The organism is Pseudoduganella sp. R-43 (genome assembly GCF_049913255.1).
Taxonomy (GTDB): domain Bacteria; phylum Pseudomonadota; class Gammaproteobacteria; order Burkholderiales; family Burkholderiaceae_D; genus Rugamonas.
On sequence record NZ_CP183988.1, the window covers coordinates 4,190,436 to 4,414,946 of the forward strand.

Sequence of the window (224,511 nt, forward strand, 5' to 3'; positions counted from 1 at the left end):
TACCACCAGGTCGATGATCAGGAAGGGAATGAACAGCAGGCAACCGATCTGGAATGCCGTCTTCAATTCAGACAAGACAAACGCCGCCAGCTTGACGGTGAACGCATGGTCGGCGGGATTGGTAATCGCGTCTTCGCCGGCCAGGTGGGCGATCTGCCTGAGCGAAGCCTTGCTGGTCTGGGCCAGCATGAAGCGCGATATCGGCTTCTCGGCAATTTTCAGCGCATCCTGCAAGCCGATCTTGTCCTGGTCGTAGGGCACGAAAGCGTCGCGCCACACCGCGTCCCCGATCGGCTTCATCACCAGCAGGGTCAGGATCAGCGCCACGCCGGTGATGATACGGTTGGGCAAGCCCTGCTGCAGGCCCAGGGCCTGGCGCAGCAGCGACAGCACGATGACGAAACGGGTAAAGCTGGTCATCATCATGACCATGATGGGCAGCAAGCCCAGCAGGGTCATGATGACCAGGATCTGCATCTTCACCGACAAGTCGGTCTTGGCGCCAGGGACCACCCCGGCCAGCAAATCCTGGGCCCACGCGGGCGCGCAGGCACATAGCAGCACTGCCCCGGCCGCCAGGCCGGGCACCAGGCGGCGCGCCGTCATGGCGCCATCATGTCGAGGTTCAACCCGTCCAGATCGATGACCTTGAGGCCGTAGTTTTCGCCGGCCACCACCACCTCGGCGCGGCCGATCGCGGTGCCGTTGACCTTGATGGTCAGCGGTTCCCCGGCCAGCATGTCGAGTTCCACCACGCTGTCCGGCCCGATCTGCATCAGGTCCTGCAGCGACAGGCGGGCCGAGCCAACCTCCAGCGTCAGCGTGACGGGAATCTTGCGCATCATGGCAGGCAGGTCGCGCCGGCCGGCACGCGGCGCCGGCACGTCGCTCAAATCCTGCGATACCTGGTCGATGATCATTTCTTCCGACATATCGTCCAGCATGGAGTCGTTGGAACCGTTCGGGTTATTCATCATGTTCATTCGGAATCTTCAAAAGAGGTTAAGCAGAGTTTGCCCTTGTGCTCAGTGACCGCAGCTGTAAACAGGCGGGATTCTTCGAGCATAACGTCTGCCCTGTGCAGGCTGATCGGGATGACATCGCCCACACGCAGGTCGAACATGGCGCCCAGCGTGGTTTCCTTGGAAACCAGCCGGCCGCTCAGGCCAACCTGGAGCCGCGCCGCCAGCGGCCCTGGATGCTTGTTGCCCTTCTTGCCGGCATCGCGCTCCGGCATCAGGCCGGCCAGCACACTGCCCATCACTTGCTTGTCGAGCGCAAACCAGGCCTTGCCCTGCAGTTCGCCATCGCTGAGCGAAACAGTGACCACCCAGCTTCCTTTGCCGGGCTGGGCGGCGCTGCTTGCCTTGATGCTTTCCTCTTCGCCAAGTTCGCGCCCGCTTGCAGGCAGGTTACTTTCAATTCGCGCTGCCAGAATGCTCACCAGCTGTTGCCCCAGAACCACAGCCAGGCGTTCCTCGGTAGCGGTAACTCGCACGGCCTGTTCGTCAACAGCGGCATCGGCGCGGGTGGCGCGCCCGTAACGGTAATTCAATACGCCTAGCAGTATCTTACGCTCCAACGCAAAACCCAGTTGCCCGGAAGGCGCTGCAAAACCCAGCCAGCGCTGGCGCGCTTCGCTGCCGTCGAGGCGGCTGAAGGACACATCGTCCACCTGGAACGTGCCCCAGTAACGGCGGTGGACGTTCAGGCGCATGGCCTGGGCCAGGTCTTCGCGCAACTGCGCGGCAAACTCGGGCAGCCGGTGTACCGGCCGCCCCAGCAAGCAAGGGTCAAGTACTTCGTATTGCACAGTGCTTTGAGAGGTAGTCATAGTTGGCCATCCGTCTGCTGCAATCCTATCGCAAAGTTCTGCGCTCAGGATGATCTTGGAAGCGTAGAATAACTCAAATCCCTCAGTATTGCCATGAATCAAGTAGCTCTTTGGTCAAAAAGACTTTACATAAAAGTTTCCAAAGAGTAAGCTTCATTATTGCAATGTAACATCAGTTGGTTGCAAAAACTATCCTTAGTGCATGATTTATAAGTAGTTTTGCGATTTGTAAGCGGTTGTTACGAACCAGAAATCGGGTTACACTGCATGTTCCCGTACGGCACCATTTAACATTTAGTCCAGATTGTTGGTTAGTGACTGGAAGTCAATGGTGTTGCAGTATTGGTAACGAAAGCGCGCCCTGACGCAACCAACCTGAGGTGTTTTATGGCAAATGAATTCGCTGGCCTGATCAAGGCCGACCTGGCATCCCTGAACAATGCGGCCGCCGAGCTGACGCAGCACGCCAACCTCATCGCACCTGCCGCCCAGTTCAACGCGCCGCAGCCGGGCGCCACTTTTTCCTTTGCCCAAACGATGCAAGACGCCATTGCCGGCGTCAATGCGCAGGACCTTGATGCCGGTCAAAAGATGGCCGATGTCGATGCCGGCCGCAGCGACGACCTGGTGGGCGCCATGCTCGCCAGCCAGGAAGCCAGCCTGTCGTTCCAGATGCTGATGCAGGTGCGCAACAAGGTGATGGGTGCGGTCGATGAATTGATCAAGCTTCCGCTGTAATCTGTAGTTTCCGCCTTCCTTCTCGAAAGACCTGACGTGATTGCTAACCTCAAGTCCGCCCTCGGACGCTGGCGCGGCGCTGCGGCACCAGCGGTGCCGCCGGCTGTCCTGAAGAACCTGTATCCCCTGCTGCTGCTCGCTGTCGGCGTGACGGCGCTGGTGCTGATGATCCTGTGGAAGGACCAGAGCGGCTACAAGCCGGTATTCGGCCAGCGCGAAAAAGTCGCGACCGCCGACATGATGAACGTGCTCGACGCGGAAAAGATTTCTTACCGCATCCATCCGGAAACCGGCCAGGTGCTGGTGCCGGAAGGTAAGCTGGGCCAGGTGCGCATGCTGCTCGCCGCCAAGGGCGTGACCGCGCAATTGCCGGCCGGCCTGGAACTCATGGACAAGAACGACCCGCTCGGCGTCTCGCAATTCGTGCAGGACGTGCGTTTCCGCCGCGGCCTGGAAGGCGAACTGGCCAATTCGATCATGACCCTCGACGCGATCGCCCATGCGCGCGTGCACCTGTCGATCGCCAAGTCCACTTCCTTCGTGTCGAGCGATGGCGAGAAGTCGTCGGCCTCCGTAGTTATCGCTACCAAGCCAGGACGCACGCTCGCGCCTGAACATATCGCCGCCATCGTCAACATGGTGGCAGGCAGCGTCGCTTCGCTGAGCCCGGCGCGTGTGAGCCTGGTCGACCAGGCCGGCAACCTGCTGTCCTCGCACGTCGACCTGACGGAGGCGTTCGATGCCTCGACCTCGACCAATGAGAACGCCAAGCGCCAGCAGGAAGAAATCCGCGCCAACATCAAGGGCCTGCTGGGCCCTATCGTTGGCGACAGCAATTTCCGCGTCAGCGTGACCGCCGATGTCGACAACGACAAGGTCGAAGAAACCGTTGAAAAATATGGCGCCGACCCCAAGGTAACCAGCGAAGCCATGCGCGAAGAGCAGGACCGCAACCGCATCGCGATGGGCGTGCCTGGCACCCTGTCCAACCGTCCGCCGCAGCAGCAGGCGGCCGATGCAGCGGCCGCAGCCGGCGCGGCTGGCGCGCCCGGCCAGGCGCCGGAAGGCACCGCGCGCAAGAACGCGACCACGCGCCAGTTCGCCTATGACCGCAGCATCACCCAGACCAAGCGCGCCCGCGGCCGCCTGGTGCGGCAGAACGTGGCCGTGGTGCTGGCACAGGCTGCCGCCCCCTTCCCGAAGACTGGCTGGACCGCACCTGAGATTGCCAACATCGACAAGGTGCTGCGCAGCGGCCTGGGCATCAATGAAGAACGCGGCGACAAGCTGGTGGTAAGCGCCATGAACTTCCCTGCCAAGGCGGCCGACGTGCCATGGTGGCAGGAACGCGATACGGTGGTCGATTCGGTCAACTGGCTTGGTTACGCGGTGGCCCTGCTGCTGGCTTACCTGCTGCTGGCCCGCCCGCTGCTGCGCCTGCTGACTGCGCGCTTCGCCCCGGCCACGCCGGCGCAGGCGGCCAAGCCGGCCCTGGCCGGCGCGGCGGCGCGCCAGGCCGAGGCTACGCCGATCCCGGGCAGCGCGACGGCCGTGCCGGGCGCCGCCGGCGCGGCAGCTGCTCTAGGCTCTCCGCAAGCGCAGGAAGAAGCCGGCGCCAAGCCGGCAGCGCTGCAAGGCAGCCAGATGCCGATGGTGCCGCTGCTGGAAAACTACGATTTGCCGCCTGCCGGTTCGCCGGTGGACGTGATGGTGGACCACCTCAAGGTTCTGGCCGAGAAAGAGCCGGAACGCGTAGCCGAAGTCGTCAAACAATGGATGCAGAAAAATGGCCGACATCAACAATAACCTGGACCAGGAACAGGGCCTGAGCCCGGTCGAGCAAGCCGCGATCGTGCTGCTGTCGATCGGCGAAGAGCCGGCTGCTGCCGTGCTGCGCTGCCTGTCGCGTGAAGAATTGCTGGAAGTGACCCAGGTCATGTCGCGCATGAGCGGCATCAAGGTGGAAGAAGTGAAGACCGCCATGCAGACCTTCTTCGACGACTACCGCCAGCAGTCCGGCGTGCACGGAGCTTCGCGCTCCTTCCTCAAGCGCTCGCTCGACCTGGCGCTGGGCGGCGATATCGCGAATACCGTACTGAACAACATCTACGGCGACGAGCTGCGCCCGAAAATGGCGCGCCTGCAGTGGGCCTCGCCGAAGTGGCTGGCCGACTACATTGCCAACGAACACGTGCAGATGCAGGCGGTGTTCCTGGCCTTTCTGCCGCCGGCGCTGGCCGGCCAGATCCTCGATGCGCTGCCGCTGGAAGGACGCGACCTGGTGCTGCTGAACATGGCGCGCCTGGACGAGATCGACCGCGACCTGCTGCTGGAACTGGAAGAACTGGTGAACCGCTGCCTGTCCTCGTTCGACTCGCAGTCGACCAGCGTGGAAGGCGTGCGCCAGGTGGCCGAGATCCTGAACCGCCTGCCCAGCAACCGCGCCCAGATCGTCGAGCTGCTGCGCGCCCACGACCCGGAAGTGGTGGAACAGATCGAGATGCAGATGTACGACTTCCTCATCCTGTCGACCCAGACCGAAGTCACGCTCACCCGCATCATCGAGGAAGTGCCGCTCGAGCAGTGGGCCATCGCGCTCAAGGGCGCCGAACAGGCGATCCGCGACGCGGTGCTGAAGACCATGCCGAAGCGCCAGGCGCAGGCCTTCGAAGACATGATGCGCCGCGCCGGCCCGGTGCCGATGTCGCGCATCGAAGCGACGCGCCAGGAAATCATGGCCACTGTCAAGGCGCTGGCCGATGCCGGCGAAGTCGAAGTGCAGCTGTTCGCTGAAACGGTGGTCGAGTGATGAAACAGTTCCGCCCTTACCGCTTCCCGCCTTTGCAGCAGTACGTGCACGGCGCCAATGGCCAGCGCGTCGCCGGCCAGGGCCACGTGGCCGATGCCGCCCAATGGCAGGCTTCGGTCAGCGAAGGTTTCGAGCAGGGCCAGCGCGACGGTTATGAAATCGGCTTGCAGCGCGGCCAGGAAGACGGCTTTGAAGCCGGCCGCCAGCAAGGCGTGGAGCTGGGCCGTGAAGAAGGCCGCCAGGAAACCCTGGTCGGCTTCGACCACCTGGCGCGCCCGGTCGACGGCATGCTCAAATCGCTGAAGAAGCTGCGCGCCGATTACCGCGCCGCCCAGCGCAAGGAAGTGGTGGACCTGGTGGCGAAAGTGGCGCGCAACGTGATCCGCGCCGAGCTCGCGCTGCAGCCGGTGCAGATCATGGCCCTGGTCGACGAGACCCTGGCCTCGATGCCGCCAACGCGCGACGAGATCGATGTCTACCTGAATCCGGAAGAAGTCAAACGCATCATGGAAGTCGATCCGAAGCGCGCCAAGCGCTGGAACCTGATCGGCGATGCCCGCCTCGACCTGGGCGAATGCCGCATCCGTGCCGGCGATAGCGAAGTCGATGCCGGTTGCCACCAGCGTCTTGCTGCTGTCATGGAACAGGTCGATAATCAGTTGCAGGCCGCCGATGGCGGTGACGACGCTGAGAGCGAAGAATGATTGCAGACGCACTGCGCAAACTGGAACTCGATGACGTACCGCTGGCCACCCCGACCGGGCGCCTGGTGGGGGCTTCCGGCCTGCTGCTGGAGGCTACCGGTTGCAAGCTGCATACCGGCCAGCGTTGCCAGATCGAGACAGTCGATGGCGAATGGCTCGACGCGCAAGTGGTGGGCTTCCGCGAAAAGCTGACCTTCCTGATGCCGTTCAAGAAAGCTGCCGGCTTGACCACCGGCGCACGCGTGCTGCCGTCCAACGAAAAAGGCAGCTTGCAGATTGGCGACAGCTGGCTGGGCCGCATGGTGAACGGCATTGGCGAACCGATCGATGGCCTGGGCAAGCTGGGCGGTGAATACGCGCTCGACGCCCAGCCGCCGCGCATCAACCCGCTCAGGAAGCAGCCGGTAGTCGATGCACTCGACGTGGGGGTGCGCGCGATCAACAGCATGCTGACCTTGGGCAAGGGCCAGCGCGTCGGCCTGATGGCCGGTTCCGGCGTCGGCAAGTCCGTGCTGCTGGGCCTGATCACGCGCCAGACCGTGGCCGACGTGGTGGTAGTGGGCCTGATCGGCGAACGTTCGCGCGAGGTGCGCGAGTTCATTGAAATGTCGCTGGGTCCGGAAGGCTTGAAGAAAGCCGTGCTGGTCATCGCGCCGGCCGACGAGTCGCCCTTGATGCGCATCATGGCCACCGAGCTGTGCCACTCGATCGCGGCCCATTACCGCGACCAGGGCAAGAACGTGCTGCTGCTGGTCGATTCGCTGACGCGCTATGCGATGGCACTGCGCGAGGTGGCGCTGGCACTGGGCGAGCCGCCCGCCACCAAGGGCTATCCGCCATCGGTGTTTTCCGCCCTGCCCCAGCTGGTCGAATCGGCCGGCAATGGCGAAAATCCATACGGCAGCATGAGCGCGATCTACACCGTGCTGGCCGAAGGCGATGACCAGCAGGATCCAGTAGTCGACACCGCGCGCGCCATCCTGGACGGCCACATCGTGCTGACGCGCGAACTGGCTGAGCGCGGCCACTACCCGGCGATCAATATTGCCGCCTCGATCAGCCGCTGCATGAACCATGTGATCACGCGCGAGCACATGCTGGCGGCGCGTGCACTGAAAGCCTCGATGGCGCGCCATGAACGGGTGCGCGACCTGATCCCGCTGGGCGCCTACGTGCCGGGCGCCGATCCGGTCACCGACAAGGCTGTCAACCTGCATCCGCATATCGAAGAATTCCTGTGCCAGGGGACCAAGGAACCGGCCCCCTACGCCAATTGCGTGGACCAACTTGAAAGGCTCATGGCATGACGACAACCACTATTCGCAGCCTGTCGACCCTGGTCGACATGCGCAGCAATGAAGTCGACAAACTGCAAACGGAAATGGCCGCCAAGGAAAGCGTGCGCGACCGCTACCGGAAGACGCTCGACAAGCTGACCACCCTGTACGAAAGCAGCGGCCCGTCCGGCCGCCTGCCGATGGCCCTGGCCATCAATTGCGGCGATTACAAGCAAGGCGTGATGGCCATGGCCGACAGCCAGCGCCTCAACCTGCACATGCACGAGGCCGACATGGCCGTGTCGCAGCGCGCCCTGACCGCCGCCTACGTCAAGCGCGAAGTGCTGGGCCAGGTGCTGGAGCGCCACCAGGACGCAGCGGCCACTGCGCAGCGTGCGCAAGAGCGCAAGCGGCATGACGAACTGGCAACCCAACTGTGGTACCGCGGACATAAATGAAAGGCTGAACCGAATATTTCATGAAGTCATCACTTTGGTCGCCTCTTACCTTGGTACACTTCATTTAATTTCTTCGGAGCACGAGAAATGGCTACTTCTGTCCCCACCTACGATCCCAAGACCACGGCCACCCAACTGGCGCAGATGTATATCCAGGGGCGCCAGTCGATGCTGGATTCCCAGTCTGCTACCGCGACGGCGATCGACAAGGCGCTGAGCAAGCTGAGCTCGGCCCTGGGCACCTTCCGCAGCGCCCTGTCGTCAACGACCTCGTCCGGCTCGGTTGTAGCCAACAAGGCAACATTCAGCTCCGATGTCGGCACGGCCACGGCAACCGCCTCGGCGGCCGCCGGCAATTACCAGTTCTACGTCGAGCAGCTGGCCACGGTCGGCCAGGTGTCCTACAGCGGCATGACCGATTCGGCCGTGACCGGCGCGGCCGCCGGCACCCTGTCCGTCAAGCTGGCCGATGGCAGCAGCTTCACCGTCAGCCTGGCCAACGGCGACAAGGACCTGAACAATACGCTGAGCGCGAAAGAAATTGCCGCTGCCATCAATATGGAGGCGACCAATAATTCGCGCGTGACCGCCTCCACCCTGACCGTCAACGGCCAGACCCGGCTGGTGCTGACCTCCAATGTGACCGGCCAGGCCAATGGCGTGGCCGGCATCGACACCACCAACCTGGGCGATCCAGCGTTGCAGGCGCAGCTGGCCGATGCCAACCGCGTGCTGCAGAACGGCACCGATGCCGTGGTCTGGGTCGGTGCCCCGGGCGGCGATCCGAGCAACAAGATCACGCAAGCGTCGAACACCTTCAATGTGGTCGATGGCGTCTCGATGACCTTCACCAAGGCCCAGACGGGCGGCGTGCCGGTCACCCTGAATGTCGCGCGCGACAGCAGCGCTACCGCGACCAATGTGCAGAATTTCGTGGACCAGTGGAACAAGATGCTGGCCTCGATCGGCGAACTGACGGCAGCCGGCAACGTTGCCAAAGGCACGGCCAGCGGCATCTATGCCTCCGACGCCGGCCTTGCTTCGCTGAAATCGCGCATGCAATCGCTGCTGCGCACGGCGGTCGGCGGGGTCAGCCTGGTCAACTATGGCGTCACGGCCCAGCGCGACGGCACCCTGGCGCTGGACAAGACACGCCTGGACAAGACCCTGGCCACCAACCCGACCGGCCTGGACGCGATCCTGGGCAAGACCGGCACCATGCCGACGGGCGTCCTGGGCAACCTCGATACCCTGGTCAACAGCTGGACCAAGGCCGGCACCGGCCAGCTCGCCACCCGCAAGGATGCCAACGCCAAACTGCAGTCCCAGCTCGTGTCCCGCCAGGCCGCGCTGGAAACCCAATACGACAACGCTTACAAGCGCTACCTGAACCAGTTCACCCAGCTGCAATCCCTGCAGTCCCAGATGAGCGGAACGAGCAGCATGTTTGAAGCGATGTTCAGCAAATCCGATTCCTGAAAGTCTTAAACAATGGACCACGACGCCTACGGCAGCTATCACGCCACGAACCTGGATGCACAGACGGCCCGCGCCACGCCGATCGAACTGGTGCTGGTGCTGACCGACGGCCTGCTGGAAGAGCTGGCCCGTGCACGCGGCCACATCCTTGGCAAGCGCTACGAACAAAAGGCGCTCAGCCTCGACAAGTGCACCGAGATCATCAACGGCCTCGCCAGCTCGCTCGATTTCGAGCAAGGCGGCGAGGTGGTGGCCAACCTGGGCCGCCTGTACGACTATTGCGCTGCCCGCCTGTACCGCGCCGGCGTGGACATGGACCCTGCCGTCATCGACGAGGTGGTGGGCCTGCTGACCACGATCCGCGCCGGCTGGCAAGGCGTGCACGACAAGCATGGATAGGCATGGGACGCTGCTGCAGCTTGCGCAGCAGCTGAGCGCCGCCACTGCCGCCAGCGACTGGGCGGCACTGGCGGCGATTAATACTTTGATGACCTCCACCCTGCCGGCGCTGGCAGCGCAGGGTGCGTGGACGCCGGCCGAGCGCGCAGCGCTGGCGGCGCTGCGTGATTTGCACGTCGCGGCTGTGGCAAGAGTTGATAGCGCCACCGTCGAGACTGGCCAGCACCTGAGCGATATGACGAACAACAGAGAGGGCTGGCTTGCCTATGCCCTCGACAGCGGTGACGCTGCAACCGGAACCTGAGCATGATCAACTTGCCTGCGGCCCCTGCCGCTCCCGTCCCAACAGCCGCCGGCGCTGCCGGCCTGCCGCCGCCGGCCGCCAACGGCGCCGCAGCGGCCGATGCGGCCCGCGGCAGCACGGCTGACAGCGCTGCGCCGGCCAGCGGCCTGGCCGGCGTGCTGCTGGATGCCGCCGCCATGGTGCCGGCGCCGTTCGGCGCCCTGCTGGACGCCATGGCCGGCAGCAGCGCCGACCAGGAAAGCACCCCGGCCAAGCCTGCCGACGACACGGCAGCCGCCGCGGCCGCCCTGGCCACCATGCTGCCTGCCATGGGCACGCTGCCGCTGAACGGCGGCACGCCGGGCGCCACGCCCGACAGCGTGGCAGCCGTCGCCGCCGCCCTGACCGCTCCCGCCGCCAAGGCCAACGCCAGCAGCCTGCTCTTGCGCCAGCAGGCCCAGGCCAGCGCCCTGGCCGCCCGTGAAGCCGGCGCCGGCGCGCAGGCCGAGGCCGCCAGGGCGCCGGCAGCACCGCTGCCCGACACCCGCAGCGCCCTGCTCGCCGCGGCAGCCCGCCCTGCTGCCAGCCCGGTGCTGCCGGCCGCCACGCCCGCCGCGGCGACCCGCAGCTCGGCCAGCGAAGCCCTGGCCAGCGCGCTCAACGCCCTGCAAGGCCAGGCCGCCGACAGCACGGCCGCCCCGCTGGCCGCCAAGGACAGCGCCAGCCTGCTGGCCGACAGCCAGCGCCAGCCGGCCGATGCCGGCGCCCTGCCCGGCTTCCGCAGCGTGCTGGCCAATGCAGCCGCGCCCCAGCCCGGCGATACGCTGCAATTGAGCGGCAGCCCGGAGCAATGGCAGCAGCCGCTGCGCGCCGCCCTCGGCGACCGCCTGCAGCTGCAACTGGCTCGCAATGACGAGCGCGCCGTGATCCGCCTGGAACCGCCAAACATGGGCAGCGTGGAAATTTCCGTGCGCCACAGCGGCGGCGCCCTGCAGGTGAACATCGCCGCCAGCCACAGCGAAGTGCTGCGCCAGCTCAACACCATCGGCGACGCCGTGCGCCAGGACCTGTCGCAGCGCCAGTTCGGCGAGGTAGCCGTCACGGTGTCTTCCAGCAATGCGCGCAGCCTGGCCGATGGCGGCCAGCAGCAGCGCCAGCAGGACGCGCAGCAGCAACGCGAACAGCAGCGCCAGCCGGGCCGCGCCCTGGAAGGCAGCGATGCCGGCAACACCACTTTTGCCATGTTGGGCGAACGGGAGTAAGCATTAGATGAACAAGAAACTGGTCCTGATCGTGGCAGCCGTGCTGCTGGTGGGTGCAGGCGCCGCCGGCGGCGCCGTCTGGCTCATGAAAGGCAAGAGCGCCGAGCCGGCCAAGGCGGCAGCCGAGGAGAAAAAACCGGGCGAGCCCCTGAAGTACCTGACCATCGAGAAAGTCATCGTCATGCTGCGCCGCCAGCCGGGCGAGACCGTGCCGCACTATATGTCGGCCGACCTCGTCATCTCGACCACGGCCAAGCAGGAAAAGGAAGCCAAGGAAGCCCTCCCGATGCTGCGCAGCGTTGCCGTGCGCGCCCTGTCGGCCCTGCCGATGGAAAAGGCGTCGATGATGACCATTGACCAGTTTGTCGAGGAATTGAACAAGGCTTACGATGAAGCCTACACCAAGGAGGCGCGCGAACGCCCCTTCGAGCAAGTGATGATTGGCAAGTTGATCCTGGAGTAAAGGCCATGGGCTTGGTGGATACGGTTGCAGATCCCTATGCCGAGAGCTACGCCGCAGTCAGCGTGGCCGACGAGCAGAAGCACCTGCTCGCCTACGCGCCGCTGGTCAAGCGCATCGTGCGCCAGCTGAATTCGCAGGTGCAAGGCGCGATCGACCGCGACGACATGGAGCAGATTGGCTTGATGGGCCTGCTTGAAGCGCTGCGCCGCTACGGCGAGCCCGATGCCGGCTTCGGCAGCTACGCCGCGCTGCGCGTGCGCGGCGCCATCCTCGACGAGCTGCGCCGCCAGGACTGGCGCCCGCGCGCGGTGCGCCAGCAAAGCCACAAGATGCGCGATGCGGTGCGCGAGCTGACGCGCAAGCTGGGCCGCGAGCCGGGCGAACAGGAAATCATGACAGCGCTCGGCCTCGATGCCGAGGCCTACCAGGCTTATCTGCTGGACGAGAATGCCGAGACCATCGCCAGCTTCGACGACATCCTGCAGGACACCCTGGCCGACACCGGCGGCGTGGCCGGCCCCGAAGAGCAGCTGATGATACGCCGTAGCCTGGAACAGGCGCTGAACGGCCTGGACGAACGCGAGCAGCGCGTGATCCAGATGTATTACGAATTCGAGCTCAGCTACAAAGAAATCGCCGCCGTGCTGGACCTGACCGACGCCCGTGTCTGCCAGTTGAACAAGCAGGCCCTGAACAAGATGAAAGCGGTGCTGGCGGCCTGAGCCGCAGCCCACCTGGAAGACCAATCGAAAGGCATAAACCATGCAGCAACTATTCGGCATCATGATCGTGTTTGGCTCGGTGTTCGGTGGCTACGCCATGATGGGCGGCCACTTCACTGCGATCTGGCAGCCGCTGGAACTGCTGGTGATTGCCGGCGCCGGCATCGGTGCCTTTGTCATCGGCAACCCGCGCCACGTGCTGTCGGAAACCATGGTGCAGGTCAAGCACCTGATGTCGCGCAAGAAGTACGACTCGGAATTCCAGCGCCAGCTGCTGCTGCTGATGTATGAACTGCTGCAACTGGCGGCCGGCGGCCTGAAGGCACTTGACGCCCACGTCGAAGCGCCGCGCGAATCGCCGCTGTTCCAGCGCTATCCGCTGATCCTGGACGAGCCCAAGCTGCTGGCCTTCATCGTCGACAACTTCCGCCTGATGGCCATGGGCAAGATCAACGCCCACGAACTGGAAGGCGTGCTGGAGCAGGAACTGGAAGCCATCCACGAAGAACTGACCCAGCCGGCCAAGTCGCTGGGCAAGATCGGCGAAGCCATGCCGGGCTTCGGTATCCTGGCCGCGGTGCTGGGCATCGTGATCACCATGGGCACGGTGGGCGAAGGCGCCACCTCGGCCGAGATCGCCGAGCACGTGGGCGCCGCCATGGTCGGCACCTTCATCGGCATCTTCTTCTGCTACGGCGTGCTGGACCCGATTTCCAACATGCTCAAGCAGCTGGTCAGCCAGGAAGCGTCCACCATGGAATGCGTGAAAGTGGTGCTGGTCACCCACGTGGCCGGCAAGCCGCCGCTGCTGGCCATCGACGCCGGGCGCCGCCTGGTGCAGCTGAACATCAAGCCTAGCTTCGCCCAGCTCGAAGGCTGGATCAATGCGATGGAAGGCGGCGACGAGCCGGAATCGACTTCGCGCCGAGGAGGTGGCCGTGCTAAAGCCGCATGACAAGCACCATGAGCAAACCATCGTCAAGCGCGGCGGTGGCAAGCACAAGCACGACGAGCATGGCGGCGCCTGGAAGGTTGCCTTTGCCGACTTCTGCCTGGCCCTGATGTGCCTGTTCCTGGTGCTATGGCTGATGGCCGTGCGCAACCAGGAATCGCTGGAACACGTGCTGACCCAGTCCGACGGCAGCAAGACCGACGTCGGCAAGGGCGTGATGCCGGAACAGGTGGGCGGCCCGCGCGGCAGCCTGATCGAACGCTTCCCGATGCCGCGCACCGGCAATACCGATGTGGACGGCAATGCCACCCAGGGCTTCAACAAGAGCCCGACCGACACGGCGGAAAACCGGGTGCGCTACGAAACGCCGGAAGACCTCAAGCTGCTGGCCAAGACGCTCGCCAGGATGAGCGAGGAAACCGGCCTGGCCAGCAATCTGGAATCGGTGGTCACGCCGTATGGCTTGCGCGTGATGTTGCACGATACCGACAGCCAGGGCATGTTCGTGCGCGGCTCGGCGGTGCCGACCGACAAGTTCGCGCGCCTGCTGCAGAGCATGGGCCCGCTGTTCGCCAAGATGGAAAACCAGATGCTGATCGTCGGCCATACCGACTCCTCGCAGTATGCCGATACCAGCTACAAGGCCTTCTCCAACTGGAACCTGTCCAGCAACCGCGCCATGGCCGCGCGCTCGCAGCTGCTGGCCGGCAGCATGCCGCAGGACAGCGTGCTGCAGGTGGTCGGCATGGCCGACCGTGCGCCGCTCGATGCCAAACGGGCCGATGCTGGCGTCAACCGCCGGATCGAACTGCTGATCCTGACCAACACGCAGGCGAAAGCCATCGCCGATATGTTTGGCATGCCAAGCAGCAAGACTGCTATCATCCGGGAATCGGATTTGCCCGAACCCGGCCTGTTGCAGCAATTGCGACAACAACTGCTGCCTGGCAAGGGGAAAAGCAATGGCAATTAATGTTAAGTCAAGAGGAAACCGTATGAGGATTTCCGGTTCTACCCCAGGCACCCCGGTGCAGACCGTGGCCGACAGCGCGCCGGCCGACGCGGCGCGCCCGAGCGCCGCCCCGGCCGCCCGGCGCGAGCTGGAATCGGCCGTGATGCAACCCGCCATCCAGGCCATGAAAGAGATGGGCGACATCGACCACGAGCGCGTGGCGCAGTTGCGCGACGCCCTGGCCAAGGGCGAACTGCCGTTCGACGCCGGCAAGCTGGCCGGCCTGATCCAGAAGTTCCACCGGGGCGAGCAGTGAGCGAGATCAGCCGCCAGGACGCCATGCGCTTGCTGCTCGACGGCATCAAGGCGGACTTGCACAATTACCAGCAGATGCTGGACCTGATTGCCCAGCAATTTGAAGCGGCGATCCGCCACCAGAGCGAACGCCTGGGCGAAATCGCTAAAGAAATCGGCGCTTTGGTCGATGTGCTGGAAGCGCGCCGCGCCCAGCGCGTCGAACTGGCAACCCGCCTGGTCGGCGCCCAGCCCTCCATGGAACAAGTGTTCACCCTGCTCAAGCCCGATGCGCGTGCGCGCCTCGAAGCCGACTGGGCGCAACTGGAAGGCATGGTGCAGACGGCGCGCGAAATGGGCCGCCGCAATGCCGAATTGCTGGCGGAGCAATACACCATCATGCAGCGCGTGCTGCATGGCGACGATCAAACCTATGAGCCGGTCTGAATTCACGCCTTTCCGGGCCTTTACCGCCGCCACCGCGCCGACCCAGGCCACGGCAGCCACCGTCAGCAATATGAGCGCGACGCGCCCTGCGCTGCCGGCAGCCTTCAGCCCTTCCCCGGCCGCCAGCGGCGGCGCGGGCAGCGCCACCTTCCGCCAGGTGCATGCCGAAGTTGCACGCTATATTGCGGCAGCCGACGCACCGGGCGCCGCTGCGCCCGGCGCCGGCAACGCCCTGACTGCCGATGGCGCCGCCCTGCGCGCCCGCATTGCTGCGCGCGCCTTCGGCGGCAGCGAGGCAACGCCCGAGGCCGGGGTGCCCAGCGAAGCCCAGCAAGCCTTCCTGGAAGCGATCCGCCCGCATGCGGAAGCGGCCGCGGCAAGGCTTGGCGTGGCGCCGGAACTGGTGGCCGCCCACGCGGCGCTGGAATCAGGCTGGGGCCGCCATGCCCCGGGCAACAATATGTTCGGCATCAAGGCTGGCGGCAACTGGCAGGGCGCCGTGCAGGCGCTGGCCACGCTGGAAGTGGAAGACGGCGTCGCGCACAGCCGCAACGAGCGCTTCCGCGGCTACGGCGACATGGGCGGCTCGTTCGAAGACTATGCCGGCATGCTGCTCGACAATCCACGCTACCGGCGCGCCCTCAACACCGGCAGCGACGCGCAAGCCTTTGCACACGCGCTGCAGGCCGGCGGCTATGCCACCGATCCCGCCTACGCCGACAAGCTGGGCCGGGTTGCCGCCAGCATCAAGGCAAGTCTGCAGGCTCAACAGTCCCAGCATCAATAACGCGCGCCCGGATCTGGGTGCCGCTGCTGTTTTTCACTCGGATGATGGCGCCGCGCGTGCCATTGTCCAGGGCTTCGCCCGCCATCGACACCTCGATCTGCTCGCGCTTGGCGACGATGCGCACCTGGTCGCCGCGCTTGACCAGTTGTGGCGCTGCCAACATATTCTGCCGAATGACTTCGCCGGCGCGGATGGTGCGCCGCGCAGCCATCCCCTCGAGCTCGCCAAAGTCGGAAAAAGCATCGGGAATCAAGGTGATATCGTGGCGCTCCCGCAACAAGTCTATAGGCGACAGAATTTTTCCGGAAATTAAATCGGTGGCAGCAACTGCAACGTTTGCCGACACCTTGCCCTTGGCAAGGAACTCATAGCGCCAACCTTGCAAGCTTGGGCAAACCACCACGAAACGCATGCGTGCGATGCCGCGCTGGTCCAGGCTCTCAACCCGTGTCTCAGAGGGACAGGAAGGAATGACGCGATTGGTCTTTATGACTTCGACATCGAACTTCGGCTCCAGCCAGCGTTGGCTTTCTGCATTGTTTTGCAATTGCTTTTCTGCAGCTAGTTTCACTTTGCTTAGCAATTCTTCCATTGTTGAAGCAGTTGCAAGTCTGAAATTTAAAATTCCTATGAGCAATATTCCACCGAAAACCTGTACAATGGGATTGTTGGGCATGGGCAATACCTTTAGACTGTAAATTCGCTGGGACATTACCAGAGGAGAGCAACAATGGCCATTAATTTCAAGGACGCGCTGGGTTTGCATGCGGATGCATTGCAGCTGCGCGCGCAACGTACGCGCGTCCTGGCATCGAACATCGCCAACGAGAATACGCCGGGCTATTCAGCCCAGGATATCGACTTCAAGGAGTCGCTGGCGCGCGTCGAAGCGGAGCTGTCCGGTGAGCCAATCCTCGAGGGAGATGGTGAAACCAAGTTCCGCGTGCCCTACCACCCCAGCGGCGACGGCAACACCGTTGAAATTGGCGTGGAGCAAGCCGCTTTCTCGCAAAATGCAACTGACTTCGCAACCAGTTTGACCTTCATCAACATGAAATTGCGTGGCATCGCCAAAGCCATCAACGGTCAATAAGGGGATTTTTCATGAGCTTTAAAGACATTGCGCAAATTGCCGGTTCGGCGATGGCGGCACAGACAGTGCGCCTGAATACCGTCGCCTCCAACCTGGCCAATGCCGACTCGGTGGCCGGCAGCGAGGCCGAAACCTACCGCGCCCGCAAGCCGGTCTTCGCCACCGTCATGGACGACAACGTCGACGCCGCAGCCGGCGGCCGGGTGCAGGTGCTGGACGTGGTCGAGTCGGCCGAACCGCTGCGGAAGGTGTACGAGCCCGGCAACCCGCTGGCCAATGCCGACGGCATGGTGTTCTACCCGAATGTCAACCAGGTGGCCGAGATGACCGACATGATGTCGGCTTCGCGTGCTTTTGAAACCAATGTGGAAGTGCTGGGCCGCATCCGCGGCATGCAGGCTTCCCTGCTCAAACTCGGTGAATCCTGATGGAAACCAACCTGTTTACCAACGCTGCTGCGCAAAACAGCAACCCGACCGGCGTGGCGCTGAACGGCGCCTCCAACGAAGGGCGCGACATGTTCACCAAGCTGCTGGTGGCCCAGATCAAGAACCAAGACCCGCTGTCGCCGCAAGACCCCTCGCAGTTCGTCCAGCAATTGACCCAGCTCTCGCAAACCGAAGCGCTGCAGAACCTGGCCAGCCTGACCACCGCCAACGCCTCCGTGCTGCAATCGATGCAGGTGCTGGCCATGGGCGCCCAGGTCGGCTCCGACGTGATGGTGCAGTCCAGCCAGGTGAACATCGATGGCCACAAGGTGGTGGGCGAAGCGACCCTGGGCAGCAGCTCGGCCAAGACCAGCCTGGTGCTGACCGGCAGCAACGGCCAACAGGTTGAAATCGTCATGGGCACCCTGCCTGCGGGCACCCACCAGTTCACCATCGACCCTGCCGCGCTCGGCCTGCCAGCCGGCAGCTATTCCATGCGCCTGGCCAGCGAGAGCAACCCGAACGCGCCGCTGGCCGTGCAGGGCCGCCTCGACAGCGTTCAGGTCGGCGCCGCCGGTAGCGTTACCGTCAAGATTGATTCCGTGGGCGAGGTATCGCCTTCCGCCATTACCGCATTCCGGGGCAAAACCCCGACTTCCGCTATTTAACGAAAGGTCCTCGCCATGAGTTTCGATATCGCTTTGTCCGGCATCCAGGCCATCAACGAGCAACTGGGCACGATTTCCAACAATATCGCCAACGCCGGGACCTACGGCTTCAAGTCCAGCCGCGCCAACTTCGCCTCGCTGCACGCCGGTGCGCAGCCGACCGGCGTGCACGTCGGTTCGACCACCCAGTCGATCGGCCTGAACGGCGGCATCCAGGCCACCAACCGCGGCCTGGACGCCCTGATCAATGGCCGCGGCTTCTTCGTGGCCAAGGATTCCACCGGCCAGACCAACTACACCCGCGTCGGCATCTTCACCAAGGATGCCACCGATTTCCTGGTCAACAGCGCCGGCGCCAAGGTGCAGGGCTTCCAGCTGACCCCGCCAAGCATGGTGGCCGGCCCGATGGGCGACATCAAGGTGCCGACCAACCTGCTGACCGCCAAGGCCACCACCAACATCGATTTCGTGGCCAATATGTCGGCCGACTGGACTGTACCAACCGGCAATATCACCACCAAGCTGCCGAACGCTACCGTCACCCCGGCCGTGGTGCCTGACGCCAACATGTACAACATGTCCAAGGTCACCGTGGTGCACGACTCGCTGGGCAATGAACACACCGTGACCCAGTATTTCGTGAAAGACGTGGCAGCGCGCACCGTCAAGGTGTACTCGGCAGTGGACGGCACCGACCTGGGCGCCGCCGGCGGTTCGCCCTACACCCTGACCTTCGACACCAGCGGCCAGCTGGACCTGGCGGCCAACGGCGGCGCCTCCTATGCCCACAACCTGAGCTTCGCCGCCGCCCCGGCAGCCGCCATGACCGTCGAGATCGACTACACCGGTACCACCTTCCAGAAAGGCGAATCGACCACCTCGACCAACGCCGCCGACGGCTACGCGGCCGGCAGCTACGTGGGCGTGGAACTGGACCAGGCCGGCAACGTGGTGGCCAAGTACTCCAACGGCGAAAAGCAAGCCATCGCCCGCCTGGCCATCGCCACCTTCCCGGATGAAGATGCGCTGACCCCGGTCAATGAAACGTCCTGGACCGCCAACGTGCAGTCCGGCAACGCCAACCTGTCCGAAGCCGGCCAGGGCATCGCCGGCGCACTGACGGTCGCTTCGCTGGAAACCTCCAACGTCGATGTGACCTCGGAGCTGGTCAGCCTGATGACCTCGCAGCGCAACTACCAGGCCAACTCCAAGGTCATCACCGCGGAGAACGAGATGCTGCAGTCGCTGATGCAAGCCCTGTAATAAAGGCCAACTGAATGGACGCGCTGATCTACACCGCGATGAGCGGCGCCGAGCGGGCCATGCGTGGCCAGCAGGTGCACGCCAACAACCTCGCCAACCTCGACACCAACGGCTTCCGCGCCAACCTCGAGCTGGCGCAGGCTGCCAAGCTGCCCGGCTATGGCTACGACGACCGCCATATGTCGCAGATGCAGTCGAACGCCGTGACCGACCGCCAGGGCGCGCTGCGCCAGACCGGCCGCGACCTGGACGTGGCCATTTCCGGCCCTGGCTACTTCGCCGTGCAGGGCCCGACGGGCGAAGCCTACACCCGCGCCGGCGCCATCACGCTCGATGCCGACGGCACCCTGACCGTCAACGGCATGCAGTTGCTGGGCGAAGGCGGCCCGATCACCCTGCCGGTGCACCGCAAGGTGGAAATCGGCCAGGACGGCACCGTCTCCATCCTGGGCCCGACCGCCAATCCCGAGATGCAGGTGATTGACAAGCTCAAGCTGGTGCGCGCCGAAGCGTCCGAGCTGACCAAGAATGAAGCGGGCCTGCTGGTGGCGCGTGACGGCCAGTTGCTGGGCACCGACCCGACCGTGCAAGTGAAGGCCGGCCACCTGGAAGGCGCCAATGTGACGGCAGTCGAAGAAATGGTGGCCACCATGAGCCTGAATCGCACCTTCGAAATCCAGATGAAATTGTTCAAGGCCGCCGACGACATGACCTCGGTCGGCAACAAACTGATTAGCGGCTAACAGGAGAATCACGATGAATCCAGCAATGTGGATCAGCAAGACCGGCGTGCAGGCGCAAGACGCGAAGCTGCAGGCCATCGCCAACAACCTGGCCAACGCCAACACCGTCGGTTTCAAGCGCGACCGCGTGGTGTTCGAAGACCTGTTCTATTCGATCGACCAGCAGCCGGGCGCCCAGCGTGCCGACAACAACACCCTGAACCCGTCCGGCGTGCAGATGGGTAACGGTACCCACCTGGTCGGCACCCAGAAGATTTTCACCAACGGCAATGTGCAAACCACCAACAACGCGCTCGACGTGGCCGTGATGGGCAATGGTTTCCTGCAGGTGCGCCGCCCGAACGGCGAGCCGGCCTTTACCCGCGCCGGCCAGTTGCAGGTCGACAAGGACGGCGTGCTGGTCAACGCCTCCGGCCTGCCGCTGGTGCCGCAGATCACCGTGCCGGCCAATGCCACCGCCATTACCATCGGCGAAAACGGCACCGTGTCGGCCACGATTCCGGGCAATACCACGCCGACCGAACTGGGCCAGCTGACCCTGACCTCCTTCATCAACCCGACCGGCCTGCAGGCGCTGGGCGAAAACCTGTTTGCCGAAACCCCGGCCTCCGGCGCCCCGACCGAAGGCCGCCCTGGCGACGCCCAGTTCGGCAAGCTCAAGCAGGGCGCGCTGGAAGGCTCCAACGTGCAGGTGGTGGAAGAGATGGTGGACATGATCGCCGCCCAGCGCACCTACGAAATGAACACCAAAGTTCTGACGGCAGCGGATAATATGCTGCAGTACCTGGCACAGGCCGCACGCTGATGAAAACCGCCCTGCCCGCGCTGGCCCTGGTCCTGCTGGCTGGCTGCTCCAGCCTGCAGCCGACCGTGCGCCCGGCGCCTTTCGACGAAACCCCTGCCGTGTCGCGCAGCGCCTTGCCGCGCGGCACCTCAGGCGGCGTCTTCAATCCGGACAGCAGCATCTCGCTGGTGTCGGATAGCCGCGCCTTCCGCGTCGGCGATATCGTCACCGTGATCCTGCAAGAAACCACGCAGGCATCGAAGAGTGCGGGCACCACCCTGGCCAAGGATTCCAGCGTCGGCATTGCTTCGCCCAGCCTGCTGGGCAAGACGTTCCCGAAGGCCGGCGTCGATATTTCGGCTGAGCGCGGCTTCAAGGGCGATGCCCAGAGCACCCAGCAGAATGCCCTGAGCGGCGCGATCACCGTGATCGTGCAGGAAGTGATGCCGAACGGCTTGCTCAAGGTCGCCGGCGAAAAAGTGCTGACCCTGAACCAGGGCGAGGAATTCGTGCGCCTGCGCGGCTTCCTGCGCGCGGCCGATATCGATGCCAACAATATGGTGTCGTCGCAGCGTATCGCCAATGCCCGCATCGCATACGGTGCGCAAGGCACGCTGGCCGATACCAACCAGCCGGGCTGGCTGACGCGCTTCTTCCTTGGTCCCTTGATGCCTTTCTGAGGTGATGGATATGTTCAGCTTCAAAACCGGCAAATCACTGCCTGACCCGCAGGGTCAGGCACTGGCCAGCGGCCGCCGCGTATCAGTGTCTGACCCTGCGGCTCTGACACGGGTTTACCGGTTCGTGGCAGCCCTGCTGCTGGCCATCGCCATCCCCGCCACCGCCGCCCCCCAGCTGCGCAACCTGGTCGCCATCGAAGGCGTGCGCGACAACCCCCTGGTCGGCTACGGCCTGGTGGTCGGCCTGAACGGCTCCGGCGACTCGACCCAGGTCAAGTTCGCCAGCCAGTCGGTGGTCAACATGCTCAAGCAGTTCGGCGTGAAAATGCCGGATGGCGCCGACGCCAAGTCCAAGAACGTGGCTGCCGTGATGGTGTCCGCCGTGTTCCCGCCAGGCTACCGCCGCGGCCAGCCGATCGACGTCACGGTCTCCTCGCTGGGCGACGCCAAGAGCCTGCGCGGCGGCTCCCTGCTGCTGACCCCGCTCAAAGCCGCCGACAACGAAGTCTACGCGCTGGCCCAGGGCAATGTGGTGGTGGGCGGCCTGTCCGCCGCCGGCAAGAGCGGCTCCTCGGTCACCGTCAACACCCCGACCGCCGGCCGCATCCCGAACGGCGCCGTGATCGAACGCGAAATCGCCACCGACTTCGCCAGCAAGCCATCAGTGCACCTGTCGCTGAAGCAGCCGAACTTCGAGACCGCCACCAATATCGTGGAAGCGATCAACCGCAAGTTCGGCGACGTGGCCAGCACGGCGGACGGCACCGGCATCGACGTGCTGGCGCCGCAGAACCCGACCCAGCGCGTGGCCTTCATGGCCAAGCTGGAAGCGCTGCCGATCGAAGTCGGCCAGGACGTGCCGAAAGTCGTGTTCAACTCGCGTACCGGCACCGTGGTCATCGCCGATGGCCTGCGCGTGAAGGCGGCCGCCGTTACCCACGGCTCGCTCAAGGTGGTCATTTCGGAAAGCTCGAAGGTCAGCCAGCCGGCGCCCTTCAGCCAGGGCCAGACGGCCATCACCCCGCAATCGAACGTGGCGGTGAATGAAGCCAAGCCGCAAATGTTCAAATGGCCGGCAGGCGCCAAGCTGCAAGCCATCATCGACGTGGTCAACAGCCTGGGCGCGACGCCGGATGACATCATGGCAATCCTGCAAGCCCTGGACCAGGCCGGCGCCATCGAAGGCGAACTGGTGGTGATCTGATGGACAGCCGCTTCGCCCCCCTGCCGGTACGCAAGCTGGACATCGGCGCCGACGACAGCAAGCTCGGGCAGGCCGCTCCTGCCCCGCAGACCGAGGAAGTACGCTATCGCGACAAGGCCACCGATGCCGCCGTCAAGTTCGAGAGCTTCTTCATCGCCCAGACGCTGCACAAGATGCGCGACGCCACCAAGGCCATGGCCGACGACGACAGCATCTACAAGGACTCGATCAACAGCGACATGCTGGACATGGCCGACAATATGGTGGCCGACCAACTGGCCGGCCGCCGCGCCTTCGGCGTCGCCGACGCCATCCTGCGCCAGTTATTGCCAGCGACGCCGCCTGCCGGGGCTTCCCAGCCAGAAATTTCAGTTTTATCCAAGAAAAATCCGACCGACGCTTAATCTCCCCATTGGCGCGGTCGCCTTTACTCGATAACGGGCCAAGATGCCATTGAGCAACGGCCCAGCCTAAGGGAAGATTGCACCATGTCGATTATCAACAATGCACTGTCGGGATCGTTGGCCGCCCAGGCCGCCATCAACACGACCAGCCAGAACATTGCAAACTTGCAAACCAAGGGTTATACCCGCCAGGGCGTGCTGCTGTCGGCCGTTGCCCCTTCGGCCGGCTCCGGCGGTCCCGGTTTCGGCGTTGAAGTGAGCAAGCTGCTGCGCTTCTCCGACTCGTACAAGAGCCAGCAATTATGGCGTGCCAACTCCGAACTCGGCTCGCGCACCCAGAGCCAGCCCTACTTCACGCAACTTGAACGCGTGATGGGCGATGAAAAGACCAGCCTGTCGAACGGCGTCGACCAGTTCTTCCGCGCCCTGAACGCGGCCGGCGTCGACCCGGTGTCGACCCCGCTGCGCCAGCAGGTGCTGACCGCCGCCAACGCCATGGCGCAATCGTTCAACAGCATCTACAACGTCACGCGCCAGCAGCAGGTGTCGATCACGCAGCAGCGCGACGCCATGCTGCCGCAACTGAATACCCTCAGCGCCAATATTGCGGCCCTGAACAACCGCATTACCCAGGCCGGTTCGCTCGGCACCAACACCTCGGCCCTGGTCGATGAACGCGACCGCGCCATTGATTCGCTGGCCAACCTGGTCTCGGTGGAGGTGCTGGAACAGCCGGACGGCACCCGCAGCGTTTCCCTGCGCAGCGGCCAGCCGCTGGTGGTCGGCAACCTGGCCGGCACCATGTCGATGAATCCGTCGACCACGCCAGCCACGCTCGAACTGAAATTTGCCGGCACCACCTTCGGCCTGGACGATACCAAGGTCGGCGGCCAGCTGGGCGGCATTGGCGATTTCGAGAAGAACACCCTGCAGCCGATGCAGCAATCGCTGCTGGACATGGCCAACCAGCTGGCGACCAAGGTCAACAACACCATGGCGCTGGGCTACAAGCCGGACGGCCTGCCGGGTCCGCCGATTACCGCCACGCCTGGCGGCGCCCTGTTCGCCTTCAACGCCACCGGCGCCGGCGGCATCCTCGGCCTGGTCCCGGGCATCCAGGCCCAGGACCTGGCGTTCTCGTCCAACGGCGCGCCTGGCGACAGCAAGAACCTGCAAGACCTGATCGCGATCAAGGGCCAGCCCATCACCCTGACCTCGGTCGGCACGGTGCTGATCGGCGATGCCGACACCCAGCTGGTGGGCAAGCTGGGCATCGACAGCGGCCAGAACCAGTCGCTGCTGGACACCGCCACCACCATCCGCCAGCAATCGGAAGACGACTGGGCCGCGACCAGCTCCGTCAACAAGGACGAGGAAGCGATCAACCTGGTCGAGTTCCAGAATATGTACCAGGCGAACATGAAAGTGATCGCCGTTGCCAACACCCTGTTTGACGCCACCTTGGCGCTGTTCTGAGGATTATTGAAATGCGTATCGCCTCCAGCCAGTTCCAGGCATCCATGAACCGCTCGCTGCAGATCAACCAGACGGTGATCGCCAAGCTGACCGAGCAGATGGCCACTGGCAACAAGATCCAGGTGCCGTCCGACGAGCCGATCGCCAATGTGCGCCTGTCGCGCCTGCGCCGCGAAGAAAACATCGTCAGCCAGTACGTGGACAACATCAGCGCCGTGAAGATCCGCCTGTCGAAGAATGAGACCTACCTGGGTTCGATGGTCGACGACATGGGCGCCGCGCGCGACCTGTTCGTGTGGGCTTCTGACGGCTCCAACACGCCGGCCGACCTGAACTCCATGGTCAACAGCCTGGTGGCGCTGCGCGACTCGCTGTACTTCAATGGCAATACCAAGGACCAGGAAGGCAAGTACATCTTCTCCGGCACCCTCACCTCGACCGCGGCGCTGTCGTACGACGCCACCCAGCCGCTGGGCGCGCGCTACAGCTATACCGGCAATAACGGCACCCAGGAAGTCGTGGTGGGCAATGGCATCACCCAGCCGGCCAATGTCACCGTGCAAGGCATGGACGTCTACCTCAACCAGCTGGACCAGGCCATCAGCATGCTGAGCAGCCCAACCGTCAGCCCCAGCGACCCGGTCCTGCAAGGCGTGTTGAAAACCGCGCTGGACGGCACCGACTCCGCGCTGAACCAGATTTCCAGCAAGATCGCCCAGTTCGGCGGCGCCCAGAACGTGATGGAAACCCTGGCCAATAACCACAGCAACGTCAGCCTGTCGAACAAGATCGCGATCACCGATATCGCACAATTGGATTACGGCCTCGCGGCCACCCAGCTGTCTGGTTACAATAGCGCCCTACAAGCGACTTACCAGGCTTATTCGAAGGTCAGCGGACTGTCGCTGTTTAACGTACTGTAAATATCATGGAAATCGCCCAGCGCCCCAGCACTACCGGCCTCTCCGCCCGCGCCACCGCCAATCCGGCGGCAGGACAGGCTGAGACCACGCCGGCAGAGGCAAGCGCGGCGATCGACCAGGCCGCAGCCAGCAAGGCGCCCGCCCCCCTGCGCCGCGGCCTGAGCAATATGGATGCCCCGCTGCAGAACGATGTCTCGGGCGCCCAGCAAGCGATTGACTTCCTCGAGCAAAGCGCAGCCCAGCTGCGCGCCCTGAAGACCGACATCGCCGCCAAGCTGGCCACGCGCACCATGCGCGACGGCCAGGTGGAACAGCGCGTACGCCAGTTCAGCGAAACCTGGCGCAACCGGGCGCAAGCGTCCGGCGGTACGCTTGACGCGCAACTGAACTACTCCAACCAGCCGTCGACCCAGCGCTTCACCGTGCGCGGCATGACCCTGGCCAACCTGCGCAACGGCGCCCGCGAGACGCTGGCCATCTCGGTGGGCGGCGGCACCGCCGGCCTGCGTTCGGTGCACCTGGCGCCCGGCCTCTCGGACGCTGAAATCATTTCCCGCTTCGACCAGGCGATGGCCCCCGCCGGAGTGCGCGTGTCGGTCAACAAGGATGGCGAGCTGGTGTTCACGGCGCCGGAAAGCGCCTGGCCCGGGATTCGCGACTCGCTGGCCGTGCAAGGCTCGGGCATCCGCTTCCCGGCGGGCCAGCTCAACCGGATCAAGGCCGACGCCGAAGCCCCGGTCGTGATGCCCGAAGGCTGGGGCACCAGCGACATCGAAGCGATGCGCGCCACGCTGCAGCAAGTAACGCAAGCCCTGGCGCACGTCGAAGCCGCGCTGGCCAAGGTCCGCCAGGAACTCGCAACTGCCACCCAGCGCGTGCAAAGCGAACTGCCGGAAATCGAAGTGGCCGGCATGGGCCAGATGGCCGAAGTCTTCGCCAATGTCGCCAACGAGCCCGGCTACTCCGCCCTGGTCTCCCTCACCTCCGCCCTGGTCGGCATCAACCGCGACCGCGTCGTCTCCCTGTTACGCCTAAGTTAAAAGTCGGGGTCAGCTCCGGCAATCAGACATTTCTTGCGCTGACGCAAATTTGACTTCGCTGGTCGGACCTAAACTTGGTCTATGAATCGACCTTTGCGAATCGAGCGCGACAACGCCTGCTACCACGTCACTGCACGTGGAGACCGACGCTCCACCATCTTCCGCAATGATAGCGATCGCTTGACCTGGCTGGCACTGCTCGCTGAAACTTGCGCGCGTTTCGACTTTAGCGTCCTGGCCTACTGCCAAATGGGCAACCACTATCATTTGGTCCTGAAAACACGGCTAGGCAAGCTGTCGCGCGGCATGCGTTACCTCAATGGCAATTACTCCCAGTATTTCAATCGCCAACACCGATTGGTTGGGCACGTTTTTCAAGGACGCTACCACGCCATCCTCTGCCAGGAAAGCGAATATCTGAGGGAGCTTTCGCGCTACACCGTCTTGAATCCTGTGCGGGCCGGACTGGTAAAACACCCAAGCCACTGGCTATGGAGCAGCTACGGCGCGTTGGTCGGCTCAGTTGACGCGCCTGCTTGGCTCGAGCGCGATACCGTCCTCGCACAATTCGGCAATATTCGCCAACAAGCAATACGTGCGTTTGAAGACTTCGTCTTGGCCGGCATCGGTCAAGAAAATCCCTTCCGAGCAGTGCGCCACCAGCTTTTCCTGGGAAGCGACGAGTTCTGCTTGCTGGCGGCCCAAGGGGAAATCCGCGGCGACCTGTTGGAAATAAAACGCACGCAACGAAAAGCAATCGTGCAGCCGCTGAGGGACTACTTCCTCCTTTACCTGGACCGCCACGAAGCGATGGCCCAGGCCTATCTCTCGCACAATTACACGATGGCAGAGATCGCAGCCTTTTGCGACGTTTCGGCACGAACCGTCGGCCGCGCGGTGAAGGCCTTTAGGAAAATGTCCGATTGCCGGAGCTGACCCCGACTTTTATCACGCCAGTTGGGCGGGGCCGCGGGCCAGCGCGCCCATCTGGCTGGGGGGCAAGGGGCGGGCGTAGACGAAGCCTTGGGCGTAGTCGCAGCCGGCGGCTTTCAGGAGGTTGAGCTGGGTTTCGGTTTCGACGCCTTCGGCGACTACTTTCAGGCCCAGCTTGTGGGCCATGACGATGATGCCTTCGCACAGCGCGAGGTCGCCGGAATCGCCGGCCAGGTCCATCACGAAGCTGCGGTCGATCTTCAGGTAGTCGATGTCGAAATTCTTGAGGTGGGCCAGCATGGAGTGGCCGGTGCCGAAGTCGTCCAGCGCGACCTGCAATCCCATCGATTTGAACTGGCGCAGGCGGTCCATCACCGGGCCGCTGCTGTCGAGCAGCAGGCGCTCGGTAATCTCGATCACGATGCTGCGCGGCGCCAGGTGCATCTGCTCGACATAGCGCATCCATTTCTCGAAAATCTCGGGGCCGGTGCGAAACTGCACCGGCGACTGGTTGACGCTGATCTGGAAGGGGCGCCCCAGCTCCTCCTGCCAGCGCTTGGCCTGGTCGGCGGCGCTGCGGAATACCCAGTCGCCAATTTCGAGAATGACGCCGCTGGCTTCGGCGCTGCCGATGAAGTCGGCCGGGTTCAGCATGCCGCGCTCGGGGTGGCGCCAGCGCAGCAGCGCTTCGGCACGTTCGATGGTGCCGCTATGCAGGTTGACGATGGGCTGGTAGTGCAGCTCGAACTGTTCGTTGGCGACCGCCATCTGCAAATCGCGCGTGATGCGCAGGCGCAATTGGGCGGCGGCCTGCATGTCGGGCGTGAAGTAGCTGTAGCGGTTGCGGCCGGCATTCTTGGCGGCGTACATGGCCTGGTCGGCGTTGCGCAGCAGTTGCTCGGGGTCGTTGGCGTCCGAGGGATGCAGGGCGATGCCGATGCTGGCGGACACCGATCCGCTATTGTCGCCCAGGATGAAGGGCCGGTTCAGGCTGGTGATGATCTGCTGCGCCACGCGCTCGGCACTGGTGACATGGTCGAGGCCGGGAAGGATCACCACGAACTCGTCGCCGCCCAGCCGTGCCAGCGTGTCGGAGGCGCGCACGCAGGCGCTAATGCGGTGCGCCGCCTCCACCAGCAAGGCATCGCCCATTTCGTGGCCGAGCCGGTCGTTGATTTCCTTGAACTGGTCGAGGTCGATGAACAGCAGGGCCAGGAACAGGCCGTCGCGGCGGGCCTTCTTCATTTCCTGCGATAGCCGGTCCTGGAACATATTGCGGTTCGGCAGGGCCGTCAGCGAGTCGTAATTGGCCTGGTGCCAGATCAGTTCGGTCGATAGCTTGCGCTCGGTGATGTCGCTGACCAGCGCCAGCGCGCCGAGGTAGCTGCCATCGGAATCGAAGATCGGGTTGGTGGCCAGGGTGGCCCACATATCGCTGCCATCGCGGCGCAGGAACTTGAATTCGTGGCGCTCCGCAATGCCTTGCTGGCGGCGTGCGATATTGCGCTCGAGCAGGGCGCGCCCTTCGTCGTCCATGAAGTTGACCAGCGGCTGCTCCAGCATCTCCTCGATCGTATAACCGAGCATGGCGGCCATCTTGGGATTGACGAAACTGGTGCGTGCCGCAGCGTCGATTTCCCAGATCCCCTCTTCCGCGCTGTGCACGATGCGGCGAAAGCGCTCTTCGCTTTTTTCCAGCGCCGCCAGCTTGCCTTCGGCCATTTCCAGCACCACGCGCAATTGCGCCAGACCTGGCGTGCCGCTGCCCAGCAGCGTGACGGCAAAGCCGCGGTCACCGCGCCCGCGCGTCATCTGCAGCGACAGGCGCTGCGGCTCTTCGCTGGCCAGGCTGTTGCTGACGAAGGCATCGAAATCGGCAATGAAGCGTTGCGCCACATAGTTGCGGAAGGGGACGCCATCAGGGTTCTGGCGCGGCAGGCCGAGCAGGTCGGCGCCCACCAGGTTCATTTGCAGGATGGTGCTGTCGCTCGCGAGAACAAAATAGCCAACCGGGGCCAGCAGGTAGAGATCGTTGAAGTAGTCCTGGTCGCTGGCCAGTTGCAGGTCGCCGCTGGCGCGTTGCAGGCCGTTGTAGACGGCTGGCGGAGTGCCTCCCATGGCAGCCAGCACTGCTTCGCCGGGCAAGAGTGCATCGAGCCCTGCCAGTCCGGGGACGGCGGGCCGGGTGGCGGTCCCCTGCTCCGCCTGCCTGGCATGCTGGTCTTTATCCATATTGGTTCCAGCCTAGCATGCCCTTGTGACAATGTCGAGCAGCTAACTTTGACGGTGCGCGCGGTTCAGGCGTTGTTCGGCAAAGCGTTGCAGTTGCTCGAAAGCCAGGCTGAGTATCCAGTAAATGACGGCTGCCGCGAGATAGAGCGGCAAGGGGCGGAAGGTGGTGGCAATTACTTCCTTCGTCGATAGCATCAGTTCCGTCATGGTAATGACCGACACCAGCGAAGTATCCTTGATCAGGCTGATCAGGGTGTTGCTCATCGAAGGCACTGCAATGCGCAGCGCCTGCGGCATCACCACATGGCGCAAGGTCTGTCCGTAACCGAGGCCCAGGCTGTAGCTGGCCGACCACTGGCCTTTATGGATCGAGAGGATGGCGCCGCGCAGGCTTTCCGACAGGTAGGCGCCGGCGTTCAGGCTCAGCGCCAGGATGCCGGCGGTGACTGGCGTGAACTCGATGCCGACCGACGGCAGGCCGTAATAGATCACGAACATCTGCACCAGCAGCGGCGTGCCGCGCATCAGGCTGACGTACACATTGGCCGGCCAGCGCAGCAGTTTCCAGGGCAGGATGCGCATCACGGCGGTGGGAAAGCCCAGCACCAGGCCGCCCACCATCGCGGCGACCGCGAACACCAGGGTATAACCGGCTCCCTTCAACATCACGGGCGCCGCCTCGTGCAGCAGCTCCAGCCACTCCATGCTCAGGGCGCCTTGCTGACGTCAGTACCGAACCACTTCATGGAAATGGCTTTCAGGCTGCCGTCGGCGGCGGCATCCGCCAGCACCTTGTTGAGCGCGGCCTTGAAGGCGGGATTGCCCTTCTGGAAGGGAATGCCCATGCGCTCGACGGCGCCGACGCGGGCGCCGGCCTTGATTGGCAGCTTGGTGGTTTTCAGCAAATAGGCCGTCATCAGGCTGTCGTTCAAGGCGGCATCGATACGGCCCAGCGCCAGGTCGGTCAGGTTTTCCGGGGCTGCCGGGTAGCCTTTCACGTCGATGCCGGGCACAGCCTTCAATTGCATCTCGTAGACGCTGCCCTGCCCGGCGCCGACGCGCTTGCCTTTCAGCTGTTCGAGGGAAGTCCAGTTGTTCTTGTCATCCTTGCGTACGATCAGCATCGGCGACGAGTAGATGTAAGGCGTACTGAAGTCGAAAGCTTGTTCGCGCTTCGGGTTGATGCCAACCTGCGAAATGATGACGTCGTATTTATTGCTGGCCAGTCCGGCCAGGATCGAGGCCCATTCGGTGGTGACGAATTCCGGCTTCAGCCCCAGCTTGCTGGCCACCAGGCGCGCCACGTCGACGTCGTAACCCGCCAGCTCGCCATTTTTCTCCTTGAAATTGAATGGCGGGTAGACGCCTTCCATGGCCACTTTCAGCGTGCCGCGCGCCTTGACTGTTTGCAGCAGGTCGGCGGCACTGGCGTGCAGCGCGGCTGCGGCCAGCAGGAGGGCGATCAACGGTTTGCGCATCAGGAATCCTTTAGTAAGAACGGCTGCGGCCGAATTTATGACCGACGACAAGGGTGGTGCTGGCGACCAGGACGGACAGGCCAAGGATGAGCTGCACCAGCTTGTCTTCGGGCAGGGTCCAGAGGCGGCCTTTGGGCGGCTCGCAAGCGGCGATAGCGCACAGCAAGGGCTCCACCCAATCGGCTTCAGGAGTAACATCGAGGATAACGGCGCCCTCGGTGGTCTGCATGTAGATATCGCCGCCCTCGGCCAGGCTGAAACACACGCCGTAGCCGGTTTCCTGCTTGCCGACGTGTTCCTTCAGCGCGAGGTCGTGCTCGGCAATCCACAGCTCCACGTCCTGGGGCGTTTCCAGTGCGGTCCACGGCACCGGGCGAAAGCGCGGCTTGGCCGCTTCGTCATCGTGATTAAACATGGGTCAGGAGTGTAACCGAAACCTCAGGAGGCGGTATGAAAGTAAACGAATATGTATCTGAGTTTGATGCGTTCTTCGGCAAGCTGCTGGATGAGCATCCGGAATTGGTGGAAGACCAGCGGGTGGGGTGGAATATCTGGTGGGACCATAAGGTGGACCTGGAGGCGGAGCGGCTGGCCAGGACGGATGCGGTGCCGACGCCGGCTTATTACTACCACTGAAAACCGGTAAACCGTTGTCTGACCCACAGGGTCAGACACCCCGGCCTGCGGCAGCCGCGTATCAGTGTCTGACCCTATGGGTCAGACACTGGTTTACCGGTTTCAGCCTTTCCAGCTCCGCTGCAGCCCGGTATCAGCATGAATCCACCCGCCCCGCGGCCCCTGGCGGTAATAAAACCCCACGCCCCCCTGCCGGAAACTCTGCACCAGGCTGCCCAGCACCTCCGCGTTCAAGTTCGGAATCCGGATATCGGCAGCCTTGCCGCTCATATGCAGCGACTGCCGCGCCGCAGGAATTCCCTGCTCGATCAGCTTTTTGTTGGAAGCCGGCGTGCGATACCCCGACAAGATCTCCAGCGGACTCTCGATCCCGAAGCGCTGCACAAACGCCTGCGCGCCCCACAGCGTCTCGAACAGCTTCGGATCAATCGCTGCCGTCTCCTTGCCGTTCACGTCGCGCAGCAAATGGCACAGCTCCTGGTAAGCCGAGTCGATGATCTCGCCATCCTTCCAGTAGGTCAGCCGGGCCTTCTCCCCGCTTTGCGGCCGGATCACGCTGATCGTGCGCGGCTTGATCCAGAATTCCAGGTCCAGCATCTGGGCGTCGAAAATATCGGGCGGAGGTTCCGGCTCCGACTGCGCGCGACCGTGGCCAAGCAGCGGCAGCCCAGCCAGCGCTGTGCCCGCCATCATATGGAGGAAGTCTCTGCGAGTTGTCATGGCGATTCCATCTATTGCAATAACGATTACTATAGCAATAGAGAATGACTTGAGAAACCCCTTTAACAATTTGTCGTAAACTTCGCAGCGGGAGCGATGATCACAAGGTCCGACGTTGCAACCGCCACGCAAGGCAGGATATAGCCTTCCCGCTTCTCCTCCAGGCTCAGGCCTGGCCATTCAATCAGGTGGCGCGCAGTGCCGCTTTGCACCCGGCAGATGCAGGTGCGGCAGGTACCGTTGCGGCAGGAACTGGGGAGCACCACGCCGGCGCGGGCGGCCGCCACCAGCAAGCTGGCCTCGCCATCCGTTTCGAACGATAATCCCTTTGGCTCAACTTTTATCTGAAACACAATGCCTCGCTATATTGCCCTGCTCCGCGGCGTCAGCCCGATGAACTGCAAGATGCCGGAACTGAAAGCCGCCTTTGAAAGTGCCGGATTTTCCAACGTCAAGACGCTTCTATCAAGCGGCAATGTAGCATTCGACGCCCGTTCCGCCTCCGAAGCCGCGCTGGAACGCAAGGCCGAGGCAGCGATGGCCAAGGCGCTCGGCCGCAGCTTCTACACCATTATCCGCTCGCAAAAACACCTGCAAGACCTGCTGGCGGCGGACCCCTATCCTGGCCTGGGCGCCGAGCCGGCTGCCAAGCGCGTGGTGAGCTTCCTGCGTGCCGCGCCATCCGCGACCGTGCTGCCGCCGCCCATCAGCGGCGCTGAAATGCTTGGCGTAATTGGAAGCGAGGTGTTTTCGACCTACTTGCCCAGCAGCGACGGCCCGGTCTTCATGCGCCTGATCGAGAAGACTTTCGGCAAGGACATCACCACCCGCACCTGGGACACGGTGCGCAAGTGCGCGTCAGCCTGATGCCTGGACAGCACTGGTCGGGAAACGCCCTGCTCTCGCCCGGCTTCGGCGTATTCCGCGGCGCGATCGGCGACAGCGCACTGCACGCCCATTACGCGCACCAGCTGGTCATTTCGCTCCATGGCGAAATTGGCGTGGCCTTCCCTAGCGGCCCGCTGCGCGCCCCGGGAATTGCCATCCCGGCAGGACTGGCGCATTGCGTCTGCGCCGACGAGGCGCTCCTGGTCTACCTGGACCCGCTGACGCCGGAAGGAACGGCTTTATTCCAGGCCCCGGCCGACACGCCGACGCTGCTGGCCGACGATCTGTGCAGCCAGCTCCTCGCGGCCGCCGATACAGGCCAGCCCCTGCGCAGCGTGCTGCGGCAGGCTTTCGGCCTGTCCCGGCCCTCGGCTCAGGATGCGCGCATGACTGCCGTTGCCGGGGCGCTGCGCGCAGGCATTGCGGAAGGTGGCGCAAACAGGCTCCAGCTGGCCGAGCTTGCCCATCTGTCGCCTGACCGTTTTTCCCACTGGTTCGTCGAACAGACCGGCCTCCCCTTGCGCAGCTATCGTAAATGGCTGCGCCTGGAACTGGCACTACACCGGCTTGCTCAGCGCGGCAACCTGACCGACGCGGCGCACGCTGCCGGTTTTGCCGACTCGGCCCACCTTTCGCGTACTTTCCGCGAGATGTTCGGCCTTAACCCGGCCGCCATGCTGCGCGGCATCGTGCTGGATAGCTCTTTCGTTCAAGCCACCTGACGCGCGCGCCCTTACGCTGGCCTTCTTTCACCACTGGAGGTCAACATGAAACAATGGACGATACGCTACCTGAGTTATCCAATCGTTTTTGGCGGCGCCGCCGCGGCGATTTTCTGGGCCGCCACGCAAGGCTTGCCCTACTGGCCAGCCGTGCCGCTGATGGCGCTGGCGGCCATTGCCTGCGTCGCCCTGCTCGAACGCTTGCAGCCCTATGAGGCGGCCTGGCTGGCCGATCATGGCGATACGCGCACCGACTGCCTGCACTTCCTGGTCAACGCAAGCGTCCTGTATGGCAGTATTGAAATCCTGTCCTGGGCACGCGCCCTGTTGCCTGCGCCAGCAGCCTGGCCGGCCACCTGGCCGGCTTGGGCGCAAATCGCCGCTGCCATGGTCGTGCTCGATTTCGGCTTGTTTTTTATGCACTGGCTGAGCCATCGCCACCACCGCCTGTGGCTGTTCCACGAAGCGCACCATAGCAGCGAACGCCTGTACTGGCTGAACAGCGAACGGCGCCACCCGCTGCACGCCATGATGATGGGCGCTCCGGGTTTTGCCGTCCTGCTGGCACTGGGCGCGCCCGCAGTCACGGTCGCGACCGGCCTGGCCATTCTTTCCGTCCACCTGGCCTTCCAGCACGCCAACCTCGACTATTCGCTGGGTCCGTTGCGCCACCTGTTCGGCGTCGCCCAGACCCATCGCTGGCACCACAAACGCAAATACGAGGACGCCCAGGTCAATTTCGGCGAATGGCTGATGCTGTGGGACCACCTGTTCCGCACCTACCGCCAGCCGCCGGGCCGCATCGGACAAGCTGACGTCGGCCTGGACAGCCAGGATGCCCCGTCTAAGTATCTTCGCCAATTGTTACGACCATTCCTGTGAGCTACAATGTCAAGCTTGTCCGGTAGGCCATCGCCCACCCGCTATCCACCCCGAGCCTGCCGAACCCGGCGAGCCCAGGGAAGAATATTCAGCGGAAAACCTCCGCATTTGAGGGAATAAACATGTCTCAAAAGTCTAAAATCATCTACACCCTTACCGACGAGGCGCCACTGCTGGCGACTTATTCCCTGCTGCCAATCGTGCAGAAATTCGCAGCTCCAGCCGGCGTCGATGTCGTCACCAGCGATATTTCGGTCGCCGCCCGCGTGCTGGCAGCCTTCCCGGAATGCCTGAGCGACGAACAGAAAGTGCCGGACAACCTGGCCGAACTGGGCGCCCTGACCCAGAACCCGGACACCAACATCATCAAGCTGCCTAATATTTCGGCATCGGTTTCCCAGCTGGTCGCCTGCATCCGCGAACTGCAGGCCGCCGGCTACAAGCTGCCGGACTACCCGGAAGACGCCAAGACCGAAGAAGAGAAAGCACTGAAAGCCCGCTACGGCAAGTGCATCGGCTCCGCCGTGAACCCGGTCCTGCGCGAAGGTAACTCCGACCGCCGCGCGCCAAAGGCAGTGAAAGAATACGCACGCAAGAACCCGCACTCGATGGGCGAATGGAGCCAGGCTTCGCGCACCCACGTATCGCACATGCACGGCGGCGACTTCTACCACGGCGAAAAGTCCATGACCCTGGACAAGGCCCGTGAAGTGAAGATGGAACTGATCACCAAGTCCGGCAAGACCATCGTGCTGAAACCGAAGGTCGCCCTGCAGGCCGGCGAGATCATCGACTCCATGTTCATGTCGAAGAAAGCCCTGCTGGAATTCTACGAGCGCGAAATCGACGACGCCTACAAAACCGGCGTGATGTTCTCGCTGCACGTGAAAGCGACCATGATGAAGGTATCGCACCCGATCGTGTTCGGCCACTGCGTACGCATCTTCTACAAGCAGGCGTTCGAGAAGCACGCCAAGCTGTTCGAAGAGCTGGGCGTGAACGTGAACAACGGCATGGTCAACCTGTACGAAAAGATCGAAAAGCTGCCAGCGTCGCAGAAGGACGAAATCCTGAAAGACCTGCACGCCTGCCTGGAAAACCGTCCGAAGCTGGCCATGGTCGATTCGGCCAAGGGCATCACCAACTTCCACTCGCCAAATGACGTGATCGTCGACGCATCGATGCCGGCCATGATCCGCATCGGCGGCAAGATGTGGGGCGCCGACGGCCGCACCGCCGACGTCAAGGCGGTCATGCCTGAATCGACCTTCGCCCGCATTTACCAGGAGATGATCAACTTCTGCAAATGGCATGGCAACTTCGATCCGAAAACCATGGGCACCGTGCCGAACGTGGGCCTGATGGCGCAGCAAGCCGAAGAATACGGCTCGCACGACAAGACCTTCGAAGTACCGGAAGGCGGCATCGCCAACATCACCGACCTGGCCACCGGCGAAGTGCTGCTGACCCAGAACGTGGAAGAAGGCGACATCTGGCGCATGTGCCAGGTGAAGGACGCTCCGATCCGTGACTGGGTCAAGCTGGCGGTCACCCGCGCCCGCAACTCCGGCATGCCTGCCGTGTTCTGGCTGGACACCTACCGTCCGCACGAAGCCGAAGTGATCAAGAAGGTCGAGACCTACCTGAAAGACCACGACACCACCGGCCTGGACATCCAGATCATGTCGCAGACCCGCGCCATGCGCTACACCCTGGAGCGCGTATCGCGCGGCCTGGACACCATCTCGGTGACCGGCAACATCCTGCGCGACTACCTGACCGACCTGTTCCCGATCCTGGAACTGGGCACCTCGGCCAAGATGCTGTCCATCGTTCCACTGATGGCAGGCGGCGGCATGTACGAAACCGGCGCCGGCGGCTCCGCACCGAAGCACGTCAAGCAGCTGGTGGAAGAAAACCACCTGCGCTGGGATTCGCTGGGCGAGTTCCTGGCGCTGGCCGTCTCGCTGGAAGAGCTGGGCATCAAGACCGGCAACGCCAAAGCCAAGATCCTGGCCAAGACCCTGGACGAAGCCACCGGCAAACTGCTGGACAACAACAAGTCGCCATCGCCACGCACCGGCGAGCTGGACAACCGCGGCAGCCACTTCTACCTGTCGATGTACTGGGCCCAGGCCCTGGCAGCGCAGAACGACGACGCCGAGCTGAAAGCCAAGTTCGCACCGCTGGCCAAGTCGCTGGCAGAGAACGAAGCAAAGATCGTCGAAGAGCTGAACTCCGTGCAAGGCGGCGCCATGGACATCGGCGGCTACTACAAGCCGGATGCAGCCAAGACCTCCGCCGTGATGCGCCCAAGCGCAACCTTCAACGCAGCACTGGCCGCCCTGTAACCCAGCCCCTGCCCTAGCTCCGTCTATAAAAGTCGGGGTCAGGTCTGGCAATCCGCCACTTTGTGGCGGATTGCCAGACCTGACCCCGACTTTCTTTTTACTATTGGCGGAAGCTGGCGATGAAGGCGTCGCGGGCGGCGTGGTGGGGAATGTCGCGGCGCCATACCATGACCGTCTCCACTTCGGCAACTTCCGGCGGCAAGGTGTGGCATTGCACGGTGCGGCCCAGGCCGCGCTGCCTCAGGACTTCACGCGGCATCATGGCGACGCCCATGCCGGCGGCAACACAGCCGATGATGGCTTCGAAGGTGCCGAATTCTGCGATCCGCGTGTGGGCGACACCGGCGTCGGCAAACCACCATTCCAGGCGGCGCCGGTAGGAGCAGCCGCTGCGAAAACCCAGCAGCGTACGGCGCGCCACGTCTGCCGGCCCTGTGACTGGGCCGTGCAGCGCGTCGGTCAACAGCACCAGTTCTTCTACAAATACAGGCTGCTGTTCCAGTTCCGGGCGCTCGACCGGGCCGGAGACCAGCGCGAGATCGACCTTGTGATTCAGTACCTGCTGTATCTGGTAGTCGGTCGGGCCGGTATCGAGCAGCAGGTCCACTTGCGGATGCTTGCGGTGGAATGCGCCCAGCACGCGCGGCAGGCGCGCGGCGGCGGTGGTTTCCATCGAGCCGATACGTAGCTGTCCCGACGGCTCGTTCTCGCCGCGCACCGACATCTGCGCTTCGTCCGCCAGCCGCAGCAGGCGGTCGGCATATTCCAGCAGGCGCGTGCCCTCCGCGGTGATCAGCATGCGCCGCCCCGAACGGTTGAACAGGGTCACGCCCAGCGATTCCTCGAGCTGGTTCAGGCGCGCCGAGACGTTCGATTGCACCCGGTGCAGCCGCGCTGCGGCCTGGGTCACGCTGCCTTCTTCGGCCACGGTCTTGAATATCCTCAGCGAGGAGAGTTCCATTTCATTCTCCAACTGAGATAGATGAATTCATTATTATTCATTTTTATTGATGCGTGAAGACATTTATAGTTCAAGCTATCCAAAGGAGCTTCACCATGCACAAGCCATCCCCCGCCGTCCTGCTGGCCGCCAGCTTTGCCTTCATCATCGTCCAGCTCGACGTCACCATCGTCAACGTGGCCTTGCCGGAAATCGGCCGAGAGCTGGGCGCCAGCGTCAGCGCATTGCAGTGGGTGGTCGACGCTTATACCTTGGGCTTTGCCGTCTTCCTGTTGTCGGCGGGCGTGCTGGGCGACCGTTTCGGCGCACGCCGCGTGTTCCTGTCGGGCTTTGCCCTGTTTACACTCGCTTCGCTGGCTTGTGCGATGGCGCCGGGTGCGCTGGCATTGAACCTGGCGCGGGCCGTGCAAGGCGTCGGCGCCGCGCTGCTGGTGCCTAGCTCGCTGTCGATCCTGAACACGGCTTACGCTCACGACCGCGCCCAACTGGCCAAGGCCATCGCCTGGTGGACGGCTGCCGGCGGCGTATCGATTGCAGCCGGTCCGGTGCTGGGCGGCTTGTTGATGAGTGTTGCCGGCTGGCGCAGCATTTTTTGGGTCAATATCCCGATTTGCGTGCTGGGTTTCTGGCTCACGCTGCGCGTGGTCCCTGCCCTGCGCGGCAAGGATCCGGCGCGCTCATTCGACATCAGCGGCCAGGTACTCGCCATCGTTGCGCTGACGGCGTTTATCGGCGCGGTGATCGAATTCAATACGCTGGGCGCCTCCAGCCACCTCGTGCAGGGCGCGCTGCTGGCGGCCCTGGTGTCGGCGGCCTTGTTCATTCGCAGCCAGCAGCGCAGCGCGGCGCCCATGCTGCCGCTTGGCCTGTTCCGGGACATCGGTTTTTCAGGCGCGGTACTATTTGGCGTCCTGGTCAACTTTGCCTATTACGGTGTGATCTTCGTACTCAGCTTCCATTTGCAGAAAGTGCGCGGCTTCTCAGTGATGCATGCGGGGCTGGTTTTCCTGCCGCTGACCGGCACCTTCATTTTCTCCAATATCGCCAGCGGCCGGTTGCAGGCGCGTGCGGGGTCGCGCTTGCCGATGATCGTCGGCGGGCTGGTCGGCGCCGCGGGCTATGCTCTGTTGGGCGTCTTCGGTGTCGCACACGACGCCACATTCCTGGAAATGCTGCCAGGACTGGTGCTGATCCCGGCCGGCATGGGCCTCGCGGTGCCGGCCATGACCACCTCGATCCTGGCCGCCATCGATCGCGGCCAGGCCGGCACCGCGTCGGCGGTGCTGAATACGGCGCGCCAGGTGGGCGGCGCCATGGGCGTCGCGATCTTCGGCGCCATCCAGGATATCAAATTCGCACTGTCCGTTTCCACCATCTTGCTGCTGCTCGGCGCGCTGCTGGCCTGGTATTGCATCAAACACCCCATTTCAACCAAAGGAGCTTCTCTATGCCGTACGTAAATTTCCGCATCACCAAGGAAGGCGTCACCGCCGAACAGAAACTGGAATTGATCAAGGGCGCGACCGAACTGCTGCAGCGCGTACTGAACAAGAACCCGGCAACCACCTTCGTCATCATCGATGAAGTGGAAACCGATAACTGGGGCATCGGTTACGACAACGTCACCACGCTGCGCGCCAAGGCCGCAGCAGCCAAGGCGCAAGGCGGCTGATCATCGCGGTTCAAGGCCATTGCCTGTGGCGGCCCAGTAAATACCGCCGTACAGGTGGTGGCGAAAGACCGGGTCGCCGTAGGTCGCGGGAAGATGGCCAAGCGCAGTGTAGAACGCGCGGCCGCCATCGTAGTCCTGGTACCAGCTGACCGGATGAAATGCGCCCATGCCTTGGGGTCCCGCCTTGTAAGTCGTCTCATCGACCGACAGCAGATAGCTGACTTTGCTGGTGGCGGGCTTGAACGCGTACCATTCTTCCGTCACCAGGTTGCGCGCGGCGAAACGCTCCATGCCCGGGAAGCTGCGGTTCTCCACTTTCAGGATGGCGGTCTGGATCGCTGGATGGTGGTCGAACATATGCCCCACCAGCCTGGTGTACCACGGCCAGCCGTACTCCGTGTCCGACGCACTGTGCACACCAACATAACCTCTGCCGGAACGGATGTAGCGCTCGAACGCCCCCTTCTGTTTCGAGTCAAGTATGTCTCCGGTCGTCTGCAGGAAGACTACGGCCTGGTATTTCGCCAGTTCCTGGTCACTGAATACGCGATTGGCGTCTTCGGTCCAGAACACATTGAAATCATGCAGCTTGCCCAGCTCCTGGATCGCCGCGACACCTGCCGGGATCGAGTCATGATGCCAGCCGGCCGTTTTCGAAAACACCAGCACGGTGAATTGCGCCGCTTGCACGCAGCTGGAAGCCAAAGCAAAAACTGCCGTTATCAACACTTTCACGCACATCCCTCCATTAGCGGCCCAGTTTGGTAACGCTATCACGAATTGCGCGAGACAAGTTGCTTCAATTTGGCAACAGGTGAGTATTTGCGAGACTTTTGAGGCATTTTCCGGCAGATCATAGGACGAATCTTACAAGGCAACGCTGCGGAGGATTCGGCCATGGATACTGAAATGGTGATACGCGCAGTCCAGCGCAAGCTGGGCATTGAAGCCGATGGACGCCCCGGCCCCATCACCTGGGCCGCCATCTATTCGAAGATCGTCGGCGAGGAAGTGCCGGCGGAACTATCCGGAAATGTCGACGCACGAAGTGAGGCCGTCATCCTCACCTTGCACCCGACAGCCAGGTCATATGCCAGGGCCCTGGTCAACAAGGCCGCTTCGATCGGCATCGACATCAAGGTAATCAGCGGCCTGCGCTCATTTGCGGAGCAGGACAAGCTGTACGCCCAGGGCCGCACGACGCCGGGCAAGAAGGTGACCAACGCCAAGGGCGGCCAGTCAAACCACAACTATGGCATTGCATTCGATGTGGGGGTCTTCGATGGCACCAAATACCTCCCCACTTCGCCCAAGTACAAGGTGGTCGGCGGCCTCGGGCAGGACCTGGGGCTTGAATGGGGCGGAAAATGGACCACGATCGTCGACCAGCCGCACTTCCAACTGCGGCCTGACTGGGCAAGGAACGAGTCGGAACGTGACATGCTGGTCGAACTATTCCGGCGCCATGAACAAGGTCTCGACTATTACGCCTGAACCCTAGTTGCAGCCGCAGAAGCGCTTCGGCTTGCTGGCATCGCACACGGTGCCATCAAGCTGCTTCCAGAAGAAGACCGTGTCGACACCGTAAGGCGAGCGCACATTGCCGGCACGCAGATAGCCCTGGCGGGCAAAGAATTCCTCGCCGGTTGCAGTGCTGTGGAGTTGCAAGGCTTTGACGCCCCAGCTGCAGGCTTGCTGTTCGACGCAGGCCAGCAGGGCCTTGCCTGCGCCGCGCTGGCGCACTTCGGGCAGCAGATAGCACAGGGCCAGCTTGCCGGCCGCGGTCAGCAAGGCGACGCCGACCACGGCGCCCTGCTCGACCGCCACCAGCGAATAGTTGGTGGGCGAAGCAAACCAGGACGCGACCGTTTCCGGCGTCTTGTTGCCAAGCCATGCGCCAAGAATGGCGGGATCGTTTTTATGGTCAAGCACACAACATTCGGCGATTGAGCGTCGCAGCACCTCACAGGCAGCCGTGGCGTCTTTCGCTTCCGCGCGGCGAATTTCAAAACTCATGCGTGCTCACAGGTATTCAATAACCGGAATATACACCAGCGGCAAAAACCCCGTATGAGGCCGCGTGCACGCAAGCTTATCCGGGGCCGAGACTAAGCTTATAACGAATAAGTAGTTTCCTTTCGGCGCGAGATTCTAGACCATGCATATCTGTTTTCACAATAGAGATTGCCATGACTTATAACAAATTCGCATTTGCACTCAGCACCGCACTGGCCGCGGCGACCTTCGGTTTTGCTTCGGGCGCATCGGCCGCCGAAGTGACCCTGCTGAACGTGTCCTATGACGTGGCACGTGAACTGTATAAGGACATCAACCCGGCTTTCGCGGCCGCGTACAAGAAGAGCACGGGCGTCGACGTCACCGTCAAGCAGTCGCACGGCGGCTCTTCCAAGCAGGCGCGCGCCGTGGCCGATGGCCTGGAAGCGTCAGTGGTGACCATGAACCAGGCCAACGACATCGACATGCTGGCCGACCGCGGCCTGGTGGTACAGGACTGGGCCAAAAAATTCCCGAACAATGCGGCGCCGGCCTACTCCACCATGGTCTACCTGGTGCGCAAGGGCAATCCAAAGGCAATCAAGGACTGGGCCGACCTGGCCAAGCCGGGCGTGGCCGTCGTGATCCCGAATCCCAAAACCGCGGGCAATGGCCGCTACACTTATCTGGCGGCCTGGGGTTCGGTGCTGAAGAAAGGCGGCAATGAAGCGCATGCCCGTGAACTGGTCGGCAAGATCTTCAAGAACGTGCCGGTGCTGGATGCTGGCGGCCGCGCAGCCACCACTACCTTCACCCAGCGCAAGATCGGCGACGTGCTGGTGACCTTTGAAAACGAAGTGAACCTGGTGCGCGCCGAATTCGGCGACGACTTCGAAGTGGTATATCCATCGTCCTCGATCCTGGCGGAGTCGCCGGTGGCCGTGGTGGACAAGGTGGTGGACAAGAAAGGCATCCGCAAGGAGGCCACTGCCTACCTGAATTTCCTGTACTCGGAAGGCGGCCAGGAGATCATCGCCAAGCACTACCTGCGCCCGCGCTCGGACGCCGTGTTCAAGAAGTATGCGGCCAACTTCAAGCCGATCTCGCTGTTCACCGTGGATGAAGTATTCGGCGGCTGGCGCGCAGCCCAGAAGAAGCACTTCGACGACGGCGGCGAGTTCGACAAGATCTACAGCTCGAAGTAAGCCTTACGCTTTCGTCAGGCGCTCAATCTGCGCCTTCTTCTCGGCCATGTCATGGTCGGTATCATGGAACCGCGCCGCGATGGCGCGGAACTCCTCCTGCAACCCGATGAATGCATCAACAATGTCGGGATCAAAGTGTTTTCCCTTGCCCTCGGTGATGATCTGTACCGCCTGCTCATGCGGCATGCCGTCCTTGTAGACGCGGCGGCTGATCAGGGCGTCGTACACATCCGCCACGGCCATCAGCCGCGCCGAAACCGGGATCGCTTCGCCGGCCAGCCCTTCCGGATAGCCTGAACCATCCCATTTTTCCTGGTGCGAATGAGCGATCTCCTTGGCGATCGACAGGAACGCCATCGGCGTGCCCAGCGAGCGTTCCGCGTGCTCGATGGCGGCGCGGCCCAGCGTGGTGTGGGTCTTCATGATTTCGAATTCGTGCGGCTCGAACCTGCCGGGCTTGAGCAGGATGCGGTCGGGGATGCCGACCTTGCCGATATCGTGCAGCGGGGCGGATTTGAACAGCAGGTTGATGTAGCTGTCGGTGAGCACCGCACTGAAGCGAGGATGGCCTTTCAGGCGTTCAGCCAGCGCCTTGACGTAGAACTGTGTGCGGCGGATATGGTTGCCGGTTTCGGAATCGCGGGTTTCGGCCATCGATGCCATGGCGAGGATGGTGACGTCCTGGATTGCCACCACTTCGCGCGTACGTTCGCGCACCTCCTGTTCCAGGAATTCGTTCTGGTCGCGCAGGAAGTCGGCATGCTCCTTCAGCATCAGGTGGTTGCGCACCCGGGCCAGCGTGATCGCCGGGCTGATTGGCTTAGTGATGTAGTCGACCGCGCCCAGGTCCAGGCCAAGCTGTTCGTCCTCCACCTCCGACTTCGCGGTCAGGAAGATGATGGGGATGTCGCGGGTGGCCGGATTGGCTTTCAGGCGGCGGCATACCTCATAGCCGTCCATCTCGGGCATCATCACGTCGAGCAGCACCACGTCCGGCGGCTGGCCGGTGGTGGCGATGCGCAGGGCTTTCTCGCCGCTGTTGGCGACCTTCACCTTGTACAGGTCTTTCAGCAGGTCGTTCATCAGCACCAGGTTGTCGGGCGAGTCGTCGACCAGCAGCACGGTTTTCCTTGCGATCAGTTCCAGTTCCATCTCACTTTTCCTCCAGGCTTACCATTGCTTCGTCCAGCGCCGCCAGCGCGGCTTCCAGGTCCAGGTTACCAATTCCGTTTTCAATTCGTCGCCAGTGATCGGGCAAGGCCGCCTTGAATTGCGCCAGCTCCGCCTCCCACAGCTCGGCCGCTTCCGAGTCGCTGTCCGCCAGCAGGTGGCGCAGGCGGCCAAGCGGCGGTGCGGCGGCCGGCATGGCAGGCACCAGCGCAGGGTGCACGGCGCCGCCGCGCATTTCTGCGTCGAGCGCGCGCAGCGCTGCCAGCAGCGGATCGAGCTCCACCAGCACCATTGCCAGCAGGCGTTCCAGGTCCTCGCGCGCGGCCCCGTTCTGGCACGCCTGCTCCAGCGCCTGCGCAGCCTCCTGCACGCTGCGCGCACCGATATTGCCGGCCACGCCCTTCAAGGTATGCGCCAGCCGCTCCGGCGCAGTCGCATCGCCGCCCATGAGCGCGTGCACGAACATGGCGGCGAAGTCCTGCTGGCCGTCGCGGAACTTCACCAGCAGGCGGCGGTATAGCTTTTCGTCGCCCATGGAGGTCGCGAGTCCGGCCCGGACGTCGACCATCGGCAGCGCCGGCAGCGGCGCTGGCTTGCCGCCGGCGGCATCGACGGAGGCGGCGTGCGCATTGGACGCGGCAGGCAGCATGCCGGCCTGGCCCTCGCCCGGTGCCGGCCGCAGCCAGCGCGCCAGCGTGGCGTACATTTCGGCCACGTTGACCGGCTTGGCGATATGGTCCTGCATGCCGCTGGCCAGCACCTTCTCGCGGTCCCCGGCCATGGCGTTGGCCGTCATCGCGATAATCGGCAATTTGTCCAGGGCTGGATTGGCGCGGATCGCGCGCGAGGCCTGGAAGCCATCCATCACGGGCATCTGGCAGTCCATCAGCACGCCGTCAAAGCGCGTGTCCTGTGCCAGGATGTCCAGCGCTTCCTGCCCATGGCGCGCCAGCACCGCTTCGATGCCGGCCTTGCCCAGCAGGTCGATCGCCAGCTCCTGGTTCATCTCGTTGTCTTCGACCAGCAGCACGCGCGTGCCTGACAGGCGCGCCATGACGTCGACCTGGTGCATGTCGCGCTCGGCCGCACGCCGCCCCTCGGCCAGCACGCCCTTGCCCAGGGCCTCGCCCACCGCTTCCAGCAGGGCAGACGGCGTTACCGGCTTGGTCAGCACGGACTTGAGCCGGACCCGGCGCTCCTCCGCGCTGGTCAAGGCTTCCTCGCGGCCGTAGGCGGTCACCATGATCACCGCCGGCAGCCGGCCGGCGTCCCCCGATTGCAGGCGCCGCACCGTTTCCACCCCGTCCATGGACGGCATCTTCCAGTCCATCAGGATCAGGTCGTACGGCATGGCCTTCTGCCCGGCACGCGCAGCCATGTCCAGCGCCTGCTGCCCGCCCAGCGCCACGTCCACTTCCAGCCCGAAGGAGCGTGCGACCGTGGACAGGATTTCGCGCGCCGACGCATTGTCGTCCACCACCAGGACCCGCACGCCGAGCAATTCGTCGGCCCGGAACATGCGGCGCGGCTTCGGGTTGGCCTGCAATCCGAAGCGTGCGGTGAAGTGGAAGGTGGAGCCCATGCCTTGCGCGCTTTCGACCCAGATGCGCCCGCCCATCAGCTCCAGCAGGTTCTTGCAGATCACCAGGCCCAGGCCGGTGCCACCGTATTTGCGCGTGGTGGAGGCATCGGCCTGGCTGAAGGACTGGAACAGCTTGGCGCTCTGCGCCTCGCTCATGCCGATGCCGGAGTCGCGCACCCAGAAGTGCAGTTCAACGCCCGCCGCGTCCTGCGCCGACTGTTCGATGCCGACCACCACCTCGCCCTGCTCGGTGAACTTGACGGCATTATTGGCCAGGTTGACCAGCACCTGGCCGATGCGCAGCGGATCGCCCACCAGGCCGGTCGGCAATTCCGGCGCTACCTGGAACAGCAGTTCAAGGCCCTTGTCCTCGGCCTTGAAGCCGATCAGGTTGGCCAGGTTGTCCAGCACGTCATCGAGGTCGAATTCAACCTGTTCCACCGTCATCTTGCCGGCCTCGATCTTCGAGAAGTCGAGGATGTCGTTGATGATGCCCAGCAGGTTCTCGCCGGCGCGCTGCACCTTCTCGACGTAGTTGCGCTGGCGCTTATCGAGCTTGGTCTGCAGCGCCAGGTGCGACATGCCGATGATGGCGTTCATCGGGGTGCGGATTTCGTGGCTCATATTGGCCAGGAAATCGCTCTTGGCACGAGTGGCGGCCTGCGCCTGCTCCTTGGCCACGCGCAGCTCGTCCTCGGCAGCTTTTTGCGCAGTGATGTCCTGGTAGACGCCATACATGAAGCGCGGCGTGCCGTCCTGCTCGTCGCGCACCACGGTGCCGACGGCGTGCAGCCAGATCACCCGGCCGTCGAGCGGGCGCTTGTAGGCATACACCGCGTCGAACTTGTCGTAGCTGCCGTCGAGGGCGCCCTGCACCCGGGCCGCCACGCGCAGCGCCCCTTCGGGATCGGCTTCCACCACGCGCGCAAACCATTCGTCCTGCAGGTGGTAGCGGCCGCCGGGCCGCGGCGGTTCGCCCAGCAGGCGCGCGGCGCGTTCGGACTGCGTGTAGTATTCGGGATCGCTGTAGTCCACCACCCAGTAGCCGCAGCCGGTCATTTCCAGCGCGATATCGCCGAGGAAGTTGCTGCGCTTGATCTGCTCTTCCAGCTGCTTGCGTTCGGTGATGTCGCGAAACACCACCACCGAGCCGACCTGCGCGCCATCCTTGTACATGGGCCGGTCCGCGTAGTCCACCGGGAAGGCGCTGCCGTCCTTGCGCTTCAGCAGCTCGCCATCCTGTTGCCATTCGGCGCCTACCAGCTCGCCTTCCTCGTAGCCAAGCAAGGCCGGCGCCGCCGGGTTGACGAAGGTGACCCGGCCGGCCAGGTCGAGGCCGACGATGCCGTCGCTGACGGCGCCCAGCACCAGCCGGCTGCGCTCTTCCAGCAGCCTGGTGCGCTCGTTGCGCTCCAGGATTTCCATATTCATCGCGATCACCGGCAGCGCGCCATCGAGCAGCGCCTGGGCCTGGTCGCCGTAAGGCTCCAGCGTTGCCAGTTCCAGCACGCCCAGCAGGCGTTCATTGCGCAGCACCGGCACGATGGCAATGCTGGCAGGGTCGGCCTCGCCCAGCGCGGAGCCGATGCGCACATAGCCCGCCGGCGCCTGGCGCATGACGATCGGCTTGCGCTGCGCCGCGCACTGCCCGACCAGCCCTTCGCCGAGCAGGAAACGCTGCTGCGCCGCGGACCTGCCGCGCATCGCATAGCCGGCCAGCAGCGCCAGGCTGCCCTCTTCCGCCTCATGCCGGTAGAAGGCCGCGTGGCCAGCCTGCACCAGCGGCGCCAGCAGCGCCAGCGTGCGCGTCGCCAGGTCTTCCGCGCTTTCCGCCGATTGCAGGTCGTTGCCGATCGCCGCCAGGTGGGTCTTGAGCCAGCGCTGCGCCTCCATCTTGCACGCTTCCTCCTGCAGCACCTTGATCGAACGCGCCAGGCTGCCCATCTCGTTCGGGAAGTCGGTCAGCGGCACTTCGGCACCCAGCTTGCCCTTGGCCAGCTGCTGCACGGCGCTGCGCAGGCGGTCCGAAGGCAGCCGCACCGAACGTCCCACCAGGTAGCTGAAAAGCACGCCCAGCACCAGGCTCAGGCCCAGCAAGCCATAGGTGAGCTGCTTTTCGTAGCGCGACAAAGCCTGCATCTCTTCGATCTGGTGGCGCGCGCTGTCTTCCTTGATTTCGGCGATGCGCGTCAAGGCATTATTGGCGCGGATGGCGTGTTCCTGGAACGCCGGATCCGCCACCACGGCGACGGCCTGCTCCACCTGGCCGGCGCGCAACAGGCGCAGCGCGTCGTCCACGCGCAGGTGATAGTCGGCGTAGGCCGTTTCGAATTCGGCCAGGTTCTTGCGGTTCGCTTCGCGGATGATGCGCGGGCGCAGTTCCTCCAGCGCGCGGTCTTGCTTGCGCTGGGCCTCTTCGAGCATGGACATTGCATACTCGCGGCCAGCCCTGTCGCGCGCCAGCAAGGCTTGCTGCAAGGCCCGCCCGCGCTGAGCGAACTGGATCAGCGCATCCTTGGCGTCGGAGATGCCCAGCAAGTCATTCTTGTAGATGCCGAGGATCTCGTCATGCAGCCGGGCCTGGGTGGTGACGTTGTGCAGCCCGAACGCCAGCGTGATCAACAGGCTGCCGCCAAAACCCAGCGCGAGCTTCCACGTCAGGCCCAGTTTTTCAAGTCGCGTCAGTAAGCGGGCCACGCTTCCTCCCTACTCAGTCATATTGATTGCCAGCAGGTCGAGCGCTGACAGGAATTGTTCATAAGCCGCCGCATCCGGGGTTGCAAGCAGCGCCAGTTCCACGGCTCCCAGCAGGCGGCCTTGCAGCTGGACTGGCGCCAGCAGCAAGGCGCCCGGCGGCGCCTCGCCCAGCCCGGACCGGATGCGCCATGCCGCGCCCGCGCCGCTGGCGTCGACGATGCGCGCTTCGCGTTCCAGGGCGCACTGGCCAAGCAGGCCCTCGCCCAGCGCCAAGCGCGCCGGCGGCGCAGTGCAGGCATAGCTGGCGGCCAGCACCAGGCCATCGGCTACGGCAGCGTAGATGCTGCCCTGCATGGCGCCGAACAGCAGGTGGCATTGGTCGAGGAAGGCCGTGAGGCGGGCATGGCGGTCGCTTGCCTGCTGCATCTGCAGCGCCACCTGGGCCAGCTGCATCTTGCGCTCGGCGCGCAGTTGCTGCTCCTGCGCCACGCGTTCGAGTTCGCGGTGGGCGCGCTGCTGCGCCGCCTGGCTGCGCACGGCGCGCAGGCCGGCCGCCCCGAGCAGGAGCACCACGGCCGCCGCCATGGCAGCGGCAGGCAGGCCGCTGCCCGGCGGCACGCTCTGGCCCAGGTCTTCCAGCACCACCAGCTGCCAGGCACCGGATGGATCGTGCCAGTCCACGCTGGCCGAGGCCACCGCAAAATGCCGGCCTTCGCCCTGCACCATGCCCGGCGCCAGCTTGAGCGGCAGCGGGCGCGGCTCCTTCTCTTCGAACAATTTGCCGAACTGGCGCACGGCCCGGATGCCCGCCACCCGGGCCGGCGTCACCTCGCCGGCCAGCATGCCGCGCCATTCGCGCCGGCTGCTGGCAAACACCACGCCTTGCGGCGACAGCAGGATGGCGGCCTGGCCGCTGCGCGCCAGCAGGCGCTCCAGCTTGTCCATGCCGGTGCGCGCCACCACCACGCCCACCGGATCGCCGCGGCGCGCCATGCCGGCGTAGACCGGGGCCGCGAAATACAGGGCATGGTCGCCGCGCGCCAGGCTGACGGCGGCGTAGATATTATTGCGCCCGGCGATGGCTTCCTTGTAATAAGGCCGGAAGCGCACGTCGATGCCGGTCGACGGTTTTCCGCTATCGTCCCAGGACGATTTGACGAAGCCGTCCCGGCCCACCACGAATAAACCCTGGATTTGCTGGCTGCGGGCCACGTTTTCCAATAAGGCCGATATTTTCGGCTGGTTGGCGGGAATTGGTTCGGTACTGTCTTTTTTGATATCCGGCTCAATCAATCCGAGCAGGGAAATCGCCCCCATCAAGTTACTGTCCAGGGTTAATGACATTGCAGCAATAGCGTCGCGCTGCACGTCGATATTCAATAATTCCAGCCTGGCCTGTTCCAGCCTGGCGCGGTAGCTGCTGCCGGCCAGCAGGGCCGCCGCCGCGGCCAATAGCGCGACCACAGCCCAGGCCCGCAAGCGATATTTTGCAATTCTCTCAATTACCAACATGGCAAATTTCAAGAAGGAAATATTATCGAATAACAATACCAGCATTCCCGCCGCGCGTGCCGCACGCCATGGATTTTATTGTTCAGTTGCGCATGATTGACGTTTGCTGGACGAGTTAACCCGATAGTGATATCGTCCTTATTTAGAATATTGCCCTTAATCCAGCAATATTCCGCCCCGAACGAACGCATCAAACCCATCATGTTCAAGAAAATAACCGCAGCCCTGCTGATGTCGATCTCCGCAGCCGCGTTTGCCGTGCCTTTGGGCTCGCAATCCGTGCTTGTCGTCGAGGATGAGACTGGCAAAGTGCTGGTCGAGAAGAACGCCACCGCCGTTGTTCCGATCGCCTCCCTGACTAAACTGATGACCGCAATGGTCGTGCTCGACTCCAAGCTTGATATGGACGAGCAGATCAGCATCGACAAGGACGATGTCGATACGCTCAAGCACAGCACCTCGCGCGTGCCGGTCGGCGCCACCCTGTCGCGCGGCGAAGTGCTGCAACTGGCGCTGATGTCGTCCGATAACCGCGCCGCGGCCGCGCTGGCCCGCACATTCCCCGGCGGCCCGGCCGCCTTTACTGCCGCGGTGCACGCCAAGATCCAGCAGCTCGGCATGACCAGCACCCGGATCGATGAACCGACCGGCCTGTCGCCTAACAATACATCGAACGCGGCCGACCTGGTGAAAATGGCTGCCGCCGCCGCCCAGTATCCCGAGATCCGCCGCATCACTACCGATACCGAGGAAGTGATCAATATGAAGGGGCGCATGGTGCAGTACCACAACACCAACCGCCTGGTCGGCGCCAAGGGCTGGGATATCGGCCTGTCCAAGACCGGCTACACCGAAGAAGCGGGCCGCTGCCTGATCATGCGCATCACGGAAGCCGGCCGCGCAGCAACCCTGGTGCTGCTGAACGCCGGGGGCAATTCAGCGCGCCTGATGGATGCGCTGAACATCCGCCGCCTGCTGGCGGGCGACAACGCTCCCAAAGTGATGAAAGCATCCAGCCCGCGCAAGAAGGCCGTGCGCACAACGGAACGCCGTCGCCGCCGCATGTAAGACGCCTGACGGGGTTCGCTGCCGAGAGGCACCATGGACCTGCTGCGCAAGCTGCGCTTCGCACGCCGCCTGGCGATCCTGGTGGGGATCTTCGCCGGCGGCTTCCTGCTGTACGGATTCTGGTCGTTCCGCACCCTGGACCAATTGCGCGTCAACGGCCCGCTGTACGGCGACGTGGTGCAGGGCAAGGACCTGATTGCGGACGTGCTGCCGCCGCCGCTGTACATCATTGAATCGTTCCTCGTCGCGCAGCAATTGGCAACGGCCGGCAGCCAGGTCGAACGCGAACAGCTGGCGCAGCGCCTGCGCGCACTGCACGCGCAACAGGTGGCGCGCGTCCATTACTGGCAGGGCCAGGCCCTGGACGGCAGCCTGGCCGAATCGCTCAAGCAGGCCAACATCCAGGCCACGGCTTTTTACAACGAAGCGTTCGGCCAGCTGGTGCCCGCGCTGGAGCTGGGCGACCGGCCGCGCGCCGACCATGCGCTGGCCAAGATGCAGCGCCATTACGAGCAGCACCGGCAAGTGGTGGACGACCTGGTGAACCTGGCGGCAAGCCGCGCACGCTTTACCGAAGGCCAGGCAGCCGAACGCATCCGCTTCGACAACACGCTGCTGCTGGCCATCCTGGCCGCTTCGCTGGCGCTTGCCATCGGCATGGCATGGCTGATCAGCCGCAGCATCACGCAACCGCTTGCGCAGGCGCTGGCGATTGCGCAGCGTGTGCGCGGCGGCGACCTGGCATCGCCCGCCCCGCCGCCCTTCCCCGACGAAGCGGGCGAGCTGCTCTCGTCCCTGCATGCGCTGCAGGCGAGCCTGGCCGCGTCCGCCGCTGCGCGCAGCGAGTCCGAGCGCAAGCTGCGTTGCACGCGCCAGCTGCTGGACCGCCTGTTGAACAGCGCCGACATGCTGGTGCTGGGGCTCGGGCATGAGGGCGAAGTACTGATCTTCAACGAAACGGCGGTCCAGGTCACAGGCTGCAGCCGCGACAGCGTGCTGGGACGCGTCTGGCGCGACCTGCCGCTGCTGCCCATGTCGGCCGTGTCGCAATGGCCGGAAGGCGGGCACCCCGAACAGTTCCGCGCCATGCCGGCCGGCCACGAGCATCTGCTGCAGACGGCGTCGGGCGATGAGCGCCGCATCGCCTGGCACCACAGCGCCCTGGAGGAAGGCGAGATCGCCCTGCTCAGCTTTGGCATCGACGTCACGGAACTGCGCCAGGCCGAGCGGGCCATTGCCGCGGCCCACGAGGCAAGCGACCACGCCCATCGCAGCAAGGGCGCCTTCCTGGCCAATATGGGCCACGAGATCCGCACGCCGCTCAATGCCATCATCGGCCTGACGGAATTGGCCTTGCGCGGGCCGCTCGATGCGCGCCAGCGCGGCTACCTCGAACAGGTCGACGGCGCTGCCGCCAGCCTGATGGCGATGTTCAATGATATCCTCGATTTCTCGCGCATCGAGGCTGGCAAGTTCCACATGGAAGAATGCGTCTTCAGCGCGCGCCGCGCGGCCGAACAGGCTTGCGCGGAATGGCAGGCTGCGGCGCATGCCAAAGGCCTGCTGCTCGAATGCAGCGTGGAGGCGGCGCTGCCGGAAGAACTGGTAGGCGACGCGGCCCGCCTGCAGCAGCTGCTGCAGCATTTGCTGGCGCATTCGGTCAGATTCACGGAGCGGGGCAAGGTGCAGTTGCTGCTGCGGCGCGAAGACGCCGGCGCCGAAGATGGCACGGTACTGCGCTGGGAAGTACGCGACACCGGCGCGGCGCGCGACGCCGCAGTCCAGCTCTACGAGCCGGTGGGGCCGGGCGATTCGGCAGCAGGACTGGGCCTTTCGGTGGCGCGCCAGCTGGCAGCCATGATGGGCGGCCACCTGCTGCTGGAAAGCGATCCGGCCGAAGGCAACCGCTTTGTCTTCACCGCCCTGTTCCGCCATGCGCTGCCGGGCGCAGTCGCTTGCGCCGAAGCGCAGGCGGCTGCGCAAGCGGCATTTCCTGCGCTGAGCGCCCTCGGCGCCGACATGGCCGGCGCCCTGGCGCGCCTGCATGGCAACCACGCGCAACTGCGCAAGATGCTGGGCCAGTTCCTGCAGGGCCAGGCCGCCCTGCACGTGGCCGTTGGCGATGCCGTGGCCCTGGGCGACCGCCAGCGCGCGCAGCGGATGGCGCACACGCTGGCCGCGCTGTCGGCGCAGCTGGGCATGGAGGCCTTGCGCCAGGCCGCGGCAGGGGTGCTCGGGGCGCTGCGCGCCGGCGGCGACGCGGCGCCGGAACTGGCGGCGCTTGCGCCGGCCCTGGACGCTGTGCTGCAGGCGATCCACGCCGACCTGCAGACAGGCGGCGAATCAGGCGAGCAGGCTGCGTAGGCCGCTGGTGCGTTCGGTGCGGCGCCGGATCGCATCCGGCAGCACGCCCGGATTGGGCGTCAGCAGCGTAAAGCGCTGGCGGGCGCGCGTGATGCCGGTGTACACAAGTTCGCGCGCCAGCACGCTGGGCGCTTCGCGCGGCAGCACCAGCACCGTGTGGCTGAATTCCGAACCCTGCGATTTGTGCACCGTCATGGCGAAAGCCGTTTCCACATTGCGCAGGCGGGTCGCGAGCACGCTGCGCACCTGGCCGCCCTCCGAGAAATACACGCGCAAGGAACCGGAGCGCGCGGGGTCGGGCAGCGCCAGCCCGATATCGCCGTTGTACACGCCCGTGGCGTAGTCGTTGCGCGTGACCATGACCGGGCGTCCTACATACCAGTCGCCGCGCCGCTTCAGCAAGTCAAGCTGTTCAAGGCGCTGCGCAATGCTGTCGTTCAGGCCCGAGACGCCCCATTCGCCCTCGCGCACGGCGCACAGCAGGCGGAAACCTTCGAATTCAGCCAGCACGCCGGCGGCCCAGGCATCATGGCCGGCAGCGCCGGGGCCCTGCCTGACCATCTGCAGGAAAGGCCGGTAGCCTTCGACTGCCAGGCGCAGCATGTCCTCCTGCTGCGCCGCTTCGTTCCAGTGCAGTTGTCCCCCGCTGTCGGCGCGCAGCACGGCGCGGGCCGCGTCGGCATCGCCGTGATTGACGGCAACGGCCAACTGGCCGATCGGGCCGCCGAAACGGCGGCTCTGGCGCAGCATGACGGTCTGCTGCGCCAGGGCGCCGGCATTGCCGAGGAATTCCGGCGGGATGGCCTGGCCCGATGCCGCTTCCACAAAGGCCGCCGTGGCGGCGTCGTAGCCACCGGCCTGCGCATCATGGCACAGGTCGCCCAGCACCGAACCCGCTTCCACCGATGCCAACTGGTCCTTGTCGCCCAGCAGGACCAGGCGCGCGCCGGCGGGCAAGGCATCGAGCAGGGCCGCCATCATTTCCAGGTGCACCATCGACGCTTCATCGACGATCAGCACGTCCACGTCGAGCGGATTGCCGGCATTGTGGCGGAAGGCGCGCGTCTCCGGACGTGCACCGAGCAGGGAATGCAGGGTGCGGGCGCCGCCCATGCGCTGCGCCAGCTCACGCAGCGGCAATGCGCCGCCAAGGCTTTGCTCCAGGTCGCCCAGCGCGCCGTCAATGGCCTGCTTCAGGCGCGCGGCAGCCTTGCCGGTTGGCGCCGCGAGCGCCACGCGCAGCTGGTCGGCATGGACGCCTTCAACCGCAAACAGCAAGGCAAGCAGGCGCGCCACCGTATAAGTCTTGCCGGTGCCGGGACCGCCGGTGATGACTGCCAGGCCGCCGCGCGTAGCGACCGCGCAGGCGATCTTCTGCCAGTCGGCCCCGCCCTCGCGCGTGGCGTGCGTGAACAGCCGGTCCAGCCATTCGCGCACCAGGGAGGGTGGCGGCCCCCCTTTATCCGTGCCGGTGCGGGCGCGCACGGCATCTGCCACCGTGTTCTCGTCCGACCAGTAGCGGCGCAGGTACAGCCGGCCGCCAGCAAGCACCAGCGGCTGGCCCCTTTCCACGCCGCCCGGCCAGGCCAGCACTTGCGGGCAGGCCTGCAGGAATTCGTGCCAGCCCGCCAGCCCTTGCGGCAGTTCGCCGGCCTCCTCGCACAGGCTTTGCCAGTCGTCTTCGCCCCAGCCCAGCATGGGCGAGGGATCGGCGGCCAGCGCCGCCAGTTGCAGGCAACTGTGGCCGCGTCCTTCGAGCTCGGACAGCAGCAGGCAGGCCAACGCCAGCGGCCGGCCCGATGCGGGACTGCCGTCCGGCGCAAGCGCCGTCACAAAGCGCGCAAACACAGGACCCAGGCGGCGCAGCATGCCGCCTTCGGCCAGCATGTCGGCATGTTCGTAAAAACTCATCGGCAAAGCCCGTCCAGTCCGTCCAGCAGCTGCGCATCGGGCGGCAGCAGGTAGCACCCGCGCGTCTGCTCGTTGCCGACCCCGCGCAGGAAGTAGAAGATCGCGCCGCCCAGTTGCGCGGCCGGGTCGTAGGACTCGCCCAGGCGCGTGCGCAGCAACCGGTGCAGGGCCAGCATGTAGATGGCGCCCTGCACGTCGTAGCGGTGCGCCGCCATGCCGTGCGCCAGCGCAGCCTTGTGATAGGCGGCATCGCCGCCGCCCAGTGCGTTCGATTTGTAGTCCAGCACCCAGTACCGGCCCTGGTATTCGAAAACCAGGTCGCAGAAGCCTTTCAGCATGCCGTGCAGCTCGCGCTGCGGCAAGCCGGGACGGGCAATGCCGTCCAGCAGGTGCTGGCGGCACAGGCGATCCAGCTGCGCTGTATCCAGACGCTCGCTCGGGAACCAGAATTCCATTTCCGGCAGCAGTTGCCCGATCGCGTCCAGCGCGCTGCCCAGCGGCGGCAGTTCGGTGGTGACGATCACCTTCAGCCATTCCAGGGTATCGGCTTCACGATGGCCCCAGCCGGCGCGCTTGATCTGGCGCGCGGCGCGTTCCGTATAGTGCTCCTGGTGGATCGACGCAAAGCCGTCGCGCGCCAGCGTTTCCAGCTGGTCGTGCAGGAAGTTGCCGGGCACCGAGCCGCGCGGGAAGCGGTGCCAGGCCGTATCCTCGATGCGCAGCGCTGCGCCCTCTTCCTCGCCTTCCAGCAGCGTTTCCTGCGCGGCGTGCATGGGTGCAGGCAACGGCTCGCTGCCGCTGCGCCTTGCCAGGGAGGTGAAGCTGCCGACCGACCAGTCGCGTTCAAAATCGCCCTGGTACGCCAGCGGCGCTTCCAGCGGCGGACGCTCGACCGCGCGCGCCAGGCGCGTCACCGGCACGGCGGGCTCCAGCAGGGCGATGGAAATGGCATCGCAATCGCCGCGCAACTGCTGCCAGCTTTCCAGCAACTGGCCGGCAGGCAGCGGCTCGCCGCCGGTCAGCAGGTAGCCAAGCGCCGAATCGTGCAGGGTATTTTCGTCCTTCTTGCGCGCCGGCAGTGCGGCCACGCCAAGCCACAGGAAATGCCGGGCGCGCGTCAGCGCGACATACAGCAGGCGCAGGTCTTCCTCGATGCGGGCCGCTTCGGCTGCCAGCTGGCCTTCTTCGGACAGGTGCATGTCAAGACGGCGCTCGCCGTCGGCATCGGTGTATTCGAAGAAGGTGCGGTTGCGCTTGTCCACCTTGCGCACCGTGACGGCGAACGGCAGGTAGACCAGCGGGTATTCCAGGCCCTTTGACTTGTGCACGGTAACCACCTTGACCAGCTCCGCGTCCGACTCCAGCCGCAGCACGCGTTCATCGCCGCCGTCCGTCTCGTCGTCGATCTGCTCCGCCAGCCAGCGTATCAGCGCCTGTTCGCCTTCCAGCTGCCGGCTGGCCTGCTGCAGCAGCTCGGCCAGGTGCAGCAGGTTGGTCAGGCTGCGTTCGCCGCCGGGCCGCGCCAGCAGCTGCGCAGGCAGGCCAAGGTCGTGGATGAAGCGGCGCAGCATGGCCAGCACGCCCTGGCGCTGCCAGACCACGTGCAACTCCTTGAGCTGTTCGACGCGGCGCTCCCAGGCCAGTTCGTCGGCCGAAAACCGGGCCAGTTCTGCCAGCGGCAGGTTGGCGGTGCGGGTGGCAAACGCGGTGCGCGCCAGTTGGCCATCGAGCGGGTTGGCGACTGCCGAGAGCCAGCGCAGCATGTCCGCAGCTTCGTCGCTGGAGAGCACCGAGTCCTGGTCGGACAGGTACACGCTTGGCACCAGGCGGCGTTGCAGCGAACGGCGCACGGCAGCCGCTTCACGGCGCTCGCGCACCAGGATGGCGATGTCGGCCGGCTGCAGGCGCCTGAAGCCCTCGCCGCCCTGGAAGCCGGTAGCCGGGTCGTTGAGCAGGCAGGCGATATGCTCGGCGCACTGCTCCGCGAAGTACTCGCGATAGGCGTCGGCGCCCAGCTGCTCCATGGTGCAGCCGGCCGTCAGCGCCTGGATGTCGCCGGCCGGGCCCACCAGCCGCTCCGCGCGGCCGCGCGCGCCCACAGCCTCGAACGGCAGCGGATTGCCCTTGTCGGTGCGGAAGCGGAACGCCCCGCGCGCAAACCCGCCCTGCCCGGCCACGCCTTCCGCGTGCAGGAAGACCTGGTTGACCGCAGCAACGATCTGCGCCGTGGAGCGGAAGTTGGTGCCAAGCTGGTAATGACGGCCCTGCGTGGCACGGCGCGCATCGAGGTAGCTGTGGATGTCGGCGCCGCGGAAGCCGTAGATCGACTGTTTCGGATCGCCGATCAGGAACAGGCCGAGATCGGGGTCGTTGGCGGCGACCTGGTACAGCAGGTTGAAAATGCGGTACTGGCTGGGCGCCGTGTCCTGGAACTCGTCGACCATGGCCACCGGGAACTGGTTGACGATACGCTGGCGCAGCGCCTCGCCATTGGCGCCTTCCAGCGCACCGCGCAGGCGCTCCAGCATGTCGGCAAAGCCGAACAGCCTTTGCTGGCGTTTCAATTCCTCCATGCGCGCGGCAATCGTCGCAGCTGCATGGCGGAGTACGTGGTGGCGCAGCGGCTCGATGGCATCGAGGGCGCGGCGCAGCGGCGCGATCCCTTCGAAGTCCGCCGGAATGTCGGGCGCGAAGCCCTTGGCGCAAGCGTCGGCCATGCCGGCCGGGGTCAGGCGGAACCACGGCGTGGCGTTCATATCCGGCTCGGCCAGCGCAGGATCGTTGGCCCAGTCGCGCAGGGCCGCGAACCATTTGGCGACATTGTCGGCGCGCAGCTTGGTGCCGTTGAAGCACTTCGGATTGGCCTCGCGCTGGGATGCGATCCAGCTTTCCATGCGCGCTGCCCGCTCGGCCCAGCCTTGCTTCAGCGCCGCCAGCGCGGCCTGCTGCTCGCCCTGCACGCGGCCGATCATGGCGCCCAGCGGCTCCCGGCCTGCCAGCCCTGCGGCATCGGGCCGGCGCGCCAGGTCGCGCACGCTGCGGCCGAGCGCGGACACGTCGCGGCAGGCGGAAAGCAGCACGCGCAAAGCCTGTTCGCCCAGCGGGTACACCTGCTGGCGCCAGTAATCATGCACCGCGTCTTCATACAGCGCCGCCTCGTCGCTGAGCAACTCTTCGTCGAACAGGTTGCCGCTGTCGAAAGCGTGCTCGCGCAGCATGCGCTGGCACCAGGCATCGATGGTGAAGATTGACGCCTCGTCCATCGTTTCGGCTGCCAGCTGCAGGCGATAGGCTGCCTGCTGGCGCGCGGCATGGTCGGGCAATGCTTCCAGCAGCGCGTCCAGGTAGGAATCGGGTGTCTGCGGCGTTTCAGCCCGGAAGTACGCTGCCGCTTCCACCAGGCGTTCGCGCACCCGGTTGGACAGTTCGCGGGTGGCCGCGCGGGTAAACGTCATGACCAGGATTTCGTTCGGCATCAGCGGCCGGCGATAGCCGTTCGCGCCGCCATGCCCCAGCACCAGGCGCACGTACAGGGCGGCGATGGTCCAGGTCTTGCCGGTGCCGGCGCTGGCTTCGATCAGGCGCGACCCATGCAGCGGGAAGTCGAGCGGATTCAGGGCGATGCTCATGCCTCGCCCTCCCCGTCGCCCTCGATCGGCTGCACCGCAACCGATTGCGCCAGCCAGTCCGCCAGCGGCTGGTATAGCGCTCGGCTGGTGTCCGCAAAGCCGGGGTCTCCCGCCAGGGCGGCAAAGTCCGGCCACAGGCGGGCCAGGCACGGGTCCTCGTTCTCGCCTGACAGCTCGAAGCCGCCGTCGTAGACGCTGCGCGGATCGCCCTCCATCACCAGCGCGAGCCCGGTCTTGCAGGCTGCGGGCAATGGCTGGTCCATTCCCTCCCGCCACAATTCGGCAATGCGCGCCAGGACCGCAAGCGCAGCCTGCGGCTCAAGCGGCGCCATGATCACGATCGCATCACGCGCAACCAGGAAGCCGGTCACCGGATGGCCCTGCGCGGCTGCGGCCAGCTGGCGCAGCCACATCGGGATCAGCTTTTCACCGCGCGGCGCGCCGGATTTATCGCACACGCGCGACGACATCTGCATCAGCCATACCGTGGCGCCCTCGGCCCGGTGCAACTGGTCGATCCAGTCTTCCAGCTCCAGGCCAGCGACTTTAAGGTGGACGGCCAGTTTGGGCGCATCTTCGCTGTATGTGCCGCGCAGCGACAGCCAGGCCGTCCGCACAGGCACCAGTTCTTCGACCAGCTCGTCCAGCACCCGGTCGCCGATCAAGCCGATCGGCAGCACGCCCTGGCGCCGCAGGCGCTGGCCGCGTTCGCGCAAGGTGGCGCGCACCTCTTCAATCGGCTCCATTTCGCCGCCGTCCGCCAGCATCGCATCTTCCAGGTTGTAGCGTTCAAGGCCGTCCAGCTGGAACGGTTCCTCATCCTCGCCAATCATCGCCGATTCGGCAAAGTAGACGCCCAGGCGCTGGCGGAAGAAATGCCGCACCGGCTGGCGCAGGAAGGCTGCCAGCGTGGAAAGCCGCAGCCGGAACCCCTCTTCCACCTCGTAGGGCGGCAACGCCACGGGCGCCGCAGGCGCATCGCCGGCGTCATGCGCCGCGCGCCATTCACCGGCAAAGGTCAGCAAGCCGCCGCGCTCGAAGTAGGCGCGGCTGAAAGGCTGCAGCGCATGCAAGGTGGTGCGCGCGGCGAGATCCAGGCCCCAGCCGGCATGCAGGTAATCGCGCAACTGCGCCACCAGCACCGAAGGCGGCTGTTCGCTGTTGTCGCGCACATTGCGTCCGACCCAGCTCACGTACAGCTTGTCGCGCGCGGCCAGCACGGCTTCCAGCATCAGGTAGCGGTCGTCGTCGCGGCGCGAACGGTCGCCGGGACGCGCCATGCCGGGCAAGGCCAGCAGGTCGAAGTCGGCGCGGCTGGCGCGGCGCGGGAAGTCGCCGTCGTTCATGCCCAGCAGGCAGACCACGCGAAACGGCACGGCGCGCATCGGCATCAGGGTGCAGAAGGTGACGCCGCCCGACACGAACTGGTGTTCCAGCGACGGTTCGTCAAGGCCGCCCATCCACGCTTCGCGCAGGGTTGCCAGCGGCACTTCCTCGTCGAAACCGGCGTCCTCGCAAGTCTCCAGCCACTTATCCAGCGCATCGTCCAGGCGCGCCAGCGTCAGGCGGTCGCTTTCGTCGCGGTCGCTGAAGAAGCCTGCCAGCAGCAGGCGCGCCTGCTCGGCCCAATCGGCAGGCCGGCGCGCCACGTCCAGCCGTTCGCGCCAGGCCAGCAAGGCCTCGATCAATTGCGCCAGCGAACCGGCCAGGGCGGCGTCCAGCCCGCCAACTTCCGAATACGGTTCGACGCCGGCATAGGCCGAGCCCTTGCCTGCCGCATAGCCCAGCAGCATGCGGCGCACGCCGAACATCCAGGCATTCTGCTCGCCTGCCGGCGCCAGGCCCAAGCCCGCACGATGGCCTGCATCCAGGCCCCAACGCACGCCGGCGCCTTCGATCCACTGGCCCAGGGTCGGCAAGTCGTCTTCGGACAGGCCGAAACGGCGCGCCAGGGCCGGCACATCCAGCAGGTCGCGCACCTCGCTCTGGCGGCAACGCTGCTGCGGCAGCCGCAGCAGCCACTCCAGCGCCACCAGCAGCGGATTGACGCTGCGGTCGTTGACGTCGCCGATTTCGTGCGGGATATAGCGCGGGTCATGGCGGCGGTGCTGGCCGAACACGGCGCGGATCGAGGCGGTAAAGACATCGATATCCGGCACCATCACCACCACGTCGCGCGGCCGCAGCGAGGGATCGGCGGCAAACATGGCCAGCAACTGGTCATGCAGGATTTCGACTTCGCGCTGCACGCTGTGCGCCACGTGGAATTCGATGGAGCGGTCGCTGTCCTCGGGCGCAACGCGCGGATGCTCGGCCAGCGGCAGCATGTCGCGCACCGCCGCCTGTACCTGCGCCAGCAGCGTCCCGCCTGCTTCATCCCCGAACAGGTCCACGCGCAGCTTGTCGTCGCGCCCTTCCAGGTCGCTGGCGGTGTCGAATTCGTCCAGCATGCGGATATAGTCGCGCCCCTGCCGCCCCCAGCTCGCCAGCAGCGGATGGCTGTGCGCGTGCAGCGCTTCCAGCGGCACAGCCGACAAGTCGATGTCCTTGCGCGCAGCGTGGCGGTGGCGCGCGGCGCGCAGCAAGTCGCGGCCTTCGATGATGTCGCCCCAGTAGTAGCGGCAGGGATTGGGGACCGCGATCACCACCTGGGTGAAGCGCGCCAGCGAAGCCATGGCCTGCAAAGTCTGGTACGGCAACGCCGATACGCCGAACAGCACGATGCGGCGCGGCAGCCGGCCCAGCGGCGTATCGCCGCGCTGCACAGCATCGACGAAGGCTGCATGGACGCTGGCGCGTCCGAGGCCGCGCTCTTCTTCCGGCACGCTGGCTGCGACGGCACGCCATAACTCGGCCTGCCAGCGCTGGTCGGCCGCCAGCGGCACAGCCTCGCCGCGCGCGTTGCGCAGCTGGTCGCGGCCCGCAGCCCAGTCCTCCAGCCAGTCAGCCCGGTACACCTGGTACTGGTCGAACAGGTCGGCCAGGCGTTCGGCCAGCTGCAGGCGGCGCTCCGGGTCGCCGTCGCGCAGGAAATGGCGCAACGGCGCAAAGGCATCCCGCACCAGCAACTGCGGCAGCAGGCGCATCAGGCGCCAGGTCAAGGGACCTTTATCGAAAGCGGAAATCGGCGGCACGCGCGCATGTCCCAGCATGCCCCGATAGATTTCCCACAGCAGCCGCGCCGGCAGCGCAACGCGGGTGGCGCCGCACAGGCCCGTTTCCTCAGCCAGGGCAATCTTCAGCCATTCGGCCACGCCGTTCGACTGCACCAGGAAAATCTCCTGCTCCAGCGGCGCCAGCGGATGGCCGCGCAACCACTGGAACACGGCGCTGCGCAGCTCTTCCAGCTGGTTGCCGTGCAAAATCAGGAGTCCGGGTTGGATGCTTTGGGCCATGTAAAAGCAGCGAAATAGCGTGGAACGCCATTATCGCCGCAAAGTCGGCTATCCGGGAATATTGGCGTTCATTTCCTGGGCAATATGCTCGCGCAGGCGATCCAGCAAAGGCTGCATCTGGCTGACGATGGCGCGGGCACGGTCGATGCCGTCGGCCGGCACCATTTTTTCCAGCGCCAGGCACAGGTCCGCAAAACTCATGGCGCCCACCGCCCGCGCGGAAGACTTGATGCGGTGGCCCAGCTCCGACAAGCGCACGATATCGCCCGCCTCCAGCGCAACCTGCACTTCGCGCAAGCCTTCCTGCGCCGAGTCGATGAACATATTGGCGTACTTGCGCATCTTTTCAGGCTTGTTGCCGAAAGTCTGGGCCAGGGCGCGCAGGTCGAACAGCTCCGATTCGCCGCCATTGCCAGGCTCCTGCTCGGCGGCAGGTTCAGGCACCGGCGCAGGCGCAGGCGCCGGCTGCGGCTGGCCAGGCGTCGTGGTGCTGCGCACCTGCGCCATGCGCCCTTCGGCTGCGCGCTGGCTCATCCACTTGGACAGCACCGAGAACAGCAGGGTCGGCGCAATCGGCTTGGTGACGAATTCGTCCATGCCGGCAGCCAGGCAGCGCGCCTGGTCCTCGCGGCCCGCGTTGGCCGTCATGGCGATGATCAGGGTGCCGGACAGCTTGGGATGGGCGCGGATGATGCGGGTGGCCTCGTAACCGTCCATCACCGGCATCTGCACGTCCATCAGCACGCAGTCGAAGTGCTCTTTCAACAGCAGGTCGATGGCTTCCTTGCCGTTGTTGGCCACCACCACCGTGGCGCCGGCGTCCTCCAGCAGCTCCTGCCCGACCTGCTGGCTGAAGATGTTGTCTTCGACCAGCAGGATCGAGGCGCCGTGGATGGGCGCCAGCATGTCCGGCTGCAGCGCGTTGGAGTCGGTGGCCTGCAGCAGGTGCGTCCCCTTCTGCAGCTTGGCCGTGAACCAGAAGGTCGAACCCTTGCCTGGCTCGCTTTCCACGCCCACCGTGCCGTCCATCAGCTCCGCCAGCTGCTTGCTGATCACCAGGCCCAGGCCGGTGCCGCCGTACTTGCGGGTAGTCGACGTGTCGCCCTGGTGGAAGGACTGGAACAGGCTCGAGACCTGGGCCGGCGTCATGCCGATGCCGTTGTCCTGCACTTCGAAGCGCACTACGGTGTAGTTGTCGCGGTCCTCGACCGGCCGCGCGCGGATGTAGATCTTGCTGTTTTCAGAGAACTTGATGGCATTGCTGGTGAAGTTCAACAGCACCTGCTCCAGGCGCAGCGGGTCGCCGCGCAACTGGTGCGACAGTCCCGGCCAGATCTCGAACACCAGCTCCAGGCCTTTGCGGCTGGCCGCCTCGCCCAGCTGGCCCGAGATATTGGTCAGCAGGGACTCCAGCGCAAAGTCCAGCACTTCCAGGTCCAGTTTGCCGGCTTCGATCTTGGAGAAGTCGAGGATGTCGTTGATGATGCCCAGCAGGTGCTGGCCGGAGTGGTAAATCTTTTGCAGGTAATCCTTCTGCTTCGGATTGGTGGCGCCCTTCAAGGCCAGGTGCGCCATGCCGATCACGGAATTCATCGGCGTGCGGATCTCGTGGCTCATATTGGACAGGAAATCGCTCTTGGCCTGGTTGGCCGCGCGCGCCTGTTCTTTCAGCATATGCAATTCGGTGACGTCGGTGGACAGCGCAATCACCACCGTCACATCCTTCTCCAGCCGCACCGGAGCCTTCACCGTCCACAGGTGGTGCACCACGCCGTGGCGGTCGGTGTAGCTCGCCTCGCCCGAGCGTTTCTGGCGATCGGTCAGGACCACGTGGTCCTCCTGCCAGGCGTCGTCGGCCTCGCGCTTGCGCATGACTTCGATATCCAGGCGGCCGATGATGTCCTCGACCGGCAAGCCGATCACCTCCGCCATCTTGGCGTTGACGTAGACATAGCGGCGGTCCTGGTCCTTCATGTAGACGTGCGCCTCGACGTTATCGAGCACGCTATCCAGCAGGCGGCGCTGCTCCAGCGCATTGCGGCGCTGCGAATACATGGTGAACAGGTAGCCGTAGACCAGCAGCGTTCCGGAAAAACCCGTGACCAGGGCCAGGTAGGGTATCCAGCGGTCGAAGCCGACGATCATCGCATCCTTGCGCGCGTAGAACTGGGCTTTCCACAGGCTGCCGTTGAAATCGATCGGCAACACGGAAATGAAATAGTCGCCGGGATCGCCCGGCAATGCAGCAGGCTTGTCGATCGAACCGTTATCGTTGAACAGCAGCCGGTCATCAGGTTCGATGGTGAGGTTGCGTTTTTCGGGATCGGTGGAAGCGTCCGAGTACAGGATCATGTGCACCTGGCGGTCCGCCATCTCGTCGATCGCCCCCTGGATCAGCTTGGAAACCGAAAAGCCGATGCCGACCGTGCCGATGAAATTGGCGCGGCGGCTGCTCACATCATCCACCGGCATGCCGCGCTTGTAGACGGGCAGGCGCATGCCCAGCCCGATATGGGGTACCGGCTGCTTGAGCAGCACCGGCTGGCCCGACGCGCTGATCTCGCCCGTGTCGCGCGACAGCTGCATGGCACGGTCGATGGCTGGATTGGCAATGATGTCGACGCCAAACTTTTCCATCATCAGGCCCATCGGCTCCAGGTAAGTCAGCGGCGCATACTGTTCCCGCTTGCCCGGCGGCTTGATGTCGAATTTCGGATAACCGCCGGGCGTCAGGCTGGTATCGGCCCGCACCGCAGCGACGAAGGCCTCGCGCTCCGCATGTGGCACGTTCGGCGCATAGTTGATGGCCTCGAGTGCCGGGTAGTGCTTGCCGATGTTCAGGGTCGTCACGTACTGCCGGAATTGCAGCCGGGTGACATGGTCGGTGGTCTGGAACAGCGCCACCAGGCCGCGCACCACGTCCGAATAGGCCTTCACGCGCGCCGAAATACTGTACTGGGTGGCGCGGTTCAGATTGTCAAAGCGCAGCTGCGCCTCATCCTCCACCGTATGGGAAGTGATGGCATACAAGGTCGCGCCAACGGCGGATGCCAGCGACAGGCCGAGCAACCATAGGAGGGCCCGCCCGCCGCCCAGGCCACGCCACCTCCGCCTCATCCATTGAGAAAAGTCTTGCATTTGAGCAGCATACTATTAAAGCAGCCCTGAACGGAACCAATTCAACTCCCCCTGGTCCAAAGCTCGACAGGAGGGCTCATCATGAAAAATGGATTCCACATCTTACCGGCATCCCGGGCTTGCCGGAATTTCCTAGCCTGCATGCATTTTGCCGGCCTTGGCCTTGCCGCACCCGCCAGCGCCGCTCCGCCCCGTGCGCAGGCTCAGCCACCCGCGCCAGTATTGGAACACCGCGAATTCGATGCCATGCTGGAGGCCGCCTTCCGGCCCGCCGCACCGGGCGCGAGCCGGACTTTCATAGTGCACTTTACACTTCCCGGTGCAAATGCGGCGCGCAACGTGAACTGGACGTTGGCGCTGTACCGGCCCGGCGGCGGCCTGGTCCGGCAGTGGCGCGGACGCCACGTCTTGCGTGGAGATAGTGGCCGGGCCACGGTGAACTGGCGCGCGCCGGCCGCCCTCCCCGCCGGCATTTACACGCTGCGACTGCAGGCCGGCCCGATCCGCCAGCAGCGCCCGATCGCAATTGGCCGGCCGGCGCCGTTGCAGGCCGCCACGGCGGCGGCAATGGACAGCGCCGGGCCGCCGCATTTCGACGGCCTGGCCTTCGACATCGTCTATGGAAACCTGCACAGCCAGACCAACCATAGCGACGGCGGCGGCGATCCCGCCAGCTGCCGCGGCGCCCAGGCGCCCCGCACAGGCGCGTTCGGCCCCGAAGACGCCTACCACTTCGCCCGGCAGCACGGCCTGCAATTCCTGCTCACGTCGGAACACAATCATATGTACGATGGCAGCGAAGGCAGCGATCCCGATGCCGACCCGCTGGCCGCCCGCCAGCTGTACCGTATCGGCATCGCCAGCGCCGAACAGTACAGCGCCCGGCACCCGGGATTTGTCGCGATGTACGGCATGGAATGGGGCGTCATCAGCGGCGGCGGCCACCTCAATATCCTGAACAGTCCTGCACTGCTGGGCTGGGAGCGCAGCGCCAGCGGCCAACCCTTTGCCGACGTGGTCACGCCAAAGAACGATTACGCCGCCTTGTACACGCTGATGAAGCAGCAAGGCTGGCTCGGCCAGTTCAACCACCCGGGTGCCGGCCAGTTCCCGATCAAGGGCAAAGCGCTGGCCTTCAGCGAAGATGGCGGCGCCGTCATGGCCCTGTGCGAAGTCATGAACAGCAACGCTTTCTCGAAACGCCTCGACGAAGGAGAACCACGCCACAGCTTCTACGAAGAAGCCTGCGGCAAGTTGCTGGAAGCCGGCTACCGCCTTGCGTTCAGCAGCGACCAGGACAACCATTGCGCCAACTGGGGCGCCTCGTACAGCAATCGCACCGGCATCCTGCTTCCCGCCGGTACGATGCCGAGCGTCGACGCGCTGCTCGAGGCCATCCGCGCCCGCCGTGTGTTCGCGACGATGGACAAGCAGGCCGCCATCGCCCTGACTGCCAACGACAACATGATGGGCAGCCAGATGGACAACAGTGGCCCGCTCGCACTGCAAGTGCGTTACGCCAGCACGGCCGGACGCAGCGTCGCGGCGCTCGAGATCCTGGAGGGCGTGCCGGGCCGTCGTGGCGCGGTCCAGCCCCTGCCCGGCGTGAGCGCCATGCTGCACAACTTTACACCGCTACCCGGCCCACACTTCTACTACGCCCGCATCACGCAGGACGACGGCAAGCAGCTGTGGTCAGCTCCGGTCTGGGTCAATCAACGCTGATACGGACCGGATTGATCTCGCGCGCCAGCATCTGCCGCACCATCTCCGCCTCCTTGCGGGCGGCGGCCGGCACCTGCTGGCGGCGCTCGCACTCAGCCAGCAGGTGCTGCGCCCCCTGCGAATCCAGTGCTGCCCCATCGGGCGACAGGCGCAGCAAACCATAGCGCACCGCTACCTTGCACAAGCCAGCGCCGTCCTGCACCGCCAGCAATTGCGCCGGCTCGATGGCGCGCGCAGCCCCCACATCCGCCGGCGCGCACGCTCCACCGAGACGGAAGTTCAATGCTTCCAGCATCGGCGCCGCCGGCAGCAAAGCCTGCGCCTCCTCGACCGAGTACGGCCCCGCCGCACCGCATGCAGACAGCACCCGCCCGATTGCACGCGGCTCGCCCAGTTTCGCCGCCGCCCGCGTCCAGCGGATTGCTTCAGCCGGCTGGCGCTTGTCGAAATATTCCACCAGGGCCGCCATCGCGGCCCGGTCGCCCTGATCGGCTGCCGCCTGCGACTGCGCCAGGCAATAGTGGCTGAATTGGGACGGCGGCTGCTGCGCACACGGCACGCTGCCGCGCTCCTTTAACCGCAGGTAGTACCAGCCGCCGCCCGCCACAGTTGCCAAGACCATCACAGCGGCCAGCGCCAGGGCCATCGTTTTGCGTTCAATCTTCATTCCCGGCATTCTACGTGCGCCTGCCCCGCGCACCAATGCGTTACACTTAGCGAAAATAAACAAGGAGTTAAAAAATGCGTTGGGAAGGTAACCGGGAAAGCGATAACGTCGAAGATCACCGTGGCGATGGCGGCGGAGGCGGCGGCTTCGGTTTCGGCGGCCGATCGATCGGTATCGGCACAATCGTCGTTGCGCTGATAGGCGGCTGGGTGTTGGGCGTCAACCCCATGACCATCCTTGGCCTGTTGAGCGGCGGCGGTGGCCCGGCCCAGGTAAGCCAGCAGCAGCAACATCGCCCGCGTACCGAAGCCAACGACCGCGAATACAAATTGATGAAGGTCGTGCTGGCCGACACGGAAGACGTCTGGACGGACCTGTTCCGCCGCAACGGCGGCACCTACCAGATGCCCAAGATGAAGGTCTTCACCGGCGCGATCCAGACCGCCTGCGGCACCGGACGCTCGGCCACCGGGCCCTTCTACTGCCCGGGCGACCAGGACATCTACATCGACCTCGACTTCTTCCGCCTGCTGGAGCAGCGCTTCCGCGCCCCTGGCGAATTCGCGCAGGCCTACGTCGTGGCACACGAAGTCGGCCACCACGTACAGAACCTGATGGGCCTGAGCGACAAGGTGCATAACGCCCAGCGCAATGCCTCCGAACGCCAGGCCAATGCCCTGTCGGTGCGGCTGGAACTGCAGGCCGACTGCTTCGCCGGCGTCTGGGCCTACCACGCCAACCGCGCGCGCAGCATCATCGAAAAAGGCGACGTGGAAGCAGCGCTGAACGCCGCCACCGCCATCGGCGACGACGCGCTGCAAAAGCAGGCAGGCGGCGAAGTGATGCCTGACTCCTTCACCCACGGCAGCTCGGCACAGCGCGTGCGCTGGTTCAACCGCGGCATCGAATCGGGCGAAATCGCCCAGTGCAATACCTTTGAAGCCCGCCAGCTCTGATTATTGCGCCAGGTTGCCGACCAGGGGCGTCCGGTAATCCAGGTCTTTTTCTTCGAACCGCAGGACGCCCCTCGGCAAGTCGGCATGAATGAAGACTTCGCTGTACTGGGCTTCCGAACCATCGCCCTGGAAGAAGAACTTCATCCTGGTCGGGGCAGTGTGCATCAGCGCCGGGTCGCTGCCCAGGCCCACCACTTCAGCCTCGACGCTCGCTTTTGCCTGCCGGCCGGCTGCATCCAGTCCATACAGCCGCGCCAGCGCAGCAACAAACCGGTCGGTATCGCCGCCCGTGCTTACAAAGCGACCGCTCCCCCAATACACCCACTGCTCCGAGCCATCGAGCTGCCTGGCCTCCCAGTTCGGGTGGAACTCGACGGCAAAGCCGAGCGGCTGCCCATCCAGGCTGCCCAGCACCACTACGCAACGCGTTCCATCCTTGAGCTGTTCAACTTTTTGTACCGGAAACTCAAAGTCGACAAACCCTTCCTCCTGCACGACCTTGACCTCTGGCGCGGCGGCGTGTGACGCAACCGCGGGCACTCCCTGGGCAGCAGTGACAATGGACTTCTTCAATTCGGTCTCCAGAAAAAAACGATTAGTGTAGAGTAATCGGATTCCAAGAAACAGGAGCAGCAATGCCTTCGTATCGAAAAATGGCGTCTGGAGTAGTACTGGGGCTGGCGGCTGCCGGCGGCGCGCACGCGCAGAAAGCAGATCCCTACCTTTGGCTGGAAGACGTCGGCGGCGACAAGGCGCTGGCCTGGGTCAAGGAGCAAAATGCCGTCGCCCTGAACGAACTGCAGGCGCAGCCCGATTATCCCGGCATCCACGAACGCCTGAAGACCATCCTCAATTCCAAAGAGCGCATCCCCTACGTCACCAAACACGGCGGCTACTACTACAACTTCTGGCGCGACGCACAGCACACGCGCGGCATCTGGCGCCGCACCACGCTGGAGCAATATCAGAAGGCCGAGCCGCAATGGGAGACCGTGCTCGACATCGACAAGCTGGCCGCCGATGAAAACGAAAACTGGGTATGGCACGGCGTCTCCTGCCTGTACCCGAAAGGCGAACAATGCCTGGTGCAGCTATCGCGCGGCGGCGGCGATGCACACGTGGTGCGCGAATTCGACGTTGCCACGCGCCGCTTCGTGAGAGAAGGTTTCAACCTGCCCGAAGCGAAAAGCGATATCGGCTGGATCGACGCCGACACCATCTTCGTCTCGACCGACTTCGGCGAAGGCAGCATGACCACTTCCGGCTACCCGCGCATCGTCAAGGAATGGAAGCGCGGCACCCCGCTGGAAACCGCGCTCACGCTGTATGAAGCCAAGACGGAAGACCTTGGCGTTGGCGCCTACAAGGACTTCACCCCCGGCCATAGCTACCAGTTCATCAACCGCCAGATCGGCTTTTACGCCAGCGAACTATATGTGCGCGAGGGCGGCAAACTGGTCAAGATCGACAAGCCGGAAGACGCCAACGCCTACACTGTGCGCGACCAGTTGATCATCGACTTGCGCTCCGACTGGACCGTCAACGGCGCCACCTACAAGCAAGGCTCGCTGCTGGCGGCCGACTTCAAGCGCTTCATGGCCGGCGAACGGCGGTTTGAAGTCCTGTTCACGCCCACGCCAAGCAGCTCGCTCGACGGCGTTTCCGCCACCCGTTCGGCCATGCTGCTCAACGTGCTCGATAACGTAAAAAACCGCCTGATCGAAATGCGCCACGTGGACGGCAAATGGCAACGGCGCGAGGTCGACGCACCAGCTTTTGGCACGCTGGCGGTGCAGGCGCTCGACCCGATCGAATCGGACCAATACTTCCTGACGGTGACGGACTTCCTGACCCCGACCACGATGCACCTGGCCCACGCCGGCAACGACGAACGGACTTCGCTGAAGTCCCTGCCCGCCTACTTCGACGCCAAGCCCTACACAGTGCAGCAGCACATGGCCATATCGAAGGACGGCACCAAGGTGCCGTATTTCGTCCTGATGAACAAGAAGGCCAGGCTGAACGGAAAGAATCCCACGGTCATGTACGGCTACGGCGGCTTTGAAGTATCGATGAAGCCCTTCTACAGCGGCACCACCGGCGAAGCATGGCTCAAGCAAGGCGGTGCTTACGTGCTGGCCAACATCCGCGGCGGCGGTGAATTCGGCCCGCGCTGGCACCAGGCCGCGCTGAAGGAACACCGCCAGCGCGCCTTCGACGACTTCATCGCCGTCGCACAAGACGTCATCAAGCGCAAGATCAGCAGCCCGCGCCACCTCGGCATCATGGGCGGCAGCAATGGCGGCCTGCTGGTCGGCGCCGCGCTGACCCAGCGCCCCGACCTGTTCAACGCCGTCGTCTGCCAGGTGCCGCTGCTGGACATGCAGCGTTACAGCAAGCTGCTGGCCGGCGCCTCCTGGATGGGTGAATATGGCGACCCCGACGACCCGGCGCAGTGGGCCTATATCAGCCAATACTCCCCGTACCAGAACGTATTCAAGGACAAGCACTATCCGCGCGTCCTGTTCACCACCTCCACCCGCGACGACCGTGTCCATCCCGGCCACGCGCGCAAGATGGTGGCCAAGATGAAAGACCAGGGTCACGACGTGCTGTACTGGGAAAACACCGAAGGCGGCCACGCCGGCGCCGCCAACAACGACCAGCAAGCCCAGATGTGGGCATTGACCTATGCCTTCCTCCTCAAGCAGTTGAAATAAATTCGGGGTCAGGTCTGTCATTTGGACAGTCGCTACACACCTTTGATCAATATCAAAACACCCGCCTCGAAATGTCCGCTGGCGGGTGTTCTTCACTCTATTGCGCCATCGCAATTATGGGTAATGGAAAGCGGCATATGCTCTTTCCATGAACCGGCCACTCAGAATCGAACTCAGCGACGCGCTGTACCACGTCACGGCACGCGGAGACCGCAAAGACCGCATTTTTCGGTCTGATAGTGATCGGCTGACCTGGCTTACGCTATTAGGCGAGACCTGTGACCGCTTCAATTTTGGCGTGCTGGCTTACTGCCAAATGGGCAATCACTTTCATCTCCTGCTTGAGACCGTTGACGGGCATCTCTCGCGCGGCATGCGACACCTGAACGGAAGCTACTCGCAGTACTTCAACCGCGCTCACGGGCTTGTCGGGCACGTGTTTCAGGGACGCTTCAAGGCGATCCTCTGCCAACGCGAGCTGTACATGAAGGAAGTGGCGCGGTACATCGAACTCAACCCGGTGCGCGCGAACATGGTGCAATGCCCATCTTATTGGCTTTGGAGCAGCTATAACGCAACTATGGGTGTGGTTGACGGACCGGTTTGGCTGCGCTCCGAAGCTCTGCTCGCACATTTCAATAGCAATAAGCATGATGCGCGGCAAGCCTACAAGGAATTCGTTGCCGCTGGCATTGGGGGACCCAGTCCCCTTGCTACTGTCTCCAATCAGCTCATGCTTGGAGACGAAGAATTCTGCGCCCGCGTTGTGGGTAGTCGCGCGGAAGGCAACTTGATGGAGCTAAAGCGGACCCAACGGCGCGCACTTGCAGGGCCCTTGCAACAATACTTCGCTACATACCGGGATCCCAAGGAAGCGATGGCCCGCGCCTACCGCTCCCTCGCCTATTCAATGCCAGAGATTGCCCGGTATGCACGAGTTTCTGTCAAAACGGTCAGTCGCGCAATCAACGCGTTCGAACGGACGTATTGAGAAAAATCAAAGGTGCGTGCTGGCTGTCCAAATGACAGACCTGACCCCGAATTTTGCCCCCGAATTTCGCCGCCCAATCGTGCGCGTTGGAAAATTGCACGTGGTTATGCTTAGTAAAATGTTTCCCGGCGCGTTGCATAGTTGACAAAGTGAAGCTTTTTGTCACGTTTGTACTTGACTGTCGCCCCCTGCCGGAGTGACATTAAGCCTTCCCCCCGCATTCCACCTTCATACCTGAGGTAGCGTCGAATGAACGACATGACCGAACTGCCGGAAGAGTTGGACCTCAAGCTCATCCTGTCCACCCTGATGGCCCTGAAAAAAGGCGATTTTTCCGCGCGCTTACCCTCCGATTGGACCGGCGTCTCGGGCAAGATCGCCGATACCCTCAACGACATCATCGAAACCAATGAACGAATGGTGAAGTCGGTGACCGAGGTTAGCCGCGTGGTGGGCCGCGAAGGCCGCCTGACGCAGCGGGCAACCGTCCATGTCTCGGGCGGCTGGGCGACCATCATCAGCGCGGTCAATACGCTGATTGATGACCTGGTCCGCCCGACCACTGAAATGGCGCGCGTGATCGGCGCTGTGGCGAAGGGCGACCTGTCGCAAACCATGGCGCTGGAGGTGGACGGCCATCCGCTGAAGGGCCAGTACCTGCGCGCGGCCATGACCGCGAATACCATGGTGGAGCAGTTGACGTCCTTCTCTTCCGAGGTGACCCGCGTGGCGCGGGAGGTCGGTACCGAGGGCAAACTGGGCGGCCAGGCGCAGGTGAAAGGCGTGGCCGGCACCTGGAAGGACTTGACCGACTCCGTGAACTCGATGGCGGGCAACCTGACCTCCCAGGTGCGCAATATCGCGGAGGTGACGACCGCCGTGGCGAACGGCGACCTGTCCAAGAAGATTACGGTGGACGTGCGCGGCGAGATCCTGCAGCTGAAGGACACCATCAACGTGATGGTGGACCAGCTGCGTTCCTTCGCGTCCGAAGTGACCCGCGTGGCGCGTGAGGTGGGTACCGAGGGCAAGCTGGGCGGCCAGGCTTACGTGCCGGGCGTGGGCGGCACCTGGAAGGATTTGACAGATAACGTGAACTTCATGGCGTCCAACCTGACGGGCCAGGTGCGCAACATCGCGGCGGTGACGACCGCGGTGGCGAACGGCGACCTGTCCAAGAAGATTACCGTGGACGTGAAGGGCGAGATCCTGGAACTGAAAAACACCATCAACGTGATGGTGGACCAGCTTTCCTCCTTCGCTTCCGAGGTGACCCGCGTGGCGCGCGAAGTGGGTACCGAGGGCAAGCTGGGCGGGCAGGCGCAGGTGAAAGGCGTGGCCGGCACCTGGAAAGACTTGACCGACTCGGTGAACTCGATGGCGGGCAACCTGACTTCCCAGGTGCGTAATATCGCGGAGGTGACGACCGCCGTGGCGAACGGCGACTTGTCCAAGAAGATTACCGTGGACGTGAAGGGCGAGATCCTGGAACTGAAGAACACCATCAACGTGATGGTGGACCAGTTGAACTCCTTTGCATCGGAAGTGACCCGCGTGGCGCGTGAGGTGGGTACCGAGGGCAAGCTGGGCGGCCAGGCTAACGTGTCCGGTGTCGGCGGCACCTGGAAGGACTTGACCGACAACGTGAACTTCATGGCGTCCAACCTGACGGGCCAGGTGCGTAACATCGCGGAGGTGACGACCGCGGTGGCGAACGGCGACCTGTCCAAGAAGATTACCGTGGACGTGAAGGGCGAGATCCTGGAACTGAAAAACACCATCAACGTGATGGTGGACCAGCTTTCCTCCTTCGCATCCGAAGTGACCCGCGTGGCGCGCGAAGTCGGCACCGAGGGCAAGCTGGGCGGCCAGGCTTATGTGCCGGGCGTGGGCGGCACCTGGAAGGACTTGACCGACAACGTGAACTTCATGGCGTCGAACCTGACGGGCCAGGTGCGTAATATCGCGGCGGTGACCACCGCCGTGGCGCGCGGCGACCTGTCGAAGAAAATTACCGTGGACGTGAAGGGCGAGATCCTTGAGCTGAAAGACACCATCAACGTGATGGTGGACCAGCTGTCTTCCTTCGCGTCGGAAGTGACCCGCGTGGCGCGCGAGGTGGGCACCGAGGGCAAGCTGGGCGGCCAGGCCAACGTGTCCGGCGTGGCCGGTACGTGGAAGGACTTGACCGAGAACGTGAACCAGCTTGCGGCCAACCTGACCAACCAGGTGCGCGCCATTGCGGAAGTGGCAACCGCCGTGACGCGCGGCGACTTGTCCCGTTCCATCCAGGTGGAAGCGCGCGGCGAGGTGTCCTACCTGAAGGACAACATCAACGAGATGATCCGCAACCTGAAGGAAACCACGCAGAAGAATGCGCAGCAGGACTGGCTGAAAACCAACCTGGCGCGCTTCACCCGCCTGCTGCAGGGCCAGCGCGACCTGCAGGCGGTGACAAAGCTGATCCTGTCCGAGCTGGCGCCGCTGGTGTCGGCCCACCACGGCGTGTTCTACATGATGGACTCGCAACTGGCCGACGCCCGCCTGCGCATGATCGCCAGCTACGGCTACCGCTCTTCGCGCAAGCTGCCGACTTCCTTCCTGCCGGGCGAAGGCCTGGTGGGCCAGTGCGCGCTGGAGAAAGTGCGCATCTGGCTGACCGATGTGCCGCGCGATTACATCGTGGTGAGCTCGGGCCTGGGCGCGGCGCCGCCGACCAATATCGTGGTGCTGCCTATCCTGTTCGAGCAGCAGGTGAAGGCGGTGATCGAGATCGCTTCGCTGGACCGCTTCACCGAAACCCACCTGTCCTTCCTCGACCAGCTGATGGAGTCGATCGGCGTGGTGCTGAATACCATCGAGGCAAACAGCCGGACCGAATCGCTGCTGACCCAGTCGCAGTCGCTGGCGCAGGAGCTGCAACAGACCAACCAGGAACTCGCGGAAAAGGCCCGCCTGCTGTCCGAACAGAACATCGAGGTGGAGCGCAAGAACCGCGAGGTGGAACAGGCGAAACTGGCGCTGGAAGAAAAGGCGACCCAGCTGGCCCTGTCGTCCAAGTACAAGTCCGAGTTTCTGGCGAATATGTCGCACGAGCTGCGCACGCCTTTGAATTCGCTGCTGATCCTGGCGCAGCAACTGGGCGACAACCCGGAGGGCAACCTGTCCGGCAAGCAGGTGGAGTTCGCAAAGACCATCCACGGCTCCGGCTCCGACTTGCTTACCTTGATTAACGACATCCTGGACCTGTCGAAGATCGAATCCGGTACCGTGACGCTGGATGTGTCGGAGTACCGCTTCGCCAACCTGCGCAGCTATGTGGAGCGCACCTTCCGCCACATGGCGGAGGCCAAGCACCTGGGCTTCACCGTGGAACTTGGCGGCAACCTCCCGGCCTCCCTGATGACCGATACCACGCGCCTGCAGCAAGTGCTGAAAAACCTGCTGTCCAACGCCTTCAAGTTCACCAACCACGGCCAGGTATCGCTGGGCATCGCGCTGGTGCAAAGCGGCTGGAGCGCCGACCATCCGAACCTGGGCAATGCCGACGCCGTGCTGGCCTTCTCGGTCAGCGACACCGGCGTCGGCATCGCAGCCGACAAGCTGCAATTGATCTTCGAGGCCTTCCAGCAGGCTGACGGTTCCACCGCCCGCAAATACGGCGGCACGGGCCTGGGCCTGTCGATTTCGCGCGAACTGGCGCGCCTGCTGGGTGGCGAGATCCGGGTGGAATCCACCGTGGGCGCGGGTTCGACTTTCACGCTGTTCCTGCCGTATAACCGCTCCGGTTTCGTGTACTACGAAACGGCACGCCAGCCGGCCATGCCGCGCCTGCCCGCGCCGGCAGCAACCTCCACGCCGATCGTGGCAACGCCGGCCGTTGTGTACGCGCAGCCGCAGCAACAGCAGGAAGTCGAGCCGGACGAGCAAATCTACGGTTCGACCATTGACGACCGGGGCCTGACCACTCCGGGCGATCCATCAGTGCTGATCGTCGAGGATGACGAGCGCTTTGCCAAGGTGGTGCTGGACTTCGCGCGCGAAAAGAACTTCAAGGGCATCGTGACCCACCAGGGCGACTGGGCCCTGAGCCTGGCGCGCGACTACCTGCCTTCCGCCATCCTGCTTGACCTGGACCTGCCGGACATCGATGGCTTCACCGTGCTGGAGCGCCTGAAACGCGACCCGAGCACCCGCCATATCCCGGTGCATGTGATGTCCAGCCTGCGCGAACGCGAGCGTGCGCTGCGCTCCGGCGCCATCTCCTACCTGAACAAGCCGGTAAGCAAGGAGGACCTGAACGAGGAGTTCATGCGTATCCAGCGCTTCCTGATCGGCGGCAAGCGCAACCTGCTGGTGGTGGATGACGAGGAAAACCAGCGCGATGCCATCGTCAAGCTGATCGGCGACACCGACGTCGACATCACGGCCGTCGGCACCGGCCAGGACGCCCTGGCTGCGCTGCATGCCTCGCACTTCGACTGCATGGTGCTGGACCTGACGCTGCCCGACATCAGCGGTTTCGAGCTGCTGGACCTGATCGGCAAGGACCAGCGCCTGCGCGATCTGCCGATCGTGATCAACACCGCCAAGGAATTGAACCGCAAGGAAGTGGCAAAGCTGAAGCGCTACGCCAAGACCATCGTCATCAAGGACGCCCGTTCGCCGGAGCGACTGCTCGACGAAACCGCCCTGTTCCTGCACCGTTCGCAGGCCAACCTGCCGGAAGCCCAGCGCCGCATGCTGGAGGAAGTGCATGCTGCCGATGCCGGCCTGGCGGGGCGCAAGGTGCTGATCGTCGACGACGACCTGCGCAACATCTTTGCCCTGTCGTCGCTGCTGGAGCGCCAGCAGATGCTGGTTTCCTTCGCCGAGAATGGGCGCGACGGCATCGAAGTGCTGGAACGAGATCCAAGCATCGAGATCGTCCTGATGGACATCATGATGCCGGAAATGGACGGCTACGACACCATGCGCGCCATCCGCCGCATCCCCAAATTCCGCTCGCTGCCGATCATCACGCTGACGGCGAAGGCAATGAAGGGGGACCGCGACAAGTGCATTGCTGCCGGCGCTTCGGACTACATCACCAAGCCGGTCGATGTGGCGCAGCTGCTGTCGCTGATGCGGGTCTGGCTGCACTGATGGGCGCCAACGGAGAACTGCGCAGCAACACGGCGCCGGAGCTGGAAGAACTCGAACTGGAGCTGCTGCTGGAAGCGCTGGTGCGCCGCTTCGGTTTCGATTTCCGCTTGCACGAGCGCGCGCCGCTGAAGCAAAAGGTGCTCGCCTTCATGCAGCAGTGCGGCCTGGCTACGCTGTCGCAGGTGCAGGACCAGGTCCTGCACGATCCGGCAACGTCCAGCGCCCTGCTGCGCGCCCTGCACGTGCCGCCCGCGGCGCTGTTCGACAATCCTGCGGAAGCGCTCATGCTGCGCGAGGCCGCCGAGCATTCCCTGCGCGGCGCCGCCCTGCCCCGCGTCTGGCTGGCCGATTGCGCCGGCGCGGGCCAGGCCTGGACGCTGGCCATCATACTGGCCGAAATGGGCCTGCTGTCCCACGCCGAAATTTATGCCACCGTCGCCAGCGACGAGATGCTGGACGAAGCGGCATCGGCCTGGCTGCCGGAAGGTGAGCTCGAAGGGGCGCAGGAAAGCTACCAGCAGGCCGGCGGAAAGGGGCGGCTGGCCAATTACTTCAACGTGCAGGGAGGACGCGCGATGCTGGCGCCATCGCTGCGCAGCCACATCACCTGGGCCCAGTACAACCTTGTCACGGACGCCTCGTTCAACGAATTCAACCTGATCGCCTGCCAGCGCGCCCTGCCCGACTTCGGCCCCCTGCTGCGCCAGCGCGTGCTGCAGCTATTCCACGACAGCCTGGTTCCCTTCGGCACCCTTGGCCTCGACCGGGAGATTGCCCCGGACGAGCCGCTTGCTGGCGCCTACCAGGCCCTGGAACCGGGCCAGCCCTGGTATAAGCGCGTCATGTGGCAAGCGCCAATATCGCCAGCAGGCTGATTGCGGACAACAGGGTTTGCAGCGAGATGATGCCGGCCATGAGATGGCCGTCTCCGCCCATTTGCCGCGTCAGTACATAGGAAGTTGGCGCCGTTGGCAAGGCAAAGAACAGCACCATGATTGCCGTCTCGGTGCCGGTCAGCTTGAGCAAGCGCGCGCTCAGCCAGGCCACCAGCGGAACCAGCAACAGCCGCGCCGCGCTGTTTGAAACCATTGCGGCGAGCTGGCCGCGCAGCTCGCTGGGCTTCAAAGCGGCTCCCACGCACAAGAGGCCGAGGGGCAGGCTGGAACCGGACAGCAATGCCAGCAGGCGATCCGCGCCCCAATCCAGGTGCAATCCGGTGAGATTCAGGCACACTCCGGCCAAGCAGGACAGGATCAATGGATTCTTTGCAAGGGCAACGGCGAGCGACTTGAGGTTCACGCCACTGTCGGCCGACAGGGCCAGGACGGACAACACATTCACGGTAGGCACCAGCAAGGCAAGCAGGACACTCGCCAGCAGCATGCCTTGCTTGCCATACAAGCTGCCGACGGTTGCCAGGCCAAGGTAGGTGTTGAACCTCAGGATACCTTGCAACATGACGCCAAAACGCGCGGCAGGCCAGCCTTTCAGCGCTCGGAAAAACAGCAATCCCGCGCCGCATGCCAACAAGGCCAGCATCGTCGCCGCGAGCAGCCGGGGCAAGGCCGGGTTGTCCAATGGCGCAGCCGCCAGGCTGCCAAACAGCAGGGCGGGAAACAGGATGAAATAGTTGAAGCGTTCTGCGCCCGGCCAGAAGCCCTCACCGGGAAAACCTGCTTGCTTCAAATAGTAGCCAGCCACGATCAGTAAAAACAGCGGCCAAAGCGATACCAGGATAGTGCTCATTGCGAAAACAAGTGTTGTTGCGAACAGTGGCTTATCGTATTCTTCATCAAATTCATCCACAATTGAATTTGATTTCAATACCGGCCAATGCCCTCTCCTACACTTCGTCAACTCGAATTGCTTCTGGCGCTCGTGTCCTCGGACGGCATCGCCGGCGCCGGCGCCAAGCTTGGCATGTCGCCCTCGGCCACCAGCCATGCACTGCGCGCGCTGGAAACTGCGCTCGGCACCGAGCTGGTCGACCGTAATGCGCCTGGCATGGCACTTACCTATACCGGCGAACAAGTCTTGCCCCACGTACGCGACGTCTTCGCTTCACTCCAGCTGGCGCAGGCAACGGCGCTGGCTGGGGCGGAGCTCAGGACAGGGCTGCTGCGCCTGGGTTCCTTCGGGGCCAGCGCAACGATCAGGGTCCTGCCGCCGCTACTGGAGCGCTTCAAGGCGCGCTATCCCGGCGTGGAGGTCGTTGTCACGGAAAAGCCTGACGAGCAAACCTCGCAGGACCTGGTCGAACGTCGCCTGGAGCTGGCCGCGCTCACGCTTCCCAAACGGGACTTCGATACGCAAACCCTGGCCGTCGACGAACTGGTAGCAGTCCTGCCTTCCAGGCATCCCCTGGCGCGGCTGGAAACCGTGCCGCTCAAGGCGATGACGAGCGAGCCATTCATCCTGACGCGCGCAGGTTCGCAAGCCCTGGTCACGAGACTGTTTGAAAAGAACGGCTTGCGCCCGCAAACCAGTTACGAACTGGTTCAGCTCATGTCCATCCTTGAACTGGTCGCGAGCGGGAAAGGCATCTCGATACTGGCAAGGCTGGCGCTTCCGCAATACTATGAAGGCGTGGTCCTGCGCCCCATCGTTCCTGGCGCATCCAGGCGCATTGGGCTGGCCTGCCTCGATGAGAGCCGGCTTTCGCCGGTCGCAAGGGCTTTCTGGCAAGAGGCTCGCCGTTACCAGGCGAGCCTCAAGCGCAGCCCCGCTTAGGACACGGCCTCCAGCACGAACGCAGCAGCCTGGAAATCGCCCTCAAGCGCTACCTTCAATCCATGTCCCATCCAGTAGGCGCCGCTTGCCTTGGCAACGGTTCCTGCCGCCGCGGAGCCGGCGATCGGGCGCAGCGAGTAGACGGCGCTGGCGTCCAGTCCGCGCAGCTGGATCGTCTTTTGCGCAGAACGCAACATGCTGGAGTGCAGGAAGGCGAACAGCACGGCCTGTTTGCGGTCATGCGACACGGAGAGCGTGGCCGAGCGCGGCGAGCCGTTCCCCGGCGATACCAGGCGATAGAGGTTCCCAAGCTGGATCGTCGCGCGAACCTGCTTGTATGCTTCGACCAGGCGCCGGGCCTTGGCGAAATCCTCGTCCTGCCAGTGATTGAGGTTGGCGCCGATACCAAGCCCGCCCTGCATGGCCGACAGGAAGCGGTACTCCAGCGAAGTCACGCGCTTGTTCACGAAGTTCGGCGAATCCGTCACCCATGCCATCATCGCGGCAGGAGCATAGGCATGGCTGTATCCGTCCTGGATGACGAGGCGGTCGTACGGATCGGTATTGTCCGAGGTCCAGACCTGTTCGGTGAGCTTCATGATGCCCAGGTCGACCCGGCCGCCGCCGCTGGCGCAGGATTCGATCTCAAGCTTCGGATGCCGGCGGCGCAGCCCGGCCAGCAGCTTGTACAGGTTGTCGACGTAGGCCACGTAAAGCCGCTGCTGGTCGTCCGGCGCCACTTCCGGCCAGCCGGGTTCCGACCAGGCGCGGTTATGGTCCCATTTCAGGTATTCGATATTGTGGCTGGAGAGCAGTGCATCCAGCACCTTCAGCAAGTGTTCGCAGACGTCCTTCCTCGCCAGGTTAAGCACCAGCTGGTTACGGGCCTCGGAGCGCTGCCGGCCGGGGAAATTGATGACCCAGTCGGGATGGGCGCGATACAGATCGCTGTCCGGATTCACCATTTCCGGCTCGACCCAGAGCCCGAACTGCATGCCCAGGCCATTCACGCGCTTGATCAGCGGCCCCAGGCCACTGGGAAACTTCTTCAGGTTGACCACCCAATCCCCAAGCCCGGCCTTGTCGCTGTCGCGCGCACCAAACCAGCCATCGTCTACCACAAAACGCTCGACGCCGATGCTGGCCGCTTTTTCGGCCAGCGCCACCTGCCCTGCTTCATTCACGTCAAAGAAGGTCGCTTCCCACGAGTTGTAAAGGACTGGCCGCAGGCGTGGCCTTGGCGCGTGCGGCAAGACCTTTTCTCGCTGGTAGCGATGGAATACGCGCGAAGCCCCGCCAAATCCCTCGTTGGAAAAGCCGGCATGGAAGACCGGCGACGCCAAGCTCTCCCCCTGCTTAAGGCGGTAGCTGAAGTCGAACGGGTTGTAGCCGGCAGTGGCATGCACCCCGCCCATGGCATCCATCTCGACGTTGATGCGCCAGTTGCCGCTCCAGCCCAGTGCTCCGAACCACACCGGGCCGGACTCTTCGCCGGTTGCGGCGCGGCTCACCGCAATCCATGGATTGATTTGGTGCGAGGTGACGCCCTTGCGGCTTTCCAGCACGAACGCGCCCGGCGTGATCGCGCGGGTCTGCAGCATGAATTCCCCGGCCCACCGGCCGGACAGGAAGTACAACCGGTAATCGTCGCTGTAAGGCAGGTTCAGGCAGGCAGCCGCCATTTGATCCACCTGGATCCAGTTGCCCGTCCGGTTTTCCACCACGGCGGAGCGCGCGAGGATCCCGGTCGCTTCGTCCATCGCGTAAGTCAAGGCGACGCGGACGGCCCGCTTCGCGTCCTGCAACTGCAGCACAAGGCTGTCTCCTTTGTCCTGATGGCCGGCATAGCGCAGGTCGAGGTCGCGCACGCCGTCGGGGAAGCGGACCTTCAATGCCGGCTCCGTTGTCAAGCCGCCACCAAATCCCGCAAACTCGTATGGCGTCAGGCCAGGCGCCATCTCGTTCGACGAATTGGCTTCGACCGGAACTGCCGCAGGAAGACTGTCGCTGGCAGCAAGCGCAGCGCCCCAATACAGCGATTGCACCTGCCCGCCGGCATTGATGCCAAACGCATAGGTGACGCCGCCGCCATCAAGGCGGAATACCCTGGTGGCCTGGTCGACCATCGCGCGGGCCCCGGCGCCACCGCCGAGTGCCATGCCCGCGGCACTGCCCAACAAGCCAAGGAACACCTTGCGCCGGGTTTCATTTGTTGCCGCCATCGTCCCTCCAGGATGCGTTTTTCGGCAGAGGATAGCAAGCAGCCAGGCCGCCGCGACGCAGCTATATCAGGACGGATTAGTTCTTTTTGAATTTGAAATATCACAACTGGCGATTCTGTGCAAAATTGCACAACGTGAGTGCAACCCTGTCAGTTTCGCACAGTTGGCAAAACATGCACACTCCTCGCATAACAAAACCTGAGGAGACTTTGATGCGCGTGTCGAAACACAATTTCATGCTGCGACGCTCGGCAGCAGCCGTGATGATGACGCTTCCCGCCATTTATTCCCACCCGGCCTTGGCGCAAAGCGCCGGCGGTGAGAAGGCCGAAGGCGGGATGGACCGGGTGATCGTTACCGCCCGCAAGCGCGAAGAGCTGATCCAGGACGTGCCGGGAGCCGTGACCGCGCTGTCCGGCGCCCAACTCGACAAGAAAGCGCTGCCCGACATCACCGCCCTGACCGACATCGTGCCCAATACCACGCTCAAGGCTTCGCGCGGCACAAACACCACCCTCACCGCCTTCATTCGCGGCATCGGCCAGCAAGATCCTGTTGCCGGTTACGAGCAAGGCGTCGGCATCTACCTGGACGACGTCTACCTGGCCCGCCCGCAAGGCGCCCTGACCGACATCTACGACCTGGAACGCATCGAAGTGCTGCGCGGCCCGCAAGGCACGCTGTACGGCCGCAACACCATCGGCGGCGCAGTCAAGTATGTGACCCGCAAGCTGTCCCCTAACCCGACTTTCGAAATCAAGGGGGCGCTTGGCAACTACAGCCAGCGCGACCTGGTCCTGAAAGGCAGCACCCCGGTCAGCGACATCCTGCGCATTGGCGGCACGGTTGGCACCTTCAATCGCGATGGCTTCGGCAAGAATGTGATCAACGGCCGCGAGAACTATAACAAGGACGTTAATGCCGCCCGCATCAGCGCGGAACTAGTGCCGAACAGCGACCTGTTCATCCGTCTCGCGGCGGATTACACCAAAGACGATTCCGAGCCAAAGCAAGGCTACCGCCTGCTGAATGGCCCGCCGCCGGGCAACGAACCGCCGCTGGAAGGCGCCTATGACACGCGCGCCAACCTGTACAAGGTGAATGGCCATGAGCAGCAGGTGACCACCAAGGGCGCCTCGCTGACCATCGACTACAACATCAATGCGGAAACCATGTTCAAGTCGGTCACCGCGCACCGTTCGTCCAGGTCCTACGCCCCGATCGACTTCGATTCCCTGAACGCGCCGCTGTGGGAAGCGCCCGCCATCTACAGCGACAAGCAGGACAGCCAGGAATTCCAGCTCACCTACACCGGCGCCAAATGGCAGGGCGTGGCCGGCCTGTTCTACATGAAGACCAATGCCTTCAACGAATTCGACGTGCTGTACAACGCGGCCGGCGGCCTGTCGCTGCTGACCCGCGACGATATCGATTCCAGGACCTGGGCCGTCTACGCGGACGCCAGCTATAGCGTATCCGACAACTTCAACGTCAGCATCGGCGGCCGCTGGACCGATGACGAGCGCGAAGCCGCCATCTACAAGCGCACCTACCTCGGCCTGGCCGGTTCGCCCAACCTGGGCAATCCCGCCGCCGTGGGGCTGGCGCCGAATACGGACCTCGGCAACGGTGACTTGCACCGCAAGGACAGGAAGTTCACCCCGAAACTGGGCTTTGGCTGGAAGCTGTCGCCGGAACACAACGTGTACGGCAGCTACCAGAGCGGCTTCAAGGGCGGCATGTTCGATCCGCGGATGGACCTGACGGCAACCGGCGGCCCGAACACCCCGGCCTCGCTGGAGAAGCGCAAGGGCGTGAATCCGGAAGAAGTCGATACCGTTGAACTGGGCTTGAAATCGTCGCTGAACAGCGGCCGCCTGCAGACCAATGCGGCGGTGTTCTACACCGACTACAAGAACGTCCAGATCCCGGGCTCGATCCCGACTTTCAATGCACAAGGCCAGGTGAACGGTTTCGCCGGCACGCTGACCAACGCCGGCAAGGCCAAGATCAAGGGCCTGGAACTGGAAGCGATTGCCCGCGTGACCGATGGACTGTCGCTGAACGGCATGCTGAGCTACATCGATGCCGAGTACAAGGAATGGATGGTGGCCAGCGGCGCCACCCTGGTCAATGTGGCGCAAAGCGCGGAATTCCAGAACACGCCGAAAAAGTCGGCCAACCTGGGCGCGACCTATGAATGGCCGGTCAGCCTGTTCGGCCGTGGCGGCAACATGAGCTTCAACAACAGCCTGTCCTACAAGGACAAGGTGTACCAGGCCGAGATCGTGCGCCTGACCGGCATCGCCTCGATGGATGCACTGGTGCCGCAGAACCAGATGCTGGCCCAGGGCGGCTTCACGCTGTGGGATGCCGGCCTGGTATGGACCAGCGTCGACCGCCGCCTGCAAATCGGCCTGCACGGCCGCAACCTGACGGACAAGCGCTACAAGGTGGCCGGCTATGCCTTCGGCGGCTTCTTCAACACCGTCACCACCTACTACGGCGATCCGCGCACCTACAAGCTGACCGCTTCATACAAGTTCTGACGCACGTTACGATTGGTGAGAATCTCTTTGCGCTGACAGGAATATGATGGCAGTGAGGAGAGCCAGATGCTGCTCGAGCGCGAAAGGCAATTGCAGGATTTGCAGCGGCTTGCCAGCCGCGTTAGCTCAGGTGCGGGCGGGATGGCGCTGGTGCTGGGTGAAGCCGGCATCGGCAAGTCATCCCTGCTGCAAGCCTTTGCTGCCCCCTTGAAGGACGAGTTCTTCGTCTTGCAGGGCGCTTGCGAAGACCTGTCCACGCCGCGCGTGCTGGGCCCCTTGCGCGATTTTGCGCCCGCCCTGGGCCAGGACGTGGTGTCGGCCATCGACAACGCCGCCAGTCCCGACGTCCTGATGCCGATGCTGCTGGGCCACCTTGCCGCCCAACCGCGGCCGGTGCTGGTCATGTGCGAGGACCTGCACTGGGCCGACCAGGCCACGCTGGACCTGCTGAAATACCTGGCGCGCCGCATCGGCGGCCAGCACACCATGCTGCTGGCCAGCGCCCGCAACGACGAGCTGCCGCCCGACCATGCCTTCTGGCGCTGGGCGGGCGACTTGCCTCCCGCCAGCACCCAGCGCATCGACCTCCCGCCCCTGTCGCCGCAAGCGGTCGCCACTCTCGCGCGCGATGCCGGCTGCGATCCCTCCGAGCTATACCGCGTCACTTGCGGCAATCCCTTCTTCCTTTCCGAACTGCTGAGCGACTGCAACCGTTCGCCCGGCCATTTGCCGGCCTCGGTGCGCGACGCGGTCTGGGCCCGCACATCGCGCCTGGACGCACAGGTGCGCACCGTGCTGGAACTGGTCAGCGTCAGCCCCGTCGCACTGGAAGAGTGGCTGCTCGAAGCCCTGCTCGGCGAGGACGGGCACGATGCGATCGACTGCAGCGTGGACAGCGGCCTGCTGCAGCGCGCCAGCCCCGGCCTGTTGTCGTTCCGCCACGAGCTGGCGCGCCAGGCCTTGTTGAGCGGACTGCGCCCCGGCGCCACCCGCGCCCTGCACAAACGCCTGTGCAAAGCCCTGACCGAGCAGGCGCCGCCCCATGCGCGGGTCGAACTGGCGCGGCTCGTGCATCACGCAACCGGAGCGCAGGATGCGCACATGGTGCTGCAACTGGCGCCGCGCGCGGCACGCCAGGCGGCGCGCCTGGGCGCCCACAGGCAGGCGGCGGCCCACCTGGCCAGCGCACTGCAGTTCGTCGACGCGGTCGGCTGGACCGGCGAAGCTGCCCAGCTTTACGAGGACTGGGCTTACGAGGCGGGCCTGCTGCGCATCGACGAGCGCCTGATCGAGGCGCGGCAAAAGGCTATCGCCCTGTGGCAAAGCGTGGAGCGGCCGGACAAGGTCGGCCTGAACCTGCGCTGGCTGGCACGCACCCATTGGTACCGCGGCGAGGCAAAGGAAGCGGAACGCTACGGGCTGGAAGCGATCCGCACGCTCGAGCAACTGCCGAACAGCAAAGAGCTGGCCATGGCCTACAGCATGCGTTCGCAGCACCAGCTATTGCAGAACCATCCGGCGTCCGCCATCGAATGGGGCCGCCTGGCGCTGGAACTGGCTACCGCGCTGCACGACCATGACACGCGCGTCCATGCGCTGACCAATATCGGCAGCGCAAAGCTGTTCCTGGGCGACGACGGCGGCCAGCAAGACCTGGCCGACGGCTTGCAATGCGCCCTGGAACAGCACCTGCACGAACACGCGGCGCGCATCTATAGCAACTGGGTGGAATACGCTGTCGTGTTCAAGCAGTTTGCCCTGGCCGAACGCCTGCTGGCCGAGGGCCTCGCCTACCATCGCGAACATGAACTGGACGCCTGGGTGCACTACCTGACCGGCTGGCAGGCGCAGCTCCATCTCGACAAGGGTGAGTTCGCCCAGGCCGCCGCGCTGGCGCGGCAGGTGCTCGCCCTGCCCGACCTGAGCCTGGTGATGCGGCTGCCTGCCTTGACGGTACTCGGGCGGACCCTGTCGCGCCAGGGCGAACAGGATGCCGCACGCTGCCTGCAGGAAGCGCTGCAATGGGCGCGTGCCACCGGCGAATCGCAGCGCTTGCTGCCGGTGCTGCTGGCCCTTGCGGAAGCGGCCTGGCAAGTGCAGGACCTGGACAGTTGCCGGCGCTGGCTGGACGAGATCGGCCAGTTCGACCTGTCCGGCGTCAACGCCTGGGACCTGGCGGCAGTCGGCGCCTGGCGGCGCCGGGCGGCAATCGCCGTGGAAGGCGGGCCGGCAGGCTGGACACCGCCGCCGCGCGCCGCGGAAGCGGCCGGCAATGGGCAGGCTGCCTGCGACGCCTGGCTGGCATTGGGCCTGCCATTCGAAGCAGCGCTGGCCTTGCTCGACCTGCCCGGCGACGCGGCTGCGCAAGCCATGCCCAAGGCAGTCGCCCTGCTGGAACAGATCGGCGCCGCACCGGCGGCTGCGCTGGCGCGGCAGCGCGCCCGCGCCTGCGGCGCCCAGGCCCAGCTGCCGAAGCCGCGGCGCGGTCCCTACGCAGCAGCGCGCCAGCACCCGAGCGGCCTGACCCGCCGTGAAGCCCAGGTGCTGGAACTGTTGCTCGATGGCCTCAGCAACCTTGAAATCGCCCAGCGCCTGTGCCGTTCCGAACGCACCATCGAACACCACGTTTCAACCCTGCTCGGCAAGCTGGGCGCCACCACGCGCCTCGACTTGCTGCGCCGGCCGCCCACCTCGCTGCACAAAAACTAGGTGCTGGCGATCCGGAATCTGGGTGCCAGTACCAATTCGCCGCGCCTGTCCTCAGCCTAAAGTGACTCCCATGGAAAGCACGGGGCGCGGTCCATAGCCTGGTCCGAAGGGCCCGCCCCTCTTCAATACCGGACCGCCTGGAGATCGTCATGGAAGAACTGCGCCACACCAATTCCAAGAAAAACCATATCAAAATCGTCGTCAGCGAAGGCAAGGTCACCCTGGAAGAATTGCACAAGGCGCTCGATATCGCCGTGTCCCAGATGGTGCCGAAAGGCGGCTGCAACTGCGGCCTGACCGGCTTCGACCTGACTTTCCTGCGCGGCGACCCGTCGATCGGCCGCGTGCTGCGCGAGGTGCCGCACATCGAAGGCGCGGTGCTGGAACATGAACTCCGCGGCTGAATTGCCTGCGCACGACCCGCGCCCTGCCCTGGGCGTGGGCGTCAGCTATGAGGGGCGCGATCCGGCGTTGCTGGAGATGATGCTGCCGCACGTGGACATCATCGAAGTCACGCCGGAAACCATGTCGGTGGCCGATGGCGAGCGGATCTCGCTGGACAAGGGCATCCTGGCCGAACTGAAAAACATCGACCGCGAAAAAACCATCGTGGTGCATGGCGTCAGCCTGTCCATCGGCTCGCACGATGGCTGGTCGCCGACCTACCTGCACCTGCTCGACGAACTGATGGACCAGGTGCGGGTGCGCTGGCACAGCGAGCACCTTGGCTTTACGCGGGTCGACGGCGAACATCTCGGCATCATGCTGGCCATGCCGCGCACTGAGCAGGCAGCGGAGCTGGTGGCGCAGCGGGCCTGGTGCCTGCAGCAGCGCTACGGCTTGCCCTTCCTGCTGGAGAACATCGTGCACGTGGTGCCGGACTGCCCGGCCGACTACAGCGACGCCGGTTTCCTGAACGCGGTGGCGCGCGACAGCGGCTGCGGCCTGGTGCTGGACGTGTACAACCTGGAATGCGATGAACATAACCATGCGCTCGACATACAGGCCTTCCTCGCCGAACTCGATGGCCGCCACGTGAAGGAAGTGCACGTGGCCTGCGGCGTCAAGCACAACGGCCTGATGCTGGACGTGCATTCGCGCCTGCCGCGCCCCTGCACCATGGACCTGGCGCAGCAAGTGCTGCAGCAGGTCGCGACCGAGGCGGAAGTGATCGTGTACGAATTCATGCCGGAGGCGGTGCCCGGCCTGGGCAACGCAGCCATCGCCAACACCCTGCAGCAAATGCGGCAACGAAAATGGAGGTAGACATGGACCTGGCCAGCCACCAGCGCATCCTGCTTGGCCTGATGCGCGCCACTTACCAGCCCGGGCCCGGCGACGCGCCCTATTTCCGCCGGGTTGCCGATTCCCCCGACCTGCAGGAAGCGCGCGGCAATGTGCTGCTGTGGCGCATCTACGTGCTCGAACGCAGCTGCGTGCTGACCGTCGAATTGCTGCGCCAGGCCGGCTTGCTGGAGGAAGCGCTGCAAGCCTTCATCCGGCAGGAGAACATCTCGCCGTTCCGCGAGTACCAGCCGCTGGCCTTCCTTGGCTTCCTGGCCGGGCATGAAGACCCGCTGGTGGTCTCGGTGTCCCAGTTCGAACTGGCGCTGATGAAGGTGCGCGAAGGCGACCCTTGCCGCTACATGGTGGACTGGAGCTACGACCCGGCGCCCATTCTGCAGGCGCTGGCGCAACGGGCGCCGCTGCCGGACCGGGCCGATCCAGACTTGCACCGGATCGAGATTTCGGGTGAGCTGCCCTATTTGTTCGAGATGAAAAGGCTGGCGCGCGATTCGGCAAACGAGCGGAGCAAGTTCCAGACCGCCCTGACGCGCGGCAGCCGGTACAAGTCGACGGGCGCCACCAGCCAGTAGGCGCGCTCGACGAATACCTCGTCCTGCAACACCGGCACCAGGCGGCCGTCCGTTGCCATGTAAGGCGGCGCCATCATCAGGCCCAGGCCGGCGGCGGCAGCTTCGGCCTGGGCCAGCATGCCCGTGCAGCACAGGCGGCGGCGCGGGTTGACGCCCAGTTCATCAAGGAAGTTCAGCTCGTTGCTGGCCAGGCGGTCCTGCACGTAGTCGACAAAGTCATGGCCGGCCAGGTCGCTGCGTTTCTGGATCGGCGGGTGGCGGGCCAGGTAGTCAGGCGAACCGTGCACGTACAGCCGGAAGGACGCCAGGCGCGTCACCATGTAGCGGCCGGTGTTGGGCGCGTCGAGCGTCACGCCCAGGTCGGCTTCGCGGCTGGCCAGGTTGGCAAAGCGCGGCTGGACCAGCAGATCGACCGACAGCTCGGGATAATCCTGCAGGAATTGCGCCAGCAGCGGCGTGATGAAGCGCACCCCGAGCGCTTCGGGCACCCCAAGGCGCACCACGCCGCGAATCGCGACTTCGGTGCCGGACAACTGGCCTTGCGCGGCCAGCACTGCGCTTTCCATCGCTTCCGCATGGGGCAGCACCGCGTGGCCCATTTCGGTCAGTTCATAGCCCTCGCGCGAGCGATCGAACAGGGTGGCGCCCAGTTGCTGCTCCAGGCGGTCGATGCGGCGCGAGACGGTGGTGTGCTCCACTTCCAGCCGGCGCGAGGCGCCGGACAAGGTGCCGGAGCGCGCCAGCTCAAGGAAGAAGCGCAGGTCAGTCCATTCGGGCAGGGTTTTCATGCGGCCCATTGTGCATCATTTTCCCTCGCTGTAGTGTTGCTGTGCAAAATTGCACACACAGTGGGCGCGGCCTCCGGTTCCCGCGCCGATGCATTTCTTGCACACTGCACGCTCCTGCAACGCTGCCCACGAGGACCATGTATTCCGAGATCAGCTACACCAGCGACGATGGCCTGCGCCTGTATGCGCGCGACTACCCTGCCGCCAGCGGCCCCGCGCGCCTGCCCGTGATCTGCATCCACGGCCTGACGCGCAATTCGGCCGACTTTGAAGACGTCGCGCCATGGATTGCGGCCCAGGGCCGGCGCGTGATCGCCGTCGATGTGCGCGGCCGCGGCAATTCCGAATACGACTCCCAGCCCGACCGTTACACGCCCATGGTGTACGCCAACGACGTCGTCAAGCTGGCGCACGACCTGGGCATCGAGCGCGCCGTCTTCATCGGCACATCGATGGGGGGGCTGATCACCATGACCCTGGCCTTGCGCAAGTCGGCGCTGATCGCGGCGGCGGTCCTGAACGACGTCGGCCCGACCCTGTCGGAACGCGGCCTGTCGCGCATCCGCGGCTATACCGGCAAGGGCGAACAGTTCACGAGCTGGCAGCAGGCGGCGGACTACATCGGCGGCATCAACGCGGTCGCCTTCCCCGGCAACACGGCGCAGGAGTGGGAGCGCTGGGCGCGCCGGGCCTTCCGTGAAGAAGGCAACGGCACCCTGGCCATGCGCTACGACCCGAACATCGCCGTGCCGATCCGCGCCAACAAGCTGCGCTCGACCTCGATGGCCGCGCACTTTGCCTTCCGCCGGCTGGCCCGGCGCCGTCCCACCATGCTGATACGCGGCGCCCTTTCCGACCTGATCGAGCCGGCCCAGGCCAACGCCATGCGTGCTGCAGCACCGCGCATGATGTATGCTGAGGTGCCCGACGTCGGCCACGCGCCGATGCTGTCCGAGCCCGCCGCGCAAGAGGCGCTGCGCAACTTCCTCGCCAGTGTGGACTGATCGATGACAAAGCTGATTGCCCTGTTGCTTGCATTGGCGCCGCTCCTGGCCGGCGCCCAGGAACTGAAGGTCGCCCTCATCGCCGGCAAAACCGGCATCCTGGAGCCCTACGCCAGGGAGACCGAGACCGGCTTCATGATGGGACTTGAATACCTGACCGGCGGCAGGATGGAAATCAACGGCCGCAAGCTGAAGGTCTTTGTCAAGGACGACCAGAGCAAGCCGGACCTGGGTCGCACCCTGCTGGCCGAGGCCTATGGCGACGACAAGGTCGACATCGCGGTAGGCACCAGTTCCTCCGGGTCCGCCATCGCCATGCTGCCCATCGCGGCGGAATACAAGAAGGTCTTGGTCGTGGAGCCGGCCGTGGCCGACGCGATCACCGGCGCCAAATGGAACAAGTACATCTTCCGCACTGCGCGCAATTCCATGCAGGACGGCCTGGCTGCCGCCACCACCTTCAAGCAAGGCAGCGTGGCTTTCCTGGCCCAGGACTATGCCTTCGGAAAGGACGCCGTGGCGGCCGCGCGCGAGGCCCTCAGGCTGACCGGCTCCAAAGCCCACATCGTGCACGAGGAATTCGCGGCGCAGAACGCGACCGACTTCACCGCCCCGGCCCAGCGCCTGTTCGACAAGCTGAAGGATGCGCCGCAGCCGCGGGTATTGCAGATCATCTGGGCCGGCCCGAATCCGATGAACAAGATCGCCGACATGAAGCCGGAACGCTACGGTATCACGCTGGCTCCCGGCGGCAACATCCTGCCGGTGCTGAAGACGTGGAAATCGTTCGCCGGCACCGAAGGCACGATCTATTACTACTACGCCTTCCCGAAGAACAGGATGAACGACTGGTTCGTGGCCGAGCACCGGAAGCGGCACGGGAAACCGCCGGACATGTTCACGGCGGGCGGCTTCACGGCAGCCAGCGCCGTCTACACCGCCCTGGCCAAAACGGGCGGCGGCGACACGCAAAAGATGATTGCCGCCATGGAAGGCATGGAGTTCGATACGCCGAAGGGAAAAATGAGTTTCCGCAAGGACGACCACCAAGCCATGCAAGCGATGTACCACTTCCGCATCAAGAAAGACCAGAAGGACGAATGGGATTTGCTGGAACTGGTGCGTGAGATTCCGGCTTCCGAATTGCCGGTCCCGATCAAGAACAAGCGGCGCTGAAACGATGACTCCACTGCTGTCAACACGCGGCCTGACGATCCGCTTCGGCGGCCACACGGCCGTCGACAACGTCAGTGCCGACTTCCATGCGGGCCAGCTGACCGTGATCGTCGGCCCGAATGGCGCCGGCAAGACCACCTATTTCAACCTCATGTCGGGCCAGTTGCCGGCAACCGGCGGCCAGGTGCTGCTACGGGGCGAAGACATCACGCGCAGCGGTCCGGCCGCACGCACCCGCAAGGGCATCGGCCGCGCCTTCCAGCTCACCAACCTGTTCCCTCACCTGCCGGTGCACGAGAACGTGAGGCTGGCGGTGCAGTCGCGCGCCAATGCCGGCATGAAGCTGTGGTCGATCTGGTCCAGCCACAAGGAACTGATCGATCGCGCCGACCATTACCTGGGTCGCGTGGCGCTGGCGGCGCGGCGCGATACGCCGGTAGCCGCGCTGTCGCACGGCGACAAGCGCAAGCTGGAAGTGGCCATCATGCTCGCGCTGGAGCCGGAAGTGATGATGTTCGACGAACCGACCGCCGGCATGAGCGTGGACGAAGTGCCGGTGGTGCTGGACCTGATCCACCAGGTCAAGGCGCAGCGCAACAAGGCCGTGCTGCTGGTGGAACACAAGATGGACGTGGTGCGAGCCCTGGCCGACCGCATCATCGTGTTGCACAACGGCGCCCTGGTGGCGGACGGCGAGCCCGCTGCCGTCATGTCGTCCGCCATCGTGCAGGAAGCTTACCTGGGGACCGCAAGCCATGAATGAGGCCTTGCTCAAACTGTCCGGCGTGCACACGCACATCGGCGAATACCACATCCTGCAAGGCGTCGACCTGGCCGTGCCGCGCGGCGGCCTGGCGGTCCTGCTGGGCCGCAACGGCGCCGGCAAGACCACCACGCTGCGCACCATCATGGGACTGTGGCAGGCCAGCGCCGGCCAGATCGAATTCAACGGCCGCGACATCGGCAAGCTGCGCACGCCCGATATCGCACAGGCGGGCATCGCCTATGTGCCGGAGTCGATGGCCGTGTTCAGCGACCTGACCGTGCGCGAAAACCTCTACCTTGCGGCGCGCAGCGGCTCGATGGATACGGCGCGGCTGCAGTGGATCTTCTCCTTCTTCCCGGCGCTGGAAAAATTCTGGCATTACCCGGCCGGCAAGCTGTCCGGCGGCCAGAAGCAGATGGTGGCCATTGCACGCGCCATCATCGAACCGCGCGAGCTGCTGCTGATCGACGAGCCGACCAAGGGCCTGGCGCCGGCCATCATCCAGAACCTGGCCGACGCGATCCGCCAGCTCAAGGGCCAGTCCACGGTGCTGCTGGTGGAGCAGAACTTCAACTTCGTGCGCCAGCTCGGCGACACCGTGGCCGTGATGGACGACGGCCGCATCGTGCACAGCGGCGCCATGGCCGAACTGGCCGCCGACCGCGCCTTGCAAGAGCGCCTGCTCGGCCTGGCCCTCGATTCACACCAATAAGGAGCCGCACGCCAATGCCATCCGTTCCGCGCGACTATATACCAATGCTGCTGGTGCCGGCCCTGATGCTGGCCATGCTGCCGCTGGTGGGCAGCATGCCGACCTGGCTCACGCTGACCGTGGCCGGTCTGGCAATGGGGATGATGCTCTTCATCATGTCCAGCGGCCTGACTCTGGTGTTCGGCCTGATGGACGTGCTCAATTTCGGCCACGGCGCCTTCGTCTCCGTCGGCGCCTTCGCCGCCACGCTGGTGCTGGTGCCGATGCAGGGCTGGATGGAGGCCGATTCGCTGGGCATGAACCTGGCCGCGCTCGGCCTGGCGATCGTCATGGCGATGGCCGTGACGGCAGCACTGGGCTGGGCTTTCGAACGCCTCATCATCATGCCTGTCTACGGCCAGCACCTGAAGCAGATCCTGATCACGATGGGCGGCATGATCGTGGTCGAGCAGTTGATCCACGTGCTCTGGGGCGCCGACCACAAGCCGATGCCGCTGCCAACCGCCCTGCGCGGCGCCCTCGTGCTGGGCGACGCCGCCATCGAAAAGTACCGCTTGCTGGCGGTGGCGGTGGGCATGCTGGTGTTCATCGCGCTCACCCTGGTGCTGAACCGTACAAAGCTCGGCTTGCTGATCCGTGCCGGCGTGGAAAATGGCGAGATGGTCGAAGCACTTGGCTACCGCATCCGGCGCCTTTTCGTGGCGGTATTCGCGGCCGGCTCCGCGCTGGCGGGCCTGGGCGGCGTGATGTGGGGCCTGTACAAGGAAACACTGACCGCTTCCATGGGCGGCGAGGTGATGGTCATGGTCTTCATCACGATCATCATCGGCGGCCTCGGCTCGGTGAGCGGCTGCTTCATCGGCGCGCTGCTGATGGCACTGACGGCCAATTACGCCGGCTTCCTGGCGCCGAAGCTGGCGCTCGTGTCCCATATCGTGCTGATGATCGCCATCCTGCTCTGGCGGCCAGCCGGCCTGTCGAGGAAATGACATGCTGAACACCCTTCTTTCCGGCGACCTGCCGCGCAGCCGCGCCCTGTCCGTCCTGCTGCTTGTGGTCGTGCTGGGACTCGCGCTGGCGCCCTTCATCACCAGCGGGGCCCGGCCGCTCAACACCGCCGCCACCATCTGCATCTACATCGTCCTGGTCGCCTCGTATGACCTGTTGATCGGCTACACGGGCATCGTGTCCTTCGCCCATACGATGTTCTTCGGCATCGGCGCCTACGGTGTCGGCCTCGGCTTCGACAGTCCAACACCCGCCTGGGGCGACATGACACTGGGCCTGGCGGCGGCGCTGGCGTTGACGCTGGTCCTGGCCTTCGTCATCGGGCTTTTTGCGCTGCGCGTGCGCGCCATCTTCTATGCCATGATTACGCTGGCGGTCGCGTCTTCGTTCGCGGTGCTGGCATCGCAAATGTCGGCCTGGACCGGCGGCGAGGACGGCAAGACTTTCGACGTGCCAGACCTGCTGTCTCCCGCCAACGAATTCGGCGAATTCATGGGCCGCATCGTGGACGGCAAGGTGCTCACCTACTACATCGTGTTTTCCTGCACGGTGCTGATCTTCCTGGCGCTGCTGCGCATTGTGAACTCGCCTTTCGGGCGCGTGCTGCAGGCGATCCGCGAAAACGAGTTCCGCGCCGAGGCCCTGGGCTACCGCACCGTGGTCTATCGCATCGCAGCCAATTGCATCGGCGCCGTTGCCGCCGCGCTGGCCGGCGCCCTGATGGCGTTGTGGGCGCGCTATGTCGGCCCCAAGACCACGCTGGGCTTTGAGGTCATGACCGACATCCTGCTGATTGTCGTCATCGGTGGCATGGGCACCATGTACGGTTCCGTGATCGGGGCCGTCCTGTTCATCCTGGCGAACAATTACCTGAAGTCCCTGATGGCGCAAGCGGCAGGCGCGATGGCCGGCGTGCCGGTGCTGGCGGCCGCCCTGCACCCGGACCGCTGGCTGCTCTGGCTCGGCATCCTGTTCATCCTCGCCATCTACTTCTTCCCCAGCGGGATCATAGGGAAATTCAGGCAGGCGGCAGTCCGGCCAGGTACCTAGCCAGCAGCCCATCAGCCTTGCCGCTGCTGCGCAATGCATGCACGGCGCGGCGCAGTTCCGTCGCCAGGTCCTCGTCGGCGTTATGGCGGCTCAGGTGCAGGTGGATCTCGCGCGACTGCACCGCCAGCACCCCGCCCAGGCGCGCGCGCGGCACGCCCAGCAAGCGCATGGCGTGGAATACCGCCAGGCGCGTGCCGACCGAGGCATCGAGCCGCCCCTCCTGCAGCATGCGTATGCCTTGCAACTGGTCGGTGATTTCATGCTTGCGGTATTCCCGGTCGTCCAGGAAGGCAGCACCATAATCCGAGCCGCGCAACATGCCCACCGTGCGGCCCCGCAGGTCTTGCAGGCCGTCGAGCTTGAGGCCCGCCCGCCCGATGGCGATGACTTCCGTCGTCCACAACATGCCCATGGGTTCGGCCGCTTCCGCGATTGCCGAGTTGGAGGTGGCGATCATCAGGTCCGCCTCGCCCGAGCGCAGCATGGCGATGGCGCGCGCGTAGGGGGCAAGGGTGATCTCGACCTGGCGCTGCGACTCGCGGGCGATCAGCTCAAGTGCTTCCACGAACAGGCCGCTCTTGCGGCCGCTTGCGTCGAGTACGGCGAAAGGTGGAATGGCCAGGGCCACCGCGCGCAGGGGCCGGGGCCTGGCAAGGGTGCGCAACGGCCAGGAAGCCGCCGCCATTGCAGCGATGGCGGCCGGCATGCAGCCCAGCCAGCGCCGGCGCTGCGCCATTTTCATCGTTCAGGCCCCTGCTGTGGCGCTTGGACGGTCGGCAATGCGGTCGCGCCATGCCTGCAAGTGCTGCAGCCCGTGGTCGGAGGGACGAAATTTCATCAGCCCGCGCGCAAACTCGATGGCGCAAAAGCCGGTAATGTCGGCAATGGTGAAGCGCGGCCCCGCCACGAAAGGCTGCGCGGCCAGCACGCCATCCAGCCATTTCGCGTTCTCGCGGAACTTCTCGCCTTGCGAAGCGCCGAAGTCGGCGAACTGCGGATTCTCGATCGGCGCAAAGCCGGGATGGGAGTGGCGGATGCTGTTGGCCGCAATGGCAAACAGGTGCAGCTCCATGCGGCGATCGGCCATTTCGATGAAGGCACGCTCCTCGGCGCCCTCGCCCATCAGGTTCGGCGCCGGGTGCAGGCCTTCCAGATAGGTGCAGATGGCGCGCGTTTCGCACAGGATGCGGCCATCGTCCAGTTCGAGCGCCGGCACGCGGCCGAACGGATTCACCGCCAGGTAAGCTTCGCTGCGATGTTCGCCCCTGCCCAGGTCGACCGCCTGCAATTCAAGCGCGATGCCCTTCTCGGCCATGAACATGGCGACGCGGCGCGGATTCGGGGCGCGCGGGGCGGTGTACAGCTTCATTGGGTCTCCTTGGTGTTGTGATCAGCGCGACTGGCCGGTTTCCAGCATTTTGCGCGCCTCGGCCGCAAATTGCTCTACTTTCTCCTGACTGTCGGCGCGATCCAACACATTGCTCGGCGGCCGCTCGATGCCGCGCAATACGGCAGGACGGGCGCGGACCTGGCGAATCCAGCGCTGCAGGTGCGGCAGGCCTTCGGTCTCCACCCCGGACCAGCGATGGGTGCGCACCCAGGCCCAGTTGGCGATATCGGCGATCGAATAGTCGCCGGCCAGGAATTCATGCTGCGCCAGTTGGCCGTCCAGCACACGGAACAGGCGCCGGCACTCGCCCTGGTAACGGTCGATGGCAGGCTGGATCTTGTCGGGGAAGTAGCGGTAGAAGACATTGGCCTGGCCCATCATCGGGCCGATGCCGCCCATCTGGAACATCAGCCATTGCAGCACCAGGGAGCGGCCCTTGGCGTCCTGCGGCATCAGGCGGCCGGTCTTCTCGGCCAGGTAGACCAGGATCGCGCCCGATTCGAACACCGCGAAGCCATCGTTGCCGCGGTCGACGATCGCGGGAATGCGCCCGTTCGGATTGATGGCCGTAAACCACGGCTCCTTCTGCTCGTTCTTGCCCAGGTCGAGCACATGCATTTCGTAAGGCAGCGCCAGCTCTTCCAGCGCAATGGAAATCTTGTGGCCATTCGGCGTGGCGGCGGTGTACAGGTCGATCATCGCGGCTCCTTTCACGGAATCGCTGCATCATAGCTGCTTTTCCGCCCCCACGCCGGGGCCAGCCGCGTCAGGCGCGGCGGCGGGTGAATGCCAGCAGGGGCAGGCCTGCCAGCAATAGCAGCCAGGCGGTGCCAGGTTCCGCAACCACCTGCACGTCAACCAGCGGACTGGCGCTGGCCAGGACGAACTGCGGGTTGCCGCCCAGGACAGGCTGCACCGAGACCGTACCGAGGTCGCCGTCGGCGCCCAGATAGCTGGTGTCGTTGAACAGCGCCCAGCCGAAGGTCGAACCGGCATCGCCCTGGCCCACCAGCAGGTTGACGTCGAAGGAGAACACGCCGCCCAGCGTCACCGCCTGCACCCAGTCGCTGCCGCCATCGGCATTGCTGAATGCAAGCGGGCCAGGCGCGGCGCCGGACACAGTCCCGCTCACGTCCGGCGTGCCAAGCAGCTCGCCTGCCAGGTTGGTGACAAGCGCGGTGGCCGGCGTCGCATCGGCCAGGCCGATGAAATACAGGCCGAGGAATGCCGGGCCGGTGCCCAGCGAGGCGGTGTCGACGCTTACCTTGTACAAGGGCCCGGCGGCAGCCTGGCCCGCACCACAGGCCAGCATGGCGGCCACCAGCAGCCGCGCCAGCATAGTTTGCAGTTTACTCATGATGGTGTCCTCAATACTTGACGCTGAAAAGTTGACGGGTATAGGCGATGGCAGCCTTGGCCGGATTGCTGAAGGTCGTCGTCACGGTCACGCTCTGGCCCGGCGCCAGGTCAAGGGTCGGCAGCGTGATGTAGGGCACGCCATCCTTGATGCCGGTCGCGTTATCCAGCGTCACGCCCGGCGTCAGCCCGTACAGCCGGAATTGCAGCGGCCCGCTGACGGTATGCTCCGTAGCGTTGACGATGGTCACGTTGCCGGTGTACTTCTGCGTGAAGCGGTTCATGTTCAGGCCCGATTGCTGGATCTTGACGATCGGCGTGACGTCCACTGGCGTCAGCAGGTCGTAGCGGTCGCCATGGAAGCGCAATTCGCTATAGGAGGAAATGCCCGGATAGGCAGGATCGGTCGGCGGGCCCGGATGGTCGACCCGCACCATGAAGTAGCGATAGCGTTGTTCCGACAGGCCTGGCAGCACAGGAATCGTCTCCAGCTCGAAGTTGCGGTTGCTGGTATCGGTGGTTTCGCGGCTGGTCAGCAAGGTCCAGTTCGAATTGTCGTTCGAGCCGTAGATATTGATGCCCTGTGAACGGTTGGCGAACATGAAGCGGGCCTGGATGCCGAAGGCGTCGACGGACACGCGATAGTCGGCGCCGAAGTCGATGGTCACGACATTGCGCAAGTCGCCCGACGTGCTGTTATAGTCGCCGTCCACCAGCAGGCCGACACGGTTTACGTCGAGCGTGGTGGTGGTCACCATGTGCTTGCTCCAATCGAGGCTGCCGTCCAGCGCAACGCGCGGGTTCAGCAGCTCGAGCTTGGCCACCACCGCCTGCACGGATTTCAGCAGGGCCGGAAAATCGGCATCGGACACCGTCATCATCTGCTCGCGCAGCGGGGCAATCTCCTGCTGGAAGGTCGCCAGCGACGGCGTGGTGTAAACGCTGGCAGGGTCATAGCCGCCCTGCGCCGCCGCAAAGGCACTGGCGCGGTCCGGCTGCACGCTCAGGCGCGCGGTCATGGTGCTGATGGAAATGCCGTCGGTGGCGCTGATCACGATGTCATGCAATCCGCTTTGCGCCGCAGCCGGCGTCCAATTGAAGGCACCGGTCGGGGTATCGAGCGTGGCGCCATCCGGGATGCTGATCGCCTTGTACACCACTGTATCGCCGGCCTGGGCATCGGTGGCCGTGTAGGTCGCCTGGTAAGGCACGCCCTGCACCACCAGCTCCGTGGCCGGGAACACCGGCATGGCAAAGCGCGGCGGGGTCAGTTGGGTCGGCGCGGCCATGTTCACGAAGTCCACGTCCACCGTTGCCCCTTCGGCGCCGGTGAATTTGAAGTACATGATATTGTCGCCCTGGCGCTTGCCCGGCGTGGCCGCCCACGACGTGTCAGGCACGATATAGCGCCACTGGCCTTGCGTGTCGGGCACCGTCATTTCGCACCATGGGCTGGCGCTTTCGGTGGCGCTAGCGGCAAGCTTGGTCACCGCATTGGTGCGGATCATGATGCCGGCCGGCGCGTACTTGGCGCGGTCGGCGTACTGCACGTCGGTGAACACCACGGTGGCGCCGGCCGGAGTGACGTTGGCACGGCCGAAGGTGCGGTCGCCCTCCGTCACCTTGCTCCAGTCGCCCTTCAGGTAGATTGATTTGCGTTCGGTCTCCAGCATGCCTGTGTTAGGCGGCAGGGCCGCCCCGGTCAATGCCTTGGGCAGCGACAGGAAGGCTTCCGCACCCATGTCCTTGTTGGCCGGCGCGCCGGGGCCCCAGCGGGTCACGAACTCGTTCGAATGCGCGTTGGCGGCTGCCAGGAAAGGCGCTTCGACATCGACGTCCACGCCCTCTTCGTACTTGTACACGTTATACAGCTCGGGGATGCCGCCCACTTCGTACAGGCGGCCGCGATAGGCTTCCGATTGGGAAGAGGTGCCGCCCGAGGTATCGGCCCACGGCGCGGCATAGCCAAGCATGAACTGGGCGTAGGCATTGGCGCCCATCAGCACGCGGTTGCCGCCGAACTTGTAGACGCTCACCGCGTCGCCCGAGGTGGAAGGCTTGCCGGTGAACGGGTCCACTTTGGTGCCCTGGGCCGTGACCAGGCGCAGCAGGCCGGTCAGGTTGTCGACATTGTCCCCGCCGTGGGCCTGGTCGCGCTGCATTTCCTGGATCTGGTAGAAGGGATAGCCGTACTTGTTGTAAGGGCTGTCCGCCTCGATCAGGGGGATCAGGGGCAGGATGGCGCCATTGATGTCCTGCCGCGTCGAGGTGGAGTTGACCGTCATCCATTCCACGGTTTCGTCATAGCGCGCGCGGTTGTCGGTAAAGATCGCCCCCGACATGCGCCCCACGATCGAATACACATGCTGGTTCATGAAGCGCTCGTTGCTGGCGAAGAAGGTGCGCTCCATCGGGTCGACCAGGTTGTCCTTCAGCTTCTGGGTGTCGGTGTCGGTCCAGACCAGCGGGTAGGCGGTGTAGCTCGGATCGCCCGGCGTGTAGCGCATGATCTCGGCGGCAGCCAGCATGCGGAACAGCGGCACGCCGGTGTGGATATGCGCATCCGGATAGTAGGCATAGCCATCCTTGTTCATATTGCTCCAGGTGCGCAGAATGCGCATGGCATTGCGGCGGTACTCGTTGCGGCCAGTGATGTAATACAGGATGGCCTGCGTCAGCGCGCCCTGCGAATCGTTGATCAGCCGCACCTGGGCCGTATTGCCGTTGAAGTTGGGCGTGTTGGGCGTATCGATCTTGGTCGAATCGCGATTGGTCGGCAGCAGGTTGATGTTCGCGTAATTGCAGCAGACCGTAGCCAGGGTGTTGTAGTAAGTCTTGTACGGCTCGACGTCGGCGCGCACCTGGGCGCGTGCGTACTCGAGCTGCTCCAGCGTGATGCCGAGCGCCGGATGCTTGATCCCGGTAGCGCTAACAACGGGTTGCAAGACAGGTGTTGCTACATAGTCGACTGCGTAAGCGGGCTGAAATGAAGCGGCGATCGCTGCCGCCACGGCCAATACCCTGAACCCGGCCATGACCCCGCCCTTTAGTGAATGGTTATGCATGATTATCCTTATTAACCAATGTCGAAGGGACATACCGAAACCCGAGCGTCTCCTCTCGTGTTATCGATATCAGGCCAATATAGCACGCACCCCTGCAGCTTGCCTTAAAATTATGTTATCGATATCTAGGCAAGCGATACCGTTTACAGATGGGCAAAAAAAAACCGGCCATTTGGAGGGGGCCGGTGAAAAACGCTTTTTAGGGCGCGGGGATAGAAGAAACCGTGCCGGATTGAGGAATCCGGCAACCCGGCGTACAGGGATGCTGTACGCTATGGACGTACTTTGCCAGCTTTCCGCCGCCTAAGGCTTAGGAGTTCATTAAGGTAGCCAATAATCCCGGGCAAAAAAATACCCGCGTCATTTGCGCGGGTAAAGGGATTCAAATCGGGAGAGATTTGAAAGTGCAAGGGGATATTCTCGAAAACGAAAACATCACGACTTCGTTTAAGATAGTACACTTTTTATAATAGAAACTCTCCAATAGTCACAATGCGAAAAAAAATTTGCAAATGGACTTTTCGAAGCGCGCTTTTAGCGGCGCTTTTGGCCATTTCCGCCTGTGGCACCCAGCCTCCAGCGCCCCCTGCCGCCGCACCGGCAAGCGCGGCCCCGGCGCTCCAGGCCAGCCGCTCGGCGCACCGGATCATGGCGGGCGAATCGCTGATCGCCATGACGGTTCGCCGTGGCGGACCGCTGGCTCGCATGGGCCACGACCACGTCGTTGCCACGCGCCAGATTGAAGGTTTCGTGGACGTCGAACAGGGCCGCACTGAATTACGCTTCCGCCTGGACCAGTTGACGGTCGACGAGGCAGCGCTACGCAAGGAAGCCGGGCTCGAGACCCAGCCTTCGGCCGACGCAATTGACGGCACGCGGAGGAATATGTTCAGCAAGGTCTTGCAAGCAGAAGCCTATCCATGGGTGCTGGTGCGGGCCGCCTTCGAACCGGGAACGAAAGACAAGCTGCGCGCGGAAATCACGCTGCATGGCGTGACGCGCGCATACCAGGTGCCGCTGCAGTTGCGCGAGGATGGTGCAGTCCTGCAGGCCAGCGGCGCCTTCACCGTCAAGCAGACCGATTTCGGCATTACGCCATTTGCCGTTTTCGGCGGCGCACTATCGGTGAAAGACGAACTGGAACTGAGGTTCGCGATCAGCGCGCGACGATAAGGCGCAAGCCCAGGCCGACGAAGATCGCACCGGCCCCGCGGTCCAGCCACAGGCCGGCGCGCGGATTGCGGTTGATCCATTTGCCCACGGCGCCCGAGAAGTAGCCCAGCGCCCCAAACAGCAGGCAGGCTTGCAGCGTGAAGACCAGGCCCAGTTGCGCGGTCTGCCAGCTGGCATCGCCGCGCCCTGCCACCACGAACTGCGGCAGGAAGGACAGGAAGAACAGCACCACCTTCGGATTGATCGCATTTGCGAACAAGCCTTTGGCAAACAGCTTGCCCAAGGACTCCTCCGGCAGGGCCGCCTGGCCCACTTGCGCGCCGCCCTTGCTGCGCAGTGCGCCATATCCCATCCAGATCAGGTAGAGTCCCCCCGCAACCTTGAGCGCGGTGAATGCTGCAGGCGATGCGGCAATCAGCGCACCCACGCCCAGTGCGGCCAGCAGCGTATGACTGAGGCAGCCCAGGGCGCAACCGAGGCCGAATACCACGCCCTGCTTGCGTCCACGGGACATGCCCATACTTAATACCATCAGGTTGTCCGGACCTGGCGATACGGTAATGAGCATGGCGGCGGCCAGGAAGGCCAGCCCTTGTTCAGGAGAAATTAACATAGCCGGGATCATACACGAGTGCAGCGGGGCATAACAATTCAGTATCGCGCCATGATTATTTGTCCATTACAATAATTGCTATTGAGGAGATCATTAATATTTTGTTTTCTTCGTTTGCATCGTTTATTGAACTGCTTGCGCCCCTCTTATTAATCCTGGGGTTGGCGGCGTTTATCCTGCTGATATGGGAGAACCGCAGCCTAAAGAAGCAATTACAGGCGCGGGAGGCCGCGCTGAGGCAAACGCAGATTCAAAATGAAAAGCTGGGCCGCCACCGCATCGACTTCCTGGCGGCCATGAGCCACGACATCCGCACCCCGCTGGCCGGCGTGATCGGCATGCTGAAATTTGCCCTGCGCGACCGCACCATCGCCGACCGTACCGGGGAATACCTGCGCATCGGCCTGAAAAACAGCGAAGCCCTGCTGGCGATCCTGAACGACCTGCTCGATTTCTCCCGCATCGACGCCGGCCGCCTGTCGATCAACACCCAGGACCTGGACCTGATCGACATCATTGACGAAGCCATCACCATCCTGCGCCCGCAGGCCGACGCCAAGGCCCTGCTGCTGCGCTGCGAACTGGCGCCGGGCCTGCCGCGCCATGTGCAGGGCGACCCCAACCGCATCCGCCAGATCCTGCTCAACCTGCTGGGCAATGCCATCAAGTTCACCGAACGCGGCGAAGTGCGGCTGCGCGCTTCCGGCGAAACGGCTGACGGGCTGGCCCGTGTCAGCTTCAGCATCAGCGACACGGGCCCGGGCATTCCACTGGAAATGCTGCCGCGCCTGTTCCGCAAATTCGAGCCCGCCGACCTCTCTTCCACCCGCCAGGCCGACGGTCCCGGCCTTGGCCTGGCCATCTGCAAGGAGCTGGTCGGCCTGATGGGCGGCCAGATCGAAGCCGATACCCGCCTCGGCAAGGGCACCACGCTGCGCTTCTCGCTGCCGCTGGCACTGGGCGGGCCGCTGGAGCAGGACCCGGTCAAGATCCCGGCCAACCTGCGCCACGCCTACCGCTTGCGCGTGCTGTGCGCCGAAGACGTGCGCACCAACCAGATCATCATCAGCACCCTGCTGGAAGGCATGGGCCATGAAGCGACCGTCGTGGAAAACGGCCTGGAAGCGCTGCGCGCGCTGCACGAACGCGATTTCGACGTGGTGCTGATGGATGGCCGCATGCCGCAAATGGATGGCGAGCAGGCGGCCCGCCTGGTGCGCCGGGGCGGCAGCCAGGATTACCCGTCGCGCGATCCGCTGATACCGATCATCGCCCTTACCGCCAACGCCAACGAACTCGATCGTGCACGCTACCTGTCGGCCGGCATGGACGCTTTCCTCAGCAAGCCGGTGGATGAACGCCTGCTGTTCGACCAGCTTGAAAAGACCATCACGCAATTGCTCAATCGCGGCCGCAGCCTGCCGCGCACCGCGCCCACGCTGGCGGAACTGGACGACATGTTCGGCGTGGAGCCGGCCAGCCCGGCGATCCATATCCTGCCCCTCAGCGGCATGACAACACGCCACCAGCAGCGCATCGCCCAGGCCTTCCTTGAGGAAGCGCCACGCCGCATGGACGAAGGCCGCCTGGCCCTGCAGAACGGCGATGGCGAAGGCGCCACCAGCGCCTTCCACGCTCTGAAAGGCAGCTGCGGCTACCTGAGCGCCCCCGAACTGCATACCCTGTGCCATCAAATGGAAAAGGCCAGCGCCGCCGGCGACCTGCAGTCGGCCGCCGCACTGTTGCCCGAACTTGAAACACTTATCCTGCAAGCTTGCACCGACCTGCGTCGCGACGATACGATAGCGGCATGACGACTCAACGCGCCTGGGTGCGCATGCCATCCGGCCGCCGGCTGGACTTGCTGGACCCCACGCCCTTCGATTGGGATGACGCCGACCTCGCACTGGGCCTGGCACGCACCTATCGCTGGGGCGGCCACTCGGCCTGGCCCTTGCCCCTCTCCGTCGCCCAGCATTCGATCACGGTGCTGCAATTGCGCCGCCTGTGGTCGCCCGCCCCGCTCGACCCGCTGCGCTCGCTACGCGAGCTGCTGCACGACGCCGAAGAAGGCTTGCTGGGGTTCGATTGCATCTCCGTGCTCAAACCCTTCCTCGGCGACAGCTTCCGCGAATTGAGCCAGCGGCTGGAACAAGCGGTATTCCTGCGCTATGGCTTGCCGGCCTGGACGCCGAAGGAATACCAGGTCCACAAGCGCGCCGACCGGCTGGCCGCGGCCAGCGAAGCGGTGCACGTGGTGGGCTGGAGCAATGAAGAGGTGCGCCGCACTTTGAAGATCCACGCCGTGCCCCTGCATGACGATCCATTGCAGGCCTTGTATGGCGAACCGGCCTGGGAACCCTGGCCGCCCGGGCTGGCCTGCGAGCGATTTCTCGACGAATTGAACCGTCTCAAGGCAGCGGCTTCATAGTCCGGATGATAAAATTGCCGTAATGCGAAGTTTTTAAAGACGAAATTCCAGTTATCCACTTCTGCTGTGGATAAACGTGTGGAGAAGCGGGTCTTGACAGCCCGTTCCGCCTTTAACGGCGCGGCTTTCAACAAATTGCCCAATTCTTTGGCAATCGATTAGTCTGAATAGAATCAATGACTTAGCACGGTAGAGTGCGTGCCATTTTGCAACTCACTGAGCCTTCGGAAAATATTTTGACAAAAGTTCTGGCGCGGAATAGTGTGTCCACAACCGACAAAGGAAAATGCATGGACGTGAAAGTTCCTGACGACGATTCAAGCGAAGGATGGATGATCGACGACGAGGCGCAAGCCAGTTCCGCCGAGCAGGCTCCAGGCGCCAATCCCGCTCCATGGCGGGTACTGATCGTCGACGACGACGTCGACGTCCACGTCGTCACCAAGTTTTCACTCAGCAATGCATGCTTCATGGGACGCCGCCTCAGCTTCCTGCACGCCTATTCCGGCGAAGAAGCCCTGACCACCCTGCGCAACAACCCCGACGTGGCGCTGGTGCTGCTGGACGTGATCATGGAAACCAGCGATGCCGGCCTGCGCGTGGCCAACCAGATCCGCTCCGAGCTTAAGAATGAACTGGTGCGCATTGTGCTGCGCACCGGCCAGCCCGGCCAGGCGCTCGAACACAGCATCATCCTCGATTACGACATCAACGATTTCTGGTGCAAGACCGACCTCACGACGCGCAAGCTGTTCACCACCGTGATTTCCTCGCTGCGCAACTATGCGGACCTGCAAGTCCTGCAGTCGCAACTAGCAAAATACAACCAGCACCGCGAGCAATTTGCGGCGATCTTGCAGGGCCTGCAGAACGGCGAAGCATGGTCGGGGCACCTGGTCATCGGCCAGCCGGCCTCCACTGTGGATATCCAGGTCCAGCCGGGCACCGAGCCGGGCAGTTTCAAGGCTTCGGGACGCATCCTGAAATAAGCACTGTATGCACGTACAGTAGTTATTTTAGCGCCATCTCCCGCCGAATTCCCGGTAAAACGCGGTAAGTCGCGGATTGAAAAGGGCTTTTCCAATTATCCACATTGTTTGTGGATATCTTTGTTGATAAAGGGGTCTTGACAAGGCAAACAGCCCTCAACGACGCCATTTTCAACAAACTGCCTGTTCAATGTGCAGAAAAAAGCACCTTAAAAATCAAGGACTTAAAATCTCACCAATTCTCACATGCGTTCTTTAACTAATTAAAGTCGCGCGTTACTTTTCGTTAATTCTTGTGCATAACCCGGGCTGCCGAGCGCCGCTGGGCCGGTTGCAGCAAGACACGGCGGATGATGTGGGGAGCGATGTTATGGGACTTCATATACTCCACTGCGCACACGGTGCTGAAGCTCGCTTGCACCTCGATGCCACGGTCGACGATTTCACTGCGCGCCAGATCGACGCGTGGCAGGTATTGCAGCAGATCCATAGGAACACCTTCGGGCGGGGTGGGCGGTCAAGGAAGTATTGACCATGCCGCCAATAAGTCAATGGCCCACCCGCAACACCTACAGCTGAGCCCGTGTCACACCCTGGGGCCAGACCCCAGGGTGTGACACGGGCTGGTCAGTACTAGTGGTTCTGGTAGCCGCCGTAGTATTTGACTGGACTCCATTCGGGCTGCACGGGCGGCAACTCGGGGGCGTATTGGCCGAAGTCGGCGCCGGCGTGGACGATGCGGCCGTTCACCACGGTCAGCGCGCTTTCCAGCGTCTTGATCTCGGCTTCAGTGATGCTGAAATAGTCCTTCGGCAGGATCACCAGGTCGGCGTACTGGCCTTTGGCGATCTGGCCCTTCAGCTTTTCTTCCCCGCTGAACCAGGCGCTGCCCTGGGTCATCAGCTTCAGTGCTTCATAGCGGCTCAGGCGGTCCCTGGCCTGCCACATCGGCATGCCGCCCGCGGTCTTGCCGGTCACCGCCCAGTAAATCGTCGGCCATGGGCCGTAGCTCGATACGCGGGTACCGTCCGTGCCCAGGCCGACCGGGATCTTCATCTCCAGCATCTTGCGGATCGGCGGCATCTGGCGCTCCTGCGCGCCATAGCGCTTGGCGTAATGCTCGCCCTGGAAGTACATGCGATCCTGCACGGCCACGCCGCCGCCAAGCTTCTTCACACGCGCCAGTTGATCATCGGTGATGGTCTCGGCGTGGTCGAAGAACCAGCGCAAGCCGTTGAACGGCATTTCGCGGTTGACCTTTTCAATCACGGCCAGGTCACGCTCGATCGATTCGCCGTATGTAGCGTGGATGCGGAACGGCCAGCGGTTTTTCACCAGCAGGCGCAGCACCGGTTCCAGTTCGCTTTCCATATGGCCCGGCATTTCCGGGCGCGGCTCGAGGAAGTTTTCGAAATCGGCTGCGCTCCACACCAGGTTCTCCCCTGCCCCTTCGGTGTTGTAGCCGTTGGCGTAGAACATATGGTCGTTGCGGTCAGGCTTGGTCATCGTGAGCCAGCGCTGGTAGTCTTCCAGTTCCTTGCCCGGCTTTTGCGCGAACAGATAGTAGGAAGTGCGCACGGCCAGCTTGCCGCCCTTGGCCAGTTCCAGGCTGACCGCGTAGTCGTCTGGATAAGCCTGCCCGCCGCCGCCAGCGTCGATCGCGCTGGTCACGCCGAGGCGGTTCATTTCGCGGTAGTACTGGATGGTGGAATTCAGCTGCTGATCGCGCGGCAGCGCGCCGGTCTTGCCCAGCGTGGAGTACAGCACCATCGCGTTCGGCTTGGCGACCAGCAGGCCTGTCGGCTTGCCGTCAGTGCCCAGCTCCACCACGCCGTCCTTGTATTTGGTGTCCTTGTCGTAGCCCAGGACTTCAATGCCCTTCTTGTTCACGAAGCCAAGGCCGTACAGGTAGAGGATGAATACCGGCTTGTCCGGCACCGCCTCATTCAGTTCTTCCATCGTAGGCAGGCGCTTTTCTTCAAACTGGAACTCGTTGAAACCGCCCACCACCTTGATCCATGTTCCGTCCGGCGTGCGGGCGGCCTGCTCGCGCAGCATCTGCATGGCGCGCTTCAGCGAAGTCACGCCGTCCCAGCGCAGCTCGGCGTTGTAGTTCAGGCCCTGCCGGATGATGTGCAGGTGGGAGTCGTTCAAACCGGGAATGACCGTGCGGCCGCCGGCATCGATTACTTGCGTGCCAGGCTTCTTCAGCTTGAGCACCTGGGCATTGCTGCCCACCGCAGTAATCACGCCGCCCTTGATGGCTACTGCCTGCGCGAAGCTGCCTTCACGCGCCATCGTGGCAACTTTGCCGTTCGTGATGATCATGTCTGTCGCATAGGCCTGCGACAGACCGGCAGCCAGCAAGGCTGCGGCCAGCAACGGTCTGGTCATGGACTTATTCCTTGATCGATTCGATCGAGAAGCCGAGGGTCAGCTCGTCGCTAACGTGCGGGGCGTATTTGCCGGCGCCGAAATCGGAGCGCTTGATCTTGGCGATCGCATTGGCGCCGCAAGCGTCTTTCTTCAGCATCGGGTGCGGCATGCACTGGAAGGAGGTCACTTCCAGGTTCACCGGCTTGGTCACGCCCTTGATGGTCAGGTTGCCTTCCACGCCCACCACCTTGTCGCCGTTGAACAGGAACTTGGTCGACTTGTAGGTGATGGCCGGATACTTGGCGGAATCGAGGAAGTCGGGGCCTTGCAGGTGTCCGTTAAACAGGTCGGAGCCGGTATTGACCGACTTCGGGTCGATGGTCACTTCCACCGAGCCGGTCCTGGCGGCGCGGTCGATCTGGATCTTGCCGGTGGTGCTATTGAATTTGTTCACCTGGGTCGAATAGCCGAAGTGGCTGTACTCGAAGCGGGAGAAGGAATGCATTGGATCGATGCTGTAGGTTTCAGGCGCCGCGGATGCGGCGAGGGAGAAGCCGGCTGCGAGGGCGAAGGCGATCAGTTTTTTCATTGTAAGAACTCCAGGTTGGGAATGATGGCCCATTATGCGACGACAACCAATCAGTGTAAAACGCATAATGTGCGCGCTACTGATCGACTTTTTCGATAGTAGGCACCAGTCTGGAGCGAAAAACAATCACCCTTTCGAGGTATCCCCCTCACAATCGCTGCGCATCTGCGCCTGCGACACATTGCTGTTCGGCGGCACGCTCTGGGTCAGCCAGACATTGCCGCCCACAGTGGAGCCGGCACCGATGGTGATCCGTCCCAACACGGTGGCGCCAGCATAGATCACCACATCATCTTCCACGATTGGATGGCGCGGCGTCCCTTTGATCAACTGCCCGGATTCGTCGGCCGGGAAGCGCTTGGCGCCCAGCGTGACGTGCTGGTACAGGCGCACGCGCTCGCCAATGATGGTGGTTTCGCCGATCACCACGCCCGTGCCGTGGTCGATGAAGAAGCTGGCGCCGATCCGCGCCGCCGGGTGGATATCGATCCCGGTGCGCGAGTGGGCGATGTCGCTGACGATGCGCGCGATGAAAGGCGCGCCGAGCTTGTGCAGGCTATGCGCGAGCCGATATTGCAGGATGGCCACCATGCCTGGATAGCACAGGAGGATTTCCGCAATCGAGGTCGCGGCCGGGTCCCCGGCATAGGCAGCCTGCACATCAGAGACGACCAGGGCGCGGATCTGCGGCAGCGAGGCGGCGAAGGCGCGCGTGATGCCAAGGGCTGCGCGCGCCTGGTCTTCCTCGGTCTCCGCCACTTCTGCGCCGAATTGAAGCCCGCGCCGCACCTGTTCGTGCAAGCGGTCCAGCGTCGTGTTCAGGGTATCGCCGACGAAGTAGTCGATGCTTTCGTCGGTCAGGTTCGGGCGTCCGTAATGTGTCGGGAACAAGGCCGCCGACAAGCCCTCGAGGATTTGCACTAGCTCCGCGCGCGAAGGCAGTTCGCGCACGCGGCGCTGGTGGCGGATATTGTGGGTCGCTTCGCGCGATACGCGCAACTGGTGTACCACCTCGTCGAGGTCCCAACGCGCTGCGCCGCTTGAGGCGCCATAAGAGTCGATAGCCATAAGGCACAAGAATATCGAATTTACATTAAAAAGCGAAAGAAGCTGTTCGCACAAGCTTATGCTTTCCAGTCATAAGCACAGACTCCGGGATTCCCTTAAAATAGCGCGCTCACTCTCGGGCATCACATGAAGAATATCCTGCTTACCCTGCTGCTGGCCGGCCTGACCATGGTCGGCCCGCTGGCGATCGACACCTATTTACCCTCGTTCCCGGCCATCGCTGAGACCTTCAACGCCAGCCCGATGGCGATCCAGCAGACCCTGAGCCTGTTCCTGTTCACCTTCGCCTTCATGATGCTGTTCTACGGCACCCTGTCGGACAGCTTCGGCCGCCGCCCGGTCATCCTGTGGTCGCTGGTCCTGTACGTCCTGGCCTCGCTGGGCGGCGCCCTGGCCGGCTCCTTCGGCTTCCTGCTTGGCGCCCGCATCCTGCAAGGGCTGGCCTCGGGCGCCGGCTCCGTGATCGGCCGCGCCATCGTGCAAGACCGTTTCGAGGGCATGGAAGCTCAGAAAATCCTCGGCAACATCATGATGGTGTTCGGCCTGGCGCCAGCAATCGCTCCCGTGCTGGGCGGCTGGCTCCAGGTTTCCTTCGGCTGGCGTTCGATCTTCTGGTTCCTTGCCGCCTTCGGCGTCTTGATGTGGGTTGCCGTCTGGCGCTGGCTGCCGGAGAGCCTGCCGCAGGAAAAGCGCCACCCGCTGCACCTGGGCGCCATCGCACGCAATTACTGGATGGTGCTGAAGCACCGCCAGTTCCTCCTGCTGTCGGTGTCGCTCGGCGCGGCCTTTGGCGGTTTTGCCCTGTATATCGGCTCCGCCGCCTATTTCATCATGCATATCCTGAAGCTGCCGGAAACTGCATTTGCCTGGCTGTTCATCCCCCTGATCAGTGGCCATGTGCTGGGGGCAACGATGAGCGGCAAGCTGGCGCACCGCATGCCTCCGGCGAAGCTGATTCGCCTGAGCTTTGTGCTGATGGCCATTGCCGCTGCGCTCAACGTGGGCTACAACTGGTTCTTTGCCGCGACCGTGCCGTGGGCCGTACTACCGCTGTTCCTGTTCTCGTTCTCGCTCGCGCTGGCGATGCCGCCGCTGACGCTGGCCGGCATGAACCTGTTCCCGCAAAACAGCGGGCTCGCAGCGTCAATGCAGTCTTTCCTGCAGATGATGCTGTTCGCGCTGGTGTCCGGATTGGTGGCGCCGCTGCTGTTCGACAGTGCGCTGCACTTGGCGCTCGGCCTGGTGGCCTGCCTGGTGGTGAGCTACGCCACCTACCTCGGCGCCACGCATGGCCAGGCTCAGGGCCAGGGCGCCGGCGTCACTTCCTGATATTGCGGGCCGCCTTGCTCAGGCTCGGGCGCGGCCTGCGGTTTCTCGTGCCCCGGCCTGAGGTTGGGCGGCAAGCCAAGTCCGAGGATTTCCTTGCGGCCCTCGACAAAGTCGGAAGTGCTGAGCGGATGTTCGCTGTCGGGCCAATTGGCAATGGCCCAATTCTGCACCTCGACAAATCGCTTCCACACTTCCGAGACAAACTGCCGCCTGATCGCGTCATCCATGGGCGCCTCCGTTGGGTTTACCCCTACTCTACACCAGCGCTGGAAATGCTGTCACACTGGCTTGATGCGGTAGGCGCAACGGCGCTCCCCCGCCAGGATATGCTCCTCGCGCTGCACCTGGCATCCAGGACCCAGCACGCGCTGGAAAACGTCGAGTTCCGAACGGCAGAAATTCTGGCATTCGCGGGCTGCGGCGCAGATCGGGCAATGGTTTTCAACCAGCAGTAGCGATCCGTCGCCTTGCTGCTCGACTTCGGCCATATAGCCCTCCACGTCGCGCGCCAGCGCCAGGGCTTGCACGCGTTCAGGTAATGCCGTGCCGTCGCCGATCGCTTCGCGGTAGAAAGCCTCACTGGCCTGTTCGCGGGCGGTGATCAGCTTATCCATGCCATCTTCCCCGAACAGGGCTCGCACTTGCGTGATCAGCTGCAGCGTCAGGTCGGCGTGACGGTCGGGAAAGCGCGCGTGGCCGGCGTCGGTCAACAGCCAGCGGCGCGACGGGCGGCCGACTTTTTCCGCCACATCTTCAAACGTCACGAAACCACGTACCTCCGCCGCCTCCAGGTGGCGGCGCGTGCCCATCGAAGTCAGGTCGAGCAACTCGGCCAGTTGCTGCGCCGTGCGCGGGCCGCGCGTCTTCAGCAGGAAAAGGATCTGGTCGGCGGTATTCATGCGCCGGCTCCTTCAGTGCCAGCCAGCCCGCGCTGCACAGGCGCCGCCGCCAACTCTCCACGCCAACCGCGCAGGCGCCAGCCTGCCCACGCCGCCAGCACGGCGCCGAGCAACAGGATCAGGCGGGTATCGACCAGCGTCAGCACGGAGCCGATCGCCGCCATCAAGATATTCGCGAAGCAGAACGTCATCGAAAGCAGGCCCATGACGGAGCCCTGTCCGTGTGCCGCGAAGCGGTCCGCCGCCCAGGATTGCACTGTCGCGTTATAGAAAGCGTTGGGCAGCCCGAACAGGCAGATCGCCACCATGCCGATCCACAGGTTGCCAAGCGCAACACCAGCCACTGAAGCAGCGAGGCCGAAAGCCAGCCAGCTCGCCCGGTGCAGCGGTGCCATGCTGCTCGGCCGGCCAGCGATGATAGCGGCCAGCGTCATGATCGCGCACATCGCCATATTGATGGTCGCAATGCCGCGTGCATCGTAGCCGCCTTGCTCCACCAGCCACAGTGGGTAGTATTCATAGAATCCGGTGATGCCGCAGGTCAGCGCCAACTGCACGATGAACAGCGTGCGCAGTTCAGGGACGCGCAACAGGTGCATGGCGTGATGCGAGCGCGCCACCTGCCACCAGGAGACGCCATCGGAAGGCGCTTTGGCGGCGCGCGGCACCGTCATCGCCACGAGCGCCGCAGCCAGCATCAGCGCTGCCACGGCAACCCAGAACGGCACCGTAATGCCGAAACCCAGCGTGAAACCGGCCAGCACCGGGCCTACCAGCCAGCCCAGGTGCAGCGAACCATTCACCAGCGACAACGCGCGCATGCGCTGCGGGCCCTCCAGCTTTTCCGCCACCAGGGCGCGCGCCACCGCGCCGTTCCCTTCCAGCAGGCCGGTGCCGAAGCGCGCCAGGATGAACAGCGGGAAGGACTGCGTCACCAGCGCGAGACCGGTCAGCGCGTGGCCCGCCGCTGCGCCGAGGGCAGTGGCCAGCAGGATCGGGCGGCGCCCATAACGGTCGGACAAAGGCCCGAGCAGCGCCGAGCCGATCACCAGGCCGATCGGGTTCACCGTCAGCGCGATGCCGAACAGCAGCTTGGGCGGCAGGCCGAGGAAGTTGTTCAGGCTATTGTGGGCTTCTGCCGCGAACAGCGGCGGCAGGATAGGATATGGCAGTGATGCGCCCGTAGTGGACAGCAAGCCAAGCAGGCAGGTAGCCGCGATGAGGAGGAGATTGTTCATGCCCTCCAATATACGCAGCGCCCGACAATAAGTAAACGAAATTCTTTATTTATTATCAGGCCGCGGATTTGGTCAGTTGCGGCAGCGATGCCATCAGGTCGGAAAAGCGCTGGCCCTGGATCATCACGTGCCCGCGCAGCAGCTCGGCCGCCTTGTCGCCGTCGCCCGCAAGGATGGCCTGCACCACGCCTTCGTGCTCGGAATACGAATGGCCGATGCGGTTGCGCACGCGGAGCTGCAGGCGGCGGTATGGCCGCAGGCGCCGGTACAGGCTGCGCGTCTGCTCGAACAGGAAGCTGTTGTGGGCGCCGGCATAGATCGCCTCGTGGAAGGCCTCGTTGCGGTAGTAGTACTCGTCCGGCTCCTGCGCTTCCACCGCGGCCTTGCATGCCTCGTGGGCCGCGAGCAGGACCTGCTGCTCTTCCGGCGTCATGCGGCGCGCAGCCAGGCGGCCGCAGGTCGCTTCAAGCTCGGACATCACTTCGAACATTTCAACCAGTTGCTGCGGCCCCAGTTCGGCCACGATTGCACCGCGCCGTGGCCGGATCACCACAAGGCCCATCGATTCGAGTTGGATCAGCGTTTCGCGGATTGGCGTGCGCGACACGCCGAAGCGGGTCGCCAGTTCCGTTTCGTCCAGGTGCTGCCCTGGCTGCAGCTCGCCCATCGCAATCATTTCCTCGATGGTTTCCCGCAGGGTGGAAGAATGTTTCGTCATGGAACTAAAAGTTCAGTATGTATATGAGACTCCATTATAAGACGCATATTTCACTTGACAATGTATTCGGCGAAGATATTCTTGTATACATAAAAAACAAAGCTGCATACCTAACCCCTTGGAGGATGACATGTCCCAGATGACCCGCAGGTCCGTTCTTGCCGCACTCGCCACCAGCCCGCTGTGGCTGCAAACCGCCGGGGCCCAGACAGGCTCGCTGAAGATTTCGCACCAGTTCCCCGGCGGCACCCTGGCCGAAGGCGACTTCCGCGACCGCCTGACCCGCATGTTCGCGGCGGAAGTCGAAAAGCGCACCAAGGGAGCCCTGAAGTTCGCGATCTATCCAGGGTCTTCGCTGATGAAGACCAACGCCCAGTTCTCCGCCATGCGCAAGGGCGCGCTGGACCTGTCGCTGGTGCCATTGTCCTACGCAGGCGGCGAAGTCCCGGAAGTGAATATCGGCCTGATGCCCGGCCTGGTCACGTCGTATGAACAAGGCTACGGCTGGAAAAACCAGGAGATCGGCAAGGCGCTGACCCAGCTGCTGTGGGAAAAAGGCGTGGTGCTGGTGAGCTGGATCTGGCAGGCAGGCGGCGTCGCTTCGCGCGTCAAGCCGGTGATCGATCCCGAAGATGCCAAGGGCATGAAGATCCGCGGCGGCTCGCGCGAAATGGACCTGATCCTGAAAGCCGCCGGCGCCGCCGTGGTGTCGCTGCCATCCAACGAAATCTACGCCGCCATGCAGACCGGCGCGATGGATGCGGCCTTGACCTCCTCCACTTCCCTGATTTCCTTCCGCCTCGAAGAAGTATCGAAAGCGCTGACCACCGGGCGCGGCACCGCTTACTGGTTCATGTTCGAGCCCTTGATGATGTCGCGCGCCGCCTATGAACGCCTGCCGAAAGACCAGCAAGCCGCCATCATGGCCGTTGGCGCCGAACTGGAAGCCTTCGCCAAGACCGCGGCCCAGGCCGACGACACGCAAGTGGCAGCCGTCTACCAGAAGGCCGGCGCCAAGGTGGTCGACCTGAACGCAGCCTCCGTCAAGAAATGGCAAGCCATCGCCCGCACCACGGCGTGGAAGGACTACGGCGAACGCAACGACAACTGCGCGAAACTGCTGGCCCTCGCGGAGAAAACGCTGTGAGCCACGGATTCGAACTCAACCCGCCCAAGGAGGCGGCCTTGCCGCAAACGCCCGGTCTTTCGACGGTCGGCATGCTGCTGGCGAAAGTGAACCAGGGCCTCCTCGTGTTGTCCATGGTGGCCATGGTGACCACCGCCCTGATCCTCACCTATTCCGTGGTGTCGCGCTACTTCTTCCACGCGCCGACCGACTGGCAGGACGAAGCGTCGATCTTCATGCTGGTTGGCGTCACCTTCTTCTGCTGCGCATATGTGCAAAGCTTCCGCGGCCATATTGGCATCGAGGCGCTGGCTGCGATCCTGCCGCCCAAGGCCAATGCGGTGCGCCTGTTCGTCGTCGACCTGCTTTCCTTCGTATTCTGCGCCTTCTTCTCCTGGAAATCGTGGACGCTGTGGCACGAGGCCTGGGTCGACGGCCAGACCACCACTTCCACCTTTGCGCCGCCGCTCTGGATTCCCTATTCCATGATGGCGGCCGGCATGACCTTGCTGACCCTGCAGATCCTGCTGCAAGTGCTGGCTCGTATCACTGAAAAAGGAGCCGCAAAATGAGCGAGCTGACTTTGGGCGCCCTGTACGGCATCGTCACCCTGGTGGTCATGTTCTCCGGCATGCCGATCGCGTACGCGCTGGGCATCGTGGCGACCACCTTCATGTATTTCTTCATGCCCGCCAGTTCGCTCGACACGGTGACCCAGAACGTGTACGAGGAAATGGCTTCCATTACCCTGTTGTCGATCCCGCTGTTCATCCTGAAGGGCGCAGCGATCGGCAAGTCGCCGGCCGGCAAGGACCTGTATTCAGCCATTCACACCTGGCTGCACAAGGTGCCTGGAGGCCTGGGTATCGCCAACGTGTTTGCCTGCGCACTGTTTGCCGCCATGGCCGGCTCCTCGCCGGCCACCTGCTCGGCGATCGGCTCGGCCGGCATTCCTGAAATGCGCAAGCGCGGCTACTCGCCCGGTTTCGCTGCCGGCATCATCGCGGCCGGCGGTACGCTCGGCATCCTGCTCCCGCCATCGATCACCATGATCCTGTACGCCGTGGCGGCGGAGCAGTCGCTGGGCCGCCTGTTCCTCGCTGGCATCGGTCCCGGCGTGCTCCTGGTGCTGCTGTTTGCCGGTTATGCCGTCTACCGTGCCCGCACCGAATACAAACTGGCGCTGGCGGCTTACCAGAAAGGCGGCGTCAAGTCGGCCTACCTGGAAGACGAACATTTCACGCTGCGCGAAAAAGTGGAAATGCTGCCGCGCGTGCTGCCCTTTATCATCCTGTTGATCGGCGTGATGGTTGCGCTGTACGGCGGCTTTGCCACGCCTTCCGAAACGGCGGGCCTGGGCGCCCTGCTCGCGCTGGTGCTGATCGCCGTGGTGTATGGCGCATGGCGCCCCAAGGACATGTCGCCGATCCTGTCCTCCACCATCAAGGAATCGACCATGCTGCTGCTGATCATCGGCATGTCGCTGCTGTATTCCTACGTCATGAGCTACCTGCATATCAGCCAGGCGGCTGCGAGCTGGGTGGTCGGCATGCACCTGTCCAAATGGGTGCTGCTGGCAACCATCCTGGTGCTGGTGGTGGTACTGGGCTTCTTCCTGCCGCCGGTCTCGATCATCCTGATGACGGCGCCGATCATCCTGCCGCCGCTGCGCGAAGCAGGCTTCGACCTGGTGTGGTTCGGCATCGTGATGACGGTAGTGATGGAAATGGGCCTGATCCACCCGCCGGTAGGCCTGAACATCTTCGTCATCAAGAACATCGCACCTGATATTCCACTGCGCGACGTGATCTGGGGTGTGACGCCTTTCCTGCTGCTGATGGTGGCCGCGGTGATCCTGCTGTGTATCTTCCCCGGCATCGCTACCGGCCTGCCGGACATGATCATGGGAGCCAGGTAAATGAATGCACCAATCCGCGTGTGGGACAGCCTTCAACGCAATCGCAACGAGCGCCTGGCGCGCGCCCGCAACGTGCTCGGCGGCGAACTGGCAGGCAAGGCGCTGCCGGCAGCCCGCATCAGCGACCTGCTGCATGCGGTACTGGAGAACGGCGACCGCGTCTGCATCGAAGGCAATAACCAGAAGCAGGCCGATTTCCTGGCGCAGGCGTTGGCCGGTCTCGATCCGCAGCGCGTGCGCGGCCTGCACATGCTGCAATCGGTGCTGGCCCTGCCTGAACACCTGGACGTGTTCGAGCGCGGCGTTGCCTCGAAGCTAGACTTCTCCTTCTCCGGCCCCCAGGCCGCCCGCGTGGCAAAGCTGGCGGCGGCCGGCAAGCTGAATATCGGCGCCATCCACACCTACCTGGAGCTGTTCAGCCGCTACTTCATCGACCTGCCGCCGCGCGTGGCCCTGGTCGCTGCTGAAGCGGCTGACCGCCACGGCAACCTCTACACAGGGCCGAATACGGAAGACACGCCGCCCATCGTCGAGGCCACCGCCTTCAAGAACGGCATCGTGATCGTGCAGGTGAACCGCATCGTGGACGACCTGCCGCGCATCGACGTGCCAGGCGACTGGGTCGACTTCGTCGTGCAGTCGCCGACGCCCTACTACATCGAGCCGCTGTTCACGCGCGACCCGGCCCAGATCTCGGAAATCCAGGTCCTGATGGCCATGATGGCGATCAAGGGCATCTACGCCGAATACCAGGTACAGCGCCTGAACCACGGCATCGGCTTCGATACCGCGGCCATCGAACTGCTGCTGCCGACCTACGGCGCCTCGCTCGGCTTGCGCGGCAAGATCGCCACCAACTGGGCGCTCAACCCGCATCCCGCCCTCATTCCAGCAATCGAAGCGGGCTTCGTGGAGTCGATCCATTCCTTCGGCTCCGAACTGGGCATGGAAAACTATATCCGCGCCCGGCCGGACGTCTTCGCGGTCGGTTCGGACGGCTCGATGCGCAGCAACCGCGCCTACTGCCAGGCCGCCGGCCACTACGCCTGCGACATGTTCATCGGTTCGACCCTGCAGATCGACCTGGCCGGCAATTCCTCCACCGCGACGCTGGGCCGAATCTCCGGCTTTGGCGGCGCGCCCAATATGGGCGCGGATGCGCGGGGCCGGCGCCACGCCAGTCCGGCATGGCTCAAGGCCGGCGAACAGGCGCGCCAGGGCAGCGGCGCCATCCCGCGCGGCCAGAAACTGGTGGTGCAGATGGTCGAGACCTTCCGCGAACACATGCAGCCGGCCTTTGTCGAACGGTTGGACGCATTGGAACTCGGCGAACAGGCCAAGATGGCGATTCCGCCGGTGATGATCTACGGCGACGACGTGACCCACATCCTGACCGAGGAGGGCATTGCCAACCTGCTATTGTGCCGCAATGCGGAAGAGCGCGAGCAGGCAATCCGCGGCGTCGCTGGCTACACACCGGTCGGGCTGCAACGCGACAAGCGCATGGTGGAAAACTTGCGCGAGCGCGGCATCATCACGCGTGCCGAAGACCTGGGCATCGACAAGCGCCATGCCACGCGCGACCTGCTGGCGGCAAAGAACATGAAAGACCTCGTGCGAGCGTCGGGCGGCCTGTATGACCCGCCCAAGCGCTTCCGCAACTGGTAGGAGCCAAGATGGAAACACTCAATTACCGATTCGAACAAGGCCGCCGCTCGCTGTCGGCCGAACCGCGCATTGTCGGCGTGGTCAGCTCCGGCAACCTGGAAGTGCTGATCGAGAGCACGCCGCTGGGCGGTGCCTGCGAAGTAGGCATCCAGACCGCCGCCGTCGGCTTCGGCCCGATCTGGCAAGCCGTGATCACCGACTTCCAGGAACGCTGGCAGCTGGCCGACACGCGCATTGCCATCAACGATATGGGCGCGACACCGGCCGTGGTCAGCCTGCGGCTGGACCAGGCAGTGGAATCCATGCTGGGAGAAGGCCAATGAGCAGCTACCTGGAGGCCAATGCGCGCGAGCGCCTGGCGCTGTTCGACAGCTTTGAGGAATTCATCGGTCCTGCGCAGCGCGTCGTCAGCCCGCACCTGGCGCAACTGAATGCACCGGTGGCGTTCGACGACGGCGTGGTTGTCGGCCGCGCCACCCTCGACGGACTGACCGTCTTTGCCGCCGCGCAGGAGGGAGGCTTCATGGGCGGCGCGGTGGGCGAAGTCCATGGCGCCAAGCTGGTTGGTCTGCTGCGGCGCGCCGCGCTTGACCGTCCTGCCGCCGTGCTGCTGTTGCTGGAAACTGGCGGGGTGCGCCTGCACGAAGCCAACGCCGGCCTGATTGCAGTGTCGGAGGTGATGCGCGCCGTGCTGGATGTACGTGCAGCCGGCGTTCCGGTGGTGGTGCTGATCGGCGGCTCCAACGGCGCCTTCGGCGGCATGGGCATCGTGGCGCGATGCGCCAACTCGCTGGTGATATCCGAGGAGGGCCGGCTGGCCATGTCGGGCCCGGAGGTGATTGAAACCGCCAGCGGCGTCGAGGAATTCGATTCGCGCGACCGCGCCCTCGTGTGGCGCACCACGGGCGGCAAACACCGCTACCTGATGGGTGATGTGCAACGCATCGTGGAAGACAGCATTTCCGCATTCCGCCAGGCTGCGCTGGACGCCATCGAGGAAGCGAGCAGCGGCACCGTCGAACTGACATTGGCCGCCCTGGAAGCGGAACAGGCCATGCTGGAGCAACGCATCGAACGCTTTGGCGGCTTGCGCGACCCGGCTGATATCTGGTCCGCGCTGGGCATCGCCGCCCCCCACGACGTTCCAATGCTCGATATCGATTCCTTCACCGCCGCCGCGGCGCCTTGCCGACTGGGAGCATGACCATGGACTGGAAAATATTGGCCGACGCCCTGTTCCCCGGCGGGCATGACATCGTCGAACATGAGCAATTCCTGAACGGCAGCGCACGCGTGGAGGGCCAGGACGTCAGCGTAATCGGCACCACCGGCCATGCGCCGATCGGCGTGGAAATCGCCCTGGCACAGGCCAAAGCCGTGCTGGCGACGGTGCGCAGCCACCCAGGCCGCCCTATCGTGCTGCTGGTCGACACGCAGGGACAGCGCCTGCGCCATCGCGACGAGATGCTGGGCATTAACAGCTACATGGCCCACCTGGGCAAGTGCATCGACCTCGCACGCCACATGGGACACCGCATCATCGGGCTGGTGTACGACCAGGCATTGTCCGGCGGCTTCATCACCAGCGGTTTGATGGCAGATGCCTGCTACGCCCTGCCCGATGCCACGATCCGCGTCATGGGCTTGCCTGCAATGGCGCGCATCACCAAGGTACCGGAAGAAAAACTGGTGGAGCTGGCGCGCAGCAATCCCGTGTTCGCGCCGGGGCCGGAGAACTACTTGCGCATGGGCGGCTTGCAGGCAATCTGGGAGGGCGACCTTGCCGCCCACCTCGCGCACGCCATCGACAATGCGCCGCGCGAAGACCAGCGCAGCGCCCTCGGCCTGCTGCGGGGCGGCCGCAAGGCAGCGCAACCGGTCATCGAAGCCATCATCGGCGGCAGCAATGCACGCGCGGCATGACCTGGCGTGGCTGACGCGCGACGGCTGGCAGGATGTGCTGGCCACGGCAACACAGGGCACGCCCGCCCACGCAGCGATTGCCCGCTGGGCCGCTTGCGACTGGCCGCTGGTCGTGCGCCGCCGGGACGACGCAGCGCAAGCGCCAGCAAGCGCCAGCGGGCACGCGGGCGAGCCTGCCGGCGAGATCTGCCTTGGCCTGGCGGCCCCGCCCGACCCGGTCAGCGCAGCAAAACTGCGCTTGCCATTACGCGTCCCGGCCCGGCACATCGCCCGCCACAGCGCACCAATGGCGCTGGACGCCGTGGTCCATGCCCTGCCCGCAGGCTGGCAAGCGCCGTTCGCCCGCCTGGCCACGGCCAGTGCAGGCCTTGACGTCCGGGTATTCGGCTCGCTCGCCCTGCAAGCGCTCACGGGCCAGGCCTACCTGCGTGACGCCTCCGACATCGACCTGCTGTTCCGCCCCCGGGACAGCCTCGAACTGGACGCAGGCACCCTGCTGCTTGCCGGCTTCCTCGATGAACTGCCGCTGGACGGCGAAATCATCTTCCCCAGCGGCCAGGCCGTGGCCTGGAAAGAATGGCTCAACGCCCACGCCCACACCGAACGCGTGCTGGTCAAGTCGCATGCCAGCGTCAAGCTCGGCACGCGGACCGAGCTGCGCGCAGAACTGGAGCCTGCATGACCACCTCCGCCATCCGCACGACGGAGGCCGCCCGCGCAATGGCGGCTGCGCTCAGGCGCAGCGCCGGCCCTACCGCACACCGGCATCCAGCGCAAGCGCTCTCCCGCGAAGTCGCCCTGCGCGCAGTGCGCAGCCTGTACCACGAACTGGCCCTTTACCCCAAGCCCGGCCTGGTCTCCTTCGTCGACAACGGCAGCCATGCCGACATGGATGCGGACACCTTCATGCGCAGCCTGTTCTCGCTGCGCCACTACTTCGCCCGCATCTGCAGGGCGGGCTACGACGGCGTTCCCTTTGCGGAACTCAAAAGACTCGGCATCGCCGCCGAACAGCGCATGATGGCCGCGACCCAAGGCATCAACACCCACCGCGGCGCCATCTTCGCCCTCGGCTTGCTGTGCGCCGCAATGGGCCGCGTCCGCGCGTTGCGCATGACCTTGACGCCAGCCGCCTTGCGTACCGCCCTGCTGCTGCACTGGGGCGAAGAGCTGGCTGCCCATAGGCATGCCAGCGGTGACTCGCATGGCCAGCAAGCCGCCGCCCGGCATGCCGCCAGCGGCGCCCGCGAAGAAGGCGCGCTCGGTCTGCCCTCGGTATTCGAAGTCGGCCTGCCCGCGCTGCAAGACACGCTGGCGCGTGGCGCCCCCATGCTGCACGCCCGCGTCGACGCCATCTTCGCCCTGATGGCGCATATCAGCGACACCAACATCTACCACCGCGGCGGGGCCCAAGGCGCCGGCACGGTGCGCCATGCCGCCCGCGACTTCCTGCGACAGGGAGGCACCGCAAACCGGCAATGGCAAGAGCATGCGCTGGATTGCCACCGGCGCTTCATCGCCCAGCGCCTGTCGCCGGGCGGCGCCGCCGACCTGCTGGCCGCATGCTGCCTGGTGCACAGCCTGACAACCCTGCCACCGCCATGAATAGCCGCTTGCTGATCCTGTGTCCCGGCCAGGGCGGCCAGCATGCCGCCATGTACGACCTGGCCCGTAGCGACCCGCACGGCGCGGCCCTGCTATCACAACTGGCGCCAATGCTGCCCGGCTTGAGCGACCCCGCAGCGATGTTCAGCAACCACAACGCCCAGCCAGCCATCGTTGCCAGCAGCCTTGCCATGTGGGAGGCATTGCGCCGCGATTGCCCGCAGCCGGCGCTGGTGGCCGGCTACAGCATCGGCGAACTGACAGCATACAGCGTGGCAGGCGCATTCACTCCGGAACGCACCGTCGCCCTCGCAGCACAGCGCGCCGCACTGATGGACGCCTGCGTCGCAGGCGACAGCCCGCAAGCCATGCTCGCGATCAGCGGACGCCGGACAGCAGCGCTGCGGCCCCAGCTTGCAGCTCACGGCTTCCACATCGCGATAGAAACAGGGGAAGACAGCTGCATCGCCGGCGGTCCCGCCGCGAATGCTGCATCCCTGGCGATTCCCGGCGCGCGCATCGCACAGTTGCCGGTCGCAGTCGCTTCGCACACACCCTACTTGCGGGCCGCAGTCGAACCCTTCGCAAGCCTGCTCTCCCAGGAAGCATTCGGTACGCTGCAGGCGCCGGTACTGGGCGGCATCGACGCCGCGCCCGTACGCGACAAGGCGACGGCAATTGGCCATCTCTCCCGCCAGTTGGCAGAAGCAATCTTGTGGGTAGATTGCATGGATGCCTGCGCCGAGCGGGGAATCACCGCAGCGCTGGAACTGGGGCCAGGAAGTGCTCTATCGAAGATGTTGTTGGCACGCCACCCTGGCATTGCCTGCCGCTCGGTGGCCGACTTCCGCTCATTGGACGGAATCAGGAACTGGCTGGCGCATTTCTAGCGCAAGTGCTGCTGCACCCAGGCGATGATGCTCTTGCTGTCCATTGCGCCGGCCTGGCGCGCCAGTTCGCGGCCACCCTTGAACACCGCCAGCGTAGGAATACTGCGGATGGCATAGCGCGCCGCCAGTTGCTGTTCCGCCTCGGTATTAACCTTCACCACACGGAAATAGGGTTCGAGGTGCTGGGCCGCCTGCTCGTAGAAAGGCGCCATCGTGCGGCACGGGCCACACCACGGCGCCCAGAAATCGACCAGCACAGGAATATCGTTGCGCTCGATATGCTTGAGGAAGCGCTCCGTCGACAGGTCCACCGGATGGCCGGTAAACAAGGGCCGCTGGCATTTGCCGCAGGTAGCCTCTTCTTCCAGGCGCACCGAAGGCACGCGGTTGACCGCGTCGCAGTGGGGGCAGACGATATGCAAGTTTTCCATGGGTCCCAGTATAGCGCAGGCTTATAATCCTGAGGGCACGCTTCGCCAGCCAGGAGTCAACATGGAATACGTGAACACCGACCGCTTGCGCATTGCCTTTCGCCAGCATGGCGACCTGCAGGGGGAACCGATCATCCTGCTGCATGGCTGGCCGGATGATATGCACACCTGGGATGGCGTGCTGCCCTTACTTGCAGGCTCCGGCTACCGGCTGATCGTGCCCAGCCTGCGCGGCTTCGGCGAAACCCGCTTCCTCGATCCGGCCACGCCGCGCAGCGGCCAGCTAAGCGCCCTTGCGCAAGACCTGCTCGACTTCGCCACGGCGCTGGGCATCGAACGATTCAATGTCGTCGGCCACGACTGGGGGGCACGCGCCGCCTACAACGCCGCCTTGCTGGCGCCGGAACGCGTGATGCGCTGCATGGCCTTGTCGGTCGGCTGGGGCACCAATGACCCCGGCCAGGCCCTCAGCTTGCACCAGGCGCGCAATTATTGGTACCACTGGTATATGGCAACCGATCGCGGCGCCGAAGCGCTGCGCAAGGACCGGCGCGAATTCGCCCTGCTGCTTTGGCGCACCTGGTCGCCTTCATGGCATTTCGGCGAAGGCGTGTTCCACGACGCCATGCATGCCTGGGACAATCCGGACTGGGTGGACATCACGCTGCACTCCTACCGTCACCGCTGGGGTCTCGCCCTGCCCGACCCTCACTACGCCTTGCAGGAAGAGCGGCTGCGGCACGAATCCATGATCAGCGTGCCGACGCTCACCCTGCACGGCACGGAAGATGGCGCCAACAGTCCGCAGACCTCGGAGCACAAGGCGCACCTGTTCAGCGGGCCGTATCACCGCGCGCTGCTGGCCGGCGTCGGCCACTTTCCTCAGCGCGAGAATCCGGGCGCCGTGGCCGACGCCCTGCTCGCCTGGCTGCAGCGCGCCTAATCAGGCCTGGCGCTTGGGAAGAACAACTGCTGGCCGCCTGGACGGAACTGCGCAATCCTGGCCTGCCCTTCCGGCGACGTGATCCAGTCGATCAGCTGGCGCGCGCCCTTGTAGTTCACGCCGGGATGCCTCGCCGGGTTGGTCGCGATAATACCGTAAGGGTTGAACATGCGCTGGTCGCCCTCCACCATCAACGCCAGGCTGGTCCTGGCCTGGTACGCAGCATAGGTAGCGCGGTCGGTCAGGGTATAGCCGCCCATCTCGGCCGCCATGTTCAACACCTCGCCCATGCCCAGGCCAGCCGAAACGTACTGCGCGCCTGCAGGCTGCGTGCCCACCTGCTTCCAGTAAGCCTTTTCCATGATATCGGTGCCGGAATTGTCGCCGCGCGAAATGAACTTCGCCGGACCGCCCGCCAGCTTGCGGAACGCGGCCAGCACATCCCTGCCGCCTTTGATACCCGACGGATCGCTGGATGGGCCGACCACGATGAAGTCGTTATACATCACGTCGCGCCGGTCAATGCCCCAGCCTTCTGCCACGAACTTGTCTTCCGCCGCGCGTGCATGCACCAAGGTCACGTCCACGTCGCCGTTTTTCGACAGTTCGAGCGCCTTGCCGGTGCCCACCGAAATCACATGGACCTTGCTGCCGGTCCTGGCTTCGAAGGCCGGCAGCAGGAAGGCCAGCAAGCCAGAATTTTCGGTGCTGGTCGTGGTGGACAGCCGGATGACCTGCTGGGCAAAGGCGCTGCCGGACAGCGCAAATGCAGCGGCAAAGGTGAGCAGCAGCCTGCGTTTCATTCACTTCTCCTCAAGTTGTCCATCGCGCAGCTTCAGGCGCCGCACATCCGGCAGGTTGATCAAGTCACGGTCGTGGCAGGCCATGACAACGGTGCTGCCCGACTGGGTCAGCGACGGGATCAAGGCCAATACCTGCTCGCGCGCCTCGCCATCGAGGCTGGCAGTCGGTTCATCGAGCAGCAACAGGCGCGGATGCAGCACCTTGGCACGGGCCAGCGCCACCCGCTGCTTCTCGCCGCCGGACAGCGTGGCCGGCCGGCTGCCGCGCAAATGCTGCACCCCCGCCCAATGCATCGCCTCCTCCACCATGCTTGCAGCCTCGGCGCGCGCCATGCCGCGCGCCTTCAGGCCGAAGCCGATATTTCCCGCCACGCTGGTCGAGAACATCACCGGATGCTGGTGCACATAGACGATCTCGCGTCGCAAGGCAGCAGGGTAAGGAGACAGCATCACCGCCTTGCCCGCAAAATGCACGCCATCCGCATCAGCCGGCGCCAGGCCGGCCAGCACGCGCAGCAGCGTGCTCTTGCCGGCGCCGTTCACTCCGGTCAGGACGTAGGCCCGCGCCGCATCAAGCCTGAAATCACGCAGGTCGAACAGCATTTTTTCACCATAGCGTTTGGTCAGGCGGGCGATCGACAGCATGGGCGTCATCCCCGGCCCCTGGCGGCATGGGCATCGCCCTGCAGCACCATCATCGCGCCATTCATCGCCAACGCGATGGTGACCAGCACCACGCCCAGTGCGATGCCCTGGGCGAATTCGCCCTTGCTGGTTTCAAGCGCAATGGCGGTGGTGATGGTGCGCGTTTCGCCGGCGATATTCCCTCCCACCATCATGGCGCAGCCGACTTCCGAAATCACTCGCCCGAAGCCGCTGATGATCGCCGCCATCACGCCGAAGCGGACCTCATACAGCAGCGTCCCCATGACGCGCCATGGCGAAGCCCCGTGTGCGATGGCGGTTTCCGCAAAACGCGGATCGGCCGCCTGCACCGCCGCCAGCGTGAAAGCCAGCAGCACCGGCAGCGCAATGACGACCTGCCCCGCCACGATGCCCGGCTGCGAAAACAGCCACTGCAAGCTGCCCATCGGACCGTGGCGGGACAGCATCATGTAGAGGAGCAGGCCGATCAGCACCGTCGGCAGCGACAAAGCCGCCTGCACCAGCCAGATCACCACACGCCGGCCGCGAAACTGCGTCATCGCAATCGCATAGCCCCCGATCACGGCGAAGGGCGCCGCCAGCAGCAAGCCGAGTACGCTGGTACTGAGCGAAACCCAGACGATCCCCCACAGCACAGGATCGCCATTGAACAGCAGCCCGAACGCCCCCCGCACCGCTTCCATCAGCCCCATCACGCCTCCCGGCCGAGCCCGTGTCCCACCATGGGGTCACACCCCAAAGGTGACACGGGCTCGGCTGTGGGCTCGGCTGAGGCCGTGTCACTCTGAGGGTGTGACCCCAGGGTGTGACACGGGCGCGGCGGTAGGTCGGCCAACTCGGGTTCGGGGATCAGGCGCTGCGGTGAGGTCAGCAGCAGGTAGTGGCGTCCGGTGCAACGGGCCAGCAGGGTCATGCCGAGGCGGGTGGCGACGCTGTGGCCCATCTGGGTGGTGCCGGAGCGCGATAGCAGGAAGGGGATCGACATTTGCGCGCCCTTGATCACCATTTCGGAGGTCAGGCGGCCGGTCGTGTAGAACACCTTGTCGCTGCCCTCCATCCCGTCCAGCCACATCTTGCCGGCAATGGAGTCGACCGCATTGTGGCGGCCGACGTCTTCGACAAAGTACAGCAGTTCGCCGCCTTGCGTGAACAGGGCGCAGCCGTGCACCGAGCCGGCCTGCTTGTAGATCGACTGCAGCGTGCGGATCGTTTCGACTATCCGGTATACGCCCGATTGCTTCAGGCGTGCAGCGGGCGGCAGGACGATGTCGTCCACTTCGTCCATCAGGTCGCCGAACACGGATCCCTGGCCGCATCCGGTGGTCACCACCTTGCGCGCTGTGCGCTCTTCGATACCGGCGATGCCTGCGCGCGTCCTGACCGCTGCGGCGCCGACCGACCAGTCGACGTGGATGGATTCGACATCTTCCACTGATCGTACCAGGCGCTGGTTGCGCAGGTAGCCGAGCACCAGGGCTTCGGGGGCGCCGCCCAGCGTCATCAGGGTGACCAGCTCGCGCTTGTCTACGTACACCGTCAGCGGGCGCTCGGCGGGTATGTGGATCAGCGAGCGGCGTCCTTTTTCGTCGATCGCTTCCACTTCCTGCGTCAACGGCACGCTGGCCTGTGTCATCTCCGGTAGTCTCATGCGCCTGCTGCCTCCATTGCCTTGCCGCCGCCAAAACTGGACTGGGCGCCGACCGTGCCGCCCAGCGTGACCTTGACTGCACAGTACTTGAATTCGGGGATCTTGCCAAACGGGTCGAGCGCCGGATTGGTCAGCTTGTTGATGGCGGCTTCGTAATAGCAGAACGGTACGAACACTGCGCCGCGCGGGGAACTGTCGTCGGCTCGCGCATACAGCGAAACCTGGCCCCGCCGCGAGGCGATGGTCACCACGTCGCCCGGCGTGCCGCCAAGCGCCGCCAGGTCAAGCGGATGCACCATGGCCACCGGGTCCGGTTCGATGGCATCGAGCACCGCCGTGCGGCGCGTCATGCTGCCGGTGTGCCAGTGTTCGAGCTGGCGGCCGGTGATCAGGACCATCGGGTACGCGGCGCTGGGTCTTTCATCCGCGGGGATGATATCGGCCGGGACAAAACGAGCCCGGCCGGACTCGCGCGGGAAATCCTCTGTAAATACCACCGGCGTGCCTGGATCGCCCTCCGCATGGCAGGGATAGGTCACCGCGTGCTCGCGCTCGAGCCGTTCCCACGTAATGCCTGCGATGCTTGGCATCACTTGCCGCATTTCCGCAAACACGTCGGCTGCGGAGCCGTAGTGCCAGTCCAGCCCAAGGCGCTGCGCAAGCTGCTGGATGATCCATAAATCCTGCCGTGCCTCGCCCGGCGGGTCCAGCGCCTGCCGGCCGATCTGCACCAGGCGGTCGGTGTTGGTGAAACTGCCGGTCTTTTCCGGGAAGGCGCTGGCGGGCAGGATCACGTCGGCCAGGCAGGCTGTCTCGGTGAGGAAGATGTCCTGTACTACGAGGTGCTCCAGCGACGCCAGCGCCGCCCGCGCATGGTTGGCGTCGGGGTCGGACATGGCGGGGTTTTCGCCCATGATGTACATACCCTTGACCTGGCCTGCCTCGGCGGCGTCCATCACCTCCACCACGGTCAGGCCGGGTTTGTCGTCCAGGGTGCCGGGCGCCAGGCCCCAGGCGCTTTCGAAGCGCGCCCTGGCGGACGGCTCGCTCACGCGCTGGTAGTCCGGGTACATCATGGGAATCAGGCCGGCGTCGGACGCGCCCTGCACATTGTTCTGTCCCCGCAGCGGGTGCAGGCCGGTGCCCGGCCGGCCGATTTGCCCCGTCATCAGGGACAGGGCAATCAGGCAGCGTGCATTGTCGGTGCCATGCACGTGCTGCGAGATGCCCATGCCCCACAGGATCATCGAGGCGCGGGAAGCGGCGTACATGCGCGCCACCTCGCGAATCGTCCCGGCTTCGATGCCGCAGATCGGCGCCATGGCCTCCGGACTGTAAGCTGCGACGTTTGCCGCCAGTTCCTCGTAGCCGATGGTGCGGCGGGCGATAAATTCCTGGTCGACCAGTCCTTCCGTCACGATCACGTTCATCATCGCATTCAGCAGCGCCACGTCGGTATCGGGCTTGAATTGCAGGAAGCGGTGGGCGATGCGCGACAGGTCGGAGCGGCGCGGGTCGCATACCACCAGCTTCGTGCCTTGCCGCACGGCGTTCTTGATCCAGGTCGCCGCCACGGGGTGGTTGACAGCCGGATTGGCGCCGATCAGGAGCACCACCTCGGCCTTCATCACGTCCTTGACCGGATTGGAGACTGCGCCCGAACCTATCCCCTCCAGCAGCGCCGCTACCGAGGAGGCGTGGCACAACCGCGTGCAATGGTCGACATTATTGCTGCCAAAGCCGGTGCGCACCAGTTTCTGGAACAGGTAGGCTTCTTCGTTGCTGCCCTTGGCGGAGCCGAAGCCGGCCAGCGCACGCGCGCCGCGCCGGTCGCGGATGGCGGCCAGCTTGCCGCCGGCCAGCGCCAGCGCTTCGTCCCAGCTCGTTTCGCGGAAGATGTCGTGCACGCGCTCTGGGTCCATGCTGAAGTCGCCCGATTTTGGCGGTGCGTCGGTGCGCCGCACCAGCGGCTTGGTCAGGCGGTGCGGGTGATGCGCGTAGTCGAAGCCGTAGCGGCCCTTGACGCACAACCTGCCCTGGTTGGCAGGGCCGTTTCTGCCTTCCACGTATAGGATCCTGTTGTCCTTGATGTTGTAGGTGAGCTGGCAGCCCACGCCGCAGTATGGGCACACCGAGTCGATGCGTTTGTCCGGCATCGCCAGCGCCGCTTCGCGCGCCGGCATCAGCGCGCCGGTCGGGCAGGCTTGCACACATTCGCCGCATGCAACGCAAGTGGAGGCGCCCATCGGGTCGTCCATGTCGAACACGATTTTTTCATGGTCGCCGCGCCAGGCCAGGCCGATGACGTCATTCATTTGCTCGTCGCGGCAGGCACGCAGGCAGCGTGTGCACTGGATGCAGGCGTCGAGGTTGACCGCAATCGCGGCGTGCGTCAGGTCGCAGGCGGGTTGCAGGCGGGCTGCAAAACGGGGCTTGCCGAGGGCCAGCCTTGCGGCCCAGTGTTCGACTTCGTTATGCCGCGTATGCGTTTGTTGCGGCATGTCCGCCAGCAGCAGTTCCAGCACCATCTTTTGCGCTGCGCGCGCCCGTGGGCTGTCGCTGGTGACCTTCATCCCTTGCACGGGATGGCGGCAGCAGGATGGCGCCAGTACGCGCTCGCCGTCGATCTCCACCATGCACGCGCGGCAATTGCCGGCCGGCGCCATGCCGTCCTTGTAGCACAGGTGCGGAATCTCGATGCCTGCGCGCCTTGCCGCCTGCAGCAGCGTTTCGCCTTCCGCCGCCTGCATTGCGCGCCCATCGAGCTCGAAGTCGATCATCGCGTGACCTCGTGCGGGAAGTAGTTCAGCACGCAGTCGACCGGATTGGGGGCGGCCTGCCCAAGTCCGCAGATCGATGCATCGCGCATCACTTGCGACAGTTCCCTGAGCAGGCTTGCGTCCCACACCGGCGCTTCGATCATGTCAGCCGCCTTGGCGGTGCCGGCACGGCATGGCGTGCACTGGCCGCAGGATTCGTGACGGAAGAAGCGCATCATATTGGCTGCCGCGGCCCGCGCGCTATCGTGTTGCGACAGCACGATGACGGCGGCGGAACCGATGAAGCACCCATAGGGCTGCAGCGTGTCGAAGTCGAGCGGGATGTTGTTCATGCTGGCAGGAAGGATGCCGCCGGATGCTCCGCCCGGCAGGTAGGCGTAGAGCTGGTGCCCGTCCTGCATGCCGCCGCAGAATTCGTCGATCAGCTCCTGCACCGTGATGCCGGCAGGCGCCAGCTTGACGCCCGCTTGCTTCACGCGGCCGGACACGGAGAACGAGCGCAGCCCTTTGCGGCCGTTGCGGCCATGGCCGGCGAACCACGCGGCCCCTTTTTCCAGTATCTCCGGCACCCAGTACAGGGTTTCGAAGTTATGTTCCAGCGTTGGACGGCCGAACAGGCCCATCTGCGCCACGTAGGGTGGCCGCAGGCGCGGCATGCCGCGCTTGCCTTCGATCGATTCGATCATCGCCGATTCTTCGCCGCAGATATAGGCGCCGGCGCCGCGCCGCAAATGGATGCGAGGCGTTCCTTCACCGAGCCGCGCCAGCTCCTGTTGCAGCAATCTGCGGCAATCATGGTATTCATCGCGCAGATAAATATAGATTTCGTCGATGCCGGCAGCCCAGGCGGCGATCAGCATGCCTTCGATGAATTGCCGGGGATTGCGCTCGAGGTAGTAGCGGTCCTTGAAGGTTCCCGGCTCGCCTTCGTCGATATTGACCGCCATCAGGCGCGGGGCCGGCTCCTTGCTGACGATGCGCCATTTTCGCCCAGCCGGGAAACCGGCTCCGCCCAAGCCGCGCAGGCCAGAGTCTTCAAGCTCCGCGATCACAGCCTCGACGGAGCGCAAGCCCGACAGGCATTCGCGCAAAACCGCAAACGCGCCGGCCTCCGTCGCCGCAACCGTGCCCGCTGTGGCAGACTGCGCCGCGTGGCCGCCCGCCACACCCGCACTGGGAACGGCCGCCGACACGCCCTCGCAACTGGCCGGCGCGATCGCGCGCTGTCCAAGGAGGACGGCGGGCGCCTGGTCGCAACGCCCGATGCAAGGCGCCGGCACGACCCGCACTTCCCGTCCCAGCAACTGCGGCAGGCGCGCCAGCAGTTCGCCAGCGCCTGCCATCTCGCACGACAGGCCGTCGCACACGCGCACGGTCAGCGCCGGAGGCGCAAGCTCGCCCTCGCGGACAATATCGAAATGGTGGTAGAAGGAAGCGACTTCAAAGACCTCAACCTGCGCCAGCCGCAGTTCGGATGCCAAGGCCGCCAGGTGTGCCGCCGACAGGCAGCCATAGGCATCCTGGACCAGATGCAGGAATTCGATCAGCAGATCCCGCCTGCGCGGCAAGTCGCCCAGCAAAGCCTGCACCTGCTGCAGCGCAGCAGCATCGACTTGCCGACCTTTCGGCAGCTGGCGTTTCCTCTCCCGGCTGGCACCCTGCACTGCAATAGGAATCATGCCCTGATTCACCTCGCAAAATGGCGTTGCTTACCTCAGGGTATCATGCGTAGCCCTGCGGCGGAACATGTTATTGTCAGTATAAGGATGCCACAGCACGGGAGGTCAACCGTGGAAATTTTTCAATCGCTGGCGTCCATGTTGGACCTGTACCAGTTGAGCCTGACGATCATCCTTGTCCTGCATGCGTTCAGCCTGGTACCGCAATGGCAGCGCCAGTATTTTCACCCCCGCCTGATGCGGGTGGCGATGCTTGGAATGATGCTGGGGATAACACAAGGTGCGGTCATCGCCGTCGCCGTCGAAGATGGCGCGATCGCGCGTGGCGGCGGCATTGCCCTGCTGGGCGCCGCAATCATGATGCATGCCTGGGTCGCGCTGCAGAACCTGCTGGCCAGCTACGCCTTCGTCCATCTGCACCACGCCAGCGCCGTCATGTCCCACCGCATGCGCTGGGGCCAGCGCCCGCTCGGCTACCTGAGTGCCGCGCTGACTCTGGCCGCCGGACTCACGCTGGCGTAATCAGTTGCGGCCGGCGGTGCCGTGCTCCGACGACCAGACGATGTCGTTGTCGACCGAATACAGGCGGCACGGCTCCCTGCTCGCCGCCTGGCAGGCCGCCAGCGCCTTCTCGTTGGTGTTTTCGCCCTCTTCCGCCCAGCCCCACGATCCCGTCGCCGAAATCGCAAACGCACGCGGCGTGGCCTTCTTCAGGAATTCACGATACTGTTCGCGGCCGCGTTGCGGCAGGTAAGGCACGGCATTCACGTCATCCAGCGCGGCGTAATGGGTGGCCTTTTGCGCAGGCGGTTCGGCAATTGCATAGACTTCGCGCGTCGGCATGCCAACCGCGGCCAGGAAGCGCTCGACTTCCGGCAGCCAGATCGCTGCGCCATCGCGGTTGCCCAGCAGGCCATGGGCATCCTTCTTGAACGGGCCATACGCCACCAGGTCCGCCTTGCCGCCGGCCGCCGTGAAGGCGCCGTGCATGCGCGCCACCAGTTCCGGGCCGAAGTAGCTGTCATTGGCGCCGTACAGCCACATGCTGGGCAGCTTGTTGCGGCGGCCGTACTCGCCGAAGGCCTTGACCAGGGCGCCCTGCCAGTTGCACAAGTCCCCGTGCACCTTCAGGCCGCCGGCGAAATTCATGATGCCACGTACGCCGGGCAGGTCTTGCGTGGCGGCCGCCATGCTCGCCAGTCCGCCGAAGGACTGGCCGGCCAGCACGATATGTTCATTGTCGACCCAGGGCTGGCTGCGCGCAAATCGCACCACGTCGGCGATATCGCCAGCCTGCTCATAGCCATTGGCCGTCATATTGCAGCCGTATTCGACAAACTTGCCTGTCGAATTGGCGAATCCGGTGCGCATCGGCACCATCACCGCATAACCGCGGCGCACGAACGCCGTGGCCAGGTAGATGAAACGGTCGCGCGCCTGCAGCTTGGGGTTGCCGGGCGCCTTGCCGTGGTTGACGATCAGCAGCGGGAAGGGGCCGGGGCCGGAGGGACGGAACACGGTGGTCTCCAGCTGCACGCTCTGCGCGCGGCCAGCCGGCACCATGATGACTTGCTCGTTCAGGCGCGCATCGAGCGCAGCCTCCCCCGCCTGCGCCAATGGCAGGCTTGCACAGGCCAGCAGGATGGCAGCGACACGTGCAATGAGGGAATTAATGATGCTCTCCAGAACAATGCGTTTGGGCAATAACCCAGATTCTTATGCGCACAGTTCAGGAAAGCAATCCCAAAACGTTAAACGTAGCAATTAGCTCAGCTTCAGGAGCATGGAACGTACCGATTCCAGCACTTCATCGGCCAGTTTGGGGTCGGTTTTGTAGACATTTCGCGACACTGAGACGCCGCCTACCATCGCTGCCACGATGGCAAGCGCCTGTTGCCGCCGGCCCTCCCCGGCCGGCAACAGGGTTTCGATGTAGTCCGCCATCTGCCGCACACCGCCGGTATAGCCCGCGCCCACCGAGGCATCCTGGCGCGCCACCTCGCTGGCGGCGGCGGCCAGCGGGCAACCCTGCGCCAGGTTGTCGCGCTGCTCGGGCGCCAGGTAGTAATCGACCAGTTGTGGCAGCGTGACCGGATGCTCAGTCAGCTTGCCGTAGGCGGAGCGGGTGCTGAACTGCATGGCCTCGGCCGCCAGCGCGTCTTTCGAGGGGAAGTGGGCATACAGGGCGCCGTGGGTCAGCCCGGCTGCCTTGCTGATCTCTGCCACGCCGACCCCGTCCATTCCCTTTTCCCGGAATAGCCGGGAGGCCGTCTCAACCAGCAATTGCCGGTTTTCCGCTGCTTTTTCCTTGGTAATCTTCATGGCCAGCCTCCCGCCTCAATCATTGCGATCATCATCATATCATGTGTTGCGCGGCGTGCCCGTTTTTTAGGCAGGTAATGGCAATTTCCGTATGGAATCATGTAAACTAGGACCATGACGATCCCAGCACTTCAATCCGGCCTGTCCGGCCTCCAGGCAAACCAGCGCGCACTGGATGTGGAAGGTCACAACGTCGCCAATATGGCGACCCAGAACTTCCAGCCGCAACTGGCTACGTTCCAGGAAACGCCGGGCGGGACCAGCGTCACCATTTCGACTGCCGCGCGCGACCTGTCGGCGGCCGCCAATGCCGGCGGCGCCCCATCGGGCACCGACCCGGCCAGCTCCATCACCAACTCACTGGTCTACAAGGCCAACTTCGACCTGTCGGCCAAAGTGATCCAGGCCGCCGACGAGCGAATTGGCACACTGCTCGATATCAAGGCTTAACGCCGCCGCCTTCCCGCGCTATGCTGTCGTATGTGCAGCGTGGCGGAGGCTAGCATGGACGACCTCGAACTCCCCCTGAAGGACCGCAAGCAAGCGGCCGAGCTGCTGGCCGAAAAGCTGGCGCACCTGCGCGGCAGCCATCCCCTGATCCTTGCCATTCCGCGCGGCGCGGTACCGATGGGGCGCATCATTGCCGATCGCCTCGAAGGCGAGCTCGATGTCGTGCTGGTGCGGAAAATTCCCTCTGCCATTGATCCCGAACTGGCGGTTGGCGCCGTCGACGAGCATGGCAACCGCGAACTGGCCCCCTACTTCAACCGCACCCGCACCAGCATGGAATGGGTCGAGCTGCAGACCCACGAGCAGCTTGAACTGATGCGCCGCCGCCGCGCCTCCTACGGCGGCAAGCGTCCGCCAGCCGATCCGGCAGGCCGTACCGTCGTGATCGTCGACGATGGCCTGGCCACCGGCTCCACCATGGCGGCGGCCCTGCGCTCCACGCGCGCCCGCCAGCCAAAGCAACTGATCGCCGCCGTGCCGGTGGCTGCCCCGGATTCCCTGGAAATGATCGCACCCTTGGCCGATGGCATCGTCTATCTCGCCGCGCCGATGAACTTCATGTCGGTCAGCCGTCATTACCGCAGCTTCCCCCAGGTATCGGAAGAGGAAGTGCTGGAACTGCTGACGAGCCAGTAGTGCGACTTTGAATTGCCGCGTGTGCGACACTGGCGACAAGGAGGCAGCCAACGGATGACCGAACACGATCCCCGCCAGCATGACCGCCGCGAGAGCGACCGCGGGCAACGGCGCCGGGCCGGCGATGCGCCGCGCTACCTTGATCCGGGCGAGACCATCTTTACCTTGTGGGGACGCGTGATCGTGGCGCGCTACAAGCGCTGGGCTGCCGCCGCCACGCGGCATATCATCCAGCGGCCTTTGCACATCGGGGTTTCAGCCCGCATCTACCATCCCGAACCTGGCGCCACGGGGCTGCGCAGCAAGAACCTGCAGTACCTCGAAGAGTCGGTGGCGCAGTGGGTGATGTCGCGCGACGTGCTGGTGTTCATGATTCCGACCGTGAATACCTCAGGCCTGCTGCATCCGTCCAATATCCGCCTGCGCGATTATGCCAAGCACCTCGATGGCCTGGTGCTGCAAGGCGGCGCCGACGTGTCGCCCCAAAGCTATGCCGAATCGCCGACCAAGCCCGAATGGAGCGGCGACCGGGCGCGCGATATGTACGAGCTGGAACTGCTGCATGAGTTCGTCGAAGCAGGCAAGCCGGTGCTAGGCATCTGCCGCGGCTGCCAGCTGTTGAATGTCGCGTTCGGGGGCAGCCTTTACCAGGATATTGCGACCGACGTGCCGGACGCGCATGCCCACGTGTCCGATGACTACGACCGGCACCGCCATGAGATCACCTTCCCGCCCGGCTCTTCCCTGCCCGCGATGGTAAGGGGGCCGCAGCGCGCGCTGGTCAATTCCATCCACCACCAGGCGGTGAAGTCGCTCGGCAAGGATATGCAGGTGGAAGCGCTGTCCTACCCGGACAATATGATCGAAGCGATCCGCTACACGCGGGCGCCCTTCGTCATGGGGCTGCAATGGCATCCTGAATTCCACCGCGCCGGCGGCGTCGAGCTGCTCGATTGCACCGGCATCCTCGACAGCTTCCTGCGCGCCGCCCGCGAAACGCGCTTCTAGCTTGCGCCGGCCGCTTCCCGCTCGTCAGCGCTGGCAGGGCTTGCCTTCGTATTGCTTGCCAACGACCTTGTATTCGCTGCCGTTCCAGCGCTCGACGGGGAAGCAAAAGCCCGGGCCGCCGATTTCCAGGTCGGGCCAGCCATCCTTGCCTCGCGCTCCCAGCACCAGCAAGATGCCAACGCCGCGCGACATCACCTTCCAGTTGCCGTCGGCTTGCTTGCTGACCAGGGTATAGCCAACGCCCGTATCGCCAAAGCAGGCCGTGCTGCCTTCAGTGATGATGGCTTCGGGAAGGCCATCCCCATTCAGGTCCTGGACCTTGTCGATTGCGCCGGGAACATAGCTTCCGCTCGCGTCCTTGCAGGACTTCCAGTGCTTGCCGTGTTCTTTGAAGCCCGCCGCCTTGAAGGCGGCAGCCTCGTCGGCCGGCTTCAAGGCGCCGCCCGCAGCCAGCGCAGCCTGGCATAAAACCATGCTTGTTATCGCGATAATTGCTTTCATATTGCACCTCTAGGGGGAAAGGATACGCCTCCCTCCCGTCCAGGGCAACTTATGGCTGAGCCGCCAGCCAGTCCAGCAACGCCTTCTCTTGCGCCTTCGATGCCGACATGGCAACAACAAGCTCGCGAAGTTCGCCGCGCCTGGCGGGCGATAAAGGCTTGCGCGCAAGGACCTCCAGCACCGGCTTCATTCTTTCCGGCCCGATCTCCCGGGCTGCAGCCTTCAGCAAATGAGGCTTGTAGTTGGCCACCACCTGAGTCACATCACCGGCGTAGGAACCCAGGTGCGGCACGAGCTTCATCAGCATTTCCCTGGAGTTCCGGGTATCGGCGACCCGCGAATAAGCGAGGAGCGCGGCTTCATCGCCAGGTTCCGCTTGAAGGAAGCGCTGCAACAGCCCGGGCAGTTCCGGATCACCAGGCGCCACCTTCTCCATTGTCCGTATCGCGATGCGAGCGTATATTTCATCCGGGCGGATCAGCCTCTTCAACGCCGGCGCTGCGAGCCGCCCTCGATCCCCCATGCGCGCGATGATATCGAGGATGTCGCCGGTCTGCCCCGGCTGCGGCGCCCCCGCCAGTAACGCGGAAATTTGCGGCAGCTTCGCTTCCAGTTGCATCTGAAGCAGTTGGGTCGCTTGCGGATTATCGACTGTGGCGTCCAGCATCCGTTTATAGTCAAGGACACCCTGCATGCGCGTTGCGGGATCTGCCAACTCACGGCTGCCAATCACTCCAAACATATGAACCGCCTGTAGGGCCTGGTAGTTTTTTTGCCACGCATAGCCGGCCATCAAATCCGTCGCGCAGGAATTGGGCAAAGGATGCACTTGCATCAGGCGGGCGATCGTAGCCAGCGACGGCATTTTTGGTGCGGCTCCCCGGCTATTTCCCACTTCGTTCATGCTTGCATCGTTCGCGATATTGCAAGCCGCGTAAGCAGCACTATCCATGTCGCCCGCCATCAGCGACTCATTCAACAATGCCACCGCCGTGCATGCCCGCCCTTTGGCCGACCCAAATGGGGCAAGAACAGGCCCAACAAGCTGCAACCTGCCGTCAACCTCGGGAAAGCCTACCCAGCCGCGCACCTGTACTGGCCGTGTTGTCTCGCAGCCGACTACCGCCCCCCCGCGCCCGCCAGTATTCCTCGCCAACTCCGGCTCGGGCACGCTGCAAAGCGAGCCATGAATGACAGTGTCGTGAAATCGCCCGGGCACTTTCCGGCTTTCGACTTCCGGCAAATAGGTCAACGCCTCCCGATAGGGCTTGAGCGATTCCGGCGGCTCGAAATGGAATTCCTGCCGCAAGCTCAGATAGTCGCCGCTGCAACTGCCGCCTTGAGCAAAGGTGACCATCCTGCGGACCGGGGCGCCATCAAGGACCAGTTTGTAGGCGCCCTTGGTATCCACCGCATCCGGCGCGATCTCGTGGACCACCACCGCGCGTCCTCGCCCCGGAAAAGGCGAACGATAAGAAATGGTATAAGTCTGGCCGGGCTTGAAGCCGCCCTCGGGTGCAATCAGGAACAGCCGGCGCTCATCGGACATGGTGTACGAGATGTCCTTTACCTGCCCGCCACTCAGCAGCTCGGCGAGAGCCGGCTTCTCACGGGCAGCGGCGAAGTCCTTTTCCGCTTTCTTGCTGGCGAATGCGTAATAGCTGCCCCATTTCGACGCAGGAATGTCGCCGTCGCCCCTCAGCTCCAGCGGCGTGACCCGGGCGCGATATTTCTTGCCGGCGCCATCCTTGATGTCGAACGCTGAAGGCGAAAGCTCGATTCGCGGCGCCTTGATGATACTGGCGTTCTCGAAAGGGAAGTCGGCAATACTGACCGGCCCTGGCGGAGGCGCGAGGAACAGCGCGCCTTTGGCGTTGGCAGGCAAGCGCCGGACGAATTGGTGAGGAAACGATCCATCGACCGGATCGGGCATGGCGCAGCTGCAGGCGCCGGCAGCCAGCGGCAAGGCCGCCAGCACTGCCGCCAGCAAAAACCGCTCAAGCATCCGCGTAGAAGACCAGCGAGCTGCCCAGGGTCAGGGATTCTTCGATGTGGGAATGAAGGTCAACGAAAGGCTTCTGCTCCAGCATTTCGGTTTGCAAGATACTGAAGGCATCCATCGCCACTTCCTCAAAGCCGAACTTGCCGGCCTCGATGATCGCGGAATCCCAGAGCGCGTCGGCGCCTTCCTGCAGCAGGAAGAGCATGCACTTATGCAGCGCATGCTCTTGCGGGTGCGCGTATTCATAGACCGGCTTGCCTTCGAAAATCCCTTCGAAGGTGTAGATCCCCAGGACACTGTTATCGCTCATGAGCTATTCGAATTAACTGGTAGTGCCTGATTATACGATGGACTCAAGCCAGGCCAATCGCGGGAACAGAACCCTGAAAAAGCTCAATTCCCCCTGAACTTCGCAATCGCCGCATCCACCACGCCCTCCACGCTGCCGGAGGAGTCGAATTCCGCCCGCAGGTAGTGGGCGTCGCTGCCCATATGCGTCACCTGCATCAGGTGGTTCAGCGCGGCGCTGCCGCCGAGGGCTTCGGCGTGCAAGTCCATGCGGCGCAGCGTGGTCAGGATGTCTTCGCGCAGCGACAGGCTTTCATAGGTCTTCGGATGCACCACCGTGCCATCCAGGCCGAACCGGCAAGCCTGGAAGCGGTTGTAGTTGTAGACCAGGTAGTCGTCCTCGGCCGGCGGCGCTTCCTTGCGTTCCAGCAGGTAGGCGCACAGGGCCTGCAGGTAGCAGGCCAGCGCTGCGGCGCGCTCCACCGTCAGCGGCGTGTCGCAGACGCGCAGCTCGATGGTGCCGTATTCGGGCTTGGGCCGGATGTCCCAATAGAAGTCCTTCATCGACTTGATCACGCCCGTATGCTCCATCTTCGAGAAGAAGCTGTGCTCGAACTCGTCCCACTTGAGGATGAACGGCGCGCGTCCGCTCATGGGGAAGGCGAACACGCTGTTCAGGCGCGCGGAATTGAACAGGGTGTCGTTCCCCTGCACATAAGGCGAAGAGGCCGACAGCGCGATGAAGTGCGGCACATAGCGGCTCAGGGAATGCAGCAGGTACAGCGCATCGTCGCCGCTGGCGCAGCCGATGTGCACGTGCTGGCCGAAAATCGTGAACTGCTTGGCCAGGTAGCCATACAGCGCCGACACTTCCTTGAAACGCGGCTTGGAGAAGATCTTGCGCTCCGACCAGCGCTGGAACGGGTGTGTTCCACCGCCGCAGATGCCGATGTTCAGCGTGTCGGCCGCCCGCACCAGCGTATCGCGCGTTTCGCGCAGCTGGGCAAGAAGCTCGCCGTGCCTGGTGTGCACGTCGCTGTTGATCTCGATCATGCTCTCGGTGATCTCCGGCGTGACGTGGCCGGGGAATGGCTTGCGCGCCAGCAGGTGCAGCAAGTCCGGGCTCGACGCGGTCAGGTCGAAGTCGGACAGGCTGACCAATTGCAGCTCCAGTTCGACGCCCATCGTCAAAGGCTGCGACGATTTGAATTCTTCCAACGGCATCTCAGCCCTCCTCTTTGGCCGTTTCGCGCGCGCGGATCAGCGCGCGCTGCGTGATGATCGGCCCCAGCACTTCCATGAACAGTGTCATGGAGGCCAGCGCTGCGAGTTCATCAACCAATACAATCCCCATGTAGCGCGTCTGCTCCAGCAGCAGGATCGCGAACACGGACATCGGCGACAAGGCCACGCCGATCAGCGCGCCCTTGCGCCACGAAATGCCGGCGACGTGCGAGAGCAGCGCCACCGCAACGGTCTTGGTGGCAAAGCGCACCAGCAGCAGCAACAGGCCGAGCGAGGCACCAAACACCACGCGCTGCCAGTCCAGCGTGGACACGGCAAACACGAACAGCAGCACCGTCAGCAACTCGCCGATCGCGCCGAAGTTGCGCTGCGTGCGCGTGAAGGTCACGCGGCGATGGCGCGCCATCAGGCCGAAGGTCAGTGTCGCCAATACCGGCGACAGGTCGGCCGCCTGGGTGATCGACACCAGCAGCACGACTACCATGGCAAAGGCCACGGTGCCGTCGCGCGCCAGCGTGCCGAGGCTGCGCAGCAGCGCAGGCACCAGCATGCCCGCCACCGCACCCAGCACGGCCGACGCCAGCAATTCAATCACGCTGCGCGACACCGCTTGCGTCAGGCTGCCGGAAGTCTGGAACACCCAGAATCCAACGACAACCTTGAACACGAACAGCGCAAGCACGCAGTTCATCGCCACCAGGTGCAGCAGGCGCTCCGTCACCTGGCCCGAGCTGCGTTCTTCATTGATCACGCGCAGCACGCCGGCCGGCGAGGTGGACATCGCCAATGAAGCAAGCAGAAGCGCCGTCAACGGCGGCATGCCCTGCCAGTAGGCGATTGCAAACACAGCGCCGAACGTGAGCGCCGATTCTGCAAGGCCGCTGACGGCAATCCAGGGATTGACGCGCAGCCAGCGCAGATTGATGCGGTAACCAAATTCAAACAGGATGAGGCCGAAAGCGATATTGGCAAGCAGCGTTACCTGGCTGCTGCCGTCCGGCACGAGAAGATCGGGCATGGCCTGCGCAAGCAGGAAGCCCACCAGGCCGTACACACTGATGCGCGGCAGATTGGTCCAACGGTGAACAAACTCGCCTGCAAGCCATGCAAGCAGCATGGCGCAAGGCCATGCGAGTTCGTCAGAGATGACTAACAAATCGGTCATAGACTTACCTCCGAGCCGTACTATATTGCAATTGTGAAAAACGTGTCACACGAATCTTGGTTACAATGCCACGTATGGACATGATCAGCGAACACGTTTGCCACGGTGGAGTGCAGCGCTTCTACCGGCATGAGTCGGAAACGATTGGCTTGCCAATGCGCTTCTCCATCTTCATTCCGCCGCAGGCAGCGCAGGGGCCGGTGCCCGCGCTGTTCTATCTCGCGGGACTTACCTGCACTGAGGAGACCTTTGCCATCAAGGCCGGCGCGCAGCAGCATGCCGCACGCGAAGGCCTGGTCCTCATTGCACCGGACACCAGCCCGCGCGGCGCCGGCATCGAGGGCGAATCGGCAAGCTGGGACTTCGGCGAAGGGGCAGGCTTCTATCTCGACGCAACGCAAGCGCCGTGGTCGCGGCATTACCGCATGGAGAGCTACATCCACGAGCTGCGCCAAATGGCGATCGATGAATTGCCGGTCGATGCGAAGCGCATCGGCATCTTCGGCCATTCGATGGGCGGGCATGGCGCGTTGACGCTGGCCCTGCGCCGGCCGGACCTGTTCCGCAGCGTATCGGCTTTCGCGCCGATTGCAGCGCCGGTGCGCTGCCCGTGGGGACAGAAGGCTTTCGAAGGATACCTGGGGCCGGACAAGGAGACCTGGCTGCAGCACGACGCCAGCGCGCTGATGGCGGTGCAGGACGAAGCGCCCTTCCCCAGCGGCATCCTGATCGACCAGGGCCTGGCCGACAAGTTCCTTGACGAGCAGTTATATCCGGGAGTGTTCGAGGATGCGTGCCGCGCCGCCGGGCAGCCTTTGGAGCTGCGCCGGCATGCGGGCTACGATCATGGCTACTACTTCATTTCGAGCTTCATTGCCGACCATGTGAAATTCCATAGCCGGCAGCTGAAAGAGCTTTAATGCGACATCACTTGGTGAGGACGCGGCGGATGGTTTCCGCCAGTTCTTCCGCGACAAACTTGGCCACGTAAGCGTCCGCGCCGACACCCTTCACGTGGTCTTCGTTGGTCTTGCCCGACAGCGAAGAGTGGATCACCACCGGAATCTTGGAGAAGCGCGCATCCTGCTTCACCAGGCGGGTCAGCGTGAAGCCGTCCATCTCCGGCATTTCCAGGTCGGTCAGCACCAGCGCTACACGATCCTCCACCGCGATGCCTTCCGCCTTGCAGCCTTCGGCGATGTGATTCAGCTTGTCCCAGGCTTCCTTGCCGGTCTTCATCATCACGAACGGCGCATGCATGGCTTCCAGGCCGCGCTCGATCAGGTTGCGCGCCACCACCGAATCGTCGGCCGCCAGGATGAAGGTGCCCGGCTTCAGCGGCAGGCGGCCCACCGCGGTTTCATCGATATCCTTGCCATCGCTCGGGGTCAGGTTGCGCAGGATGGTTTCCACGTCCAGCACCTGCGCCAGGCGGGTGTTCTGCACGTCGCCATCGACGCGGGCGATGGATGTCACCATGCCGCCGCCGTGGCTGCCTTCGGCGCTCAACACCTGGCTCCAGTCCAGGCGCACGATCTCGTCCACCGATTCGACGGCGAAGGCCTGGGTGGTGCGCGCGAACTCGGTCACCAGCATGATGTTCAGGCCCGTCTTCGGCTTCACGCCGACGATGCCCGGCAGGTCCATCACTGGAATAATCTGTCCGCGCAGGTTGACCACGCCCAGCATGTGCGGCTCCGAACCGGCAACGGCGGTCACGGTCGGCATCGCCACGATCTCGCGGATCTTGAAGACGTTGATGCCGTACAGCTCGGAGTTGCCGCTGGTGCTATCGACGCCGAGGCGGAACAACAGCAGCTCGAACTTGTTGGAGTTTGTGAGGTTACTGCGCTCGTCAACTTCTTGTTGAACGGAATTCATCGATCGCTCCAGTCTGCTTTAAATGGCATTCCCTTTGGTATGGAATGTTTCGGCAGTATACCGGCCCTTTTTAAGGGCCGGGAGCGATGAGGGGCAGAAACAACAAAAAAAGGACGCGCGATGGCGTCCTTTCAAGAATTCTGGAGCGGGAAAAGAGTCTCGAACTCTCGACCTCAACCTTGGCAAGGTTGCGCTCTACCAACTGAGCTATTCCCGCAGAGGAGGCGCTATTATGACAGTGACTACCCCGAGTGACAAGTTCTTTTTCATTTGGCATGCCCCTATAATGTCCGGATGGATTCTATCGAGATAGTTTTGGCAATGCTGCTGGCCGTGATCGCCAGCGCCTACGTGAAGCGGATGCTGTCCGGCGGCATTCCCCTCCCCCTGGTACAGATCGGCCTTGGCGCCGGGATCGCCGCATGGTCCGGCCACGGCATCCAGCTTGACCCTGAGATGTTCTTCCTGCTGTTCATTCCGCCGCTGCTGTTCCTCGATGGCTGGCGCATTCCGAACACGGGCCTGTTCCGCGACCGCGTGGTGATCCTGGAGCTGGCCTTGGGCCTGGTGATCTTCACCGTCCTGGGCGCCGGCTACATGATCCACTGGATGATCCCCGCCATGCCGCTGCCGGTGGCATTTGCGCTGGCCGCCATCCTGTCGCCGACCGATCCGATTGCGGTCGGCTCGATTGCGTCGCGCGCCCCGATTCCCAAGCGGCTGATGCACATCCTGGAAGGCGAAGCCTTGCTGAACGATGCCAGCGGCCTGGTGTGCTTCCGCTTTGCCGTGGCAGCGGCGCTGACCGGCACCTTCTCCTTGACTACCGCTTCGCTGACTTTTGTCTGGCTCGCGGCGGCCGGCATCGCGACCGGCGTGGCCGTCACTGCAGCCATCGCCTGGCTGCAAGGCCAGCTCACCATGCGTTACGGCGAACCGGCCGGCTCGCCCATCCTGGTCAGCCTGCTGATTCCCTTTGGCGCCTACCTGGTCGCCGAGCGCCTGCACGCCTCGGGCATCCTGGCAGCCGTCGCTGCCGGCATCACCATGAGTTACGTGGAGCTGGGCGGCCAGGCCCTGGCAGCAACGCGCATCCAGCGCACCGCCGTATGGGACACGGTGCAGTTCACGCTGAACGGCGTCATGTTCGTGCTGCTCGGCGAGCAGTTGCCCGACATATTGCGCGGCGCCAGCGAATCGCTGGAACAGAGCGGCCATATCAATCCCTGGTGGCTGGTGCTGTACGCCTTCGCCATCAGCTTTGGCCTGATTGCGCTGCGCTTCGTGTGGGTGTGGGCGACGCTGCGCGTGACCCTGTACCGCCGCAGCCGCCGCGCCACCTCGGCGCAAGGCGGCAAGCCACACTGGCGGCTGCTGCTGGCAACCGCACTGGCCGGTGCGCGCGGTGCGATCACCCTGGCCGGCGTGCTGACCTTGCCGCTATTCCTGCCGAACGGCGAGCCCTTCCCGGCGCGCGACCTGACCATCCTGTTGGCCAGTTCGGTGATCCTGATTTCCCTGCTGGCAGCCAGCATCGGCTTGCCGCGCCTGCTGGGCGGCATGCGCTTCCCGGAGGAGCCGGCCGAGCGCCAGCAGGAAGACATGGCACGGCGCCAGGCCGCATCGGCGGCGATTGCCGCCATCGAGCGCGCGGAACTGGCGCTGGCCGACGCCCACCATCCCGACGTGCTGCCGCAAGCGGCTGCGCGCGTGATTGCACTCTACGAATACCGCCTGAACGTGGCCTGGTCGGCGGAAGACCAGAACAAGGAGCACTTCCGCAAACTGGACCGCGCCGAGCGCGAACTGCGCCTGGCCGCCATGGTGGCCGAGCGCCAGGCCATTTTCGACCTGGCGCGCCACCACCATATTTCCGACGAAACGGCGCGCAAGCTGGTGCGCGAGATTGACCTCGTCGAAGCACGCCACCAGAAAAAATGAACCGGCGCGCCACGCTATCACTCCTCGCCGCGTGGCTGCTGTTCTGGGCCATGATGGTGGCGACCGCGGTGCAGGATTTCCTGCGCCACGACAGCGGCCCGCTGTGGCAGCCATTTCTCTGGGAGTCGTCGTCCATGGCGGTGGCCACGCTGCTATTTACCGCACAGCGGCTTGCCACGCGGCGCTTTGACGGCATGCTCGCCACGCCGGCGCGCTGGTTGGCGCGGCAAGCCATGTGGCTGCCGGCCTGGTGGATCCTGTTCACGCCCCTCGCCTTCGGCATCCGCCACGCCGTGTATGCCATGGCCGGCATGACTTATGAACATGAGCCATGGGGCCAGACTTTCCTGTATGAGAACATCAAGATCTCGATCTTCGTCGTGATCTTTACGCTCATTGCTTTCGGCATGCTGTCCTTCCGCGCGGCCGAGCAAGCGAATGCCCAATTGCGCACGGCGCAGCTGCACCAGCTCACGCAGCAGATGCAGCCGCATTTCCTGTTCAATGCGCTGAACACGATTTCTTCCCTGATGCACAGCGATGTCGAGCGCGCCGACGCCACGCTGGTGCAATTGGCCGACGTGCTGCGCGCAACGCTGGATGTCAGCGGCCAGCAGCAGGCGCCTTTGCCGACCGAACTGCGCCTGCTGCGTGGCTATGCCCACCTGATGGAAGAGCGCTTCATTGACCGCGTACAGATCGAATGGGATATCGACGCGGCCTGCGGCGAGTACCTGGTACCGGTGATGAGCATGCAGCCCTTGCTGGAGAACGTGTTCAAGCACACGGTCGAAAGGCGGCGCGGCGTAACGAAAATCGCCATCAGCGCAAAACGGGATGGCGGCAGCCTCGTGCTCGCAGTCTGCGACGATGCCGGGATGCTCGCCTCCCATGCCGCGGGCAGTGCCACAGGCGGCGCAGGCATCGGCGTGAGCAACCTGCGCGAGCGGCTACAGGCGCTGTATGGCGAGCGGGCGAGCCTGCGGCTGGTGCAGCTCGAACCGGCCGGCGTGCGCGCGGAAATGAGACTGCCATGCGTATCCTGATCGTCGACGACGAGCGGCCGGCGCGCGACAAGCTACGCCGCATGCTGGCGCATGAGACGGACATAACAGCCATCGAAGAAGCGCGCGATGGCGTGGAGGCGCTGGAAAAAGTCGGGACCTTCGCACCCCACGCCATCTTCCTGGACGTGCAAATGCCCGAGGTAAGCGGGCTGGAGGTGGCCGCCTCCCTGCCCCATCCAGCGCCGCTGGTGGTCTTCGCTACCGCATTTGACGAATATGCCATCCCTGCCTTCGACGCCAACGCCATCGACTACCTGCTGAAGCCCTTCGACGCCGCGCGCCTGCAGCGCGCCATGCAGCGCCTGCGTGAACGCGTCGCCAGCCGCGCCGCGCAAAGCGAGAACGCGCCCGGCGCCCTCGGCCTGCCGCTGCGGCAACTGCTGGTCAACGAGCGCGGCGGCACGCGCGTGGTGCCGGTCGCCGACATCCAGTGGCTCGAGACCGCCGACAACTACGTAGTGCTCCACACAGCGCAAGGCGCACCGCTGCTGCGCCAGACCCTGACCGACCTGCTGGACAGCCTGGGCAGCCAATTTGTGCGCTGCCACCGCCGCGCCGCCGTGCGCCTGGCGCTGGTCGATAAAGTCGACCAGCAAGGGCAACTTGTGCTGCGCAACGGTGCCCTCGTCCCCCTCGGCCGCAACTTCAAGACCGCCATCCTGGACGCCCTCGCCCATCGGTAATTCCGATAGCCGGCATCGTAAAATCCCGTTTCCGTTTCGCGCAGCGCGCCCGCGACAATGTCCCTGTCCACAACCAAGGAGGAATTCAATGGAACGGGTATTGATCGCCGGCGGCAGCTCCGGCATGGGCCTGGCGCTTGCCGAGCGCCTGCTGCGCGAGGACTGCGCAGTGACGATAATGGGCCGCACCGAGGCGAAGCTGGCCATGGCACGGGAAACACTGAAGCACTCGCCGCAGCTGACAACCATTGCTGCAGACGTCACCCAGGAAGACCAGGTCGCCGCCCTGTTCGCAAAATGCGGCAATCTTGACCACATCGTCTGCACCGCCGCTGACATCGGCGGCGCCTACCAGCTCTTGCCGGACATCGACGTCGCGGTGATGCGCAAGGCCATGGACTCCAAGCTGCTAGGCCCGCTCCTGTTGGCCAAGCATGGCGCCCCGATGCTGCCCGCTTGCGGCAGCATCACCTTCACCACAGGCATCGCCTACTGCCGCCCAGCGGCACGCGGCTCGGTCGTCGCCGCGATCAATGGCGGCCTCAATTCGCTGGCCTACGCCCTGGCGGTTGAACTTGCGCCGATCCGCGTCAACGCAGTCTCACCCGGCTGGGTCGATTCACCAATCTGGGACTTTGTCGCAGGCGATGCCAAAGCCGGCATGCTCGAAGGAATGGCCAGCAAATTACCGGTTGGCCGCATCGGCCACGTCGACGACATCGCCGACGCCATCTGTTTCCTCATGCGAAACCGCTTCACTACCGGCAGCGTGCTGCACGTCGATGGCGGACACCGGCTCGTGTAACCCAACAGCCCCTAGCCGAAACGCATCCAGGAGCTGGCGCAAGGCAAATGGCAGTTGCCTTGGCCGCCAGCTCATATGGATGCCGATGCGCGCCGCGCCGCCGTCCCAAGGCAGGGCGGCAAGCCCGGCACCTTGCCCCGCGACGGCCAGGCGCGGCATCAACGCGCAACCGAAGCCGGCACGGACCATATTCACGATCGCACCCAGGCTGCCATATTCACCGGCCACCTGAGGCACCTGGCAACCCGAAGCGGAAAAAGCGCTGTCAAACATGCTGCGGTAGACACATCCTTGCGCTGTCACGAGAAAGCGTTCATGCGCAGCGTCCCGCGGCCCAACGCTGGCGAGACTGCCAAGCGCGTGTCCCGCAGGCACCAGCAGGACCAGTTCGTCCGAAGCAACGCATTCGCTGTGCAGGCCGCTGTCGGGCGGCGGCGGGGAAAAGGAAAAGCTCAGGTCCAGCGAACCATCCCGCACCGCATCGCGCAGCGCCCCGGTTCCGGCCACCTGCAAATCAACCTGCAATGCCGGATGCCGGCCCTGGAATTCTGCCAGGATCGGCGCCAGCCAGTGCGCACACAAAGTTTCCAGCGCGCCGACTGCGAGCCTGCCCCGCACTTCCACACTGCCAAGCACAGCAGCCCGGGCATCGGCCGCCAGCGCCAGCATGGCCCCGGCATACTCCACCAGTGTCGCACCCGCATCGGTCAGCGCCAGTTTGCGCTGCGAGCGCTCGAACAACGCCACGCCCAAGTCCGCCTCCAGCGCCTGGATCTGCTCTGTCACGCTGGACTGCGCAAGATGCACCTTTTGCCCCGCCCTGGTGAAACTGAGGGTGGAAGCGACGGCCAGGAAAGTTCGTAAGTGTTTGAGCTGCATGTCACGCATTATCGCCGAGATTTCCCTTAAAAATCCCCTGAACTTTTGGTAGCCCCGCCTGTCCAAAGCGGACTAACCAGGGAGACCATCATGACAACAACACTGCTGACAACCTTGCTGCACATCTCCGATTTGCACATCGGAAGCCTTGATCCAAGCACAGGCGATGCAACGATCAGCCCCACCGTACAAGTTGGACTGGACAATTTTCCCCTCTTCGATGGTCTATTGGGACATCACGCCGTCGGCTTGCGTGCGCTTGCCGAATTCGTCGCAGACCTGCGCAACAGGGACGAGCAGTTCCAGATCCTGGTCACTGGTGACCTTAGCCGAAACGGAGATGCAGATGAACTCGCACTGGCGCGTCGTTTCTTTGAAAGCGAAATCGACCTTATCCCACCCAATGGTGATTACGTAGGCCTGAACGCCGCCGGAAAAATCATCGCCATCCCCGGAAACCACGATCACTGGGCAGGACTGCCGGTGCCCATTGGCGCGACCCCCACCAATTTTTACCACTACTTCATCCGCTCGTTGCCGGCAACACGCAGCTTCCCGCTGGGGAAGCACGGGCATGAGTTAACCCTGATCGAACTTGATTCGGATGCGGACGTGCGCCCCAATTCGATACAGCGCACCTGGGCGAGGGGAAGTTTCTGCTCGCAATTGAAACTACTGGATACGATGCTCGCAGCCCGCAAAGAACGAGAAATCCGCGCACTGGTCATACATCATGCCAGGACATGCACTGGCTTCAGCCTGGCCATGTCCAGCACTACGATGCAGGCGCTGGATCGCTTTCTGCAGCAGCATCAGATTGCAGTCATCTTATGTGGCCACACGCATAAGGCCTCCGTACGGCGCCATTATGCCGGCGCCAGGGAGTGCTGGGAATGCGGCGCGGGCTCAACGACGCAATTTGATGTCGTTCCCCGCAAGTGGCGGCTCAGGCTGCGCAAGCCAAACGCCATCAGCCCCGGGCCGAATGCATTAATGCTCCATCGCATCTTCGACAAGGATGGCAGGCTCGAGTGGACGACGACAACTTACGAGCGTTCAGCAAGGGGGTTCACTGCCACGCGCTCACCGCGCGAGTTCGCCTTGCAATAGCGGCGAGCCATGTGCGATGTCGCGTTGATTGGCGCACCAACGCTTCACTAGTGCGTCCCGCGTGAGGAATCCTGTTGGGCGCGTCGTTTCCGGCAACTTGAAGAAAGTGTTCGCACCCAGATAATAGTAGCCGCTGACCAGGAGCGGCGACGCTTGCATCATGCAGACAAGACTGCGCGCCAGCGCGGGCGCGAGCTCCAGCTCAAGATCAAGCGTACCCGCGATGGTCCCGCATAACAGCTTGGGCTTGATTGCTACGCTCTTGCCTTTTTGCTTGACGACGAGATCAGCGTCAGAGTCCTTGCGAGCTATCGCTCCTTCGCCGGCGCGACGAAGCGAGCGATTGAACAGCAGTTCCATTTCGCGCAAGGCTTCAAACACCATGCCAGGCGACAGGCCGTACTTCAGCAAACGTTCGCTAGCGGAGTCGCCACGCCGGCAGGAAGCGTGATACTGGCGCAAATGCTGTACCAGATCGGGTTCCGGTTTGCCTGCGGCCATCAACGCGAGTTCCCATTGTCCCGGCCCGGAAGGCGGACGCGCTTCATCCAGTTTCTCGAGCAGCGCTGCCCAGGCATCGGCGATCACTTGCTGTTCGCCATCGAGCATGGCGGTCATGGAAGGCTGGAGCTCCTCCGATTCGATGCCCGCCAAGTCATCGCTACTCAGCGCAGTGTAGACGCTTGCAAGCCATTCGGGATGGGCAGCCAGTGCGGCACATTCGGCATTGTCAAGCAGCAGGTCTCCCTGCTCAAGCGCCAGGCGAATATCCTGCGCATGCGCGCGCAAATGTTCCAGGGCGTCGCTGTCATCAAATGCGCTGAGCGCTTTCCTAAGTATGTCGAGTTCCGGCATGATATTTCTCCCCTGTCGAACCGGCCGCTCTATGCCTCGAATCGAGTTGAGCAGGGCTTGCGCAAAGCGCGCCTTGGCCTGGTTCACCTGTTCAGTTGACATTCCGAGTTCGGCGGCCACAAAGCGTGGCGACTGGCCCATCACCCAAACCCGGTAAGCGATATCGGCGTCGGCCTCTTGCGGCCTTGCCTCCATCAATTGCAACGCGACCCGGCTGACCGTAGCTGCCAGTTGTTCGCGCATGCGATAGCGCGTGAGACGGTGTTTTTCCGCGAGTTCGCGCTCGCCGGGCGCATAATCCGACAGGAAATCGGCCAGCAAAGCCTGTTCCGCCTCGGGCAAATGCGAGATGGCCTCCCTGAGCTGCGCTGTCTGCTGTTTCAACTCGGCCGCCTCGAGCGGCAAAGGGTCGGCGGCAGCCAGGTCGAGGCATTCCTCGATATCGACGGCGCGTGAGCGCAGCCGGTGCAGTTTCAATTGCCGACGGCGGCCAAAGCGGTAAAAGGCGGTGGCGAGGTAGGGGGCGAATTCGCCCTTGGCCGCGTCAAAGCGGCTATTGAGCGGTTCCCATTCAAGGAAGAAGTCGTGGATCAGGTCGCGGGCGTCGTGCGGCTGGATGTGATATCCATCGCGCACGAGCTTGCTCAGCACGCGCCACAGCAGCGGCTCATACTCGAGGAAATTCCTGTGGGACGGCAACGCACTCATCACAACGCCAATCGGGGCACTCAATACAGTCATATTGCACGGCGCCAGCCAACTGGTTGAAATCTGGATCAATAAATGCGTTCGCCCCAACTAAATGCCGTTCGCCACCTATTGCTGGCCTGGCAAGACCGCCTTCCCTAAGCTGGGGCCATCTCCAACCCAGCTTGCCAAACTATCATGCAAAACCAACGCCTGTATTTCCTCGACTGGCTGCGCATCGGCGCATTCTTCCTGCTCGTGCTGTACCACACCGGCATGTATTACGTGACCTGGGACTGGCACGTCAAAACGCCCCACCCCAGCGACGCCATCGAACCGTTGATGCTGCTGTCTTCGCCCTGGCGCATGTGCCTGCTATTCCTGATTGGCGGGGCCGCAGCCGCCTTCCTGCTCGATAAGCTTGGCGGCAAGGGCCTGGCCAAGGAGCGCAGCAAGCGCCTGCTGATCCCGCTTATCTTCGGCATGTTCTTCATCGTCCCGCCACAATCCTACTTCGAAGTGGTGTCTGACGTCGCCTACCAGGGCAGCTATTTCGACTTCATGCAACTCTACGTCCGCGCCTACCACGGCTTCTGCGACCACAACGGCTGCCTCGACCTGCCAACCTGGAACCACCTCTGGTTCCTGCCCTACCTGTGGATCTACACCCTGCTGCTGGCCGCCATCGGAAGCCGCCGCGTGCAAGTGATGGGCAACTGGCTGCTGCGCCACATGCAAGGCTGGAAACTGTTTGTGCTGCCAGTTGCTTTCCTCGCTGCAGGCCGCATCCTGCTCCTGCCGCACTGGCCGCATACCCACAACCTGACCTCCGACTGGCATAACCACGCCATGAGCTTGCCCTTCTTCCTTCTCGGCGCGGCCATGGCACGCCAGGCTGAATTCTGGCAGCGACTGGAAAACGCCCGCTTCGCCGCGCTGGGCTTTTTCCTCGCCAGCTGGGCTTGCCTCATTTTCTTTTACGCGACGGGAGACACGTACAAGGACTGGCTGCCACTGGCGCGCACCGTGTACGCATTCTGCCAGTGGAGCGGGATCGTTGCCGTCTGCGGCTTCGGCCACCGCCACCTGAACTTCGACAGCGCCAAGCGCCGCTATCTGACGCAGGCCGTGTTCCCGGTTTACATCCTGCACCAGACCCTGATCGTCTGCCTTGCCATGGGCCTGCGCGCAGCCGGCCTGGCGCCGGTGACCGAAGGTGCACTGATCGTGGTGCTGACCTTCGCCATCAGTTTTGGCGTCTTCGAAATGGTACGCCGCGTACCTCTTCTGCAGCCGCTATTTGGATTGGCAAAGTCCTCGGCTACAACAACGGAGACGCCTCTTAGCGTGACGCTGTCCGCCAAGTCATCTACCTTTCGGGAAACTTGAACTATCGCGCTCCACTACAATCAGCAACTAGAGACCGTTCGGCGGTTTGCGACCACGCCTCGATGCGAACTACTTCTTCTTTGACGCCCTCCCTGCCCTAAAGGACGGGGATTCCTGCAACCAGCGTCGCGCGCCCGCGACGGAGAATGTTTTTCGCAGCATTGAGATCACGGTCATGTGCCGCGCCGCAATCACTGCAAATCCACTCTCTTATTCCAAGGCCTGCAATACCTCTCGGCCGCGAATCGGGCAGTGCGCCACAATCCGAGCAGGTCTGGGTGGTAAATCGTTCGTTGACTTCCACATACCGCGCGCCATGCCTAACGGCCTTGTACGCCAGCATTCTCCGGAAGGACGACCAGCCTGCATCAAGCACGGACTTCGCCAGGCTAGTCTGGGCGAGTCCGGCGGCATTGACATTGCCGACAGCGATATAGTCGAAGGCACGCGCGATCTTCAACGATTCGTTATGCAGAAAATCGAGCCGGCGGCGCGCCGTATAGGCATGGATGGCCTTGATCCTGCGCCGTTTATGTGCACGCTGCGCCACCGCGAGCGCCGCTTCGGCCTTGCTGTGGAACTCAGGCGCAGGAATCCTGTTCGTGTCAGTCGGCTCCTTGCACTCCCTGTCCTGAAGGACGGGGTTTCTCGGAACAAACCTGATGAATGTGAAACTGGAACTAGCAAAGTCCGATAACATTCGGCAATTTCGTTCGCCTGAATTCTTTTCACCACACGTCTAGCGTCAGCGTCCGCTGCTCACCGCTTTCCGAATGCGATGCATTCATATGGATGCGCGAAGGTACAAAACTTGTATCCCTATATTCAGGGCGGACGTCCAGGCTATTTATTGCGCCTTCCTTAACCCATGCCCGGAGCGTTTGTATATGGGCAGTCCGTTGTCTGACCGTCCTAAGTGGGACGTAAAGAACATTCATCGCCACATCTTCGCCTCCAAACTCTGCGGGGAACATCAAAAGCTTTGCCAATTGTCCCTTTGCCTCGAGTGCTTTTGCTTGTTCGAGGCTCGCCACCTGTGCGAAGTCGGGTTCCTCGATACGAACAACACTCGGCCGGTCCAGGACGCTAATCTGGCCCACTCCAGATTTCTTCAGTTCGCCTAGTAAGTGATTGCGCCCATTAGTCATTGACCAATGCATTTCGTCATCGGTGATCACCGTCGCGACAAGCAGTTCCATCTTCCCGTTGGGGAGGGCAAGGTGATCAGGGAGCGGCGCATGCGACTTGCTGATGAGCAGGTTCACAAATTTACCTTCACCGATGCCAATCTGTTCAACCGTGACGCCTTGGTGCCGTTCCACGACGCTGAGAAGGTCTGCATCTTTGAGCACCTCCGCTTTGGTAGCCCATTGCAATAGCCAAAGTGGCCAATCAGCATTCTCCTTAGCAAGCACGATCAACTCATATCCATACCCTGGTCGATCAGAGCGTGGTCTCACATTTGCTTTCTGGCGCAACGTACCCGCAAACCCAACGGCTCGCACGCCGTTACTGGCGCTGGACGTGGGCTGCGCATCGACCATCTCCAATGTGGTGGGCATATCGGGATTGGAAAGCCCGAAGGTTGTGTAGATGAATCCTGGCTCCCCCGCGATCTTGGACGGGATGACGTAGAGTCCGCCGCCTGGCCATACGCCTGAAAGATCCATCAACTTGAGGATGTCGTTGGGCAATGAACCAAAATGCTGTTCGAACAACCGGGAGCGCGCGTCATAGACCTGCTGCCAAAGTGCCTCTTCCACTGATGGCACAGGTTCGCTACCTTTAACGCTCGTACTTTGGTCTTTCTCTTTTCCACCAAACAGCTTGCCAAATAGGCTCATTGTGCTTTCCCCCACTTCAATACGTTATATGTTATTCAAATCCAACGACGGCAATTGGCCGTTCACAGGCGGAATAAAGACCTACGAAATCGCGGGGCCAGTTTATCATCTTGCCGAACTGCAAAATGCAGGCGACCGTCAATTCAATGGGGAAATTGTCCCTCGCCAGCAGGAGGGACAACAGATCATACGCGGATTCGCGTCTTCGCTCGGCGCCCGCAGTCGGACTGCCGTTTGTTACGGGGGCGATTAATTCAGTACTTTGCGTGACCGCTTTGCACGGTACATCTCAGCATCGGCTATCGCGAGAGCTTCCTCCAGGTCGATGCCGGGTTTGCGCATCGCCATGCCGATTGACGCGCGCACGTCGTAGCCGGCCAGCGTTTCCTGTACCCGCAGTAACATGGCCTGGGCATCGAAGTAATCGCATTCAACCATCAGCATCGCGAACTCATCGCCGCCCATGCGTGCGACCACATCGGAACCGCGCGTCACTTCTTTTAGTGCCTTGCTGCAACGAATCAACAGCGCATCGCCGGAAGCGTAGCCCTGGGTATCGTTATAGAACTTAAGGTCGTCCAGGTCGATCGAGACCACACAGGCCGGGTGGCCATAGCGGCGGCAGCGCTCTTCTTCGCGCACCATCAGCATGTCCCAACCGCGGCGGTTGTACAGGCCGGTCAGTTCGTCGCGCGTGATGTCGACATCCATGCGCTCAGCCTTGCGCACGTTTTCAGCGTTGGCCAGTTCGGCTTCCAGCAAGCCGCCCAGCAGTTCGCCCATCAGAACCACCATATCCTTGTCTTCGCGGATGCGTTCAGGTTGCGGCTCTGGATCGATGGCGCATAAGGTGCCGAACAGGGTGCCGTCGGCGCGGCGCAGCGGCACGCCAACATAGGCGCCCACCGTGATCTTGTCGGTAATCGGGGCCTGGGCATAGGCCGGTTCGCTCGTCACATCGGGCGCGATGTGCGGACCCTGTCCTTCGACCATGCGCGAGCACAAGGTTTCGGCCCAACTGTAGACCTGGCCAGCCTTCACGCCATAGCCATGGTCATCGGCAAACAGCACGATCCAATCTTTCCCGTCGGTACGAGTAACCATCCACAATTTGAAGCCCAGGCGCTGCCGAAGGAACTGCATGGTGGCCTTGGAAGCGGCCGCAAAATCGTTCATCATTGCTTGCCTCATCAATAGCTGGTTCCGGCTCGGAGTCGAAATGTCATTATGCACCGGTCGGAGTAGACTTGACAGCGCTAATTTACCTGGAGACCGCCACGATGACACGCCTGACCGCCAAAGACTTTGACCCCGAAGTACTGAAGCTGTTCGACAAATACGTTCATGGCCAGTTGAGCCGCCGTGAGTTCATTGCCGCTGCCGGCGCTGGCCTGCTGGCATCCCTGTCGCCGAGTTTTGCCGCCCCGCTGGTGCCGGCCGACGACAAGCGCCTCAATGCCGGCTATCTGGAGCATCCTTCGCCGCAGGGCTACGGCAAGCTGCGCGGCTACCTGGTGCAGCCGGCCGCTTCCAAGGCCAAGCTGCCTGCCGTGCTGGTCGTGCACGAGAACCGCGGCCTGAACCCGCATATCGAGGACATCACGCGCCGCCTGGCGCTCGACGGCTTCCTGGCCTTTGCGCCGGACGCCCTGTTCCCGCTGGGCGGCTATCCCGGCGACGAAGACAAGGCGCGCGAACTGTTCGCGAAGCTGGACCAGGCCAAGACCCGCGCCGACTTTCTCGCTGCCGTGCAGGTCTTGAAGTCGCATCCGGCGGCAAATGGCAAGGTCGGCGTGGTGGGCTTCTGCTACGGCGGCGGCATGGCCAATTACCTCGCCACCATGGTGCCGGACCTGGCGGCAGCCGTCCCGTTCTACGGCGCCCAGCCGCCGGCCGCCGATGTGCCGAAGATCAAGGCGCCCTTGCTGGTCCACGATGCCGGCAACGATGCGCGCATCCTGGCCGGCTGGCCGGGCTACGAGGCTGCGCTGAAGGCCGCCGGCGCCCGCTACGAGCACTTCGTCTACCCTGGCGTCGAGCATGGCTTCAACAACGACACCACGCCGCGCTACGATGAAGCGGCCGCCAAGCTGGCCTGGCGGCGCACGGTGGACTTCCTGCGGCAGAACGTCGCTACTTCGTAAACGCCAGCGTGTGGGCCGCAGGCCCCGGCAGCAGCGGCGTGGCCTTGCCGGCCACCCAGTCGGCATGCCCGGCCAGGAAGAACGGCGACAAAGGATGGCCGCTCTGGCCGCCCGGCATATTGAACAGGCCCTGCTCCTCGTGTCCTGGCGAGACCGTCATGCGCTCGGACTGGCCGAAAGCGGGACCCGCCACGCGCGGCATATTGCTGTCGCCCGGCAGCTGGTCGGGCGGCACGCTGAGCCACTTCTTCAGCATCGGTACCGCGCCTGCAATCGGATGCGCAATCGTGGCCGTATTGCGCGCGCCCCAGGTGGCCGAAGCCAGCGGCTTGCCGCCGGAGGTCAGGTGCGCGATGGCGCGGTCCAGCGCCGCCAGCTGCAGGGCCTTCCAGTCGGCATGACCTTGCGGCAGCCAGCCGCCGGGCTGTTCATCCAGCAAGCGTCCGATGACCACCGGCCAGCGGCTGGAGGCGGCGCGCATATTGGCATCCTTGTTCAATTTGGCCAGCTCGATGTTGGCGCCGCCATACAGCAGTTCGTAGAGCGACCACATGAAGGCTCGGCTGGCGCGGTAAGCCACCGAATCGACGCTGGCGTGCCCATTCCAGTTGTCCTTCAACAGGCGCGCCAGCTCGGCGCGCTGCGGCTTGCCCTTCACCGCTTCCGCATCCAGCACCGCCAGCGCGCGGTCGCGCCATTGGGAAATGAACAGTGCGCGATCGTCCAGCATCACGCCGTAGACGCCCTTCTCGTCGGCCTTGTCGCCCAGGGCTGCCAGCGCGTCGCGCGCCTGCCTGGCGCGGGCGCCCATGTCGAAGCCGCCGTCGCCCAGCTTGATCGAGTCGGCGCCCAGCAACTGGCGGCTGTTCGCCGTCACCAGCTGGCCGCCGGGCGGATTGCGCACCGACGGATACGCCGCCGCCGGCAGCAAGCCTTGCCAGCCGCGCGTGCTGCCGTTGGCCGACAGCGGATAGCTGGCGTCGACCGGCGTAGCGGGCCGCTGCGGCAGCGGGCCGACGATGGTCCAGCCGATATTGCCGTCGCTGTCGCCTGCCACCAGGTTCTGCGCCGGCATGCCGACTTTCGGCGCCAGCGCCAGCGCTTCGGCCACACTGTCCACTTCCTCCATATGGCGGATCGCCAGGTTGACAGCCTTCACGTCGTGCGCCACCCAGTGCACGGCATACTCGCGGCCGCCGCTCTGCATGACGGGGCCCAGCGAAGTCTCGCGCACCTTGAGGGTGACGGCCGGCTGGCCTTTGACCAGGATGGTCTCGGCATGCTCCGTCGGCGTTTCCCAACCGCCGGGCAGCTTCGCCTGGCCGGGCCGGTCCTTGGCCGACCCCACTTCCACCAGGTCCACATAATCGCCATAGCTGTTGGTGAAGCCCCAGGCCACATTGCCATTGCTGCCCGCCACTACGGCCGGCACGCCCGGAATGCTGACGCCGACAATGCGGCGCGTGCTGCCGTGCTGGCCCGGCACGTGCAGCAACAGGCGGTACCAGGTGTTGGCCAGCTTGATCCCCAAGTGCATGTCGTCGGACACGATGGCGCCGCCATTGGCGCTGCGCTTGCCCGACACCGCCCAGTTATTGCTGCCGACGCCGTCGACGAATGCAGCGGCGGCCAAGGTGGCCGGCTCGCTGGCCACGCCCTTGCCCCACCAGTCCGGCGCGCGGGCCGGGATCGGCGCATCCGGTGGCGGCGGGCTGGCGGCGTCCAGCGGTGCATCCCACTGCGTGCTGGCCGGCAGCAGGAAGGCCAGTTGCTCGGCGCTGGCATGCTCTTTCAGCCAGCCGCGTGCGAACTCGCGGCCGATGCCTGTCACTTGCAGGTCGATATACATGGCCCAGGCCACCAGGAAGGAATCTTCCGGCGCCCAGGCACGCGGGCCGACGCCGACCAGGCCATATTCAAAGGGACGATTGCCAAGCGCATTCAGGCCATCGTTCACGCCTGCGGTATAGCGCTCCAGCAGCTGGCGGTCCGCCGCCGGCATGAGTTCGATCGCTTGCGCGGCGCGGGCACGGAATCGGTGCAGGCGGTTGATACGGTCGGTCTCCAGGGCCTTCTCGCCAAACAGTTCGGACAGCTCGCCGGCCGGCATGCGGCGCAGCAGGTCCATCTGGAAGAAGCGGTCCTGCGCATGCACGAAGCCGGTGGCATAGGCCACGTCGTTCCGGTCACCGCCGGAGATGGAAGGAACGCCCCTTGCGTCGCGGGTCACTGTGACGTTGCCGCTTAGTCCCGTTGCGGAACGCCGGCCATCGAGCTGGGCCAGGCTGCCGCGCAGGAAGAACCATAGTCCCAGTACGACCACCAGCAGCAGCGCCAATATTGCGAGGACAAGACGTTTCAGCCATAACTTCGCCATCGGCAACCCCATTGTTATTCTGTTGCCTTAAATCTTGCCAGAATTCCAAACGAAACGGAGCAAAAAAGTGCGGTGGGAGGGTGCTTCGTGCACGACTGGGAACTTTTCTGAGCTAGCCCTGTCCAAGCTCAAACATCTGCGCGGCAGTTTGCTACAGAGTTGGGGCATCTGTGCGGAGGTATTATATGACTGACTATGAGGCGAGAATCACGAAACTCGAAGCTGGGATGGAAACCGTTCGCGAAAGCAATGCAAACCTGTTGAGGGCTCTGGAACTGCTGCAAAGTGAGCACGTAGCACTGCGCAATCAAATTGAGCTGGGATTCGAAAAGCAACATGACCGCCTCAATGAAATGCGGGACAGAATCGACGCATTGCGAGACAGAATCGACGCATTGCGAGATGGCTTCGGACAGCAATTGGCCGAACAACGGATCTGGTCCGAGAAGAATTTTTCCGAGATAAGATCTGGCATTGAACGCGGCTTCGCCGAGAGCCGAGCCGAAGCCAGAGCCAGCACGCGCTGGCGAATCGGAACCACCATCGCCGTCATCCTCACGCTCGCGGGCCTCGCCGCCAAAGCGTTTGGCGCCTATTGAAAGACGGGAAACGTTCGCACCTCTGGCAGGGGAGCTAAGTCCCGGTCGGGGCATGGCCATCGCCGCCGTGCATCAGCGCGTGGTAGCGGAATGCTTCGCGGATATTGTCGCGCAAGGCCTGGTCATCCCAGGGCTTGGTGTAGAAGCGGTAGATCTCGCCGCGGTTGATGGCGCCCAGCACCGATTCCAGTTCGGCATAGCCGGACAGGATGATGCGCACCGTACCCGGGTAGAGCTTGCGCACCCGGCTCAGGAATTCGGTGCCGTTCATGTCCGGCATGCGCTGGTCGCTGACCACCACCTGGACCTCGTGTGTCGCCAGCATGGAAAACGCTTCCTGCGCATTGTGCGCTGCCAGGATCTGGTAGCCGTCCCGGCGCAAGAGGCGCATCAGGGACGACAATACGTTCGGTTCATCATCGAGCAGCAGCAAAGTGCCCTTGCGCTGTTCCGCCGGGCGCAGCGCCGGCTGGCGCGATTGCTCCTGCTTCAGCAAGGCGGCAAAGGCTTCCGGCATGATCGGCTGGCTGAGGTGGAAGCCCTGGGCTTCGTCGCAGTTATAGCGTTGCAGGTAGGCCAGTTGCCCTTCCGTCTCCACCCCTTCGGCAATGATGCGGAAGTCCAGGCTGTGGCCCAGCGAAATGACCGAGCGTACGATGGCCGCCACCGTGGGGTCGCCCAGCATGTCGCGCACGAAGGACTGGTCGATCTTCAGGTAATCGATGGGGAACAGCTTGAGGTAAGCCAGGCTGGAATAGCCGGTGCCGAAATCGTCGATCGATATGCCGACGCCGACTTTCTTCAGGCGCTGCACCGTCACCACCGCCTCGTCCGCGTTTTGCATCATCATGCTCTCGGTCAGCTCCAGCTCGAGGTATTGCGCCTGCAGGCCGGTACTGCGCAAGGCTTCCACCACTTCGTCGGCCAGGTTCTTGTCGCGGAACTGGCGCGCCGAGACATTCACCGCCACCCGCAGCGGCCGCAGGCCGGCATCCTGCCAGGCCTTGTTCTGGGCACAGGCCGTATGGATCACCCAGCGTCCCAGCGCCACGATCAGGCCCGTCTCTTCCGCCACGCCGATGAAGCGGCCCGGCGGAACCAGCCCCAGGGTCGGATGACGCCAGCGCAGCAGCGCCTCGACGCCGGAGATCTCGCCGCTGGCCACGTTCATCTTCGGCTGGTAGACCAGGAACATCTCGCCGCGCGCCAAGGCGCCGCGCAATTCGTTTTCGATGGCGGCCCGTTCCACGATGCGCGCGTGCATGGCCGGCTCATAGAACTGAACCTGGTTGCGGCCGCTTTCCTTGGCGCGGTACATGGCGATGTCGGCATAGCGCATCAGCAGCTGCGGATCGGTGCTGTCGCCCGGGTAGAGCGAGACCCCCATGCTGCAGGTCACCGTGCGCTCCTGCCCTGCCAGCTGCATCGGCGCCGAAATGCTGTCGAGGATCTTGCGCAGCATGGCTTGCGACGGCGTCGCCTCATGCCCGTCCAGCAGCACCAGCACGAACTCGTCGCCGCCCATGCGCGCCACCGTGTCGGTGTCGCGCACGCAGCCGCGCAGGCGGGCCGCCACGGTGCGCAGCAATTCATCGCCGGCATCGTGGCCCAGGTTGTCGTTGACCAGCTTGAAGTTATCCAGGTCGAGGAAAGCCACCCACACCGTATGGCCATAGCGCTGCGCATAGCTGATCGCCTGCGCCAGCCGGTCGCCGCACAGGTTGCGGTTGGGCAGGCCGGTCAGCGCGTCGTGGCTGGCCTGGTGCTCGAGCTGCGCCTGGTAGTCCATGGTCGAGGTCATGTCGGTCAGCACGCAGACGCGGTGCGTGTGCTGGCCTTCGCTGCCGCCGACCGGCGCCACGTGCAACTGGGCCCACCAGCTGCGGCCGTCCCGATGGCGTCCGCGCAGCATGAGCTGGACGTCGCTTTGTCCTTGCACGGCTTCGTGCAAGGCGGTGCGGGCGGCGGCATCGTCGTCGCTGGCCAGCAGCTCTTCCAGGCTGCGGCCGGCCAGTTCGCCGGCTGCGTGGCCGGTCAGCTCGGCCAGCGCCCGGTTGGCATAGTTGATGGTGTCGCTGCCGTCGTGGATGGCCGTGATGGCAATGGCGTTGACGCTCGATTCCAGCGCGCGGTTATGCAGCTGCAGCATCAGCTCCACCTGCTTGCGCTCGGACACGTCCTCGATGGTGCCAAGCAGGCCGATGGTGCGGCCGGCCTGGTCGTGCAGCGGCAGCTTGTTGATCAGGAACCAGTGCACGCTGCCGTCGGCGAACAGCAGGTGGTCTTCGCGATTCAGCTGCGGCACGCCGCTGTGGATGATCTTCGCGTCGTCGGCGCGGATGCGCTCCGCGTTGTGCGACCAGGGGAAGTCGAAATCGCTCTTGCCAACCACCTCCTCCTGCGAGGACAGGCCGGCCGCGCGCAGGAACACGTCGTTGCAGCCGCGGTACCGCAAGTCCATGTCCTTCCAGAAGATCTGGTGCGGAATGTGGTCAACCACCAGCTGCGTCATCTCCTGCGATTCGTGCAGGGCTTTCTCGATGCGCAGGCGCCGCGTCACGTCGTGGGCGAAGACGAAGCGCGCCTTGTGGCCAGCCATCAGCAAGGGATGCGAGGAAATCTCCACCTGGATCAGGCGGCCGTCCTTGCAGCGGTGGGTCCAGGCGCCGGATTGCTGCGCCGCCGCCCGCGGCGAGGTTTCCAGGTCGTTGTGCAGGCGCGCCAGTTCGTGATCGGGACGAATATCCTCGATCGTCATCTCGAGGAATTCTTCTTCGCTGTAGCCGTAGATTGACACAGCCGCGCGGTTGACCACCAGGAAGCGCAGCGTGCTGACGTCGTACACCCACATCGGGTGCGGGTGGTGGTCGAACAGACGCTTGAAGCGCAGCCGCGAGCCATAGGAGTCGGCCTCGGGCAGCGGCGTGACGAGGCAGCGGAAGCATTCGGGCTGGGCGCCGTGGCCTGCGTAGTATTCCAGCGCCAGCGAGACCGGCGTGCCGTCGCCGTCTTTCTCGCACAGGGCCAGTTCGCCGCGCCAGACGCCGCGCAGCTTGGCCTCGGGGATGGCGTCGTCGCGCAGTTCGGCGGCGGCCCAGCTCCGGAACAGGCCGAACGCCTTCTCTCCGGCGCCGAGTTCCTCCGCCAACCGTCGCGCATGGGCGTTTGCGGCAAGCAAAGTGCCATCGGCATCCATCATGAAAGCCAGGTTGGGGCTGTGCTCATACACCGCAGTGAATGCATCCAGCCTGGTCCTTCCCGGCGAAGCGAGGGAAACCCTATCCATGCAATCGATGGTAGCAGAACTATTTTGCTAGCAGCGCCCATCTGAGCGGCAATGCATCTTCCCGCCACACAATCTGTTGCGGCTGGAATTCCCAGTGCCTTTCCGTTCCGTCCACGACAACGCGCGCGGTTCCGCTCATCTGCAACAAACCGCCGCTTTCAAAGTCCGGGAACACCAGCCCGGCACGGCCATTCAGCAGTATGTTACCGAGAGTCGCAAAGAAGCGGTTCCCTTCATAGTCTGGCACCAGCAAGCTTCCTGTGCTGCTGATCTGGACAAACCCGGGCGGACCGCCGCGATGCGAGACGTCGACCCGCATTTCCTCGCCTTCGCCGGAATACGTTGCGACAAAAAAAGTTCCCGTACGGCCGATCAGGTCGCGCGCCAGCGCATCGAGCTGCGGCAGGCGGCGCGGCGGCAGTCCCGATGGCTCGCCTGGCGCGCGCTCGAAGCGATAATCGCGCTGATGGATGTACTTCGGGCAGTTGCCGAACGATTCGGCGACCGCGATCTCGAACTGTTCGCCACCCAGCGCGCGCAGGCGGCCATTCAGGCGGTTGCGTCGCCGCGTATGCAGTTCGATGCCGAGCATGCCCACTGCAGCACCGTCGCGCAGGCCGGCCTGCGCCGGATCGTCGAGCTGCGCGGGCAGCAGCAACTGCAGATGCTGCGGGTCCGGCGAATGCATGAAACCCTCTTCCCCGGCACGCAGCGTGGCCCACGGCCGACCTTCCGCATCGACATTGCCGAACACGGCGAACGGCAACTGCGCGAAAAAGTCGCGGTGCTGGTCCGGCATGTAGTCGCGGATCACCTTGCGGCCGATCTCGTCCATGCGTTCCACCGCGCCGAGCGTGGCCTGCAGCGCGATTTCGCCGGCATGCCAGGGCCCGTTCATGCTGCCAGCCCGACCGCTGATTTGATGAAGGGCTGGAAGCGTGGCAGGCTTTCGACGCGTGCCAGCCAGGCGCCGACATTGGCGTAGCCCGAGAGGTCGACATTGCCCTCCGGTGCGCGTGCGATATAGCTGTACAGGGCGATGTCGGCGATGGTCGGCCAGCCGGCCGCGATCCATTCCTTGCCGGCCAGGCTGGCCTCGACCAGGGCGAGGATGCGGTGGGCGCGGGCGATGGCGTCGGCCGGATCGACCGGTTTCCTGAACAGGTTGATGATGCGCGCGGTGGCGGGCCCGCTGGCAATTTCGCCGGCGGCGACCGACAGCCAGCGCTGCACGGCAGCCGCGCCGGCCGGGTCTCGCGGCAGCCAGCTGGCATCGCCATAGCGCGTGGCGAGGTAGACCAGGATGGCGTTGGAGTCGGCGATCACCACGCCGTCGTCTTCCAGTACCGGCACCTGGCCGAAGGGATTGAGCTTGAGGAAGGCTTCGGTTTTCTGCTCGGCCTTCAGCAGGTCGACTTCGACCAGCTCAAAGTCCAGGCCTAGCAGGGACAGGAATAGGTGGGCGCGGTGGGCGTGGCCGGAAATTGGGTGGTAGTACAGCTTCATGGGATCTCCTTTCAAGTAATGATGAGAGTCTGATCCATGTCGGCGATGACGGGAATCACCACCGGCAGCAATTAACCATTCCACCCAGCGGAATAATACTCAGGGCAGCACTTCAAACAGCAGGAACTGGGTAACCTGGCCCTTGCCAAAGTTGTCGTCGCTGGCGAACACCAGGGTGGCGTGGCCGTTCGGCAGGCGCGGGCCAAAGGACATCGCCTCCAGGTTGTAGGCTCGCGGCATGGGCTGCTTGCTGAAATCATGCACCAGGCGTTTGCGCGCCGGCGTGTATTGCGCGCCCGCCAGGCCCGGCAGCGCTTTCACATCGCTGGCGCCGCGCGCATCGGTGGCATACAGGCGGACGTAGTTGATGTATGCGCCGGCGGCATCCTGCACCGTGGCGCGCTCCAGCACCAGCAGTTCGCCATCTGGCAGCGCGAGAATCTCGGAGACGCCGTTTTCGGCTTCCTTGCCCGATCCCGGTGCGGCGGGAATCGCATCCAGCGGATAAGCGAACTGGCGCAGCACCTGTCCATCGCGCTGGAACTGCGTCATGCGCAGCACCGCGCCGTGCTGCGGGGTCGCGATCGGGCCGTCTTCGTACAGCGGCCATTCGATGGAAGCCCACAGGCTGCGGCCATCCGGCGCGAAAGCCAGTCCTTCGAAGGTGGCGTTGTAGCGCGAACCGCGCTCTTCGCCCTGGTGCACCCGGAAGTTTTCCGGCAAGGGCAATTCGGCCAGCAACGCGCCATCGCGCGTGGCATGGCGGATGAAGGGGTCGAGGCCATAGCGGCGGTCGCCTTCGCTGGAATACCACATGCTTCCATCCAGCGGGTCGATGCGGATTGATTCCACGTCAGCGCGCGTGCACGCGGTGGCTGTGGCGGTAAAGTCCTTGCCGTCGGCGTTCAGAAAATAATGCAGGCCGCTGAAGCGCACAGCACGGAACGCACTGGCGTCAAAATCGAGCTCCGCTTCGTAATAGCGCGCGGGGTTGTGGGTGCAGCGGTCATCGCTTTCGACCACCCAGCGGCCGCGCGCCGCATCGTAATCGAGCCCGGAGAAACCGCCCAGCATGGTGTCCTGGAACATGGCTTGGTGTGCAACCCGCTGCTCGCCGATGAAGCGCAGCGCGCCCACCGGCGATGCCGTCGAAGCGGGTGCAAGTCGCGTGGCCGGTGCACAGGCGGCCAAAGCCGCGCCCACCGCCAGCCAGGCGAATCGACGAGCAAGGTGCATCATGCGTGGTGCAGGCGCTTGTGCATGCTGCGCAGGCCGAGCCACATGCCGACCGCCACCACCGGCACCATGATGCCCATCAGCAGCTCGGGATTGACGCCGACACCCAGCACCTTGGCGCCCTTGGCGCTATAGCCGATCAGGCCCACCACATAGTATGAGATCGCCGCCACGGACAGTCCTTCCACGGCCTGCTGCAGGCGCAGCTGCTGCGCCGCGCGCGTATTCATCGACTGCAAGATCTTGCGGTTCTGCGCTTCCTGCACGATGCCGACGCGGGTGCGCAGCAGGTCGTTGCAGTTGGCGATACGGCCGGCCAGCGCCTGCTGGCGCGCGGCGACGGCCTCGCAAGTCTTCATGGCGGGCGCCAGGCGGCGCTCCATGAACTCCTCCACCGTTGGCGTGCCCTCGATACGCAGTTCGCGCAATTCGTCGATGCGCGCATTGACCAGGCCGAAATAAGCCTTGGCCGCGGCGAAGCGGTAGCTGGTGTCGGCCGAGACCTTTTCGATCCGCGCCGCCAGGTGGGTGATGCGATCGAGCAGCGCCTGTTCGGTGGAGCCGTCGTCGACCTTGCCGTCGGCTTCCACCAGGGCGCCGGCCAGGGTGGCCAGCTCGGCCTCCACCTGGTTCAGTTCCGGTGTCGCGTTTTGCGCGACCGGCAGGCCAAGCAGGGCCATCATGCGATAGGTTTCGATTTCAAGGACGCGCTGCACCAGGCGGCCCGACTGCTGTTCGTGCATGCCGGCGTCGCAGATCACGAAGCGGCTGAAGCCATCGGCATGGATGGCGAAGTCGGTCCACATCTCGCCGCCGTTCATCACCTGGCTGCCCGCCAGCGGGGCGCCCTGGAACAGGCGTTGCAGGCTCTCCGCGAAGGCGTGCTGCATGCCGCCCGGCCGCCCAAGCAGCACGTGCGCGGCCACCAGCACCCTGCCCTGCAGCTGCAGCAGCCACTGCTCCGGCAGATGGCGCGAAGGCATGTTGCTGAAGGCCTCTTCCGGCAGCGGCATGCTGGCCACTGTTTCGGCGAAGGTGAAGGTGGCGAATTCGGTGTGCAGCTCCCACTTCAGGCGGAAACGGCCGAAATCATGGGTAAAGTACTTGCCGCCTGCGGCCGGCGCCGCCACGCCGAAGTGTCCGCACAGCCCTGCCAGCAACTCTTGCTGTTCCTCCTCGCCCATGATGGCGAAATGGGACAGCAGGGTCGGCGCATCCAGTTTCAGGAAGGGGCGCGAGTGGATTTCGGCAGCGAGGGGCACGCGCTGCGCGTGGTTCAGGCTGGAAAACACGATACTCATTGGGCTGGGCTCGGTAATGGGGGAGTCCAGATATTAACATTGTTGTTACCACAAGCCCTGCGGGGGCCTAAGGCTGGGCAGTGAAGCGCAGGACCAGTTGACCGCCGGCTGCCGCCATGATGGGCTCCAGCCACAGAAAGACGGGCGGGTCGCCGCAGCCCAGCCGCAAGCTGGCGGCATCGGTGGCGAGTTCGAGCACGCGGCCCATGGCAGGGTCGAGCAGGCGCAGCGCGGCCTCGCCGTTTCCGTGCTTGTCCAGGAGGTAGCGCGCCTGCCCTGGCAATTCGGCCAGCGGGCGCGGCGAACGGCAATCCCATGGCGTGCCGGCCACGTCGCGCTCGTGTTCACCGGCCGGTACGACGCGCGTTGCGCCTACCTCCAGCTGCTGGCCGAGGACATCGCCCTCGCCGGCCATATTCAAGGCGATGCGCAGGCAGACGGTGGCCGAAGCGGCTGCCGGCGCCTGGCAATGCAGCGTCAGGCCGTTCGCCTCATCCAGCAGATAGGTCGCTAGCACCGCTTGCGGGCCTGGACTGGCCAGGCGCAGGCCGACGCTGGCATCTTCCACCAGCGGCATGGCGTGCCAGGGCACCCGGTGCAAGGCGCGCCCCGGCGCCGGCAGCAGGTGGATGCCGCAATCGGGCGCCGCGCCATGGATGACGTTGGCGAGCCGGCCACGCCGGTCGGGTGCTTGCAGCTTGGCAATTGCACCGCCCAGGGTAGTGATCCTGGCTTCCATTCCGTGGCGGTTGCAGAGCGCAAAAATGAACAGCGGCAGACCCTCCGCCGTATGCCCCGCGTCCTCCTGCGTAATACTTAGTTCCATCTTCTAAGTATATTCAGCCCCCTGAGTTTTGATAAAATGGTTCTTTATTTCCCGTCGGCAAAATAAATAAATGCAGGCATCGCAAATTTCCTCTCGTACAGCCCTTGCGCTAGGGGCCGCGCTATTAATCGCGTGCTTTTCCGCGCAGGCCGATGAGGTCGCAGATATCAATAAAATGATGCGCAGTGGACAGCTGCCAGCCGCCTTGGCGAAGGTTGATGTTGCGTTATCGCAACGGCCAAAAGATGCGCAATTGCGATTTATTAAAGGGATGATTTTGTCCGAACAGGGCAAAACAGCCGATGCAATTAATGTTTTCCAAAAGCTGACGGAAGATTATCCCGAATTACCGGAACCTTATAACAACCTGGCCGTGCTGCACGCCTCGGGCGGCAATTACGATAAGGCCCGCGTGGCACTGGAACGCGCGATTCGCACCAACCCGGCTTATGCCACCGCCCACGAAAACCTGGGCGATGTCTATGCCAAGCTGGCCAGCCAGTCTTACGACAAGGCCATGCAGCTGGCCGATCCGAGCCAGCAGCCGCCGCAGAAGGCCAAGCTGGCAATGGTGCACACCTTGACGCCGAAAGGCGGAGAAGCTGCCTCGCCGCTGGCTGCAATCGCTGCGGCGCCGGCGCCCGCGCCTGTCAAGGCGGCGGCGCCTGCCGCGGCGCCGGTCCCGGTCGTGGCGCAGGCCAAGCCCGTGGCAAGCGCCCCGTCCGCCGCGCCGGCTGCAGCTTCCGCACCAGCTCCCGCCCCGGCGGTACAATTGGCAAAAGCTGCTCCGAAGGCTGAGCAGGTACAGAAGGAAGACGCCGATGGCGCCGATGTCATCAAGGCTGTCGATAGCTGGGCCAAAGCCTGGAGCGCGCAAGACATGAAAGCCTACCTGAATGCTTACGGCAGCAATTTCCAGACGCCGAAGGGCCAGAACCGCAAAGCCTGGGAAGCCGACCGTACCGCCCGCATCGAGGGCAAAGGCCACATCAAGGTAAGCGTCGAGGCACCGCAAGTGACGGTCAACGGCAATACGGCGACCGTGAAATTCCGACAGAAGTATGTGTCGGATCGCCTCAGCACCACGGGCCGCAAGACACTGGTGCTGGAAAAGCAAGGCAAGAATTGGCTGATCAGGCAAGAGCAGTCGGGGGGCTGATGGAGATGTCGAAGCGAGCAAGTGCCAGCGCCGCTGCCGCGCTGGTGGCAGCATGCGCCGTGCTGGCGCCAGCCGGCACCGGCATGGCCAAGTCCATCCATCCAGCCGAAGCCCCGCGCGCCCGGCAGGATGCCGAAATCATGCTGCTTGAGATTTACAAGAATCTGCGCGCCAGCCAGCTCCAGGAGGCGATGGCCAAGGCCGACGCACTGGTGCAGGCTTACCCGAATTTCCGCGTCGGCCACCTGATTCGCGGCGACCTGCTGCTGATGCACACCAAGCCGGTGGCCCAGCTCGGCGCCGGCGCCAGCGGCCCGGCCGACAAGCTGAAAGACTTGCGCGACGAAGCGCGCGTGCGCCTGCAAACCTTGGTGGCGCGCCCCGGTCCCGAACTGGCGCCGCGCTCCGTGCTGCAGCTGCGCGCCGACATGCGCCATGTGCTGGTGGTCGACGCCACGCAATCGCGCCTGTACGTCTACCAGAACAACAACGGCGAACTGAAACTGGTCACCGACTACTACATCAGCCAAGGCAAGCTGGGGGTCGACAAGTTCCGCGAAGGCGACCAGAAAACCCCGCTCGGCGTCTACTACATCACCGGCCGCGTAGCGGGCCCCAAGCTGCCCGACTTCTACGGCGCCAGCGCGCTGCGCATCAACTACCCCAACGAATGGGACCGCCTGAATGGCCGCAGCGGCGGCGGCATTTTCCTGCACGGCACGCCGGCCGACAATTACAGCCGCCCGCCCCTCGCTTCCGACGGCTGCGTGGTGCTGACCAACGACGATTTGCGCAAGCTTGAAAACACCGTCGATATCGGCAGGACGCCGGTAGTGATCGCCGACCACCAGGAGTTCATCAGCAAGGCCAAATGGGATAACGAGCGTTTTACCGCGAACCGCCTGGTCGAATCCTGGCGCGCCGACCTGGTCAGCGCCGACAGCAAGCGGCTGTTGAAGAATTATTCGGGCAAGTTCAAGTCGGCCAATGGCGAAGACCTGAAGACCTGGTACGAAAAAGACATGCGCCCGCTGGCCAGCGTGAATGGCCTCAGCGTGTCCCTCAGCGAAGTCACCATCTTCCGCTACCCGAGCCGCGACGATATGCTGGTCAGCACCTTCACCCTCGAATCGAAGATCGGCAAGAACCGCTCCACCCAGCGCAAGCGCCAATACTGGGCGCGTGAAGGCAGCGAGTGGAAGATCATCTTCGAAAGCATGATCTGAAAATCCCCCTGCGCACGCAGCTACTGAGTTGCGCCGCGCTGGCGGGCATCGCCCTTGCCATCCTCCTCTTCCGGCGCCAGCCGCTTGCCGCACCGCTGCTGGGCGGCTGGCCATGGTGGCAGCAAGCGCTGGCCGGCATCGCGCTGGGGCTGGCCGCCGGCGGCATGTCGGCCCTGACCACATTGCGCAAGCCCCATGCCGAAGCGGTGCAGCGCACCGCCGCCAGCTATACAAGGCTGGACCTCAGCGGCTGGAATCCCCTGTGGATTTCGCTTGCCGCCGGGGTTTCGGAAGAACTGCTGTTCCGCGCCGCGCTGCAGCCGCTGGCAGGCGTCTGGGGCGCCAGCCTGCTGTTCCTGCTGGTGCACGCCGGCGCCTACGACTTCCGCCGCTTCGACCGCGCCGCCCTGTGGCAGGCCAGCGGCGTATTCGGCATGGGCGTGCTGCTCGGCTTCGCCTTCGACTACATCGGCTTGCTGGCCGTGATGATCGCCCATGCGCTGGTCGACATCATCGGCCTTTACCTGGTGCGCCGCATAGCGGAAGGCGCAAAGCGCTTGCGGTAATCGCTGGGAGAAACGCCCAGCTTGCGCTGGAAGACGGTGCGCAGCCGTTCTTCATTGCCAAACCCGCACAGGCGCGCCACCTGTTCGACCGTGCGTTGCGATGCCTCCAGCATGCGCCGCGCAGCCTCAAGCCTGAGTGCCTCGACGCCCTTGGCCGGCGTGCGGCCGGTCTTCTCCTTGTACACCCGCGCGAAGTTGCGCGGGCTCATATTCACCTGGCCGGCCAGCACTTCGACGGGCAGCTCCAGCGTCAGGTTTTCCATGATCCACAGGTGCAGGCGTTCGAAGGTATCGCCGCCGGCCTCCTGCGCCAGCAGCAGTTCGCTGAACTGCGCCTGGCCGCCGGGGCGCTTGAGGAAAACCACCAGTTCGCGCGCCACCTGCATCGCCACCTCGCGCCCGCAATCGGCCTCCACCAGCGCCAGGGCAAGGTCTATGCCGGCTGTGACGCCGGCCGACGTCCATACCGCCTCCTGCCGCACGAACAGCGAGTCGCGATCGATGTCGACGGCCGGAAAGCGCTCCTGCAGCAGGTCGCACATCGCCCAGTGCGTAGCGGCCCGCTTGCCGTTCAAAAGGCCGGCCTGCGCCAGCAGGAAGGTGCCGCTGCAGACCGATGCCGTGCGCCGCGCGCGGCTTGCGGCACCCGCTAGCCAGTCGCTCAGCTCCCTCAACAACGATTGCACGCGCGGCATCTCCGGCGAACCGGGAACGATGATCGTGTCGATCTCCTGCAGCAGGAAGCAAGACAGCGGTTCGGTCGCCAGGGCCATGCCTTCGGCGCTGCGCACCATGCCGCCGGCCAGGCTGGCGACCCAGCGCGCATAGCCTGGCAAGCCGCGTTCGCGCATGCGTTTGTCGGCGGCCCAGAACACGGTCTGGGGGCCGCTCAAGTCCAGCAGGCCCACCTCTTCATAGGCCAGGAACAGCACCAGGCGGTCGCCCTCCATATTTGGCAGGAAATAAGGGGTATTCGTCATTCCTGCCGATTCTCGCCGTCCTAAGATGGTCTGTCAACGCGACAGCAACCCAAAGGAGAAAAACCATGAAAATCGTAGTCATTGGCGGCACCGGCCTGATAGGCGGCAAACTGGTCAAGCTGCTGCAGGCAAAAGGCCATGCAGTGCTGGCGGCATCACCGGGTACCGGCGTCAACGCCGTTACCGGCGACGGCCTGGCCGCCGCGCTGGCCGGCGCCGAAGTCGTGGTCGACGTGGCTAACTCGCCGTCGTTCGCACCGGACGACGTGCTGGACTTCTTCCGGAAATCAAGCCACAACCTGGGCAAAGCGGAGAAAGAGGCTGGCGTGCGCCATCACGTGGCGCTGTCGATCGTGGGCACCGACCGCTTGCCGGAGAACGGCTACTTCGCCGCCAAGGTGGCGCAGGAGGAACTGATCAAGCAAAACGGCGTTCCCTACACCATCCTGCGTGCCACGCAATTCATGGAATTCCTGGCCGCCATCGGCCAGTCGTCGGCAGTGGAAGGGACCATCCGCCTGTCGCCGGCCCTAATCCAGCCAGTGGCGGCCGACGACGTGGCGCAGGCGCTGGCCGATGTGGCGCTGGCCGCGCCGCTGAACGGCACCAGCGAACTGGCGGGCCCGCAAGCCTACCCGCTGGAGCAGATCGTGCGCCGCGCGCTGGCGGCGGCCGGCGAAACGCGGCCGATCGTGACCGACCCGCAGGCGCCCTACTTCGGCTCAGTCCTCGATCATGGCAGCCTGGTGCCTGCCGCCGATGCAAGGCCCCGCCTCGGCGCCGTCAGCTACGAAGCGTGGCTGAAGCAGCGCTAAGCCTTACTGGAAGGCCACCTCGGCGAAGCTGCGCAGCTTGCGGCTGTGCAGCTTGTCCGAGCCGAGGCCGCGCAGCAGTTCCAGCGCGCGGATGCCGATGCGCAGGTGCTGGTCGACGCGGTCGCGGTAGAACTGGTTGGCCATGCCGGGCAGCTTGATTTCGCCGTGCAGGGGCTTGTCGCTGACGCACAGCAGCGTGCCGTAGGGGACGCGGAAGCGGAAGCCGTTGGCGGCGATGGTTGCGCTTTCCATGTCCAGCGCCACGGCGCGGCTCTGGCTGAAGCGGCGCTCCGGCGTGCGCTGCGGCAGCAGCTCCCAGTTGCGGTTATCGGTGCTGGCCACGGTGCCAGTCCGCAGCACACGCTTCAGGTCATGGCCGCCCAGCTGCGTCACTTCGGCCACCGCCGACTCGATCGCCACCTGCACTTCGGCCAGGGCCGGAATCGGCACCCACAGCGGCAAGTCCTCGTCCAGCACATGGTCTTCGCGCACGTAGCCGTGGGCCAGCACGTAGTCGCCCAGTTGCTGCGTGTTGCGCAGACCGGCGCAGTGGCCCAGCATCAGCCAGGCGTGCGGGCGCAGCACCGCAATGTGGTCGGTCGCAGTCTTGGCGTTGGCCGGGCCGACGCCGATATTGACCATGCTGATGCCGCTGCCGTCGGCGCGCACCAGGTGGTAGCCCGGCATCTGCGGCAGGCGCGGCGGCGCCGCGCCCAGGTCGTCGCCCGGCTGCATGGCGTGGCCGACGCGGCGCGTGACGATATTGCCCGGCTCGACGAAAGCCACGTAGCCGTCGCTGTCCGGACTGGCCATCAGCTCATGGCCCAGGCGCACGAATTCGTCGATGTAGAACTGGTAGTTCGTGAACATGACGAAGTTCTGGAAATGCTCGGGCGAAGTGCCGGTGTAATGGCGCAGCCGCTGCAGCGAATAATCGACGCGCGGCGCGGTAAACAGCGACAGCGGCTGCGCCTCGCCCGGCGCCGCTTCGAACGTGCCGTTGGCAATGCCGTCGTCCATGGCAGCCAGGTTGGGCAGGTCGAACACGTCGCGCATCAGCAGGCGCCGCTCGGCGCTCAGGCTGCCCTCGATGTGGTCATGCTCGGCAAAGGAGAAGTGGATCGGGATCGGCTGGGCGCTCAGGCCCACTTCGATCTGCATTTGCTGCTGGCCGTGATTCTTCAACAGCAGGCGGAATTGTTCGGTGTAATAGCCTTCAAACAGGTCGGGGCGCGTCAGCGTGGTCTCGAAGGCGCCCGGGCCTGCGACAAAGCCGTACGACAGGCGCGAATCGGCGCGCGCCACGGTTTCCGTCTGTACCCGCACATATGGGTAGCAGGCGCGCACGCGCTCGGTGGGGGTTTCGCCCTCGACAAAGCGCTGCAGGGATTCGCGCAGGAAGCGGATACTGTCGTCGTAAATCGCCCGGACCTGGGCCAGTGCTGCGGATGGATCGTCAAACATGCGGGGTGCTACGTGGGGACGGCTGAACATCGTGCGACTCCTTTCTGCTGTTGCCCCCTATTATAATGGCAGCATGTGGCAGAAATATTTCATCGGGTTGCTGGCGACAGCCGGCGCGGCAGGAGCGGAGGCGGAAGCGCCGCTGACCGTGGCCTGGCGCGAAAAGCCGCCCTACTATTATTTTGACGAAAGCAAGGTCGCGAAAGGCTTCATGCTGGAACGCGCCAGGCAGGTATTCGCCGCCGCCGGCGTGCCGGCGGTCTTCGTCAACGAGCCGCAAAAACGCATCTGGGCCAATTTCAACCACGGCATGCCGAACTACTGCTCGATCAGCTGGTACCGCCTGCCCGAGCGCGAGGCCGTGGCGCAGTATTCGATTCCGGTGCACGCGGACCTGCCGCACGCCGTGCTGGCGGTGCCGGCGGTGGCGGCCCGCATCCGGTCGCACCCCAGCCTGAAATCCCTGCTATCGGACAAGTCGCTGACGCTGGCCGTAATCGACGGTGTCTCCTACGGCCCGGAACTGGATGCCCTGATCAACACCAGCCAGAACCGCATCATGCGCCGCACGGTGGAAACATCGGCCATGTTCCGCATGGTGGCCTTCGGCCGCGCCGACTACCTGTTCGTGGACCGCGAGGACTGGAACTACCTGCGGCTCAAATTCCCGGAATTGCAGTCGCTGGTGCTGATCGATTTCGCCGACATGCCGCCCGGCCTGAAGCGCTACATCGTCTGCAGCCGCGACGTGCCGGCCGACACGATGGAGCGCCTGAACCGCGCCATCATGGCGCGCAGCGATACCCCGCGCCGCTAACTTCAGATTCCCTTGGCGCCCAGTACCCGCATGCGCTGGCGCCATGCCGCCACAGCCCCGGCATCCATCTTTCCGGCGCCGCCAACCAGCGTCTTGCGCACCGGCTTGATACCGACGAAGTTCAGGATATTGCGTTCCAGCGATTTCAGGCTGTGGGCGCCGAAGTACCAGCGATAGAACAGGGCCGGCATGCCCATCGTCACCACCACGCGTGCGCTGCGGCCGGCCAGCAGCCCCGCTTGCAGCGGATTCTTGGCTTCCCGCGCCAGCGCGAAGCCGGGCCGCGCCACCTGCTCCAGGAATGCCTTCAGGCTGGCCGGCATGTCGCCCAGCCAGAGCGGATAAAAGATGACGATATGCAGCGCATCCTCGATGGCGCGCTGCATCGGCGCCAAGGCCGGCGGCACCTCGCCTTCTTCCCATTCATGCGCGTTGGCCAGCATGGGAAACGCCAGCGTTGCGGGCGTAACGACCTGCACCTCGTGGCCGGCCGTGCGCGCGCCATCGACGTAGGCTTCGGCCAGCGCGTGGCACAGGTGCCCTCCTGCGGGATCGGGGTGCCCCTGGATCACGAGGATCTTGCTCACGCATCCTCCACGGTGACCAGGTTGCTTTGCGCTTCGGCGTATTCCAGCGCGTAGGCCAGCTCGCCCGGCGTGTCGGCATGGATCGCCAGGATCGGCTGCCCTACTTCGAGCCTGCCGCCCAACGGCGAAAAGAATCGCACGCCAGCAGCGGCGGCGCGCGGCGCGCCGGCCAGCTTGGCCAAGGTGGCCAGCTTGCGGTTGTCGATGGCGACCACGCGGCCGGCATGGCGCGCTTCCAGCACATGGGTGCAGGCCGCGACAGGCGGCTGGCGCAGGCCGCCCTGGGCCACGCAGATGGCCTGGAACTTGGCCCAGGCGGCGCCGCTATCGAGCGTCTGCGCGGCCAGCGTCATGCCTTCGCCGGGGGCGGCGCGGCCGCCCAGTTCCAGCACGCCTGCGGCCAGCGCCAGCGCGCGCTGGCGCAAGTCCTGCGGCGCATCGGACGCACCTTGCAGCACCGCCAGCACGTCCATCGCTTCCAGCGCCGGGCCGATGCCGACGCCGACCGGCTGGCTGCCGTCGCTGATGACGCACTTCACGGCCAGGCCCAGCGCCCGCCCCGCCCCCTCCAGGCGCTCGGCGAGCTGGCACGCGGCCTGCCCGGAGCGCACCTTGGCCGTGCGTCCGACCGGGATGTCGATCAGCACATGGCTGGCGCCGGCCGCCAGCTTCTTCGACAGCACGGAGGCGACCAGCAAGCCATCGCTATCGAGTTCCAGCGGGCGTTCGACGCGGATCAGGACATCGTCGGCCGGGCTCAGTGTCACGCTGCCGCCCCAGACGATGCAGCCGCCTTCCTGCTGCACCACGCGGCGCATGGCGTCGATGCCGATCGCCACCGGCGCCAGGGTTTCCATGGTGTCGGCCGTGCCGGCTGGCGAAGTGATGGCGCGCGAGGAAGTCTTGGGCATGGTCATGCCGCAAGCGGCGACGATCGGCACCACCAGCAGCGTGGTGCGGTTGCCCGGCAGGCCGCCGACGCAATGCTTGTCCACCACCACTTGCGACGGCCAGTGCATGCGCTCGCCCGCCGCCGCCATGGCGCGCGTCAGGGCGATGGTTTCCGCCAGGTCGAGGCGGTTGCCGGAACAGGCGGTGATGAAGCTGGAGAGGTGGATGTCCGGATAGCGCCCGCCGGCGATATCGGCAATGATGGCCTGGGCCGCTGCGTCGTCCAGCGGCCGGCCGTGGATCTTGCCGCGCACCGCCGCGAACGATGCCAGCGGCGCCGGGTGGCGCACGCTGACCGGCGCACCCGGCGCCGCAGCCAGCGCTTCCCAGGCCGCCTCGGACAGGCCGATGTCCTGCTCGTCCAGCAAGCCGCCGTCAACCACGTTCAGCGTGGCGGCGACGACCTGCGTGCCGCATTGCAGCTCGATGCGCGCTTGCGCTTCAAAGCCTTCCGCCAGGCAGACCTTGCAATCGCGCCGCATGTAGGCTACCGGCTGCTGGTAAGTGTCGATGCCGAGCCGCCTGGCCCGCAATGCATATCCCATGTGTCACTCCTTTCGCCCAGCCTATGCGATAGCACCGGCGCACGGAATGACCTGGATCAAAATTTCAGAAGCCTCGCGCCAGGCCTAGCACCACTTTGCTGCGCACCTTGCTGGACGGTGCGCTGGCGGTGCTGCCGTAGCCGGCGCCGGTTCCCTGGCGGCGCAGGCGGGCCGCATCCAGCGAGAGCTGCATCTGCCAGCCCTCCACTGACGTGCCGACGCCCATGCGTCCTTCCGCGCGGTTGCTGGCTGCATTGCCCGGGGCCGACAGGTAGCCGCCGCGCCAGAAATAGCGCCAGCTGGAGCCCAGCGCGCCGCCGCCATTGAGTTCAGCATATACCGTCCGCTCGCGGAAGCCGAGATAGTCGGGCGAATAATGCAGTCGCGCCGAGTAGTTTTCGAATGCCAGGCCGGCGAACACTTCGCGGAAATTCCAGTCCGGCGCGCCGTGGAAGGCGTAGGCCGACATGCCGGCTTCCCATGACAGGCCGGACGGCAGGCGCTGCGCATAGCCGCCATATCCCAGCCACTGGGCTGTGCGGTGCGATTGCGGCGCCAGTTGGCCGCTGACCACCTGGCCACCGGCGAACCAGCCATTGGCGCCATCGACATCGAGCGAGAGCCGCGCCGCCGGCTTGCCGGAACTTAAGGAGATGCCGCGGTACATATAGTCCGATACGATGCCGGCGCTGCCGCTCACCTGTGCCTGCGCACTCGCTGCAAGGATGCAGGCCAGCCCGGTCAGGGCGAACGTGCGAGGTTGTCGGAGGGAGGGTTGGGGCATGCGCAGGAACATTTACCGGTAATGCGCATGATGGTGGCGCAAAGATCTATCCCCGTCAACGGTGCGGGACCGCTATTGCGCACGATGCCCTCGTGCAGGCGCTCGCCGCTTAGCTGCGGCTTGAGTTCGCCGATCAGGGCGAGCATGCCGCTGACATGCGCGGCCGCGTAGGAGGAGCCGGACACCATGCCCCAGCGCGCGCCGGGCATGGTGGTCGGCACGTCGCGTCCCGGCGCCAGCAGGCATTGGCCGCCATGGCGCGGCGCATCGTCGGCAGCGACGGCAAACACTCCGGGACTGTTGGCTGGAAAGCCGCCATCGCCACGCGCCGGATCGATCGCGCCGACCACGCGGATGCCGCGCGCCTGCGCCACGCCGACCAGCTGCTGCAACAGGCGGTCCTGCGGCCCGGACAGGCTCAGGTTGATCACTTGGGCATTGTGCAGCAAGGCATAGTTGAGAGCCTTGGCCAGCGTGAAGCTGTTGCAGCGCGTGCCGCCGTCGGCTTGCCAGCAGGCCCGCAGCGCCATCAGCCGGGCTTCCGGCGCCACGCCGGCGATGCCGATGCCGTTGTCGGCGCGCGCGGCGATCACGCCCGCCACCGCCGTACCGTGCTCCTCGGCGACGTAGGACTGGCCGTCGACGAAGTTCTCCTGCACCGCCACCTGGCCGGCCAGGTCGGGGTGGTTGGCCTCGACGCCGCTGTCGATCACGGCCACCAGCACCTTGCGGCCGGTGGCCGACTTGCGCACCTGCTCCAGTTGCCAGGGCGCGGCGGCGGGCTGCACGCGGTACAGCGGGTCGCCCGAGGCGCCGGAGCCGCCTTGCGCGCTGAAATCCTGGATCGCCTGCGCCCAGGCGACACGGCTGTCGCGCGACAGGGCTGCCAGCACGGCCGACGGGTCCTGGCCGGCGGCAAGGCGCATGCGATAGCAATCGACATTCAGGGCCGGCATCGGCCAGTCTTCCATCATTTGCAAACCGTGCTCGCGCGCCAGGGCGGCGGCAATGCGCTGGCGCGCCAGGCGGCCCGCATCGTCGCGGTAACTGGCGCCGCTATAGCCATCGGCCCGGAAATGCGGCGCCGGCAAGTGCAGCATAACGAGGATTTCGCTGGCCCTGGCCGCGGGCGCCGCGACAGCGTCCGGCCTGGCCTGCGCCGCTGCCTGCGCGCCGGGCGGACCTGCCAGTGCGCACAGCGCCCAAACAATCATGGCGGCCCAACGCATCACTGACCGCCCTCCGCTGCCAGCGCTTCTGCCAGGTCCACGGCGGGATCGGCGCGCAGGGCTGCCAGCACTGGCGCGCGCTGCGCCGGTTCGACATCGAGCAGCCAGGCGCCGTTGGCGGTCGGGCCGCCAACCAGGTGGGCGCCGGAGATTTTCAACAGCCGCTGCACGTCCTGCACGCTGGCATCCGGCTTGAACACCACCAGCACGTCGGGCGTGGCCGCCGGTGCGCTGCCGAGCGCCTTGTATGCAGGCGGCGCGCCGGACGGCAGCATATTGGCTGCCAGCACGACAATCACGGCTGCCTGGGCGGCGATGGCCCAGCCCTTCCAGTCGCCGGGCCCGCGCAGCCAGTCCAGCAAGGCACTGGCGAAGCGGGACGACGCCGGCACGGCGGGAGATGGCTTGGCGACGGGCTGGGCCAAAGGGGACGGCGCCTCGTCCAGGCGCGGCATCAGGCGCGCCAGGGCGCGCTCGGGGTCCAGGCCGGCCGGCAACGGAGCTGCCGTTTCGATCAGGCGGCGCTGCCAGGCCAGCTCGGCGCGGCATTCGGGGCAATCGCGCAAATGCTGCTGCACGCGTGCCGCCTCGCCGTCGGCCAGCGAGCCGGCGGCATACCAGGGCAGCAGTGCCTGCATGTCCTGGTGCTCCGCAACGTTCGATGGGTCTTGCGTATTCATCGTATCTCTTCCAAATGATCGGACAACATGTCCTTCAAGCGCAGCCGGGCGTGGAACATGCGCGTCTTCACGGTATTGACCGGGCAGCCGATGGTCTCGGCGATCTCCTGGTAGGCCATGCCGTGGTAATAAGTCAGGCAGACCACGGCGCGCTGCTCCAGCGGCAAGGCGTCCAGCGCGCGGCCGACGCCGCGCTGCAACTGCAAGGCCGCCAGCGCATGCTCGGGCTCGTGCCATTCTTCGCCTGCCGCATCCGGCGCGTCCTCCAGCGGCTCGTCCAGGCCGCGCAGGGCTTTCAGGGCCTGGCGATAGGCGATGCCGAAAATCCAGGTGGAGACCTTGCTGCTGCCGTCATAGCTGGAAGCCTTCTGCCACACCACCAGCATGGTGTCGTTGACGATTTCTTCCAGCAGCGGCACATTGCGCGTCATGCGGTCGAGGAAACGGGCCAGGCGCGGGAAGTAGGCGCGATACAGGGCCTGGAAAGCCAGGCGATCGCCGCCTCCTACCAGCCGTACCAGCTCACCGTCGTCCACGTCCCCTGTCACTCCCGCCCTCCTGCCAAGCCGCATGCACTTTTCTCCTTTTTACGCCTGTGAATACACAGCCGGAGCAAAAAGGTTCAAAGAATTTTCAAAAATATTTTCACACCTGATTTTGAACCATTTTCGCGTGCGCCGGTATTGACCGTAACAACATTGACAGAATGTTCTGTACCTGTGTTCGCTCAAACTGCCGTCTGCGGCCCCGCCCTGCTCTCGCCTGACCTGGCCGCCGTGCTGCGCCTGCTGGTGCTGGCGCCGCTGCTGGAGGAATGGGTGGTGCGCGCGGGATTGCATGCATGGCTGTTGCCGCGCTCGCGCGGCGCAGTCGCGGTGCTGGCCAGTGCGGCGGCCTTCAGTGCGCTGCACCTGAGCTCCGGCCCGCTGGCGGCAGCGCTGGTGTTCGGGCCGGGCGTGATGTTCGGCCTGGCCTACCAGCGCTGGCGCGACTGGCGGCTGTGCGCCCTGCTGCACAGCGCATGCAATGCCTGGGCCCTGTCGATGTGCGCATGAACCAATTACCAACCACGGGAGCTCCGATGAAACATCACCGACTTTGGGCTTTGCTGGCACTGGGCCTGGCGCAAGCCGCGCATTTCGCGCAGGCCGCCGATGCCCTGAACGGCAAAAGCCTGTACCTGAACGGCCCCACTTCAGGCGGCACCACCTGCTCCGCCTGTCACGGCGCAAACCCGGCCGCCAACGTCAATAACGTCCTGGCGGGCGCTAACAACCCCACCGTCATCAGTTCTGCCTTCGCAGCCAACAAGGGCGGCATGGGATCGCTGTACAACGGCAAGTTCACGGCGGCGGAAGTTGCCGACCTGGCAGCCTTCATCGGCAACCCCAACGTGACGGCGGCGCCGGCGGCTTCGGTGGCGCCGTCCACGCTGTCCTTTGGCGGCGCGACGGTGGGCCAGGACAGCGGCGCCCTGTCCACCACGCTTTCCAATACCGGCTCGTCGGCGCTGAACATCAGCGGCCTGGCGGTGGGCGGCGGCAATGGCGGCGACTTCCGCATCACCGGCGGCACTTGCGCTTCCGGCCAGGCCGTGGCGGCAGGCAGCAGCTGCAGCGTGCAGTTGGTGTTCCGCCCGACCGCTTCCGGCGCCCGCAGCGGCGCGCTGACCATCAGCCACAATGCCACGGGCGGCTCCAGCAGCGTCACCCTGTCCGGCACCGGCAATGCCGTGGCGCAGGCCACGCTGTCGCTGTCGGCCACGGCGCTTGATTTCGGCGCCCTGCTGACCAATGCTCCGGCGCAGCGCACCCTGACCCTGGCCAATAGCGGCCAGGCGGCACTGAGCTTTTCATCGATCGGCGTGAGCGGCGCCCAGGCGGGCTTCATGACGCTTGGCGGGACTTGCGCGACCACGGCGCCGCTGGCCATTGGCGGCAATTGCACCGTGGTGGTGCAGGCACTGCCCACCACGGCAGGCGCCTTCGCTGCCAGCCTGAACCTGGCGTCGAACGCCAGCAATGCGAATGTGGCGGTCGCGCTGTCCGGCAACGCGTCCGCACCGGCTCCTGCCATCGACGCCAGCCCGAGCGCCGTTGCCTTCGGCCTGTGGACCATTGGCGCCGCCCCGATCGTGCAGCCTGTCACGCTGAATAACCGCGGCAACGTGGCCCTGGCCTTCAGCAGCATTGCCGTCAGCGGCGCGCCCGGCATCACCATCGGCAGCGGCGGCGACTGCGGCAGCAGCCTGGCCGTTGGCGCCAGCTGCACCGTGCCGCTGGCCTTCGCCCCGGCGGCCGCAGGCAATGTCGCCGGCACCTTGCTGGTGCGTTCCAACGCAGCCGACCTGTCCGTTGCCGTCACCGGCGCCGGCACCACATCCCCGGTGGCCCGCCCGCAATTGAGCAACAGCGGCCCGCTGGCCTTCGCCAATACCCAGGTGGGCCAGCAGTCTGCCGCGCAGCGCGTCACCCTGGCAAACAACGGCACGGGTTCCATGAAAATTGCTTCGCTGGTCCTGGGCGGCAGCAATCCCGGCGACTTCGCGCTGGCCGGCAGCTGCGCCGCCGATGCCACCCTGAGCCCTGGCGCAAACTGCACCATCGATGCAAGCTTCAAGCCGACTGCGGCCGGCGCGCGCAGCGCAGACATGCAGCTGGTCACCGATGGCGGCGCCCAGTTCACCGTGCGACTGAACGGCAACGCCAGCGCGGTTCCCACTCCCACGCCATCGCTCGGTCTTGCGCCGCAGGCCTTCGACTACGGCAGCACCGCTGCCGGCAGCGCGGGCGTCGTCAAGCGCTTCACCCTGTCGAACACTGGCTCCGCTGCCCTCGTATTGAGCGGCATTAGCTTCAGCGGTCCATTCGCCGTGGCAACCGGCGAAGCCAATGCCTGCGGCGCCTTCCCGTTGACGCTGCAAGCCGGCGCCTCCTGCGAACTGCCGGTGCGCTTCACGCCAACCGCAGCGGGCAGCGCCAGCGGCGGCGCCACCTTGCAGGCGACAGGCGCAAGCTGGCAGCTCGCGCTGACCGGACAGGGTTCGAGCGAGGCGGCGGCCGGCGCGACTCAGAATCGCGGCGGCGGCGGATGCTCTTCGATCAGCGGCGGCAACGATCCGATGCTGGCCGTGCTGGCCGTGCTGGCGGCCGCGGTGCTGCTGTGGCGCCGCCGCCAGGCGCGCATGCTGGCGGCCGCCGCCGCGCTGGCGGTAGCCGGCCAGGCGATGGCGCTGGAACCGGGCCAGGCGGCACCGGCCTTTTCGCTGAGCGGCCCTGCAGGCACCGTGAAGCTGGAGCAATACCAGGGCAAGCTGGTGTACATCGATTTCTGGGCATCGTGGTGCGGGCCGTGCCGCCAGTCCTTCCCGTGGATGAACGAGATGCAGGCCCGCTACGGCGGCCAGGGCTTGCAGGTGGTCGGCATCAACGTCGACGCCAAGACCGATGACGCGCGCAACTTCCTGACCGCGACGCCTGCCAGTTTCGTGATTGCCTTCGACCCGAGCGGCACCGCGCCGCGCAACTACGGCGTCAAAGGCATGCCGAGCAGCGTGCTGATTGGGCCGGACGGCAAGGTGCTGTATGAACACAGCGGCTTCCGCCCCGCCGACCGCACCGTGCTGGAAGCGCGCATCAAGAGCGCACTGGGAGTACGTCAATGAGCGCCCGCCTGCTTGCGGCCTGCGCCGTGCTGGCCGGGCTTTCCGGTTGCGCCGTGAAACCCGTCCAGCCCTGGGAGAAAGGCGAACTGGCGCGCACCGACATGCTGCTCCAGGGCGACAGCCTGGAAACGCGCTTCAACGAACACATTTACGCCAGCAAGGAAGCGGCATCCGGCGGCAGCGCCGTGGGCGGCGGCGGATGCGGCTGCAACTGACAAGGAAGACCATGGAAAACAAACCACAGAACGGCATGCCCGTCGGCCAGGCCTTGCTGGCGGCGGCCATGCTGCTGCCGGGGATCGGCGTCGTGCATGCAGAAACGCCGCCGGAACGGGGCAGCATCGGCGTCAAATACCTGTATTACAAGGAAGACCAGCCGGGGCTGGACCGGGTGCGCGTGCATGCGCCGGCGGTGTCGGTGCTGGCCCCGGTCGCCGGCGAATGGTCGGTGGCCGCCAGCGCCACGGTGGACGACGTGTCGGGCGCTTCTCCGCGCTACCACACAGCCGTCTCCGGCGCCTCGCGCATGGACGACTTGCGCAAGGCCGGCGACGTGACCGTCACGCGCTACCTGCCGCACGGCACGGTCGGCGTGTCGGCGGCGTATTCGACCGAGCATGACTATGTATCGCGCGCGCTGTCGATGCAGGCGTCGCTTTCCAGCGAGGACAAGAACACGACCTGGAATTTCGGCGTGGGCGGTTCGGACGACAGCATCAACCCCGTCAACCATATCGTGCAGGACGCCGGGCGCCAGACCGTCAGCGTGCTGGCAGGGGTGACGCAGGTCCTGACGCCGGTCGACGTGGGCCAGTTCACCCTGACCCACACCCAGGGGCATGGCTACTATTCCGACCCGTACAAGATGGCCGACAACCGGCCGGACAAGCGGCGCCAGGATACCGCCCTGCTGCAGTGGAACCACCGCTTTGTCGCGCTGGGTGCGACCAGCCGGCTCAGTTACCGCTTCTACCGCGACAGCTTCGGCATCAGCGCCCACACGCTGGGCGCCGAATGGGTGCAGGGATTCAGCGATGGCTGGACTGTTACGCCGGCCGTACGGCTGTACACCCAGCGCGCAGCCGACTTCTATTTCGACCCGGTCTATGACCGCACCCTCGGCGAGCCCTTCCCACCCGGCTACGTGTTCGGCAGCGGGCAGGCCAGTTCCGCCGACCAGCGCCTGTCCGGCTTCGGGGCGGTCACGCTCGGCGTCAAGCTCGCCAAGCAGTTGAACCGGGACTGGGCGCTCGACTTCAAGGTCGAGCGCTACGAGCAGCGCGGTTCCTGGCGCGTGTTCGGCAGCGGCAGTCCAGGCCTGGCGCCAATGCGCGCGGTCAGCCTGCAAATCGGAGTGACACGGCAGTGGTAAATCCGGTCTACACGATCGACTTCCAGGCCATGGCCAGCCGCTGCGAGATCCGGCTGGCCGCCGCCAACGGCGCCGAGGCACGGGCATTGGCCGAGCCGGCGCTGGAGGAAGTACGGCGGATCGAGGCCAAGTACTCGCGCTATCGCCCGGACAGCATCGTGAGCCGGATCAATGCGGCAGCCGGCCTGGCGCCGGTCGACTGCGATGACGAGACCCTGGCCTTGCTGGAGTATGCCGATGCCGTGCATCGCAGCAGCGGCGGCCGATTCGATATCACCTCCGGCGTGCTGCGCAAGGCCTGGGATTTCCGGCTCGGTGCCGTGCCTGCGGCGGGGACGCTGGAGCGCTTGTTGCCGCTGGTCGGCTGGCAACAGGTGCGGCGCGAGGGCGGCAGCGTCCTGCTGCCCCGCGTTGGCATGGAGCTGGATTTCGGCGGCTTCGGCAAGGAGTATGCCGTGGACCGCGCGGCGGAAATCCTGATCGCCCAAGGTGTGCAGCATGGCTACGTCAACCTGGGCGGCGACATGCGCTTTCTCGGCCCCCGTCCGGATGGCGCCGAGTGGAGCATCGGCATCCAGCACCCGCGCGATGCCCGGGCCACCATCGCCAGCGTGCCTTTCAGCCGGGGCGCCCTGGCGACCAGCGGCGATTACGAGCGTTTTTTCGAAGCGGATGGGCGGCGCTATTGCCACATCCTTGATCCGTACAGCGGCATGCCGGTGTCGTACTGGCGCTCCGTGAGCGTGGTGTCGCCCATAGCCATCGCCGCCGGCAGCTGCAGTACCACGGCCATGCTGCTGGAGCGGGACGGGCTGGACTTTCTTGAACAGTCAGGCTTGTCCTACCTGGCCATCGACCAGGATGGCCGAATTTTTCGGAGATGAATAATGAAGTTCCTCATTAAATGGCTGGCGGCGCTGCTGCTGGCTGCACTTTTCGGCAACCCTGCCCTGGCCGATGATTTCCTGGCGCCGGAGCAGGCCTTTGACCTGCGCGCCGAACTGCGCACCGACGGCCAGCTTGCCTTGCACTGGACGATCGCGCCCGAGTACCACCTGTATCGCGATCGTATCAGCCTGCACAGCGACGGCGCCGTAGTGCCGGTCCTGCTGCCGCCCGGGAAGCGCAAGTTCGACGAGAATTTCGGCAAGGAGATGGAAACCTATGCGGGCGGACTGGCCTTGCAGCTTCCCTGGCAGGGCCGCTCCACCGCCACCTTGACGGTCGCCTACCAGGGTTGCGCCGACGCAGGCTTGTGCTACCCGCCGGCCGAACGCCGCTACCGCATCGATCCAGCGCGCCCGGGCGTGCTGGAAGCGCTGCCGGAAGCGCCGCCCGGACAGGCCGCGGGCACCGCTGCCGCAAGCGCTCCGGCGGCGAATGCCGGCGTGGCGCAGGCCAGTGCCCCGGTGGCGGCCGAAGATGACACCTCGCTCGCCCAGCGCACCCTGCAAAGCGGCAGCGCCTGGCGCATCGGCGCGGCATTCCTGGTGTTCGGCCTGCTGCTGTCGTTCACCCCATGCGTGCTGCCGATGGTGCCGATCCTGTCCTCCATCATCGTCGGCGAAGCGCAGGTGACGCGCAAGCGCGGCCTGCTGCTTGCCGCTGCCTACAGCCTGGGCATGGCCCTGGTCTACACCTCGCTGGGCGTGGCGGCGGGCCTGGCAGGCGAAGGCCTGGCCGGCGCGCTGCAAAAGCCATGGGTCCTGATGACCTTCGGCGCCCTGCTGGTTGCCCTGGCGCTGTCGATGTTCGACGTCTACCAGCTGCAACTGCCAAGCGCCCTGCAAACCCGACTCAGCTCCGCCAGCGGCAACCTGTCCGGCGGCCGCCTCGCCGCCGTGTTCACGATGGGCGCCGTGTCGGCCCTGATCGTCGGTCCCTGCGTGGCCGGCCCGCTGGCCGGCGCCCTGCTGTACATCAGCCAGACCGGCAATGCCCTGATCGGCGCCGGCGCCCTGTTCGCCATGGCATGCGGCATGAGCGTGCCCCTGCTGCTGACCGGCCTGTCCGCCGGCAGCCTGCTGCCGCGCGCCGGCGCCTGGATGAACCACGTGAAGAAGGTTTTCGGCCTGCTGCTGATCGCAGTGGCGATCTGGATGGTCAATCCGGTGCTGCCGGTAACCGCCAGCATGGCGCTGTGGGGCGCCTTCGCCATCCTGTGCGCCGCCTTCCTGCGCGTCGGCGAAGCTGTCCCGCAAGGCGCCGGCGCGGGCGCCTATGCAACGAAAGCGCTCGGCGTCCTGATGCTGCTGGGCGGACTGTTCGAGCTGGTCGGCGCAGCCAGTTCCGGACGCGACGTGCTGCAGCCGCTGGCGCACCTGCGCGGCGGCGGGAACAGTGCTACCATGGCCGCCGCGGGCACGGGCCAGCCACACGATGCCGAAACCCGCTTTACCCGCGTGCGCACGGTAGCCGACCTTGACCAGGCCCTGGCCAGTGCCAAGAAACCTGTCATGCTAGACTTCTACGCCGATTGGTGCGTCTCATGCAAGGAGATGGAACGCCTCACCTTCACCGACACGCGCGTGCAAGCGGCCATGCAGGACATGCACCTGCTGCAAGCCGATGTCACAGCCAACAGCGAAGAAGACCGCGCCCTGATGAAACGCTTCAGCCTTTTTGGACCGCCCGGCATCGTCATGTTCGACGCTAGCGGTAATGAAGTTCCTCAAGCGCGCATCATCGGCTACCAGCCACCCGAAAAATTCCTGCGCCGCCTGGAACTGGCGGCCAACAACCCTGAAAGGACCACTCAGTGAAACGCACTCTCTCCCTCCTGCTCAGCGCCGCCCTGCTGCCTGCCGCGGCCTTCGCTGCAGACAAGCCGGCACACTGGAGCTATGACGGCGCCACCGGCCCGCAGAACTGGGGCAAGCTGGAACAGGACTTCAGCACCTGCAAGCTGGGTCACAACCAGTCGCCGATCGACATCCGCAAGACCAGCAAGGCCAAGCTGCCGCCGCTGGAATTCGCCTACAGCCCGTCGCCGCTGAAGATCCTCGATAACGGCCACACCATCCAGGTGAACTACGCCGCAGGCAGCAGCGTCACCATCGACGGCAAGCGCTACGACCTGCTGCAATTCCACTTCCACAAGCCAAGCGAAGAAAAGATCAATGGCCGCAGCTACCCGATGGTGGCGCACCTGGTGCACAAGAATGAAGAAGGCAAGCTGGCCGTGGTAGCGGTGCTGTTCCGCAAAGGCGCCGAGAACCCGCTGGTGCAAACCCTGTGGGATGCCTTGCCGAAGGAAAAAGGCGAAGCACAGGAAGTGCCCGGCGCGAGCATCGATATCGGCAAGCTGCTGCCTGCCGCGCAAGGCTATTACAACTTCGCCGGGTCGCTGACCACTCCGCCCTGCAGCGAAGAGGTCAACTGGTTCGTGCTGAAAAATCCGGTTGAAATGTCGGACGCCCAGCTGAAGCGCTTCGCCCAGGTCTACAAGCACAACGCCCGCCCGGTGCAGCCGCTGAACGGCCGCACCGTCCAGGAAAGCCTGTAGATTCAGCAGCGCGCCTGCGCCCGCTTGCAGCGGTCGCGTCCCTGCCGCTTGGCGGCATACATGGCCGCATCGCTGCGCCGCAACAGCTCTTCGGCCAGTTGCGCATCATACGGAAACACGGCCAGCCCGATGCTGGCCGATACGAAGGCCGGCTGTTCTCCCGCCAGCCGCACCGGTGCGCGCACTGCCGCCAGCGCACGATCCAGGATCTCCTCCGCCTCGCCCACATCGTTCAGGCCAGCGAGCAGCAGCACGAATTCGTCGCCGCCCAGGCGCGCCACGGTATCGTTGGCCCGCACCACCTGCTGCAGACGTCCCGCCACTTCCACCAGTACCGCGTCGCCAGCCTCGTGGCCAAACGTATCGTTGACGTGCTTGAAGCCATCCAGGTCCATCACGCAAACGGCCACCAGCTTTTCGGCACGCGCCGCAAAGGCCAGCGCCTGCTGCAGGCGGTCTTCCATCAGGCGCCGGTTCGGCAGGCGCGTAAGCGGGTCCATGAAGGCCATCTTTTCGATCTCTTCCTGGCGGGCGCATTCATCGGTAATGTCGGTAAACAGGCCGAAATAGTGCTGCACCCTGCCGTGTTCATCGCGCACCGCGCTCAGGGTCAGGTGTGCGGCAAACAGCGTGCCGTCGGAGCGTTTGTCCCATACCTTGCCCTGCCACTGGCCGGTTCCCAGCAGGCCTTGCCACATCGCCTTGTAGAACTCGGCGTCCTGCCTGCCGGACTGCATGATGCGCGGATGCTGGCCCACCAGCTCGTGGCGCGCGTAACCGCTCATGGCAGCGAAGGCGCGGTTGGCCTCGACGATGCGCATGTCGCGGTTGACCACCAGGATGCCTTCCGATGTCGCATCGAACACCTTGGCCACCAGGTGCTCGCGCGCCGCGGCGCTGCGCATGCGCTGGCGCAGCAGCCGGGAAATGCTCGTCACATGGCGAAACATCAGCCATGCCGTCAGCGCCGCGGCCAGCAGGGCGCCGCACAGTGCGGCAAGCGAGATTTCCAGCAAGGCCGCCATGGCATCCCCTACTCCAGTACCACCTCTTCCAGGTAGTCCGGCACCCGGCATGGCCAGTGGAGCTGTTCCGAAATGCGCAGCCGCAGGGCATCGGCCGCCGCCGGTTCGCCATGGGTGACGAACACCTGGCGCGGCGTGGCCGAAGAATGCGAGAGCCAGCCCAGGATTTCGTCGGAGTCGGCATGGGCCGACAGGTTGCCGATCAGTTCGACCTTGGCCCGGATCGAGTAATACTCGCCGTGGATCTTGACCGAGGTTTCGCCGGCCAGCATGCGGGCCCCGCGCGTCCCTGCCGCCTGGAAGCCGGCAAACAGGATAGTGTTGCGCGAATCGCCGGCAAAGGCTTTCAGGTGGTGCAGCACGCGGCCGCCGGTAGCCATGCCGCTGGCGGCAATGATCACCATCGGCGCCTGGCGCCGGTTCAGGGCCATCGACTCTTCCACGCTGTTGACGATGTGCGCCACGTGGCCCAGGGCGTGGCAACTGCGTTCGTCCAGCCGGTGCTGTCCCTGGTGCTTGATATAAAGCCGCGTGGCATCCACCGCCATCGGGCTGTTGAGGTAAACGGGGAGCGCGAGCGGGATGGCGCCGGCCTCCTTGAGCCGCCAGATTTCATACAGCAGTTCCTGCGCCCGTCCAACGGCAAACGAAGGGATCACGGTTACGCCGCCGCGCGCCGCCGTCTTGCCGATCACGTCGGCCAGCTTGCCGCCGGGGTTGGACGCGTCGTGGCGGCGGTCGCCGTAAGTCGATTCCACCACCAGGTAGTCGCATTTGCCCAGCACGGTCGGCGGCCGCATGATCGGATCGTTGGGCCGCCCCACGTCGCCGGAAAACATCACGGTCCGGCCATTGCATCGCACCGACACCGAGGCGGCGCCGAGGATATGCCCGGCCAGCTGGAAGCGCGCCATCATGCCCGGCACCGGCGAAAACTCATGACCGACCGGCACCGCCTCCAGGTGCTCCAGCGCACGCAGCGCATCGGCTTCGGAATACAGGGGCAAGGCCGGCTTGTGCTTGGAGAAGTTGTGGCGGTTCGCATACAGCGCTTCCTCCTCCAGCAAGCGGCCACTGTCGGGCAGCAGGATGCGGCACAAATCGCGCGTCGCCTCCGTGCAATACACCTTGCCGCGGAAGCCGGCGCTGACCAGCACCGGAAGGAAGCCGCTGTGATCGAGGTGGGCATGGGTCAGCAGCACCGCGCCAATGGACTCCGGCGGCACCGGGAAAGCATCCCAGTTGCGCAAGCGCAGCTGCTTATAGCCCTGGAACAGGCCGCAATCGACCAATACCTGTTCGTCGCCATGGCGCAACAGGTATTTGGAGCCGGTGACGGTGCCGGTGGCACCAAGGAATTTAAGTGTGAGCATGTTTGCAGCATATCCAAGCCGACGCACAAAATATTTGATCCAGGTCAAAGAGAAGTCTTGCGAAATGCGGCAGTGCGAAAATGACATTGTTGCCTTGCGAGGATGTAGAATCAGGGCCTTTGATCTTTTCGACACCAGGACGCCATACATGACAGAACTGAAACGGGGCCTGAAAAGCCGCCATATCCAGCTGATCGCGCTGGGCGGCGCCATTGGCACGGGCCTTTTCATGGGCATCGCCGACACCATCAAGCTGGCCGGGCCTGCCGTGCTGCTTGGCTACGCGGTGGCTGGCTTCATTGCCTTCCTCATCATGCGCCAGCTGGGCGAAATGGTGGTCGACGAGCCGGTCGCGGGTTCCTTCAGCTATTTTGCCGACAAATATTGCGGCCACATGGCCGGCTTCATGTCAGGCTGGAATTACTGGGTGCTGTACGTGCTGGTCAGCATGGCCGAGCTGACGGCAGTCGGCATCTACGTCCAATACTGGTGGCCGGGCATTCCCACCTGGGTCAGCGCCCTCGCCTTCTTCCTGATCATTAACGCCATCAGCCTGGCCAATGTGCGCGCTTACGGCGAAATGGAATTCTGGTTCGCCATCATCAAGGTGGTAGCGGTGGTCGGCATGATCGTGTACGGCGGCTACCTGCTGGTGTCCGGCAACGCCGGGCCGGAAGCGACCGTGGCCAACCTCTGGCAGCACGGCGGCTTCTTCCCGAACGGCGTGTCGGGGCTGGTGATGGCGATGGCAGTGATCATGTTCTCCTACGGCGGCCTGGAACTGGTGGGCATTACCGCCGCCGAAGCCAGCAACCCTTCCGAGACCATTCCCAAGGCGACCAACCAAGCCATCTACCGTATCCTGATCTTCTATGTCGGCGCATTGGGCGTGCTGCTGTCGCTGTACCCGTGGCAGAAGGTCGTCACCGGGGGCAGCCCGTTCGTGATGATCTTCCACGCACTGAACTCCAACTGGGTTGCGAACATCCTGAACGTGGTGGTGCTGACCGCCGCACTGTCCGTGTATAACAGCGGCGTGTACTCCAACAGCCGCATGCTGTACGGCCTGGCCAGGCAAGGCAATGCACCGAAAGCCCTGCTGGGCGTGAACAAGCGCGGTGTGCCCTTGGCGGCGCTGGGCGTATCGGCCCTCGCCACCGGCATTTGCGTGGTGCTGAACTACTTCATGCCGGGCAAAGTGTTCGGCTTCCTGATGGGACTCGTGGTTTCGTCGCTGGTAATCAACTGGGGCATGATCAGCTGGATCCACCTGCGCTTCCGCGCCCAGAAAAAGATCGAAGGGCACGAGACGGGCTTCAAGAGCTGGGGCTACCCGCTGACCAACTACCTGTGCCTGGCCTTCCTGGCCGGCATCCTGCTGATCATGTACATGAGCGAAGGGCTGCGCATATCGGTGTACCTGATCCCGGTCTGGCTGCTGGCACTGTACATCGGCTACCGCCTGCGCGGCGTGCCTGAAAAGGCGGCGGCGTAATGCCCAAGGTCGCACTCCTGACGATCCACGGCATGGGCGAGCAACCGCTCGACTATGCCGACGACATGCGGCGCGCGCTGTCGCACCGCATGGGCGCGGCCTTCTCCGACGTCGACGTGCATAGCGTGTATTACCAGCACCTGCTCAAGCCCAACGAGCTCGATGTATGGAACCGCACGCGCGAGCGCTCCACCGTGCGCTACGAACAGCTGCGCAAATTCATCCTGTTCGGCTTTGCCGATGCGGCAGGGCTGGAGAATCGCAAGGAATACGACAATTCGGTCTACGAGCAGGCGCAGATGGAGATTGCGCGCGCCCTGCTGGCGATTCTTGCCAACCGCGGCCCGGAAACGCCGATCGTGCTGCTGGCGCATTCGCTGGGCTGCCAGGTCATGTCCAGCTTTATCTACGACGCGCAAAAGCGCGCCGGCGGCGGTGCTGTAGCCGCCGGCATCTGGAAGCCGGGCCGCATGGCCGACAGCCTGACTGCCGAGCAGCGCAAGTTCCTGCAATGCGGCACGGTGCGCACCTTCGTGACGACCGGTTGCAATATCCCGGTCTTCGTCTCCGCCCACCAGCGCATGGACGTCAAGCCGATCATCAAGCCCAATCCAGCATTCACCTGGCTCAACCTGTACGACCCCGACGATGCACTCGGCTGGCCCTTGCAGCCGCTGGAAGGCGGCTACGAAACCCTGGTCGAAGACCGCGTCGTCAACGCCGGCCAGGGCATCCTCGACTTCATGACCAAGAGCTGGAACCCGCTCTCCCACACCGCCTACTGGACCGACGACGAGATCATCAAGCCCTTGGCCAGCTTATTAGTTTGAAAGTCGGGGTCAGGTCTGGCAATCCGCCATTCTTTTCGCATTGCGAAAAGAATGGCGGATTGCCAGACCTGACCCCGACTTTTATCTTGAACGCATGTTGTCGGCGGCTTGGCGCTGCTGTTCGATGCGGCGGATCTTTTCTGCGACTTTGGCCAGCTCCTCAGGCGGCACGCCGGCTTCGCGACCTTGCTCGAGATCGGAATGCAGACGGGCTAGTTCGGGGACTGCGGCTTGGGCGTAGGCCGCGGCCAGGCGCTGTTTCTGCGCCAGCTCATGAGCGGCGTAGGCTTGCGGGTCGGCCATTACGCTGGCGTCGGGGTGCTCGGCCGGGGCGTCGTGCTGGATCGGCGGGGTGCGGGCATCGCCGGATTCCCGTGCCTGGGCCAGCGAGAGCCAGGCTGGCGCCCGCGCGTCGACCGGCGGGATCGGCACGCGGCGCAGTCCATCGCCTTCGCCCGTATCAGCCATCGCCGGACGTTCGCCAGCCCCCGGTGCGGGCATGGGGGCCGGCGGTGCGGGCTTGGGTGGTGTGACGGCGGGCGCCTGGGGAGGGGGCGTCGTTTCGCGAACGCTGGCGAAGTACCATTGGCCAACGACGGCGGCGACAATAGCGGCGATGACGGCGATGGCTTGCCAGTGTTTCATGGCGCCTCTGCGATTTCAATGCGCACTGTGCGGCGCGACTGTTCGATCATCTGGCTTAGCTGCTGCCTGGCTTTCTGCAGCGCGATCATGCGGCTGGCCTGGTAGCGCACTGTTTCCGATTGCAGCGGGTGGGCGCCATGGACCTGTTCTTCAACGAGCACGATTTCCCAGTAGGCGTTCTCGTTCGGGCCGACCGGTGCCCGGACCGGGGCGGATGGCTTGCCCGGCGGCTGGCTGAAGGCGAGGCTGGCCAGCCAGTCCTTGCTGCCGTCGGCGCTGATCCAGCCAAGGTCGCCGCCTTTGGCTGCGTCGCCGGCGCGCGACATGCGGCGTGCAGTGGCGGCGAAGCCTGCGCCTTGCTGCAATGCCCTCACCGCACGCTGCGCCTGCGCTTCGTCCGCTACCCGGATGTGGCGGGCGCGGACCCTGTCGACGCGGGCGAACAAGTCCTTGTGCTCGCGGTAGAAGCCTTCAATCTCCTGCGCACTGACTTCGCCGGACAGGCGATTCAGCAGCGGGCTTCCGGCGTCGGTATCGAGGCCGACGCCGTGCAGGTTCTGCAGCGCCACCACCGTGTCGCCATCCTCGATGACCTTGCGCAGGTCCGCCACGGCTTCGGCGCCGAAGCGTTGTCGGGCCCAGTGCAGCACGAATGCGTTGGCGACGATGCGGCGTGCCTGCTGTGCTGCGACGCTGGCCGGTTGCTGCGACAGCGCCAGCCGCCCCTGGACGTTCTGGCGGTGGTACACGTCGTAAAGGGTGACGCTAGCTGGTTCGCCGCCGGGAAGCCGGTAGCGCAGGACGTCGGCCTTGCCGGCCAGGGACTGCTGTTCGGCGGTCAGCGCGATCTCCAGCTTCAAGCGGCCCTGGCGGCCGAAAATGGCGTCCAGCTGCGGCTGCGACATCGGCGGCTGCGCAATCACCAGGCTCTCCAGCGTGGCGCCCGGCTGCGCCTTCACGGCGGTGTCGATGTCCTTTCCATACACTTCGCGCAGGGTTGCGACAAGGCGTTCTTCCACCATGACTTCCGGGGCAAAGGCTACCGTGGCGCCGGGCTGCACTTTTGGCGCTGCGTTGCCGGCACGTGCCGCCAGCAGGCGAACCTGGATGATGTCATCCAGCACCGCCCGCCGCTCCAGCGAGGGCTTGGCGGCGCGGCGCTGTTGCCAAAGAGCGTCCAGCGTGAAGGCATAAACCGGCTCGCCGTCGATGCGGGCGGCGATGGCGGCGCCGGGCGCGGTGGGGCCCGCCACCGCGCTTGCTCCGGCGAGCACTGCGGCGACGGCGGCGACGAAGTGGCGGGCGGCCATCAGTTGGCCAGGCGCTCGGCGGCGCGGTTCAGCACGTGGACCACCATGGCGATCGAGTGCGGGATCATCTTCTTGCCAACCGCCACGCGATCACCATGCGCGGTCGAAGACAGCACGATGCCGCCGTTCGCGTACGAATAGGTGCCGCCCTGGGTCAGCAATGGACGAATATCGCTGCCGCTTGCAGCCACCGGCGTGAAATCAGCCATGGCGGCAGTCACCAGCGCCGAGTCGTTCAGGCGTTCGCTGTCGTAGTAGTCGTACACCCATTGCTCCCAGCCCGAGTGGTCGTGGGCGGAAGTGGTCCAGGTGTGGTGCGGCTGCAGCAGGTCGGTGGTATGCAGCACGAAGCCGAGCGACTGCGCGGTCGGCTGCGCCAGGAATTGCGAGAACCAGTACTGGCCCAGGTTGTCGATCGGCTGGAATGGCGCCGCTTCGAAGTCGGCATACATGGACGCGGTCGAATAGCCGCCCAAGCGGTAGTGGGCTTCGGTGATGCCGTAGGCGTTGTATTTGCTTCCGTCGCCGAACCAGCCTTTCAGGCCGCCGGCGCCGTCGTCCAGGTAATCCCCATACAGCCAGCTCGCCGCCAGGTTGTCGATGTCGCCTGCCACCGCCATCTTCGCGTAGTTGTAGCCGCCGAACGGATTGCCGTGCACATCGCGGCCGGAGGTATGGTTCTGGAAATGCCAGAAGGTGGTGTACTTGACGATGCTCGCGCCGGCGCCCCACACCGGCGCCAGCTGGCAATTGCCGGTGGTGGCGCCGCAGATATAGGTGTCGGCAAAGTCGTCCACGTCGTACGCGCCCTGCCCCAGCGCTGCCGCGAACTGGTCCATCGTGTAACCGGCGCGCGTGACGCCGGAGAGCAGCTTGTTGTAGTTGGTGGTACCAGGATTGGCCTTCATGTAATTGACTGCGTCCAGCACGATACGACGGTGCGTTTCCTGCTGCCATGCGTGGGCCGGAAGGCTTACTGCGGATGCTGCCAGCGCGAGGCTGGCAGCGATGGTGCTCAGTTTCATCTGGTGTCTCCTGGTTGAAAAGAGTCCAGACGATAGCGTCAATTTATGACGGACAGATGAAAAAGTATTCTAAAAATATTAACAAACTCAGAACTGCTCCCACTCGTCGCCGGCGGTGGCGCTGGCAACCTTGCGCTGCCGCGCCGGGCGCACCGCAACGGCGGTGGAAACGGGGGCGCTGCTGGCAGCGCGCAGCACCGGCGCCGCCTTCAGGTGGGCGGCGCCGATGCGGAACGCGCTCACCGCCCGGGCCAGGACTTCCGCCTGGTCCTGCAAGGCTTGCGACGCCGCCGCGGTTTCCTCCACCAGCGCCGCATTTTGCTGCGTGACCTGGTCCATCGAGGTAATCGACTGGTGCACCTGGGCGATGCCTGCGTTCTGTTCCGCGGTGGCGGCGCTGATCTCGGCCACGATGTCGGATACCTGCTTCACGCTGGCCACCACGTCGCTCATGGTGTCGCCGGCGCGCACCACCAGCCTGGTGCCGGAATCGACCTTCTCCACGCTGTCGTCGATCAGCGCCTTGATTTCCTTGGCCGCCGCGGACGAGCGTTGCGCCAGGCTGCGCACCTCGGTTGCCACCACGGCGAAGCCGCGCCCTTGTTCACCGGCGCGGGCCGCTTCCACCGCGGCGTTCAGCGCCAGGATATTGGTCTGGAAGGCGATGCCGTCGATCACGCTGATGATGTCCACGATCTTGTGCGAGGAGGCATTGATGGACGCCATGGTGTCGATCACTTCCTTCACCACCTCGCCGCCCTGCACCGCGATCTGCGAGGCGTTCTGCGCCAACTGGTTGGCCTGGCGCGCATTGTCCGAGTTCTGGCTCACGGTGGAGGTCAGTTCCTCCATGCTGGAGGCGGTTTCCTCCAGTGCCGCGGCCTGCGCCGAAGTACGGTTATTCAGGTCGCCGGTACCGGCTGCGATCTGGCGCGAAGCGGTGCTGACCGCATCGGCCGCCGACCGGGCCGTGCCCACCACGCCGCCGATTTCACCGAGCAGCTTGTTGAAGGCCACGCCGGCATGGCCGATTTCATCCATGCGCTCCACCTCGACCTGGTGCGTCAGGTCCAGCGAGGAGCTGACGTTTTCCATCGTGCCCTGCATCCTGTCCAGGCCACCGGTAATCACCAGGTACATCTTGTAGCCCATGAACGCCACCACCAGCAGCACGGCCACGGTGACCGCTACCAGGATGGTCAGCGCCTTCGAGTAATCCGCATCGCTGTCGGCCTTGACCTTTTCAATCAGCTTCTGGTTGTAGGCGACGTGGTCATCCAGGCTTTTCTTGACGCCGGCCGCGCCCAGCGCCAGCGGCGAGCCAGCCACCAGGGTGGCGCGCACGGCGTCCATGTCGCCGGCATGCGAGGCGGCGATAAACGGCACCAGCGCCTGGCGGTAGGTTTCCATTGCCGCCTTGTCCTGCTCCAGCATCTTGCGGTCGGTCTCGTCGAAGACGTTGTTCTTCGCGTAATCGGCCAGCACCTTGTCGAAGTTGGCGTGGGCGTCGTTGTAGGCCTTGTCCAACGCGGCCTTGTCGGGCAGGTTGGAAAACACCGACAGGCGGTAGCCGGCCAGGCGGCTGTCGCTCACCGCCGCCTTGGCGGCATTGATGGCTGAAACGCTGGGGATCAGGCGGGTCTGCACCAGCTCCATGCGGCGCTGGGCATCGCGCAGTTGCCAGATGCCCTCGGCGCCGACGAACAGCAGGCCAATCAAGGCAATTGCCAGGGTAATGATCAGTCGGTTGCTGATTTTCATGATGGGGTTTCTTCCTATGCAAGTGAATCAGTATCGCAGTCTTAGAAACCTGGCCGGCGCACGCTACCAGCTTCCAGCCTTGCCCTCAGAATTGCGTCGCCAGTGATTCGTGGAAGATTGGCGGCTGGACGTCCGAACCGAAGCCGTTGTCCAGTTCCTCCAGGCGACGCTGCGGTACTTCCTTGAGGTCCGCAATCTGCGGCGTCCAGCGCAGCAAACGGTCGGCATCGAAGCGGTCGACCGCGCAGGCAATCGCATAGCCGCTCATAGCGCTGAGACGGCTGCGTGCCTGGGCTTGGGCCTCGCGAATTGCCAATACATAACGTTCGACAGTCAAGCCGGTGGAAGGCGCCTTGCCGACCCGTTCGCGCAGGCGGGACAGCAGATCGGTGTGCGTCGCAAGCAGTTCCATCAGTCCGCTGCCCGGCCGTGCAGTCGTCACATCGTGCTCGCCACGCATCAGGTAGGTGACAGCCATCGGCTTATGGTTGCTGGTGACCACACGAATGCTGCCGCCCACCATCGACATGATGCTGAAATAGATCCCATCGTTCAGCGCAGCCTTGCCTGCCTGCGGCAAGAGCTTCAATTGCTGGATTTCGATAATCATGCTGCCTTCGGCGTCCGTGAACATGGCAGCGACACCGGCCAGGGTTGGCGCACTTGGATAGGTTGTATAGTCGCCAAGCGGGCGAAAACCGCGGGTGGCGAGCTGGGTCGCGTAATCGTCGATCAGGCTCCAGTCGACCTGCTTGCGCGCTTGCTCGCTGTCGCGATCGATATGCACGTAAGAGGCGAGGTCCTGCAGGCGGGACAGCAGGCCTTTCCTGATCTTCCAGGCAGTGCGCAGGAAGGTCAGCACGCCGACACTGCAAATCAGCATGCCTGGCCAAAGCATGCCGCCGGGTGCGCCAAGCAATGGGATGAGAATGGCAGCCAGCGCGGCACAAACAACGCTGTTGACTAATGAATTCCTGAACATTGCCTTCTTCAAATGCAGCGCCATACGCTCTCCCAATAGATGGGGAAAATTATAGCGATGCAGATGGGGTTAAAAATGCACGCATTCTCACCATTCTTCACCATTCATGATGAAAGGTGCTGGCTGAACCAGTCGCGCGCCAGGCGGGCCACTTCTTCCAGTGCGCCCGGCTCTTCAAACAGATGAGTCGCCCCGGGCACGATGTCGATGCGTTTTTTGCAATTCAGCTGGAGGTAGGCCGATTCGTTGAGTTCGATGACGCCTTCATCGCGGCTGCCCACGATGAACAGGGTTGGCGCCGTCACGCGCGCCAGCGCCACCTGCCCGGTCAGGTCGGGCCGTCCGCCACGCGAAACGACGGCCGCCACCCCGCCCTTGCGCTCAGCGGCCAGTTGCAAGGCCGCTGCGGCGCCGGTACTGGCGCCAAACAGGCCAAGCGGCAGGCCGCGCGCCGCTTCGGACGCCGCCAGCCAGTCGGCCGCCATGCCAAGGCGTTCGGTCAGCAGGATGATATTGAAACGGATGCGGTAGACGTCGTCCTCGGCAGGCGTGAGCAAGTCCATCAGCAAGGTGCCGATGCCGGCCGTGCGCAAGACGCCGGCCACGAAATTGTTGCGCGGGCTGAAGCGGCTGCTGCCGCTGCCATGCGCGAACAAGACCACGCCCTTCGCCCCTATCGGCAGGTCGAGCGTGCCTTCCACTTCTCCGGCGGGCGTGGCGATGCTGGCGGTCTGGTGGTGCATGGCGGGCTGTCCTCCTGGCCCACTATACCGCTAGCCTCGCAGTCAGTGCGCGCGGATGGCTTTCAGCTCGGCGCTCAGCCAGGCCTTGCTTTCTACCGGCGCCGCCGCGCCGCACTTGACCGTATATGGCTTGCCGCTCGAGCTGCTGGCGCTGGCGCCAAGCTCGATGAACTGCTCGGCGTTCTTGACCAAGTCTTTCTTCTCGAGATATTCCAGCTTGCGCAGCAGGTGGGTCCTGGCGTCGGCGCCGCTATACCAGCTGCCGTTGCGGTTGAACTGGCAGCCGGACGATTGCAAGCGCGTCAGCAGCGCGTCGACTTCGGCACGCGCCGGCGCCGGCAGCGGCGCGGCCTGGACGCTGGCGCCGGCCAGCGCGAAGGCGAGGACGAGGATCTTGCGCATCATTTCTCCTTCTTGCGAACTTTATAAGGCGCGAGGATGTTGCCGCAGCGGATATTGCCGGCAGCGACGCGAGCATTGAAGGCATGCAGCTCTTTTTCCAGGCTGGTGCCGGCCGCGTTCAGGCTCGCTGCCTGGGCGTTCAATTCATCCTGACGGGCATTGTATGCGGCGACGGCCGCGTTGTCGGTCCGATTGACCTGGGCCGATGCGGCTTCGTGCGCCGACAGCGCGGCCGAAGTGCGCTCCAGTGCCGCTTCATGCTCGCGGAAGCGGCGCGCCAGGGCCTGGCGCTGGGGACGCAGTTCGCCCTCCTCCGCCATGCAGGCTTTATAGGCCGGGGTATCGGGCTGCGGCGGCATCGGCTGGGCGAAGGCGGCGCCGGCAAAAGTGGTCGCGGCAGCAGCCGCGGCGAGTATCATATATTTCATCTGTGGGGCAAGGACTTTTAAGGCAACAAACAATTCAGATTTACAATCCTACAACATCCCCCTCAAACCCGTGTGCTAATATGCGGCAGCCTTTTTTTGGCGATCCCAAAAGAGAAGAGATATTGGAGAGACTAGTGAGCATTTTTAGGACTAAGAACCTGGACGACATGGTAGCAGCCACCCGTACCCCGGGCGGCCTGCAGAAAGTGCTGGGTCCGATGGACCTGGTGCTGATGGGCATTGGCGCCATCGTCGGTACCGGCATCTTCGTCTTGACCGGCACCGGCGCACTGACCGCTGGCCCGGCCCTGACGATTTCCTTCGTGGTCGCAGCGCTGGCCTGCGGTTTCGCCGCCCTGTGCTACGCCGAATTCGCCTCGACCGTTCCGGTGGCCGGCTCCATCTACACTTATAGCTACGCCACCCTGGGCGAGCTGGTGGCATGGATGATCGGCTGGGACCTGATGCTCGAATATGGCCTTGCCACGTCCGCCGTGTCGGTGGCCTGGTCCGGCTACTTCCAATCGCTGATCGCCGGCATCGGCATCCACCTGCCGACCGCGCTGACCGCCGCCCCTGGCGCCGTGCCTGGCACGACCACCCTGTTCAACCTGCCAGCCTTCGTGATCATGATCGTGCTGACCGCCATGCTGGGCTGGGGCGTGCGCGAATCGGCCCGCGTCAACAACATCATGGTGGTCATCAAGATCGGCGTGGTGCTGCTGTTCATCGGCGTTGGCGCCGGCCACGTGCAGCCAGCTAACTGGCAGCCATTCATGCCCTTCGGCGCCTCCGGCGTGATGAGCGCGGCGGCCCTGGTGTTCTTCGCCTTCATCGGCTTCGACGCCGTAACTTCCGCCGCCGAAGAAGTGAAGCGCCCTGAGCGCGACCTGCCAATCGGCATCATCGGCTCGCTGGCCGTCTGCACCATCCTGTACGTGATCGTGGCCGGCATCATGACCGGCATCGTCCCTTACAAGCAATTCCTGGGCGTCGACCACCCGGTCTCGCTGGCCCTGCAATACGCCGGTGAAAACTGGTTCGCCGGCTGGGTATCGCTGGGCGCCATTCTCGGCATGACCACCGTGATCCTGGTGATGGCCTACGGCCAGACCCGCATCATCTTCGCCATGTCGCGCGACGGCCTGCTGCCGAAGAAGCTGTCCCAGGTGCACCCGAAATACCACACCCCGTTCTTCGCCACCTGGATGGTCGGCCTGATCTTCGGCTTCATCGCCGCCCTGGTGCCGCTGAACGTGCTGGCCGAACTGGTCAACATGGGTACCCTGGCTGCCTTCTGCCTGGTGTCGATCGCCGTGATCATCATGCGCAAGAAGCGACCCGACCTGCACCGCGCCTTCCGCTGCCCTGGCGTGCCGGTGGTTCCGGGCCTGGCGGTCGCCTTCTGCCTGGCCCTGATGGCCTTCCTGTCGGCCATTACCTGGATCGCCTTCGGCATTTGGCTGGCCATCGGCCTGGTCGTGTATTTCGGCTACTCGCGCCACCGCTCCGAACTGGGCAAAGCGAAGTAAGCAGCACCCTCCCCACATGAAAGCCCGCAGTAGCGGGCTTTTTTCATTGTTGCGCGCCTACCACGAACGGTGGCGCACCTGCCTGCAATCTGTGACACTTAGCCCCGTAGTCAGCTTGTTCACCACCAATAACAACGGGAGAGAGCATGACGATGAAAAGAATGTGCAGCGCGCTTGCCGCGCTTTCAGCAGCCAGTTTCACCATCACGGCAAGCGCCCAGGAAGGCGGGCCTACCGTCACCATCAGCGGCTTTGGCACCGCTGCCCTGACCTCCACCGACACCGACGACGCAGAATTCATCCGGCCCAACCAGGCATCCGGCGTGAAGAAGGATTGGCGCACCGGCGTCGACTCGAATTTCGGCATCCAGGCCACGGTCAAGGTCAACGACATGATCTCGTTCACCGGCCAGGGCCTGGTGCGCAAGGACGCCATCGACCATTACCGCGCCCAGGCCGCGTGGGCTTTCGCCAAGTTCAAGCTCAACGACGATTTCAGCGTGCGCGTCGGCCGCATGGGCGCGCCGATCTACATGATTTCCGACTTCCGCAATGTGGGCTATGCCAACACCATGCTGCGCCCGCCCGCTGAAGTCTATCGCCAGGTCACGCTCGATTCCTTCGACGGCGTCGACGTGCTGTACCAGCACAGCTTCGGCGATACCTCGCTGAGCGTGCAGCTTGGCACCGGTCGGGCCGACGTCGACCAGCCGGCGCAGAACATCGAGTTCCGCAAGATGCTGCTGCTGCACGTCGTGGCGGAAAACGGCCCGTTCACGCTGCGCTTCGGCCGCGCCCAGGCCGACTTCAGCGTGGTCGACAACCCCACGCTGACCGGGCTGGTGACCACGCTGCGCACCGTGGGCCTGGCTTCGGTGGCGAACATGATGCCGCTGAACGACGTGAAGGGCACTTTCACCTCCGTAGGCGGCACCATGGACTGGAAAAACGTGGTGCTGCAGGCCGAATACGCCATGCGCCGCACCGATACGCTGATCGTGCACGACACCAACTCGTGGTACGCGATGGCTGGCTACCGCTTCGGCAAGTTCCTGCCCTACTACTACCACGGCAGCATCAAGCAGAAGTCCGACCGCAGCGTCGCCGGCTTGCCCACCAGCGGACCGCTGGCGCCGCTTGCCGCGGGCGTGAACGGCCTGGCCAAGGCGGCCCTGCAATCGTCCGACGCGATCGGCGTGCGCTGGGACTTCTACAAGTCGCTGGCACTGAAAGTACAGGTCGACCACATCAAGCCGAAAGATGGCCCCGGCGCATTCATCAATTACAAGCCTGGCTTCAATGAGTCGGTGAATGTGTATGCGGTAGCTCTCGACTTCGTGTTCTGAGGAGGCAGCCATGGACAAGCGAATCAAGCCGCTGCTTGCCGCAGCGATGTTGTGTGCCGCCCTGCCCGCGCTGGCAGCCGAAATTGTGGTGATCGTCAATCCGAAGAACCCGGCCTCGCGCATGTTCAGCGAGCAGGCGGCCCAATTCTTCCTCGGCAAATCGACCTTGTTCACGCCGGTCGAACACACCGAAGGCCCGCTGCGCAATGAATTCAGCCAGAAGGTGCTGGGCAAGGACAGCGCCCAGGTCAAGGCGCAGTGGTCGAAGCTGGTGTTTACCGGCAAAGGAACGGCGCCCAAGGAGTACGAGTCCAGCGCCGAAGTGAAGAAAGCCGTGGCAGCCGACGTGCAGGCTATCGGCTATATTGAGAAATCCGCCGTCGACGACAGCGTCAAGGTCATCCTCACCGTGCAGTAAAAAAAAGGGGACGTACCCATTAAGGGGGACGTACCCTTTTTTTTAAGGGATACGTCCCCTTTTTTCATGCGATGATGATGGCAATGCGCCATCCCGTCCTCCCCTACACCGTCGCCATGCTCATGCTGAGCACCCTGGGTGTCTACGTCCAGGAGGCGGGCCTCGATCCAGTCACCACAGTGTTCTTCCGCTGCGCCATCGGCGCCCTTGCGCTGGCGCTCTATTGCGGCTGGAAAGGCATGTTCAGGCGCGAGAACATGCCGCCGCGCGCATTCAGGCTGGCGGCCTTCAGCGGCGTGCTGATGGTGGTGAACTGGGTGACGTTCTTCGAAGCGATCCGGCGCATCGGCATCGCGGTCGCCACCATTGTCTTCCACGTGCAGCCCTTCATGGTGCTGCTGCTCGGCGCGCTGATCCTGCGCGAACGGCTGGCGGCCAACAAGCTGGCCTGGGTGTTACTGGGCTTTGGCGGCCTGGCGCTGGCCTGCGGCGTGCGCTTCGACGCGCCGATGGACGCCAATTACCTGCTCGGCATCGCCAGCACACTGACCGGCGCCCTGGCCTACGCGGGCGTAACGCTGGCCACCAAGTCGATGCGCGGCACGCCGCCACACCTGACGGCCCTGGTGCACTGCATGGCCGGCGCGCTGCTGCTGGCCGCCTTCACCAGGATTCCCCCCGGCGGCCTGGACGCCGCGCAATGGGGCTGGCTCGCCACCCTCGGCCTGGTGCCCACTGCCCTGGCCTACGTAATGATCTACGGCGCCACGCCGCACATGGAAACGGCGGCGATCGCGGTACTGACCTTCATTTATCCCGCAGCGGCGGTGTGCTGGGACTACGTGGTCTATGGCCACCTGATCAGCGCGTGGCAGGTCACGGGCTTCGCCCTGATCATCCTGGCCAGCCTGGGCGTCAATCTCGATTGGCGAATTGCTGTCGGAAAACTTTACAGTCGATAAATGCTTCTTGCATAAGTCATTGATTTATTTACGTGGCACAAGATTTGCTTTAAGGCATTCCTGTTTGACCAACAATAATTATGGAAACCTTAATGAAATTCAAAGCAATCCTCGCCGCACTGGCAGCAGCCGCCACCATCCCGGCGTCGGCATCCGTCCTCTACTCCAACAATTTCGAAGCCAACGCGAACGGTTTCACCGGCGCCGGCTTCCTGACCGGGACCCAGGGCTACGGCCAGGTGGGTTTTGGCAACCAGATGCTGCGCAACTCGGCCGCGGGCAATCCAGCAGCCGCCTCGGTCCTGAACCTGAATCTTGAAGGCGCGGTCAGCGACGCCACGCTGAAACTGTCGTTCGGCGCCATCGATTCGTGGGATGGCAGTAACTGCTGCGGCCCGGATTACTTCAATATCCGCGTCGACGGCACCCTGCTGTACCAGCAGAACTTCGACACTTTCGGCGCATCCGCTTCCGACTCGCACCTGACCCTGCTGTCCCACACCCACCTCGGTTTCTCCGGCTCGGAAGACCAGGCCTATAACATGACCTTCAACCTGGGCAACCTGGCTGCCGGCGTGCACACCATCGAGTTCTTCGCTTCCGGCAACGTGTGGCAGGCAGGCGACGACGAGAGCTGGGCAATCGACAATCTCAGCGTTGACGGCGAGCGCGCCGCGCCTCCGGCCGACGTGCCGGAACCCGTCAGCGGCGCCCTGCTGCTGGGCGGCCTGGGTGCAATGGCCCTGGTACGCCGCCGTCGCCGCGCCTGATCCCTTCCAACGCGCGCCTCAAGCCGGCGCGCCGAACATCGCTTCGGCGCGCTGGAACAGGATCCACGAAGTAGCCACATATTTATCGCCGCTGCGCGATACATTTCCCTTGTGCGTATGGGTGAAGCCGGCCGGCGCGATGATCAGCCGGCCCTGGCGCGCTTCCACCTTGCGCTGCTGATAGAAGAACTCCGTTTCCCCGCCCTCCGCCACGTCGTTCAGGTAGAACTGGAACAGCAAGGCGCGGTGCAGCGTTTCACAACTGGCATTCTGCGGATAGATCTCGGAATGCCAATGGTGGTAGCCGCCGCTGGCCTGCAGGTATTTCTGCACATTGATCGGGCCGCAGCGGTACATGGACTGGATCAGCTCCGCCAGGTAGGGCCGGCCGCAGCGCTCGAAATTGTCGATATTGAGCGTGACCGGCTGGCCGCTCTCCGGATCGGCCACGCGCGGCGACAAGGCGCCGGTCAGCAGCATGCGGTACTTGTCCATGTAGGCCGACAGGTGGGTCAGCACGCTGGCCATCATCAAGTTCGACACATCGTTCCATTCCGCGTGCTGGCTGATGGTCAGGTCGTAGCTGTCCTTCTTGGCCACGTCCACGCCCTGCCCGGTCTTGCCGCGCACGGCTTTGCCGCTGGCTTCGAAGCGCGCCAGAATTTGCTGGCATTGATCGGGCGTCAGGGCGCCGTCGTAGATTTCAATAAAGTCGTCCATGCCGGGCAGCATACGGCAAAACCAGGCTCCGTTTGTCCAGTTTGAGACAGTGACTTTCAAAATGTCTCATTCTTAACAAATGTGTATGCCAAATTCAACAGCTGGATACAACTGGAGACATTTCGATAGATTTCTTGCGTTTTTCTCCATACACTCAGTCCTGTCGAACGCAAAATCTTTGCGATACGGCAAATAATATTCGCGCCGAACAACGGCCCGGGGACATACACCTTACACAAGAGTGGGAGAATTTCCATGGTTCAAAAGCAATTCCAGGTTTCGAAAATCGCTGCCGGCGCCAAGCTGCTGGCTGCAGTAGTTGCTGTCGGTGCTGCTGGCCAGGCTTTCGCCGCCAACGACACCACCCGCGTCATCGTGCAATTCCAGCCAGGCAAGGCAGCCGCCATGAAATCGGCCGTCGCTGCTGCCAAGGGCAACATCAAACATGAAATCTTCGGCATGGACGCGATGGCGATCGAAGTGCCGACCCAGGCCATCAAGGGCCTGGAACACAACCCGAACGTGATCCTGGTTGAAGAGGACGTCAAGCGCCAGCTGTTCGCCACCACCTCGCCTTCGACCGGCACCCCATACCAGCTGGGCCAGCTCGTACCATGGGGCATCAAGGCTGTGCAAGCGGACCAGCTGTCCGATGCGAACACCTCCAACCGCAAGGTCTGCATCATTGACTCCGGCTACGACAACGCCCACGAAGACCTGAACGGCAACGTGGTGACCGGCGAGTACGACTCCGGCACCGGCAACTGGAATACCGACGAAAACCACCACGGCTCGCACGTTGCAGGCACCATCGCCGGCATCAACAACGGCCTGGGCGTGGTTGGCGTGAACCCGAACAAGAAGCTGAAGCTGCACATCGTCAAAGTGTTCGGCGCTGATGGCTGGGCATACTCCTCGACCCTGGCAACTGCAGCCAACAAGTGCGGCGCAGCCGGCGCGAACGTGATCTCGATGTCCCTGGGCGGCGGCCGCTCCAGCCAGACCGAGAAGAAAGCCTTCGACACCCTGCAAACCAAAGGCGTGCTGTCGATCGCCGCAGCAGGCAATGACGGCAACACCGTGATTTCCTACCCAGCCGGCTACGCCAGCGTGATGATGGTCGCCGCTGTGAACGAGAACAAGCAATGGGCCGACTTCTCGCAGTACAACAGCAAGGTTGAAATCTCCGGCCCAGGCGTGGCTGTGCTGTCGACCGTGCCGATGGGCGCCGGTTCCGAATCCCACCTGAGCGTAGGTTCGACCGTGTACACCCCAGGCGATATGGACGGTTCGCCAAAAGTGACCCGCACTGCTCCGCTGGCTGACTTCGGCCTGGGCGATGCGGTCAACAGCTCGGTATCCGGCAAGGTCTGCCTGATCCAGCGCGGCACCGTAGACTTCGCGACCAAAGTGTCGAACTGCCAGGCATCCGGCGGCGTTGGCGCCATCGTGTACAACAACGCAGCAGGCAGCTTCGGCGGCACCCTGGGCACGACCGTGACCAGCATCCCATCGGTCACCGCGACCGACGTTGACGGCGCAGCGATGAAGAACCAGCTCGGCCAGTCCGCGACTGTGGAAGTGAAGCCGACCAACTACTCCTTCTACGACGGCACCTCGATGGCAACCCCGCACGTATCGGCTGTAGCGGCGCTGGTATGGTCCTACTTCCCAAGCTGCACCGGCTCGCAGATCCGCGCCTCCCTGACCAAGTCCGCACTGGACCTGGACGTGGCCGGCAAGGATAACAAGACCGGTTACGGCCTGGTGCAAGCCAAGGCAGCCTACAACCGCATCCAATCCCTGGGCTGCGGCAACTAAGTTACTGCTTTCTCCAAGCACGAAGGGCGCCTCGCGGCGCCCTTTTTTTATTCGGGGTCAGGTCTGTCAATCGGACAGTTAGCGCAATCGTTTGATCTAGCTCAATACGCGAAATCATCGAAATTTGCGTATTGAGATAAATCAAGGAACCCGCATGGGTGTCCAAATGACAGACCTGACCCCGACTTGGGGTTACTGGAAGCGCTCGTTTCCTACGATGGCGATATTGCGTACCCCGAGCCGCTGGGCCGTGGCCAGCACGCCGGCTACGACCTTGTATGGGGCGAGGCCGTTGGAGCGCAGCTGGATGCTGTCGTCGCCTTTCAGCGCCGCCAGCTTTTCTTCCAGCGCGGCGCGGCTTGCGAGCTGGGCGCCGTTCCACCACAGCGTGCCGTCGAAATCGACTTCCAGCGTCTGGGCCAGCTTCTCGATAGCGCCGCTGTGCCGCGGCATGTCCATGCCGATGGAATGATTGGCTTTCGGGATGGTGACGATCAGCATGATGATCAGGACCAGCATGACGTCAATCAGCGGCGTCATGTTCAGCTGGTTCAGGGGCTCGGCTTCGGCCGATGGTGCGGACAGTGCTGCATTGCGTGCGTAACGCATGGTGCCTCCTCGGGTTAGTGTTAGCAAAACGATCAACTCCGGAGTGAAGCCAATATACCGCGTGGAAACAACAGTTGCGAAAATTTTAGAAGGCGCCCTCTAACTCAACCCATGTCGGCGCGTGGTCGCTGGGCTTCTCGCGGCCACGCACTACCCGGTCGACATCCGCGCCGCGCAGGAGCGGCGCCAGCACCGGATTCAGCAGGAGGTGATCGATGCGCAGGCCGGCGTCGCGGCCAAAGGCGTTGCGGAAGTAATCCCAGAAAGTGTAGATCTTTTCGTCGGGATGCATCGTGCGCAGGGCGTCGGTCCAGCCCTGCCCCACCAGCTTTGCGAAGGCTGCGCGCGTTTCGGGGCGGAACAGCGCGTCGTCAACCCAGCGCTCCGGCTTGTACACATCGAGCTCGGTCGGCATCACGTTGTAGTCGCCGGCCATGATGACCGGCTTTTTCGACACTACCAGTTCTTCTCCGCGCGCTATCAGGCGATCGAACCATTTGAGCTTGTAATCGAATTTGGGACCGGGCGCCGGATTGCCATTGGGAAGGTACAAGCATGCAACCAGCAACTTGCCCACCATCGCTTCGATATAGCGGCTCTGTACATCTTCCGGATCACCGGGCAAGGCGCGGCCAAGTTCCACCGGCGTGGTGCCGCGGGCCAGGATGGCAACGCCGTTCCAGCTTTTCTGTCCGTGCCAGATGGCGCCATAGCCGGCGTCGTTGATTGCAGCTTCGGGGAATTTTTCGTGCGGGGCTTTCAGCTCCTGCAGGCACACCACGTCAGGCTGGGTCTCATTCAGCCATTGCAGCAGCGCCGGCAGGCGGGCGCCGATTCCGTTGATGTTGAAGGTCGCGACTCGCATGGCGACCATTATGCATAATCCCGGTCAGTTGCGGCGCATGACGATGGCGGGCAGGCGCTGGCCGCTGCCGGAGGCGAAATAGCCCTCGATTTCGCCGATTTCGGCAAAGCCTTCGGCGCGGTAGATGCGGCGGGCCGCATCCCATTCGGGATTGACGATCAGGATCGTGCTGCGCAAGCGTGGGTGGCGGGCGAACATTTCGACCAGGGCGTCGCGGAACAACCGGCGCCCCCAGCCAGTGCCGCGTGTTGCGGGATCGACCACCATGGAGGAAACGTAGACTTCTTCGCCGTCTGGCACATGGGCTTCGGCTGCAGCATGGTTGCGCGCGAAGCGGGCTGAATTGAAGCCCTGCTCCAGCGGCCAGAATTCGGCACAAAGGTAGCCGTACAAACGCTTTGCTTCGCCGGCCAGCACCCAGCATCCTTCGGGCGCGGAAGACAAGCGCTCGGCAAAAGCTTCCTCAGTTTCCTGGATCGCCTCCGCAAAACCGGCGCGCTCAAGCCGCATGATTTCGGCCATGTCGGCCATCGCGGCTGGCCGCAGGGTGAAAGACATTACTGCTGCTTCGGGCAGCCTTGCGCCACGCTGCGCACTTTGAAGGCTGCGACGGATTCGCCTTCGGTTACTACCTTCAGGCAGATGCCGTCATACGACACGAAAAAGTGCGTGCACTGGCCGCTGGCGGCCTCGCAAGACCGCAGTTCGGGGAACTGCCCCTGGAGCTGGCGCTCCCATTCGGACGAGGCATCGCGGTGGTCGGCACGCCAGCCCGCATCGATGACTTCCTTGCGCGCCTTGGCGTATTTCATGCCTACGAGGTTGTCCCAGGTATTGGTTGGCTGGGGGGCGGCGGCTGCAGTGCCGACGGCCAGGGCCATCGAAAACGCCATAATCAATCGGGTGACATTCATGAATTGTTCAGGATTATTATTAAGAACTAAATCAATTATGCCACGCAGAAATAGCCCCCGGCCAGTGTTATATACAACATTTCAGGAATTTGCGACGCACACTACAACCTTGCCGAAATTGCTGCCTCGCAACAAACCGATCAAGCCCTGCGGGGCCTGCTCCAGGCCGTCCAAGACATCTTCGAAAACCTTGATTCTGCCCTCTGCAACCCAGGCCGACATGTCGCGGGCGAAGTCCTCATAGCGGGTCTCGTAGTGATCGAGGATGACCATGCCCTGCATCAGGATGCGCTTTTGCAGGATGGCCGACATCACTTTGGGCAACCGGTCTTCGCCGTGCAATGCACCATTCTGATTGTATTGGGCGATCACTCCGATCACCGGAACACGGGCGCCGATGTTCAATAGAGGCAACACTGCATCGAAAACGGCTCCGCCCACGTTCTCGAAGTAGACGTCGATGCCGTCCGGCGCCGCCTCGGCCAGCTTTTGCGCCAGTTGCGGGTCATGGCGGTCCAGGGCGACGTCAAAACCCAGTTCGTCACGTGCAAACGCCACCTTGTCGGCGCCGCCGGCAATGCCAATCACGCGCGCGCCTTTCAGTTTGGCCAGTTGGCCGACGATGGAGCCGACCGCGCCGGTCGCCGCCGCCACCACCACCGTTTCGCCCGGCTTGGGCTGGCCAATATCCAGCAGGCCGACATAGGCGGTGAAGGCAGGCATGCCCAGGCCGCCCAGCGCCAGCGATGGCTGTTTCATGTCGCCCAAGGCGCGCAGGTCGCTACCATCGGACAGCGCGTAATCCTGCCAGCCGGCGTTGCCAAGCACGATTTCGCCTGCCTTGAAAGCGGGATGGCGCGATGCCACCACGCGATTGACGGTGCCGCCCACCATCGTAGCGCCCAGCTCCACGCGCGGCGCGTAGGCTGGCGGGACTTCGTCCATCAAGTTTCGCATGTACGGGTCGAGCGACAGGTAAAGGGTGCGCAGCAGGACCTGGCCTTCGCCCGGTTCCGGCACCGGGCCTTCCTCGAGGCGGAAGTCGGCCTGCACAGGCTCGCCATGCGGGCGCGAGGCCAGGACAATGCGGCGGTTGGTAGTGGCAGTCATTTTGATGCTCCCTTCAGTATTAGACCAGTCGTCTAGTCGACAATTACAAAAAAGGCGGGAGGCCTGCGTCACATTCCCGCCCGGTTCACGCTTGCAGCGTTTGATTCAGTACTTGCTGCGTTCCCGCCATGGCCGTATCAAGCGGCGCACGGTCATGGTTGATCTTGGCGAGCAGGCTCGCGCCCACCCAGCTCTGATACAGGGCAACGGCCAGCACTTTGGCGTCCAGGCCTTGCGGCAGCGAACCGTCGGCCATGCCGCGTTCAATGCATTGCGCCAGCCGCGTGGTGATGCCGCTGACGCCGCGATGCAGCGATGCGCGCAGGGCTTCAGACAAATCGCTCACTTCCGCGCCCAGCTTGACGGCCAGGCACTGGCTGGATTCGCCCAACTGGCATTCGCGCCAGTCCTCGAAGTAATTCTGCAGGCCTTCGCGCCCGGTGGCTCCCTGCGCCAGCAGATCGTCGATGCGCGCCAGGGTCCGCTCGAAATAGCTGTCGATGACGGCCGCTCCAAAGACTTCCTTGGAGCCGAAGTAATGATAGAACGAGCCTTTCGGCACCCTGGCGGCGCCGAGCAGTTCTGTCAGCCCGACGCCGTTAAAACCCTTGTGCATGAACAGCGGCATCGCCGCATCGATAATGCCCTGGCGAACGTCGGCGTAATTGGTAGAAGTCATGAAATACAGTCTAGACCGAATTAGACCAGTCGTCTACAAATATTTTTGACCCAGGTCATGTCGAGGCCGAACAGGCCCGTGGCACCATGGGCGCATGAAGATCCGCAAAACATTCCTGGCCGCGATGCTGGCCATGCCGGTGCTGGCAATGGCTGCCGCGCCTGTCGTCAACGTCTACAAGAGCGCGACCTGCGGCTGTTGCGAAGCATGGGTCAAGCATTTGCGCGACAACGGCTTCAAGGTGGAGGCGTACAACGTCGCCAACCCTTCCGACATGCGCGAGAAGATGGGCATTCCTGACCGCTTCGGCTCCTGCCACACGGCGGTGGTGGACGGCTATGCGATAGAAGGCCATGTGCCGGCAGCGGACATCAAGCGCCTGCTGGCATCAAGGCCAAAGGCGATAGGCCTGGCTGCGCCGGGCATGCCGCTGGGCTCACCGGGCATGGAGGGGCCGCGCAAGGACGCGTACGACGTGCTGATGGTACTGCCCGATGGCTCGTCCCGGGTCTACCAGCGCTACAACTAGAGTGCGAGCAGCAGCAAGGCGACACCGGCCACCGCCAATAGTGCGTGGCCGACCATGACGGCGCTGGGTATCAGCACGCCCTGCTGGTGACGGCCCAGGTTCATCCACACGCCGCCAGCAGCAGCCAGCAGCAGCGCCAGCAAGCCAAGCTGCGCGAAATCCGGCACATGCGAGAAGATTGTCACGTACGCCAGCAGCGTCACGCCGGCTGCGGCGATAAAGCCGTGCAGCATGGCGATCCAGTGCGGTGGATTAGCCTTTTTCCCCAGGCGGATCAGCGCCATGACGATGCCGCCGGCAGCGGCAACACCGAACAGCACACAGGCAACAAATAATATTGTTTGGGTATCCATGCGGGCATTCTGCGCCCCTGCCTGTGGCCGTTCGGTGCGCTGGCTCACGCAGGCACTATACTGTCGGCCCTGCGCCGGAAAACAGAGCGCAGGGCAAGACAATCTTTACCTCGTGCAAAAAAATGGAAGCAAAGCCTGAACTCCGCAGCCTTGCGTTGCAATGCCTGGTCGAACCCGATCCCGCTGCCAAAGTCGCTGCCGTCGCCGCCATGGCCGAAGCCTGGGCCGGCGGCGCACTCGCACTCGATGCCGCGTCCGCGCTGAGCGCGCCGGATGCGCAGATACCCGGCCGCCCTGCCCGCCCTGAACTGGTGGCGCCGCGCCTGGTGGGCCGCCGTTCCATGGCAACCGTGGAGGGACGGGCCATGCTGGTGCACGCGCTGGCGCATATCGAGTTCAACGCCGTCAACCTGGCGCTGGATGCGATGTGGCGCTTCCCCGCGATGCCGGAACAGTTTTATACCGACTGGCTGCGCGTGGCGAAGGAAGAGGCCTATCACTTCTCGCTGCTGTCGGCCCATCTCCTTACGCTTGGTTGCGCCTACGGCGACTACAGCGCGCACGGCAGCCTGTGGGAAATGGTGGAGAAGACCACCGGTGACGTGATGGCACGCATGGCCCTGGTGCCGCGCACGTTGGAAGCGCGCGGCCTCGATGCCATTCCACCGCTGCGTGCCAAACTGTCGCAGGCCGGCGACGAGGCGGCGGCCGCCATCCTCGACATCATCCTGCGCGACGAAATCGGCCATGTGGAAATCGGCAACCGCTGGTACTGGCACCTGTGCGGCCTGCGTGGAATCGACCCGATAACGACCTACGACCAACTGGTGGTAAAGTACAAGGCCACCGTACGCGGCCCGTTCAACATGGAAGCACGCCGCAAGGCAGGCTTCAGCGAGGAGGAGCTGCGCGCGCTACCTGACCAATGACAGGAGCCCCTATGCCGCGCCTGAACTTTATCATTGCAACCATCCTGCTGGCGGCCAGTGCCGCACCAGCGATCGCCGGCCCGAAAGGCTGGACTGCCTTGAATGCCAGCCGCACATACACGGCGATTCCCGTCGCCAGCGACGACACCGTCAATCCCTTGCGTGGGTATTATCGCTGGCAGAACCAGGAGCTGGTCCCGCAGTCGGCGCCGGCCAGGGACGCCTACCGCCGCTATTACTGGAAAGACCTGGAAACCGCCGAAGGCCAGTACAACTTCAGCGCCATCCTGAACGACCTTGCCTTGGCAAGGAGCCAGGGCCGCAAGTTCGCCTTCCGCCTGCGCACGATGGCGGGCTATGACGACAACGTGGTCTATGCCCCGGCCTACATCGTCAACAACGCCAATTGCCAGGCAGGCTGCGGCTTCTGGGCCGACACCGATACCACGGTCCCCGGCCAGACCTTCATCCCCGACTGGAACGACCCGTGGCTGCAACAGCGCTCACGCGCCCTTCTCACCGCGCTGGCCAGCGCATTAGGCCCGAACAATCCGGACCTCGCATGGATCGACGTGGGCATGTACGGCCAATACGGCGAATGGGCACTGCGCTCCAGCGCCTACGCCAACCCACCGGCCGGCATCACGCCTGCGACCGATGCCAGCAAACGCGAATATGCGAAGATGCATTTCGAGGCATTCCCCAACCAGCAGCACGTGATGTTCATCCCCTACTCCAGCAAGGATGCGCTGACCTTCGGCCTGCTGGAACAAACCATCACGAGCCGGCCGGTAGGCTTGCGCGCGGATTGCCTGAGCCGCTACGGTTATTTCGACCAGTGGACCAACCGTCCCGCCGAATGGGCGGCCTTTGCGGCTCAATGGCAGAAGGCGCCGTTCGTGTCCGAATTCTGCCCGTTCAGCAGCGGCGATCCGCAGAACAATCCCGCCACGGCACGCCAGCAGGCCGCCGCCTTCCATATCACGCTGTTCAGCAACGGGAATTTCGAGACCAGCCGGCCGGATGCCGAGCGCTGGGGTGCGCTGTCCGTGGCCGAACAGAATGACTTGCTGATGATGGCGCGCGAATCAGGCTATCGCTACGCCGTCGCCAGCAGCACCGTCAACCTCACTGCCGGCGGCGCGCTGACGCTGACAACGACGCTGCGCAACGACGGCAGCGCACCGGCCTACGAAACGTGGCTGGTGAAAGCGGAACTGGTGAATGCTTCCGGCACGGTGGTGTGGACGGGTCAGACTTCCGCCCAGCTGAAGTCCCTTCTGGGCGGCGGCGCCAGTGCCAGCTACCAGGACAACTGGACGCTACCGGCACTACCGACGGGCGACTACCTCTTGCGGCTGGCAGCGCGCGATACCAGCGCCTCGCCGCGCGCGCCCTTGAAATGGACCATCGGCGAACGCGCCGGCGACGGCACGCTGGCAGTGGCAACGCTGCGCCGCCGTTAGGCGTCAGGCAGTCGGCAGCCAGCGCGGCTTGGTGTCCGTGTGCAGCTCACGCTGCACCGGGCCATCATATTCAGGCTCCATGGTGCCAAGCGTGATAGCGATACGGTCCGGCGCCTGCGTGCTGCGCCAGGTCAGGGTCGAACCGCACACCTTGCAGAAACCGCGCCGTCCATGGTCGGAAGAATGGAATTCCGTCACCAGCTCGGCGCCTTTTTCGAAACTGAAGCCAGAGCTGGCGACATTGGCATACGTGCCCGATGCGGCGCCGTGCTGCTTCTGGCACATGGTGCAATAACAGTGGCTCGCACTGTGCACCGAATTTTTCTCAGCCTTGTATTCGACACCGCCGCAAAGGCAGCTACCGCGCAGATATTCCGTCATGCCTAGTCTCCTTTGGAGGAATGTCGGGAATGATAATATATCCAGGCACCCAAGGGAGACGCACATGACGACCGAAGCCATGCCTTTCCGCACCCTGCTCTACCGCTTCATCTTCTTCGACTGGCTGTTCAAGGATGTCAGCGCGGCACGCAACGTGATCGAGCGCCACGCCGCCCTGCAGCACAACAAGTACATGAGCCGTTACCTGCCGATTTATTTCCGGCGCTGGACCGTCATGGCGACCTTTGACTTTGGGCTGGGCTGCCTGTTCGAACGCGCGCTGCAGGCCACCGTGCTGTCAGCTTATTTCTTCACCTGGTCGTGCGTGACAGTGGCCGGGATGGTGGTGATTGCCGCCGCCTGGATCTTCCTGACCTTCGGACGCCTGAGTTGACGCAAAATTGAGCAGCCAGATTATTCTCATTAGAATCATGGCTTTAGCAGACGGAGGGATTCCTTGTTAACAGACTTTTCCACAGAAACCGTTAACAACTCCTTGCAGCGCCGCCTCGACCGTTTCGAGCTGTTCGACAGCATGGACAGCCCCGCGCTGAACCTGACCTTCGTACTGGAGTTGCCGGATTTCCGGCCTTGGTGCAAAGAGCAAGGCCTGCCGCCATTCCACGTGATGCTGTGCGCCGTGCTGCGCTCCGTGCTGAAGGTGGAAAATTTCCGCTACCGCATCCTGGACGGCAAAGTGATTCGCATCGAGCGCCTGACACCGTCCTTCACGGTCAAGAATCAATATGACGACTTGAACTTCGCCCAGTTCGAATGGTCGGACGACCTGCGCGAGTTCGTAGCGCGCGGCCTGGCAGCACGCGAACAGGCATCGAATATGGAAGCACTGAATCGCAAATACAGCAGCATGACGCCGCGCGAAGCAAAGGAGCAGGTATTCGTCACCTGCATACAGTGGCTGAACTTCACGTCAATTCAGCATCCCACCGCCGTACTGGCGCAGCCGGATATTCCATCGTTCGCATGGGGCAAATTCCGGGATGCTGGCGCCGGGCGCCTTGAGCTGCCATTCTCGGTTCAAGCGCATCATGGTTTCGTCGACGGCTATCACATTCACCTGTTCGCCGAACAGGTAGCCGCCGAACTCGCCGCAATCATGCAGGCCTAGGCCAGGCGGATGTCGCGTGCGCCTGCTGCAGCCAAGCGCGCCAGCAAATCTTCCAGCGCCTGTACAGGCGCCGAACCAAGATCCAGTTCGACCGCGACCATGGCGCCTTCCGGCCGCGGATCGCTCGCAAAATGGACTACGCCGAACAGCCCCTCTTCATTCAGCCGATTGGCATCCTCCGCATCGAACCAATCCATGAACCACGGCGCCAGCACCGCACCGACCTGCTGCGGAGCCAGGCCGCCGATACGCAAGGCGACATCGTCCCACACAAAAGGCGCGACATAGACAATGGCTGGAGGAAGCGGCAAGGTGTGCACGCTGAACTGCATGCGCGTGTGCGAGTCGACCGTAAGCAACTTGCCCGCCTGCGAGCCCCACCTTGGAACCAGGTCGGCCCGCATTGGCAAGTCATACTCGCCATCGAGCGCAAGGCTGCCGTCGTCGCGACGCAGTGCCGCTTCCACATGGGCGCTCGCGGAGGATGCAACCGCATCGGCGAACGTGGCGGCATAGGCCATGCGAATGACCGAGAAAAGTTCCGTCATCGGCTTAAAGCACGCTTGGCAGGGTGATGTAGACGAGCCCGGACAACAACAGGAGCGAAGCGCATGCGACGAGACGATTGAGCGACTGCTCCCAGGCGTGATCGCGAGTTCGTGCCATGCGCGCATCGGCCGCAGCCTGGATGCGTTTGAACTCTTCGTCCGTCACTGCGGTAGCGACGATGTGCAGGGGGTTGTGGAGCAGCTCGACCGCATCGTCATATTGGTGTGCGAGCCAGATGCAAAGTACCCGTCCTTCTTTCGACGGTTTGGAAGGCTCGAATACCGGGATGCCTGCACGGGACAATCGATCCCATGCATCCTCGTATTCGAGCTCGCAAGTTGTGACAAAGACCTGACGCATAGCGCGGTATGGTAACCGCCAAGGGGGCCTTAGAAACTCTCAGAATTTCACTTATCAAATAATTTTATTTGATGGCGCACGCTTGACCTTAGCGAAGCCGAACAGTGACGCCGGCTTCGCGCCAGTCAATTACTTGCAGGTAAACGTTGCAATACCGCTGTAGCTAGTCTTGTTCTCGTTCGCCACGACCACGTTATAGATCGCAATCACGTTCACTGCACCGTTGCCCGCATCACCGACTGCAACCATGCCACCATTGCCGGTGCCGCCCAACCCACCCGAGATATAAGTGGCATTGCCGGTCTTGACCGTGCCTGACAGATTGACCGTACCGCTGGCGCCAGCACCGGTGGTGGTGATCATTAACGATACATTCGCGCCAGCCCCATCAAAAGTAACGCTTGCGCTGCCGGTAGACGTACCAAAGTAGTCCGTGGACCGTACGGTTCCTCCAGAATAACCCGGTTTGGTGAATTTGCCGGAATTGCAGGTCATGCTGCCATTCGTTGGCAGGGTCTCGAGGCTGTTGTAAACAGAGTAGTGAAACGCGTCAAAGGAATCGCCGGTCATCGTCCAGGTGCTGCTGGAAAATTTGGCCGTGCCGACACTCCAACGACCTTGAGCGAAGCTCGCGTTACCAGAAATATCCTGGGTTGCAATTGTCGTTCCGGTCAGAGTGGTGCTTCCCATGACCGTCACTGCCCCATCACTTGTCTGCGTTAAAGGTGATGCAATTCCGCTCATCTGACCCAAGCGGCCAGTCATCAGGAATCGTGGCTTTGCTCCGGCAACGAAAGGCGCGTCGACAGAGCCCGAATTGGCCGGCTTACTTTCGGCTGGTGGCGGATTGACTGGGGCAGGCGGATTGGTTACGGAAGCCGAGCTACCGCCGGCACCCGAAGCAGCAGCGGAAGTACTATCGCCGCCGCCACCTCCACAACCAACCAGCGTAAATGCCGAGACTACTGCCAACGAAAGAAATTTAATGTTCATGTTCTTCTTCAAAAAACTACGCAACTATCCAAATCCGATCCATGAGATGCGTAGATACCTCATGAAACCAGCTTTCCTCGAGTGAGATTCAGTCTCCAATGCGCGAACCCAAAGGGCGTGACTAAGCCTCGCTGGACTCGCGCGTTCTTTTTAATTGAGGGGTACATTGATGAGCCCACCGACCAGGCGGCGGGTCCGTGCAGGACGTCGGCCGCGCCCCCCACCCGCATGAAGGGCGGCGGACGAGGCTTCCAGACTTACGGCGACTACTTAATTGAAGGGTTCGTTTGCGGGCAATTGGCTGGCCGTGCATGCGGCAGAGCAATTACACAATGGCACCAAACATTTCATCAATGCATTTTTTACAGCTATGAAGTATAGCGGCGCATCGCCCCAAAATCAATTGTCCGGCTTACATTCCCTTAAGCTTTTAGAACAAATAGCCCAACATTTGAACGAGCTTGCCGTCATTTAGTGACATTTGGTGAGAATATCTCTTGCTCAAGCACATGATCGCCGCAAGAGATGCGTTGACCTATTGGCATTTTCCATTGGAGTCAGATGCTAGGCATTTGGTGGAGCCAAAGAATTCTGGCCTATCGTCGCGCCAAACCAATGCAGGCCAAGCGCCGCAGCACAGGAAGCGAGGCGCGGCCTGTATTGTTGACTGGCTTTCGAATACGGCGACGATGCCGCTATTTGCAGTTTCGGCAAGAACAGCCGCCGAGGTGGCGCACCGACCATATTGATTGGAATCTACACAACATGGGTCAGAAAAAGCGCGCCCCCTTGCAAACACCGGCTGGTATCAGCCGGCGCCCATGAAAATCACTCCTCACTTCAAAGAAAACGGACTATTCCCACGGCTCGCTTCACTTATGGTCATTTGGAGAAGAATCACGACACTGGGCACAACTGGGATTGACCAGGTCAGTCATCCAGCCAGTCGCGCATAGCCGACTTTTCGGTGCCGAATTGATAATCCCCTTGCGCCGCGACAAAGGCGTCTTCCGCTACCTTGTTTAAGTTTACTTCTGAGAAAGCGGACTATTTTAAACGAATCACTTCGCTTATTAAACATTTGCACAGGACCACACTATTGTTCATTGGGCTCGGATGAGTTCGTCGCATCGAAGTATCGTGATCTTACTCGATCTAAATTCGCCAAAATTCTGCTTTCTTCACTTGGGAATTCGAGCAGATAAGAGCGACATAATAATTCAATCAGGTAGACATAGTCAGCAATCGGCAAAATTGAGCTTTCGTACTCACCAATAACGAATACGACCCCATCAAATTCGTCCGGATGATCTAAATCCTCTTCGAGAACGAACTCTAACCCCTCATGCACTCGAGTTCCAACGCCTTGAGCAGCAGAGGACAGCATTTCATTAAATGAAATACGCTGCTCCATCAACATCGTTTTAATCAAGTAAAAGAAGTCCTTGCCCGCAAAGCCCATCTCGTCAAATGAGGTTACGAGCTTCACCAGCCAATCTATTGTTCTAGCATCAATCATTGCTTACCCCGCGCGGGAGTCGTGATAGAGTCTATCTCCCAATTGTGTCCTCTTCGTCATCCCAGAAGTTTCCAGGTGGAGAATATTGTCTATTTTCTAGTATAGGACACCAACCAAACCGTGCATAAAAGAGCGCGAGATTGACAATCTTATAAATATTGGGCTGCACTTCCTCCAATGTAATAGTTCCATTCTCATAATGGGTGTATTGCCCTCCGCCTCCAGCCATGGCCCGCTCTTCTAGCAAATCCCGGTCCCAGCCTTGTACCAAACCAATTACCTCCGGTAGCGGGTGAGAAATGATAACTTCGAACTCTCGGCCAACTCGACAAACACACGGAATTTTTTCTTGTTGTACCATTGCCGCACTGACCAGATTTTTAGGAAAATTGATATGTAAATAAAGGCTCAATTGGCTTCTTAGGTACGATGACCTCTCCTGTAACGTTTTATGCAAAAATCTCGGCCAGGCTATCTCATCATAACGGCTTCCGTGAGGTCACGACTTGCCACCTCAGATTTTCCCGCTTTCGTCGCTACCGCGTCAACGACCACAGAATGGGAAAAGTCCGCACATGATGTTCATTCGGCCGCATGCACATTTGGACGGCGTGACGCCGGACGAGGTTTGACAAGGGATAGACCCTCATCGACGAATGCCAATGCGCGTGGAGTGGTTCGAGGCGTGGGATTGCCTGCTGACTGGGTTTCGAATACGCCGACGCTGATGTAGTTCGCAGGTTCGAAGAGTAACGGCGCTTTCCACGGTCGCCGCGGCCGCGATCGTCAACTCATCGCGATCTATGGTGATCTGCTTTAAAAGTGGACAAATAAATGGCGCGGTCCTCCTAGGCGACCGGCTCGCATCAGCCGGCGTCCACGAGATTCGCGCCTCTTTTCTGAGAAAGCGGCCCGCTCCCCTTATTGATCATTTGGACAGGACATGCCAGGTTTGCACCGTGGAGGTGCCATCAACCAGCGACTTTCGTTGAAAAATCGCTGCTTTAATTGTTGCCCAATCCTTTGTGGACGTGTGGACGGGCAACAATTTATCCAATGAAGACTGTCAGTGAGCTGCTACCATTCAGGCTTAGCGAATTCAGCCCCTTTAGAAGAGCCTCAATTCGCTCAAGCACTTTGTCCTTCTCAGACTTAGGGATATTAGTCTGGGGTTGATGTTCAACCCAGCGGCGCAATAAATTTAACTCACCAGAAACCTCTTCAAAATCACTGACACTCACGTCAACGCCGGTTTCAAACATCGGCAACCAAAAAGCATTGGTCTCCTTCGCTGCCGTCAGCCAAATACGCCGAAAAACCTCTTCTGTTGCCAAAGGGATATAGAAGTTTCGATACTCATCAGACTTTGGCGACGATACAATCAACGAAACAGTCATTAATTTCCTCCATATTCAACGCCAAATCTCCATAGTGGATACTTTGCTCGTAATCTGCTGAGCTGAAACTCAACGGCCGGCTTCAACTCCGGACTGACACTCTCAATCCTAAACACCAAGTTTTTGTATCCTTTGATCTCTTCAAGAGACGGAACCACCTCACTTCCTGAAGCAGCAGCTGGCCGTGTAGTCACCGCAACGTCTTCCAAATTTGTCAAGCGTACGACCGTTTTATCATAGACTTGCTTCTCTGCCCATTCAACTGCGGTCTGCTGCGGTTGTCCTGTCCGAGGATTAATAACTTTTAGTCCACGCCCGGACTTATCCTCGATTAGTAGTCCCTGCACGACTACGTCGAATTCTCCAAGCGCCTTACCTCCGGCACTGGCAAGCTCCACTTCACGATAAACTGTATTCGCTGCACGAACTGATTTCCATAGATCATCTATTCCACCGAGCAGTATGCCCCCTCTAACTGCCAACCCCAATGGCAGCGAAGCAATATTCATGAGTCGCTCAGTTTCATATGTTTGTCTTGCTCGATAATCTTGAGTACCTCGATCACTTTCGATTAAGCTCGGAGTCCAGGGGTCGACAACTGCAGGAGGCACAAATGCGACGGCTGCTCCGGTGGCTCCGTCGCGATATTGGCCAGCGCTACGATCAAATTCCACATAACCCGACTGAGTGTAGACATAGTTCGGCCCCGGCGTCAGAGCATATCGGCTGCTAACACCACCAGTATTGTCGAGGATGTACGCGATCATGTCATTGCTTGGCTTAGTCGGCACCTTCTCTACCAGCGTGTGTTCGTCGCCACTAGTAAAGAGCATTTTCCCGTCATCCTTAAGTGTGGACACTATCGACTCTCGGGTAATAATGTTGACT

General features: G+C 63.9%; 214 protein-coding genes and 1 tRNA gene (2 of these 215 running past the window's edge). 114 read left to right on the forward strand and 101 right to left on the reverse strand.

Features of this window, described 5'->3' with window-relative positions; genetic code table 11:
• The 3 genes in view from fliP to ACN9M3_RS18915 are tightly spaced (at most 2 nt apart) and all read right to left on the reverse strand, a layout consistent with a single transcriptional unit that may run on beyond the window.
• Positions 1–606 carry the 5' portion of a flagellar type III secretion system pore protein FliP gene (fliP, locus tag ACN9M3_RS18905; protein ID WP_426162042.1) on the reverse strand. The gene continues 141 nt to the left of window position 1, outside the view, so 606 of the gene's 747 nt are visible here — the first part of the coding sequence; its start codon is at positions 604–606; its stop codon lies beyond the left edge, outside the window.
• Positions 603–977, reverse strand: coding sequence for a FliM/FliN family flagellar motor switch protein (locus ACN9M3_RS18910; RefSeq protein ID WP_426172241.1), 375 nt, complete (start codon positions 975–977; stop codon positions 603–605). Before ACN9M3_RS18910 ends, fliP begins: the two co-directional genes overlap by 4 nt.
• A gap of 2 nt (positions 978–979) precedes the next feature.
• Positions 980–1,834 (reverse strand): FliM/FliN family flagellar motor switch protein, encoded by an 855-nt coding sequence (locus ACN9M3_RS18915; protein WP_426318301.1) that lies wholly within the window; start codon positions 1,832–1,834, stop codon positions 980–982.
• A gap of 387 nt (positions 1,835–2,221) precedes the next feature.
• Here ACN9M3_RS18915 and ACN9M3_RS18920 point away from each other — a divergent pair, with 387 nt between their 5' ends.
• From ACN9M3_RS18920 to ACN9M3_RS19000, 17 genes are all read left to right on the forward strand, one after another.
• Positions 2,222–2,572: a flagellar hook-basal body complex protein FliE gene (locus tag ACN9M3_RS18920; protein WP_426162044.1), complete on the forward strand. Its 351-nt coding sequence runs from the start codon at positions 2,222–2,224 to the stop codon at positions 2,570–2,572.
• A 36-nt stretch (positions 2,573–2,608) separates the two neighbouring features.
• Positions 2,609–4,378, forward strand: coding sequence for a flagellar basal-body MS-ring/collar protein FliF (gene fliF / locus ACN9M3_RS18925; protein ID WP_426318302.1), 1,770 nt, complete (start codon positions 2,609–2,611; stop codon positions 4,376–4,378).
• Positions 4,359–5,381 (forward strand): flagellar motor switch protein FliG, encoded by a 1,023-nt coding sequence (locus ACN9M3_RS18930; protein ID WP_426162046.1) that lies wholly within the window; start codon positions 4,359–4,361, stop codon positions 5,379–5,381. The genes fliF and ACN9M3_RS18930 overlap by 20 nt, the downstream gene beginning before the upstream one ends.
• The gene (gene fliH, locus ACN9M3_RS18935) at positions 5,381–6,085 is read left to right on the forward strand and encodes a flagellar assembly protein FliH (RefSeq protein WP_426162047.1); all 705 of its coding nucleotides are present in this window, start codon (positions 5,381–5,383) and stop codon (positions 6,083–6,085) included. Before ACN9M3_RS18930 ends, fliH begins: the two co-directional genes overlap by 1 nt.
• Positions 6,082–7,392 (forward strand): flagellar protein export ATPase FliI, encoded by a 1,311-nt coding sequence (fliI, locus tag ACN9M3_RS18940; protein WP_426162048.1) that lies wholly within the window; start codon positions 6,082–6,084, stop codon positions 7,390–7,392. The genes fliH and fliI overlap by 4 nt, the downstream gene beginning before the upstream one ends.
• Positions 7,389–7,820 carry a flagellar export protein FliJ gene (gene fliJ, locus ACN9M3_RS18945; protein WP_426318303.1) on the forward strand — a complete coding sequence of 144 codons (432 nt, stop codon included), beginning with the start codon at positions 7,389–7,391 and terminating at the stop codon, positions 7,818–7,820. Before fliI ends, fliJ begins: the two co-directional genes overlap by 4 nt.
• A gap of 87 nt (positions 7,821–7,907) precedes the next feature.
• Entirely contained in the window at positions 7,908–9,299 is a 1,392-nt protein-coding gene (gene fliD, locus ACN9M3_RS18950) for a flagellar filament capping protein FliD (protein ID WP_426318304.1), read from the forward strand.
• A gap of 12 nt (positions 9,300–9,311) precedes the next feature.
• On the forward strand, positions 9,312–9,698 hold the full coding sequence (gene fliS / locus ACN9M3_RS18955; RefSeq protein ID WP_426162051.1) for a flagellar export chaperone FliS: 387 nt from the start codon (positions 9,312–9,314) through the stop codon (positions 9,696–9,698).
• Entirely contained in the window at positions 9,691–10,002 is a 312-nt protein-coding gene (locus ACN9M3_RS18960; protein ID WP_426318305.1) for a hypothetical protein, read from the forward strand. Before fliS ends, ACN9M3_RS18960 begins: the two co-directional genes overlap by 8 nt.
• A gap of 2 nt (positions 10,003–10,004) precedes the next feature.
• Positions 10,005–11,243, forward strand: coding sequence for a flagellar hook-length control protein FliK (locus tag ACN9M3_RS18965; RefSeq protein ID WP_426318306.1), 1,239 nt, complete (start codon positions 10,005–10,007; stop codon positions 11,241–11,243).
• A 7-nt stretch (positions 11,244–11,250) separates the two neighbouring features.
• Complete coding sequence (locus ACN9M3_RS18970) at positions 11,251–11,706, forward strand: flagellar basal body-associated FliL family protein (protein WP_426162054.1); 456 nt, start codon at positions 11,251–11,253, stop codon at positions 11,704–11,706.
• Between the two features lie 5 nt (positions 11,707–11,711).
• On the forward strand, positions 11,712–12,428 hold the full coding sequence (gene fliA / locus ACN9M3_RS18975) for an RNA polymerase sigma factor FliA (protein WP_426318307.1): 717 nt from the start codon (positions 11,712–11,714) through the stop codon (positions 12,426–12,428).
• Between the two features lie 40 nt (positions 12,429–12,468).
• On the forward strand, positions 12,469–13,383 hold the full coding sequence (gene motA / locus ACN9M3_RS18980; protein WP_426162056.1) for a flagellar motor stator protein MotA: 915 nt from the start codon (positions 12,469–12,471) through the stop codon (positions 13,381–13,383).
• Positions 13,367–14,353 carry a flagellar motor protein MotB gene (locus ACN9M3_RS18985; RefSeq protein ID WP_426162057.1) on the forward strand — a complete coding sequence of 329 codons (987 nt, stop codon included), beginning with the start codon at positions 13,367–13,369 and terminating at the stop codon, positions 14,351–14,353. The genes motA and ACN9M3_RS18985 overlap by 17 nt, the downstream gene beginning before the upstream one ends.
• A 22-nt stretch (positions 14,354–14,375) precedes the next feature.
• Positions 14,376–14,648, forward strand: a complete 273-nt coding sequence (gene flgM / locus ACN9M3_RS18990) for a flagellar biosynthesis anti-sigma factor FlgM (RefSeq protein ID WP_426162058.1) — start codon at positions 14,376–14,378, stop codon at positions 14,646–14,648.
• On the forward strand, positions 14,645–15,073 hold the full coding sequence (gene flgN / locus ACN9M3_RS18995; protein WP_426318308.1) for a flagellar export chaperone FlgN: 429 nt from the start codon (positions 14,645–14,647) through the stop codon (positions 15,071–15,073). The genes flgM and flgN overlap by 4 nt, the downstream gene beginning before the upstream one ends.
• Positions 15,060–15,860 carry a glycoside hydrolase family 73 protein gene (locus ACN9M3_RS19000; protein WP_426318309.1) on the forward strand — a complete coding sequence of 267 codons (801 nt, stop codon included), beginning with the start codon at positions 15,060–15,062 and terminating at the stop codon, positions 15,858–15,860. The genes flgN and ACN9M3_RS19000 overlap by 14 nt, the downstream gene beginning before the upstream one ends.
• On the opposite strand, the gene flgA is transcribed toward ACN9M3_RS19000, so the two are convergent.
• On the reverse strand, positions 15,820–16,536 hold the full coding sequence (flgA, locus tag ACN9M3_RS19005) for a flagellar basal body P-ring formation chaperone FlgA (protein WP_426162061.1): 717 nt from the start codon (positions 16,534–16,536) through the stop codon (positions 15,820–15,822). The genes ACN9M3_RS19000 and flgA overlap by 41 nt on opposite strands.
• Before the next feature lie 54 nt (positions 16,537–16,590).
• Here flgA and flgB point away from each other — a divergent pair, with 54 nt between their 5' ends.
• The 13 genes from flgB to ACN9M3_RS19070 all read left to right on the forward strand — a co-directional run bounded on the left by flgB (position 16,591) and on the right by ACN9M3_RS19070 (position 27,502).
• A complete protein-coding gene (gene flgB / locus ACN9M3_RS19010; protein ID WP_426318310.1) occupies positions 16,591–16,953 on the forward strand; it encodes a flagellar basal body rod protein FlgB in 363 nt (120 codons plus the stop codon).
• An 11-nt stretch (positions 16,954–16,964) separates the two neighbouring features.
• Positions 16,965–17,381 (forward strand): flagellar basal body rod protein FlgC, encoded by a 417-nt coding sequence (gene flgC / locus ACN9M3_RS19015; protein WP_426162063.1) that lies wholly within the window; start codon positions 16,965–16,967, stop codon positions 17,379–17,381.
• A complete protein-coding gene (locus ACN9M3_RS19020; protein WP_426318311.1) occupies positions 17,381–18,049 on the forward strand; it encodes a flagellar hook capping FlgD N-terminal domain-containing protein in 669 nt (222 codons plus the stop codon). The genes flgC and ACN9M3_RS19020 overlap by 1 nt, the downstream gene beginning before the upstream one ends.
• A gap of 15 nt (positions 18,050–18,064) precedes the next feature.
• Positions 18,065–19,312: a flagellar hook protein FlgE gene (locus ACN9M3_RS19025; RefSeq protein WP_426162065.1), complete on the forward strand. Its 1,248-nt coding sequence runs from the start codon at positions 18,065–18,067 to the stop codon at positions 19,310–19,312.
• Positions 19,313–19,326: 14 nt separating this feature from the next.
• Positions 19,327–20,055, forward strand: coding sequence for a flagellar basal-body rod protein FlgF (gene flgF / locus ACN9M3_RS19030; RefSeq protein ID WP_426318312.1), 729 nt, complete (start codon positions 19,327–19,329; stop codon positions 20,053–20,055).
• Between the two features lie 13 nt (positions 20,056–20,068).
• The gene (gene flgG, locus ACN9M3_RS19035) at positions 20,069–20,860 is read left to right on the forward strand and encodes a flagellar basal-body rod protein FlgG (protein WP_207232845.1); all 792 of its coding nucleotides are present in this window, start codon (positions 20,069–20,071) and stop codon (positions 20,858–20,860) included.
• The gene (gene flgH / locus ACN9M3_RS19040; protein WP_426318313.1) at positions 20,860–21,519 is read left to right on the forward strand and encodes a flagellar basal body L-ring protein FlgH; all 660 of its coding nucleotides are present in this window, start codon (positions 20,860–20,862) and stop codon (positions 21,517–21,519) included. Before flgG ends, flgH begins: the two co-directional genes overlap by 1 nt.
• Before the next feature lie 10 nt (positions 21,520–21,529).
• Complete coding sequence (locus ACN9M3_RS19045; RefSeq protein ID WP_426318314.1) at positions 21,530–22,723, forward strand: flagellar basal body P-ring protein FlgI; 1,194 nt, start codon at positions 21,530–21,532, stop codon at positions 22,721–22,723.
• Positions 22,723–23,127 carry a rod-binding protein gene (locus ACN9M3_RS19050; RefSeq protein WP_426162071.1) on the forward strand — a complete coding sequence of 135 codons (405 nt, stop codon included), beginning with the start codon at positions 22,723–22,725 and terminating at the stop codon, positions 23,125–23,127. The genes ACN9M3_RS19045 and ACN9M3_RS19050 overlap by 1 nt, the downstream gene beginning before the upstream one ends.
• Positions 23,128–23,211: 84 nt before the next feature.
• Positions 23,212–24,603, forward strand: a complete 1,392-nt coding sequence (gene flgK / locus ACN9M3_RS19055; RefSeq protein WP_426318315.1) for a flagellar hook-associated protein FlgK — start codon at positions 23,212–23,214, stop codon at positions 24,601–24,603.
• 11 nt (positions 24,604–24,614) lie between these two features.
• On the forward strand, positions 24,615–25,526 hold the full coding sequence (flgL, locus tag ACN9M3_RS19060; RefSeq protein WP_426162073.1) for a flagellar hook-associated protein FlgL: 912 nt from the start codon (positions 24,615–24,617) through the stop codon (positions 25,524–25,526).
• A gap of 5 nt (positions 25,527–25,531) precedes the next feature.
• Positions 25,532–26,566, forward strand: coding sequence for a hypothetical protein (locus ACN9M3_RS19065; protein ID WP_426162074.1), 1,035 nt, complete (start codon positions 25,532–25,534; stop codon positions 26,564–26,566).
• A 93-nt stretch (positions 26,567–26,659) separates the two neighbouring features.
• A complete protein-coding gene (locus ACN9M3_RS19070) occupies positions 26,660–27,502 on the forward strand; it encodes a transposase (RefSeq protein ID WP_426318316.1) in 843 nt (280 codons plus the stop codon).
• A 12-nt stretch (positions 27,503–27,514) separates the two neighbouring features.
• Here ACN9M3_RS19070 and ACN9M3_RS19075 read toward each other — a convergent pair whose 3' ends face one another.
• From ACN9M3_RS19075 to ACN9M3_RS19090, 4 genes are read right to left on the reverse strand one after another with little or no spacing between them, the layout of a single operon-like run.
• Complete coding sequence (locus tag ACN9M3_RS19075) at positions 27,515–29,731, reverse strand: putative bifunctional diguanylate cyclase/phosphodiesterase (RefSeq protein ID WP_426318317.1); 2,217 nt, start codon at positions 29,729–29,731, stop codon at positions 27,515–27,517.
• 42 nt (positions 29,732–29,773) lie between these two features.
• The gene (locus ACN9M3_RS19080; RefSeq protein ID WP_426162077.1) at positions 29,774–30,436 is read right to left on the reverse strand and encodes an amino acid ABC transporter permease; all 663 of its coding nucleotides are present in this window, start codon (positions 30,434–30,436) and stop codon (positions 29,774–29,776) included.
• Between the two features lie 2 nt (positions 30,437–30,438).
• On the reverse strand, positions 30,439–31,209 hold the full coding sequence (locus ACN9M3_RS19085; RefSeq protein WP_426162078.1) for a transporter substrate-binding domain-containing protein: 771 nt from the start codon (positions 31,207–31,209) through the stop codon (positions 30,439–30,441).
• 10 nt (positions 31,210–31,219) lie between these two features.
• Complete coding sequence (locus tag ACN9M3_RS19090) at positions 31,220–31,624, reverse strand: hypothetical protein (RefSeq protein ID WP_426162079.1); 405 nt, start codon at positions 31,622–31,624, stop codon at positions 31,220–31,222.
• Between the two features lie 35 nt (positions 31,625–31,659).
• On the opposite strand from ACN9M3_RS19090, the gene ACN9M3_RS19095 reads away from it, so the two are divergent.
• Positions 31,660–31,845: a DUF3460 family protein gene (locus ACN9M3_RS19095; protein ID WP_426162080.1), complete on the forward strand. Its 186-nt coding sequence runs from the start codon at positions 31,660–31,662 to the stop codon at positions 31,843–31,845.
• 102 nt (positions 31,846–31,947) lie between these two features.
• Here ACN9M3_RS19095 and ACN9M3_RS19100 read toward each other — a convergent pair whose 3' ends face one another.
• A complete protein-coding gene (locus ACN9M3_RS19100) occupies positions 31,948–32,535 on the reverse strand; it encodes a YcbK family protein (RefSeq protein ID WP_426323793.1) in 588 nt (195 codons plus the stop codon).
• A gap of 92 nt (positions 32,536–32,627) precedes the next feature.
• The gene (locus ACN9M3_RS19105; RefSeq protein ID WP_426323795.1) at positions 32,628–32,909 is read right to left on the reverse strand and encodes a 2Fe-2S iron-sulfur cluster-binding protein; all 282 of its coding nucleotides are present in this window, start codon (positions 32,907–32,909) and stop codon (positions 32,628–32,630) included.
• Positions 32,910–32,919: 10 nt separating this feature from the next.
• Between ACN9M3_RS19105 and ACN9M3_RS19110 the strand changes: the two genes are divergently transcribed.
• The 4 genes from ACN9M3_RS19110 (at position 32,920) to ACN9M3_RS19125 (ending at position 37,408) form a co-directional block, all read left to right on the forward strand.
• Positions 32,920–33,432: a DUF1697 domain-containing protein gene (locus ACN9M3_RS19110; RefSeq protein ID WP_426318318.1), complete on the forward strand. Its 513-nt coding sequence runs from the start codon at positions 32,920–32,922 to the stop codon at positions 33,430–33,432.
• The gene (locus ACN9M3_RS19115) at positions 33,417–34,175 is read left to right on the forward strand and encodes a helix-turn-helix domain-containing protein (RefSeq protein ID WP_426318319.1); all 759 of its coding nucleotides are present in this window, start codon (positions 33,417–33,419) and stop codon (positions 34,173–34,175) included. Before ACN9M3_RS19110 ends, ACN9M3_RS19115 begins: the two co-directional genes overlap by 16 nt.
• Positions 34,176–34,220: 45 nt before the next feature.
• Positions 34,221–35,057: a sterol desaturase family protein gene (locus ACN9M3_RS19120; RefSeq protein ID WP_426318320.1), complete on the forward strand. Its 837-nt coding sequence runs from the start codon at positions 34,221–34,223 to the stop codon at positions 35,055–35,057.
• 122 nt (positions 35,058–35,179) lie between these two features.
• Entirely contained in the window at positions 35,180–37,408 is a 2,229-nt protein-coding gene (locus ACN9M3_RS19125; RefSeq protein WP_426318321.1) for an NADP-dependent isocitrate dehydrogenase, read from the forward strand.
• A gap of 100 nt (positions 37,409–37,508) precedes the next feature.
• Here ACN9M3_RS19125 and ACN9M3_RS19130 read toward each other — a convergent pair whose 3' ends face one another.
• The gene (locus tag ACN9M3_RS19130) at positions 37,509–38,369 is read right to left on the reverse strand and encodes a LysR substrate-binding domain-containing protein (protein ID WP_426162088.1); all 861 of its coding nucleotides are present in this window, start codon (positions 38,367–38,369) and stop codon (positions 37,509–37,511) included.
• A 95-nt stretch (positions 38,370–38,464) separates the two neighbouring features.
• Between ACN9M3_RS19130 and ACN9M3_RS19135 the strand changes: the two genes are divergently transcribed.
• Together ACN9M3_RS19135 and ACN9M3_RS19140 are read left to right on the forward strand one after the other, a co-directional pair.
• Positions 38,465–39,829, forward strand: coding sequence for an MFS transporter (locus tag ACN9M3_RS19135; RefSeq protein WP_426162090.1), 1,365 nt, complete (start codon positions 38,465–38,467; stop codon positions 39,827–39,829).
• Positions 39,817–40,041: a 2-hydroxymuconate tautomerase family protein gene (locus ACN9M3_RS19140; RefSeq protein WP_426162092.1), complete on the forward strand. Its 225-nt coding sequence runs from the start codon at positions 39,817–39,819 to the stop codon at positions 40,039–40,041. Before ACN9M3_RS19135 ends, ACN9M3_RS19140 begins: the two co-directional genes overlap by 13 nt.
• Here the strand turns inward: ACN9M3_RS19140 and ACN9M3_RS19145 are convergent, their stop codons facing one another.
• The gene (locus ACN9M3_RS19145) at positions 40,042–40,776 is read right to left on the reverse strand and encodes a ThuA domain-containing protein (RefSeq protein WP_426162093.1); all 735 of its coding nucleotides are present in this window, start codon (positions 40,774–40,776) and stop codon (positions 40,042–40,044) included.
• A gap of 162 nt (positions 40,777–40,938) precedes the next feature.
• Here ACN9M3_RS19145 and ACN9M3_RS19150 point away from each other — a divergent pair, with 162 nt between their 5' ends.
• Entirely contained in the window at positions 40,939–41,535 is a 597-nt protein-coding gene (locus tag ACN9M3_RS19150) for a M15 family metallopeptidase (RefSeq protein ID WP_426162094.1), read from the forward strand.
• A 3-nt stretch (positions 41,536–41,538) separates the two neighbouring features.
• Here the strand turns inward: ACN9M3_RS19150 and ACN9M3_RS19155 are convergent, their stop codons facing one another.
• On the reverse strand, positions 41,539–42,057 hold the full coding sequence (locus ACN9M3_RS19155; protein WP_426162095.1) for a GNAT family N-acetyltransferase: 519 nt from the start codon (positions 42,055–42,057) through the stop codon (positions 41,539–41,541).
• A 173-nt stretch (positions 42,058–42,230) separates the two neighbouring features.
• On the opposite strand from ACN9M3_RS19155, the gene ACN9M3_RS19160 reads away from it, so the two are divergent.
• Complete coding sequence (locus ACN9M3_RS19160) at positions 42,231–43,241, forward strand: sulfate ABC transporter substrate-binding protein (protein WP_426162097.1); 1,011 nt, start codon at positions 42,231–42,233, stop codon at positions 43,239–43,241.
• Between the two features lie 3 nt (positions 43,242–43,244).
• Here the strand turns inward: ACN9M3_RS19160 and ACN9M3_RS19165 are convergent, their stop codons facing one another.
• The 3 genes from ACN9M3_RS19165 to ACN9M3_RS19175 are packed head-to-tail and all read right to left on the reverse strand — an operon-like array spanning position 43,245 to position 50,169.
• Positions 43,245–44,393 (reverse strand): response regulator, encoded by a 1,149-nt coding sequence (locus ACN9M3_RS19165; protein WP_426162099.1) that lies wholly within the window; start codon positions 44,391–44,393, stop codon positions 43,245–43,247.
• Between the two features lies 1 nt (position 44,394).
• Positions 44,395–48,690: a response regulator gene (locus ACN9M3_RS19170; protein WP_426318322.1), complete on the reverse strand. Its 4,296-nt coding sequence runs from the start codon at positions 48,688–48,690 to the stop codon at positions 44,395–44,397.
• 9 nt (positions 48,691–48,699) lie between these two features.
• Positions 48,700–50,169 (reverse strand): cache domain-containing protein, encoded by a 1,470-nt coding sequence (locus ACN9M3_RS19175; RefSeq protein ID WP_426318323.1) that lies wholly within the window; start codon positions 50,167–50,169, stop codon positions 48,700–48,702.
• Positions 50,170–50,403: 234 nt separating this feature from the next.
• On the opposite strand from ACN9M3_RS19175, the gene ACN9M3_RS19180 reads away from it, so the two are divergent.
• Positions 50,404–51,270, forward strand: a complete 867-nt coding sequence (locus tag ACN9M3_RS19180; protein ID WP_426318324.1) for a serine hydrolase — start codon at positions 50,404–50,406, stop codon at positions 51,268–51,270.
• 33 nt (positions 51,271–51,303) lie between these two features.
• Positions 51,304–53,634, forward strand: a complete 2,331-nt coding sequence (locus tag ACN9M3_RS19185) for a histidine kinase dimerization/phospho-acceptor domain-containing protein (RefSeq protein WP_426318325.1) — start codon at positions 51,304–51,306, stop codon at positions 53,632–53,634.
• On the opposite strand, the gene recD is transcribed toward ACN9M3_RS19185, so the two are convergent.
• From recD to ACN9M3_RS19205, 4 genes are read right to left on the reverse strand one after another with little or no spacing between them, the layout of a single operon-like run.
• On the reverse strand, positions 53,614–55,545 hold the full coding sequence (gene recD / locus ACN9M3_RS19190; protein ID WP_426318326.1) for an exodeoxyribonuclease V subunit alpha: 1,932 nt from the start codon (positions 55,543–55,545) through the stop codon (positions 53,614–53,616). The genes ACN9M3_RS19185 and recD overlap by 21 nt on opposite strands.
• Complete coding sequence (gene recB, locus ACN9M3_RS19195) at positions 55,542–59,174, reverse strand: exodeoxyribonuclease V subunit beta (protein ID WP_426318327.1); 3,633 nt, start codon at positions 59,172–59,174, stop codon at positions 55,542–55,544. Before recB ends, recD begins: the two co-directional genes overlap by 4 nt.
• Positions 59,171–62,569: an exodeoxyribonuclease V subunit gamma gene (recC, locus tag ACN9M3_RS19200; RefSeq protein ID WP_426162108.1), complete on the reverse strand. Its 3,399-nt coding sequence runs from the start codon at positions 62,567–62,569 to the stop codon at positions 59,171–59,173. Before recC ends, recB begins: the two co-directional genes overlap by 4 nt.
• Positions 62,570–62,617: 48 nt before the next feature.
• Positions 62,618–65,707, reverse strand: a complete 3,090-nt coding sequence (locus ACN9M3_RS19205; RefSeq protein ID WP_426318328.1) for a CHASE domain-containing protein — start codon at positions 65,705–65,707, stop codon at positions 62,618–62,620.
• Between the two features lie 222 nt (positions 65,708–65,929).
• Here ACN9M3_RS19205 and ACN9M3_RS19210 point away from each other — a divergent pair, with 222 nt between their 5' ends.
• Complete coding sequence (locus tag ACN9M3_RS19210) at positions 65,930–67,432, forward strand: CehA/McbA family metallohydrolase (RefSeq protein WP_426162110.1); 1,503 nt, start codon at positions 65,930–65,932, stop codon at positions 67,430–67,432.
• On the opposite strand, the gene ACN9M3_RS19215 is transcribed toward ACN9M3_RS19210, so the two are convergent.
• A complete protein-coding gene (locus ACN9M3_RS19215) occupies positions 67,419–68,099 on the reverse strand; it encodes a hypothetical protein (RefSeq protein WP_426162111.1) in 681 nt (226 codons plus the stop codon). The genes ACN9M3_RS19210 and ACN9M3_RS19215 overlap by 14 nt on opposite strands.
• Positions 68,100–68,173: 74 nt before the next feature.
• On the opposite strand from ACN9M3_RS19215, the gene ypfJ reads away from it, so the two are divergent.
• Positions 68,174–69,055, forward strand: a complete 882-nt coding sequence (gene ypfJ, locus ACN9M3_RS19220) for a KPN_02809 family neutral zinc metallopeptidase (protein WP_426162112.1) — start codon at positions 68,174–68,176, stop codon at positions 69,053–69,055.
• On the opposite strand, the gene ACN9M3_RS19225 is transcribed toward ypfJ, so the two are convergent.
• Positions 69,056–69,628 carry a hypothetical protein gene (locus tag ACN9M3_RS19225; protein ID WP_426162113.1) on the reverse strand — a complete coding sequence of 191 codons (573 nt, stop codon included), beginning with the start codon at positions 69,626–69,628 and terminating at the stop codon, positions 69,056–69,058. It abuts the gene before it with no gap.
• A gap of 62 nt (positions 69,629–69,690) precedes the next feature.
• On the opposite strand from ACN9M3_RS19225, the gene ACN9M3_RS19230 reads away from it, so the two are divergent.
• From ACN9M3_RS19230 to ACN9M3_RS19245, 4 genes are all read left to right on the forward strand, one after another.
• Positions 69,691–71,775, forward strand: coding sequence for a prolyl oligopeptidase family serine peptidase (locus ACN9M3_RS19230; RefSeq protein ID WP_426318329.1), 2,085 nt, complete (start codon positions 69,691–69,693; stop codon positions 71,773–71,775).
• Positions 71,776–71,923: 148 nt separating this feature from the next.
• A complete protein-coding gene (locus ACN9M3_RS19235; RefSeq protein WP_426318330.1) occupies positions 71,924–72,766 on the forward strand; it encodes a transposase in 843 nt (280 codons plus the stop codon).
• A 249-nt stretch (positions 72,767–73,015) separates the two neighbouring features.
• Positions 73,016–77,911, forward strand: coding sequence for a HAMP domain-containing protein (locus tag ACN9M3_RS19240; protein ID WP_426162117.1), 4,896 nt, complete (start codon positions 73,016–73,018; stop codon positions 77,909–77,911).
• Entirely contained in the window at positions 77,911–78,786 is an 876-nt protein-coding gene (locus ACN9M3_RS19245) for a CheR family methyltransferase (RefSeq protein WP_426318331.1), read from the forward strand. The genes ACN9M3_RS19240 and ACN9M3_RS19245 overlap by 1 nt, the downstream gene beginning before the upstream one ends.
• Here the strand turns inward: ACN9M3_RS19245 and ACN9M3_RS19250 are convergent.
• The gene (locus ACN9M3_RS19250) at positions 78,752–79,657 is read right to left on the reverse strand and encodes an AEC family transporter (RefSeq protein WP_426318332.1); all 906 of its coding nucleotides are present in this window, start codon (positions 79,655–79,657) and stop codon (positions 78,752–78,754) included. The two genes, ACN9M3_RS19245 and ACN9M3_RS19250, sit on opposite strands and share 35 nt — an antisense overlap.
• A gap of 87 nt (positions 79,658–79,744) precedes the next feature.
• Here ACN9M3_RS19250 and ACN9M3_RS19255 point away from each other — a divergent pair, with 87 nt between their 5' ends.
• Positions 79,745–80,641 carry a LysR substrate-binding domain-containing protein gene (locus ACN9M3_RS19255; RefSeq protein WP_426318333.1) on the forward strand — a complete coding sequence of 299 codons (897 nt, stop codon included), beginning with the start codon at positions 79,745–79,747 and terminating at the stop codon, positions 80,639–80,641.
• Here the strand turns inward: ACN9M3_RS19255 and ACN9M3_RS19260 are convergent.
• Positions 80,638–82,863, reverse strand: coding sequence for an alpha-galactosidase (locus ACN9M3_RS19260; RefSeq protein ID WP_426318334.1), 2,226 nt, complete (start codon positions 82,861–82,863; stop codon positions 80,638–80,640). The two genes, ACN9M3_RS19255 and ACN9M3_RS19260, sit on opposite strands and share 4 nt — an antisense overlap.
• A 212-nt stretch (positions 82,864–83,075) precedes the next feature.
• Here ACN9M3_RS19260 and ACN9M3_RS19265 point away from each other — a divergent pair, with 212 nt between their 5' ends.
• The 5 genes from ACN9M3_RS19265 to ACN9M3_RS19285 all read left to right on the forward strand — a co-directional run bounded on the left by ACN9M3_RS19265 (position 83,076) and on the right by ACN9M3_RS19285 (position 89,998).
• Positions 83,076–85,412 (forward strand): TonB-dependent receptor, encoded by a 2,337-nt coding sequence (locus ACN9M3_RS19265; protein ID WP_426318335.1) that lies wholly within the window; start codon positions 83,076–83,078, stop codon positions 85,410–85,412.
• A gap of 66 nt (positions 85,413–85,478) precedes the next feature.
• Positions 85,479–88,121, forward strand: a complete 2,643-nt coding sequence (locus ACN9M3_RS19270) for an ATP-binding protein (protein ID WP_426162123.1) — start codon at positions 85,479–85,481, stop codon at positions 88,119–88,121.
• Between the two features lie 149 nt (positions 88,122–88,270).
• Complete coding sequence (locus tag ACN9M3_RS19275) at positions 88,271–88,525, forward strand: hypothetical protein (RefSeq protein ID WP_426162125.1); 255 nt, start codon at positions 88,271–88,273, stop codon at positions 88,523–88,525.
• A complete protein-coding gene (locus ACN9M3_RS19280; RefSeq protein ID WP_426162126.1) occupies positions 88,509–89,387 on the forward strand; it encodes a DUF692 domain-containing protein in 879 nt (292 codons plus the stop codon). The genes ACN9M3_RS19275 and ACN9M3_RS19280 overlap by 17 nt, the downstream gene beginning before the upstream one ends.
• Positions 89,378–89,998, forward strand: a complete 621-nt coding sequence (locus tag ACN9M3_RS19285; RefSeq protein WP_426318336.1) for a hypothetical protein — start codon at positions 89,378–89,380, stop codon at positions 89,996–89,998. The genes ACN9M3_RS19280 and ACN9M3_RS19285 overlap by 10 nt, the downstream gene beginning before the upstream one ends.
• Here the strand turns inward: ACN9M3_RS19285 and ACN9M3_RS19290 are convergent.
• Positions 89,884–90,795, reverse strand: coding sequence for a LysR family transcriptional regulator (locus ACN9M3_RS19290; protein ID WP_426162129.1), 912 nt, complete (start codon positions 90,793–90,795; stop codon positions 89,884–89,886). The genes ACN9M3_RS19285 and ACN9M3_RS19290 overlap by 115 nt on opposite strands.
• Positions 90,796–90,923: 128 nt before the next feature.
• Between ACN9M3_RS19290 and ACN9M3_RS19295 the strand changes: the two genes are divergently transcribed.
• Genes ACN9M3_RS19295 through ACN9M3_RS19320 form a run of 6 tightly spaced genes read left to right on the forward strand, consistent with a single transcriptional unit; the run spans position 90,924 to position 96,502 of the window.
• Positions 90,924–91,790, forward strand: a complete 867-nt coding sequence (locus tag ACN9M3_RS19295) for an alpha/beta fold hydrolase (RefSeq protein ID WP_426162130.1) — start codon at positions 90,924–90,926, stop codon at positions 91,788–91,790.
• A 3-nt stretch (positions 91,791–91,793) separates the two neighbouring features.
• Positions 91,794–92,966 carry a substrate-binding domain-containing protein gene (locus tag ACN9M3_RS19300; protein ID WP_426162131.1) on the forward strand — a complete coding sequence of 391 codons (1,173 nt, stop codon included), beginning with the start codon at positions 91,794–91,796 and terminating at the stop codon, positions 92,964–92,966.
• Positions 92,967–92,979: 13 nt separating this feature from the next.
• Complete coding sequence (locus ACN9M3_RS19305; protein ID WP_426323797.1) at positions 92,980–93,729, forward strand: ABC transporter ATP-binding protein; 750 nt, start codon at positions 92,980–92,982, stop codon at positions 93,727–93,729.
• Entirely contained in the window at positions 93,722–94,444 is a 723-nt protein-coding gene (locus ACN9M3_RS19310) for an ABC transporter ATP-binding protein (RefSeq protein WP_426318337.1), read from the forward strand. The genes ACN9M3_RS19305 and ACN9M3_RS19310 overlap by 8 nt, the downstream gene beginning before the upstream one ends.
• 14 nt (positions 94,445–94,458) lie before the next feature.
• Positions 94,459–95,433 carry a branched-chain amino acid ABC transporter permease gene (locus ACN9M3_RS19315; protein ID WP_426318338.1) on the forward strand — a complete coding sequence of 325 codons (975 nt, stop codon included), beginning with the start codon at positions 94,459–94,461 and terminating at the stop codon, positions 95,431–95,433.
• A gap of 1 nt (position 95,434) precedes the next feature.
• Complete coding sequence (locus ACN9M3_RS19320) at positions 95,435–96,502, forward strand: branched-chain amino acid ABC transporter permease (RefSeq protein WP_426318339.1); 1,068 nt, start codon at positions 95,435–95,437, stop codon at positions 96,500–96,502.
• On the opposite strand, the gene ACN9M3_RS19325 is transcribed toward ACN9M3_RS19320, so the two are convergent.
• The 5 genes from ACN9M3_RS19325 to ACN9M3_RS19345 form a co-directional block, all read right to left on the reverse strand.
• Positions 96,471–97,244: a substrate-binding periplasmic protein gene (locus ACN9M3_RS19325; protein ID WP_426162137.1), complete on the reverse strand. Its 774-nt coding sequence runs from the start codon at positions 97,242–97,244 to the stop codon at positions 96,471–96,473. The genes ACN9M3_RS19320 and ACN9M3_RS19325 overlap by 32 nt on opposite strands.
• 3 nt (positions 97,245–97,247) lie before the next feature.
• Positions 97,248–97,871, reverse strand: a complete 624-nt coding sequence (locus ACN9M3_RS19330) for a glutathione S-transferase family protein (RefSeq protein WP_426162138.1) — start codon at positions 97,869–97,871, stop codon at positions 97,248–97,250.
• Positions 97,872–97,892: 21 nt separating this feature from the next.
• Positions 97,893–98,591 (reverse strand): glutathione S-transferase family protein, encoded by a 699-nt coding sequence (locus ACN9M3_RS19335; RefSeq protein WP_426162139.1) that lies wholly within the window; start codon positions 98,589–98,591, stop codon positions 97,893–97,895.
• Between the two features lie 67 nt (positions 98,592–98,658).
• A complete protein-coding gene (locus ACN9M3_RS19340) occupies positions 98,659–99,249 on the reverse strand; it encodes an NF038129 family PEP-CTERM protein (protein WP_426318340.1) in 591 nt (196 codons plus the stop codon).
• Positions 99,250–99,259: 10 nt separating this feature from the next.
• A complete protein-coding gene (locus ACN9M3_RS19345) occupies positions 99,260–102,313 on the reverse strand; it encodes a putative Ig domain-containing protein (RefSeq protein WP_426318341.1) in 3,054 nt (1,017 codons plus the stop codon).
• Between the two features lie 546 nt (positions 102,314–102,859).
• Here ACN9M3_RS19345 and ACN9M3_RS19350 point away from each other — a divergent pair.
• Positions 102,860–103,486 (forward strand): YceI family protein, encoded by a 627-nt coding sequence (locus ACN9M3_RS19350; protein ID WP_426318342.1) that lies wholly within the window; start codon positions 102,860–102,862, stop codon positions 103,484–103,486.
• Here ACN9M3_RS19350 and ACN9M3_RS19355 read toward each other — a convergent pair.
• The gene (locus ACN9M3_RS19355; RefSeq protein WP_426162143.1) at positions 103,470–104,099 is read right to left on the reverse strand and encodes a LysE family translocator; all 630 of its coding nucleotides are present in this window, start codon (positions 104,097–104,099) and stop codon (positions 103,470–103,472) included. The genes ACN9M3_RS19350 and ACN9M3_RS19355 overlap by 17 nt on opposite strands.
• A 161-nt stretch (positions 104,100–104,260) precedes the next feature.
• Here ACN9M3_RS19355 and ACN9M3_RS19360 point away from each other — a divergent pair, with 161 nt between their 5' ends.
• The 3 genes from ACN9M3_RS19360 (at position 104,261) to ACN9M3_RS19370 (ending at position 107,519) form a co-directional block, all read left to right on the forward strand.
• Positions 104,261–105,913, forward strand: a complete 1,653-nt coding sequence (locus ACN9M3_RS19360; protein ID WP_426323799.1) for an ATP-binding protein — start codon at positions 104,261–104,263, stop codon at positions 105,911–105,913.
• Complete coding sequence (locus ACN9M3_RS19365; protein WP_426162146.1) at positions 105,910–106,530, forward strand: phosphohydrolase; 621 nt, start codon at positions 105,910–105,912, stop codon at positions 106,528–106,530. Before ACN9M3_RS19360 ends, ACN9M3_RS19365 begins: the two co-directional genes overlap by 4 nt.
• Positions 106,531–106,820: 290 nt before the next feature.
• Positions 106,821–107,519 carry a hypothetical protein gene (locus ACN9M3_RS19370; RefSeq protein WP_426318343.1) on the forward strand — a complete coding sequence of 233 codons (699 nt, stop codon included), beginning with the start codon at positions 106,821–106,823 and terminating at the stop codon, positions 107,517–107,519.
• Positions 107,520–107,805: 286 nt separating this feature from the next.
• Here the strand turns inward: ACN9M3_RS19370 and ACN9M3_RS19375 are convergent, their stop codons facing one another.
• The 4 genes from ACN9M3_RS19375 to epsC form a co-directional block, all read right to left on the reverse strand.
• Positions 107,806–108,009 (reverse strand): hypothetical protein, encoded by a 204-nt coding sequence (locus ACN9M3_RS19375; protein ID WP_426318344.1) that lies wholly within the window; start codon positions 108,007–108,009, stop codon positions 107,806–107,808.
• Between the two features lie 143 nt (positions 108,010–108,152).
• Entirely contained in the window at positions 108,153–109,913 is a 1,761-nt protein-coding gene (locus ACN9M3_RS19380) for an amidohydrolase (RefSeq protein WP_426318345.1), read from the reverse strand.
• A gap of 4 nt (positions 109,914–109,917) precedes the next feature.
• On the reverse strand, positions 109,918–110,484 hold the full coding sequence (locus ACN9M3_RS19385) for a YceI family protein (protein ID WP_426162151.1): 567 nt from the start codon (positions 110,482–110,484) through the stop codon (positions 109,918–109,920).
• A 126-nt stretch (positions 110,485–110,610) separates the two neighbouring features.
• Positions 110,611–111,552: a serine O-acetyltransferase EpsC gene (epsC, locus tag ACN9M3_RS19390; protein WP_426318346.1), complete on the reverse strand. Its 942-nt coding sequence runs from the start codon at positions 111,550–111,552 to the stop codon at positions 110,611–110,613.
• A gap of 126 nt (positions 111,553–111,678) precedes the next feature.
• Here epsC and ACN9M3_RS19395 point away from each other — a divergent pair, with 126 nt between their 5' ends.
• Positions 111,679–112,881: a multidrug effflux MFS transporter gene (locus tag ACN9M3_RS19395; RefSeq protein WP_426162154.1), complete on the forward strand. Its 1,203-nt coding sequence runs from the start codon at positions 111,679–111,681 to the stop codon at positions 112,879–112,881.
• Here the strand turns inward: ACN9M3_RS19395 and ACN9M3_RS19400 are convergent.
• Genes ACN9M3_RS19400 through ACN9M3_RS19415 form a run of 4 tightly spaced genes read right to left on the reverse strand, consistent with a single transcriptional unit; the run spans position 112,851 to position 115,736 of the window.
• The gene (locus ACN9M3_RS19400; protein ID WP_426162155.1) at positions 112,851–113,108 is read right to left on the reverse strand and encodes a hypothetical protein; all 258 of its coding nucleotides are present in this window, start codon (positions 113,106–113,108) and stop codon (positions 112,851–112,853) included. The genes ACN9M3_RS19395 and ACN9M3_RS19400 overlap by 31 nt on opposite strands.
• A 51-nt stretch (positions 113,109–113,159) precedes the next feature.
• Positions 113,160–113,780, reverse strand: a complete 621-nt coding sequence (locus tag ACN9M3_RS19405) for a helix-turn-helix transcriptional regulator (protein WP_426318347.1) — start codon at positions 113,778–113,780, stop codon at positions 113,160–113,162.
• Positions 113,777–115,018, reverse strand: coding sequence for an MFS transporter (locus ACN9M3_RS19410; RefSeq protein WP_426318348.1), 1,242 nt, complete (start codon positions 115,016–115,018; stop codon positions 113,777–113,779). Before ACN9M3_RS19410 ends, ACN9M3_RS19405 begins: the two co-directional genes overlap by 4 nt.
• A 55-nt stretch (positions 115,019–115,073) precedes the next feature.
• Positions 115,074–115,736 (reverse strand): GntR family transcriptional regulator, encoded by a 663-nt coding sequence (locus tag ACN9M3_RS19415; protein WP_426162158.1) that lies wholly within the window; start codon positions 115,734–115,736, stop codon positions 115,074–115,076.
• 130 nt (positions 115,737–115,866) lie between these two features.
• Here ACN9M3_RS19415 and dctP point away from each other — a divergent pair, with 130 nt between their 5' ends.
• Genes dctP through ACN9M3_RS19465 form a run of 10 tightly spaced genes read left to right on the forward strand, consistent with a single transcriptional unit; the run spans position 115,867 to position 124,866 of the window.
• Positions 115,867–116,883, forward strand: a complete 1,017-nt coding sequence (dctP, locus tag ACN9M3_RS19420; protein WP_426318349.1) for a TRAP transporter substrate-binding protein DctP — start codon at positions 115,867–115,869, stop codon at positions 116,881–116,883.
• Positions 116,880–117,434, forward strand: coding sequence for a TRAP transporter small permease (locus ACN9M3_RS19425; RefSeq protein WP_426318350.1), 555 nt, complete (start codon positions 116,880–116,882; stop codon positions 117,432–117,434). The genes dctP and ACN9M3_RS19425 overlap by 4 nt, the downstream gene beginning before the upstream one ends.
• The gene (locus tag ACN9M3_RS19430) at positions 117,431–118,780 is read left to right on the forward strand and encodes a TRAP transporter large permease (protein WP_426162161.1); all 1,350 of its coding nucleotides are present in this window, start codon (positions 117,431–117,433) and stop codon (positions 118,778–118,780) included. Before ACN9M3_RS19425 ends, ACN9M3_RS19430 begins: the two co-directional genes overlap by 4 nt.
• Positions 118,781–120,448, forward strand: coding sequence for a malonate decarboxylase subunit alpha (mdcA, locus tag ACN9M3_RS19435; RefSeq protein WP_426318351.1), 1,668 nt, complete (start codon positions 118,781–118,783; stop codon positions 120,446–120,448).
• Between the two features lie 8 nt (positions 120,449–120,456).
• On the forward strand, positions 120,457–120,771 hold the full coding sequence (gene mdcC / locus ACN9M3_RS19440; RefSeq protein ID WP_426162163.1) for a malonate decarboxylase acyl carrier protein: 315 nt from the start codon (positions 120,457–120,459) through the stop codon (positions 120,769–120,771).
• On the forward strand, positions 120,768–121,652 hold the full coding sequence (locus ACN9M3_RS19445) for a biotin-independent malonate decarboxylase subunit beta (protein ID WP_426318352.1): 885 nt from the start codon (positions 120,768–120,770) through the stop codon (positions 121,650–121,652). Before mdcC ends, ACN9M3_RS19445 begins: the two co-directional genes overlap by 4 nt.
• Positions 121,653–121,654: 2 nt before the next feature.
• Positions 121,655–122,371 (forward strand): biotin-independent malonate decarboxylase subunit gamma, encoded by a 717-nt coding sequence (gene mdcE, locus ACN9M3_RS19450; protein ID WP_426162165.1) that lies wholly within the window; start codon positions 121,655–121,657, stop codon positions 122,369–122,371.
• A complete protein-coding gene (mdcG, locus tag ACN9M3_RS19455) occupies positions 122,355–123,053 on the forward strand; it encodes a malonate decarboxylase holo-[acyl-carrier-protein] synthase (RefSeq protein ID WP_426162166.1) in 699 nt (232 codons plus the stop codon). Before mdcE ends, mdcG begins: the two co-directional genes overlap by 17 nt.
• Positions 123,050–123,976, forward strand: coding sequence for a triphosphoribosyl-dephospho-CoA synthase MdcB (gene mdcB, locus ACN9M3_RS19460; RefSeq protein ID WP_426318353.1), 927 nt, complete (start codon positions 123,050–123,052; stop codon positions 123,974–123,976). Before mdcG ends, mdcB begins: the two co-directional genes overlap by 4 nt.
• Entirely contained in the window at positions 123,934–124,866 is a 933-nt protein-coding gene (locus ACN9M3_RS19465) for an ACP S-malonyltransferase (RefSeq protein ID WP_426318354.1), read from the forward strand. Before mdcB ends, ACN9M3_RS19465 begins: the two co-directional genes overlap by 43 nt.
• Here ACN9M3_RS19465 and trxC read toward each other — a convergent pair.
• Positions 124,863–125,297 carry a thioredoxin TrxC gene (gene trxC / locus ACN9M3_RS19470; RefSeq protein ID WP_426318355.1) on the reverse strand — a complete coding sequence of 145 codons (435 nt, stop codon included), beginning with the start codon at positions 125,295–125,297 and terminating at the stop codon, positions 124,863–124,865. The two genes, ACN9M3_RS19465 and trxC, sit on opposite strands and share 4 nt — an antisense overlap.
• A gap of 61 nt (positions 125,298–125,358) precedes the next feature.
• On the opposite strand from trxC, the gene ACN9M3_RS19475 reads away from it, so the two are divergent.
• Positions 125,359–126,240 (forward strand): alpha/beta fold hydrolase, encoded by an 882-nt coding sequence (locus tag ACN9M3_RS19475; RefSeq protein WP_426318356.1) that lies wholly within the window; start codon positions 125,359–125,361, stop codon positions 126,238–126,240.
• On the opposite strand, the gene ACN9M3_RS19480 is transcribed toward ACN9M3_RS19475, so the two are convergent.
• The 6 genes from ACN9M3_RS19480 to ACN9M3_RS19505 are packed head-to-tail and all read right to left on the reverse strand — an operon-like array spanning position 126,237 to position 133,828.
• Positions 126,237–127,043: a substrate-binding domain-containing protein gene (locus ACN9M3_RS19480; RefSeq protein WP_426318357.1), complete on the reverse strand. Its 807-nt coding sequence runs from the start codon at positions 127,041–127,043 to the stop codon at positions 126,237–126,239. The genes ACN9M3_RS19475 and ACN9M3_RS19480 overlap by 4 nt on opposite strands.
• A complete protein-coding gene (locus ACN9M3_RS19485) occupies positions 127,044–127,697 on the reverse strand; it encodes an energy-coupling factor ABC transporter ATP-binding protein (protein ID WP_426162172.1) in 654 nt (217 codons plus the stop codon).
• Positions 127,694–128,401 carry an ABC transporter permease gene (locus tag ACN9M3_RS19490; RefSeq protein ID WP_426162174.1) on the reverse strand — a complete coding sequence of 236 codons (708 nt, stop codon included), beginning with the start codon at positions 128,399–128,401 and terminating at the stop codon, positions 127,694–127,696. The genes ACN9M3_RS19485 and ACN9M3_RS19490 overlap by 4 nt, the downstream gene beginning before the upstream one ends.
• The gene (locus tag ACN9M3_RS19495) at positions 128,401–129,357 is read right to left on the reverse strand and encodes a formate dehydrogenase accessory sulfurtransferase FdhD (protein ID WP_426318358.1); all 957 of its coding nucleotides are present in this window, start codon (positions 129,355–129,357) and stop codon (positions 128,401–128,403) included. Before ACN9M3_RS19495 ends, ACN9M3_RS19490 begins: the two co-directional genes overlap by 1 nt.
• The gene (gene fdhF / locus ACN9M3_RS19500) at positions 129,354–132,137 is read right to left on the reverse strand and encodes a formate dehydrogenase subunit alpha (RefSeq protein WP_426318359.1); all 2,784 of its coding nucleotides are present in this window, start codon (positions 132,135–132,137) and stop codon (positions 129,354–129,356) included. The genes ACN9M3_RS19495 and fdhF overlap by 4 nt, the downstream gene beginning before the upstream one ends.
• The gene (locus tag ACN9M3_RS19505) at positions 132,134–133,828 is read right to left on the reverse strand and encodes an NADH-ubiquinone oxidoreductase-F iron-sulfur binding region domain-containing protein (RefSeq protein ID WP_426318360.1); all 1,695 of its coding nucleotides are present in this window, start codon (positions 133,826–133,828) and stop codon (positions 132,134–132,136) included. Before ACN9M3_RS19505 ends, fdhF begins: the two co-directional genes overlap by 4 nt.
• A 99-nt stretch (positions 133,829–133,927) precedes the next feature.
• Between ACN9M3_RS19505 and ACN9M3_RS19510 the strand changes: the two genes are divergently transcribed.
• On the forward strand, positions 133,928–134,338 hold the full coding sequence (locus tag ACN9M3_RS19510; RefSeq protein ID WP_426318361.1) for a hypothetical protein: 411 nt from the start codon (positions 133,928–133,930) through the stop codon (positions 134,336–134,338).
• Here the strand turns inward: ACN9M3_RS19510 and ACN9M3_RS19515 are convergent, their stop codons facing one another.
• Positions 134,339–135,379, reverse strand: a complete 1,041-nt coding sequence (locus ACN9M3_RS19515) for a dienelactone hydrolase family protein (RefSeq protein WP_426323801.1) — start codon at positions 135,377–135,379, stop codon at positions 134,339–134,341.
• A gap of 201 nt (positions 135,380–135,580) precedes the next feature.
• Positions 135,581–136,138 (reverse strand): TetR/AcrR family transcriptional regulator, encoded by a 558-nt coding sequence (locus ACN9M3_RS19520; RefSeq protein ID WP_426318362.1) that lies wholly within the window; start codon positions 136,136–136,138, stop codon positions 135,581–135,583.
• Between the two features lie 114 nt (positions 136,139–136,252).
• Here ACN9M3_RS19520 and ACN9M3_RS19525 point away from each other — a divergent pair, with 114 nt between their 5' ends.
• From ACN9M3_RS19525 to ACN9M3_RS19535, 3 genes are read left to right on the forward strand one after another with little or no spacing between them, the layout of a single operon-like run.
• A complete protein-coding gene (locus tag ACN9M3_RS19525) occupies positions 136,253–136,588 on the forward strand; it encodes a flagellar basal body protein (protein WP_426318363.1) in 336 nt (111 codons plus the stop codon).
• A 54-nt stretch (positions 136,589–136,642) separates the two neighbouring features.
• A complete protein-coding gene (locus tag ACN9M3_RS19530; RefSeq protein ID WP_426318364.1) occupies positions 136,643–137,284 on the forward strand; it encodes a phosphoribosyltransferase in 642 nt (213 codons plus the stop codon).
• A 54-nt stretch (positions 137,285–137,338) separates the two neighbouring features.
• The gene (locus ACN9M3_RS19535) at positions 137,339–138,292 is read left to right on the forward strand and encodes a gamma-glutamyl-gamma-aminobutyrate hydrolase family protein (RefSeq protein ID WP_426162183.1); all 954 of its coding nucleotides are present in this window, start codon (positions 137,339–137,341) and stop codon (positions 138,290–138,292) included.
• A gap of 24 nt (positions 138,293–138,316) precedes the next feature.
• Here the strand turns inward: ACN9M3_RS19535 and ACN9M3_RS19540 are convergent, their stop codons facing one another.
• From ACN9M3_RS19540 to ACN9M3_RS19560, 5 genes are all read right to left on the reverse strand, one after another.
• Positions 138,317–138,793 (reverse strand): hypothetical protein, encoded by a 477-nt coding sequence (locus ACN9M3_RS19540; protein ID WP_426162184.1) that lies wholly within the window; start codon positions 138,791–138,793, stop codon positions 138,317–138,319.
• Positions 138,794–138,842: 49 nt separating this feature from the next.
• On the reverse strand, positions 138,843–140,783 hold the full coding sequence (locus ACN9M3_RS19545) for a hypothetical protein (protein WP_426162185.1): 1,941 nt from the start codon (positions 140,781–140,783) through the stop codon (positions 138,843–138,845).
• A 7-nt stretch (positions 140,784–140,790) separates the two neighbouring features.
• The gene (locus ACN9M3_RS19550; protein WP_426162186.1) at positions 140,791–141,105 is read right to left on the reverse strand and encodes a hypothetical protein; all 315 of its coding nucleotides are present in this window, start codon (positions 141,103–141,105) and stop codon (positions 140,791–140,793) included.
• A gap of 83 nt (positions 141,106–141,188) precedes the next feature.
• A complete protein-coding gene (locus tag ACN9M3_RS19555; RefSeq protein WP_426162187.1) occupies positions 141,189–142,307 on the reverse strand; it encodes a YbdK family carboxylate-amine ligase in 1,119 nt (372 codons plus the stop codon).
• A gap of 1 nt (position 142,308) precedes the next feature.
• A complete protein-coding gene (locus ACN9M3_RS19560; RefSeq protein ID WP_426162189.1) occupies positions 142,309–143,493 on the reverse strand; it encodes a cation:proton antiporter in 1,185 nt (394 codons plus the stop codon).
• Between the two features lie 65 nt (positions 143,494–143,558).
• Between ACN9M3_RS19560 and fghA the strand changes: the two genes are divergently transcribed.
• Positions 143,559–144,413 (forward strand): S-formylglutathione hydrolase, encoded by an 855-nt coding sequence (fghA, locus tag ACN9M3_RS19565; RefSeq protein ID WP_426318365.1) that lies wholly within the window; start codon positions 143,559–143,561, stop codon positions 144,411–144,413.
• Between the two features lie 7 nt (positions 144,414–144,420).
• Here the strand turns inward: fghA and ACN9M3_RS19570 are convergent, their stop codons facing one another.
• Both ACN9M3_RS19570 and ACN9M3_RS19575 read right to left on the reverse strand, forming a co-directional pair.
• A complete protein-coding gene (locus ACN9M3_RS19570; RefSeq protein WP_426162191.1) occupies positions 144,421–145,374 on the reverse strand; it encodes a chemotaxis protein in 954 nt (317 codons plus the stop codon).
• A 141-nt stretch (positions 145,375–145,515) separates the two neighbouring features.
• Positions 145,516–145,591, reverse strand: a tRNA-Gly gene (locus tag ACN9M3_RS19575).
• A gap of 77 nt (positions 145,592–145,668) precedes the next feature.
• Here ACN9M3_RS19575 and ACN9M3_RS19580 point away from each other — a divergent pair.
• The 4 genes from ACN9M3_RS19580 (at position 145,669) to ACN9M3_RS19595 (ending at position 149,870) form a co-directional block, all read left to right on the forward strand.
• The gene (locus tag ACN9M3_RS19580) at positions 145,669–147,315 is read left to right on the forward strand and encodes a Na+/H+ antiporter (RefSeq protein ID WP_426162192.1); all 1,647 of its coding nucleotides are present in this window, start codon (positions 145,669–145,671) and stop codon (positions 147,313–147,315) included.
• Positions 147,312–148,361, forward strand: coding sequence for a sensor histidine kinase (locus ACN9M3_RS19585; RefSeq protein WP_426318366.1), 1,050 nt, complete (start codon positions 147,312–147,314; stop codon positions 148,359–148,361). The genes ACN9M3_RS19580 and ACN9M3_RS19585 overlap by 4 nt, the downstream gene beginning before the upstream one ends.
• Positions 148,349–149,065: a LytR/AlgR family response regulator transcription factor gene (locus tag ACN9M3_RS19590; protein ID WP_426318367.1), complete on the forward strand. Its 717-nt coding sequence runs from the start codon at positions 148,349–148,351 to the stop codon at positions 149,063–149,065. The genes ACN9M3_RS19585 and ACN9M3_RS19590 overlap by 13 nt, the downstream gene beginning before the upstream one ends.
• Positions 149,066–149,153: 88 nt before the next feature.
• Complete coding sequence (locus tag ACN9M3_RS19595; protein ID WP_426318368.1) at positions 149,154–149,870, forward strand: SDR family oxidoreductase; 717 nt, start codon at positions 149,154–149,156, stop codon at positions 149,868–149,870.
• On the opposite strand, the gene ACN9M3_RS19600 is transcribed toward ACN9M3_RS19595, so the two are convergent.
• Positions 149,751–150,749 carry a LysR family transcriptional regulator gene (locus tag ACN9M3_RS19600; RefSeq protein WP_426318369.1) on the reverse strand — a complete coding sequence of 333 codons (999 nt, stop codon included), beginning with the start codon at positions 150,747–150,749 and terminating at the stop codon, positions 149,751–149,753. The two genes, ACN9M3_RS19595 and ACN9M3_RS19600, sit on opposite strands and share 120 nt — an antisense overlap.
• Before the next feature lie 90 nt (positions 150,750–150,839).
• Between ACN9M3_RS19600 and ACN9M3_RS19605 the strand changes: the two genes are divergently transcribed.
• The gene (locus ACN9M3_RS19605; RefSeq protein ID WP_426162197.1) at positions 150,840–151,859 is read left to right on the forward strand and encodes a metallophosphoesterase family protein; all 1,020 of its coding nucleotides are present in this window, start codon (positions 150,840–150,842) and stop codon (positions 151,857–151,859) included.
• Here the strand turns inward: ACN9M3_RS19605 and ACN9M3_RS19610 are convergent.
• Positions 151,833–153,494, reverse strand: a complete 1,662-nt coding sequence (locus ACN9M3_RS19610; protein WP_426318370.1) for a sigma-70 family RNA polymerase sigma factor — start codon at positions 153,492–153,494, stop codon at positions 151,833–151,835. The two genes, ACN9M3_RS19605 and ACN9M3_RS19610, sit on opposite strands and share 27 nt — an antisense overlap.
• Positions 153,495–153,599: 105 nt before the next feature.
• Between ACN9M3_RS19610 and ACN9M3_RS19615 the strand changes: the two genes are divergently transcribed.
• A complete protein-coding gene (locus ACN9M3_RS19615) occupies positions 153,600–154,790 on the forward strand; it encodes an acyltransferase family protein (protein WP_426318371.1) in 1,191 nt (396 codons plus the stop codon).
• A gap of 97 nt (positions 154,791–154,887) precedes the next feature.
• On the opposite strand, the gene ACN9M3_RS19620 is transcribed toward ACN9M3_RS19615, so the two are convergent.
• The 3 genes from ACN9M3_RS19620 to ACN9M3_RS19630 form a co-directional block, all read right to left on the reverse strand.
• Positions 154,888–155,490 (reverse strand): RNA-guided endonuclease InsQ/TnpB family protein, encoded by a 603-nt coding sequence (locus ACN9M3_RS19620; RefSeq protein ID WP_426318372.1) that lies wholly within the window; start codon positions 155,488–155,490, stop codon positions 154,888–154,890.
• A 28-nt stretch (positions 155,491–155,518) separates the two neighbouring features.
• On the reverse strand, positions 155,519–156,634 hold the full coding sequence (locus ACN9M3_RS19625) for a hypothetical protein (RefSeq protein WP_426318373.1): 1,116 nt from the start codon (positions 156,632–156,634) through the stop codon (positions 155,519–155,521).
• A gap of 249 nt (positions 156,635–156,883) precedes the next feature.
• The gene (locus tag ACN9M3_RS19630) at positions 156,884–157,813 is read right to left on the reverse strand and encodes a sensor domain-containing diguanylate cyclase (RefSeq protein ID WP_426318374.1); all 930 of its coding nucleotides are present in this window, start codon (positions 157,811–157,813) and stop codon (positions 156,884–156,886) included.
• A 101-nt stretch (positions 157,814–157,914) separates the two neighbouring features.
• Here ACN9M3_RS19630 and ACN9M3_RS19635 point away from each other — a divergent pair, with 101 nt between their 5' ends.
• Positions 157,915–158,778 (forward strand): dienelactone hydrolase family protein, encoded by an 864-nt coding sequence (locus ACN9M3_RS19635; protein WP_426318375.1) that lies wholly within the window; start codon positions 157,915–157,917, stop codon positions 158,776–158,778.
• Here the strand turns inward: ACN9M3_RS19635 and ACN9M3_RS19640 are convergent.
• Positions 158,768–161,155: a penicillin acylase family protein gene (locus ACN9M3_RS19640; protein ID WP_426318376.1), complete on the reverse strand. Its 2,388-nt coding sequence runs from the start codon at positions 161,153–161,155 to the stop codon at positions 158,768–158,770. The two genes, ACN9M3_RS19635 and ACN9M3_RS19640, sit on opposite strands and share 11 nt — an antisense overlap.
• Positions 161,156–161,340: 185 nt before the next feature.
• Between ACN9M3_RS19640 and ACN9M3_RS19645 the strand changes: the two genes are divergently transcribed.
• Positions 161,341–161,754, forward strand: a complete 414-nt coding sequence (locus ACN9M3_RS19645; RefSeq protein ID WP_426318377.1) for a hypothetical protein — start codon at positions 161,341–161,343, stop codon at positions 161,752–161,754.
• Between the two features lie 34 nt (positions 161,755–161,788).
• Here the strand turns inward: ACN9M3_RS19645 and ACN9M3_RS19650 are convergent, their stop codons facing one another.
• The 6 genes from ACN9M3_RS19650 to ACN9M3_RS19675 form a co-directional block, all read right to left on the reverse strand.
• A complete protein-coding gene (locus ACN9M3_RS19650) occupies positions 161,789–165,040 on the reverse strand; it encodes an EAL domain-containing protein (protein ID WP_426318378.1) in 3,252 nt (1,083 codons plus the stop codon).
• A gap of 19 nt (positions 165,041–165,059) precedes the next feature.
• On the reverse strand, positions 165,060–165,938 hold the full coding sequence (locus tag ACN9M3_RS19655; RefSeq protein WP_426318379.1) for a pyridoxamine 5'-phosphate oxidase family protein: 879 nt from the start codon (positions 165,936–165,938) through the stop codon (positions 165,060–165,062).
• Positions 165,935–166,546, reverse strand: a complete 612-nt coding sequence (locus tag ACN9M3_RS19660) for a glutathione S-transferase family protein (protein ID WP_426318380.1) — start codon at positions 166,544–166,546, stop codon at positions 165,935–165,937. Before ACN9M3_RS19660 ends, ACN9M3_RS19655 begins: the two co-directional genes overlap by 4 nt.
• Before the next feature lie 99 nt (positions 166,547–166,645).
• On the reverse strand, positions 166,646–167,785 hold the full coding sequence (locus ACN9M3_RS19665) for an esterase-like activity of phytase family protein (RefSeq protein ID WP_426162210.1): 1,140 nt from the start codon (positions 167,783–167,785) through the stop codon (positions 166,646–166,648).
• Positions 167,782–169,083 (reverse strand): DUF3422 family protein, encoded by a 1,302-nt coding sequence (locus ACN9M3_RS19670; RefSeq protein ID WP_426162211.1) that lies wholly within the window; start codon positions 169,081–169,083, stop codon positions 167,782–167,784. Before ACN9M3_RS19670 ends, ACN9M3_RS19665 begins: the two co-directional genes overlap by 4 nt.
• Positions 169,084–169,150: 67 nt before the next feature.
• A complete protein-coding gene (locus ACN9M3_RS19675; protein WP_426318381.1) occupies positions 169,151–169,909 on the reverse strand; it encodes a hypothetical protein in 759 nt (252 codons plus the stop codon).
• Positions 169,910–170,087: 178 nt separating this feature from the next.
• Here ACN9M3_RS19675 and ACN9M3_RS19680 point away from each other — a divergent pair, with 178 nt between their 5' ends.
• From ACN9M3_RS19680 to ACN9M3_RS19690, 3 genes are read left to right on the forward strand one after another with little or no spacing between them, the layout of a single operon-like run.
• A complete protein-coding gene (locus ACN9M3_RS19680; protein ID WP_426172248.1) occupies positions 170,088–171,068 on the forward strand; it encodes a L,D-transpeptidase Cds6 family protein in 981 nt (326 codons plus the stop codon).
• 5 nt (positions 171,069–171,073) lie between these two features.
• Entirely contained in the window at positions 171,074–172,294 is a 1,221-nt protein-coding gene (locus ACN9M3_RS19685) for a L,D-transpeptidase family protein (protein ID WP_426318382.1), read from the forward strand.
• The gene (locus tag ACN9M3_RS19690) at positions 172,264–172,860 is read left to right on the forward strand and encodes a CPBP family intramembrane glutamic endopeptidase (RefSeq protein ID WP_426318383.1); all 597 of its coding nucleotides are present in this window, start codon (positions 172,264–172,266) and stop codon (positions 172,858–172,860) included. The genes ACN9M3_RS19685 and ACN9M3_RS19690 overlap by 31 nt, the downstream gene beginning before the upstream one ends.
• Here ACN9M3_RS19690 and ACN9M3_RS19695 read toward each other — a convergent pair.
• Positions 172,815–173,840: a GlxA family transcriptional regulator gene (locus ACN9M3_RS19695; protein WP_426318384.1), complete on the reverse strand. Its 1,026-nt coding sequence runs from the start codon at positions 173,838–173,840 to the stop codon at positions 172,815–172,817. The genes ACN9M3_RS19690 and ACN9M3_RS19695 overlap by 46 nt on opposite strands.
• A gap of 65 nt (positions 173,841–173,905) precedes the next feature.
• On the opposite strand from ACN9M3_RS19695, the gene ACN9M3_RS19700 reads away from it, so the two are divergent.
• Positions 173,906–174,655 carry an SDR family oxidoreductase gene (locus ACN9M3_RS19700; RefSeq protein WP_426318385.1) on the forward strand — a complete coding sequence of 250 codons (750 nt, stop codon included), beginning with the start codon at positions 173,906–173,908 and terminating at the stop codon, positions 174,653–174,655.
• Positions 174,656–174,658: 3 nt separating this feature from the next.
• On the opposite strand, the gene ACN9M3_RS19705 is transcribed toward ACN9M3_RS19700, so the two are convergent.
• Positions 174,659–176,149 (reverse strand): AMP nucleosidase, encoded by a 1,491-nt coding sequence (locus ACN9M3_RS19705; protein ID WP_426162217.1) that lies wholly within the window; start codon positions 176,147–176,149, stop codon positions 174,659–174,661.
• A gap of 43 nt (positions 176,150–176,192) precedes the next feature.
• On the opposite strand from ACN9M3_RS19705, the gene ACN9M3_RS19710 reads away from it, so the two are divergent.
• On the forward strand, positions 176,193–176,936 hold the full coding sequence (locus ACN9M3_RS19710; RefSeq protein ID WP_426318386.1) for a substrate-binding periplasmic protein: 744 nt from the start codon (positions 176,193–176,195) through the stop codon (positions 176,934–176,936).
• Positions 176,937–176,938: 2 nt separating this feature from the next.
• Here ACN9M3_RS19710 and ACN9M3_RS19715 read toward each other — a convergent pair whose 3' ends face one another.
• The 6 genes from ACN9M3_RS19715 to ACN9M3_RS19740 all read right to left on the reverse strand — a co-directional run bounded on the left by ACN9M3_RS19715 (position 176,939) and on the right by ACN9M3_RS19740 (position 182,260).
• A complete protein-coding gene (locus ACN9M3_RS19715) occupies positions 176,939–177,523 on the reverse strand; it encodes an NAD(P)H-dependent oxidoreductase (RefSeq protein WP_426318387.1) in 585 nt (194 codons plus the stop codon).
• Positions 177,520–179,019 carry a thymidine phosphorylase family protein gene (locus tag ACN9M3_RS19720; protein WP_426318388.1) on the reverse strand — a complete coding sequence of 500 codons (1,500 nt, stop codon included), beginning with the start codon at positions 179,017–179,019 and terminating at the stop codon, positions 177,520–177,522. Before ACN9M3_RS19720 ends, ACN9M3_RS19715 begins: the two co-directional genes overlap by 4 nt.
• 64 nt (positions 179,020–179,083) lie before the next feature.
• Complete coding sequence (locus ACN9M3_RS19725; RefSeq protein ID WP_426318389.1) at positions 179,084–179,803, reverse strand: TorF family putative porin; 720 nt, start codon at positions 179,801–179,803, stop codon at positions 179,084–179,086.
• The gene (locus ACN9M3_RS19730) at positions 179,761–181,032 is read right to left on the reverse strand and encodes a S8 family peptidase (protein ID WP_426323803.1); all 1,272 of its coding nucleotides are present in this window, start codon (positions 181,030–181,032) and stop codon (positions 179,761–179,763) included. Before ACN9M3_RS19730 ends, ACN9M3_RS19725 begins: the two co-directional genes overlap by 43 nt.
• Positions 181,032–181,712 carry a zf-HC2 domain-containing protein gene (locus ACN9M3_RS19735; RefSeq protein WP_426318390.1) on the reverse strand — a complete coding sequence of 227 codons (681 nt, stop codon included), beginning with the start codon at positions 181,710–181,712 and terminating at the stop codon, positions 181,032–181,034. The genes ACN9M3_RS19730 and ACN9M3_RS19735 overlap by 1 nt, the downstream gene beginning before the upstream one ends.
• On the reverse strand, positions 181,709–182,260 hold the full coding sequence (locus tag ACN9M3_RS19740; RefSeq protein WP_426162226.1) for an RNA polymerase sigma factor: 552 nt from the start codon (positions 182,258–182,260) through the stop codon (positions 181,709–181,711). Before ACN9M3_RS19740 ends, ACN9M3_RS19735 begins: the two co-directional genes overlap by 4 nt.
• 171 nt (positions 182,261–182,431) lie before the next feature.
• Here ACN9M3_RS19740 and mrtJ point away from each other — a divergent pair, with 171 nt between their 5' ends.
• From mrtJ to ACN9M3_RS19775, 7 genes are read left to right on the forward strand one after another with little or no spacing between them, the layout of a single operon-like run.
• Positions 182,432–182,767 carry a JDVT-CTERM system glutamic-type intramembrane protease MrtJ gene (gene mrtJ, locus ACN9M3_RS19745; RefSeq protein WP_426318391.1) on the forward strand — a complete coding sequence of 112 codons (336 nt, stop codon included), beginning with the start codon at positions 182,432–182,434 and terminating at the stop codon, positions 182,765–182,767.
• 26 nt (positions 182,768–182,793) lie between these two features.
• Positions 182,794–185,376: a choice-of-anchor D domain-containing protein gene (locus ACN9M3_RS19750; RefSeq protein ID WP_426318392.1), complete on the forward strand. Its 2,583-nt coding sequence runs from the start codon at positions 182,794–182,796 to the stop codon at positions 185,374–185,376.
• Positions 185,373–185,591, forward strand: coding sequence for a DUF4266 domain-containing protein (locus tag ACN9M3_RS19755; RefSeq protein ID WP_426162230.1), 219 nt, complete (start codon positions 185,373–185,375; stop codon positions 185,589–185,591). Before ACN9M3_RS19750 ends, ACN9M3_RS19755 begins: the two co-directional genes overlap by 4 nt.
• A gap of 11 nt (positions 185,592–185,602) precedes the next feature.
• Entirely contained in the window at positions 185,603–186,748 is a 1,146-nt protein-coding gene (locus ACN9M3_RS19760; protein WP_426162232.1) for a DUF3570 domain-containing protein, read from the forward strand.
• Positions 186,742–187,632: an FAD:protein FMN transferase gene (locus ACN9M3_RS19765; RefSeq protein ID WP_426318393.1), complete on the forward strand. Its 891-nt coding sequence runs from the start codon at positions 186,742–186,744 to the stop codon at positions 187,630–187,632. The genes ACN9M3_RS19760 and ACN9M3_RS19765 overlap by 7 nt, the downstream gene beginning before the upstream one ends.
• A gap of 3 nt (positions 187,633–187,635) precedes the next feature.
• A complete protein-coding gene (dsbD, locus tag ACN9M3_RS19770) occupies positions 187,636–189,510 on the forward strand; it encodes a protein-disulfide reductase DsbD (RefSeq protein WP_426162235.1) in 1,875 nt (624 codons plus the stop codon).
• Positions 189,507–190,253 carry a carbonic anhydrase gene (locus ACN9M3_RS19775; protein ID WP_426162236.1) on the forward strand — a complete coding sequence of 249 codons (747 nt, stop codon included), beginning with the start codon at positions 189,507–189,509 and terminating at the stop codon, positions 190,251–190,253. The genes dsbD and ACN9M3_RS19775 overlap by 4 nt, the downstream gene beginning before the upstream one ends.
• Positions 190,254–190,255: 2 nt before the next feature.
• Here ACN9M3_RS19775 and ACN9M3_RS19780 read toward each other — a convergent pair whose 3' ends face one another.
• Complete coding sequence (locus ACN9M3_RS19780) at positions 190,256–191,278, reverse strand: diguanylate cyclase domain-containing protein (protein ID WP_426162238.1); 1,023 nt, start codon at positions 191,276–191,278, stop codon at positions 190,256–190,258.
• A gap of 8 nt (positions 191,279–191,286) precedes the next feature.
• Positions 191,287–192,651 (reverse strand): MBL fold metallo-hydrolase RNA specificity domain-containing protein, encoded by a 1,365-nt coding sequence (locus tag ACN9M3_RS19785; protein ID WP_426318394.1) that lies wholly within the window; start codon positions 192,649–192,651, stop codon positions 191,287–191,289.
• Positions 192,652–192,799: 148 nt separating this feature from the next.
• On the opposite strand from ACN9M3_RS19785, the gene ACN9M3_RS19790 reads away from it, so the two are divergent.
• Both ACN9M3_RS19790 and ACN9M3_RS19795 read left to right on the forward strand, forming a co-directional pair.
• Positions 192,800–194,146, forward strand: coding sequence for an amino acid permease (locus tag ACN9M3_RS19790; protein WP_426318395.1), 1,347 nt, complete (start codon positions 192,800–192,802; stop codon positions 194,144–194,146).
• Positions 194,146–194,976, forward strand: a complete 831-nt coding sequence (locus tag ACN9M3_RS19795; RefSeq protein WP_426162241.1) for a hypothetical protein — start codon at positions 194,146–194,148, stop codon at positions 194,974–194,976. Before ACN9M3_RS19790 ends, ACN9M3_RS19795 begins: the two co-directional genes overlap by 1 nt.
• Before the next feature lie 81 nt (positions 194,977–195,057).
• Here ACN9M3_RS19795 and ACN9M3_RS19800 read toward each other — a convergent pair whose 3' ends face one another.
• The 8 genes from ACN9M3_RS19800 to ACN9M3_RS19835 all read right to left on the reverse strand — a co-directional run bounded on the left by ACN9M3_RS19800 (position 195,058) and on the right by ACN9M3_RS19835 (position 202,263).
• On the reverse strand, positions 195,058–195,621 hold the full coding sequence (locus ACN9M3_RS19800; protein ID WP_426162242.1) for a hypothetical protein: 564 nt from the start codon (positions 195,619–195,621) through the stop codon (positions 195,058–195,060).
• Positions 195,618–196,931, reverse strand: coding sequence for a peptidylprolyl isomerase (locus ACN9M3_RS19805; RefSeq protein WP_426318396.1), 1,314 nt, complete (start codon positions 196,929–196,931; stop codon positions 195,618–195,620). The genes ACN9M3_RS19800 and ACN9M3_RS19805 overlap by 4 nt, the downstream gene beginning before the upstream one ends.
• On the reverse strand, positions 196,931–197,956 hold the full coding sequence (locus tag ACN9M3_RS19810) for a phospholipase (RefSeq protein ID WP_426318397.1): 1,026 nt from the start codon (positions 197,954–197,956) through the stop codon (positions 196,931–196,933). Before ACN9M3_RS19810 ends, ACN9M3_RS19805 begins: the two co-directional genes overlap by 1 nt.
• A gap of 87 nt (positions 197,957–198,043) precedes the next feature.
• Positions 198,044–199,717 (reverse strand): methyl-accepting chemotaxis protein, encoded by a 1,674-nt coding sequence (locus ACN9M3_RS19815; protein WP_426318398.1) that lies wholly within the window; start codon positions 199,715–199,717, stop codon positions 198,044–198,046.
• An 85-nt stretch (positions 199,718–199,802) separates the two neighbouring features.
• Positions 199,803–200,723, reverse strand: coding sequence for a hypothetical protein (locus ACN9M3_RS19820; protein WP_426162247.1), 921 nt, complete (start codon positions 200,721–200,723; stop codon positions 199,803–199,805).
• A gap of 80 nt (positions 200,724–200,803) precedes the next feature.
• Positions 200,804–201,442, reverse strand: a complete 639-nt coding sequence (locus tag ACN9M3_RS19825) for a dienelactone hydrolase family protein (RefSeq protein ID WP_426318399.1) — start codon at positions 201,440–201,442, stop codon at positions 200,804–200,806.
• A gap of 42 nt (positions 201,443–201,484) precedes the next feature.
• On the reverse strand, positions 201,485–201,847 hold the full coding sequence (locus tag ACN9M3_RS19830) for a DUF5329 family protein (RefSeq protein WP_426162250.1): 363 nt from the start codon (positions 201,845–201,847) through the stop codon (positions 201,485–201,487).
• Complete coding sequence (locus ACN9M3_RS19835) at positions 201,844–202,263, reverse strand: hypothetical protein (RefSeq protein WP_426162251.1); 420 nt, start codon at positions 202,261–202,263, stop codon at positions 201,844–201,846. The genes ACN9M3_RS19830 and ACN9M3_RS19835 overlap by 4 nt, the downstream gene beginning before the upstream one ends.
• Positions 202,264–202,406: 143 nt before the next feature.
• Between ACN9M3_RS19835 and ACN9M3_RS19840 the strand changes: the two genes are divergently transcribed.
• The 5 genes from ACN9M3_RS19840 to ACN9M3_RS19860 all read left to right on the forward strand — a co-directional run bounded on the left by ACN9M3_RS19840 (position 202,407) and on the right by ACN9M3_RS19860 (position 207,300).
• Entirely contained in the window at positions 202,407–203,804 is a 1,398-nt protein-coding gene (locus ACN9M3_RS19840) for an amino acid permease (RefSeq protein WP_426162252.1), read from the forward strand.
• A gap of 146 nt (positions 203,805–203,950) precedes the next feature.
• Positions 203,951–205,150, forward strand: coding sequence for a porin (locus ACN9M3_RS19845; RefSeq protein ID WP_426318400.1), 1,200 nt, complete (start codon positions 203,951–203,953; stop codon positions 205,148–205,150).
• Positions 205,151–205,160: 10 nt separating this feature from the next.
• Positions 205,161–205,568 (forward strand): hypothetical protein, encoded by a 408-nt coding sequence (locus ACN9M3_RS19850; protein ID WP_426318401.1) that lies wholly within the window; start codon positions 205,161–205,163, stop codon positions 205,566–205,568.
• Between the two features lie 83 nt (positions 205,569–205,651).
• The gene (locus tag ACN9M3_RS19855) at positions 205,652–206,530 is read left to right on the forward strand and encodes a DMT family transporter (RefSeq protein ID WP_426318402.1); all 879 of its coding nucleotides are present in this window, start codon (positions 205,652–205,654) and stop codon (positions 206,528–206,530) included.
• A 92-nt stretch (positions 206,531–206,622) separates the two neighbouring features.
• Entirely contained in the window at positions 206,623–207,300 is a 678-nt protein-coding gene (locus tag ACN9M3_RS19860; RefSeq protein ID WP_426318403.1) for a PEP-CTERM sorting domain-containing protein, read from the forward strand.
• 18 nt (positions 207,301–207,318) lie between these two features.
• Here ACN9M3_RS19860 and ACN9M3_RS19865 read toward each other — a convergent pair whose 3' ends face one another.
• Complete coding sequence (locus ACN9M3_RS19865) at positions 207,319–208,020, reverse strand: 2OG-Fe(II) oxygenase (RefSeq protein ID WP_426318404.1); 702 nt, start codon at positions 208,018–208,020, stop codon at positions 207,319–207,321.
• A 255-nt stretch (positions 208,021–208,275) separates the two neighbouring features.
• Here ACN9M3_RS19865 and ACN9M3_RS19870 point away from each other — a divergent pair, with 255 nt between their 5' ends.
• Entirely contained in the window at positions 208,276–209,841 is a 1,566-nt protein-coding gene (locus tag ACN9M3_RS19870; RefSeq protein WP_426318405.1) for a S8 family serine peptidase, read from the forward strand.
• 192 nt (positions 209,842–210,033) lie between these two features.
• Here ACN9M3_RS19870 and ACN9M3_RS19875 read toward each other — a convergent pair whose 3' ends face one another.
• From ACN9M3_RS19875 to ACN9M3_RS19900, 6 genes are all read right to left on the reverse strand, one after another.
• Positions 210,034–210,450, reverse strand: a complete 417-nt coding sequence (locus tag ACN9M3_RS19875) for an ExbD/TolR family protein (protein WP_426318406.1) — start codon at positions 210,448–210,450, stop codon at positions 210,034–210,036.
• Between the two features lie 85 nt (positions 210,451–210,535).
• On the reverse strand, positions 210,536–211,315 hold the full coding sequence (gene xth, locus ACN9M3_RS19880) for an exodeoxyribonuclease III (protein WP_426323805.1): 780 nt from the start codon (positions 211,313–211,315) through the stop codon (positions 210,536–210,538).
• Between the two features lie 24 nt (positions 211,316–211,339).
• Complete coding sequence (locus ACN9M3_RS19885; RefSeq protein WP_426318407.1) at positions 211,340–211,873, reverse strand: GNAT family N-acetyltransferase; 534 nt, start codon at positions 211,871–211,873, stop codon at positions 211,340–211,342.
• Entirely contained in the window at positions 211,873–212,229 is a 357-nt protein-coding gene (locus ACN9M3_RS19890; RefSeq protein WP_426318408.1) for a hypothetical protein, read from the reverse strand. Before ACN9M3_RS19890 ends, ACN9M3_RS19885 begins: the two co-directional genes overlap by 1 nt.
• Before the next feature lie 81 nt (positions 212,230–212,310).
• The gene (locus tag ACN9M3_RS19895; protein ID WP_426323807.1) at positions 212,311–213,345 is read right to left on the reverse strand and encodes an NADP-dependent oxidoreductase; all 1,035 of its coding nucleotides are present in this window, start codon (positions 213,343–213,345) and stop codon (positions 212,311–212,313) included.
• 79 nt (positions 213,346–213,424) lie between these two features.
• Positions 213,425–214,018, reverse strand: coding sequence for a TetR/AcrR family transcriptional regulator (locus tag ACN9M3_RS19900; protein ID WP_426318409.1), 594 nt, complete (start codon positions 214,016–214,018; stop codon positions 213,425–213,427).
• Positions 214,019–214,112: 94 nt separating this feature from the next.
• On the opposite strand from ACN9M3_RS19900, the gene ACN9M3_RS19905 reads away from it, so the two are divergent.
• A complete protein-coding gene (locus ACN9M3_RS19905; protein WP_426162263.1) occupies positions 214,113–214,547 on the forward strand; it encodes a DUF411 domain-containing protein in 435 nt (144 codons plus the stop codon).
• Here ACN9M3_RS19905 and ACN9M3_RS19910 read toward each other — a convergent pair.
• Positions 214,544–214,900: a hypothetical protein gene (locus ACN9M3_RS19910; RefSeq protein ID WP_426162264.1), complete on the reverse strand. Its 357-nt coding sequence runs from the start codon at positions 214,898–214,900 to the stop codon at positions 214,544–214,546. The two genes, ACN9M3_RS19905 and ACN9M3_RS19910, sit on opposite strands and share 4 nt — an antisense overlap.
• Positions 214,901–215,022: 122 nt before the next feature.
• On the opposite strand from ACN9M3_RS19910, the gene ACN9M3_RS19915 reads away from it, so the two are divergent.
• Both ACN9M3_RS19915 and ACN9M3_RS19920 read left to right on the forward strand, forming a co-directional pair.
• Positions 215,023–215,829, forward strand: a complete 807-nt coding sequence (locus ACN9M3_RS19915; RefSeq protein WP_426318410.1) for a ferritin-like domain-containing protein — start codon at positions 215,023–215,025, stop codon at positions 215,827–215,829.
• Positions 215,830–215,840: 11 nt separating this feature from the next.
• Entirely contained in the window at positions 215,841–217,295 is a 1,455-nt protein-coding gene (locus ACN9M3_RS19920) for a DUF4832 domain-containing protein (protein WP_426318411.1), read from the forward strand.
• 3 nt (positions 217,296–217,298) lie between these two features.
• On the opposite strand, the gene ACN9M3_RS19925 is transcribed toward ACN9M3_RS19920, so the two are convergent.
• Positions 217,299–217,676 carry a GFA family protein gene (locus ACN9M3_RS19925; RefSeq protein WP_426162268.1) on the reverse strand — a complete coding sequence of 126 codons (378 nt, stop codon included), beginning with the start codon at positions 217,674–217,676 and terminating at the stop codon, positions 217,299–217,301.
• 64 nt (positions 217,677–217,740) lie between these two features.
• On the opposite strand from ACN9M3_RS19925, the gene ACN9M3_RS19930 reads away from it, so the two are divergent.
• Positions 217,741–218,070 carry a hypothetical protein gene (locus ACN9M3_RS19930; RefSeq protein WP_426162269.1) on the forward strand — a complete coding sequence of 110 codons (330 nt, stop codon included), beginning with the start codon at positions 217,741–217,743 and terminating at the stop codon, positions 218,068–218,070.
• A gap of 63 nt (positions 218,071–218,133) precedes the next feature.
• Complete coding sequence (locus tag ACN9M3_RS19935; protein WP_426318412.1) at positions 218,134–218,805, forward strand: CatA-like O-acetyltransferase; 672 nt, start codon at positions 218,134–218,136, stop codon at positions 218,803–218,805.
• On the opposite strand, the gene ACN9M3_RS19940 is transcribed toward ACN9M3_RS19935, so the two are convergent.
• From ACN9M3_RS19940 to ACN9M3_RS19950, 3 genes are all read right to left on the reverse strand, one after another.
• Entirely contained in the window at positions 218,802–219,353 is a 552-nt protein-coding gene (locus ACN9M3_RS19940) for a hypothetical protein (RefSeq protein WP_426162272.1), read from the reverse strand. The two genes, ACN9M3_RS19935 and ACN9M3_RS19940, sit on opposite strands and share 4 nt — an antisense overlap.
• Positions 219,354–219,357: 4 nt before the next feature.
• The gene (locus tag ACN9M3_RS19945) at positions 219,358–219,714 is read right to left on the reverse strand and encodes a hypothetical protein (protein WP_426162274.1); all 357 of its coding nucleotides are present in this window, start codon (positions 219,712–219,714) and stop codon (positions 219,358–219,360) included.
• A gap of 129 nt (positions 219,715–219,843) precedes the next feature.
• Entirely contained in the window at positions 219,844–220,707 is an 864-nt protein-coding gene (locus ACN9M3_RS19950; RefSeq protein WP_426318413.1) for a hypothetical protein, read from the reverse strand.
• Positions 220,708–220,981: 274 nt separating this feature from the next.
• Here ACN9M3_RS19950 and ACN9M3_RS19955 point away from each other — a divergent pair, with 274 nt between their 5' ends.
• On the forward strand, positions 220,982–221,182 hold the full coding sequence (locus ACN9M3_RS19955) for a hypothetical protein (RefSeq protein WP_426318414.1): 201 nt from the start codon (positions 220,982–220,984) through the stop codon (positions 221,180–221,182).
• Positions 221,183–221,803: 621 nt separating this feature from the next.
• On the opposite strand, the gene ACN9M3_RS19960 is transcribed toward ACN9M3_RS19955, so the two are convergent.
• The 4 genes from ACN9M3_RS19960 to ACN9M3_RS19975 all read right to left on the reverse strand — a co-directional run.
• Positions 221,804–222,226 carry a hypothetical protein gene (locus ACN9M3_RS19960; protein WP_426318415.1) on the reverse strand — a complete coding sequence of 141 codons (423 nt, stop codon included), beginning with the start codon at positions 222,224–222,226 and terminating at the stop codon, positions 221,804–221,806.
• A gap of 31 nt (positions 222,227–222,257) precedes the next feature.
• Positions 222,258–222,638, reverse strand: a complete 381-nt coding sequence (locus ACN9M3_RS19965; protein WP_426318416.1) for a hypothetical protein — start codon at positions 222,636–222,638, stop codon at positions 222,258–222,260.
• A gap of 637 nt (positions 222,639–223,275) precedes the next feature.
• Positions 223,276–223,623 carry a hypothetical protein gene (locus tag ACN9M3_RS19970; RefSeq protein WP_426318417.1) on the reverse strand — a complete coding sequence of 116 codons (348 nt, stop codon included), beginning with the start codon at positions 223,621–223,623 and terminating at the stop codon, positions 223,276–223,278.
• On the reverse strand, positions 223,623–224,511 hold the 3' portion of the coding sequence (locus tag ACN9M3_RS19975; protein WP_426323809.1) for a hemagglutinin repeat-containing protein. Its footprint extends 3,515 nt past the window's final position; the window shows 889 of its 4,404 coding nt (coding positions 3,516–4,404); the start codon falls outside the window, past its right edge — the gene reads right to left on this strand; it ends in the stop codon at positions 223,623–223,625. The genes ACN9M3_RS19970 and ACN9M3_RS19975 overlap by 1 nt, the downstream gene beginning before the upstream one ends.

Bases quoted from the DNA above. Each gene is read 5' to 3' on its own strand.
- ACN9M3_RS19515 (WP_426323801.1), bottom strand. From the start codon at position 135,379: ATGGTGCCGGCTGGCCGCGCGCAGAGCGTGCAGCTGGAGACCACCGTG.
- ACN9M3_RS19445 (WP_426318352.1), top strand. From the start codon at position 120,768: ATGAGCAGCTACCTGGAGGCCAATGCGCGCGAGCGCCTGGCGCTGTTC.
- mdcB (WP_426318353.1), top strand. From the start codon at position 123,050: ATGACCACCTCCGCCATCCGCACGACGGAGGCCGCCCGCGCAATGGCG.
- ACN9M3_RS19065 (WP_426162074.1), top strand. From the start codon at position 25,532: ATGGAAATCGCCCAGCGCCCCAGCACTACCGGCCTCTCCGCCCGCGCC.
- ACN9M3_RS19020 (WP_426318311.1), top strand. From the start codon at position 17,381: ATGGAAACCAACCTGTTTACCAACGCTGCTGCGCAAAACAGCAACCCG.
- ACN9M3_RS19805 (WP_426318396.1), bottom strand. From the start codon at position 196,931: ATGGCCGCCCGCCACTTCGTCGCCGCCGTCGCCGCAGTGCTCGCCGGA.
- ACN9M3_RS19075 (WP_426318317.1), bottom strand. From the start codon at position 29,731: ATGGATAAAGACCAGCATGCCAGGCAGGCGGAGCAGGGGACCGCCACC.
- ACN9M3_RS19520 (WP_426318362.1), bottom strand. From the start codon at position 136,138: ATGAAGATTACCAAGGAAAAAGCAGCGGAAAACCGGCAATTGCTGGTT.
- fghA (WP_426318365.1), top strand. From the start codon at position 143,559: ATGCCACGTATGGACATGATCAGCGAACACGTTTGCCACGGTGGAGTG.
- ACN9M3_RS19680 (WP_426172248.1), top strand. From the start codon at position 170,088: ATGCGCAGTGGACAGCTGCCAGCCGCCTTGGCGAAGGTTGATGTTGCG.
- ACN9M3_RS19345 (WP_426318341.1), bottom strand. From the start codon at position 102,313: ATGCATAACCATTCACTAAAGGGCGGGGTCATGGCCGGGTTCAGGGTA.
- ACN9M3_RS19080 (WP_426162077.1), bottom strand. From the start codon at position 30,436: ATGGAGTGGCTGGAGCTGCTGCACGAGGCGGCGCCCGTGATGTTGAAG.
- ACN9M3_RS19945 (WP_426162274.1), bottom strand. From the start codon at position 219,714: ATGCGTCAGGTCTTTGTCACAACTTGCGAGCTCGAATACGAGGATGCA.
- mdcA (WP_426318351.1), top strand. From the start codon at position 118,781: ATGAATGCACCAATCCGCGTGTGGGACAGCCTTCAACGCAATCGCAAC.
- ACN9M3_RS19870 (WP_426318405.1), top strand. From the start codon at position 208,276: ATGGTTCAAAAGCAATTCCAGGTTTCGAAAATCGCTGCCGGCGCCAAG.
- ACN9M3_RS19600 (WP_426318369.1), bottom strand. From the start codon at position 150,749: ATGCAGCTCAAACACTTACGAACTTTCCTGGCCGTCGCTTCCACCCTC.
- ACN9M3_RS19825 (WP_426318399.1), bottom strand. From the start codon at position 201,442: ATGCACCACCAGACCGCCAGCATCGCCACGCCCGCCGGAGAAGTGGAA.
- ACN9M3_RS19700 (WP_426318385.1), top strand. From the start codon at position 173,906: ATGAAAATCGTAGTCATTGGCGGCACCGGCCTGATAGGCGGCAAACTG.
- flgB (WP_426318310.1), top strand. From the start codon at position 16,591: ATGGCCATTAATTTCAAGGACGCGCTGGGTTTGCATGCGGATGCATTG.
- ACN9M3_RS19845 (WP_426318400.1), top strand. From the start codon at position 203,951: ATGACGATGAAAAGAATGTGCAGCGCGCTTGCCGCGCTTTCAGCAGCC.
- fliS (WP_426162051.1), top strand. From the start codon at position 9,312: ATGGACCACGACGCCTACGGCAGCTATCACGCCACGAACCTGGATGCA.
- ACN9M3_RS19590 (WP_426318367.1), top strand. From the start codon at position 148,349: ATGCGTATCCTGATCGTCGACGACGAGCGGCCGGCGCGCGACAAGCTA.
- ACN9M3_RS19685 (WP_426318382.1), top strand. From the start codon at position 171,074: ATGTCGAAGCGAGCAAGTGCCAGCGCCGCTGCCGCGCTGGTGGCAGCA.
- flgH (WP_426318313.1), top strand. From the start codon at position 20,860: ATGAAAACCGCCCTGCCCGCGCTGGCCCTGGTCCTGCTGGCTGGCTGC.
- ACN9M3_RS19490 (WP_426162174.1), bottom strand. From the start codon at position 128,401: ATGGGGCTGATGGAAGCGGTGCGGGGGGCGTTCGGGCTGCTGTTCAAT.
- ACN9M3_RS19380 (WP_426318345.1), bottom strand. From the start codon at position 109,913: ATGACCAGACCGTTGCTGGCCGCAGCCTTGCTGGCTGCCGGTCTGTCG.
- ACN9M3_RS19340 (WP_426318340.1), bottom strand. From the start codon at position 99,249: ATGAGTAAACTGCAAACTATGCTGGCGCGGCTGCTGGTGGCCGCCATG.
- ACN9M3_RS19375 (WP_426318344.1), bottom strand. From the start codon at position 108,009: ATGGATCTGCTGCAATACCTGCCACGCGTCGATCTGGCGCGCAGTGAA.
- ACN9M3_RS19025 (WP_426162065.1), top strand. From the start codon at position 18,065: ATGAGTTTCGATATCGCTTTGTCCGGCATCCAGGCCATCAACGAGCAA.
- ACN9M3_RS19245 (WP_426318331.1), top strand. From the start codon at position 77,911: ATGGGCGCCAACGGAGAACTGCGCAGCAACACGGCGCCGGAGCTGGAA.
- fliJ (WP_426318303.1), top strand. From the start codon at position 7,389: ATGACGACAACCACTATTCGCAGCCTGTCGACCCTGGTCGACATGCGC.
- ACN9M3_RS19090 (WP_426162079.1), bottom strand. From the start codon at position 31,624: ATGTTTAATCACGATGACGAAGCGGCCAAGCCGCGCTTTCGCCCGGTG.
- fliI (WP_426162048.1), top strand. From the start codon at position 6,082: ATGATTGCAGACGCACTGCGCAAACTGGAACTCGATGACGTACCGCTG.
- ACN9M3_RS19530 (WP_426318364.1), top strand. From the start codon at position 136,643: ATGGACGACCTCGAACTCCCCCTGAAGGACCGCAAGCAAGCGGCCGAG.
- ACN9M3_RS19165 (WP_426162099.1), bottom strand. From the start codon at position 44,393: ATGGAACTGGAACTGATCGCAAGGAAAACCGTGCTGCTGGTCGACGAC.
- ACN9M3_RS19325 (WP_426162137.1), bottom strand. From the start codon at position 97,244: ATGAAAATGGCGCAGCGCCGGCGCTGGCTGGGCTGCATGCCGGCCGCC.
- ypfJ (WP_426162112.1), top strand. From the start codon at position 68,174: ATGCGTTGGGAAGGTAACCGGGAAAGCGATAACGTCGAAGATCACCGT.
- mdcC (WP_426162163.1), top strand. From the start codon at position 120,457: ATGGAAACACTCAATTACCGATTCGAACAAGGCCGCCGCTCGCTGTCG.
- ACN9M3_RS19315 (WP_426318338.1), top strand. From the start codon at position 94,459: ATGCCATCCGTTCCGCGCGACTATATACCAATGCTGCTGGTGCCGGCC.
- ACN9M3_RS19405 (WP_426318347.1), bottom strand. From the start codon at position 113,780: ATGAATACCGCCGACCAGATCCTTTTCCTGCTGAAGACGCGCGGCCCG.
- ACN9M3_RS19155 (WP_426162095.1), bottom strand. From the start codon at position 42,057: ATGAGTTTTGAAATTCGCCGCGCGGAAGCGAAAGACGCCACGGCTGCC.
- ACN9M3_RS19720 (WP_426318388.1), bottom strand. From the start codon at position 179,019: ATGGGATATGCATTGCGGGCCAGGCGGCTCGGCATCGACACTTACCAG.
- ACN9M3_RS19095 (WP_426162080.1), top strand. From the start codon at position 31,660: ATGAAAGTAAACGAATATGTATCTGAGTTTGATGCGTTCTTCGGCAAG.
- ACN9M3_RS19000 (WP_426318309.1), top strand. From the start codon at position 15,060: ATGAGCCGGTCTGAATTCACGCCTTTCCGGGCCTTTACCGCCGCCACC.
- flgA (WP_426162061.1), bottom strand. From the start codon at position 16,536: ATGCCCAACAATCCCATTGTACAGGTTTTCGGTGGAATATTGCTCATA.
- ACN9M3_RS19120 (WP_426318320.1), top strand. From the start codon at position 34,221: ATGAAACAATGGACGATACGCTACCTGAGTTATCCAATCGTTTTTGGC.
- ACN9M3_RS19675 (WP_426318381.1), bottom strand. From the start codon at position 169,909: ATGGAACTAAGTATTACGCAGGAGGACGCGGGGCATACGGCGGAGGGT.
- motA (WP_426162056.1), top strand. From the start codon at position 12,469: ATGCAGCAACTATTCGGCATCATGATCGTGTTTGGCTCGGTGTTCGGT.
- ACN9M3_RS19925 (WP_426162268.1), bottom strand. From the start codon at position 217,676: ATGACGGAATATCTGCGCGGTAGCTGCCTTTGCGGCGGTGTCGAATAC.
- ACN9M3_RS19160 (WP_426162097.1), top strand. From the start codon at position 42,231: ATGACTTATAACAAATTCGCATTTGCACTCAGCACCGCACTGGCCGCG.
- ACN9M3_RS19300 (WP_426162131.1), top strand. From the start codon at position 91,794: ATGACAAAGCTGATTGCCCTGTTGCTTGCATTGGCGCCGCTCCTGGCC.
- ACN9M3_RS19385 (WP_426162151.1), bottom strand. From the start codon at position 110,484: ATGAAAAAACTGATCGCCTTCGCCCTCGCAGCCGGCTTCTCCCTCGCC.
- ACN9M3_RS19695 (WP_426318384.1), bottom strand. From the start codon at position 173,840: ATGACGAATACCCCTTATTTCCTGCCAAATATGGAGGGCGACCGCCTG.
- fdhF (WP_426318359.1), bottom strand. From the start codon at position 132,137: ATGATCGACTTCGAGCTCGATGGGCGCGCAATGCAGGCGGCGGAAGGC.
- ACN9M3_RS19140 (WP_426162092.1), top strand. From the start codon at position 39,817: ATGCCGTACGTAAATTTCCGCATCACCAAGGAAGGCGTCACCGCCGAA.
- flgL (WP_426162073.1), top strand. From the start codon at position 24,615: ATGCGTATCGCCTCCAGCCAGTTCCAGGCATCCATGAACCGCTCGCTG.
- ACN9M3_RS19635 (WP_426318375.1), top strand. From the start codon at position 157,915: ATGACACGCCTGACCGCCAAAGACTTTGACCCCGAAGTACTGAAGCTG.
- flgG (WP_207232845.1), top strand. From the start codon at position 20,069: ATGAATCCAGCAATGTGGATCAGCAAGACCGGCGTGCAGGCGCAAGAC.
- ACN9M3_RS19710 (WP_426318386.1), top strand. From the start codon at position 176,193: ATGTGGCAGAAATATTTCATCGGGTTGCTGGCGACAGCCGGCGCGGCA.
- ACN9M3_RS19830 (WP_426162250.1), bottom strand. From the start codon at position 201,847: ATGATGCGCAAGATCCTCGTCCTCGCCTTCGCGCTGGCCGGCGCCAGC.
- ACN9M3_RS19320 (WP_426318339.1), top strand. From the start codon at position 95,435: ATGCTGAACACCCTTCTTTCCGGCGACCTGCCGCGCAGCCGCGCCCTG.
- ACN9M3_RS19130 (WP_426162088.1), bottom strand. From the start codon at position 38,369: ATGGAACTCTCCTCGCTGAGGATATTCAAGACCGTGGCCGAAGAAGGC.
- ACN9M3_RS19535 (WP_426162183.1), top strand. From the start codon at position 137,339: ATGACCGAACACGATCCCCGCCAGCATGACCGCCGCGAGAGCGACCGC.
- recB (WP_426318327.1), bottom strand. From the start codon at position 59,174: ATGAGCATCGCCCTGAATCCGCTCGACTTCCCGCTGCATGGGTCGCGC.
- flgK (WP_426318315.1), top strand. From the start codon at position 23,212: ATGTCGATTATCAACAATGCACTGTCGGGATCGTTGGCCGCCCAGGCC.
- ACN9M3_RS19960 (WP_426318415.1), bottom strand. From the start codon at position 222,226: ATGATTGATGCTAGAACAATAGATTGGCTGGTGAAGCTCGTAACCTCA.
- ACN9M3_RS19100 (WP_426323793.1), bottom strand. From the start codon at position 32,535: ATGGCGGGCACAGCGCTGGCTGGGCTGCCGCTGCTTGGCCACGGTCGC.
- ACN9M3_RS19665 (WP_426162210.1), bottom strand. From the start codon at position 167,785: ATGATGCACCTTGCTCGTCGATTCGCCTGGCTGGCGGTGGGCGCGGCT.
- ACN9M3_RS19275 (WP_426162125.1), top strand. From the start codon at position 88,271: ATGGAAGAACTGCGCCACACCAATTCCAAGAAAAACCATATCAAAATC.
- flgM (WP_426162058.1), top strand. From the start codon at position 14,376: ATGAGGATTTCCGGTTCTACCCCAGGCACCCCGGTGCAGACCGTGGCC.
- ACN9M3_RS19655 (WP_426318379.1), bottom strand. From the start codon at position 165,938: ATGAACGGGCCCTGGCATGCCGGCGAAATCGCGCTGCAGGCCACGCTC.
- ACN9M3_RS19850 (WP_426318401.1), top strand. From the start codon at position 205,161: ATGGACAAGCGAATCAAGCCGCTGCTTGCCGCAGCGATGTTGTGTGCC.
- ACN9M3_RS19280 (WP_426162126.1), top strand. From the start codon at position 88,509: ATGAACTCCGCGGCTGAATTGCCTGCGCACGACCCGCGCCCTGCCCTG.
- ACN9M3_RS19875 (WP_426318406.1), bottom strand. From the start codon at position 210,450: ATGCGTTACGCACGCAATGCAGCACTGTCCGCACCATCGGCCGAAGCC.
- ACN9M3_RS19400 (WP_426162155.1), bottom strand. From the start codon at position 113,108: ATGGATGACGCGATCAGGCGGCAGTTTGTCTCGGAAGTGTGGAAGCGA.
- ACN9M3_RS19650 (WP_426318378.1), bottom strand. From the start codon at position 165,040: ATGGATAGGGTTTCCCTCGCTTCGCCGGGAAGGACCAGGCTGGATGCA.
- ACN9M3_RS19335 (WP_426162139.1), bottom strand. From the start codon at position 98,591: ATGATCGACCTGTACACCGCCGCCACGCCGAATGGCCACAAGATTTCC.
- ACN9M3_RS19475 (WP_426318356.1), top strand. From the start codon at position 125,359: ATGGAATACGTGAACACCGACCGCTTGCGCATTGCCTTTCGCCAGCAT.
- ACN9M3_RS19950 (WP_426318413.1), bottom strand. From the start codon at position 220,707: ATGAACATTAAATTTCTTTCGTTGGCAGTAGTCTCGGCATTTACGCTG.
- ACN9M3_RS19295 (WP_426162130.1), top strand. From the start codon at position 90,924: ATGTATTCCGAGATCAGCTACACCAGCGACGATGGCCTGCGCCTGTAT.
- ACN9M3_RS19730 (WP_426323803.1), bottom strand. From the start codon at position 181,032: ATGCGTTGGGCCGCCATGATTGTTTGGGCGCTGTGCGCACTGGCAGGT.
- ACN9M3_RS19085 (WP_426162078.1), bottom strand. From the start codon at position 31,209: ATGCGCAAACCGTTGATCGCCCTCCTGCTGGCCGCAGCCGCGCTGCAC.
- ACN9M3_RS19930 (WP_426162269.1), top strand. From the start codon at position 217,741: ATGACGACCGAAGCCATGCCTTTCCGCACCCTGCTCTACCGCTTCATC.
- ACN9M3_RS19905 (WP_426162263.1), top strand. From the start codon at position 214,113: ATGAAGATCCGCAAAACATTCCTGGCCGCGATGCTGGCCATGCCGGTG.
- ACN9M3_RS19125 (WP_426318321.1), top strand. From the start codon at position 35,180: ATGTCTCAAAAGTCTAAAATCATCTACACCCTTACCGACGAGGCGCCA.
- ACN9M3_RS19620 (WP_426318372.1), bottom strand. From the start codon at position 155,490: ATGTTATCGGACTTTGCTAGTTCCAGTTTCACATTCATCAGGTTTGTT.
- mdcG (WP_426162166.1), top strand. From the start codon at position 122,355: ATGCACGCGCGGCATGACCTGGCGTGGCTGACGCGCGACGGCTGGCAG.
- ACN9M3_RS19370 (WP_426318343.1), top strand. From the start codon at position 106,821: ATGGACGTGAAAGTTCCTGACGACGATTCAAGCGAAGGATGGATGATC.
- ACN9M3_RS19790 (WP_426318395.1), top strand. From the start codon at position 192,800: ATGACAGAACTGAAACGGGGCCTGAAAAGCCGCCATATCCAGCTGATC.
- ACN9M3_RS19800 (WP_426162242.1), bottom strand. From the start codon at position 195,621: ATGAAACACTGGCAAGCCATCGCCGTCATCGCCGCTATTGTCGCCGCC.
- ACN9M3_RS19415 (WP_426162158.1), bottom strand. From the start codon at position 115,736: ATGACGAAACATTCTTCCACCCTGCGGGAAACCATCGAGGAAATGATT.
- ACN9M3_RS19270 (WP_426162123.1), top strand. From the start codon at position 85,479: ATGCTGCTCGAGCGCGAAAGGCAATTGCAGGATTTGCAGCGGCTTGCC.
- ACN9M3_RS18920 (WP_426162044.1), top strand. From the start codon at position 2,222: ATGGCAAATGAATTCGCTGGCCTGATCAAGGCCGACCTGGCATCCCTG.
- ACN9M3_RS19585 (WP_426318366.1), top strand. From the start codon at position 147,312: ATGAACCGGCGCGCCACGCTATCACTCCTCGCCGCGTGGCTGCTGTTC.
- ACN9M3_RS19630 (WP_426318374.1), bottom strand. From the start codon at position 157,813: ATGATGAACGATTTTGCGGCCGCTTCCAAGGCCACCATGCAGTTCCTT.
- ACN9M3_RS19525 (WP_426318363.1), top strand. From the start codon at position 136,253: ATGACGATCCCAGCACTTCAATCCGGCCTGTCCGGCCTCCAGGCAAAC.
- ACN9M3_RS19465 (WP_426318354.1), top strand. From the start codon at position 123,934: ATGCTGCCTGGTGCACAGCCTGACAACCCTGCCACCGCCATGAATAGC.
- flgF (WP_426318312.1), top strand. From the start codon at position 19,327: ATGGACGCGCTGATCTACACCGCGATGAGCGGCGCCGAGCGGGCCATG.
- ACN9M3_RS19760 (WP_426162232.1), top strand. From the start codon at position 185,603: ATGGAAAACAAACCACAGAACGGCATGCCCGTCGGCCAGGCCTTGCTG.
- ACN9M3_RS18910 (WP_426172241.1), bottom strand. From the start codon at position 977: ATGATGAATAACCCGAACGGTTCCAACGACTCCATGCTGGACGATATG.
- ACN9M3_RS18965 (WP_426318306.1), top strand. From the start codon at position 10,005: ATGATCAACTTGCCTGCGGCCCCTGCCGCTCCCGTCCCAACAGCCGCC.
- ACN9M3_RS19835 (WP_426162251.1), bottom strand. From the start codon at position 202,263: ATGATACTCGCCGCGGCTGCTGCCGCGACCACTTTTGCCGGCGCCGCC.
- ACN9M3_RS19780 (WP_426162238.1), bottom strand. From the start codon at position 191,278: ATGGCGGCCTTGCTGGAAATCTCGCTTGCCGCACTGTGCGGCGCCCTG.
- ACN9M3_RS19915 (WP_426318410.1), top strand. From the start codon at position 215,023: ATGGAAGCAAAGCCTGAACTCCGCAGCCTTGCGTTGCAATGCCTGGTC.
- ACN9M3_RS19050 (WP_426162071.1), top strand. From the start codon at position 22,723: ATGGACAGCCGCTTCGCCCCCCTGCCGGTACGCAAGCTGGACATCGGC.
- ACN9M3_RS19410 (WP_426318348.1), bottom strand. From the start codon at position 115,018: ATGAACAATCTCCTCCTCATCGCGGCTACCTGCCTGCTTGGCTTGCTG.
- xth (WP_426323805.1), bottom strand. From the start codon at position 211,315: ATGCGAGTCGCGACCTTCAACATCAACGGAATCGGCGCCCGCCTGCCG.
- ACN9M3_RS19885 (WP_426318407.1), bottom strand. From the start codon at position 211,873: ATGTCTTTCACCCTGCGGCCAGCCGCGATGGCCGACATGGCCGAAATC.
- ACN9M3_RS19495 (WP_426318358.1), bottom strand. From the start codon at position 129,357: ATGAGACTACCGGAGATGACACAGGCCAGCGTGCCGTTGACGCAGGAA.
- ACN9M3_RS18960 (WP_426318305.1), top strand. From the start codon at position 9,691: ATGGATAGGCATGGGACGCTGCTGCAGCTTGCGCAGCAGCTGAGCGCC.
- ACN9M3_RS18970 (WP_426162054.1), top strand. From the start codon at position 11,251: ATGAACAAGAAACTGGTCCTGATCGTGGCAGCCGTGCTGCTGGTGGGT.
- dsbD (WP_426162235.1), top strand. From the start codon at position 187,636: ATGAAGTTCCTCATTAAATGGCTGGCGGCGCTGCTGCTGGCTGCACTT.
- flgC (WP_426162063.1), top strand. From the start codon at position 16,965: ATGAGCTTTAAAGACATTGCGCAAATTGCCGGTTCGGCGATGGCGGCA.
- fliH (WP_426162047.1), top strand. From the start codon at position 5,381: ATGAAACAGTTCCGCCCTTACCGCTTCCCGCCTTTGCAGCAGTACGTG.
- ACN9M3_RS19570 (WP_426162191.1), bottom strand. From the start codon at position 145,374: ATGAATTCCGTTCAACAAGAAGTTGACGAGCGCAGTAACCTCACAAAC.
- trxC (WP_426318355.1), bottom strand. From the start codon at position 125,297: ATGGAAAACTTGCATATCGTCTGCCCCCACTGCGACGCGGTCAACCGC.
- ACN9M3_RS19810 (WP_426318397.1), bottom strand. From the start codon at position 197,956: ATGAAACTGAGCACCATCGCTGCCAGCCTCGCGCTGGCAGCATCCGCA.
- recC (WP_426162108.1), bottom strand. From the start codon at position 62,569: ATGGCCCAAAGCATCCAACCCGGACTCCTGATTTTGCACGGCAACCAG.
- ACN9M3_RS19785 (WP_426318394.1), bottom strand. From the start codon at position 192,651: ATGCTCACACTTAAATTCCTTGGTGCCACCGGCACCGTCACCGGCTCC.
- ACN9M3_RS19555 (WP_426162187.1), bottom strand. From the start codon at position 142,307: ATGCCGTTGGAAGAATTCAAATCGTCGCAGCCTTTGACGATGGGCGTC.
- ACN9M3_RS19860 (WP_426318403.1), top strand. From the start codon at position 206,623: ATGAAATTCAAAGCAATCCTCGCCGCACTGGCAGCAGCCGCCACCATC.
- ACN9M3_RS19045 (WP_426318314.1), top strand. From the start codon at position 21,530: ATGTTCAGCTTCAAAACCGGCAAATCACTGCCTGACCCGCAGGGTCAG.
- ACN9M3_RS19625 (WP_426318373.1), bottom strand. From the start codon at position 156,634: ATGAGCCTATTTGGCAAGCTGTTTGGTGGAAAAGAGAAAGACCAAAGT.
- mdcE (WP_426162165.1), top strand. From the start codon at position 121,655: ATGGACTGGAAAATATTGGCCGACGCCCTGTTCCCCGGCGGGCATGAC.
- ACN9M3_RS19265 (WP_426318335.1), top strand. From the start codon at position 83,076: ATGCGCGTGTCGAAACACAATTTCATGCTGCGACGCTCGGCAGCAGCC.
- ACN9M3_RS19255 (WP_426318333.1), top strand. From the start codon at position 79,745: ATGCCCTCTCCTACACTTCGTCAACTCGAATTGCTTCTGGCGCTCGTG.
- ACN9M3_RS19395 (WP_426162154.1), top strand. From the start codon at position 111,679: ATGAAGAATATCCTGCTTACCCTGCTGCTGGCCGGCCTGACCATGGTC.
- ACN9M3_RS18915 (WP_426318301.1), bottom strand. From the start codon at position 1,834: ATGACTACCTCTCAAAGCACTGTGCAATACGAAGTACTTGACCCTTGC.
- ACN9M3_RS19820 (WP_426162247.1), bottom strand. From the start codon at position 200,723: ATGGCGCTGCATTTGAAGAAGGCAATGTTCAGGAATTCATTAGTCAAC.
- ACN9M3_RS19815 (WP_426318398.1), bottom strand. From the start codon at position 199,717: ATGAAAATCAGCAACCGACTGATCATTACCCTGGCAATTGCCTTGATT.
- ACN9M3_RS19705 (WP_426162217.1), bottom strand. From the start codon at position 176,149: ATGTTCAGCCGTCCCCACGTAGCACCCCGCATGTTTGACGATCCATCC.
- ACN9M3_RS19910 (WP_426162264.1), bottom strand. From the start codon at position 214,900: ATGGATACCCAAACAATATTATTTGTTGCCTGTGTGCTGTTCGGTGTT.
- ACN9M3_RS19290 (WP_426162129.1), bottom strand. From the start codon at position 90,795: ATGGGCCGCATGAAAACCCTGCCCGAATGGACTGACCTGCGCTTCTTC.
- ACN9M3_RS19235 (WP_426318330.1), top strand. From the start codon at position 71,924: ATGAACCGGCCACTCAGAATCGAACTCAGCGACGCGCTGTACCACGTC.
- epsC (WP_426318346.1), bottom strand. From the start codon at position 111,552: ATGGCTATCGACTCTTATGGCGCCTCAAGCGGCGCAGCGCGTTGGGAC.
- dctP (WP_426318349.1), top strand. From the start codon at position 115,867: ATGTCCCAGATGACCCGCAGGTCCGTTCTTGCCGCACTCGCCACCAGC.
- ACN9M3_RS19205 (WP_426318328.1), bottom strand. From the start codon at position 65,707: ATGCAAGACTTTTCTCAATGGATGAGGCGGAGGTGGCGTGGCCTGGGC.
- ACN9M3_RS19920 (WP_426318411.1), top strand. From the start codon at position 215,841: ATGCCGCGCCTGAACTTTATCATTGCAACCATCCTGCTGGCGGCCAGT.
- ACN9M3_RS19135 (WP_426162090.1), top strand. From the start codon at position 38,465: ATGCACAAGCCATCCCCCGCCGTCCTGCTGGCCGCCAGCTTTGCCTTC.
- ACN9M3_RS19560 (WP_426162189.1), bottom strand. From the start codon at position 143,493: ATGACCGATTTGTTAGTCATCTCTGACGAACTCGCATGGCCTTGCGCC.
- ACN9M3_RS19615 (WP_426318371.1), top strand. From the start codon at position 153,600: ATGCAAAACCAACGCCTGTATTTCCTCGACTGGCTGCGCATCGGCGCA.
- ACN9M3_RS19595 (WP_426318368.1), top strand. From the start codon at position 149,154: ATGGAACGGGTATTGATCGCCGGCGGCAGCTCCGGCATGGGCCTGGCG.
- ACN9M3_RS19725 (WP_426318389.1), bottom strand. From the start codon at position 179,803: ATGCCCCAACCCTCCCTCCGACAACCTCGCACGTTCGCCCTGACCGGG.
- ACN9M3_RS19855 (WP_426318402.1), top strand. From the start codon at position 205,652: ATGCGCCATCCCGTCCTCCCCTACACCGTCGCCATGCTCATGCTGAGC.
- ACN9M3_RS19670 (WP_426162211.1), bottom strand. From the start codon at position 169,083: ATGAGTATCGTGTTTTCCAGCCTGAACCACGCGCAGCGCGTGCCCCTC.
- ACN9M3_RS19580 (WP_426162192.1), top strand. From the start codon at position 145,669: ATGGATTCTATCGAGATAGTTTTGGCAATGCTGCTGGCCGTGATCGCC.
- ACN9M3_RS19310 (WP_426318337.1), top strand. From the start codon at position 93,722: ATGAATGAGGCCTTGCTCAAACTGTCCGGCGTGCACACGCACATCGGC.
- ACN9M3_RS19185 (WP_426318325.1), top strand. From the start codon at position 51,304: ATGGACCTGCTGCGCAAGCTGCGCTTCGCACGCCGCCTGGCGATCCTG.
- ACN9M3_RS19660 (WP_426318380.1), bottom strand. From the start codon at position 166,546: ATGAAGCTGTACTACCACCCAATTTCCGGCCACGCCCACCGCGCCCAC.
- ACN9M3_RS19900 (WP_426318409.1), bottom strand. From the start codon at position 214,018: ATGACTTCTACCAATTACGCCGACGTTCGCCAGGGCATTATCGATGCG.
- ACN9M3_RS19940 (WP_426162272.1), bottom strand. From the start codon at position 219,353: ATGACGGAACTTTTCTCGGTCATTCGCATGGCCTATGCCGCCACGTTC.
- ACN9M3_RS19480 (WP_426318357.1), bottom strand. From the start codon at position 127,043: ATGAAACGCAGGCTGCTGCTCACCTTTGCCGCTGCATTTGCGCTGTCC.
- ACN9M3_RS19430 (WP_426162161.1), top strand. From the start codon at position 117,431: ATGAGCGAGCTGACTTTGGGCGCCCTGTACGGCATCGTCACCCTGGTG.
- ACN9M3_RS19795 (WP_426162241.1), top strand. From the start codon at position 194,146: ATGCCCAAGGTCGCACTCCTGACGATCCACGGCATGGGCGAGCAACCG.
- fliA (WP_426318307.1), top strand. From the start codon at position 11,712: ATGGGCTTGGTGGATACGGTTGCAGATCCCTATGCCGAGAGCTACGCC.
- ACN9M3_RS19110 (WP_426318318.1), top strand. From the start codon at position 32,920: ATGCCTCGCTATATTGCCCTGCTCCGCGGCGTCAGCCCGATGAACTGC.
- ACN9M3_RS19230 (WP_426318329.1), top strand. From the start codon at position 69,691: ATGCCTTCGTATCGAAAAATGGCGTCTGGAGTAGTACTGGGGCTGGCG.
- ACN9M3_RS19865 (WP_426318404.1), bottom strand. From the start codon at position 208,020: ATGGACGACTTTATTGAAATCTACGACGGCGCCCTGACGCCCGATCAA.
- ACN9M3_RS19365 (WP_426162146.1), top strand. From the start codon at position 105,910: ATGACGACTCAACGCGCCTGGGTGCGCATGCCATCCGGCCGCCGGCTG.
- fliD (WP_426318304.1), top strand. From the start codon at position 7,908: ATGGCTACTTCTGTCCCCACCTACGATCCCAAGACCACGGCCACCCAA.
- ACN9M3_RS19485 (WP_426162172.1), bottom strand. From the start codon at position 127,697: ATGACGCCCATGCTGTCGATCGCCCGCCTGACCAAACGCTATGGTGAA.
- ACN9M3_RS19640 (WP_426318376.1), bottom strand. From the start codon at position 161,155: ATGGCGAAGTTATGGCTGAAACGTCTTGTCCTCGCAATATTGGCGCTG.
- ACN9M3_RS19645 (WP_426318377.1), top strand. From the start codon at position 161,341: ATGACTGACTATGAGGCGAGAATCACGAAACTCGAAGCTGGGATGGAA.
- recD (WP_426318326.1), bottom strand. From the start codon at position 55,545: ATGAGTTTTTACGAACATGCCGACATGCTGGCCGAAGGCGGCATGCTG.
- ACN9M3_RS19890 (WP_426318408.1), bottom strand. From the start codon at position 212,229: ATGAATGTCACCCGATTGATTATGGCGTTTTCGATGGCCCTGGCCGTC.
- ACN9M3_RS19550 (WP_426162186.1), bottom strand. From the start codon at position 141,105: ATGAGCGATAACAGTGTCCTGGGGATCTACACCTTCGAAGGGATTTTC.
- ACN9M3_RS19750 (WP_426318392.1), top strand. From the start codon at position 182,794: ATGAAACATCACCGACTTTGGGCTTTGCTGGCACTGGGCCTGGCGCAA.
- ACN9M3_RS19240 (WP_426162117.1), top strand. From the start codon at position 73,016: ATGAACGACATGACCGAACTGCCGGAAGAGTTGGACCTCAAGCTCATC.
- ACN9M3_RS19150 (WP_426162094.1), top strand. From the start codon at position 40,939: ATGGATACTGAAATGGTGATACGCGCAGTCCAGCGCAAGCTGGGCATT.
- ACN9M3_RS19260 (WP_426318334.1), bottom strand. From the start codon at position 82,863: ATGGCGGCAACAAATGAAACCCGGCGCAAGGTGTTCCTTGGCTTGTTG.
- ACN9M3_RS19755 (WP_426162230.1), top strand. From the start codon at position 185,373: ATGAGCGCCCGCCTGCTTGCGGCCTGCGCCGTGCTGGCCGGGCTTTCC.
- ACN9M3_RS19215 (WP_426162111.1), bottom strand. From the start codon at position 68,099: ATGAAGATTGAACGCAAAACGATGGCCCTGGCGCTGGCCGCTGTGATG.
- ACN9M3_RS19540 (WP_426162184.1), bottom strand. From the start codon at position 138,793: ATGAAAGCAATTATCGCGATAACAAGCATGGTTTTATGCCAGGCTGCG.
- ACN9M3_RS19355 (WP_426162143.1), bottom strand. From the start codon at position 104,099: ATGTTAATTTCTCCTGAACAAGGGCTGGCCTTCCTGGCCGCCGCCATG.
- ACN9M3_RS19605 (WP_426162197.1), top strand. From the start codon at position 150,840: ATGACAACAACACTGCTGACAACCTTGCTGCACATCTCCGATTTGCAC.
- ACN9M3_RS19735 (WP_426318390.1), bottom strand. From the start codon at position 181,712: ATGAATACGCAAGACCCATCGAACGTTGCGGAGCACCAGGACATGCAG.
- ACN9M3_RS19180 (WP_426318324.1), top strand. From the start codon at position 50,404: ATGTTCAAGAAAATAACCGCAGCCCTGCTGATGTCGATCTCCGCAGCC.
- ACN9M3_RS19285 (WP_426318336.1), top strand. From the start codon at position 89,378: ATGGAGGTAGACATGGACCTGGCCAGCCACCAGCGCATCCTGCTTGGC.
- ACN9M3_RS19250 (WP_426318332.1), bottom strand. From the start codon at position 79,657: ATGAGCACTATCCTGGTATCGCTTTGGCCGCTGTTTTTACTGATCGTG.
- ACN9M3_RS19330 (WP_426162138.1), bottom strand. From the start codon at position 97,871: ATGAAGCTGTACACCGCCCCGCGCGCCCCGAATCCGCGCCGCGTCGCC.
- ACN9M3_RS19970 (WP_426318417.1), bottom strand. From the start codon at position 223,623: ATGACTGTTTCGTTGATTGTATCGTCGCCAAAGTCTGATGAGTATCGA.
- ACN9M3_RS18930 (WP_426162046.1), top strand. From the start codon at position 4,359: ATGGCCGACATCAACAATAACCTGGACCAGGAACAGGGCCTGAGCCCG.